The organism is Streptomyces sp. NPDC021093, assembly GCF_044333135.1.
GTDB lineage: Bacteria > Actinomycetota > Actinomycetes > Streptomycetales > Streptomycetaceae > Streptomyces.
The window spans coordinates 285,649-500,713 of the sequence record NZ_JBIRQJ010000009.1 but is presented as its reverse complement, the minus strand read 5'-3'; the positions used below and the strand labels follow the sequence as shown (position 1 = coordinate 500,713).

170 protein-coding genes, 1 rRNA gene, 2 pseudogenes and 1 riboswitch (1 of these 174 cut by a window edge) are annotated in these 215,065 nt (G+C 72.1%); of the genes and pseudogenes, 100 read left to right on the top strand and 73 right to left on the bottom strand.

Annotated elements, in window-relative coordinates:
- Window positions 1-5 precede the first annotated feature (5 nt).
- The 9 genes from rrf to ACH4SP_RS29445 all read left to right on the top strand — a co-directional run bounded on the left by rrf (window position 6) and on the right by ACH4SP_RS29445 (window position 8,308).
- Window positions 6-122 (top strand): 5S ribosomal RNA (gene rrf / locus ACH4SP_RS29485).
- Between the two features lie 243 nt (window positions 123-365).
- Entirely contained in the window at window positions 366-1,361 is a 996-nt protein-coding gene (locus tag ACH4SP_RS29480; protein ID WP_398419124.1) for an iron-siderophore ABC transporter substrate-binding protein, read from the top strand.
- A gap of 94 nt (window positions 1,362-1,455) precedes the next feature.
- Window positions 1,456-2,526 (top strand): FecCD family ABC transporter permease, encoded by a 1,071-nt coding sequence (locus ACH4SP_RS29475; protein ID WP_398419122.1) that lies wholly within the window; start codon window positions 1,456-1,458, stop codon window positions 2,524-2,526.
- Window positions 2,523-3,653 (top strand): FecCD family ABC transporter permease, encoded by a 1,131-nt coding sequence (locus ACH4SP_RS29470; protein ID WP_398419120.1) that lies wholly within the window; start codon window positions 2,523-2,525, stop codon window positions 3,651-3,653. The genes ACH4SP_RS29475 and ACH4SP_RS29470 overlap by 4 nt, the downstream gene beginning before the upstream one ends.
- The gene (locus ACH4SP_RS29465) at window positions 3,650-4,537 is read left to right on the top strand and encodes an ABC transporter ATP-binding protein (protein WP_398419118.1); all 888 of its coding nucleotides are present in this window, start codon (window positions 3,650-3,652) and stop codon (window positions 4,535-4,537) included. Before ACH4SP_RS29470 ends, ACH4SP_RS29465 begins: the two co-directional genes overlap by 4 nt.
- 95 nt (window positions 4,538-4,632) lie before the next feature.
- Window positions 4,633-5,058 carry an aspartate 1-decarboxylase gene (gene panD, locus ACH4SP_RS29460; RefSeq protein WP_398419116.1) on the top strand — a complete coding sequence of 142 codons (426 nt, stop codon included), beginning with the start codon at window positions 4,633-4,635 and terminating at the stop codon, window positions 5,056-5,058.
- A gap of 95 nt (window positions 5,059-5,153) precedes the next feature.
- The gene (locus ACH4SP_RS29455) at window positions 5,154-5,375 is read left to right on the top strand and encodes a hypothetical protein (protein WP_398419114.1); all 222 of its coding nucleotides are present in this window, start codon (window positions 5,154-5,156) and stop codon (window positions 5,373-5,375) included.
- 274 nt (window positions 5,376-5,649) lie between these two features.
- Window positions 5,650-6,912: a Cmx/CmrA family chloramphenicol efflux MFS transporter gene (locus ACH4SP_RS29450; protein ID WP_398419112.1), complete on the top strand. Its 1,263-nt coding sequence runs from the start codon at window positions 5,650-5,652 to the stop codon at window positions 6,910-6,912.
- A gap of 85 nt (window positions 6,913-6,997) precedes the next feature.
- On the top strand, window positions 6,998-8,308 hold the full coding sequence (locus tag ACH4SP_RS29445) for a transglycosylase family protein (RefSeq protein ID WP_398419110.1): 1,311 nt from the start codon (window positions 6,998-7,000) through the stop codon (window positions 8,306-8,308).
- Here ACH4SP_RS29445 and ACH4SP_RS29440 read toward each other — a convergent pair.
- Entirely contained in the window at window positions 8,278-9,312 is a 1,035-nt protein-coding gene (locus tag ACH4SP_RS29440) for a DMT family transporter (RefSeq protein WP_398419108.1), read from the bottom strand. The two genes, ACH4SP_RS29445 and ACH4SP_RS29440, sit on opposite strands and share 31 nt — an antisense overlap.
- 241 nt (window positions 9,313-9,553) lie before the next feature.
- On the opposite strand from ACH4SP_RS29440, the gene ACH4SP_RS29435 reads away from it, so the two are divergent.
- The 6 genes from ACH4SP_RS29435 (at window position 9,554) to ACH4SP_RS29410 (ending at window position 17,878) form a co-directional block, all read left to right on the top strand.
- A complete protein-coding gene (locus ACH4SP_RS29435; RefSeq protein ID WP_398419171.1) occupies window positions 9,554-10,282 on the top strand; it encodes an IucA/IucC family C-terminal-domain containing protein in 729 nt (242 codons plus the stop codon).
- 10 nt (window positions 10,283-10,292) lie between these two features.
- Entirely contained in the window at window positions 10,293-11,492 is a 1,200-nt protein-coding gene (glgA, locus tag ACH4SP_RS29430; protein WP_398419106.1) for a glycogen synthase, read from the top strand.
- Between the two features lie 29 nt (window positions 11,493-11,521).
- Window positions 11,522-12,739, top strand: coding sequence for a glucose-1-phosphate adenylyltransferase (gene glgC, locus ACH4SP_RS29425; protein WP_398419105.1), 1,218 nt, complete (start codon window positions 11,522-11,524; stop codon window positions 12,737-12,739).
- A 173-nt stretch (window positions 12,740-12,912) separates the two neighbouring features.
- Entirely contained in the window at window positions 12,913-14,400 is a 1,488-nt protein-coding gene (locus ACH4SP_RS29420; protein ID WP_398419103.1) for an SDR family NAD(P)-dependent oxidoreductase, read from the top strand.
- 614 nt (window positions 14,401-15,014) lie between these two features.
- On the top strand, window positions 15,015-15,197 hold the full coding sequence (locus tag ACH4SP_RS29415; protein ID WP_398419169.1) for a hypothetical protein: 183 nt from the start codon (window positions 15,015-15,017) through the stop codon (window positions 15,195-15,197).
- Window positions 15,198-15,850: 653 nt separating this feature from the next.
- Window positions 15,851-17,878, top strand: coding sequence for a prolyl oligopeptidase family serine peptidase (locus tag ACH4SP_RS29410; RefSeq protein WP_398419101.1), 2,028 nt, complete (start codon window positions 15,851-15,853; stop codon window positions 17,876-17,878).
- Between the two features lie 50 nt (window positions 17,879-17,928).
- Here ACH4SP_RS29410 and ACH4SP_RS29405 read toward each other — a convergent pair whose 3' ends face one another.
- A complete protein-coding gene (locus tag ACH4SP_RS29405; RefSeq protein ID WP_398419099.1) occupies window positions 17,929-19,359 on the bottom strand; it encodes an amidase in 1,431 nt (476 codons plus the stop codon).
- A 173-nt stretch (window positions 19,360-19,532) separates the two neighbouring features.
- Here ACH4SP_RS29405 and ACH4SP_RS29400 point away from each other — a divergent pair, with 173 nt between their 5' ends.
- The 8 genes from ACH4SP_RS29400 to ACH4SP_RS29365 all read left to right on the top strand — a co-directional run bounded on the left by ACH4SP_RS29400 (window position 19,533) and on the right by ACH4SP_RS29365 (window position 29,429).
- The gene (locus tag ACH4SP_RS29400; protein ID WP_398419097.1) at window positions 19,533-20,843 is read left to right on the top strand and encodes a DUF6777 domain-containing protein; all 1,311 of its coding nucleotides are present in this window, start codon (window positions 19,533-19,535) and stop codon (window positions 20,841-20,843) included.
- Window positions 20,836-22,926, top strand: a complete 2,091-nt coding sequence (locus ACH4SP_RS29395; protein ID WP_398419095.1) for a SpoIIE family protein phosphatase — start codon at window positions 20,836-20,838, stop codon at window positions 22,924-22,926. The genes ACH4SP_RS29400 and ACH4SP_RS29395 overlap by 8 nt, the downstream gene beginning before the upstream one ends.
- Before the next feature lie 213 nt (window positions 22,927-23,139).
- Entirely contained in the window at window positions 23,140-24,510 is a 1,371-nt protein-coding gene (locus tag ACH4SP_RS29390) for a wax ester/triacylglycerol synthase family O-acyltransferase (protein ID WP_398419167.1), read from the top strand.
- Between the two features lie 100 nt (window positions 24,511-24,610).
- Entirely contained in the window at window positions 24,611-25,429 is an 819-nt protein-coding gene (locus ACH4SP_RS29385) for a LytR/AlgR family response regulator transcription factor (protein WP_398419093.1), read from the top strand.
- 202 nt (window positions 25,430-25,631) lie between these two features.
- Window positions 25,632-25,895: a hypothetical protein gene (locus ACH4SP_RS29380; RefSeq protein WP_398419091.1), complete on the top strand. Its 264-nt coding sequence runs from the start codon at window positions 25,632-25,634 to the stop codon at window positions 25,893-25,895.
- 75 nt (window positions 25,896-25,970) lie between these two features.
- Window positions 25,971-26,357, top strand: a complete 387-nt coding sequence (locus tag ACH4SP_RS29375) for a hypothetical protein (protein WP_398419090.1) — start codon at window positions 25,971-25,973, stop codon at window positions 26,355-26,357.
- Between the two features lie 54 nt (window positions 26,358-26,411).
- A complete protein-coding gene (locus ACH4SP_RS29370; protein ID WP_398419088.1) occupies window positions 26,412-28,145 on the top strand; it encodes a cation acetate symporter in 1,734 nt (577 codons plus the stop codon).
- 72 nt (window positions 28,146-28,217) lie between these two features.
- Window positions 28,218-29,429: a sensor histidine kinase gene (locus ACH4SP_RS29365; RefSeq protein WP_398419085.1), complete on the top strand. Its 1,212-nt coding sequence runs from the start codon at window positions 28,218-28,220 to the stop codon at window positions 29,427-29,429.
- Window positions 29,430-29,480: 51 nt separating this feature from the next.
- Here the strand turns inward: ACH4SP_RS29365 and ACH4SP_RS29360 are convergent, their stop codons facing one another.
- Window positions 29,481-29,951 carry a hypothetical protein gene (locus tag ACH4SP_RS29360; protein ID WP_398419165.1) on the bottom strand — a complete coding sequence of 157 codons (471 nt, stop codon included), beginning with the start codon at window positions 29,949-29,951 and terminating at the stop codon, window positions 29,481-29,483.
- A gap of 319 nt (window positions 29,952-30,270) precedes the next feature.
- Complete coding sequence (locus ACH4SP_RS29355) at window positions 30,271-30,807, bottom strand: sigma-70 family RNA polymerase sigma factor (RefSeq protein ID WP_398419083.1); 537 nt, start codon at window positions 30,805-30,807, stop codon at window positions 30,271-30,273.
- 443 nt (window positions 30,808-31,250) lie between these two features.
- Here ACH4SP_RS29355 and ACH4SP_RS29350 point away from each other — a divergent pair, with 443 nt between their 5' ends.
- Window positions 31,251-32,477, top strand: coding sequence for a CapA family protein (locus ACH4SP_RS29350; RefSeq protein ID WP_398419081.1), 1,227 nt, complete (start codon window positions 31,251-31,253; stop codon window positions 32,475-32,477).
- Window positions 32,478-32,548: 71 nt separating this feature from the next.
- Here the strand turns inward: ACH4SP_RS29350 and ACH4SP_RS29345 are convergent, their stop codons facing one another.
- Window positions 32,549-33,019 (bottom strand): universal stress protein, encoded by a 471-nt coding sequence (locus tag ACH4SP_RS29345; protein ID WP_398419079.1) that lies wholly within the window; start codon window positions 33,017-33,019, stop codon window positions 32,549-32,551.
- Between the two features lie 152 nt (window positions 33,020-33,171).
- Between ACH4SP_RS29345 and lysX the strand changes: the two genes are divergently transcribed.
- A complete protein-coding gene (gene lysX, locus ACH4SP_RS29340) occupies window positions 33,172-36,471 on the top strand; it encodes a bifunctional lysylphosphatidylglycerol synthetase/lysine--tRNA ligase LysX (RefSeq protein WP_398419077.1) in 3,300 nt (1,099 codons plus the stop codon).
- A 102-nt stretch (window positions 36,472-36,573) separates the two neighbouring features.
- Window positions 36,574-37,413 carry a polysaccharide deacetylase family protein gene (locus ACH4SP_RS29335; RefSeq protein ID WP_398419075.1) on the top strand — a complete coding sequence of 280 codons (840 nt, stop codon included), beginning with the start codon at window positions 36,574-36,576 and terminating at the stop codon, window positions 37,411-37,413.
- A 7-nt stretch (window positions 37,414-37,420) separates the two neighbouring features.
- Here the strand turns inward: ACH4SP_RS29335 and ACH4SP_RS29330 are convergent, their stop codons facing one another.
- Entirely contained in the window at window positions 37,421-38,080 is a 660-nt protein-coding gene (locus tag ACH4SP_RS29330; RefSeq protein WP_398419073.1) for a class F sortase, read from the bottom strand.
- Between the two features lie 420 nt (window positions 38,081-38,500).
- Between ACH4SP_RS29330 and ACH4SP_RS29325 the strand changes: the two genes are divergently transcribed.
- The gene (locus ACH4SP_RS29325; RefSeq protein WP_398419071.1) at window positions 38,501-38,977 is read left to right on the top strand and encodes a hypothetical protein; all 477 of its coding nucleotides are present in this window, start codon (window positions 38,501-38,503) and stop codon (window positions 38,975-38,977) included.
- Between the two features lie 133 nt (window positions 38,978-39,110).
- Here the strand turns inward: ACH4SP_RS29325 and ACH4SP_RS29320 are convergent, their stop codons facing one another.
- Entirely contained in the window at window positions 39,111-39,731 is a 621-nt protein-coding gene (locus ACH4SP_RS29320) for a hypothetical protein (RefSeq protein WP_398419069.1), read from the bottom strand.
- A gap of 268 nt (window positions 39,732-39,999) precedes the next feature.
- On the opposite strand from ACH4SP_RS29320, the gene ACH4SP_RS29315 reads away from it, so the two are divergent.
- Window positions 40,000-41,547 (top strand): FAD-dependent monooxygenase, encoded by a 1,548-nt coding sequence (locus ACH4SP_RS29315; protein ID WP_398419067.1) that lies wholly within the window; start codon window positions 40,000-40,002, stop codon window positions 41,545-41,547.
- A 46-nt stretch (window positions 41,548-41,593) separates the two neighbouring features.
- Window positions 41,594-41,884 (top strand): hypothetical protein, encoded by a 291-nt coding sequence (locus ACH4SP_RS29310; RefSeq protein ID WP_398419065.1) that lies wholly within the window; start codon window positions 41,594-41,596, stop codon window positions 41,882-41,884.
- A gap of 104 nt (window positions 41,885-41,988) precedes the next feature.
- Here the strand turns inward: ACH4SP_RS29310 and ACH4SP_RS29305 are convergent, their stop codons facing one another.
- Window positions 41,989-42,750, bottom strand: a complete 762-nt coding sequence (locus ACH4SP_RS29305; protein ID WP_398419063.1) for a DUF4239 domain-containing protein — start codon at window positions 42,748-42,750, stop codon at window positions 41,989-41,991.
- 877 nt (window positions 42,751-43,627) lie between these two features.
- Here ACH4SP_RS29305 and ACH4SP_RS29300 point away from each other — a divergent pair.
- From ACH4SP_RS29300 to ACH4SP_RS29290, 3 genes are all read left to right on the top strand, one after another.
- Entirely contained in the window at window positions 43,628-44,629 is a 1,002-nt protein-coding gene (locus ACH4SP_RS29300; protein WP_398419061.1) for an SCO0930 family lipoprotein, read from the top strand.
- A gap of 251 nt (window positions 44,630-44,880) precedes the next feature.
- Complete coding sequence (locus ACH4SP_RS29295) at window positions 44,881-45,693, top strand: SAM-dependent methyltransferase (protein WP_398419059.1); 813 nt, start codon at window positions 44,881-44,883, stop codon at window positions 45,691-45,693.
- A 287-nt stretch (window positions 45,694-45,980) separates the two neighbouring features.
- A complete protein-coding gene (locus ACH4SP_RS29290) occupies window positions 45,981-48,074 on the top strand; it encodes a putative bifunctional diguanylate cyclase/phosphodiesterase (protein ID WP_398419163.1) in 2,094 nt (697 codons plus the stop codon).
- Between the two features lie 144 nt (window positions 48,075-48,218).
- Here the strand turns inward: ACH4SP_RS29290 and ACH4SP_RS29285 are convergent, their stop codons facing one another.
- On the bottom strand, window positions 48,219-49,097 hold the full coding sequence (locus tag ACH4SP_RS29285; RefSeq protein ID WP_398419057.1) for a LysR family transcriptional regulator: 879 nt from the start codon (window positions 49,095-49,097) through the stop codon (window positions 48,219-48,221).
- A gap of 96 nt (window positions 49,098-49,193) precedes the next feature.
- Between ACH4SP_RS29285 and ACH4SP_RS29280 the strand changes: the two genes are divergently transcribed.
- From ACH4SP_RS29280 to ACH4SP_RS29265, 4 genes are read left to right on the top strand one after another with little or no spacing between them, the layout of a single operon-like run.
- Window positions 49,194-49,925 carry a succinate dehydrogenase cytochrome b subunit gene (locus ACH4SP_RS29280; RefSeq protein WP_398419055.1) on the top strand — a complete coding sequence of 244 codons (732 nt, stop codon included), beginning with the start codon at window positions 49,194-49,196 and terminating at the stop codon, window positions 49,923-49,925.
- A 1-nt stretch (window position 49,926) separates the two neighbouring features.
- Entirely contained in the window at window positions 49,927-51,876 is a 1,950-nt protein-coding gene (locus ACH4SP_RS29275; protein ID WP_398419053.1) for a fumarate reductase/succinate dehydrogenase flavoprotein subunit, read from the top strand.
- The gene (locus ACH4SP_RS29270) at window positions 51,873-52,619 is read left to right on the top strand and encodes a succinate dehydrogenase/fumarate reductase iron-sulfur subunit (protein WP_398419051.1); all 747 of its coding nucleotides are present in this window, start codon (window positions 51,873-51,875) and stop codon (window positions 52,617-52,619) included. The genes ACH4SP_RS29275 and ACH4SP_RS29270 overlap by 4 nt, the downstream gene beginning before the upstream one ends.
- Window positions 52,620-52,677: 58 nt before the next feature.
- Window positions 52,678-54,204 (top strand): acyl-CoA synthetase, encoded by a 1,527-nt coding sequence (locus tag ACH4SP_RS29265; RefSeq protein WP_398419049.1) that lies wholly within the window; start codon window positions 52,678-52,680, stop codon window positions 54,202-54,204.
- 54 nt (window positions 54,205-54,258) lie between these two features.
- Here the strand turns inward: ACH4SP_RS29265 and ACH4SP_RS29260 are convergent, their stop codons facing one another.
- A complete protein-coding gene (locus ACH4SP_RS29260) occupies window positions 54,259-55,116 on the bottom strand; it encodes a helix-turn-helix domain-containing protein (protein ID WP_398419047.1) in 858 nt (285 codons plus the stop codon).
- 132 nt (window positions 55,117-55,248) lie between these two features.
- Here ACH4SP_RS29260 and ACH4SP_RS29255 point away from each other — a divergent pair, with 132 nt between their 5' ends.
- On the top strand, window positions 55,249-55,818 hold the full coding sequence (locus tag ACH4SP_RS29255; protein ID WP_398419046.1) for a YceI family protein: 570 nt from the start codon (window positions 55,249-55,251) through the stop codon (window positions 55,816-55,818).
- Between the two features lie 189 nt (window positions 55,819-56,007).
- Here the strand turns inward: ACH4SP_RS29255 and ACH4SP_RS29250 are convergent, their stop codons facing one another.
- Entirely contained in the window at window positions 56,008-58,377 is a 2,370-nt protein-coding gene (locus tag ACH4SP_RS29250) for an ATP-binding cassette domain-containing protein (protein WP_398419044.1), read from the bottom strand.
- Between the two features lie 176 nt (window positions 58,378-58,553).
- Window positions 58,554-59,591, bottom strand: a complete 1,038-nt coding sequence (locus ACH4SP_RS29245) for an MsnO8 family LLM class oxidoreductase (RefSeq protein WP_398419041.1) — start codon at window positions 59,589-59,591, stop codon at window positions 58,554-58,556.
- Window positions 59,592-59,690: 99 nt separating this feature from the next.
- Between ACH4SP_RS29245 and ACH4SP_RS29240 the strand changes: the two genes are divergently transcribed.
- Both ACH4SP_RS29240 and ACH4SP_RS29235 read left to right on the top strand, forming a co-directional pair.
- On the top strand, window positions 59,691-60,179 hold the full coding sequence (locus ACH4SP_RS29240; RefSeq protein ID WP_398419039.1) for a hypothetical protein: 489 nt from the start codon (window positions 59,691-59,693) through the stop codon (window positions 60,177-60,179).
- A 117-nt stretch (window positions 60,180-60,296) separates the two neighbouring features.
- Complete coding sequence (locus tag ACH4SP_RS29235; protein ID WP_398419162.1) at window positions 60,297-61,577, top strand: extracellular solute-binding protein; 1,281 nt, start codon at window positions 60,297-60,299, stop codon at window positions 61,575-61,577.
- Window positions 61,578-61,649: 72 nt separating this feature from the next.
- On the opposite strand, the gene egtD is transcribed toward ACH4SP_RS29235, so the two are convergent.
- The 4 genes from egtD to egtA are packed head-to-tail and all read right to left on the bottom strand — an operon-like array spanning window position 61,650 to window position 65,978.
- Window positions 61,650-62,612, bottom strand: coding sequence for an L-histidine N(alpha)-methyltransferase (egtD, locus tag ACH4SP_RS29230; protein WP_398419037.1), 963 nt, complete (start codon window positions 62,610-62,612; stop codon window positions 61,650-61,652).
- Window positions 62,609-63,364, bottom strand: coding sequence for an ergothioneine biosynthesis protein EgtC (gene egtC, locus ACH4SP_RS29225; protein ID WP_398419035.1), 756 nt, complete (start codon window positions 63,362-63,364; stop codon window positions 62,609-62,611). The genes egtD and egtC overlap by 4 nt, the downstream gene beginning before the upstream one ends.
- Window positions 63,364-64,707: an ergothioneine biosynthesis protein EgtB gene (gene egtB / locus ACH4SP_RS29220; RefSeq protein WP_398419034.1), complete on the bottom strand. Its 1,344-nt coding sequence runs from the start codon at window positions 64,705-64,707 to the stop codon at window positions 63,364-63,366. The genes egtC and egtB overlap by 1 nt, the downstream gene beginning before the upstream one ends.
- On the bottom strand, window positions 64,704-65,978 hold the full coding sequence (egtA, locus tag ACH4SP_RS29215; protein WP_398419033.1) for an ergothioneine biosynthesis glutamate--cysteine ligase EgtA: 1,275 nt from the start codon (window positions 65,976-65,978) through the stop codon (window positions 64,704-64,706). The genes egtB and egtA overlap by 4 nt, the downstream gene beginning before the upstream one ends.
- A 195-nt stretch (window positions 65,979-66,173) precedes the next feature.
- Between egtA and ACH4SP_RS29210 the strand changes: the two genes are divergently transcribed.
- The gene (locus ACH4SP_RS29210) at window positions 66,174-67,046 is read left to right on the top strand and encodes a TIGR02452 family protein (RefSeq protein ID WP_398419031.1); all 873 of its coding nucleotides are present in this window, start codon (window positions 66,174-66,176) and stop codon (window positions 67,044-67,046) included.
- 57 nt (window positions 67,047-67,103) lie between these two features.
- On the opposite strand, the gene ACH4SP_RS29205 is transcribed toward ACH4SP_RS29210, so the two are convergent.
- The 3 genes from ACH4SP_RS29205 to ACH4SP_RS29195 all read right to left on the bottom strand — a co-directional run bounded on the left by ACH4SP_RS29205 (window position 67,104) and on the right by ACH4SP_RS29195 (window position 69,797).
- Complete coding sequence (locus ACH4SP_RS29205; RefSeq protein WP_398419029.1) at window positions 67,104-67,577, bottom strand: type II toxin-antitoxin system PemK/MazF family toxin; 474 nt, start codon at window positions 67,575-67,577, stop codon at window positions 67,104-67,106.
- Window positions 67,578-67,663: 86 nt separating this feature from the next.
- Window positions 67,664-68,359 (bottom strand): alpha/beta fold hydrolase, encoded by a 696-nt coding sequence (locus ACH4SP_RS29200; RefSeq protein ID WP_398419027.1) that lies wholly within the window; start codon window positions 68,357-68,359, stop codon window positions 67,664-67,666.
- A gap of 187 nt (window positions 68,360-68,546) precedes the next feature.
- Complete coding sequence (locus ACH4SP_RS29195) at window positions 68,547-69,797, bottom strand: MFS transporter (RefSeq protein ID WP_398419026.1); 1,251 nt, start codon at window positions 69,795-69,797, stop codon at window positions 68,547-68,549.
- 205 nt (window positions 69,798-70,002) lie between these two features.
- Between ACH4SP_RS29195 and ACH4SP_RS29190 the strand changes: the two genes are divergently transcribed.
- Both ACH4SP_RS29190 and ACH4SP_RS29185 read left to right on the top strand, forming a co-directional pair.
- Window positions 70,003-71,025, top strand: a complete 1,023-nt coding sequence (locus tag ACH4SP_RS29190) for a LacI family DNA-binding transcriptional regulator (RefSeq protein ID WP_398419024.1) — start codon at window positions 70,003-70,005, stop codon at window positions 71,023-71,025.
- Between the two features lie 177 nt (window positions 71,026-71,202).
- Window positions 71,203-72,399, top strand: a complete 1,197-nt coding sequence (locus tag ACH4SP_RS29185; RefSeq protein WP_398419022.1) for a thiolase family protein — start codon at window positions 71,203-71,205, stop codon at window positions 72,397-72,399.
- An 83-nt stretch (window positions 72,400-72,482) separates the two neighbouring features.
- On the opposite strand, the gene trxA is transcribed toward ACH4SP_RS29185, so the two are convergent.
- Window positions 72,483-72,884, bottom strand: a complete 402-nt coding sequence (trxA, locus tag ACH4SP_RS29180) for a thioredoxin (protein ID WP_398419160.1) — start codon at window positions 72,882-72,884, stop codon at window positions 72,483-72,485.
- A 125-nt stretch (window positions 72,885-73,009) separates the two neighbouring features.
- Here trxA and ACH4SP_RS29175 point away from each other — a divergent pair, with 125 nt between their 5' ends.
- The 5 genes from ACH4SP_RS29175 to ACH4SP_RS29155 all read left to right on the top strand — a co-directional run bounded on the left by ACH4SP_RS29175 (window position 73,010) and on the right by ACH4SP_RS29155 (window position 80,260).
- Window positions 73,010-74,461, top strand: coding sequence for a dihydrolipoyl dehydrogenase family protein (locus ACH4SP_RS29175; RefSeq protein WP_398419021.1), 1,452 nt, complete (start codon window positions 73,010-73,012; stop codon window positions 74,459-74,461).
- 252 nt (window positions 74,462-74,713) lie between these two features.
- Complete coding sequence (tdh, locus tag ACH4SP_RS29170; RefSeq protein WP_398419020.1) at window positions 74,714-75,739, top strand: L-threonine 3-dehydrogenase; 1,026 nt, start codon at window positions 74,714-74,716, stop codon at window positions 75,737-75,739.
- Between the two features lie 354 nt (window positions 75,740-76,093).
- Window positions 76,094-77,287 carry a glycine C-acetyltransferase gene (locus tag ACH4SP_RS29165; RefSeq protein WP_398419018.1) on the top strand — a complete coding sequence of 398 codons (1,194 nt, stop codon included), beginning with the start codon at window positions 76,094-76,096 and terminating at the stop codon, window positions 77,285-77,287.
- Window positions 77,284-78,210, top strand: coding sequence for a LysR family transcriptional regulator (locus ACH4SP_RS29160; RefSeq protein WP_398419016.1), 927 nt, complete (start codon window positions 77,284-77,286; stop codon window positions 78,208-78,210). The genes ACH4SP_RS29165 and ACH4SP_RS29160 overlap by 4 nt, the downstream gene beginning before the upstream one ends.
- A 160-nt stretch (window positions 78,211-78,370) precedes the next feature.
- On the top strand, window positions 78,371-80,260 hold the full coding sequence (locus ACH4SP_RS29155; protein ID WP_398419014.1) for an ABC transporter ATP-binding protein: 1,890 nt from the start codon (window positions 78,371-78,373) through the stop codon (window positions 80,258-80,260).
- 86 nt (window positions 80,261-80,346) lie between these two features.
- On the opposite strand, the gene ACH4SP_RS29150 is transcribed toward ACH4SP_RS29155, so the two are convergent.
- Together ACH4SP_RS29150 and ACH4SP_RS29145 are read right to left on the bottom strand one after the other, a co-directional pair.
- Entirely contained in the window at window positions 80,347-80,796 is a 450-nt protein-coding gene (locus ACH4SP_RS29150; RefSeq protein WP_398419013.1) for a nucleoside deaminase, read from the bottom strand.
- 40 nt (window positions 80,797-80,836) lie between these two features.
- Window positions 80,837-81,838 carry an Lrp/AsnC family transcriptional regulator gene (locus tag ACH4SP_RS29145; protein WP_398419159.1) on the bottom strand — a complete coding sequence of 334 codons (1,002 nt, stop codon included), beginning with the start codon at window positions 81,836-81,838 and terminating at the stop codon, window positions 80,837-80,839.
- A 127-nt stretch (window positions 81,839-81,965) separates the two neighbouring features.
- Between ACH4SP_RS29145 and ACH4SP_RS29140 the strand changes: the two genes are divergently transcribed.
- Window positions 81,966-83,474 (top strand): MFS transporter, encoded by a 1,509-nt coding sequence (locus ACH4SP_RS29140; protein WP_398419011.1) that lies wholly within the window; start codon window positions 81,966-81,968, stop codon window positions 83,472-83,474.
- A gap of 213 nt (window positions 83,475-83,687) precedes the next feature.
- Window positions 83,688-84,851, top strand: coding sequence for a methyltransferase (locus tag ACH4SP_RS29135; RefSeq protein ID WP_398419008.1), 1,164 nt, complete (start codon window positions 83,688-83,690; stop codon window positions 84,849-84,851).
- A 5-nt stretch (window positions 84,852-84,856) separates the two neighbouring features.
- On the opposite strand, the gene ACH4SP_RS29130 is transcribed toward ACH4SP_RS29135, so the two are convergent.
- From ACH4SP_RS29130 to ACH4SP_RS29095, 8 genes are all read right to left on the bottom strand, one after another.
- Window positions 84,857-85,234: a tetratricopeptide repeat protein gene (locus ACH4SP_RS29130; RefSeq protein WP_398419006.1), complete on the bottom strand. Its 378-nt coding sequence runs from the start codon at window positions 85,232-85,234 to the stop codon at window positions 84,857-84,859.
- A 112-nt stretch (window positions 85,235-85,346) separates the two neighbouring features.
- On the bottom strand, window positions 85,347-87,875 hold the full coding sequence (locus ACH4SP_RS29125) for an FtsX-like permease family protein (RefSeq protein ID WP_398419004.1): 2,529 nt from the start codon (window positions 87,873-87,875) through the stop codon (window positions 85,347-85,349).
- Between the two features lie 221 nt (window positions 87,876-88,096).
- Window positions 88,097-88,879, bottom strand: coding sequence for an ABC transporter ATP-binding protein (locus tag ACH4SP_RS29120; RefSeq protein ID WP_398419002.1), 783 nt, complete (start codon window positions 88,877-88,879; stop codon window positions 88,097-88,099).
- Window positions 88,880-89,016: 137 nt separating this feature from the next.
- A complete protein-coding gene (locus ACH4SP_RS29115; protein ID WP_398419000.1) occupies window positions 89,017-90,342 on the bottom strand; it encodes a sensor histidine kinase in 1,326 nt (441 codons plus the stop codon).
- Window positions 90,343-90,347: 5 nt separating this feature from the next.
- A complete protein-coding gene (gene cseB, locus ACH4SP_RS29110; RefSeq protein WP_398418998.1) occupies window positions 90,348-91,088 on the bottom strand; it encodes a two-component system response regulator CseB in 741 nt (246 codons plus the stop codon).
- 224 nt (window positions 91,089-91,312) lie between these two features.
- A complete protein-coding gene (locus ACH4SP_RS29105) occupies window positions 91,313-92,050 on the bottom strand; it encodes a DJ-1/PfpI family protein (protein ID WP_398418996.1) in 738 nt (245 codons plus the stop codon).
- A gap of 65 nt (window positions 92,051-92,115) precedes the next feature.
- A complete protein-coding gene (locus ACH4SP_RS29100) occupies window positions 92,116-92,754 on the bottom strand; it encodes a DJ-1/PfpI family protein (RefSeq protein WP_398418994.1) in 639 nt (212 codons plus the stop codon).
- 203 nt (window positions 92,755-92,957) lie between these two features.
- The gene (locus ACH4SP_RS29095; protein WP_398418992.1) at window positions 92,958-93,905 is read right to left on the bottom strand and encodes a GlxA family transcriptional regulator; all 948 of its coding nucleotides are present in this window, start codon (window positions 93,903-93,905) and stop codon (window positions 92,958-92,960) included.
- 88 nt (window positions 93,906-93,993) lie between these two features.
- Here ACH4SP_RS29095 and ACH4SP_RS29090 point away from each other — a divergent pair, with 88 nt between their 5' ends.
- The 6 genes from ACH4SP_RS29090 to ACH4SP_RS29065 all read left to right on the top strand — a co-directional run bounded on the left by ACH4SP_RS29090 (window position 93,994) and on the right by ACH4SP_RS29065 (window position 103,070).
- Window positions 93,994-94,470 carry a hypothetical protein gene (locus ACH4SP_RS29090; RefSeq protein WP_398418991.1) on the top strand — a complete coding sequence of 159 codons (477 nt, stop codon included), beginning with the start codon at window positions 93,994-93,996 and terminating at the stop codon, window positions 94,468-94,470.
- Window positions 94,471-94,685: 215 nt separating this feature from the next.
- Window positions 94,686-97,190: a tetratricopeptide repeat protein gene (locus tag ACH4SP_RS29085; protein WP_398418989.1), complete on the top strand. Its 2,505-nt coding sequence runs from the start codon at window positions 94,686-94,688 to the stop codon at window positions 97,188-97,190.
- 272 nt (window positions 97,191-97,462) lie between these two features.
- Window positions 97,463-97,612, top strand: coding sequence for a hypothetical protein (locus tag ACH4SP_RS29080; RefSeq protein ID WP_398418987.1), 150 nt, complete (start codon window positions 97,463-97,465; stop codon window positions 97,610-97,612).
- 279 nt (window positions 97,613-97,891) lie between these two features.
- Complete coding sequence (locus tag ACH4SP_RS29075; protein WP_398418985.1) at window positions 97,892-99,838, top strand: B12-binding domain-containing radical SAM protein; 1,947 nt, start codon at window positions 97,892-97,894, stop codon at window positions 99,836-99,838.
- Between the two features lie 12 nt (window positions 99,839-99,850).
- A complete protein-coding gene (locus ACH4SP_RS29070) occupies window positions 99,851-102,394 on the top strand; it encodes a RiPP maturation radical SAM C-methyltransferase (RefSeq protein WP_398418983.1) in 2,544 nt (847 codons plus the stop codon).
- Window position 102,395: 1 nt separating this feature from the next.
- Window positions 102,396-103,070: a class I SAM-dependent methyltransferase gene (locus ACH4SP_RS29065; RefSeq protein ID WP_398418981.1), complete on the top strand. Its 675-nt coding sequence runs from the start codon at window positions 102,396-102,398 to the stop codon at window positions 103,068-103,070.
- A gap of 145 nt (window positions 103,071-103,215) precedes the next feature.
- On the opposite strand, the gene ACH4SP_RS29060 is transcribed toward ACH4SP_RS29065, so the two are convergent.
- A complete protein-coding gene (locus ACH4SP_RS29060) occupies window positions 103,216-104,391 on the bottom strand; it encodes an alpha/beta hydrolase family protein (protein WP_398418979.1) in 1,176 nt (391 codons plus the stop codon).
- 208 nt (window positions 104,392-104,599) lie between these two features.
- Between ACH4SP_RS29060 and ACH4SP_RS29055 the strand changes: the two are divergent.
- A pseudogene (locus ACH4SP_RS29055) lies at window positions 104,600-104,938 on the top strand (histidine kinase dimerization/phosphoacceptor domain-containing protein); the annotation flags it as partial.
- A 274-nt stretch (window positions 104,939-105,212) separates the two neighbouring features.
- Here the strand turns inward: ACH4SP_RS29055 and tatA are convergent.
- The 3 genes from tatA to ACH4SP_RS29040 form a co-directional block, all read right to left on the bottom strand.
- A complete protein-coding gene (tatA, locus tag ACH4SP_RS29050) occupies window positions 105,213-105,452 on the bottom strand; it encodes a twin-arginine translocase TatA/TatE family subunit (protein WP_398418977.1) in 240 nt (79 codons plus the stop codon).
- A 106-nt stretch (window positions 105,453-105,558) separates the two neighbouring features.
- A complete protein-coding gene (locus ACH4SP_RS29045; RefSeq protein ID WP_398418976.1) occupies window positions 105,559-106,134 on the bottom strand; it encodes a TerD family protein in 576 nt (191 codons plus the stop codon).
- Between the two features lie 203 nt (window positions 106,135-106,337).
- Window positions 106,338-107,303, bottom strand: coding sequence for a pirin family protein (locus ACH4SP_RS29040; RefSeq protein WP_398418975.1), 966 nt, complete (start codon window positions 107,301-107,303; stop codon window positions 106,338-106,340).
- Window positions 107,304-107,507: 204 nt separating this feature from the next.
- On the opposite strand from ACH4SP_RS29040, the gene ACH4SP_RS29035 reads away from it, so the two are divergent.
- Genes ACH4SP_RS29035 through ACH4SP_RS29025 form a run of 3 tightly spaced genes read left to right on the top strand, consistent with a single transcriptional unit; the run spans window position 107,508 to window position 109,785 of the window.
- Window positions 107,508-108,179, top strand: coding sequence for an ABC transporter permease (locus ACH4SP_RS29035; protein ID WP_398418973.1), 672 nt, complete (start codon window positions 107,508-107,510; stop codon window positions 108,177-108,179).
- Window positions 108,176-108,850, top strand: coding sequence for an ABC transporter permease (locus ACH4SP_RS29030; protein ID WP_398418971.1), 675 nt, complete (start codon window positions 108,176-108,178; stop codon window positions 108,848-108,850). Before ACH4SP_RS29035 ends, ACH4SP_RS29030 begins: the two co-directional genes overlap by 4 nt.
- Window positions 108,847-109,785, top strand: coding sequence for an ABC transporter substrate-binding protein (locus ACH4SP_RS29025; protein WP_398418969.1), 939 nt, complete (start codon window positions 108,847-108,849; stop codon window positions 109,783-109,785). Before ACH4SP_RS29030 ends, ACH4SP_RS29025 begins: the two co-directional genes overlap by 4 nt.
- Here the strand turns inward: ACH4SP_RS29025 and ACH4SP_RS29020 are convergent.
- The gene (locus tag ACH4SP_RS29020; RefSeq protein ID WP_398418967.1) at window positions 109,758-110,687 is read right to left on the bottom strand and encodes an ion transporter; all 930 of its coding nucleotides are present in this window, start codon (window positions 110,685-110,687) and stop codon (window positions 109,758-109,760) included. The genes ACH4SP_RS29025 and ACH4SP_RS29020 overlap by 28 nt on opposite strands.
- Window positions 110,688-110,967: 280 nt before the next feature.
- Window positions 110,968-112,131, bottom strand: a complete 1,164-nt coding sequence (locus ACH4SP_RS29015; protein WP_398418965.1) for an ABC transporter ATP-binding protein — start codon at window positions 112,129-112,131, stop codon at window positions 110,968-110,970.
- A 142-nt stretch (window positions 112,132-112,273) separates the two neighbouring features.
- Between ACH4SP_RS29015 and ACH4SP_RS29010 the strand changes: the two genes are divergently transcribed.
- From ACH4SP_RS29010 to ACH4SP_RS28955, 12 genes are all read left to right on the top strand, one after another.
- A complete protein-coding gene (locus ACH4SP_RS29010) occupies window positions 112,274-113,572 on the top strand; it encodes an alpha/beta fold hydrolase (RefSeq protein WP_398418963.1) in 1,299 nt (432 codons plus the stop codon).
- A gap of 130 nt (window positions 113,573-113,702) precedes the next feature.
- Complete coding sequence (locus ACH4SP_RS29005; protein WP_398418961.1) at window positions 113,703-114,437, top strand: PIG-L deacetylase family protein; 735 nt, start codon at window positions 113,703-113,705, stop codon at window positions 114,435-114,437.
- Between the two features lie 171 nt (window positions 114,438-114,608).
- Window positions 114,609-115,385 (top strand): SDR family oxidoreductase, encoded by a 777-nt coding sequence (locus tag ACH4SP_RS29000; RefSeq protein ID WP_398418959.1) that lies wholly within the window; start codon window positions 114,609-114,611, stop codon window positions 115,383-115,385.
- A gap of 94 nt (window positions 115,386-115,479) precedes the next feature.
- Window positions 115,480-115,917 (top strand): SRPBCC family protein, encoded by a 438-nt coding sequence (locus ACH4SP_RS28995; protein ID WP_398418957.1) that lies wholly within the window; start codon window positions 115,480-115,482, stop codon window positions 115,915-115,917.
- 166 nt (window positions 115,918-116,083) lie between these two features.
- The gene (locus tag ACH4SP_RS28990) at window positions 116,084-117,052 is read left to right on the top strand and encodes an NADPH:quinone oxidoreductase family protein (RefSeq protein WP_398418955.1); all 969 of its coding nucleotides are present in this window, start codon (window positions 116,084-116,086) and stop codon (window positions 117,050-117,052) included.
- Window positions 117,049-118,230, top strand: a complete 1,182-nt coding sequence (locus ACH4SP_RS28985) for an acyl-CoA dehydrogenase family protein (RefSeq protein ID WP_398418954.1) — start codon at window positions 117,049-117,051, stop codon at window positions 118,228-118,230. The genes ACH4SP_RS28990 and ACH4SP_RS28985 overlap by 4 nt, the downstream gene beginning before the upstream one ends.
- Window positions 118,227-119,369 (top strand): acyl-CoA dehydrogenase family protein, encoded by a 1,143-nt coding sequence (locus tag ACH4SP_RS28980; RefSeq protein ID WP_398418952.1) that lies wholly within the window; start codon window positions 118,227-118,229, stop codon window positions 119,367-119,369. The genes ACH4SP_RS28985 and ACH4SP_RS28980 overlap by 4 nt, the downstream gene beginning before the upstream one ends.
- Window positions 119,370-119,534: 165 nt before the next feature.
- Window positions 119,535-121,139 carry an ABC transporter substrate-binding protein gene (locus tag ACH4SP_RS28975; RefSeq protein WP_398418950.1) on the top strand — a complete coding sequence of 535 codons (1,605 nt, stop codon included), beginning with the start codon at window positions 119,535-119,537 and terminating at the stop codon, window positions 121,137-121,139.
- A gap of 65 nt (window positions 121,140-121,204) precedes the next feature.
- A complete protein-coding gene (locus tag ACH4SP_RS28970; RefSeq protein ID WP_398419157.1) occupies window positions 121,205-122,170 on the top strand; it encodes an ABC transporter permease in 966 nt (321 codons plus the stop codon).
- A complete protein-coding gene (locus tag ACH4SP_RS28965) occupies window positions 122,163-123,065 on the top strand; it encodes an ABC transporter permease (RefSeq protein WP_398418949.1) in 903 nt (300 codons plus the stop codon). The genes ACH4SP_RS28970 and ACH4SP_RS28965 overlap by 8 nt, the downstream gene beginning before the upstream one ends.
- 131 nt (window positions 123,066-123,196) lie before the next feature.
- Window positions 123,197-124,150, top strand: a complete 954-nt coding sequence (locus ACH4SP_RS28960) for an ABC transporter ATP-binding protein (protein WP_398419155.1) — start codon at window positions 123,197-123,199, stop codon at window positions 124,148-124,150.
- Window positions 124,143-124,811: an ABC transporter ATP-binding protein gene (locus tag ACH4SP_RS28955; RefSeq protein WP_398418948.1), complete on the top strand. Its 669-nt coding sequence runs from the start codon at window positions 124,143-124,145 to the stop codon at window positions 124,809-124,811. The genes ACH4SP_RS28960 and ACH4SP_RS28955 overlap by 8 nt, the downstream gene beginning before the upstream one ends.
- Before the next feature lie 73 nt (window positions 124,812-124,884).
- Here the strand turns inward: ACH4SP_RS28955 and ACH4SP_RS28950 are convergent, their stop codons facing one another.
- The gene (locus tag ACH4SP_RS28950) at window positions 124,885-125,238 is read right to left on the bottom strand and encodes a hypothetical protein (RefSeq protein WP_398418947.1); all 354 of its coding nucleotides are present in this window, start codon (window positions 125,236-125,238) and stop codon (window positions 124,885-124,887) included.
- Window positions 125,239-125,403: 165 nt separating this feature from the next.
- On the opposite strand from ACH4SP_RS28950, the gene ACH4SP_RS28945 reads away from it, so the two are divergent.
- Entirely contained in the window at window positions 125,404-126,291 is an 888-nt protein-coding gene (locus tag ACH4SP_RS28945) for a phosphatidylinositol-specific phospholipase C/glycerophosphodiester phosphodiesterase family protein (RefSeq protein ID WP_398418945.1), read from the top strand.
- Here ACH4SP_RS28945 and ACH4SP_RS28940 read toward each other — a convergent pair.
- From ACH4SP_RS28940 to pgm, 3 genes are all read right to left on the bottom strand, one after another.
- Complete coding sequence (locus tag ACH4SP_RS28940; RefSeq protein WP_398418944.1) at window positions 126,272-127,009, bottom strand: M15 family metallopeptidase; 738 nt, start codon at window positions 127,007-127,009, stop codon at window positions 126,272-126,274. The two genes, ACH4SP_RS28945 and ACH4SP_RS28940, sit on opposite strands and share 20 nt — an antisense overlap.
- 41 nt (window positions 127,010-127,050) lie before the next feature.
- Window positions 127,051-127,425: a DUF779 domain-containing protein gene (locus tag ACH4SP_RS28935; RefSeq protein ID WP_398418942.1), complete on the bottom strand. Its 375-nt coding sequence runs from the start codon at window positions 127,423-127,425 to the stop codon at window positions 127,051-127,053.
- A gap of 109 nt (window positions 127,426-127,534) precedes the next feature.
- Window positions 127,535-129,184, bottom strand: a complete 1,650-nt coding sequence (gene pgm / locus ACH4SP_RS28930; RefSeq protein ID WP_398418941.1) for a phosphoglucomutase (alpha-D-glucose-1,6-bisphosphate-dependent) — start codon at window positions 129,182-129,184, stop codon at window positions 127,535-127,537.
- 238 nt (window positions 129,185-129,422) lie between these two features.
- Here pgm and ACH4SP_RS28925 point away from each other — a divergent pair, with 238 nt between their 5' ends.
- From ACH4SP_RS28925 to cobM, 3 genes are all read left to right on the top strand, one after another.
- Window positions 129,423-129,500, top strand: coding sequence for a 50S ribosomal protein L37 (locus tag ACH4SP_RS28925; RefSeq protein ID WP_389253020.1), 78 nt, complete (start codon window positions 129,423-129,425; stop codon window positions 129,498-129,500).
- Between the two features lie 209 nt (window positions 129,501-129,709).
- Window positions 129,710-130,984 (top strand): precorrin-6y C5,15-methyltransferase (decarboxylating) subunit CbiE, encoded by a 1,275-nt coding sequence (gene cbiE / locus ACH4SP_RS28920; RefSeq protein WP_398418939.1) that lies wholly within the window; start codon window positions 129,710-129,712, stop codon window positions 130,982-130,984.
- Complete coding sequence (gene cobM / locus ACH4SP_RS28915; protein ID WP_398418937.1) at window positions 130,981-131,730, top strand: precorrin-4 C(11)-methyltransferase; 750 nt, start codon at window positions 130,981-130,983, stop codon at window positions 131,728-131,730. Before cbiE ends, cobM begins: the two co-directional genes overlap by 4 nt.
- A 338-nt stretch (window positions 131,731-132,068) precedes the next feature.
- Here the strand turns inward: cobM and ACH4SP_RS28910 are convergent, their stop codons facing one another.
- The gene (locus ACH4SP_RS28910) at window positions 132,069-133,202 is read right to left on the bottom strand and encodes a cobalt-precorrin-5B (C(1))-methyltransferase (RefSeq protein ID WP_398418935.1); all 1,134 of its coding nucleotides are present in this window, start codon (window positions 133,200-133,202) and stop codon (window positions 132,069-132,071) included.
- Window positions 133,203-133,213: 11 nt separating this feature from the next.
- Between ACH4SP_RS28910 and ACH4SP_RS28905 the strand changes: the two genes are divergently transcribed.
- On the top strand, window positions 133,214-133,966 hold the full coding sequence (locus ACH4SP_RS28905; RefSeq protein WP_398418934.1) for a cobalt-precorrin-6A reductase: 753 nt from the start codon (window positions 133,214-133,216) through the stop codon (window positions 133,964-133,966).
- Between the two features lie 4 nt (window positions 133,967-133,970).
- Here ACH4SP_RS28905 and ACH4SP_RS28900 read toward each other — a convergent pair whose 3' ends face one another.
- The 3 genes from ACH4SP_RS28900 to cobG all read right to left on the bottom strand — a co-directional run bounded on the left by ACH4SP_RS28900 (window position 133,971) and on the right by cobG (window position 137,490).
- On the bottom strand, window positions 133,971-135,488 hold the full coding sequence (locus tag ACH4SP_RS28900; RefSeq protein WP_398418932.1) for a precorrin-2 C(20)-methyltransferase: 1,518 nt from the start codon (window positions 135,486-135,488) through the stop codon (window positions 133,971-133,973).
- A gap of 2 nt (window positions 135,489-135,490) precedes the next feature.
- Entirely contained in the window at window positions 135,491-136,117 is a 627-nt protein-coding gene (locus ACH4SP_RS28895) for a precorrin-8X methylmutase (protein ID WP_398418931.1), read from the bottom strand.
- A 65-nt stretch (window positions 136,118-136,182) separates the two neighbouring features.
- The gene (gene cobG / locus ACH4SP_RS28890; protein WP_398418929.1) at window positions 136,183-137,490 is read right to left on the bottom strand and encodes a precorrin-3B synthase; all 1,308 of its coding nucleotides are present in this window, start codon (window positions 137,488-137,490) and stop codon (window positions 136,183-136,185) included.
- 135 nt (window positions 137,491-137,625) lie between these two features.
- A riboswitch (cobalamin riboswitch) is annotated at window positions 137,626-137,700 on the top strand.
- 81 nt (window positions 137,701-137,781) lie between these two features.
- Between cobG and cobN the strand changes: the two genes are divergently transcribed.
- From cobN to fxsT, 6 genes are all read left to right on the top strand, one after another.
- Window positions 137,782-141,378: a cobaltochelatase subunit CobN gene (cobN, locus tag ACH4SP_RS28885; RefSeq protein ID WP_398418927.1), complete on the top strand. Its 3,597-nt coding sequence runs from the start codon at window positions 137,782-137,784 to the stop codon at window positions 141,376-141,378.
- Between the two features lie 161 nt (window positions 141,379-141,539).
- The gene (locus tag ACH4SP_RS28880) at window positions 141,540-141,740 is read left to right on the top strand and encodes a hypothetical protein (protein ID WP_398418925.1); all 201 of its coding nucleotides are present in this window, start codon (window positions 141,540-141,542) and stop codon (window positions 141,738-141,740) included.
- 10 nt (window positions 141,741-141,750) lie between these two features.
- Window positions 141,751-144,135, top strand: a complete 2,385-nt coding sequence (locus tag ACH4SP_RS28875) for an FxsB family cyclophane-forming radical SAM/SPASM peptide maturase (RefSeq protein ID WP_398418924.1) — start codon at window positions 141,751-141,753, stop codon at window positions 144,133-144,135.
- Window positions 144,136-144,280: 145 nt separating this feature from the next.
- Window positions 144,281-144,940, top strand: coding sequence for a TIR-like protein FxsC (locus ACH4SP_RS28870; protein ID WP_398418922.1), 660 nt, complete (start codon window positions 144,281-144,283; stop codon window positions 144,938-144,940).
- A gap of 1 nt (window position 144,941) precedes the next feature.
- Window positions 144,942-146,177, top strand: a complete 1,236-nt coding sequence (fsxC, locus tag ACH4SP_RS28865) for an FxsC protein (protein WP_398418920.1) — start codon at window positions 144,942-144,944, stop codon at window positions 146,175-146,177.
- Complete coding sequence (gene fxsT, locus ACH4SP_RS28860; RefSeq protein ID WP_398418918.1) at window positions 146,174-150,106, top strand: FxSxx-COOH system tetratricopeptide repeat protein; 3,933 nt, start codon at window positions 146,174-146,176, stop codon at window positions 150,104-150,106. The genes fsxC and fxsT overlap by 4 nt, the downstream gene beginning before the upstream one ends.
- A 40-nt stretch (window positions 150,107-150,146) precedes the next feature.
- Here the strand turns inward: fxsT and ACH4SP_RS28855 are convergent, their stop codons facing one another.
- The 3 genes from ACH4SP_RS28855 to ACH4SP_RS28845 form a co-directional block, all read right to left on the bottom strand.
- A complete protein-coding gene (locus ACH4SP_RS28855) occupies window positions 150,147-151,061 on the bottom strand; it encodes an alpha/beta fold hydrolase (protein WP_398418916.1) in 915 nt (304 codons plus the stop codon).
- A 280-nt stretch (window positions 151,062-151,341) separates the two neighbouring features.
- Window positions 151,342-153,432 (bottom strand): tetratricopeptide repeat protein, encoded by a 2,091-nt coding sequence (locus ACH4SP_RS28850; RefSeq protein WP_398418914.1) that lies wholly within the window; start codon window positions 153,430-153,432, stop codon window positions 151,342-151,344.
- A 34-nt stretch (window positions 153,433-153,466) separates the two neighbouring features.
- Complete coding sequence (locus tag ACH4SP_RS28845) at window positions 153,467-155,821, bottom strand: FxsB family cyclophane-forming radical SAM/SPASM peptide maturase (RefSeq protein ID WP_398418912.1); 2,355 nt, start codon at window positions 155,819-155,821, stop codon at window positions 153,467-153,469.
- A gap of 320 nt (window positions 155,822-156,141) precedes the next feature.
- Here ACH4SP_RS28845 and ACH4SP_RS28840 point away from each other — a divergent pair, with 320 nt between their 5' ends.
- The gene (locus tag ACH4SP_RS28840) at window positions 156,142-156,690 is read left to right on the top strand and encodes a GNAT family N-acetyltransferase (protein WP_398418910.1); all 549 of its coding nucleotides are present in this window, start codon (window positions 156,142-156,144) and stop codon (window positions 156,688-156,690) included.
- Between the two features lie 41 nt (window positions 156,691-156,731).
- Here the strand turns inward: ACH4SP_RS28840 and ACH4SP_RS28835 are convergent, their stop codons facing one another.
- Window positions 156,732-157,052: a hypothetical protein gene (locus tag ACH4SP_RS28835; RefSeq protein WP_398418909.1), complete on the bottom strand. Its 321-nt coding sequence runs from the start codon at window positions 157,050-157,052 to the stop codon at window positions 156,732-156,734.
- A 179-nt stretch (window positions 157,053-157,231) separates the two neighbouring features.
- Here ACH4SP_RS28835 and ACH4SP_RS28830 point away from each other — a divergent pair, with 179 nt between their 5' ends.
- The 5 genes from ACH4SP_RS28830 (at window position 157,232) to menC (ending at window position 163,465) form a co-directional block, all read left to right on the top strand.
- Entirely contained in the window at window positions 157,232-159,247 is a 2,016-nt protein-coding gene (locus ACH4SP_RS28830) for a prolyl oligopeptidase family protein (protein ID WP_398418907.1), read from the top strand.
- Between the two features lie 100 nt (window positions 159,248-159,347).
- Complete coding sequence (locus ACH4SP_RS28825; protein WP_398418906.1) at window positions 159,348-160,385, top strand: dipeptidase; 1,038 nt, start codon at window positions 159,348-159,350, stop codon at window positions 160,383-160,385.
- 53 nt (window positions 160,386-160,438) lie between these two features.
- On the top strand, window positions 160,439-161,575 hold the full coding sequence (locus ACH4SP_RS28820) for a M20 family metallopeptidase (protein WP_398419153.1): 1,137 nt from the start codon (window positions 160,439-160,441) through the stop codon (window positions 161,573-161,575).
- Window positions 161,572-162,336 (top strand): GNAT family N-acetyltransferase, encoded by a 765-nt coding sequence (locus tag ACH4SP_RS28815; RefSeq protein ID WP_398418904.1) that lies wholly within the window; start codon window positions 161,572-161,574, stop codon window positions 162,334-162,336. Before ACH4SP_RS28820 ends, ACH4SP_RS28815 begins: the two co-directional genes overlap by 4 nt.
- Window positions 162,337-162,364: 28 nt before the next feature.
- Window positions 162,365-163,465, top strand: a complete 1,101-nt coding sequence (menC, locus tag ACH4SP_RS28810) for an o-succinylbenzoate synthase (protein WP_398418902.1) — start codon at window positions 162,365-162,367, stop codon at window positions 163,463-163,465.
- A 25-nt stretch (window positions 163,466-163,490) separates the two neighbouring features.
- Here the strand turns inward: menC and ACH4SP_RS28805 are convergent, their stop codons facing one another.
- Window positions 163,491-165,143, bottom strand: a complete 1,653-nt coding sequence (locus ACH4SP_RS28805) for a PucR family transcriptional regulator (protein WP_398418900.1) — start codon at window positions 165,141-165,143, stop codon at window positions 163,491-163,493.
- A gap of 152 nt (window positions 165,144-165,295) precedes the next feature.
- Here ACH4SP_RS28805 and ACH4SP_RS28800 point away from each other — a divergent pair, with 152 nt between their 5' ends.
- The 6 genes and pseudogenes from ACH4SP_RS28800 (at window position 165,296) to ACH4SP_RS28775 (ending at window position 171,543) form a co-directional block, all read left to right on the top strand.
- Complete coding sequence (locus ACH4SP_RS28800) at window positions 165,296-166,450, top strand: hypothetical protein (protein WP_398418898.1); 1,155 nt, start codon at window positions 165,296-165,298, stop codon at window positions 166,448-166,450.
- A 306-nt stretch (window positions 166,451-166,756) separates the two neighbouring features.
- Window positions 166,757-167,604, top strand: a pseudogene (locus tag ACH4SP_RS28795) (siderophore-interacting protein).
- Between the two features lie 60 nt (window positions 167,605-167,664).
- Window positions 167,665-168,672, top strand: a complete 1,008-nt coding sequence (locus tag ACH4SP_RS28790; RefSeq protein ID WP_398418897.1) for an ABC transporter substrate-binding protein — start codon at window positions 167,665-167,667, stop codon at window positions 168,670-168,672.
- Window positions 168,669-169,691 carry a FecCD family ABC transporter permease gene (locus tag ACH4SP_RS28785; protein ID WP_398418896.1) on the top strand — a complete coding sequence of 341 codons (1,023 nt, stop codon included), beginning with the start codon at window positions 168,669-168,671 and terminating at the stop codon, window positions 169,689-169,691. Before ACH4SP_RS28790 ends, ACH4SP_RS28785 begins: the two co-directional genes overlap by 4 nt.
- A gap of 74 nt (window positions 169,692-169,765) precedes the next feature.
- Entirely contained in the window at window positions 169,766-170,707 is a 942-nt protein-coding gene (locus ACH4SP_RS28780) for a FecCD family ABC transporter permease (RefSeq protein WP_398419152.1), read from the top strand.
- On the top strand, window positions 170,704-171,543 hold the full coding sequence (locus ACH4SP_RS28775; protein WP_398418894.1) for an ABC transporter ATP-binding protein: 840 nt from the start codon (window positions 170,704-170,706) through the stop codon (window positions 171,541-171,543). The genes ACH4SP_RS28780 and ACH4SP_RS28775 overlap by 4 nt, the downstream gene beginning before the upstream one ends.
- A 40-nt stretch (window positions 171,544-171,583) precedes the next feature.
- Here ACH4SP_RS28775 and ACH4SP_RS28770 read toward each other — a convergent pair whose 3' ends face one another.
- The 7 genes from ACH4SP_RS28770 to ACH4SP_RS28740 all read right to left on the bottom strand — a co-directional run bounded on the left by ACH4SP_RS28770 (window position 171,584) and on the right by ACH4SP_RS28740 (window position 188,692).
- Entirely contained in the window at window positions 171,584-171,964 is a 381-nt protein-coding gene (locus ACH4SP_RS28770; RefSeq protein ID WP_398418892.1) for a DUF488 domain-containing protein, read from the bottom strand.
- Window positions 171,965-172,125: 161 nt separating this feature from the next.
- The gene (locus tag ACH4SP_RS28765) at window positions 172,126-175,071 is read right to left on the bottom strand and encodes an AfsR/SARP family transcriptional regulator (RefSeq protein WP_398418890.1); all 2,946 of its coding nucleotides are present in this window, start codon (window positions 175,069-175,071) and stop codon (window positions 172,126-172,128) included.
- Between the two features lie 644 nt (window positions 175,072-175,715).
- The gene (locus ACH4SP_RS28760) at window positions 175,716-176,417 is read right to left on the bottom strand and encodes a glutamine amidotransferase (RefSeq protein ID WP_398418888.1); all 702 of its coding nucleotides are present in this window, start codon (window positions 176,415-176,417) and stop codon (window positions 175,716-175,718) included.
- 63 nt (window positions 176,418-176,480) lie between these two features.
- Entirely contained in the window at window positions 176,481-177,488 is a 1,008-nt protein-coding gene (locus ACH4SP_RS28755) for a PDR/VanB family oxidoreductase (RefSeq protein WP_398418887.1), read from the bottom strand.
- A 130-nt stretch (window positions 177,489-177,618) separates the two neighbouring features.
- A complete protein-coding gene (locus ACH4SP_RS28750) occupies window positions 177,619-178,584 on the bottom strand; it encodes a diiron oxygenase (RefSeq protein ID WP_398419151.1) in 966 nt (321 codons plus the stop codon).
- A 94-nt stretch (window positions 178,585-178,678) separates the two neighbouring features.
- Window positions 178,679-179,905, bottom strand: a complete 1,227-nt coding sequence (locus tag ACH4SP_RS28745) for a hypothetical protein (protein WP_398418885.1) — start codon at window positions 179,903-179,905, stop codon at window positions 178,679-178,681.
- Window positions 179,906-180,454: 549 nt separating this feature from the next.
- The gene (locus tag ACH4SP_RS28740; RefSeq protein ID WP_398418883.1) at window positions 180,455-188,692 is read right to left on the bottom strand and encodes a type I polyketide synthase; all 8,238 of its coding nucleotides are present in this window, start codon (window positions 188,690-188,692) and stop codon (window positions 180,455-180,457) included.
- Between the two features lie 1,026 nt (window positions 188,693-189,718).
- Here ACH4SP_RS28740 and ACH4SP_RS28735 point away from each other — a divergent pair.
- The 3 genes from ACH4SP_RS28735 (at window position 189,719) to ACH4SP_RS28725 (ending at window position 192,324) form a co-directional block, all read left to right on the top strand.
- Window positions 189,719-190,843 (top strand): helix-turn-helix domain-containing protein, encoded by a 1,125-nt coding sequence (locus tag ACH4SP_RS28735; RefSeq protein ID WP_398418881.1) that lies wholly within the window; start codon window positions 189,719-189,721, stop codon window positions 190,841-190,843.
- Window positions 190,840-191,295 carry a sigma factor-like helix-turn-helix DNA-binding protein gene (locus tag ACH4SP_RS28730; RefSeq protein WP_398418879.1) on the top strand — a complete coding sequence of 152 codons (456 nt, stop codon included), beginning with the start codon at window positions 190,840-190,842 and terminating at the stop codon, window positions 191,293-191,295. The genes ACH4SP_RS28735 and ACH4SP_RS28730 overlap by 4 nt, the downstream gene beginning before the upstream one ends.
- A 228-nt stretch (window positions 191,296-191,523) precedes the next feature.
- A complete protein-coding gene (locus ACH4SP_RS28725) occupies window positions 191,524-192,324 on the top strand; it encodes an SAM-dependent methyltransferase (RefSeq protein ID WP_398418877.1) in 801 nt (266 codons plus the stop codon).
- A gap of 10 nt (window positions 192,325-192,334) precedes the next feature.
- Here the strand turns inward: ACH4SP_RS28725 and ACH4SP_RS28720 are convergent, their stop codons facing one another.
- The gene (locus ACH4SP_RS28720; protein WP_398418875.1) at window positions 192,335-193,258 is read right to left on the bottom strand and encodes a helix-turn-helix domain-containing protein; all 924 of its coding nucleotides are present in this window, start codon (window positions 193,256-193,258) and stop codon (window positions 192,335-192,337) included.
- An 88-nt stretch (window positions 193,259-193,346) separates the two neighbouring features.
- Window positions 193,347-193,583: a DUF397 domain-containing protein gene (locus ACH4SP_RS28715; protein ID WP_398418874.1), complete on the bottom strand. Its 237-nt coding sequence runs from the start codon at window positions 193,581-193,583 to the stop codon at window positions 193,347-193,349.
- A 318-nt stretch (window positions 193,584-193,901) separates the two neighbouring features.
- Here ACH4SP_RS28715 and ACH4SP_RS28710 point away from each other — a divergent pair, with 318 nt between their 5' ends.
- From ACH4SP_RS28710 to ACH4SP_RS28700, 3 genes are all read left to right on the top strand, one after another.
- Window positions 193,902-194,351 carry an ATP-binding protein gene (locus tag ACH4SP_RS28710; RefSeq protein ID WP_398418872.1) on the top strand — a complete coding sequence of 150 codons (450 nt, stop codon included), beginning with the start codon at window positions 193,902-193,904 and terminating at the stop codon, window positions 194,349-194,351.
- A 66-nt stretch (window positions 194,352-194,417) separates the two neighbouring features.
- The gene (locus ACH4SP_RS28705) at window positions 194,418-195,719 is read left to right on the top strand and encodes an ion channel protein (RefSeq protein WP_398418870.1); all 1,302 of its coding nucleotides are present in this window, start codon (window positions 194,418-194,420) and stop codon (window positions 195,717-195,719) included.
- A gap of 242 nt (window positions 195,720-195,961) precedes the next feature.
- Complete coding sequence (locus ACH4SP_RS28700; protein ID WP_398418868.1) at window positions 195,962-196,624, top strand: phosphatase PAP2 family protein; 663 nt, start codon at window positions 195,962-195,964, stop codon at window positions 196,622-196,624.
- A 2-nt stretch (window positions 196,625-196,626) separates the two neighbouring features.
- Here the strand turns inward: ACH4SP_RS28700 and ACH4SP_RS28695 are convergent, their stop codons facing one another.
- The 15 genes from ACH4SP_RS28695 to ACH4SP_RS28625 all read right to left on the bottom strand — a co-directional run.
- On the bottom strand, window positions 196,627-197,991 hold the full coding sequence (locus tag ACH4SP_RS28695) for a glutamate-1-semialdehyde 2,1-aminomutase (RefSeq protein WP_398418866.1): 1,365 nt from the start codon (window positions 197,989-197,991) through the stop codon (window positions 196,627-196,629).
- A 7-nt stretch (window positions 197,992-197,998) separates the two neighbouring features.
- Window positions 197,999-198,562, bottom strand: coding sequence for a dTDP-4-dehydrorhamnose 3,5-epimerase family protein (locus ACH4SP_RS28690; RefSeq protein WP_398418864.1), 564 nt, complete (start codon window positions 198,560-198,562; stop codon window positions 197,999-198,001).
- Window positions 198,559-199,782 (bottom strand): polysaccharide pyruvyl transferase family protein, encoded by a 1,224-nt coding sequence (locus tag ACH4SP_RS28685; protein ID WP_398418862.1) that lies wholly within the window; start codon window positions 199,780-199,782, stop codon window positions 198,559-198,561. Before ACH4SP_RS28685 ends, ACH4SP_RS28690 begins: the two co-directional genes overlap by 4 nt.
- The gene (locus ACH4SP_RS28680) at window positions 199,779-200,726 is read right to left on the bottom strand and encodes a glycosyltransferase family 2 protein (protein WP_398418860.1); all 948 of its coding nucleotides are present in this window, start codon (window positions 200,724-200,726) and stop codon (window positions 199,779-199,781) included. The genes ACH4SP_RS28685 and ACH4SP_RS28680 overlap by 4 nt, the downstream gene beginning before the upstream one ends.
- Before the next feature lie 32 nt (window positions 200,727-200,758).
- Entirely contained in the window at window positions 200,759-202,039 is a 1,281-nt protein-coding gene (locus ACH4SP_RS28675) for a hypothetical protein (RefSeq protein ID WP_398418858.1), read from the bottom strand.
- Between the two features lie 5 nt (window positions 202,040-202,044).
- Window positions 202,045-203,343, bottom strand: coding sequence for a DUF4910 domain-containing protein (locus ACH4SP_RS28670; protein ID WP_398418856.1), 1,299 nt, complete (start codon window positions 203,341-203,343; stop codon window positions 202,045-202,047).
- A complete protein-coding gene (locus ACH4SP_RS28665) occupies window positions 203,340-204,365 on the bottom strand; it encodes an NAD-dependent epimerase/dehydratase family protein (RefSeq protein ID WP_398419150.1) in 1,026 nt (341 codons plus the stop codon). Before ACH4SP_RS28665 ends, ACH4SP_RS28670 begins: the two co-directional genes overlap by 4 nt.
- Window positions 204,366-204,370: 5 nt before the next feature.
- Window positions 204,371-205,018 carry a PIG-L deacetylase family protein gene (locus ACH4SP_RS28660; RefSeq protein ID WP_398418854.1) on the bottom strand — a complete coding sequence of 216 codons (648 nt, stop codon included), beginning with the start codon at window positions 205,016-205,018 and terminating at the stop codon, window positions 204,371-204,373.
- The gene (locus tag ACH4SP_RS28655; RefSeq protein ID WP_398418852.1) at window positions 205,015-205,809 is read right to left on the bottom strand and encodes a glucose-1-phosphate cytidylyltransferase; all 795 of its coding nucleotides are present in this window, start codon (window positions 205,807-205,809) and stop codon (window positions 205,015-205,017) included. Before ACH4SP_RS28655 ends, ACH4SP_RS28660 begins: the two co-directional genes overlap by 4 nt.
- Window positions 205,806-207,041, bottom strand: a complete 1,236-nt coding sequence (locus ACH4SP_RS28650; RefSeq protein WP_398418850.1) for a class I SAM-dependent methyltransferase — start codon at window positions 207,039-207,041, stop codon at window positions 205,806-205,808. Before ACH4SP_RS28650 ends, ACH4SP_RS28655 begins: the two co-directional genes overlap by 4 nt.
- Window positions 207,038-208,315, bottom strand: a complete 1,278-nt coding sequence (locus tag ACH4SP_RS28645) for a glycosyltransferase (protein ID WP_398418848.1) — start codon at window positions 208,313-208,315, stop codon at window positions 207,038-207,040. Before ACH4SP_RS28645 ends, ACH4SP_RS28650 begins: the two co-directional genes overlap by 4 nt.
- An 8-nt stretch (window positions 208,316-208,323) precedes the next feature.
- Window positions 208,324-209,601: an O-antigen ligase family protein gene (locus ACH4SP_RS28640; protein ID WP_398418846.1), complete on the bottom strand. Its 1,278-nt coding sequence runs from the start codon at window positions 209,599-209,601 to the stop codon at window positions 208,324-208,326.
- A gap of 67 nt (window positions 209,602-209,668) precedes the next feature.
- Window positions 209,669-211,216 carry a right-handed parallel beta-helix repeat-containing protein gene (locus ACH4SP_RS28635; RefSeq protein ID WP_398418844.1) on the bottom strand — a complete coding sequence of 516 codons (1,548 nt, stop codon included), beginning with the start codon at window positions 211,214-211,216 and terminating at the stop codon, window positions 209,669-209,671.
- 18 nt (window positions 211,217-211,234) lie between these two features.
- Window positions 211,235-213,277, bottom strand: coding sequence for an alginate lyase family protein (locus tag ACH4SP_RS28630; protein WP_398418842.1), 2,043 nt, complete (start codon window positions 213,275-213,277; stop codon window positions 211,235-211,237).
- Window positions 213,277-215,065 carry the 3' portion of a bi-domain-containing oxidoreductase gene (locus tag ACH4SP_RS28625; RefSeq protein WP_398418840.1) on the bottom strand. The gene runs 383 nt beyond the window's last position, so only the last 1,789 of its 2,172 coding nucleotides appear in the window; its start codon lies beyond the right edge, outside the window; it ends in the stop codon at window positions 213,277-213,279. Before ACH4SP_RS28625 ends, ACH4SP_RS28630 begins: the two co-directional genes overlap by 1 nt.

Here is a 215,065-nt window from a genome sequence, read left to right as displayed (position 1 = left end):
AGTGTTTCGGTGGTCATAGCGTTAGGGAAACGCCCGGTTACATTCCGAACCCGGAAGCTAAGCCTTTCCGCGCCGATGGTACTGCAGGGGGGACCCTGTGGGAGAGTAGGACGCCGCCGAACAATCATTGTGGGAAAGCCCCGTACCAGGGAACTGGTGCGGGGCTTTTCTGCGTTTACGGGGCAGTTGAGGTCGGTCGCGTGTCCATTTCATCCCGTCGACAACCCGGCCAGATTAGCTTAGCCTTGCCTAAATTCCTCTCGCCCGGTGTTGCCGGTGCGCGCGGCACCCTGTTCTCGTAAGGAAATTCCGTGTCCACTGGTGCACGTCCTGTTCTGGCGCGATTCGCCAGATCTCTTCCCCGTGTGGCTGTCGTCGCTGTGGCGGCGCTCGCTCTCGGAGCCTGTGGTGGTGGGGCCGAGAAGGCCGAGTCCAAGCCGGCGGCGTCGGCCGGCGGTGCGGGCAAGTCCGCCGACTTCCCGGTCACCGTCGAGCACAAGTACGGCAGCACGACGATCGAGGCGGAGCCGAAGACGGTCGTCACCCTTGGCCTGTCCGACCAGGACGCGGTGCTGGCGCTCGGTGTGAAGCCGGTCGGTGCGGTGGACTGGTTCAAGGAGCAGCCGTACGGCAAGTGGCCGTGGACGAAGGACAAGTGGGGTTCGACGAAGCCGCAGATCGTCGGTGAGCGCGACGAGTTCAACATCGAGAAGATCGTGGCGCTGAAGCCGGATCTCGTCATCGCCCAGTACTCGGGGATGAAGAAGGAGCAGTACGACACGCTCTCCCAGTTCACCAAGGTCGTCGCCCAGCCCAAGGGCGTCCCGGACTACGGTGCGGCCTGGCAGGTCATGACGCGGCAGATCGGCAAGTCGCTCGGCAAGAGCACCGAGACCGAAGAGCTGATCACGGACGTCAGCGCCCGGTTCAAGGCCGTCCGCGACAAGCACCCCGAGTTCGCGCAGAAGACCCTGGCCGTCGCCGACAGCTTCGAGGCCGGGAAGTACTCCGGGTTCACCAAGACCGACCCCAAGTCGATCTTCTTCTCCGAGCTCGGCTTCAAACTGAAGCCGGAGCTCGACACCCTGGCCAAGCCGGGGTGGAACGTCGCCGAGCTCAGCGCCGAGAAGCTGAACGTCCTCGACGCCGACCGTCTGGTCTGGGTCACCTCCAGCAGCGAGGCCAACGACCGGATCAAGGCCGAGCCGCTCTACAAGAGCCTGAAGGTCCACAAGGAGAAGCGCGACCTGTTCGTCCCGTACCAGGACCCGGACGTCGGCGCCGCCTTCTCCTTCAACACCGTCCTCTCGATCCCGTACGCCATCGACCAGATCGAGCCGCTGCTGACGGCCATCAAGTGATGCAGCACCGCTGACGTCATCAGCCAGACAGCCAGACAGCCAGACAGCCAGACAGCCGACAGGCCAGAGACCAGACACCGAAGGGGAGTTGTCGTTGTCCGCCGCCGAAGCGCGGGTGAAGTGTGAGGAGCAGGTGGGCGATCCGGCCCTGCCGCGCGTGGCCCGTACCGGGGCCGTGGTCAGGGGACTCGGTCTGCTTCTCGCCCTCGCCGCCCTGGTCCTGGTCGGGCTCCTCAGCGTCTGGGTGGGCACCCGGGGCATCCCCTTCACCTCCACCTGGGACGCCCTGTGGAATCCGGACGGGTCCGAGACCTCCCTCATCATCCACGAGTACCGCATCCCACGGACCCTCCTCGGGCTCCTCGTCGGGGCGGCCCTCGGCCTGTCCGGAGCCCTGATGCAGGCCCTGACGCGCAATCCGCTCGCGGACCCCGGCATGCTCGGCGTCAACCTGGGTGCCTCCGCCGGTGTGGTGGTGGCCATCGCGTTCTTCGGCGTCGCGGCACCCCTCGGCTATGTGTGGTTTGCCCTCGCCAGCACCGTCGCCGCCTCCGTGGCCGTCTACTTGCTGGGTTCGTCCGGGCGGAAACTCGCCACGCCCGAGCGGCTCGTCGTCGCCGGCGCCGCCGTGACGGCGGTGCTGTACGCCTTCAACTGGGCTGTCCTGCTGCTCGATCCGGAGGCCTTCGACCAGTTCCGTTTCTGGACGGTGGGTTCCCTCGCCGGGCGCTACTACGACGTCGTCCTGATGGCCCTGCCGTTCATCGGGGTGGGTCTGCTCATCGCCCTCGTCCTCGCGCCGTCGCTCAACGCACTTGCCATGGGCGAGCAGTTGGGGCGGGCCCTCGGGGTGAACATCGGCCGGACGCGCGTCCTGGGCGCCGTCGCCGTGATGCTGCTGTGCGGCGCGGCCACCGCCGCCGCAGGACCGATCAGCTTCGTGGGGCTCGCGGTGCCGCACATCGCCCGGTTCGTCGTCGGCCCCGACCAGCGCTGGGTGTTCGCGTACTCGGTGTTGCTCGCCCCCGTGCTCCTCATCGGCTCGGACGTCCTGGGACGGGTGCTCGGCGCCCCGGGCGAGGTGCAGGTCGGTATCGTCACCGCCTTCATCGGCGCCCCGCTGTTCCTCGCGCTGTGCCGCCGCCGAAAGCTGGTCATGCTGTGACGCCCGTACAAGATTCCGCACACGAGGCGAAGCACGAGGCGCAACACGAGGCGAATGCTCCTGGGGACAGCCCGAAGGCGCCCCGTGCCGTCAGTGGCCGGGTCGTCCGCACCCGGGCGGGAGGCGTCTCCCTGCGCGTACGAGGCCGCGTCGTCGCCGTCACCGCGGCCCTGGTCGTTGTGCTCGTCGCCGTCATGGGCGTCACCCTGGCCACCGGCGACTTCCCGCTGTCCTTCGGAGAGGTCGTCCAGGCTCTCACCGGCAACGGGTCCCCGCTGGCCGACTTCGTCGTCAACACCCTGCGCATGCCTCGGCTCCTGACCGCGCTGTGTGTCGGCGCGGCCCTCGCCGTGAGCGGGGCCATCCTGCAGAGCCTCACCGGCAACCCCCTGGGCAGCCCCGACATCATCGGCTTCACCAACGGCGCGGCAGTGGGCGCGCTGATCGTCATCGTCGTCCTGCACGGCAGCATGGCCCAGATCGCGGGGGGCGCCCTGATCGGCGGCCTCGCCACGGCCTTCGCCGTCCACCTCCTCATGCTCGGCCGAGGACTGCAGGGCTTCCGGCTGGTCGTCATGGGCATCGGTGTGAGCGCCCTGCTCCTCGCCGTCAACTCGTACCTGATCACCAGGGCGACCTTCCAGGAAGCCCTGGAGGCGCAGGCATGGCTGATCGGCAGCCTCGGGAACCGGCTCTGGATGCACGCCGGTGCCATCGGCCTCGCCGTCGCCGTGCTGCTGCCGCTCGCCTTCGTCCTCTCCCGCCGCCTCTCCATGGTCGAGCTGGGCGACACCACCGCCATGGCGCTGGGCGTCGACGTGTCCCGCACCCGCACGGTCCTGCTCGTCATCAGCGTCGCCCTGGCCGCGTTCGCCACCGCCGTGACCGGCCCGATCTGGTTCATCGCCCTGGCCGCTCCCCAGGTCGCCCGCAAGATCACCCGGTCGTCAGGGCCCGTACTGCTGTCGTCCGCCCTCATGGGCGCGGTCATGCTCGCGGTGAGCGACCTCGCCGTGCAGCGCCTCTTCGCGCCCGCGCTGCTGCCAGTGGGCACGGCGACCGGCTGCGTCGGCGGGCTCTACCTCATCTGGCTGTTGATCAACGAGTCGCGAAAGAGCCGCGCATGACTGCGAAGAACCCTCCGACGCCCCACCCGACAGCCCGGCTGCGCGCCGAGGGCCTGACCCTCTCCTACGACCAGCGGACGGTCGTGGACAACCTCGGCGTCGACATTCCCGACCGCTCCTTCACTGTGATCATCGGACCGAACGCCTGCGGCAAGTCCACGCTGCTCACGGCGCTGGCGCGGATGCTCAAGCCCAAGGCGGGCCAGGTCTATCTCGACGGCGCGGCCATCGCCTCGTACCGTTCCCGGGAGGTCGCCCGCCGGCTCGGGCTGCTCCCGCAGTCCTCGACCGCGCCCGGCGGCATCACGGTCGGCGACCTCGTGGCCCGCGGCCGCTATCCGCACCAGAGCCTGCTGAAGCAGTGGTCCGCCGACGACGAGGCCGCCGTCACCGAGGCGCTGCGGCAGACCGGCGTCCTCGAACTCGCCGACCGGCCCGTCGACGACCTGTCCGGCGGCCAGCGCCAGCGCGTATGGCTGTCCATGGTGCTGGCGCAGCAGACGTCGATCCTGCTCCTCGACGAGCCGACCACGTATCTCGACATCGCCCACCAGGTCGAGGTGCTGGACCTCTGTGCCGAGCTGCACGCCCGCAAGGGCCACACGATCGTGGCGGTCCTGCACGACCTCAACCAGGCGTGCCGCTACGCCACGCACCTGATCGTGATGCGGCCAGGGGGCACGATCGCGGCCGAGGGCGACCCGGCGACCGTCATGACGGCGGAGCTGATCGAGGAGGTGTTCGGACTGCCCTGCCGGATCATCGACGACCCGGAGACCGGGACACCGCTGATGGTGCCTGCCGCTCCCCGGCGGTACGACCCGGCCGACGCGGACCCCGTAACAGACCCCGACACGGACCCCGTGCTGGCCGAGGCCCCCTGACCGCCGCGACCCCGGACGCGAACCGTTGTAGGCTGCGGCGACCGCCCTTGACCTGCAGAAAGCGGGCAGGGAGCAGACATCCCGGGAGTTTTCCGATGCTTCGCACCATGTTCAAGTCCAAGATCCACCGGGCCACCGTGACCCAGGCCGACCTGCACTACGTCGGATCCGTCACCGTCGACGCCGAGCTCATGGAGGCCGCCGATCTGCTGGCGGGCGAGCTCGTGCACATCGTCGACATCACCAACGGGGCCCGGCTGGAGACCTACGTCATCGAAGGTGAGCGAGGTTCCGGGGTCATCGGGATCAACGGAGCGGCCGCCCGCCTCGTACACCCCGGCGATCTGGTGATCCTCATCAGCTACGCCCAGCTCGACGACACCGAGGCGCGGGCCTTCGCGCCGAGCATCGTGCACGTCGACGCCGGCAACCGGATCGTCGGTACCGGAGCGGACCTCGCCGAACCCGTGCCAGGAGCGGCCGGTCAGCTGCGGAACCCGCGGGCGGCCGTCGTCGGCTGACGGTTGGACTCGGCAGGCGTGGGCAGCCGCACCGGGAGAGAGTGGGTTTGATCCGCACTTCGACCAGACTCCGAAATTCTGGAGGTCGATCAGGCATGACCCAGCCGATCCCCGATCCCGTACCGCCCGCGCCGACACCGCCGCCCGGGCCGATCGGGCCGGACCCGGGGCCGCTGCCCGGGCCCGTACCGGGACCCGCGCCCGTACCGCCAGGACCCGCACCGGACCCGATCCCGCCGGCGCCGCTGCCCGACCCCGTACCTCCGGGGCCGGGGCCCGATCCGGCACCCGAGCCGGCGCCGGGACCGATGAGCTGAGAGCGGAGCGGGACGAGGACAGAAGTGGGGCCCTGTGCGGGCGCAGCGACCGCACGGGGCCCCTGTTCGTTAAATCGGTGGACCCGGTCGAGCTGTCTCACTACGGTGTTCCCGTGTCCAGTCCCGAGGCGTCAAGACTCTAGCCACCGGTCGTCCGGTGGCTTCTCCGCGTGGTCGCGTGGGTTTTCCGCGACCGTTGCGACTGTTGTCCGCCACTGGACCACCGGCGTCGTCAAGGCTGTGTCTCATCACGACGTCGTTGTGGAGTTCTGCTGTGCCGTTCGCTCTCTACCTGCTCGCGCTTGCCGTTTTCGCGCAGGGCACCTCTGAATTCATGCTGTCCGGGCTCGGGCCGGACATCGCCCGGGACCTGGGCGTTTCCCTGCCGGTTGCCGGGTCGCTGACCTCGGCCTTCGCCGTCGGAATGGTCGTGGGCGCGCCGTTGATGGCGGTCCTGAGCCTGCGCTGGTCGCGGCGCGGGGCGCTGCTCGCGTTCCTGCTCGTCTTCCTCGGTGCCCATGTCGTCGGTGCGCTCACCGGCAGCTTCGGTGTGCTGCTCGCGACCCGGATCGTCGGGGCGCTCGCCAACGCCGGGTTCCTGGCGGTCGCCCTGGTGACGGCCACCGGCATGGTCGAGCCCCGTGCCAAGGGGCGGGCCACCTCCGTGCTCCTCGGCGGGGTCACGCTCGCCTGCATCGTGGGCGTGCCGGCCGGTGCCTGGCTCGGCCAGCTCTGGAGCTGGCGGGCCGCGTTCTGGGCGGTGGCACTGCTGGCGGTGCCCGCGGTAGTGGGAATCCTGCGCTCCGTTCCGCGAGACGCGGGAGCTCGGGGTGACGAGGGTGCTCCCGGTACTCCGGGTGCTCCCGGCACGCCTGGGGCTCTCGGTACGTCTGGGGCTCCCGGCACACCCGGAGTTCCCGGAGTGCGGAGCGAGCTGCGGGCGCTGCGCAGTGCGCGGCTGCTGATGACGCTCCTGCTGGGGGCGCTCGTGAACGGCGCGACCTTCTGCACCTTCACCTACCTCGCCCCCCTCTTCACCCGGGTCACGGGCTTCGGCGACGTGTGGGTGCCCGCCGTACTGGCGCTCTTCGGGCTGGGGTCCTTCGTGGGCGTCGCGGTGGGCGGCCGGATCGCGGACGTACGGCCCGTACCCCTGCTGGTGGGTGGCGGGGCGGCGCTGCTCGCCGGGTGGGTGCTGTTCGCGTGGACGGCGGCGCACCCGGTGGCGGCCGTCGTGCTCGTCTTCGTCCAGGGGGCGCTGTCCTTCGCGGTCGGATCCACGCTGATCTCGCAGGTCCTGTACGCGGCCGGGGGAGCGCCCACGCTGGCCGGGGGGTTCGCCACCGCGGCGTTCAACGTGGGGGCGGCAGTCGGGCCTTGGGCCGGGGGCGTCGCGATCGGGGCGGGGCTCGGGTTCCGTTCGCCGCTGTGGGTGAGTGCGGGGCTGGTGGCTGTTGCGCTCGTCGGCGCCGGTCTGGGGCGACGCGTGTGGACCAGGAACTCTGACTCCGCTTCAACTCCCGTAACGGTGAAGTAAGTTCGCGCTCTTGTCATGGTCCGCACCATGCCCGTACTTTTGCCGATTGCGACGTGTCGAGAAGCGCGAGTGGAGGAAGCGAGACATGGCCTCAACCGGTCGTCACCGGCGGTACCAGCCCAGCCGCATCAACAACGCCTCGTTGACGGCGGCGGCCGGCGGCGTCGGCATCGCCCTCCCGCTCGTCGCCACCGGTACGGCCGGTGCGGCCCCCGTGGACATCTGGGAGAAGGTCGCCGCCTGCGAGTCGACCAACAACTGGAAGATCAACACCGGCAACGGCTACTACGGCGGTCTGCAGTTCCGGCAGGCCACCTGGCAGGCGTACGGAGGGCAGGCCTACGCGCAGCGCGCCGACCTGGCCACCAAGGACGAGCAAATCGCCGTCGCCGAACGGGTGTTGAAGGGGCAGGGGCCCACCGCCTGGCCGGTCTGTTCCGTGAAGGCCGGTCTGGTACGGGGCGGAGACGCACCCGACATCACCATCACGACCCAGGGCCGCAAGACCCCCGCGTCGGCGGAGAAGAAGGACCCCGCACCGCCCCGGAAGAAGGACCCCGCACCGCCCGCCCGGCAGACGCCGCCACCGAGGACGGACCCCGCGCCGGGACCGGTCGACAAGAAGGCCACGTACACCGTCGCCAGCGGTGACACGCTCTCCGGCATCGCCGAGGCCGAGCGGGTCAGCGGCGGCTGGCAGCGGCTGTACGAGAGCAACCGCCAGGTCATCGGCGGCGACCCGGACGTCATCCGGCCGGGCCAGCGACTGCTGGTGCGCATCACCGCGCCGAGCAAACCGGACCAGCGGGACCGGACCGGCACGGCCCCCGGCGCGGACACGCGCAAGAGCGAGGACAAGAACAAGAACGACAACAAGAACGAGAGCAGGAGCGAGAGCCAGAACAAGAACGAGAACAAGAAGCGGGACGGGGCAAAGACCGGCGAGAAGAAGACCCGCACCGAGACGGTCTCCTCCCGCACCGCCCACAGGTCCGGGCTGAGCGCCCCGGTGGACGCCGACTCCAGCACCCCCTACCGTGCGGCCGGTTCGTCGTGGTCGAAGGGGTACCACACCGGCGTCGACTTCCCGGTGCCCACGGGCACTTCCGTGAAGGCCGTCGCCCCCGGCAGCGTCGTCTCCGCCGGGTACGCCGGTTCGTACGGCTACCAGGTGGTGATCCGGCACGCGGACGGCAAGTACAGCCAGTACGCGCACCTGTCCGCGCTCACCGTCCGCGAGGGCCAGAAGGTCGAATCGGGGCAGCGCATCGGGCGGTCCGGATCGACCGGCAACAGCACCGGACCGCACCTGCACTTTGAGGTGCGGACGGGACCCGGTTTCGGGTCGGACGTCGACCCGGTCGCCTATCTGAGGGCGGGTGGGGTCACCGTCTGACCCGACGGCCCGCCCTGCCGTCGCCCCGCGGGCTTCGGCCGCACGGGCTGCTGCTGTACGGGCACGCTGGGGAGGAGCCCCTCCGAGGGCTCCTCCGCTGCCTGTAATGCCTGCGGCGCCCGTGTTCCCCGTGCTCCCTCTGCCTCCTGCGCGGCCGCCTGTTCCAGCCGGGCCTGTTCCGTCTGCGCGTGGTTCGTCGTCAGCAGGATCAGGCCCGCCGCGGCGAGCAGGCCCGCGGCGAGGGCGAGGGCGGCGCCCGTCGGGCCGTACCGGAACGACTCCCCGAAGAGGGTGAGGCCGACGGCGGAGGCGACCGCCGGGTTCACCACGGTCACCGTGGCCAGTGGCGCGGTCAGTCCCGCGTCCCGGTACGAGGCCTGCGACAGCAGCACGCCCGCCGTCGCGCACACCAGCACCGCGGGCACGGCCTCCCACTGACCGGACAGTCCGTGTGAACTCCAGCCCACGGCAAGGGACTTGATGAAGACCGAGGCGATCCCGAACGCCACTCCGGCCGCCCCGGCCAGTACCATGGAACGTACGACGGGCCGGCGCACCCACCGTGCCACCGCGAACAGCACCACGACAGTGCCGAGCGACGCGCCCGCCACCACCAGCTCCTCGCCGTCGGCGAGCGACGCGGAGTCCGCCTTGGCGGTCAGCGACAGCAGCCCCGCCAGGCCGACGGTCGCCATGAGCGCACCCCGCCACGCGAGGGCGCCCGTCCGCCGGTGGACGAACACCGCGGCGATCGGCAGCGCGAACACGATCGTCAGCGCCCCCATCGGCTGGACCAGACTCAGCGGTCCGTAGACCAGCGCGCCGACGTGCAGCAGTGCCCCGACCCCGTTCAGCACCATCGCGACCCACCAGGCGGGATGCCGCAGAGGTGCGTAGAGGTGGTTCCGGTCGGTGGCTGCGACGCGCTCCTGGAGGATCGCCCCGACCGCGTACGCGACCGCGGAGACCAGTGCGAGGAGTACGGACAGCGCGAGAGCACTCATGTACTCCACGATGGCCCATCGGAGCCTTCACGTCGTCGTCCTCAAGCAGTCATTGCGCCGTACTGCCGACGTAGTACGCGAGTGCCGCCGGGCGCGGTACGCCTGATGCGGAACTCTCCGGAAGGGGCGCGGCGGCTGCGTAATCGCTTTCGGTGATCACCTCGCCATGGATACGGTGGAGGGGTAATGGCTACGCCGTATTTACGTAAAAATTGGTTCTTGTGGGTGAAAGGCGGACATGGTGGATTTCGTCGAGCTGTCTTCGGTGAACGGCTTCTTCGCGCTGCGGTCGGGGGCGGCGGAGGAGCTGCCGGGCAGCGGCGGACATGTGCCGCTCTCCCGGGTGTACGCGGGCGACACGGCTCCACTGGCGTTCCGCATCGACAAGGTCGCCGCCCGGCTGCGCGCCCCTGAGCGGCGGGTCGCCGCCTCGATAGCGCACCTGGGGATCGTGGCCCGGCTCTGGTCGGTGGCGCTCGGGTCCGCCGCGCTGTACGACGCGGTGCCCGACCTCGCCGCCGAAGGGCTGCACTGGGACCCGGACGGCAGCACGCCCGACGACCTGCTGCTCGCGGCACCGGTGCGGGAGCTGCCGGCGACCGCCGAGACACTCCGTACGACGCTCGTGGACGGCCACCTCCTGCCCCTCGCGGAGGCCTTCCGGCGGGACGGGAACATCTCGCCGCAGCTGCTGTGGGGCAACGCCGGGTCCGCGCTCGCCGCCGCCGTCTCCCAACTCAGGCTGTGGGCAAGGGACACGGAGCGCCCGGAGGTGGGGAAGCGGGCCGCCGTGATCGCACACGAGCTGTTCGCCCTCCCCGACCTGAACTCCACGGGCGCGCTCAAGGCCGGGTCGTTCCGGCGCAACAGCTGCTGCCTGTACTACCGCTGCCCGGCCGGCGGACTGTGCGGCGACTGCGTTTTCGACAGCGCTCCGCAGCGGTCTTCCGCGCGGACCGGATCTGAGTGACCATCATGGGGTGAAGGTGGGACTGCTCACGCGCGAGTATCCGCCGGACGTCTACGGAGGCGCCGGTGTCCATGTGGAGTTCCTGGCCCGGGAGTTACGGGCCCTGGCAGACGTCCAGGTGCACTGCTGGGGTGAGGGTGTGGCTGAAAGCGAGGGCGTGGGCGAGGACTCCGGGGGCGACGTGGCGCGCCACCGTCCCGCCCCCGGCCTCGCGCACGCCAACGACGCACTGCGCACCTTCTCCGTCGACCTCTCCATGGCGGCCGCCCTCGAAGGCCGGGACCTCGTCCACTCGCACACCTGGTACGCCAACCTGGCCGGGCACTTCGCCAAACTCCTGCACGGCGTACCGCATGTGATGACCTGTCACTCCCTTGAGCCGTTGCGCCCCTGGAAGGCCGAGCAGCTCGGCGGCGGGTACGCCCTCTCCAGCTGGGCCGAGCGGACCGCCGTCGAGGCCGCCGACGCCGTCATCGCCGTCTCCCGGGGAATGCGCACCGACATCCTCGACTGCTACCCGGCACTCGACCCGGCCAAGGTGCGCGTCGTGCACAACGGCATCGACACCGCCCTCTACCGGCCGACCGGAGCCACCGACGTGCTGGAGCGGATCGGGATCGACCCCGAGCGGCCCTACGTCCTGTTCGTCGGCCGCATCACCCGCCAGAAGGGCGTCCCGCACCTGCTGCGCGCCGCCCGCGCCCTCGACCCGGCCGCCCAGCTCGTACTCTGCGCCGGAGCCCCCGACACCCCGGAGCTCGGGCGCGAATTCCGGGAGCTGGTCGAGGAGTTGGAGCGGGTCAGGGACGGCGTGTTCTGGATCCCGGAGATGCTGCCCCGCCCCGAAGTGGTGCAACTCCTCAGCCACGCCACGGTGTTCGCCTGTCCCTCGGTGTACGAGCCGCTGGGCATCGTCAACCTTGAAGCCATGGCCTGCGGCACCGCCGTCGTCGCCTCCTCGGTCGGCGGCATCCCCGAGGTCGTCGACGACGGCAGCACCGGGCTCCTCGTACCGTACGAGAAGAAGCGGGCGGCCCGGCATCCGGAGGAGTTCGAGGACGCCCTCACCGAGGCGCTGAACCGGGTGCTCGACGAGCCGGAGGCCGCGGCGCGCATGGGTGCGGCAGGGCGGGTACGCGCAGTGAGTGAGTTCGGGTGGGACGCCGTGGCGCGGCGTACCGCCGAGGTGTACGCGGAGTTGGTCAAGTGACCCTTGCTGGTTGACCCTTGGGGGCGGCGATGCGCGGTGGACCTTCGGTGCTCGGGATCGTACTGGCGGGCGGGGAGGGCAAGCGGCTGATGCCGCTCACCGCCGACCGGGCGAAACCGGCGGTCGTCTTCGGCGGCACGTACCGCCTCGTCGACTTCGTCCTGTCGAACCTCGTCAACGGCGACATCCTGCGCAACTGCGTCCTCACCCAGTACAAGTCGCACTCCCTGGACCGGCACATCAGCACCACCTGGCGAATGTCAGGCCTGCTCGGCAACTACGTAACCCCCGTCCCGGCCCAGCAACGCCTCGGCCCGCGCTGGTACTTGGGCAGCGCCGACGCGATCCTCCAGTCGCTCAACCTGGTGCACGACGAACAGCCCGACTTCATCGCGGTGTTCGGCGCCGACCACGTCTACCGGATGGACCCCCGGCAGATGCTCACGCAGCACGTCGAGAGCGGCGCGGGGGTGACGGTCGCCGGGATACGGGTGCCGCGCCGGGAGGCGTCGTCGTTCGGGATCATCACGCCCGCCGCGGACGGGACGCGGGTCGAGCAGTTCCTGGAGAAGCCCACCGACCCGCCGGGTCTGCCGGGTGACCCTCGCCGGGTCTTCGCCTCCATGGGCAACTACATCTTCACCACGAAGGTGCTGGTCGACGCATTGCTCAGGGACGCCGACGACGAGGAGTCGGTGCACGACATGGGCGGCAGCATCCTCCCGCAGCTCACCGAGCGCGGCACCGCCATGGTGTACGACTTCGACGACAACCACGTCCCCGGCGAGACCGCGCAGGACCACGGCTACTGGCGCGACGTCGGCACCCTCGACTCGTACTACGAGGCCCATATGGACCTGGTCGCCGAGCAGCCGGAGTTCAACCTCTTCAACCGGCGCTGGCCGATCTACACCCACTTCGGACAGCTGCCGCCCGCCCGGTTCCGCTCGGCGGGCATCGCCAGCGAGTCCATCGTCGGGCCCGGCTGCGTGATCAGCGGCCAGGTCACGGGGTCGGTGCTCTCGCCCGGAGTGGTCGTCGAGCCGGGGGCGGTCGTCCAGGGGTCCGTACTGCACGACAACGTACGGGTGGGACGCGGCGCGGTCGTGCGCGGCGCGATCCTCGACAAGAACGTCGACGTGCCGCCGGGGGCCACCATCGGCGTCAATCCGGAGCGCGACGCGGAGCTCTACACGGTGTCGAAGAACGGGGTGATCGCACTGGGGAAGGGCCAGCAGGTGGCCTGACGGAAGGGCCGGTGGCCGGCCCGGCCCGCGTCTCACCACCGTCACGCTCCGTGTCCGTACCCCTCGCGGTTTGTCGCAGTCGCTCCTGCCTCCGTACGATTCTCCTTTTGAGGTCTTCGGTACGCGCCGACGCACCTCGGCAATCGACACGTGAACGAGAGACGGCAGCGGCGATGACGGTGACAGAGGGCAGCCCTGCGGAGCCCGTGGAGTACGGCCCGGGCATCGACCCGGAGCGCATGGCGCTGTGTCTGAGCGTGCTCGCGGAGCTCGACGAGCTGGACGTCGACCACCCCGACGCGATCACGATCCGCCGCGCCACCGCCGGGATCTACCGCACCGTGAAGCAGCGCCGCCGACAGGACCGCCGCGCGGCCAAGACCGCCAACGACAAGGCGGTCACCGAGGCCACCGCCACCGGCTCCGCCGAGCGCATCGACGACGAGACCGAGGGCCTCCTGCCGTCGTCGGTCACCGAGGAGGGCCGGATCGCCGGAATACTCCAGCGGCCCCGCTCCTGCTACATCTGCAAGGCCAGGTACGTCGAGGTCGACTACTTCTACCACCAGCTCTGCCAGCCCTGCGCCGCCCAGAACCGGGCCAAGCGCGACGCCCGCGCCGACCTCACCGGCAAGCGCGCCCTGCTCACCGGCGGCCGAGCCAAGATCGGCATGTACATCGCGCTGCGGCTGCTGCGCGACGGCGCGCACACCACCGTCACCACCCGCTTCCCCAAGGACGCCATCCGCCGCTTCAAGGCGATGGAGGACTCGGCGGACTGGATGCACCGCCTCGAAGTTGTCGGCATCGACCTGCGCGACCCCGCGCAGGCGGTCGAGCTGGCCGGGCGGGTCGCCGAGGCGGGACCGCTGGACATCCTGATCAACAACGCCACGCAGACCGTGCGCCGGCTGCCCTCCGCCTACGCCGCGCTGGTCGACGGCGAGAACGCGCCGCTGCCGCCCGGCGAGCTGCCCGCCCACCAGGTGATCGGCGCCTTCAACTCCGGCGCGGTCGACGGCCTGGCCGCGCTGCCGCTCGGCGTCAGCGGCCTGGACGCCCAGCAGGTCGCCGACCTGGCCCTCGTCGCGGGCAACGCCAGCGTCGAGCGGCACCGCGACGGCAGCGCCATCGACGCCGGCGGTCTGGTGCCCGACGTCGTCGACACCAACACCTGGGTGCAGACCATCGAGCAGATCTCCCCGGTGGAGCTCCTGGAGACGCAGCTCTGCAACTACACCTCGCCGTTCATCCTGATCAGCCAGCTGCGCCCGGCGATGGCCGACGCCGCGAAGAAGGCCAGGAGCGGACGCGCCCACATCGTCAACGTCTCCGCGATGGAAGGGGTGTTCGGGCGCGGCTACAAGGGCGCGGGACACCCCAACACCAACGCCGCCAAGGCCGCGATGAACATGGTGACGCGGACCAGCGCCCAGGAGATGTTCCAGACCGACGGCATCCTGATGACCTCCGTCGACACCGGCTGGATCACCGACGAGCGCCCGCACTTCGACAAGCTGCGACTGGCCGAGGAAGGCTTCCACGCCCCGCTCGACCTGGTCGACGGCGCGGCCCGCGTGTACGACCCGGTCGTCCGGGGCGAGGCGGGCGAGGACCTCTACGGGATCTTCCTCAAGGACTACGCGCCCGGCAACTGGTAGACAGCCGGGGCTGCTTCACCGTGAAGGGGTCGACGACGAAGTGGTCGCCCGATCGGTGGTCGCCCGATCGGTGATCGGCGGGGGAGCCGCACCCGCGAGAGCGGGCGGCACGACGACGGGACCCGCACCCAGGGCGACGAGGAGGAGGCCCCGGACAGCCCTTCTGCTCAAGAAGGGCTCCAGGGACGTGAGGGAGAGTAAGGAACCCGTACCGAGCACCCGCCAATACATCCGAGGTAATACATGGATGAGGGTGGGTCAAGCCCGGTAAATCGGGGGATCTGGTCGCGAGCAAGCTAGGAAGACATCGGATCACTGTCAAGGGGGTGTGCAGTGAGGGAATGTGGAGCCGCAGCGGGCCGAAAGTCGACGGAATCCATCGAGCGCGAGTGCGCTCATATGGGTACTCTGTTCGTCACGGACAGAGCGACACCCTCGGCCCGTACCGGGAACGCCCACCACCAGGGCCGTTCCCGAACGAGTTGCACCGGCGCCACCGCGACCGAAGAGCCTTTTCCTTCATGCCCCTTCGGGCACGCGGCGGTCCGGCAGAGGACGCCGCGGACACGTCCGACGGGTTACGCGACACAAAGGAGTGCGCGGTGACACCAGAGATGACCCAGCACCAACGGCGGTCCGCAGCGCGGACGACAACGTACAGGTCCGGAGCCGACGGCCGGGCGGGGAAGCCCAAGGAACTCGGCAGCCTGGAAGTGTGGGCCAGGTCGGCGCCGATCCGGCTCGCCGGGTACGAGGACGACCTGGCGGAGCCGCACATCCTGCCCGGCGTCGACTGACCGGCACGGACGGCTGGCGGGCGGTACCTGACGGGCCGTACGGCCTTACCTGACGCGTGGCGAATCCGACGGGCCGTACGGCAGTGCCCGACATGCCGAATCTGACGGGCCGTGCCCCCTGACAGCTCAGGGGGCACGGCCCGCAGCCACGGTGTGGGGACACCGGCGCCGGCCATCGGGGACTCGTACCACCACCGGCCCTGTCGGTCAGCGCCACCGACCACCGGTTGCCGCGCGCCGCAGGTGTCCACCCACCGGTACTCCCGGCCCCGGGCGGCGACCAGAACCGGCCAAACCGTGTGGCTGCGCGTGGGCGGTCGCCCGGCGCCCCAGACGGTGAGGGGGGACCGTCGCGCCGGCCGCGGAGCGCCGAGCCCGGGGCCCAGGTCGCGCGCGTGCCGCTGGAGATCCGCTCGGGGAGCCGGACGCGGGCGAGCGGTCCGTCGGACAGACGCGCCGCGTCGAGGACCAGGCACTCGGAGCGGTCCGCGTTCATGCCGGTCGTCAGGGGATGAGGCAGCCGTCGTCCTCCTCGGTCCCGCCCGCGCGCGGGGCCGGCGTCACCTCGCTGCCGACGTTCTCGTGCCCGAGCGGGCTGAGCCGAGAGCGAATTCCCTGGTGCCCCGAGCACGGTCGTGGGCAGGATGACCCGCATGTCTGCCACCCCCAGCGGCCCCACCGCATTCCACGACCTGTCCGCCTTCCTGGCCACCCCGCGCGTGAACGGCCTCGCCCTCTCGCCCGACGGCAGCCGCCTGGTCGCCGCCGTGCAGACCCTCAATGGGGACGGCACCGCGTACGTCTCAGGACTCTGGGAGATCGACCCGGCCGGTGCGCGCGCACCGCAGCGGCTGACCCGGTCGGCCAAGGGCGAGTCCCAACCCGCCTTCGCCGCCGACGGCACCCTCCTCTTCGTGTCCGGCCGCGAGAACACCGACCCGGGTGCGGAGAAGGGCGAGGACAAGGACGGCGCCACCCTGTGGGCACTGCCCGAGCGCGGCGAGGCGCGGCAGATCGCCCGCCACCCCGGCGGCATCTCCGGATACGCGCTCGCCGCGCGCGCCGCCACGCTCACCTACTCCGGCGGCCTGCTGCCGGGCGCGGCCGACGCCGAGGCACACGCCAAGCTCAGCAAGGACCGCGAGGACGCCAAGGTCACCGCGATCCTCTACGAGGCGGGCCCCACCCGGTTCTGGGACCACGACCTCGGCCCCGCCGAGCAGCACACCTTCGTGCGTTCCCTCACCGACGACGCCGCGACGGTCGACGCGGGCGGCCAGGGCGGCCGGGACGACAGCGCGTCGGCCCTGTCGCCCGACGGCAGCCGGGTCGCGTACACCCGCTTCGTCAACGGAACCGTGCCCGCCCTGAACCGCGACTCCGTGGTGATCGCCGACACCGCCACCGGGGCGGAACTGCGGGTCCTGGACGACCCGGAGCACGACCACTACGGCCCCGTGTTCAGCGCGGACGGGCGCTTCCTGCTCTGTCTGCGGCTCCTGAAGGAGACGTACGAGACGCCGTACGACGAGACGCTCGTACGCGTCGACCTGGAGACGGGGGAGACGACCGACCTCCTGCCCGGCTTCGACAACTGGCCCGCAGGGCACGCCGTTTCGCCGGTCGAGGGCGACGAGACGGTGTGGTTCACCGCCGACGAACTCGGCCACGCCCCGGTCTTCCGGCGCGACCCCGACGGCACCGTCACCCGGCTCACCGCCTCCGGCGCGTACTCCTCGGTGCAGGTCTCCCCGGACGCGGCGACGCTCTACGCGCTGCGCACCGACATCGACGCGGCGCCGGTTCCGGTCCGCCTGGACGCGGCGGGCGCGGGGCAGACCCCGGCCGCGCTCAAGGCGCCGGGAGACCTGGGTGCCCTGCCCGGCACGCTGACCGAGGTGCGGGTCGACGGCGAGGACGGATTCCCGCTGCGGGCCTGGCTCGCGGTGCCGGAAGGGGCGTCGGCGGAGGCCCCGGCGCCGCTGCTGGTGTTCGTGCACGGCGGCCCGCAGGGCTCCTGGAACGCCTGGACCTGGCGGTGGAACCCGTGGCCCTTCGTCGCCCGCGGATACGCGGTGCTGCTGCCGGACCCCGCCCTGTCCACGGGCTACGGGCAGCGCATGCACGAGCGGGGCTGGGGCCAGTGGGGCGGACAGCCCTACCGCGACCTGATGGCGCTCACCGATGCCACCGAGGCGCGCCCGGACATCGACGAGACCCGCGCGGGGCTCGCCGGCGGCTCGTACGGCGGGTACATGGCCAACCGGATCGCCACCAGCACGGACCGCTTCAAGAGCATCGTTTCGCACGCGGGCCTGTGGGACCTGCGCGCCTTCCAGGGCGACACGGACTCGCCGTGGTTCTTCCATCGGATCTTCGGCGACCCGCTCACGGAGCCCGCACGGTACGAGGCGAACTCGCCGGAGCTGGGGGCAGGGCGGATCAGTACGCCGATGCTCGTGGTGCACGGGGCGAAGGACTACCGGGTGCCGGTGGGGCAGGGGATGTCGCTCTTCCAGGACCTCCAGCGGTTCGAGGTCCCGGCGAAGTTCCTGTACTTCCCGGACGAGAACCACTGGGTGCTGAAGCCGAATCACGCGGCGCTCTGGTACGAGACGCTGCTGAACTTCTTCGACGCACACGTGCTGGAGAAGGGGTGGGTGCGGCCGGGGCTGGTGTAGCGGGCCGAGGGCCGTGGGGCGGGCCGTGGCCCGGGGGTGTGCAGGCACAGTTACCGGGCCAGGGCCCCGGCCGCGGTCCGTTCCCACGGCTTCAGCGTCTCCAGGCGGGCCGCCAGGGCCAGCAGCAGGTGCTCGCCGCCTGGCCGGGTCACCAGCTGGACGGCGCAGGGTGCGTTCGAGCCGGGCAGCGTGCCCATCGGAAGGGTGAGCGCCGGCCAGCCGGCGAGGTTCCACGCCGGGGTTGTCGGCGCGGACGCGGTACTGGCCAGCAGGTTGAGCAGCCAGCCCCGCTCGTGCCAGGGCGCGGCGGCAGGACCCCGCCGGGCCAGCGCGGGCATCACCAGGACGTCGTACCGCTCGAAGAACGGAGTGAGCCGCTCCCGCAGCAGCTCCCGGTGATCGGTGCGCAGCAGCGGCGTCCGGGCGAAGAGGCGTCCGGCGGCGGCGTGCCGCCGGGTGCGCGGGGCGAGGAGCTCCGGGTCCAGGCCCGCCGCGTCCTTCGCGGTGCCCGCCGTCCAGCGGGCCAGCACCGTACTGGAGAGGGAGAGCGGATACGGCGGGTCGTCGTGGCGGACCTCGTGCCCCGCGTCGACGAGGAGCCGGGCGGCGGTACGGACGGCGTCGGCGTACGGGCGGGTCACCCGGACGCCCGCGAGCGGGGAGCGGCCGGAGGCGGCGATGCGCAGACCGGCGGTCGGGGAGGCCCCCGCCGGGAGTCCCGCCGCCCGGAGCCCCTCCGCCGGGGGCTCCTCGCCCGCCAGGACCGCGAACATCAGGCGGGCGTCGACGGCGGTCGTGGCGAGCGGGCCGTTCTCCGACATCCCGTACCAGTCGCCGTCGCCTATCCCGGCGGGCACCCGGCCGTAGCCGGGCTTGAGGCCGATCACCCCGCAGTTCGCGGCGGGTATGCGCAGCGACCCCATCCCGTCGTTGCCGAGTGCGACCGGCACCATCCCGGCCGCGACGGCCGCCGCACTGCCCCCGGAGGAGCCGCCCGCCGTACGGGAGAGGTCCCACGGGTTGCGGGAGATCCCGTGCACCCCGTCCGTCGTACCGAACACGCACAGCTCCGGCACGTGCGTCAGGCCGACGACGACCGCTCCGGCGGCCCGCAGCCTGGCCACGGTCTCGTGGTCCGCGCCCGCGGGCGCGGTGGAGGTGGCCGCCGATCCGGCGAGGGTCGCCTCGCCGCGCACCGGAAGGTTGTCCTTGACCGCCACGGGGACCCCCGCGAGGGGCAGCCGGTCCAGGTCGGACCGGTCGGCGAGCGCCTCCGCCTCGGCGAGGGCCCGCGAACGGCGGACGGTACGGAACGCGCCGACCCGGGAGTCGAGTGCGTCGATGCGGGCGAGGGAGGCGGCGACCGCGTCGCGCGGGGTGAGACGTCCGGAGCGTACGGCGTCGGCAACGGCTGCCGCTGTGGCGGTGCCCTGGGCGAGGGCGCCGGCGATGTCGGTCGCGGAGGTGGTGGCGTCAGTCATGGGGGTCACTGTGCCGGGCGGGAGCGCGCGCGTCGAGGGAGGCGGGACGGGCTCCGTCCACTTGCGGGCGCCCCCGATGTGCGGCAGACATGGAGGGACAAATGCGGTGAATCGCACGAAGTCATGAAGTGACGAAGTGACGAAGCTGTCGAGAACGAGGACGGGAGAGCCGCGTGCACTCATCCACGCGTCGCCACGCCGGTGTGGCAGCGGTGTCGGTCCTGGCCCTGGGGCTCCTGGCCACGGGCTGCGGCAGCGGCGGCACCGGGCCGGGTGACACCGCGTCGGCCGCCGATCAGGACGTACTCCTGCAGCCGGTCGCCGCACAGGGCCCCGATCCGTTCACTCAGTCGACCGCGAAGACCAGCACGCCACTGCCCTCGACGACGACCGCAGCCCCCACCAGGACCGCGAGCGCCGCCCCCTCGGCCACGGCCCGCAGCACGCACCGGATCTCCGGCGGCACACCCGGCCTGTACGGCGGCACGCAGTCCCTCTCCAGCTGCGACGTCGAGCAGCAGGTCCGCTACCTCACAGGGAGCAACGCCGACCGGGCCAAGGCGCGCGCCTTCGCCGAGGCCAGCCGCATCGACCCGGCCGCGATCCCGGGCTTCCTGCGCGGACTGACCCCGGTCGTGCTGCGCGTCGACACCCGGGTCACCAACCACGGCTTCAGCAACGGTTCCGCCACTTCCTTCCAGTCCGTCCTCCAGGCGGGCACCGCCGTCATGGTCGACGCCAACGGGATGCCGCGGGTGCGCTGCGCCTGCGGCAACCCGCTGCTGCCGCCGACCGTCGTCCAGGGCACTGTGTCCCACCGGGGGCAGCCCTGGACGGGCTACCGGCCCGCCGAGGTCGTCGTGGTCACCCCCGCCCCGGTCGTGGTCAACAACCTGACGATCGTCAACATCGTCAACAACACCTGGATCGAGCGCGAGACCGGCTCCGACGGCGAGAACGACAGGATCCCGGACCCCGACGACGAGCTGCCGCCCCCGCCGGGCCCCGACGACCTGCGCCGCAGCGCGACGGACACGCCCGCCGACGGCGACCGGGACCAGCAGGACACCGACGGCGGGACGACACCCGGCACTTCCGAGTCCGGGACCGGAACGCCATCGGACAGGGACACGTCGCCCAGTACCGGGCCCAGTGACCCCGCCACGGACACGTCCACCCCCGCCGGATCCGGCACCGACCCGGGGACGGATCCCTCCGAGGACCAGAACCAGAATCAGGACCAGGACCAGTCGCAGGACCCCTCCGGGAGCACCACGTCCGAGAGCACCGCTCCCGGCACCAGCAGCAGCACCGCGCCCCTGCCCCCGCCCACGACGCCCTGCCCCACTCCCAGCCCGGACGCCCCCGTCACCGGCGTCCCCGGCCCCGTCCCGCCCGGCTGCCCGACGACAGCGCCGGCCCCGCCCCTGCCGTCGGACCCCGACCGGGAACCCGACACCGCGCCCGGACCGGACGGTGTCTGACCTGCACTCCGACCCGCCGGCCGACCAGGACGCCGCTTCGGGCGGCGACTGGCCGGCTCCTCCCTCCCTGGGCCTGGCGCTCAACAGGATGGGCATCTTCGACTGGGACCTCGCCCAGTCGCACCTGCACCTCGACGCCTCCGCCCTGGAGGTGTTCGACATGCCGCCGGAGGAGTACGACGGCACCCCGTCGGGCCTGGCCTCCAGGGTGGCGGCCGGCGAGGGCGAACGGATGGACAGCATCGTCTCGCAGGCCCTGAAGAGCGGCGAGACGTCGTACGGCAGCTACTTCAGGATCCGCTGCCGCGACGGCTCGCTGCGCTGGAGCCACACCCAGGGCACCATCCGCCGCGACGCCTCCGGACGCCCGTACCGGATCATCGGCGTCGTCCGGGACGCCACCCAGGAGATCGCCGACCTCGCCGCCCGCACCGAGTACGACACGCCTGGCCGGGGCGGCACCGGCGTCGTCGCGGACACCGTGGCCGCGCTCGCGCACGCCCGCAGCGTCCGCGACGTCATCCACGTGCTCAAGGACACCCAGGACCTCGGCAGCTTCGAATCGTCGTCGCTGGTGCTGGGCCTCGTCGAGGCGGGACGCATCCGTCTGGTGGCCGAGGGGCCGGAGTTCATGCCCGGCACCCGGTACACCCGGATCGACGACCCCGGGTTCCCGATGAGCGAGGTGGTGCGCACGCTGGCGCCCCGCTTCATCGAGTCGGCGGACGACTTCGCGGCCTCCTACCCGAAGCTGTGGGCGCACGTCCGCACGTTCGGCGTCACCTCGGCCGCGTATCTGCCGCTGATCGCGCAGGCCCGCCCGATCGGCGCGATCGGACTGCTCTACAGCGGGCGCACCAGCTTCGACTCCGACGAGCGGAACCTGCTTATCGCGCTGGCCAGCAGCATCGCGCAGAGCGTTCAACGGGCCCTGCTGTACGAACGGGAGAAGGACCTCGCCGAGGGCCTCCAGCAGGCGATGCTGCCGCGCCGATTGCCCAGCGTCCCCGGTGCGAGCATCGCCGTCCGCTACCGGTCGGCGCGCGACGGGCAGGACATCGGCGGCGACTGGTACGACGTGATCCCGCTGCCCGGCGGCCGGGTGGGCGCCGTGATCGGCGACGTGCAGGGGCACGACACGCACGCGGCGGCCGTGATGGGCCAGCTGCGGATCGTGCTGCGCGCGTACGCGGCCGAGGGGCACACCCCCGCGACGGTGATGGCCCGGGCCTCCGGCTTCCTCCACGAGCTCGACACCGACCGCTTCGCCACCTGCACCTACGCCGAGATCGACCTCACGACCGGAGTCGTCCAGCTGGTCAGGGCCGGGCACATGGACCCGCTGCTGCGGCTCGTCGACGGCTCGTGCCGCCGGGTGCCGGTGGAGGGCGGGCTGCCGCTCGGCCTGTCCGCCGAGTTCGGGCAGCTCGAATACCCGGTCACCACGAGGGAGCTGGACCCCGGGCAGACGCTCCTGTTCTACACCGACGGACTGGTGGAGCAGCCGGGCGCCGACCTCGACGACGGGCTGCAGGCCCTCGCCGACCTGGTGCACGACGGCCCGCACGACATCCAGCAGCTCGCCGACCGGCTGTGCGCGGCGGTCGACGAACGGGACGGCGGGGACGACGTGGCGCTGTTGCTCCTGCGCCGCCGCGCCGCCGACGCGCCCCGGGCCGGCGCCCGGCTCCAGCAGCACGTCGCACCGAACGACCCGGAGGCGCTGACCTCGGCCCGCCACATGATCCGGGCGGCGGTACGCGCCTGGGGCGCCGAGTCCCGCGGCGACGAGATCGAACTCGTCGCCGACGAGCTGATGGTGAACGCGCTCATGCACACCGACGGAGGCGCTGTCCTCACCGTGCGGATCCTCACCGCGGCCGAGCGCAGGCTGCGCATCGAGGTCGCGGACGCCTCCAGCGCCCTGCCGCGCCGCCGGGAGGCGGGCGACTCGGCGCAGTCCGGGCGCGGACTGCTGCTGGTGGACCTGCTGGCGGACGTGTGGGGGGTGGAGCCGAGGGGCGAGGGCAAGGCGCTGTGGTGCGAGTTCACCGTCCCGTCGCGGGGGGATCAAACCCCCTGAACCTCCCTGAATCTCCCTGAACTTCCCTGAACCTCCCGGGGAATCCTGAACCTCACCGGAACCAGTGGCCCGTATTGGTAACTGTCCGCGTTCTGGACGTACTTGACCGTAACCGACCGATCGCGATTGACTGCGGGCTCCGCCGACTTCCCTGGCATCCCACGACGTGAGGGCTCCTTGAGCACCGAGTTGAGCACCGAGGGGCGCACCGAGTTGCGCACCGAGCTTCTGGCACCTCTTGACCTGGCGTTCTGGCACCTCGAATCCACCGAGCACCCGATGCACCTCGGTGCGCTCGCCTTCTTCGGCGGCGACGAGGGCTGCCCGGAGGGCGAGGACCTGCTCGATCTCCTCGCCGCCCGTGCCGCGGCGATCCCCCGCCTCCGGCTGCGCGTGCGGAGCGTCCGGCTGCCCGTCGGCGGCTCGGAGTGGGCCGTCGCCGAGGACTTCGACGTACGCCGCCACGTCCGGCGCGTCCTGCTGCCCGCGGAGGGGTTCGCGGCCGAAGCCACCCTGCTGGCGGGGGAGCTGATGGAACGTCCGCTGGCGCGCGGGCTGCCGCCCTGGGAGATGTTCGTCCTGACGGCGGACCGCGGCGGCGAGTGCGCGGTCCTGGTGAAGCTCCACCACGCGCTCGCCGACGGCATGCGGGCGGTGGCGATCGGCGCGGGCATCTTCGACCAGATCGCGGGAGCGCGCCCGGCGGGACCGCGGCGCAAGGACGCCGAGGACCGGCCCTCCGGGTTCCCAGGGCCCGGACGTGCGGTGGGCATCGCCAGGGACCGCATCGGCGAGGTCGGCCAAGTGCTGGGCATCGGAGCCTCGGTGGTACGGGCCGGACGGCTGCGGACCCTGCTGCCGCTGCCCGGCGGCGGCGGCGATGCGCTGAGCGCGGACTCCAGCGGCACCCGCCGACTCGCGACGGCGGCCCTGAGCCTCGACGACGTGCAGCGGGTGCGCCGGGCGAGCGGCGGCACGGCCAACGACGTCCTCCTCGCGGTCGTCGCCGGAGCGCTGCGCCGGTGGACGCGGGAACGCGGCGAGCCGGCCGCGGGCGACCCCCGGGCCCTGGTGCCGGTGTCGCGGCGCCGGCCGGGCGGGGCGGCGCCCGGCACGGGCAACAAGCTGTCGGCGTACCTGCTCGACCTGCCCGTCACCGAGCGGGATCCGCTGGCCCGGCTGGCCGCCGTACGGGACTCGATGGCGCGGAACAAGGCGGCCGGACCCTCCCGGGGCGCCGGGGCGGTGGCCCTCCTCGCGGACCAGCTCCCGGCGTTCGCGAGCAAGTTCGGGGCGCCGCTGGCGGGCGGGGCGGCCCGCGTCCTGTTCGACGTACTCGTCACCAGCGTGCCGCTGCCGCGCGCGGCACTGTCCCTCGGGGGCCGCCCGCTGCGCGCGGTCTACCCGATGGCCCCACTGGCACGCGGCCAGGCCCTGGCGGTGGCGCTGTCCACGTACGACGGCCAGGTGAACGTGGGCCTGGTCGCGGACGGCGAGGCGGTGCCGGACGTGGAGCGGCTGGCGGAGGCGATGGGGGAAGAGCTGAAGGGCCTGGTGCAGACGGTCCGGGCCGGGACCGGCTGAGCAATAAGGGGCGCGGGGAACTGCGCGAACAGCCGCGACGTACCCGCACCTGCCCACCCCTCACCAGCCCACCCCGCCCCCGCCCCCGTACGGTGTCCCCATGCTGCGCGTACTCGCCGTCGACGACGAAAAGCCCGCCCTGGAGGAGCTGCTCTACCTCCTGCGCGCCGACCCCCGGATCCGCAGCGCCGAAGGAGCCACCGACGCCACCGAGGCCCTGCTCCGTATCAACCGGGCACTCGACGCGGGCCCCGACGGCGACGACGCCATTGACGTCGTCTTCCTCGACATTCACATGGCCGGCCTCACCGGCCTGGACCTCGCCCGTCTGCTGGCCGGGTTCGCGCGCCCGCCGCTGATCGTCTTCGTCACCGCCCACGAGGGCTTCGCCGTCCAGGCGTTCGACCTCAAGGCCGTCGACTACGTCCTCAAACCGGTACGCCGCGAACGCCTCGCCGAAGCCGTGCGCCGCGTCGCCGAGGGCACCGCGGCCACCCGGGACGCCCAGCCGGGGAAGACCCCGGTCGCCGCCCCGGCCGCCGCTCCCGCCTCCCAGGACCAGATCGCCGTCGAGCTCGGCGGCATCACCCGCTTCATCCCCATCGCGGACATCGCCTACGTCGAGGCGCACGGCGACTACGCCCGCCTGCACACCGTCACCCCCACCGGCCACGGCGCCGGCACGGCGGGCCCCGGCCACCTGGTCCGCATCCCCCTCTCCACCCTGGAGGAGCGCTGGGCCTCCCGCGGCTTCGTCCGCATACACCGCCGCCACCTCGTCGCACTCGGCCGGATCGAGGAGCTCCGTCTCGACGCGGGGACGACGACCGTACGGGTCGCCGGTGCCGAACTCGTCGTGAGCCGACGCCACGCACGCGAGCTGCGGGACCTCCTGATGCGCCAGGCCGGAAGGCGCTGAACCCGGAGGACGCCGAAACCCGGAGGACGCCGAAACACCGGGCCTGTCGTCGCGCCGCGCGCCCCTCCCACGACCGCCCGGCGCTCCCGCCGCACCGTTCGCCGACGTACGGCAGCCGCAGGGCGACCGGCACCGGGCCGCACGGCCGTGCACTGCGCAGCCGCACCTACCCTGACCCTCGACCACAGGGTGAGGGAGCCGGATGTCCGAAGTAGAAGCGCTGCTCGCGGAACTCCGGGAGCTCCCCGGAATCCACCCCTCCGCGCCCCATGAGCTGGACGCGCTCCTCCGTCGCATCAAGAGCGCCGCCGGCCGCTGGGCCGACGTCCTGTACGAGGTCCAGGAGTCCGCGCAGCTCGTCGCGACGCCCCGCACGGCCGCCGCCCTGGAGGTTGCCTTCCGGCGGGCGGAGCAGTCGTACGTGGAACTGGAGATCGCCCTGAACGACGCGGACCGTCACGCGTAGACTCCAGCCTCCGTACCCGTACGAGCACATGTACGAGGTCGACGACGCACCACGACACCTCCGGAGCCCACCCCCATGCCCGCAGCCCCGCGCCCCCGTCGCGAGACCGTGACCGGTGTGCCCCGCGGGAACCCCCAGGGCCGCGTGCCCGGGTACGCGCCCGCCCGCTCCGAGATCAGCGAGCAGACCACCCTCGGCGCCACCTACGTCCGCTCCCTGATGCGCAGTCAGCTGCGCACCGCGCTCCTCGGCCTCGGGGTGCTCGCGCTGCTCATGGGCGCGCTGCCGTTGCTCTTCCTGCTGCCACGGGTGCTCGCCGGGGCGCCGCGCACGCCGGGCCCGTACCTCTGGGTGGGCCTCGGCGTCGTCGTCTACCCCGTCATGTGGCTCATCGCCCGCTGGTACGTGCGCCGGGCAGAGCGCAACGAGCGCGACTTCCGCGGCCTCGTGGAAGGCCGCTGACGGACCGTCCATGCACCCTGAACCGTCCCGAACCGATCCGAACGCGGAACAGCCGTGAACCACGCGTACGCCGTCGCGGCCGTCACCGCGGTCGTTCTCGTCACCCTCCTCATAGGCGCCCTCGGCCTGCGCATATCCCGCACCACCTCCGACTTCTACGTCGCCTCGCGCACCGTCGGCCCCCGGCTCAACGCCGCCGCGATCAGCGGCGAGTACCTCTCCGCCGCCTCCTTCCTCGGCATCGCGGGACTGGTCCTGCTCCAGGGGCCGGAGATGCTCTGGTACCCGGTCGGATACACCGCCGGATACCTCGTCCTGCTGCTGCTCGTCGCCGCGCCGCTGCGCCGTTCCGGGGCGTACACGCTCTCCGACTTCGCCGAGGCCCGGCTGGAATCAGCACAGGTCAGACGGCTGGCAAGCCTCTTCGTCGTGGGGATCGGCTGGCTGTACCTGCTGCCGCAGCTGCAGGGCGCGGGGCTGACCCTGGAGATCCTGACCGGGGCGCCCGAGTGGGTCGGCGGGCTGGTCGTCGCGGTCGTCGTGACCGGGGCCGTCGCCGCCGGGGGCATGCGGAGCATCACCTTCGTCCAGGCCTTCCAGTACTGGCTGAAGCTGACCGCGCTGCTCGTGCCGGCGCTGTTCCTGCTCGGCGCCTGGTTCGGGGACGACGCCCCGCGCGCCCGCTTCGACGCGCCGGCCACCTTCCGCGAGCACACGTCCGTACGGTTCCAGGAGACCGTGCGCATCGAGCTCGACCGGCCGCTCACCCTGACGGTCTCGGGGACGGTCGACGACCGGGCGTACGAGAAGCGGGAACTGCGCCTGGAACCGGGCGCACACCGCGTCGCGGGCGGCACCACCCTGCGCTTCCCGGCCGGCGCCGAGGTGCCCGAGAAGCGCGACGACCGGGCCGCCGGAGCCTCCACCTGGTCCCAGCCGCTCGCCGGCAGCCGCGAGGAACACCCGCTCTACGCCACCTACGGACTGATCCTCGCCACCTTCCTCGGCACCATGGGCCTGCCGCACGTCGCCGTCCGCTTCTACACCAGCCCCAACGGCACCGCCGCCCGGCGCACCACCCTCGTCGTCCTCGGACTCATCGGCGCCTTCTACCTGCTGCCACCGGTGTACGGGGTACTGGGCCGCATCTACGCGCCCGAGCTCGCCCTCACCGGGGACGCGGACGCCGCGGTGCTCGTCCTGCCCGAACGTCTGATCGGCGGGGTCGGCGGCGATCTGCTGGGAGCGCTGCTCGCGGGCGGGGCGTTCGCCGCGTTCCTGTCGACAGCCTCCGGGCTGACGATGTCGGTGGCCGGGGTGCTCACCCAGGACGTGCTGCCGGCGCGCGGCGTACGGCACTTCCGGCTGGCCACCCTCCTGGCGGTTGCGGTGCCGCTGGCCGTCTCCACCGTGACCGCGGGCGTGCCGGTCGCGGACGCGGTCGGGCTGGCCTTCGCGGTGTCCGCGTCGTCGTTCTGCCCACTGCTGGTGCTGGGCATCTGGTGGCGGGGGCTCACCCCGCCGGGAGCGGTCGCGGGGCTGGTCGTCGGGGGCGGGGCGGCGCTGGCGGCGGTGCTGGCGACCAGGGCGGGGTTCCCGTCGTCCGGCTGGGCGCACACGCTGCTGGCCTGGCCCGCGGTCTGGTCCGTACCGCTCGGATTCCTGACGATGGTCCTGGTGTCGCTCGCGACCCGGGACCGGATCCCGGCGGGCACGGCCGCGACCCTGGCCCGGCTGCACCTCCCCGAGGAACTCACCGACAGACCGAGCGGAGCCGACGAGCGGTGATCACGAACCGGAGCACTGCTCTTGGAGCCGACCAATGACCACTGTCGAGATCACCGCTCTCGGAGTTGAGCAATGACTCCCATGGAGATCGCCGCTCTCGCCGCCGCCGGAGCACTGCTCCTCGCCGCGGGCACCGCTCTCGGCCGGTTCACCGCCCGCCGCGGCGAGAAGAACCTCGACCTCGGTACGCCCGTGGAGCGCGCCACCTTCCTCACGCTGCACGCCGCCTCCCTCGCCGCGCCCCCGCTGCGGGCCGGCCTCACCGAGGACACCGCCCGCAAGGCCGCCCGCCGCCTGCGCTCGCTCCTGGGCACCGAGACCCTCTGTCTGACCGACCGCAGCACCGTCCTCGCCTGGGACGGACCCGGTGCGGGCCACCACAAGGAAAAGGTGATGCTCAAGGTCGCGGAAATGCTCGACTCGGGCCGCAGCCAGAGCATCCACATCGACTGCGCCGACCCCGAGTGCCCCCTGCGCTGGGCCGTCGTCGCCCCTCTCACCGGCGAGGAGGGAGTGCTCGGCGCCCTCGTCGCCTACGGTTCCCGCGAGTCCGCCGTCCTGGTGCGTGCCGCCACCGAGGTCGCCCGCTGGGTCTCCGTACAGCTGGAGCTGGCCGAGCTGGACCGTTCCCGCACCAGGATCGTCGAGGCGGAGATCCGCGCCCTGCGCGCCCAGATATCCCCGCACTTCATCTTCAACTCACTCGCCGCGATCGCCTCGTTCGTCCGCACCGACCCCGAGCGGGCCCGTGAACTCCTCCTGGAATTCGCCGACTTCACGCGCTACTCGTTCCGCAGGCACGGCGACTTCACCGAGCTCGCCGACGAACTGCGCTGCATCGAACAGTATTTGGCGCTCGCCGGAGCCCGCTTCGGCGACCGGCTCAAGGTGACCCTCCAGATCGCCCCCGAGGTGCTGCCCGTCGCCCTTCCCTTCCTCTGCCTGCAGCCCCTCGTCGAGAACGCCGTCAAGCACGGCCTCGAAGACTCCCGCGAGGACTGCCGGATCACCCTCGCCGCCCAGGACGCGGGTGCCGAGGCGATCGTCACCATCGAGGACGACGGCGTCGGCATGGACCCCGACCGGCTCCGCCGCATCCTCGCCGGTCAGGAACCGACCGCCTCCGGCATCGGCCTCTCCAACGTCGACGAGCGACTGCGCCAGGTGTACGGCGACGACTACGGGCTGGTCATCGAGACCGGGGTCGGCGCAGGAATGAAGATCACCGTACGCATCCCCAAGTACCGTGCGGGAGTGCACAGTTCACCACGCATCACGATGTGACGCACCGTCAGGGACGACTCCGAAGAAGACATCCGAAGAGGACAAGGGGGCTCAGAAGAGGTGCACCGACAGGTGTCCCAGCGGCAGCCCCAGCTGCCAGGCCGGCAGCCAGACCCGCGCGCTCTCGTCCACCCGGTCCACCGCGTCGGGCCCGAACGCGCCGGGCAGGTCGGCGTCGTCGTCCACCCCCGTCCCGGCCAGATCCGTGGCGAGGAGCTCCGTCGACTCCAGCCACCGCCAGGACGCCCTGGCCAGTTCCAGTTCGGGGCCGCCCGCGTCGGCGCGGGCCGCGAACCGCTCGCGCACCCACTGCTCCCACGGGTGGCCGTACGCGGTCAGTGACAGCCATTCGTCGAGCTGGGAGATCACCCCGACCCCGGACAGCTCGTCCGTCGAGTCCGACAGATAGACGGTCAGCGCGAGGGCCTCCCGTCCGGCGCGGAACTCCAGCGTGCCGGGCGGGATCAACTGCCCCGTGCGCAGCAGCTCGTCGGCGATGTACTCGGCGTACAGCCATGCCATGGGTACGGCGAGGCTGCTTCCACCGGTGCCATTGGCGCTTTCGGGCAGCACAGCATTCCACCTTCTCCGGTCGTGCTTCCGGTATGCGGGACTCCGGACTGGGTCCCCGGCGAAGAGCTTTCACGCTGCGGGGGGTTTGGCGGGGCATCTTTACTGAACTTGACGCCGTGCTTTCGAAATCGTCGTGCCCGCACCGTGGCACAGGAGGAAGGGGGGTACCGCCGGTACGCGTGTGACTCAGGGCGCGTCAGGCGCGAGCGTCCGTCGGGTCCGGCCCGAGCCCCCGGCGCATCCGGTCCGAGCGTCCGGCGCGGCCGGCTCAAGCGGCCGACTCGTATCCAGGGAGCACCCCGCGCAGTGCCCGCAACGCGTAGAACGTCCGGGACTTCACCGTCCCCTCCGGAATGCCGAGCACCGTCGAGGCCTCGGCCACCGAACGCCCCCGGAAGTACACCTGCACCAGCACCTCACGGTGCTCGGTGCGCAGCGTCTGCACCGCCTGGCGCACATCGAGCTCGGTGACCGAGCGCTCGGCGTGGTCGTCGGGCAGCGCCGAGTGGACGAGCACCTCCGCGCCGACCTCGCTCGGGCGGGCCCGCCGGGCCCGTCGCGCGTCGATCGCGAGCCTGCGGCCGACCGTGAAGAGCCAGGGCCGCATCGAGTCGTGGTCGCTGGACAGGGCCTCCGGGTGCTGCCAGGCGCGCACCAGCGTCTCCTGCACCAGGTCCTCGGCGCGCTGCCGGTCGCCGTAGGTGAGAGAGAGCAGGAAGCCGAAGAGCGCGGTGCCGTGCTCGTGCTGGAGTGCGGCCAGGGTGCGTTCGTCGGTGCGGTGGGCGAGGGGGAGGGAGGTGGTCACCGTTGACGCTCCTTCGGGCGGGAGGGTGGACAGTCGGCCCGGCCCGGGGTGAGTGACGGTGATCACAGCGGGACCGAGTTCAGGGGCGAAGATAACCGTCGGTACGCGGATCCGGCGGCAGGCAGTGCGCAGCGTGCGAACGGGCGGCCGGTGCGTGCGACGAACGGTCGAGCCGTGCGACGAGTGGCACGACGAACGGTCGGCGGGCGCGGCCACCGCACCGGTCCCGGCGAGGCCCCGGGCGCGGGCGCGGGCCGGGGTGTGCCCGGCCGTGGCCGACGGCGGACCGGCGGGGCCGTTCGGGCGGGATTGTAGGGGTTTGGTGGTAAAGGTCCTTGACTTCACCGGCCTGCCCGGATGGATTCTCCCTGCGCATATCCGGCGCATGTTCGAGACCCGAGTTCTTGCCCATGAGAACTGCCACCGCGAGGGAAGCCGGTCCGATGACGAAGCGCACTGTGAGCCCGCGGCGGTACGGACCGGTGGCCGTCGCCGCACTGTTGATCGGCGCCGCCACCGCCTGCACCGCGGGACCGGAGGGCCCCGGGGCCGTCCCGCGGGAGTCCGGGAGCCGGGCCACCCAGCAGACCGGCGCGGAGGCGGAGAACCTCGCGGCCCCCCGGCAGGGCGCGCCCGCCGCCCCGCAGAAGGGTTTCACGCTGGTCGCCTCGGGCGACGTGCTTCCGCACGACTCGATCATCCAGCAGGGCCGCGCCGACGCGGGCGGCGACGGCTACGACTTCGCGCCGATGCTCGCGGGCGTCAAGTCCGTCGTGTCCGGGGCCGACCTGGCGATCTGCCACATGGAGACCGTTTACGGCGATGCGGGCGGCCCCTACAGCGGTTACCCGGCGTTCGTCTCCCCGCCGCAGGTCGCCGCCGGACTGAAGGCCACCGGCTACGACTCCTGCTCCACCGCTTCCAACCACACCCTCGACGCGGGCGCCGCGGGCATCCGCCGTACCCTCGCCGCCCTCGACAGAGCGGGGATCGCACACGCGGGCTCGGCCCGCACCGCGCGGGAGGCCTCCCGCCCCGCCCTGCTCAAGGCGGGCACCGCCAAGGTCGCCCAACTCGCCTACACGTACGGCACGAACGACTACCCGCTCCCCGAGGGCCAGCCCTGGGCGGTCAACCTCATCGACCGCGGCAAGATCGTCGCCGATGCCCGCGCCGCCCGGAAGGCGGGTGCCGACGTGGTCGTCGTCTCCCTGCACTGGGGTACGGAGTGGCAGGACGAGCCCGACGAGAAGCAGCTCTCCCTCGGCCGCGCCCTCACCGCGTCGGCCACCGCGGGGCGCCCGGACATCGACCTGATCCTGGGCACGCACGCACACGTCCCGCAGGCGTACGAGAAGGTCAACGGGACGTACATCGTCTACGGCATGGGAGACCAGATCGCGGGCACCATGTTCAACCACTCCGGCGCCCAGGACGACCGCGGCAACATGAGCAGCATCGGCCGCTTCACCTTCGCCCCGCCCGTCGCCCCCGGCAGGCGGTGGGAGGTCGAGAAGGCGGAGTTCGTCCCGCAGTTCTTCGATCTCGGATCGAACCGGGTGCTCAACCTCGGCGCCGACGGCAGTGGCCACGGCGAGACCCGCGACCACATCCGCCGGGTCGTCCTCAGCCGGGGCGCGGCCAAGTCGGGTCTCACGATGGGACGTTGATCATTGGCCCGTTCGGGTGAGGCGGCGGGCGGGGCCGGGCAGAACGGTCCACCCTCCGCGACCCCGGCCGGTCACGGTACGACCGTGACCGGCCACCGCCCCGCCTTCACCAGCCGCACCGCCACCGAACCCACGAACCGGTGCCCCGCCGACTCCGACGCACCCACCACGACCGCGTCCGCCTTCAGCTCGTCGGCCGCGGTCACCAGGCCGTTGTACGGGTCGCCCCGGAACGTGTGGAACTCCCACCGCACCTCGAAGATCCCCTTGAGCCGCTCCGCGGTCTGCCGGATCTCCGCGATCAGGTCCTCGGCGATCTCCTCGGTGGTCCCGGCGACCGGGGCGCCGAGCGCCGTGCCCGTCGGGATCAGCGGCTGTACGTAGACCAGGGCGAGCAGCGCGTTCTGCCGCCGGGCCAGCCCTCCCGCGTACGCCGCCGCGCGCAGCGACGAGGGGGAACCGTCCAGTCCGGCGACGATCACCTTGGGGCCGTCGGTACCGCGTTCGAAGGTGTGGCGCTGCTGTTCGGGCTGTTCGGTCACAGAGCGGAGGTTATCCCGTGACACCCGTGGGCCGAAACGAGCGTCGTACGGACCGAAAAGACCGACCTGTGCAGGTGGGAAAGGCCACATGCGCAGGTGAAGGCACCTGTTCCAGGAGGCGTTCGGGCCCGTCGCTCCCTAGAGTGCCATCCATGAGTGTCAGCGTGGAGGAGACTCCCACCAGCCGCAACCGCTTCCTCAGCAGGGTGCCCGACGGATTCGCGGCCTTCTTCGGCCTGCTCGGTCTGTACTGTGCCCTGCTCGCGATCAGTCAGCCCCTGCGCAGACTGGTCCGGCCCTTCACCGAGCTGCTGGAGTTCCTCACCGTCCCGGTGAGCGCGAACCTGGCGTACGCGGTGTTCTTCTTCCTGCTCGCCGCTGCCGTCGGCGCGCGCAAGAAGGTCGCCTGGTGGCTGGTCGTCGGATATCTGATCCTGCTGCTGGTCGGGGACGTCCTCTACATCGTCCTGGAGGACTGGGAGGCGCTGGCCTCCACGGTGGTGGCCGTCGCCGCGCTGGTGGTGCTGGTACTGGCCCGCAAGGAGTTCTACGCGGCCTCCCGGCACGGTGCGGTGCCCCGGGCGCTGGGCGTGCTGGTGGCGGGACTCGCCGCCGCCGTACTCGTCGGCTGGGGGCTGATCTCGCTGTTCCCGGGGACGCTGGTGGTCGCCGACCGGCTGCCGTGGGTGATCGTCCGTGTCTTCGGCGGTGTGCTGTACGGCGAGTTCGACGGGCACGGCCCGCGCTTCCTCTACTTCCTCTTCGGACTGTTCGGCGCGCTCGCCCTGCTGGCCGCGGCCGCCACCCTGTTCCGCTCGCAGCGCATGGAGTCCTCCCTGCACGGCGACGAGGAACCCCGCATCCGCGCCCTCCTGCGGGCGTACGGCGCGCAGGACTCGCTCGGCTACTTCGCCACCCGCCGCGACAAGGCCGTCGTCTTCGCCCCCAGCGGCCGGGCCGCCGTCACCTACCGCGTCGAGGCCGGTGTCTCCCTCGCGTCGGGCGACCCGGTCGGCGACCGGGAGGCCTGGCAGCAGGCCATCGAGGCCTGGCTGGCGATGGCCAAGCGGTACGCGTGGGCGCCCGCCGTCATGGGCGCCTCCGAAGAGGGCGCCACCGCGTTCGCCCGCGCCGGGCTCAGCGCCATGCAGCTCGGCGACGAGGCCATCCTCGACGTGGCCTCCTTCGACCTCGACGGCCGCGACATGCGCGTCACCCGCCAGGCCGTCAACCGGGTCCGCCGCACCGGCGCCACCACCCGCATCCGCCGCCACTCCGCGCTCTCCGACGCCGAGATGGAGCAGATCATCGACCGCGCCGACGCCTGGCGCGGCACCGAGACCGAACGCGGCTTCTCGATGGCGCTCGACCGGCTCGGCGACCCCGAGGACGGCGACTGCCTGCTCGTCGAGGCCTTCGACGCCGACGGCAAGCTGATCGCCCTGCTGTCCTTCGTCCCCTGGGGCAAGGACGGCATCTCCCTCGACCTGATGCGCCGCGACCGCCAGGCGCCCAACGGCGTCATGGAGTTCATGGTCGCCGAGATCTGCGCCCAGGTCCCCAAGCAGGGCATCCGCCGCATCTCCCTCAACTTCGCGGTCTTCCGCTCCGCCTTCGAAGAGGGCGCCCGCATCGGCGCGGGCCCGGTGCTGCGCCTCTGGCGCAGGCTGCTGCTCTTCTTCTCCAAGTGGTGGCAGCTCGAAGCCCTCTACCGCTCGAACGTCAAGTACCAGCCCGCCTGGTACCCGCGCTTCCTCTGCTACGGGGACGCGGGTTCCCTGGCCCGCGTCTCCCTCGCCTCCGGCATCGCCGAAGGCTTCGTCGCCGTGCCGAGCCTGCGCAAGATGTGGGGCCGCGGCCACTCCCCGCGCCGTACGTTCACCAACCCGGCCAGCACCGCGGGACTGCCCTCCATCGAGGCCCTCGGCCTGGCGGGCCCCGCCGCCGACGCGCACGCCGACCCGACCGCGCACCTGCCCGAGCAGATCCGCATCCGGCACCGCAAGCTGGACCGGCTGCGCGCCGAGGGCACCGACCCGTACCCCGTCGGCGTCCCCGCCGCCACGCACACCCTCGCCGCGATCCGGGCCGCGCACCCGACGGCGGCGCCCAAGACCCGTACCGGCGAAACGGCCACCGTCTCCGGCCGCGTCATGGTCGTCCGCGACTTCGGCGGTGTCGTCTTCGCCGACCTGCGCGACTGGTCGGGGGACCTCCAGATCGCCTTCACCCGCGACGGCTCGGGGGCCGGCCTCCTCGACCGGTTCACCGCCGACGTCGACTTCGGCGACCTGGTGTCCGTCACCGGTGAGATCGGTACGACGGACCTCGGCGAGCTGACCCTCTTCGTCACCGGCTGGCAGCTCACCGGCAAGTGCCTGCGCCCGCTGCCCGACAAGCGGCTCGGCCTCTCCGACCCCGAGGCCAAGGTGCGCCGCCGGTACGTCGACCTGGTGGCCAGCCCCGACGCCCGCGAGGTCGTCCGCTCGCGCTCGGCGGTCGTCCAGGGACTGCGCCAGGGCCTCCTGGAACGCGGCTACCTGGAGGTCGAGACACCGATGCTCCAGCAGATCCACGGCGGCGCCAACGCCCGCCCCTTCACCACCCACATCAACGCCTACGACCTCGACCTCTACCTGCGCATCGCCCCCGAGCTGTACCTCAAGAGGCTCTGCGTCGGCGGCATGGAGAAGGTCTTCGAGATGGGCCGCACCTTCCGCAACGAGGGCGTCTCCTACAAGCACAACCCCGAGTTCACGATGCTGGAGGCCTACCAGGCGTACGCCGACTACGACGTCATGCTCGACCTCACCCGCGAGCTCATCCAGGGCGCCGCCACCGCCGCCTTCGGCTCGCCGATCGCCCGCAAGACGGACACGGACGGCAAGGTCGTCGAGCACGACATCTCCGGTCCCTGGCCGGTCAAGACGCTGTACGGGGCCGTGTCCGAAGCCCTCGGCGAGGAGGTCGACGCGGACACCGAGGAGCCGGTGCTGCGCAGGCTCTGCGACCGCTCGGGAGTCCCGCACACCCCGGAGAACACCCGCGGCGACCTCGTCCTGGAGATGTACGAGCGCCTCGTCGAGGAACGCACCACGCTGCCCACCTTCTACAAGGACTTCCCCACCGACGTCTCCCCGCTCACCCGCCAGCACCGCAAGGACCCGCGCCTCGCCGAGCGCTGGGACCTGGTCGCCTTCGGCACCGAACTGGGCACCGCCTACTCGGAGTTGACCGACCCCGTCGAACAGCGCCGCCGTCTCATGGCCCAGTCGCTGCTCGCCGCGGGCGGCGACCCGGAGGCCATGGAGGTCGACGAGGACTTCCTCGACGCGCTGGAGTACGCGATGCCGCCCACCGGCGGCCTCGGCATCGGCGTGGACCGCCTGGTCATGTTCCTCACGGGCCGCACGATCCGCGAGACGCTGCCGTTCCCGCTCGTCCGCCGGTGACCGTCGGCCCGCGGCCCGCCCCGTAGTTCCATCGGGTGCAATAGCGGGCCCCACCCGGAGTGGATCAATGCCTCGCACGCCATGGCGTGCGAGGCATTAGTCATGAAAGAAGATCAGCAGTCCAATCCGGGCCGTCGTGCGATGCTCCGCCTCGCCGCCTGCGTCGGCGCCGCCGCCACCGTGCACGTGCTGACCGCGGATCCGGCCGAATCCCCGGTGTCTCCCGCCAAGCCCCGCCCTGCCGCGGGTCCGCAGGTCGCCGGGGCGCCGCTCAAGCCGTCCGCGTACCGGCTGCGGCCCATGACCGCCTACGCACCGCCGAAGCTCAGACCTGCCCGTCCGCCGGTGCGGCGCAAGCCGTTCCTGCGGATGGACGCCCCGGGCCGCACCATGGTCCTCACCTTCGATGACGGCCCCGACCCCCGCTACACCCCGGACATCCTCAAGACGCTGCGCCGGCACGGGGCGCGCGCGATGTTCTTCGTCTGCGGCGAGATGGCGGTCGACAACCAGGACCTGCTGCGCGAGATGGTCGACGACGGACACGTCATCGGCAACCACTCCTGGTCGCACCCGCTGATGCCCAAGCTGTCCCGCTCCCGCATCCGCTCGCAGCTGGAGCGCACCAGCGACGTGGTGGAGAAGGCGGTGCGGGAGGCGCCGCGCTGGTACCGGGCCCCGTACGGCGCCTGGAACCGGGCGTCCTTCGAGATCGGCGCCGACCTGGGGATGGAGCCGCTCGGCTGGACCGTCGACACCCTCGACTGGACGGAGCCCGGCTCCTCCGCGATCGTCCGCCGGGTCCGCGCCGGCGCGGGTGCGGGGGTCGTCGTCCTCTCGCACGACGCGGGCGGCAACAGGTCGGGAACCGTCCGGGCCCTGCGCACGTACCTTCCCGAACTCCTGGACGAGGGCTACCGGATCACCGTCCCGCACGCGTAGCGCCCGGCTAGCGGGTGGCCACGAGCCGGGCGAACACCACCACGTTCCCCGCGTAGCCGCTGTCCTTCGAGTAGCCGCCGCCGCAGGTGATCACCCGCAGCTCCGGGTGTCCGGTGCCGCCGTACACCCGGGCGCCCGGGAAGTCCTCCTTGGCGTACACCTCCACCCCGTACACCTCGAAGACGGCGGTGCGCCCGTCGAACCGGTCCACCTCGACCCGCTGGCCCTTCCGCACCGAGCCGAGGCCGAAGAAGACGGCGGGCCCGGCGTGGTTGTCGACGTGGCCCACGACGACGGACGTGCCGTTCTGGCCGGGCGCGATGCCGTTCTGGTACCAGCCGGCCAGATTGGCGTCCTGCGGGGGAGGGGCCTCGATCCAGCCCTCCTGGTCCAGGCCCACGTCCACCACGGGTGCGTCGACCTTGACCGCCGGGATACGGACCCGGGCCGCGGGCGCGTAAGGCAGCGGCGCCACCCCCGAGGCCCGCCGAGGTGCTGATGGTCCGTCAGAACCGTTCTCCCGTGCGGCCGCCGCGGCCGGTTGCGGCGGCCCGAAGGTGACGTCGCTGCCGTTGCGCAGCAGGGCGAGCCCGGTGAGCATCGCCAGCGCCAGGGCTCCCCACGGCGCCCGCCTCTTCGGGTGCGCGCCGCGCCATTCCTGCCCCATGTTGCTGCTCCCTTCGTCGCGCCCCGCCCGCCCGCCGTGCACGGATCCGCCCGTCTGGTACGGACGCTAAGCGCGCGGCGTCGCCGCGGCGAGGTACGGAGGGCGAACGGGTGGCGGGGCGGGAGTTCTGACGTGTGGTCAGCTGTCGGCTCGTCAGGCACGGCTGTCTGCCGGCCCGTCGGACATGGCCACCTGTCGGCCCGTCGGGCACAGCCACCTGTCGGTCCGTCAGGCACGGGAGCCTGTCGGTGCGTCAGATCGGAAGCCGCCGGAAGTCACCGGAACGGCGCGTTACGTCACCGGTCCGGCTCAGTGCGAAATGCGGTGGCTGCAGGCCCAAGTGAGGGTTCGTCATGGGAGACGTACTCGTCGAATTTCCCGGAGCACCGCTCCGGAGCGTCTTCCCATGGAGGTTCTACGATGCGTGCTTCACGCGCCTACGCGGCGATCGCCGTCGCCTGCGCCGCCGTCGGTTTCGCCGCTCCGCCGGCCGCCGCCACCAACGGCCCCAGCGACGTCACGGTCAACCCCTACTCGGTCCACCAGGGCAGCACGATCTCCATCGCGGCGACCGGCTGCGGCCACGGCGGAACGGTGACGTCCAACGCGTTCCCGCAGGCCAGCCTGTCGGCGGGCGGGAAGGGGTACGCGTCGGCGCGGATCAACGACAGCGCCACCCCCGGTCACTACAACCTCGCGGTGAAGTGCAGCGACAACCCGATGGTCGCCACCCACCAGTTCACCGTGCTCGCGGGTCGCGGTGCGCACGGCGGACTCGGTGGCTCGTTCGGACCCAGTGACACGGACGTGGCGGTCGGCGCGGGCCTGGTCGCCTCGGCGGCCCTCGGCGGTGCGATCTTCGTGGCCCGCCGTCGCAACGCGGCGGCCAAGGCCTGACCCGCACCCGACGGCCGGGTGTGCGCACCCCGGGCGCCGGGCGGTGCAACGCCGGTGGGCCCGAGTCCCTGCACAGGACTCGGGCCCACCGGCGTGTGTGCGTGACGCGGCGCGCGTGCGGGGCGCCGCGGTCTCAGTGGCGGCGGTTGCCCGCGGCCCGGCGGTGCACCGCGTACCAGCCGCCGCCGATCGCGAGCACCACGAGGGCCGCGCCACCGGCGACCTGGGTGCTGTCCATGCCGCCGATGCTGCCGCCGAGCCCCCCGCGCACCCCGCGGACAGGAGAAGCGGAAGTGAGCGGAGAGGCGGAGACGACGGGGGAGACCGAGGTGACCGGGGAGGCGGAGGTGACCGGGGACGGACGGGATGTCGAGCTGGTCGTCGGGAGGGTGCTGCTGCCCGCGACGGTCAGCGAGGTGGAGCCCTTGGCGTCGTTGCAGGAGAACGCCACGTCGTACACGGCGCCGGGCTCGGCGTCCCAGCCCACGGTCGCCCGGCCGGACCTCCCGGCCGGGACGAGCACCGGATCGAAGACCCCCGAGGTGACGGTGGCGGAGCCGGGGCACCCCGTGGCGGTGAGTGTGACCTGGCCGCCGGGCGCGATCGTGGAGGGCGTCACGGAGTACCTGTACGCGGTGCCGGCCCCCGTCGTGGTGTCGCCGTCCGCCGCGGAGGCGGGGGCAATCACGCAGGTCAGAGCGGCGAAACCGATGGCGGTCGCCACCGCGGTGGATGCGGGCCGAGTCGCGCGCATGGTGAGTCCTCCGGGTCCCCGAGGAGCAGCGGCGGAACGGTTTTCCACTCATCTGTCGGAAATGCGCCTCGATACCCGAGACGCTAGGAGCGCCCGGTGCGACCCGCGATCACAGTCGCGCGAATGGGGCATGCGGATCCCCCGGTCGGCCCCGGTCGGCTCGGGTCGCGCCCGGTAAAACGTTACTGGGTTGCATATATGACTCGGTCGTGGTGTCCTCTGTGTGTCGGAGAACCGACGACCCGAACCCCGCAACGGAGGAACAGGCATGACGAGTGTGCTGATCGTGGGCTCAGGACCGACCGGTCTGACCCTGGCGCTGGACCTCGCCCGACGGGACGTACCGGTCCGCATCGTCGAGAAGTCACCGGAATTCCCCCGCAGTTCCCGGGCCAAGGGCCCGAATCCGCGCAGCCTGGAGGTGCTGGAGGGGCTGGGAGTCGTGCAGGAGGTGCTGGCCGGCGGCCGCGCGCCGGTACCCATGCGCAAGTACCGCGACGGGGTGCACATCGCCGACGCCGATCCCTTCGAGGGCAAGCGCCCGAAGCCCGACGCTCCGTACGACCGGGGCCTGCTCATCGCGCAGTGGAAGCTGGAGGAGGTCCTGCGCACCCGGCTCGCCGGACACGGGGTGCACGTCGAACTGGGCACGGACGTCGTCTCGTACGAGGAGACCGGCACGACCGTCGTCGCGCGGACGTCCGACGGCACCCCGATCGAAGCCCGGTACCTGGTCGGCTGCGACGGCGGGCGCAGCACCGTCCGCAAACTCATGGGCGTCTCCTTCGAGGGGGACACCCACGAGGAGCAGCTCATGGTCAACGGTGACGTCGAACTCACCGGCGCGGACGGACTGAGCCGGGACCACTGGCACCAGTGGTTCGACGAGGACGGCGCGGTGATGCTCTGCCCGATCCCTGGAACCACCTCGCAGTGGTGGTTCCAGGCCGGACCCGAACGCGACGCCGACGGCGGGCCCGTACCTCCCTCGCGCGACAGCTTCCAGCGCCTCTTCGACCGGCACGCCCGCATCGCCGGCGTCCGGCTCGCGGAGGCGGCGCTGCTCTCCATGTACCGCGTCAACGTCCGCATGGTCGACCGCTACCGGAGCGGCCGCGTCCTGCTCGCGGGCGACGCCGCCCACGTCCACCCCATCGCGGGCGGACTCGGCATGAACACCGGCATCCAGGACGCCTTCAACCTGGGCTGGAAGCTCGCCGCCGTGGTCACGGGGCAGGCGGGTGAGGCGCTGCTCGACACGTACGAGGAGGAAAGGCTGCCGGTGGCCGCCTGGACCCTCGACACCTCGTCGCGCCAGCTCGACGTCGTCATGGAGGCGATCAAGAAGCCGGGCGGCGGTCTGGACGCGGGCATCACGGAGGCCACCAACGCCCTCGGCATCGGCTACCGCTGGAGTTCCCTCGCCCCGCCCAGCACGGTCGACACCCCGCTGCGACCGGGCGACCGCGCCCCGGACGCCCCGTGCACGGACACGTCGACCCGCACCCCGCTCCGCCTCTTCGAGGCCTTCGCCGGCCCGCACTTCACGCTCCTCGGCTTCGGCGAGGGAACGGCGGACGCGCTGAGGGCGACGGCCGACGCGGCAGGCAGCACGCTCCGCACCCACCTGATCGACGCGGGCCCGCACGGCGGCCTCGGTGACGACGGGGGCCACGCCAGGGCGGCGTACGGAATCAAGGGCGACGCCCTGGTCCTGGTCCGCCCGGACCACCACATCGCCCTGATCGCGACCCCGGCTGAGGCGCACGGGGTGCTGGACTACCTGCGGGGCCTGGGCCGCGCGGCAGCCGCCTGAGGGGCGGGGTGCAGGGCCCAAAGCACCCACAAATACACTTATCGACATGAAGCACCGAGGACGCCGAGGCCGTCGCGCGCGCCTGTTCTCCGGGGCCTTGCGGGACCCCCGCTCCCTGCCCGACTGGGCGGCGGGCAAGTGGTCGTGGGGCCCCGACCCGTTTCGGGCGACGATGTTCAACCTGCTGGCACCGGGACTTCTGTGCGCGGGCGCGCTGGGAGGGATGGGCTGGTCCTGGTGGCAGCGGCTGCTCGCGGGCGCGGGGGCACTTCTCCTGCTGACGTACCTGGTCCTGGCCGCCGTCGGAGGTCTGCGCAGACTGCGCCGCAGGCCCTGACGGGGCCGGGCGCGGTGGCCGGTGGACCTCCGACAGCCGCTCGGTCCGGCGACGCGTCCGTCGTGCGTCGCCGGACCGTACCGCGTCGGTGGGGAGTCCTGGCCTCAGCCGTTTCCGGGGAGCAGGGCCAGGAACGGGTCCGGGGTGGCCGCGATGCCGTGGCCGAAGGGTGAGTCCAGGTCCCAGATGAGGAAGAGCAGGAAGGCGATCATCACGCTGAAGAGTCCGGCGAGCAGCAACTCCCGTGGGGTGCGCCGGATCTGGAGGGTGAAGATCAGGCCGACGGTGATCAGGCCGCCGGTGATGAGGCCGAACCAGACGACCCCGGGCATGGTGGCCTCGGTGTTCTCGGCGCGTTGGCTGCGGGCGTCGTCGGCGGCGGCGATCTGGTCGACCAGGGGCTGGTAGGCCTGGCCCTCCAGGTCGGTCCTGGGGGCGTAGAGGGTGACGTCCTGGCGGACCCGGGCGAGGAGTTCGTTGCCCCGGTCGGTGACCTCGCTGTGGTCGACCATGTGCTGCCACTCGGTGTCGACGACGTGGCTGACGTACGCCTCGATGTCGGCGCGGATCCGGGCGCGGACCTCGGCCGGGTAGACCTCGGCGCGGGCGCTGACCTCGTGCAGGGCCTGGGCCTCCTGGCGTACGGACTCCTGGGCGGCGCCGCGGCCCTCCCAGACTCCGGCGATGGCGAGACCGAGGACGATCGCATAGATCACGCCGATCATCATCGTCATGTATTCGAGGACATCGGGCGTTTCGGACGGGTCGTCGTCCTCTCCGACCCGGCGGTTATTGATGATCACGATGGTGAGGACGACCGCGCAGGCGGCAGCCATCGCGATGGTCAGAACAAGCCATTCCGACAAGGGAACCTCCTTCGATGGGCCCGCTCAGCGGGACGAACGGGGGCGCAGAACCGCGACGGCGAACACCGCGGGCGCTGTGATCATGAGCGTGAGAGTGAGCATCGAGGTCTGGCCCTCGGGGGGTTTGCGGGTCGGCTTGCGGTAGGCGGGGAGGGCGATCGCTCCGGGCAGCGGCGATGCCTGCCGCGCCGAAGGGGTGGTGGCGGGAAGGGGTGGTGGAGGAGGGGGGAGTGGGGGTGATGGGGGTGGTGGGGCTGCTTTTGGATGTCCGGGGGCGGGGGGTGCGGAGGGTGCCGGAGTGAGTGCCGGGGGCGGTGACTTCAGTGACGGGGGCTCGGGCCTGGGTGCCGGAGGCTTCGGCTTCGACGGAGGTGCCGGGGGCTTCGGGTCGGAGGGCGGCTGGGGTTTCGGCGGATGCTGAGGCGGCGGGGTCGGGGTGGGGGTCGGCCGGCAGGTGCGGTGGCTGCCCGCCACCGCCCGCGCGGCCGACTCGCCGTCCTGGCCGTGCGACGCGTACGCGCAGCTGTCGGCGGACGCGGGTACGGAGCCGGCCAGCAGCCAGCCGAGAGCGGCCGATAACAGCAGACGCACGAGGACCGGGCCGGAGATCCGGCGTGATCCGTTGACGAGAGGTTTCATGATCCTGCTCAACGAGCGGAACCCGGGAGAAGTATGGATTCCGCTCATGATGAAGTTGCACATGGATTTGCGTTCGGAATGGGAACAAGCGAGCGGAGTCGGTCGTGTTGGCCGGTCCGGAAAGTTTTTCGCGCGGCGTTGAACGCGGGGGCGCGTCCCGCACGTACCTAGGGCCATGAGCGACGCACACCGGCGTCGCACTCAGCCCTTGGGGCACCTTCGGGACACGGGAGTCGACATGAGTACCTGGCGGAATGCTTCGCTCGCGGTGACGGCGGCGGCAGTGCTGGCACTGACGACGGCGTGCGGTCAGGACAACGGGAACGGCTCCTCCGGTTCCCAGTCCGTGGGGAACGCCGCCCCGGCCCAGAAACCCGCAGGCGACGGGTACGGAAGTGGCGACGGATACGGCGACGGAGCGGCGGCCGCGCCCAAGGCGGCGGGGCAGCTCGCCGTCAGGGACACCGGGCGGCTCGGCAGGGTCGTCACCGACAGCGCGGGCATGACCCTCTACCGGTTCGACAAGGACACCGCGAAGCCGCCCAAGTCGAATTGCGACGGCGACTGTGCGAAGGCCTGGCCCGTGGTACCTGCGGGCAGCGTCACCGCGGCACCCGGAACCGACGCTTCCGTGGTCGGCTCGGTCACCCGGAGCGACGGCAGCAAGCAGCTCACCCTCGGCGGCTGGCCCATGTACCGGTTCGCCAAGGACACCAAGGCGGGCGACCTCAACGGGCAGGGTGTGGGCGGCACTTGGTTCGCCTCCGCGCCCGACGGCAAGAAGGCCGCCCCGGCCGACGGGGAAGTCGCCCCGGGCGGCGACGAGGCGCAGGCGCCGCCGGCCCCCGGCTCCGCCGCACCGGACGCCCCGGGCGACCGCCCCGGGATGTCCGTGCGCAAGGACCCGAAGCTGGGCGAGATCGTCGTCGACTCCCGGGGCATGACCGTCTACCGCTTCAAGAAGGACTCCGCCTGGCCGATGAGGACCGCCTGCACCGGAGCCTGCCTGGCGAAGTGGCCGGCGGTCGCCCCGGTGGCCAAGAACAGCACCGAGGGCATCCTCAAGAAGGGCTTCGTCGTCTTCGACCGGCCCGACGGCGTCAAGCAGCAGACGATCGACTGCTGGCCCGTCTACACCTTCTCGGGCGACAGCAAGGCGGGCGACACCAACGGGCAGGGAGTGGGCGGCACTTGGTACGCGGTGTCCCCGCAGGGGAAACTCGTGGGCGCCCCCAAGTAGCAGTCGCGGCGCATCAGCTCATACAGTCGGCCCGTCGCTCCCGCTCCGCGCGGGAGCGGCGGGCCGGACACGTCCGTGGCAGCGCACGGGCGTGCAGGGGCGCACATGCCATCGGAGTGTGACCGAGAACGGACGGCCAATTTCCGTTTTCACTCGCTCTGCTGGCTGCAGGTCAGTAGCCTCGGCTCGAACACCCGGGCATGGTGATCAGCCGTGCCCGAACTCGTCGTGGCGACTTGTTGGAGACATTGATGGAGCGTCCCGCCTGGGCCCCGCCCGGCATCGACATCTCGATGCCGAGCGTGTCCCGCATCTACGACTTCTACCTGGGCGGTTCGCACAACTTCGAGGTCGACCGGGAGGCGGCCCGCCGGGCCATGGAGTTCATGCCGGGCCTGCCCAAGATCATGCAGGCGAACCGGGCGGTCATGCGGCGTGCCGTGCGGCACGCGCTGTCCGAGGGCGTCACCCAGTTCCTCGACATCGGCTCCGGCATCCCCACCTTCGGCAACGTCCACGAGGTCGCCCAGGACGCCGATCCCGAAGCGCGTGTTGTGTACGTCGACCACGACCCGGTGGCCGTCGCCCACAGCCAGGCCGTGCTCGCCGGGAACGACCTGGCCACCGTCGTCGCCGCCGACCTGCGCAAGCCCCACGACATACTGGACCACCCCGAACTGGGCCAACTCCTCGACCTGGAGCGGCCGGTGGCGCTCCTCCTGGTCGCCGTCCTGCACTTCATCGAGGACGCCGACGACCCGCAGGGCGCCGTCGAGACCCTGCGCGACGCGCTCGCGCCGGGCAGCATGCTGATCGTCACGCACGCCTCGTACGAGGGCGTCCCGGTCAGCGAGGAACAGGCGGGCGGCACCGTCGACGTCTACCAGCAGATCAAGAGTCCTCTGGTCATGCGCTCGCGCGCCGAGGTCGCCCGGTTCTTCGAGGGGTACGAAATGGTGGCGCCCGGCCTCGTGCCGATGGCCGAATGGCGGCCCGAAACCCCCGTCGCGCAGGAGGACCCGTACGCGTTCTCGGGCTTCGCCGGGGTGGGGCGCAAGGCGTGAGCGCGCAGGCGCAGGCACCGGACGGGGAACGCGGACCCGGCCACGGCGGCGGGTCGGGCACCGCCCCACCACAGGTTTCCGGCACGACCCCGGCCCCGGGCACGGGGCAGGATCCGAGTGCCGGGCGGGCCCCGAGAACCGGGCCGACCCCGGCCAGTGGGCAGCCCCAGGGCACGGACCGGCACACAGCCACGGACCGTTGCCCCGTCCCGGACGGCTCCGCCCCCGAAAGCCCCGCACCTGACGGTCCCGACGGCCCCGAGGACCGGCTCCGGCGGTTCGCCACGATCTGGAGCCGGGCCATCTTCCCGGCCACCGCCACCTCCCTGACCCGCCCCGAGTTCGAGCAGCTCCTGCTGCCGCTCGCCCGGAGGCTCGGCAGGGCCCTGCACCGGCGGCCCTTCGACCCGGCGCCCGCGCACGAGGTCGGCTCCGCCCTCGTCGCCGCGCACTGCACCGACCCGGACGCCCTCGTCCGTACCCTCGGCGTCGTCGACTCGTACCTCGTCCTCTACTGCGCCGCCGGTGACGAACCCCCGGCCGCCGCCGAGGAGAACCGGGCCCGCTGCGCCCGCCTCCAGCACTCCATCGCCGCCGGTTTCGCCCAGGCGCTGCGCGAGCGGACCCTGCGCGAGCAGGAGGCCATCGCCCGGTCCGCGCTGTCCGCCCGCAGCGAGGCCCAGCAGGCCCTGCACGCCACCGAGGAACGCTTCCGCGCGGTCTTCGAGGGGGCAGCCGTCGGCATCGGCATCGCCGCTCTCGACGGCACCATCCTGGAGGTCAACGAGACGCTGACCCGCATGTTCGGCGGCCTCGACGCCCAGGTCCGCGGCCGCAGGGTCAGCGAGTGGGGGCACCCCGAGGACACCGCCCAAGTCTGGCGCATGTACGAGGAGTTGGTGCGCGGCGAGCGCGACCACTACCGCTGCGAGAAGGCGTTCTACCGCGGCGACGGCACCGTCCTGTGGACCAACCTCACGGTGTCCCTGCTGCGCGACGCCGACGGCCGCCCCCAGTACCAGCTCGCCCTCATGGAGGACACCACCGAGCGCCGGCTGCTCAATCTGCGGCTGCGCTACGAAGCCACCCACGACGCGCTCACCGGCCTGCCCAACCGCACCCTGTTCTTCGAGCGCCTGGAGAAGGCCCTGTCCGTGCGCGGTGCCACCCGCTTCGGGCTCTGCTACCTCGACCTGGACGGCTTCAAGGCGGTCAACGACAGCCTCGGCCACTCCGCGGGGGACCGCCTGCTCGTCGAGGTCGCCGACCGGCTGCAGAGCTGTGCGACCGCCCCGGGCGAGATGGTGGCCCGGCTCGGCGGCGACGAGTTCGTGGCGCTGACCACCGGACCCGACACCCGCCGCGAGGTCGACGACCTGGCCGCCCGGATACTGTCCGCGCTGGCCACCCCGATACACCTGGAGGGCCGCGAGATCACCGTGCGCGGCTCCATCGGCATCGTCGAGGGCCCGGCGGGCGAGCGCGGTCCGGCGGACGTGCTGCGCAGCGCCGACATCACCATGTACCGGGCCAAGTCGGCGGGCGGCAACCGCTTCGAGTTCGCCGACGACGAGGCCGACGCGCGCGCCATCACCCGGCACGGGCTGACCAACGCGCTGCCCGCGGCCCTGGAGCGCGGCGAGTTCTTCATCGAGTACCAGCCGCTGGTGCACCTCGGCGACGGCAGCGTGCACGGCGCCGAGGCCCTGGTCCGCTGGAGCCACCCGCAGCACGGCGTCCTCGGCCCGGACCGGTTCATCCCGCTCGCCGAGCACACCGGTCTTATCGTGCCGCTCGGCCGCTGGGTGCTCCAGGAGTCCGTCACCCAGGCCAGGTACTGGCAGGAGAAGCACGCCGACGGCGGCCCCCTGCGCATCAACGTCAACCTCTCGCCCACCCAGCTGCACCACCCGGGCCTGGTCGCCGACACCGTCGAGGTCCTGGAACGCGCCGGTCTCTCGCCCGGCGCGCTGTGCCTGGAAGTCACCGAGTCCGCGCTGATAGGGGCCGACGACGACCTGCTGAAGCCACTGCGCCAGCTGGCCGAGATGGGCGTCGACATCGCCCTCGACGACTTCGGTACGGGGTACTCCAACCTCGCCAACCTGCGCCGTCTCCCGGTGAGCGTCCTGAAGCTGGACCGCTCCTTCACCCAGAGCATGCAGCAACTGCCCGCCGATCCGGTGGACTTGAAGATCGTCGAGGGGATCGTCTCGCTCGCCCACAGCCTCTCGCTGGCGGTGACGGTAGAGGGCGTCGAAACGGGCGCCCAGGCCGATCAGTTGAGGGAGCTGGGCTGCGACACGGCGCAGGGGTGGTACTACGCGAGGCCGGGTGCGCCGGACCGGATCCACTCGTTGGTGTTGACCGACGCGGTCTGAGGTGCCCCCGAGTCCTGGGCGGCGGGGTTGCCCGTCCGGGCCGGGTGGGCATCGTGCGGGTGCGTCGTGGCTGGTCGCGCAGTTCCCCGCGCCCCTAAATGCCTGCCCCCGCGCGACACCTCGCCCCCGACACCGCCGACCGCCTCACCGCACGCCCAACAACACCCGCTGCAGCTCTCGTGCCGCCCGGGGCGGAGCCACGTCGCTGCGGTGTGCCAGAGCGATCGTGCGCCGCAGGCCCGGCCTGGCCAGCGGCGTGACGCGCAGGCCCGTGCCGGCCCGTTCCGCCACCATGCGCGGGACGACGGCCACGCCAAGACCCGCCCGTACGAAACCCAGCACCGCGTCCATCTCACCGCCCTCCACCGTGAAGGTCGGCTCGAAGCCCTCGGCCCGGCACGCGGCCACGGTCAGTTCCCGCAGGTCGTAGCCGTGCCGGAACATCACCATCGGCTCGTCCCGCAGATCCGCGATCCTGACCGGCCTGCGCGGCGCACGCGCGGACGGCGACGACACCACCACCAGGTCCTCGTGCAGCAGCTCGACCGTGGTGAGCGCGGGGGAGGGGGTGGGGAGGGGCAGGACGACGAGGGCCAGGTCCAGTGCGCCGCGCGCCAGTTCCCGTACGAGATCGTGCGAGCCGCCCTCCTCGACGAGGAGCTGGATGCCGGGGTGCGCGTCGTGGAAGGTGCGCAGTACGTCGGGCAGGAGCCCGGTGCAGAGGCTCGGCGTCGCGCCGAGGCGCACCCGCCCCCGCCGCAGCTGCGCCAGCTCCTGCACTTCGAGGCGGGCGGTGTCCGTGTCGGCGAGGATCCGCCGGGCGAGCGGGAGGAGGGCCTCGCCCGCGTCGGTCAGGGCGATGTTGCCGCGTGCCCTGGTGAAGAGATCGGCGCCCAGCTCCCGCTCCAGCGAACGGATCTGCTGGGAGAGCGAAGGCTGCGCCACATGCAGCTCCTCGGCGGCACGGGTGAAGTGCCGCGACTCGGCGACGGCCACGAAATAGCGGAGCTGCTGGAACTGCATGGGCCCAGTCTAGGTGGGTCGATAGGCTTTCCCTATGGAGATGAGCCGTACCATGTCTTGGACCTCTGGGGCCTTTCGGCCCTAGCGTCTTGATCCATGGCTCTGGCAACGCGGCAGGACACCGCACCCTCGCGAAAACCGCCCGTACGGCGCCCCACCGGACTCCGGGGATTCTGGGGATCGACCGTCGGCAAGAAGGCCGTCATGGCCGTCAGCGGGCTGATCATGCTCGGGTACCTCGTCGCGCACATGATCGGCAACCTGAAGATCTTCTTCGGGACGGACGAGTTCAACGGTTACGCGCACTGGCTGCGCACCATGGGCGACCCCGTCCTGCACTACGAGTGGGCGCTGTGGATCGTCCGCGTGCTGCTGCTCGCCGCAGTCGTCGGGCACGGCGTCGCCGCGTACCAGCTCAGCCGCCGGGACATCCGGGCCAGGCCCGTCGCGTACGCCCACAAGCGCAAGCGCGCCAGCTACGCGACCCGCACCATGCGCTGGGGCGGCATCATCCTGCTGCTCTTCATCGTGTGGCACCTGCTCGACCTGACGACCCTCACCGTCAACCCGCACGCCCAGTCCGGGCATCCGTACGAGAACGTCGTCGCCACCTTCTCCCAGTGGCACGGCAACGTGATCTACATCGTCGCCATGCTCGCCGTCGGCCTGCACATCAGGCACGGCTTCTGGAGCGCCGCCCAGACGCTCGGCGTCGGCAACGCCACCCGCGAACGCGTCCTGAAGGCGGTCGCCAATCTCCTCGCCCTCGTGCTGACCGTGGGCTTCCTCTCCGTACCGGTCGCCGTGATGACCGGATTGGTGGGCTGACATGACCTCCCCGTACGCCCAGTACTCCACCGGCGACCCGATCGCCGACACCAGGGCCCCCGGCGGACCCGTCGCCGAACGCTGGGACACCCGCCGCTTCGAGGCGAAGCTGGTGAACCCCGCCAACCGGCGCAAGCACACCGTGATCGTCGTCGGCACCGGCCTGGCCGGCGGTTCGGCGGGCGCGACGCTGGCCGAACAGGGCTACCACGTCGTGCAGTTCTGCTTCTCCGACTCACCGCGCCGCGCCCACTCCATCGCCGCCCAGGGCGGCATCAACGCCGCCAAGAACTACCGCAACGACGGCGACTCGGTGCACCGGCTCTTCTACGACACCGTCAAGGGCGGCGACTTCCGCGCCCGCGAGTCCAACGTGCACCGGCTCGCCCAGATCTCCGTCGAGATCATCGACCAGTGCGTCGCCCAGGGCGTCCCCTTCGCCCGCGAGTACGGCGGCCTGCTCGACACCCGCTCCTTCGGCGGCGTCCAGGTGTCCCGGACCTTCTACGCGCGCGGCCAGACCGGACAGCAGCTGCTGCTCGGCGCCTACCAGGCGCTGTCGCGGCAGATCGCCGCCGGGAACGTCGAGATGCACCCGCGCACCGAGATGCTCGACCTGATCGTCGTGGACGGCAAGGCGCGCGGCATCGTCGCCCGCGACCTGATCACCGGCAGGATCGACACGTACTTCGCGGACGCCGTCGTCCTCGCCTCGGGCGGCTACGGCAACGTCTTCTACCTCTCCACCAACGCCATGAACTCCAACGCGACCGCCGTCTGGCGGGCGCACCGGCGCGGTGCGTACTTCGCCAACCCCTGCTTCACCCAGATCCACCCCACCTGCATCCCGCGCACCGGCGACCACCAGTCCAAGCTGACCCTGATGAGCGAGTCGCTGCGCAACGACGGCCGCATCTGGGTGCCGAAGGCCGCGGGCGACGCACGGCCCGCGCGCGAGATCCCCGAGGAGGAGCGCGACTACTACCTGGAGCGGATCTACCCCTCCTTCGGCAACCTCGTCCCCCGCGACATCGCCTCGCGCGCCGCCAAGAACGTCTGCGACGAGGGCCGGGGGGTCGGCCCCGGCGGGCAGGGCGTCTACCTGGACTTCGCGGACGCCATCGCCCGGATGGGCCGCAAGGCCGTCGAGGAGAAGTACGGCAACCTCTTCGACATGTACGCGCGGATCACCGCCGAGGACCCGTACGAGACGCCGATGCGGATCTACCCCGCCGTGCACTACACGATGGGCGGGCTGTGGGTCGACTACGACCTCCAGACCACCGTGCCCGGCCTGTTCGCCGTCGGCGAGGCCAACTTCTCCGACCACGGTGCGAACCGCCTCGGCGCATCCGCCCTGATGCAGGGACTGGCCGACGGGTACTTCGTGCTTCCCTCCACCATCAACGACTACCTGGCCCGCAACGCCCACCAGGAGCCCGTGGACGCCTCCCATCCGGCCGCCGTCGAGGTCGTACGCGAGACCGAGCAGCGCATCGAGCGGCTCCTGGCCGTCGACGGCGACCGCACCCCCGACTCCTTCCACCGCGAACTCGGCGAGCTGATGTGGGAGTTCTGCGGCATGGCGCGGACGGCGGAGGGCCTGCGCAAGGCGCTCGACCGGATCCCGGAGATCCGCGAGGAGTTCTGGGGGCGGATCAAGGTGCCCGGCACCGGCGAGGAGTTCAACCAGTCGCTGGAGAAGGCGAACCGCATCGTCGACTACCTGGAGCTCGCCGAGCTGATGTGCCTCGACGCACTGCACCGGGAGGAGTCCTGCGGCGGCCACTTCCGCGAGGAGTCCCAGACCCCGGACGGCGAGGCGGCCCGCGACGACGAGAACTTCTCGTACGCGGCCGCCTGGGAGTTCGCTTCCGGAGCCGCCCCCGTCCTGCACAAGGAAGACCTCGTCTTCGAGTACGTCCACCCCACCCAGCGGAGCTACGCATGAGGCTCACCCTGCGCGTCTGGCGCCAGCAGAACCCCAACACCCCGGGGGAGATGGAGAGTTACGACGTCGACGGCATCTCGGCCGACATGTCGTTCCTGGAAATGCTCGACACCCTCAACGAGGAACTGATCCTCAAGGGCGACGACCCCGTCGCCTTCGACCACGACTGCCGCGAAGGCATCTGCGGCGCGTGCTCGCTCGTCATCAACGGCGACGCGCACGGCCCCGAGCGCACCACCACCTGCCAGCTCCACATGCGGTCCTTCGCCGACGGCGACACCATCGACGTCGAACCGTGGCGGGCCTCCGCCTTCCCCGTCGTCAAGGACCTCGTCGTGGACCGGTCGGCCTTCGACCGGATCATCCAGGCCGGCGGCTACGTGAGCGTGCCGACCGGCGCCGCGCCCGAGGCGCACGCCACACCCGTGCCCAAGGCCGACGCCGACTTCGCCTTCGAGCACGCCGAGTGCATCGGCTGCGGGGCGTGTGTCGCGGCCTGCCCCAACGGGTCGGCGATGCTGTTCACCTCGGCCAAGATCAACCATCTGAACGTGCTTCCGCAGGGTGCGCCCGAGCGCGAGACGCGGGTGCTCGACATGGTGGCCCAGATGGACGGCGAGGGATTCGGCGGCTGCACCCTCACCGGGGAGTGCGCCACCGCGTGCCCCAAGGGGATTCCGCTGCCGTCCATCGCGGCCATGAACAAGGAGTGGCTGCGGGCGAGCAGGAAGGGCGGCCGCTGAAGCCGGAGTTGCCGCACGGATCCTGACGTACCGTCAAACTCCGGGTAGTTTCCCCTCCATGTACCCGGGAGCGTACGACCCCGCGCATCCGGCCGTCGTCACCGCCGACGGCGGCCGGACCCTGACATACGGACAACTCGAAGAGCGCTCGGTGCGGTTGGCGAACCACCTGCACGCCGCCGGACTGCGCCGCGGCGACCACCTCGCCCTCCTCTCCGACAACGACCCGCGCATGCTGGAGGTCTACTGGGCGGCCATGCGCTCCGGCCTCCACCTCACCGCCGTCAACCACCACCTCACCGCCGGGGAGGCCGCGTACATCGTCGAGGACTGCGGGGCTACCACCCTGATCACCTCGACCTCGCTCGGCCAACTCTCCCTCGACGTCGACCGGTTGGCGACACGGGTCGTGCACCGACTGGAGTACGGCCCCGGGCCCGGCTCGTACGAGAAGGCCGTCGCCGAAGCCTCCCCGGAGCCCCCGGACCGTCAGCCCATCGGTGCGGACATGCTCTATTCCTCCGGCACCACCGGCCGCCCCAAGGGCATCGAAGGCGATCTCCCCGACGGAGACGTGCGCGAGTCGCCGGCCTTCTACGTCCCGCTCTTCGCCGCCGTGTACGGCTTCGACACCGACTCCGTCTACCTCTGCCCGGCGCCCCTCTACCACGCGGCTCCGCTCCGCGTCTGCGGCGTCGTCACCGCCACCGGAGGCACCGTCGTCCTGATGGACTCCTTCGACGCCGAGGGTGCGCTCGCCGCGATCGAGCGGTACCGGATCACACACGCACAGTGGGTGCCCACCATGTTCGTGCGGATGCTGAAACTCCCGGAGGAGGCCCGCAGCAGGTACGACGTGACGTCGCTGAAGGTCGCGATCCACGCAGCCGCCCCCTGCCCCGTCGAGGTCAAGCGGCAGATGATGGACTGGTGGGGGCCGATCCTGTACGAGTACTACGGCGCCACCGAGGGCAACGGCCTCACCTTCATCGGCCCCGAGGAATGGCTCGCCAAACCCGGCTCCGTCGGCCGCGCCGGACTCCTCGGCGAGCTGCGCGTCTGCGGCCCGGACGGTGCGCTGCTGCCCGCCGGTGAGACCGGCACGATCTACTTCGAGCGCGCGGAACTCCCCTTCCGCTACCACCACGACGACGACCGCACCCGTGAGGCCCAGCACCCGGACCACCCGAACTGGACCACCACGGGCGACGTCGGCCACGTCGACGAGGACGGCTACCTCTTCCTCACCGACCGCAAGGCCTTCATGATCATCTCGGGTGGGGTGAACATCTACCCGCAGGAGTCCGAGGACTGTCTGGTGCTGCACCCGAAGGTCGCCGACGCGGCGGTGGTCGGAGTGCCGGACGCCGAGATGGGCGAGGCCGTCAAGGCGGTGGTGCAGCTGGAGCCGGGAGTGGTCGCGGGTCCTGAACTCGCCGCTGAGCTGCTGGAGTTCGTACGGGCGCGGATCGCGCACTACAAGGCGCCGCGCACCGTGGACTTCACGGACTCGCTGCCCCGTACGCCCACCGGAAAGCTGGCCAAGTCCCCGCTGCGGAAGGCCTACTGGCCCCCGGACGGCTGAGTAGGGGCGCGGGCCGGGAGTCGCGGGCCGGGAGCCGCGGGCCGGGATGGTGGGTCAGCCGCTCACCGCGCGCAGAGCCCCGGGCCTGCGTCCGGTGAGCCGGTCGAGAGCGGCCGCGGTGGCGTCGTCGGCGGGCAGGTGGACCAGCAGCCGCTGTCCGTCGGCGTCGGGAAGTTCCAGGGTCTCGTAGGCGAGGCGCAGTTCGCCCGCGTCGGGGTGGACGAACCGCTCGACCCCGCTGCGTACGGGAAGTTGGGGCGTGGCGGTCAGCCGGTCGGTGAACTCCGCACCGGCCGTGATCGCCAACTCGTCGGCGAGGGAGGAGACATGAGGGTCGGCGCGGGCGAGGTCGAAGCCCGGCAGGGCGAACTGGGCGTCGGCCACCCGCCCCCAGTCCGGATACGTGTCGCGCGCCCGCGGGTCGGTGAACACGTACCGCAGCAGGCTCGGCCGGTCCCCGTCGAGCAGTCCCACGGGCCCGGCCAGCCGCTCGTACCCCGTGGTGCAGCCGACGATCTCGCTCAGCCGGTTGAGCAGCACGGCGGGCGAAGGGTCGAGCCGGTCGAGGAGGGCCTGCACGGTGGGGCGCACCGAGCGGACGGGGGTCTCGGCGGCCGGGCAGAGCAGTTTGTTGTCACCGGCGTGCTTGAACAGCCGGTTCAGGTGCAGACGGGTTTCGCCGGACAGCCGCAGCGTGTCGGCGAGCGCGGCCAGCACCTGTGGGGAGGGGTTGCGGTCCTTGCCCTGTTCGAGCCGGGTGAGGTATTCGACGCTGATGCCCGCGAGCGTGGCCAGCTCGGATCTGCGCAGACCCGGTGTGCGGCGGCGCGGCCCCTCCGGGAGGCCGACCTCGGAGGGCGTCACCGCTTCTCGGCGGGCGCGCAGGAAGTTCCCCAGCTCGTTGTCGCTCACCCCCGGATCGTAACCTCCCGCCCGGCCCATGCGGAGGGTGGCTCCCCTTCCGGTCCGCGCGGAGGGTGGCCCTCCCACTACCAGCATCGGGCCGGTCTTCCTCACCGGCCCGGATTCCCCCAGGTTGGGAACATGACCTCTGACGCACAGACCACCGCAGGCACGTCCCTCCTTCCCCTGGCCGCCGGCCGGTGGGAGCTCGACACCCAGCACTCCTCCGTCGCCTTCACCATCCGCCACCTCGGCATCTCCAAGGTGCGGGGCAGGTTCGCCGAGGTGGAGTCCGCACTGACCGTCGGTGCGACGCTCGCCGAGAGCTCGGTGCACGCGACCGTCGCCCTCGCTTCGATCGACACCGGCAACGAGACCCGTGACGCGCACGTCCGGGCGTCCGACCTGCTGGACGTCGAGAAGCGCCCGACGATGACGTTCCGCTCGACCGGCGCGCGCGGGGCGGGCGAGGACTGGACCCTGGAAGGGGAGCTGACGATCGGGGACATCAGCAGGAACGTCGAGTTCGATGTGGAGTTCGGCGGGGTGGTGGCCACCCCCTTCGGCAGCAGGCACGCGGGCTTCGAGGCCCAGGGGCAGATCCGGCGCAGCGACTTCGGCCTCGACTTCGGGGCGGGCGAGGCGATGCTCGGTGATGTGGTGAAGATCCAGATCGACGCCCAGTTCGTGGAGCCGCAGCAGGGGGAGTAGCGGGGTCGCGGTGGCGGCTGCGTGGTGTGCGCGGCTGTCGTGTGCCGGGATGTCGTGCGTGCGGCTGACGTGTGCGCGGTGGGGTCCCGGTCCGTCCGGGAACGGGGCCCAGCCGTGCGCGACGTACCAGGGGCAGGCCCTACGGGCGTCGCGAGCCGAGCATGCAGAAGGCGTTGCCCTCCCGACGTTCTAGACGGCGCAGGACGCTCCCGCCCCTTCGGTGAACTCCCTGGCCAGATACGGTGCGGTGCGGCTCTCGCCGGACTCGGCCACCTGTCGCGGCGGGCCCGCGGCGACCACCAGGCCGCCCTCGCCACCGCCGCCCGGTCCGAGGTCGAGCACCCAGTCGGCGCCCGCGACCACGGCCATGTCGTGCTCGACGACCACCACCGAGTTCCCGGCGTCGACGAGGCCGTGCAACTGGCGCATCAGGACCTCGACGTCGGCCGGATGCAGCCCGGTCGTCGGCTCGTCCAGCACGTACAGGGTGTGCCCGCGCCGCGTCGTGGCGCGCTGCAGCTCCGATGCCAGCTTGATGCGTTGGGCCTCGCCGCCGGACAGCTCGGTCGCGCTCTGACCGAGCCGCAGATAGCCGAGGCCCACCTCCAGCAGGGCGCGCAGGCTGCGGGCGGCGGCGGGCGAGTCGGCGAAGAACTCCGCCGCCGCTTCCACCGTCAGGTCCAGCACCTCGGCGATGTTCAGCCCCCGGTGCGTGACCTGGAGGGTCTCCGGGCGGTAGCGGGCACCGTGACAGTCGGGACAGGGCGTGTACGTACTGGGCAGGAAGAGCAGCTCCACCGAGACGAAGCCCTCGCCCTGGCAGGTCTCGCACCGGCCGCCCGGCACGTTGAAGGAGAACCGGCCCGCCTTGTACCCGCGCGCCTTCGACTCCTCCTCGGCCGTGAACAGCTTCCGCACGACGTCGAAGAGACCGGTGTACGTGGCCAGATTGGACCGCGGCGTGCGGCCGATCGGCTTCTGATCCACCGTCACCAACCGCTGTACGCCCGGCAGTTCCTCGGAGATCTCGCCGACCAGGGTGGACTTTCCGGATCCCGACACCCCGGTCACCGCGGTGAGGACCCCCAGCGGCAGCTCCGCCTCCAGTGCGTCGAGGTTGTGCCGGGTCAGCGGGCCGAGCTTCAGCCACCCGGACGGCTCGCGGACGGCCCGTACCGGAAGCGGCCGCCGGTCGAAGAGGAAGCGGCGCGTCGCCGACTCCGTCACCCCGGCGAGAGCGGCGGGCGGCCCGCTGTGCAGGACCAGACCGCCGTGCTCGCCCGCCGCGGGGCCGACGTCCACGAGCCAGTCCGCACGTCGTACGACATCGAGGTGGTGCTCCACGACGAAGACCGAGTTGCCCGCCGCCTTCAGCCGGTCCAGGACCACCAGCAGGGCCTCGGCGTCCGCCGGGTGCAGTCCGGCCGACGGCTCGTCCAGGACGTACACCACGCCGAACAGGCCGGACCTCAACTGGGTGGCCAGACGCAGCCGTTGGAGCTCCCCGTTGGAGAGGGTGGGGGCGGTGCGGTCCAGGCCGAGGTAGCCGAGACCGAGCTCGGTGACGACGGCGATGCGGGCCCGGAGGTCGTCGGTGAGGACGCGGGCGGTCTCGCCGCCCGTGCCGGCCGCGAGGACCTCCGCGAGCTCGGCGAGGGGGAGCGCGGCCAGCTCCGCGATCGTACGGCCCGCGAAGGTGACCGCGAGGGCCTCCGGGCGCAGCCTGCTGCCCCCGCACGCAGGACACGGCGCGCTGCTCAGGAAGCGCTCGGCCTTCGCGCGCAGGGACTGGCTCTTGGTGTCGGCGAACGTGTGCAGGACGTACCGCCGGGCACTCATGTACGTGCCCTGGTACGGGCGTTGGATGCGGCCCGCGTCGCGCACCGGGTGCACGGTGACCACCGGCTGCTCGTCCGTGAACAGGATCCAGTCCCGGTCCGGCTGCGGCAGCTCCCGCCACGGCCGGTCCACGTCGTACCCGAGGGTGTCCAGGACGTCCCGGAGGTTCTTGCCCTGCCAGGCGCCCGGCCAGGCGGCGATCGCTCCGTCGCGGATCGACAGCGAGGGGTCCGGCACCAGCAGCTCCTCGCTGGTGCCGTGCACCCGGCCGAGACCGTGGCACTGGGGGCAGGCCCCGGCGGCGGTGTTCGGGGAGAAGGCGTCCGAGTCGAGGCGTTCGGCGCCCGCCGGATAGGTGCCCGCGCGCGAGAAGAGCATCCGCAGCGAGTTCGACAGCGTGGTGACCGTACCGACGGAGGACCGGGAGGAAGGCGCTGACCTGCGCTGTTCCAGGGAGACCGCGGGCGGCAGGCCGCTGATCTCGCCGACGCGCGGGGCACCGACCTGGTGGATCAGCCGGCGGGCGTACGGGGCGACCGACTCGAAGTAGCGGCGCTGCGCCTCCGCGTAGATCGTGCCGAAGGCCAGGGACGACTTCCCGGAGCCGGAGACTCCGGTGAAGACCACGAGGGCGTCGCGCGGAACGTCCACGTCGACATCGCGGAGGTTGTGCTCACGGGCGCCCCGGACACGGACGTACGGATCGTGCGGGCTGTGCATGGGGGGACTCCGTACGAACGGGGGCGGTGGCGCGGCGGCGGGGGAGCCGCGGGACAAACAGTTCGATTCTAGGCGCGCGCGGGGATCGGGGCGTGTGCGGGACCTGGGAGGGCGTGCGGGACCCGGGAGCGTGTGGGGGGCCTGGGTGGGGTGGGGGACAGGGCGCGTGCGGAGATCTAGGCGTGCGTGGGGACCGGCTGCCGGTCGCGTCCCACCAGGGCCGCCAGCAGCCGGTACGACTCCAGCAGGCCGGTCCGGTCGTACGTACTGGTGGTGACCAGCACCTCGTCCGCACCGGTGGCCCCGATCAACTCGGTCAGAGCCGCCTCGACCTGCTCCGGAGTGCCGTGCAGATGGCCGCGCAGCCCGCCCTCGTAGAAGCCCCGCTCCTTGTCGCTCATGCCGCCGTCGGCGAGGGCCCGCCGCTCGATGTCCTCGGCGGGGGCCAGTGGCGGGAAAGTGCCGTGGGTGCGCGAGTACGCCATCGACCAGGCCTCTGGGACCAGCAGCCGCCGGGCCGCCTCCTCGCTGGCCGCGACCGCCACCGTCCCGGCTATCACCACATACGGCTCCGCCGCCCACGCGGACGGCCGGAAGTCCGCCCGGTAGCGGTCCACCGCGGCCAGCAGCTTCTCCCGGCCGCGCAGGTCACCGACCACCACCGGCAGCCCGGCCGCGGCGGCGATCCCCGCGCCCTCCCCGGTGGCCAGCACGAACGGCGGCACCCGCAGACCCTCCGCCGGGTACGCGTGCACGGCCTCGCCGCCGGTGAACCGGCGCAGCAGCTCCGCGAGCTGTTCCGCGAAGCGGTCGGCGTCGTCCTTGTCCCGCCCGAGCGCCTTGCGCACCCCGTCGGTGAAGCCCACCGAGCGGCCCAGACCCATGTCGATCCGGCCGGGGAACAGCGACTCCAGCACCCCGAACTGCTCCGCCACCACCAGGGGCTGGTGATTGGGCAGCATCACTCCGCCGGTGCCGACCCGGATCGTGGAGGTCGCGGCGGCGACCGCGGCGGCCAGCACCGTCGGAGCGGAACCGGCCACCCCGGGCACACTGTGGTGCTCGGAGACCCAGAAGCGGTCGAAGGAACCCAGCGCTTCGAGCTGCTGGGCCAGCCGCACCGAGTCGCGCAGCGCCTGCGGGCCGTCGTGCCCCTCGCGGGTGCGGGAACGGTCCAGAACGGAAAACCGGGTCTGCGCGATCACTGTGCTCACACAGGGTTCAACGCAGGAGCGACGACAAGATTCCCGAACCTCCCGAACTTCCCGAACGGCGTTTCGAAAGGGGTCCGCCCGGGTCCCTAGGCTGTGCCCATGACGGATCACCTCAGACCCCTCGCCGTGTTCGACCTCGACGGGACCCTCGCCGACAGCGCGCACCGCCAGCGCTTCCTGGAGCGCAGGCCGCGCGACTGGAACGCCTTCTTCGCCGCGGCGCCCCAGGACCCACCCCTCGCCGAGGGGGTCGCGCTCGCGCTGAGCAGCGCACGGGAGTGCGAGGTCGTCTACCTCACCGGGCGCCCGGAGAAGTGCCGCCGCGACACCGTCGCCTGGCTCGCCGCCCAGGGACTTCCCGAGGGGCGGATGTGGATGCGCCGGGACAACGACCGGCGGCCCGCCCGGCAGACCAAAATGGAAGTCCTCGGGAGGCTGGCCCGGGACCGGGAGGTACGGGTGCTCGTCGACGACGACGCCCTCGTGTGCGACGCCGCCGAGGAGGCGGGTTTCACGGTCGTACGGGCCCGCTGGACCGCGGCGTCCCCCGCGCTCAAGGACGCCCAGGAGCGGGACGGACGTACCTGAGAAGCGGAACGCGCCGGGGGAGGATCGGGTCAACGGCGGTGCACGGACTGCAAGTCGTGTCCATGAACCCCTTGACCAGCCGAATGGTCCATGCATATCTCTTGATCCGTGAACCTTGTGCAGAAACGCTCCATAGCCGTCGCCACCGCGTGTGCCACGACAGGCGCCCTCCTCACCGGCTGCGGGATGCTCCCCGGCTCGTCCTCCGAGGAGAAGACCAAAACCATCACGATCTGGTTGATGAAGGACAGTGCTTCCCAGGAATTCCTGAAAAGGTTCACGGAGGAGTTCGAGCGGGACCACGCGGGCACGAGACTTGAGTTCCAGATCCAGCCGTGGGCCGGTATCGGCCCCAAGGTCAACAAGGCCCTGGAGAGCGACAGTCCGCCCGACATCATCGAGGTCGGCAACACCCACGTCGCCCAGTACGCCGACCGCGGCGGCCTGCAGAACCTCACCCTGGAATCGGTCCGCGACTTCGGCGGCGACGACTGGCTGCCCGGACTCGCCGAACCGGGAAGGCTCGGCAACGCGCAGTACGGCATCCCGTGGTACGCGGCCAACCGCGTGGTCATCTACCGCAAGGACCTCTTCCAGCAGGCCGGCGTGAAGACGCTGCCGCGCGACCGCGCGGAGTGGCTCCAGGCCACCAACAAGCTCAACACCGATGTCAGCCAGGGCATTTACCTGGCCGGGCAGGACTGGTACACGCTGTCCGGCTTCATCTGGGACGAGGGCGGCGAGCTCGCCGCCGAAGCCGGCGGGAAGTGGAGCGGCACGCTGCACAGCGAGGCCGCGCTCAAGGGCATGGCGTTCTACAAGAAGATGCAGGCCCTCGGCCGCGGCCCCCGGGACGCGGACGAGGAGAAGCCCCCGCAGGCCGACATGTTCGCCCAGGGGGACATCGCGCAGATCATCGCCACCCCCGGCACCGCGAAGCTCGTCGAGCAGAAGAACCCGCAACTCCGCGGCAAGCTGGGCTTCTTCCCCCTCCCGGGCAAGACCGAGGACAAGCCGGGATCCGTCTTCATCGGCGGCTCCGACCTGGTGATCCCCGAGCGCACGGACGAGCGTCGCGCGGCGATCGAGGTGGTGAAGGCGCTGGCGGGCGAGAAGTGGCAGACCGACCTCGCCCGCACCATGAACTACGTCCCCAACAAGGGCAGTCTGGCCTCCGCCGTGGCGGGCGAGGAGGGCATGGTGGCCATGGCGAAGGGATCCCTGGGCGGGCACGCCACTCCCGCGTCGCCGAAGTGGGGGGACGTCGAGGCGGACAACCCCATCAAGAAGTACATGACGAAGGTGCTGAACGGCGCCCCGGCCGCCGCCGCCGCGAAGCAGGCGTCGGCCGAGATCACGAAGGTGCTGCAGCGGGTCGGCAGGGAGGAAGAGGAGTAGGCCGGGCGGCGGGCCCGCCCGGCCCCGCTCGACTTCCCCGTCCTGCGGCGGATGTTCCTGGGACGGTCCTGCCTACGCGGGGGTGGACAGCGACAGGGCGAAGCGGTTCGCCCCGTCCGTCCACCAGTGGGACAACTCCATTCCGGCGGCCGCCAGTTCGTCCCGTACGCCCTCCTCGCGGAACTTCGCGGACACCTCGGTGCGCAGCTCCTCGCCCTCCGCGAAGGTGATCGCGAGACCCAGCTCCCGCACCTTCACCGTCAGCGCCGAGCGGGCCCGCAGCCGCATCTCGATCCACTCGTGGCGGGGGTCCCAGTGCGCCACGTGGGCGAAGTCGTCCGGGTCGAAGTCCGCGTCCAGCTCACGGTTCAGGACGGCCAGGACGTTCTTGTTGAAGGCGGCCGTCACCCCCGCCGCGTCGTCGTACGCCGCGACGAGGGTGGACTCGTCCTTCACCAGGTCGGTGCCGAGCAGCAGGGCGTCCCCGGGCAGGAGCATCGACCGTACGGACTTCAGGAACACGGCGCGCTCGTCGGGCAGCAGATTGCCGAGCGTCCCGCCCAGGAAGGCCACCAGCCTCGGCCCGGGCGTACCGGGCAGGGCGAGCCCGCGGGTGAAGTCCGCGATCAGCGCATGCACGGAGAGGCCGGGACGCTCGGCCAGGAGGCCTTCCGCGGCGAGGGCGAGCGCGCTCTCGCTGACGTCCACGGGTACGTAACTGTGCAGGCCGGGAAGGGCGTCGAGGAGGATCCTGGTCTTCTCCGACGACCCGGAGCCCAGCTCCACCAGCGTGCGCGCCCGCGCGGCGGCGGCGATGTCCCGGGCACGGGCGCGCAGGATCTCCCGCTCCGCGCGCGTGGGGTAGTACTCGGGCAGCCGGGTGATCTCCTCGAACAGTTCGCTGCCGCGCGCGTCGTAGAACCACTTGGGCGGCAGCGACTTGGGGCCGCGGCCGAGCCCCTGCAGCACATCGGTGCGCAGATCGGCGTCGGTGGAGTTCACGGGGAGGGTACGGGTCACGAGGTACGGGCTCACGCGGCGGGCTCCTTGAGCGGGGTCAGCAGGACGTCGTAGCGGGTGGCGGCGAGCAGGGTGCGGTCGGGGACCTCCACCCAGTGCGGGTCGTCGTCGTACGGCTCGGAGGCGACCACCGTGCGGCGGCCAGGCTCCGCCAGGTACCAGAGGGTGTCGCCCCAGGCGGTCGCGGTGACCGTCGTGCCGTCGGTGAGCAGCAGGTTGAGCCGGGCTCCGGGCGCGGCCCCCGCCACCTCCAGCACCGTCTCGGCGAGGGCCTGGCCCATCTCGTCGCCCGCCCGCAGCCGGTGCAGGACCAGCGCCCACACCAGCGCGGAGTCACAGCGCGCCTCCAGGGCCAGCAGCTCCGCCGCGGGCAGGGCGGCGGCGAGCCCCGCCATCGACCGGGGCCAGCCGGGCAGCGCCCCGTTGTGGCTGAACAGCCACGGACCCGAGGCGAACGGGGCCGCTGCCGCCTCCCCGTCGGCGCCCGGCTCGGTGGCGTCCCGGACGGCCGCGAGCAGCGCCCCGGACCGTACGACCCGGGACAGGTCCGCGAAGTTGGTGTCCGCCCACATCGGGCCCGTACGCCGGTACCTGGCGGGCACCGGGTCGCCGTCGGCGTACCAGCCGACGCCGAAACCGTCCGCGTTGACCGTGCCGTACTTCTGCAGCCGGGGCTCCCAGGCCTGATGGTGGAGCCCGTGAGGGGGCTCGACGACCACCTTGCGCAGCGGCAGCTCCGGTCCGAGGAAAGCAAGGTGACGGCACATCAGATCTCACCTTCCGAGGCGTCCCGTGCGGTGCGGAACCCGGCGAGTATCTGCCGCCGCACCGGCAGGTCCCAGTTGCGGAAGGTGCCCCGGCACGCCACCTGGTCGACGCCGAAGGAACCGCCGCGCAGAACCTTGTGCCCGGGGCCGAAGAAGACTTCCGAGTACTCGCGGTACGGGAACGGCGCGAACCCCGGATAGGGCAGGAAGTCGCTCGACGTCCACTCCCAGACGTCCCCGATCAACTGCCGCACCCCCAGCGGTGATTCACCGTCCGGATACGCCCCCACCGGGGCCGGACGCAGATGACGCTGGCCGAGATTGGCGCGCTGCGGGGTCGGGTCCGCGTCGCCCCACGGATAGCGCATCGAGCGGCCGGACACCGGATCGTGCCGGGCCGCCTTCTCCCACTCGGCCTCCGAGGGCAGCCGCCGGCCCGCCCAGCGCGCGTACGCGTCCGCCTCGTACCAGCTGACGTGCAGGACCGGCTCGTCGAGCGGCACGGGCTCGGTCGCACCGAAGTGCCGCCGCAGCCACTGGCCCCCCTCGTGCCGCCAGAACAGCGGTGCGACCAGGCCGTGTTCGCGGACCGTCGCCCAGCCCGCCGCCTCCCACCAGCGCGACTGCGCGTAGCCGCCGTCCTCGACGAAGCGCAGATACGCCCCGCACGAGACCGGTGTCGTGTCGATGTGGAAGGGCGGTACGAACGTGGCGTGCGCGGGCCGCTCGTTGTCCAGCGCCCACGGCTCGACCGACGTCCCCATCGTGAACGGACCGCCAGGGACGAGGACTTCACCCGGCAGCCGCGCGGCGCCTTCGGGTGCGGAAGGCGGTGGGGGAGCGGTCAGCGCGGTGGGGCCGCTGCGCAGCTGATGGGTGATCAGCATCGTCTCGTCGTGCTGCTGCTCGTGCTGGGCGATCATTCCGAACGCGAACGCGGCGTCCACCAGCGGACCGCCGCGCAACGGGCTGCGCTCCAGCACGTCCAGGGCCCTGCCGCGCACCTGGGCGGCGTACGCCCGCGCCTCGGCGGGGGCGAGCAGCGGCAGCGTCGGACGTTCCGACCGCGGGTGCTCGAAGGCGTCGTACACCGTGTCGATCTCGGGCCGCAGTGCGCCCTGCCCGGCGACGTTCCGCAGGAGCCACTGCTCCTCCTGGTTGCCGATGTGCGCCAGGTCCCAGACCAGCGGGGACATCAACGGTGAGTGCTGGGCGGCCAGTTCGGCGTCGTCGACGCAGGAGGTGAGCAGTTCGGTACGGGTCCTGGCAGTGGTCAGCGCCTCGACGGCGCGGCTGCGAAGCCCCTCGGAATCCACGTCCGGGGGCTGAGCGGTGTCGGTCATCGAAGAGGTTCCTCCAGATCGAGGTCGAGCAGGTCGTCCGCGGGGCAGCGGCCCCGGGACACATAGCGCTCGATGTACGAAGCGACCGCGTCCCGCACCGGCTCCGCCGCGCCCAGCCGGGGCAGCGCGTCGAGGGCCGCGGCGAAGCAGATCACGGCGGCGGCGTGCAGCTCCGGGTCGGACAGTCCCTCGCGGGCAGCGGTCTCCCACAGCGGATTGTGCGGCGCGGGACCCGAACCCGCTGTCTCCGCGAGGGGTTTGACGGTGCGGTAGGCGATCTCCGCCGCCTCGGCGTCGTCGAAGAGCGCCGCCGTCACGGCGAGCGGCACCAGCCACCCGTCCTCGCCCGGCTGCGCGTCGATCATCCGCAGCTCCAGATGGCCCTGCGGCCTGACCGGCGGGAACAGCGTCGTGAGGTGATAGGCGAGATCGGCGCGGTCCGGTGCGCGCGGCGCCCCGCCGCGCGTCCACTCCCGGAAGGTCAGCCCGTCCGGCACCTCCCACGGCTCACCGCCCCGGGCCCGTACGCACATCACCGGGGCGTCCAGGACCCGCTGCGCCCACGCGGCGCGCGGCTCGGCGCCGGACGGCGGGGCGAGCGTGCGGCCGTGCTCGATGCCGGCCCAGAGGGCCTGCCTGTTCGAGCGCCAGCCGGTACGACGCCCTTGAGCGTAGGGGGAGTTGGCGAACGCGGCGAGCAGTACCGCACCGAGCAGGTGGGCCAGCAGCCAGCGCCGTCCGAGCCCCAGCGGTCCCGGCTCCTCGTGTCCGGCGTCCACGCACACCTGGACCGACGCCGAGGTGCACATCATGGCCAGGCCGTCAGGACCCGCCCGGTCGAGGTACCGCTCCATGGCCTCGTACCGGGGCTCCCGCAGGAAACGGCGCGGCGGCTGCCAGGGGTCCTGGCCGAATCCGGCCAGGGCGAGCCCCTGCGCGTGCAGTGCGCCGCGTACGGCGGTCAGATCGGCGGAGACGGAGTCGACGACTTCCGTGAGAGAGGGGGCGGGCAGTGAGCTGAGCTCCAACTGGCCGCCGGGTTCGACGGTGAGGGCCGACCGCAGCGGCAGGGAGCGTGCGGCGGCATGGGCCGCTTCGAGGCGGCCGGGGGAGACGGGCAGGTGCGGCGAGTGCAGGTCGTGGACGAGCCATTCGAGTTCGGCCCCGACCATCCGGGGTGGGCCCGTCTTGAAACAGATACATCGCAGCAGGTCCGCCGCCTCGGTCTCGGCGATGGGCGGTCCGCCCTCGGTGAACCGGTCTGGGGTCACGGTGAGTTCCTCCTTCTCGAAGCTCTGGGACTGTGTCCGTCGTCGCGCTCCCCGGCCGCTCGGGCCGGGACACAGCAGACCACCCAACAGACTGTGCGGGCAACGCACAAGAGGCGTCTTTTGGCCGTGCCGGGTGCGGTGGCACTCCCTCAAATCCCTTTGCGTCGCGGGGCGATCGGGGCGGAAGATCGTCCGGTGAGTGCACGACTGCGCGGGATCGCGCGAGAAACGGAAGGCATCGTCGCCGCCGGGCAGTACGTCTGCCCCGATGGCCGGGCGGTGTCCATCGCCGCGGACACGGCCGCCGCGGCGGCGGGCACGCGGGTGTACGGGCCGGAGCCGGTTGGTGTCGGGCCGGTGTCCGTCGCCTGTGAAGGCACGGTCTCCGGGAACACCGTCTCTGTCGGCACCGTATCCAGAAGCACCGTCTTCGAAGTCACCGGCGAGAGCAGCACCGAGGCGGCCCGCCGCCTCACCGGTGAGGCCTCCGACCCGGTCGCCGTCCTCTGCTTCGCCTCGGCCCGCAACCCGGGCGGCGGCTACCTCAACGGCGCACAGGCCCAGGAAGAGGCGCTCTGCCGCGCCTCGGCGCTGTACACCTGTCTGCTGCGGGCCCCGGAGTTCTACGCCCACCACCGCGCCGAACGCGACGTGTTCTACACCGACCGGGTCATCCACTCGCCCGGAGTCCCGGTCTTCCGCGACGACCGTGGACGGCTGCTCTCCGTCCCGTACAAGGCGGGATTCCTGACCTCGCCCGCCCCCAACGCCGGAGTGATCCGGCAACGGGAGCCGGAAGAAGCGGGGCGCATCCCTGCCGTGCTCGCCGCGCGGGCGGAACGGGTCCTGGAAGTCGCGGTGGCCTGCGGCTACCGGCGGATCGTCCTCGGGGCCTGGGGCTGCGGGGTCTTCATGAACGAACCCCCGGTGGTGGCCGGGGTGTTCAGGGACCTGCTGACCGGCGACGGGCGGTTCGCCGACCGCTTCGACCGGGTGACCCTCGCGGTGCTGGACCGCACCGGCGAGGGCCCGACCCTCGCGGCGTTCCGTACGGCCTTCGCCGCCTGAAGCACGCCGAAGCCCGCCGGAGCCAGCCGAAGCCCGGTCGGCCGGACTCCGCCGCCGTCAGCCGCGCCAGCCGTACCGTTCGCCGAGCCGCTGCGCCACCCGGTCGAACCGGGGCCTGTCCAGCGCACACGCCTCGCGCCGCATCCCGTCCTCGTGCACCCGCAGCACCCGGTCCAGGTCCACCCACGACTCGCGGCCCGCGCTGTCCCACGGTCCCGCACCGATCGGCAGCCACTCGCGGTCGTGGTCGTGCCGCTTGCTCGACAGCCGCACCGCCAGCAGCGTGCCCGCCGCCTCGCGGGCCACCACGAGCACGGGACGGTCCTTGCCGCGTCCGTCGTTCTCCTCGTACGGCACGAAGGTCCAGACGATCTCGCCCGGGTCGGGGTCGCCGTCGCGCTCGGGCGCGTACTCCATCCGCACCGGGCCGATCTCGTGCGGCTCGGCCTCGGTCGTCGCGCTCGGACCGCTGCTGCCGGGCAGGTCGGGCCGGGATCCGGGGCCCTTCGGGTTGTCCAGTGAAGTCGTCACGCCGCCAGGGTAGGGGGCGGCGCGGTGTACGGCCGGGCGGCCCGTCCCGCAGGGCGTGCCGCCCGCCGTCACGGCGGGAGCGGTGACTAGATCCAGCCATCCAGCGAGGACATGAAACCGTCGAAGTCGTCACGTTGGACGGTGTGGCCCGCGCCCTTGACCGTACGTACCTCGAAGCCGCGCCCGCGCAGCAGCTCCGCCCGCTCCTCGTTGATGAGCATGCTCGGGTCGGCCAGCTGCACCAGCGACGGCACCACCGGCTTCGCGGGCAGCATGTCGCGGTCCTTGAAGCCGGCCAGCGCGAGCGCCGACGCCTCGTCCCACAGCGCCAGGGTCGCCACCTCGACGTCGACGTCCTCCGCGGCCCAGCGCGGGTTCAGCATCGCTATCTGCTCCCGGGAGGCCGACTTGAACTCGGCGAAGAGCTCGGGGCCGAAGCCCCCGGGCAGCTCCAGGTGCCACGCCGGGTCGGAGTACACCGCACGCGCCGGACGCAGCCGGTCCACGGCGAGGGACAGGACGAGAGCGCCCAGCGAGTGGCCGACGGCCAGTTCGGCGCCCGCCGGAAGCGTCTCGACGAGGTCGTCGGCGAAGTCCTCCGGGGCGTACGAGTCGCCGCGCTCGCTGAGGCCGTGGCCCCGCAGGTCCACCGCGATGACGCGGTAGCCCTTGTCGGCCAGCGCGGGACCGACGGTCCGCCAGGCGCGGTGGTCGGCCATGATGCCGTGGACCAGGAGGGCGGTGTGGTCGCCCTCGCCCCAGGTGTGGGTGTTCAGCTGCACGACGGGGTGCCTTTCTCGGTGGTGCGGGTGGGGCCCGGTGGGCCGGGGGTGCTGTGCAGGGCAGTCTGCCAGCGGACTTCCGGCGGGCGGACGGCCGGTCGTCGGACTGGCCGCCGACGGGCTGCAGTTGGGCTGCAGTTGGGCTGCTGTGGGGCGGCTCGCGGACGGACTGTGGGCAGTCGGCCGGTCAGCGCACGCTGCGGATCGGGCGTACCGCGAGGGCGCCCAGCACCGAGAGGACCGCCGCGACCAGGAAGAGCGCGGTGTATCCGCCGCTGAGCCGGACGACCAGTCCGGCGACGAACGGGGCGGCGATCTGCGGTCCCGCGTTGGCGACGTTGAGGATGCCCATGTCACGGGCGGCGTCCTCGGACTTCGGCAGCACCATCGTCACCAGCGCGGTGTCCACGGCCATGTAGCAGCCGAAGCCGAGACCGTTGATCGCGCCGAAGACCAGCATCGCGGTCCAACCGGTCGAGAGCGCCGGGAAGATCATGGCGACGGCGGCCAGCATCGCGGAGACGCCGACGAACAGCTTGCGGCGGTCGTACCTGTCGGAAAGCCAGCCGCCGAGGACGGTGGAGACCACCGAGGCGGCGGAGTTGACCATCGTCAGGACGGCCGCGGCGGACGCCGGATCCATGCCCGCGGGCAGCTTCGTGTGGTCCTGGAGGATGTACAGCTGGAAGCCGAGGACCCCGAAGTAGCCCAGGATCAGCAGGGCCCGGCCGATGAAGGCCCAGCGGAAGTCGTGGTTCGCCAGCGCACCGGCGAAGGACTTGAACTGCTCCTTGAACGGCACCGCGGGCCTGCCCGGGCGCCGCTCCTCACGGGCACACGTGGTGAACAGGACGGCCGCGGCCGCCACCAGCGCCCCGAACAGCAGGTACCCGGTGCGGTAGCTGTCCGAGAACGCCGCGCCGATCAGTGCGCCGAGGGTGGAGCCGAGCGGGATGCCGAGACCGACGGCCGCCGACGCCCTGCCGCGCGAGGCGAGCGGAACGCGGTCCGGAACCACCGAAGTGAGCGCCGCCTGGTAGAAGTTCATCGCCGCCTGGCCGAGGCACCAGACGATCGTCACGAGCAGCACGGTGTTGACGCTGCCCAGCAGCGCCATCACCCCGAGGGCGGCGACACCGCCGCCCAGGATCCACGGATTGCGGCGGCCTGAGCGGTCGGACATCGCGCCGGCGATGGGGTTGAAGATCGTGGCGAAGACCGCGGACACACCGGAGACGACGGTCATGTTGCCGACCTTGTTCGCCTCGTCGATGCCGGCCACCTGCATCGCCAGCACGAAGCCGGGCACGCCGATGTAGAGCGCGTACATGACGGTGTTGCCGACGAGCAGCAGCGGGAGCAGCCCGCGGGTCGGGGCGGCGGTCCGGGCGGAGTCGGTGCCGGCTGCAACGCCGGTGCCGGGGGAGGAAAGGGCCACGCTGCCCTCCAGTGTGAAATGAGCGGCGAATGGGACGGAAAAGGGGAGAGCTCTGCCCGCAGGGTGGTGCGGAGAGGGGTCTGCCGGAGAGTTCCGAAAGCCTGTGATGACACGTGTCAGTGACCCGTGTAAACGCTTTGTAGCACCCAATTCCGGCCAACCGCTAGACCCTGTGACGCACCCGTCTGGAAAGATGCCGAACGCGATGAGCCAGACACCGAAGAAGTCAGCCGATCAACCCGTCCCCACCAGCACAGATGTCGCACGCCTGGCCGGCGTGTCGCGCGCCACCGTGTCGTACGTGCTGAACAACACCTCGGCCGTGCGGATCAGCGAGCCGACCCGCCGCCGGGTCCGCGAGGCCGCCGAGGAACTCGGCTACGTCCCGCACGCGGCGGCCCGCAGCCTGCGCGCGGGCCACACCCGCATGGTCCTGCTGCCGACCGCGCACATCCCCGTCGGCCCGCTCTACGGTCAGTTCTTCAACGAACTGCACTGGGCGCTGCGCAACCTCGACTACACGGTGGTGCAGTACGGCAGTCTCGGCCTCACCGGCGACGAGGCGGCCCGCGCCTGGGCCGAACTGCGGCCGGTGGCCGTGGTGTCGCTCGGCGAGATCACCCTGAACGCGCGCGGCGTGCAGCTCCTCAAGAGGTCGGGGGCCAAGGCCGTCATCACACTGGGCCCGCAGCGCGTAGAGGGCGCCCACTCGCTGGTGATGGACCAGCGCGAGGTCGGCGTCGCCGCCGCCGGGCACCTCCTGGAGCGCGGCCACCGCCGCATCGGCGCCGTCGTGCCGGAGGAGCCGGGTCTGGAGCTCTTCTCCAAGCCGCGGTTGGCGGGCCTGCGCAAGGCGGTCACCGGCACCGGCGCGAGCGTCGTACCGCTGGGCATGCGGTACGACGAGGAGTCGGCGGCGGCTCTCGCGGCCCGCTGGCGCGACCTCGGCCTGGACGCCGTGTTCGCGTACAACGACGAGTACGCCCAGCTCCTCATGAGGGCGCTCCAGGACGCCGGCATCGACGTCCCCGGCGAGACCGCCGTGATGGGCGCCGACAACCTCCTCATGGGCAAGCTCCTGCGCCCCAGCCTCAGCACGGTGCAGCTGGAGATGCCGCCCGGCCAGTACCTCGCGGACCTGGTCGACCGGCTGGTGCAGCACCCGTCGGAAGAGGTGGAGAACAACGACCTGATGGGCGCGCACGCGGTGCCGCGGGAGTCGAGCTGAGACCTCGGGTCCGGCCCGGGGTCAGGAGGGTCCCGCCGGCCGTTGACAGCCGACGGGACGCGGAACAGACTCGGGCCGGGTGATCAAGGACGATCACAGGCGGTCGTACGGGTCGGGAATCCGGTATCGGGTCGGAGCCCGACGGTGCGAACGCCCTTGAGCCGGAGGAGAGTTCCGATGCCCACGAGCATCCGTGACGTCTACGTCGTCGACGCCGTCCGCACGCCGATCGGCAAGTTCGGTGGTGCGCTCTCGGGCGTACGCCCCGACGACCTCGCCGCCCATGTGGTGCGGTCCCTGGTCGCCCGGACGCCGGACCTCGATCCGGCTCGGGTCGACGACGTGTACTTCGGTGACGCCAACGGCGCGGGCGAGGACAACCGCGACGTGGCCCGCATGGCGGTGCTGCTCGCGGGGCTGCCCGTCACCGTCCCCGGCGTGACCGTCAACCGGCTCTGCGGGTCCGGCCTGGAGGCCGTGATCCAGGCGGCGCGCGCGATCGCCCTGGGTGACGCGTCCGTGGCGATCGCGGGCGGCGTCGAGTCCATGTCCCGCGCCCCCTGGGTCCTGCAGAAGCCCGAACGGGCCTTTCCGGCAGGTCACCAGCAGCTGCACTCGACGACTCTGGGCTGGCGGATGACCAACCCGCGGATGCCCGCCGAGTGGACCGTCTCCCTCGGCGAGGGCGCCGAACTCGTCGCCGACAAGTACGGAATCGGCCGTGCGGAGCAGGACGCCTTCGCCCTCGACAGCCACCACAAGGCCGCTGCCGCGTGGGCCGCGGGTCTCTACGACGGCGAGGTCGTGCCGTACGAAGGAGTGGACCTCCCGCGCGACGAATGCATCCGGGAGTCCTCGACCCCCGAGACGATGGGCCGGCTGAAGCCGGTCTTCCGTACGGACGGCACGGGCACGGTGACGGCGGGCAACTCCTCGCCCCTCAACGACGGGGCGGCGGCGCTGCTCCTGGTCGACGAGGAGGGGCTGCGGGCCACCGGACGCGAACCGCTCGCCCGTATCCGTACCTCGGCCGTCACGGGCATCGAACCCCAGCTCTTCGGGCTCGGCCCGGTCGAAGCGGTCGGCCGGGCCCTCGGCAAGGCGGGCCGCGGCTTCGCCGACCTGACCGTCTTCGAGCTGAACGAGGCCTTCGCCGCCCAGTCGCTCGGCTGCCTCGCCGCCTGGCCCGACCTGGACCCCGCCGTGGTCAACCCGCGCGGCGGCGCCCTCGCCCTCGGACACCCGCTCGGCGCCTCGGGCGCACGCCTCGCGGGATCGGTCGCCCATCAGCTGGCGGCGGCGGGCTCGGGCACCGGGCTCGCCGCCCTGTGCATCGGGGTGGGCCAGGGGCTGGCGCTGGTCCTGGAGCGCTGACGCGACGGTGAGGGCCGAGCACGTGCGAGTGGGCGCCGCCTCTATGAGGCGACGCCCACCGGCCGGTCACAGGGCTGCGGGATTCAGCCCGCTTCCTTCTGTTCCCCGGCCCCCTCCGGCGCCCCGGCCTGCGCCTTCTCGATCGACTTGCGCACCTCGTCCATGTCAAGGTTGCGGGCCTGGCCGATGATGTCCTCAAGAGCCGCCTCGGGCAGGGCGCCCGGCTGGGCGAACACCGCGACGTTCTCGCGGACGATCATCAGGGTCGGGATCGACTGGATCTCGAAGGCGGCCGCCAGCTCCTGCTGGGCCTCGGTGTCGACCTTGGCGAAGACCAGGTCCTCGTGACGGTCGGAAGCACCCTCGTAGACCGGCGCGAACTGACGGCAGGGGCCGCACCACGACGCCCAGAAGTCGATCAGAACGAAGTCGTTATCCGTGACGACTGAATCAAAGTTTTCCTTTGTCAGTTCGACAGTGGCCATGTTGTGCTCCTCTTCCGTCATTCCGGACGTCACCGTCACCGCACAACGGTGCACGGCGCCGCCCTATTCCGTCGGTCCGCCTTCCCCTGTGGTCGCGGCGCACACCACCCATCAGACTGAGTTTCATGACAGCTGCCGCAGGAACCGAAGAAGGCCGGGAGCCGACCGAGTACGACGTGGTGGTGCTGGGCGCCGGCCCGGTCGGTGAGAACGTCGCGGACCGGGCCGCCGCGGCCGGGCTGAGCGTCGCCGTCGTCGAGTCCGAACTCATCGGCGGCGAGTGCTCGTACTGGGCGTGCATGCCCAGCAAGGCGCTGCTGCGCCCGGTCACCGCACGTGCCGACGCCCGCCGGGTACCGGGGCTGAAGCAGGCGGTCCAGGGCGACCTCGACGTACCGGCCGTCCTCGCCCACCGCGACTACTACACCTCGAACTGGCAGGACGACGGGCAGGTCGGCTGGCTGGAGTCGATCGGCGTGGACATCCACCGCGGCCACGGCCGCCTCGCGGGACCCAGGAAAGTCACCGTGGATGCCCCCGACGGCGGACGGACGACGCTCACCGCCCGGCACGCCGTGGCCGTCTGCACGGGCACCAGGGCCGTCGTCCCCGACCTGCCCGGCATCGCCGGTGCCGAGCCGTGGACGAGCCGCGAGGCGACCAGTGCCAAGGAGGTGCCCGGCCGGCTGGTGGTCGTCGGCGGGGGAGTGGTCGGCGTCGAGATGGCCACGGCCTGGCAGGCGTTCGGCTCGCAGGTCACCGTCCTGGTACGGGGCGACGCGGGACTGCTGCCGAGGATGGAGCCCTTCGCGGGCGAGCTCGTCCGCGAAGCCCTGGAAGAGGCGGGCGCCACGGTACGTACCGGAGTGTCGGTCTCCGCGGTGGAGCGCGCCGGAGCGACGGTCACCGTCACGCTCGACGGAGGCGAACGGCTCGAAGCCGACGAGATCCTCTTCGCGGTGGGCCGCGCGCCCAGGACGGACGACATCGGCCTGGACACGGTCGGCCTGGGGCCCGGCTCCTGGCTCGACGTCGACGACAGCTGCCGGGTGACGGACTCCGACTGGCTGTACGCGGTGGGCGACGCCAACCACCGGGCGCTCCTCACCCACCAGGGCAAGTACCAGGCCCGCGTCGCGGGCGAGGCGATCGCGGCCCGGGCGCAGGGCCGCTCCGTCGACGACGCCCCCTGGGGGGCCCACTCGGCGACCGCCGACCACGCCGCCGTCCCCCAGGTGGTCTTCACCGACCCCGAGGCGGGCTCGGTCGGCCTCACCCTCGCGGAGGCCGAACGGGCGGGCCGCAGGGTGCGGGCCGTCGACTACGACATGGCGTCCGTCGCCGGATCGGGCCTCTACGCCTCCGGCTACAAGGGCCGCGCCCGCATGGTCGTCGACCTCGACACCGAGACCCTCGTCGGCGTCACGTTCGTCGGCCCCGCGGTCAGCGAGCTGGTGCACTCCGCGACGGTGGCGGTGGTGGGCGAGGTGCCGCTGTCACGGCTGTGGCATGCGGTTCCTTCGTACCCGACGATCAGCGAGGTGTGGCTGCGGCTCCTGGAGACGTACCGGGGATGAGCGGTCCGCGGCGGCCTCGGCGTGGGCGTCCGCAGACGTCGGCGCAGTTCACGCGGGTGGTCCCCGCAGTTCACGCGAGTGTGCGAATGAAGCTCGTCTTGGGGGCCACTTAAGAAATCCTCGATGGACGCGGCCCGCGCGGATCGGCAGATTGGAGCCCGCAAGCGATCACCATGGGACCGCCGTGGCGATCGCCACGGGTCAGCGCTGTCCGCGCGCCGCCGTCACGCCCTACCGCCTGGAGCCACAGCCATGAGAGCACTCGTCAAGCACAAGGCCGAGCCCGGGCTGTGGCTCATGGACGTCCCCGAGCCGGAGACCGGCCCGGGCGACGTACTCATCAAGGTGCTGCGCACCGGCATCTGCGGCACCGACCTGCACATCCGCAACTGGGACGGCTGGGCGCAGCAGGCCGTCACCACGCCCCGGGTGCTCGGCCACGAGTTCGTCGGCGAGGTCGCGCACGTCGGCTCCGACGTCGCGGACATCGCGGTCGGCGACATCGTCAGCGGCGAGGGCCACCTCGTGTGCGGCAAGTGCCGCAACTGTCTGGCCGGCCGCCGCCACCTGTGCCGCAGCACCGTGGGCCTCGGCGTCGGCCGCGACGGCGCCTTCGCCGAGTACGTGGCACTGCCCGCCTCCAACGTGTGGGTGCACCGCACCAAGGTCGACCTCGACGTCGCGGCGATCTTCGACCCGTTCGGCAACGCCGTGCACACCGCGCTGTCCTTCCCGCTGGTCGGCGAGGACGTCCTGATCACCGGCGCGGGCCCGATCGGCATCATGGCCGCCGCCGTCGCCAAGCACGCCGGCGCCCGCAGCGTCGTCATCACCGACGTCAGCGAGCCCCGTCTGGACCTGGCCCGCCAGGTCGGCGCCACCCTCGCCGTCAACGTCGCGCAGAGTTCCATCGCCGAGGCACAGGCCAAGCTCGGCCTCAAAGAGGGCTTCGACATCGGCCTGGAGATGTCAGGCCGCCCCGAAGCCATGCGCGACATGGTCGACAACATGACGCACGGCGGACGCATCGCCATGCTGGGCCTGCCCGCCGAGGAATTCGCCGTCGACTGGTCGAAGATCGTCACGTCGATGATCACCGTCAAGGGGATCTACGGCCGCGAGATGTACGAGACCTGGTACGCGATGACCGTCCTGATCGAGGCCGGTCTCGACCTGCGGCCCGTGATCACCGGTTCGTACGGCTACGAGGACTTCGAGGCGGCGTTCGACGAGGCGGCCACGGCCCGCAGCGGCAAGATCATCCTCAACTGGGGCTGATTTTTTGAGGCTCGGTTCGCCGCCGGGGCGCCCAAGCGGACGTCGACTGTCGACCGTGCTCGGCCGATCGTTCCTCACGGCCTGCGCGCGCTCTCTGTTCTTTTGGGGCTCGGTTCGCCTCCGGGGCGCTCTAGCGGACGTCGACGGTCGATCGTGCTCGGCCGATCGTTCCTCACGGCCTGCGCGCGTTCTCCCTTTCGACGTCCGCGCGCCCCTTCGGCTCACTCGCCGGGCCCCATCCGGCAGCACCTTCGGCCGACTCGCCGGGCGCTCAAGGCCGTGCCCCTTCGGCCTACCCGCCCGGTTCCACCCGACACTGAACACTCCGCACCGCGACCCCCCAGGGAGCCCTTCATGTACGCGTCCGTCCGCGACGACCTCCGTGCCACCCTCGACGAGATCCGCGAAGCCGGACTCTTCAAGCCCGAGCGCGTCATCAGCAGCCCGCAGAGCGCCACCGTCGGCGTCACCGCCGACGGGCAGGCCGCGGACGTGCTCAACTTCTGCGCCAACAACTACCTCGGCCTCGCCGACCACCCCGAGGTCGTCGCCGCCGCCAAGGACGCCCTGGACCGCTGGGGCTACGGCATGGCGTCCGTCCGGTTCATCTGCGGCACCCAGGAGATCCACAAGGAGCTGGAGGCCCGCCTCTCGGCCTTCCTCGGCCAGGAGGACACGATCCTCTACTCCTCCTGCTTCGACGCCAACGGCGGCGTCTTCGAGACCCTCCTCGGCCCCGAGGACGCGGTCATCTCCGACGCCCTCAACCACGCCAGCATCATCGACGGCATCCGCCTCTCCAAGGCCGCCCGCCACCGCTACGCCAACCGCGACATGGCGGAGCTGGAGGCCAAGCTCAAGGAGACCGCCGGTGCCCGCCGCCGCCTGATCGTCACCGACGGCGTCTTCTCGATGGACGGCTACGTCGCCCCGCTCCAGGAGATCTGCGACCTCGCCGACCGCTACGACGCCATGGTCATGGTCGACGACTCGCACGCGGTCGGCTTCGTCGGCGCGGGCGGCCGGGGCACCCCGGAGCTGCACGGCGTGATGGACCGCGTCGACATCATCACCGGCACCCTCGGCAAGGCGCTCGGCGGCGCCTCGGGCGGCTACGTCGCGGCCCGCGCCGAGATCGTCGCCCTGCTGCGCCAGCGCTCGCGCCCGTACCTCTTCTCGAACTCCCTCGCCCCGGTCATCGCCGCGGCCTCCCTCAAGGTCCTCGACCTGCTGGAGTCGGCCGGTGACCTGCGCGAGAAGCTCGCCGCCAACACCTTGCTGTTCCGTACGAAGATGACCGAGGCGGGCTTCGACATCCTGCCCGGCGACCACGCCATCGCACCGGTCATGATCGGCGACGCCGCGGAGGCGGGCCGGATGGCGGAGCTGCTCCTTGAGCGCGGCGTGTACGTGATCGGCTTCTCGTACCCGGTCGTCCCGATGGGCAAGGCACGCATCCGCGTCCAGCTGTCGGCCGCGCACTCCACCGCCGACGTCGAGAGGGCGATTGCGGCGTTCGTCGACGCTCGGGCGACACTGGCTGGGTGATCGACCCCAGACGGCTCCGCATCCTGAGGGCCGTGGCGGACCACCGTACGGTGACCGCCGCGGCCTCCGCGCTGTACCTGACCCCCTCCGCCGTGTCCCAGCAGCTCAACGCGCTGGAGCAGGAGACGGGGCACGCCCTGCTGATCCGTACGGGCAAGGGGGTGGAGCTCACCGCCGCGGGCGAGATCCTGCTCGCCCACACCCACGCCGTCCTCGCCCAGCTGGAACGTGCCGAGGCCGAACTCGCGGACTACGCGGGCGGCGTCGCGGGCGAGGTCATGGTCGCCTCCTTCGCCACCGGCATCGCCGAGGTCGTCGCCCCCGCCGTCGGCCGCCTCGCCACCGGGCACCCCGGCATCATGATGCGCGTGTGGGACGCCGAGGGCGACGAGAGCCTGCCGCTGGTCCTCGGCGGCAAGGCGGACGTGGCGGTCGCCGTCGAGTACCGGGGCGCACCCCGCGAGGACGACCGGCGGCTCGCCCGCGTACCGCTGTACGCGGAGCCCTTCGACGCCGTGCTGCCCGCAGGCCACCCCCTGTGCGCAGACGAAAGGGTGGCTCTCTCCGGGCTCGCCGACAGCGACTGGATCGGTCCCTACCCCGGCAATCCATGTCATGACATGGTGCTGCTCGCCTGCGAGCTCGCGGGCTTCCAGCCGCGCCTGAGGCACTCCTCCGACGACTTCCGCGCGGTGGTCGCTCTCGCGGGCGCGGGAGCCGGTGTCGCGCTCGTCCCGCGGTCCGCCCTGCGCGGCATGGAGCTGAAGGACGCCGTCGTACGTCCCGTGGAAGGGCCCGCCGCCACCCGCAGGGTGTTCGCCGCGGTACGCCGCGGTGCGGAGGACCATCCGCTGATCCGGCCGGTGCTCGACGCCCTCGTCGCTTCCGCGGGCGGTCTCTCCACGGGACTCTCCACCGGATGAAGGCACGTCAACCTCTGTCCGCGGCAGGCCCGTGGGGGCGGGTTCGCGAAATTGTTTGACCGCAAGTCCGGTTGAGGTTCTAGCGTTCAGTGCGTACCCCGGGCCAGGCAGGCCGACGGGACGCCCAACGTCGCACCAGCTGATTCCGGAGGCACCTCCCGTGGACATGGAAGTCACCGCGTGGACATCGATGCACAGCGTGATGACCGCGCAAGACGACAAGCGCCCCTTCTCCAGGGCCACCCTGCGGAGGATCGCCTCTTTCGCCAAGCCGCACCGCAGGCAGATCTACCAGTTCCTGCTGCTCAGCGTGGTCACCGCACTTCTCGCGGTCGCCACCCCGGTCCTCGCGGGCCGCGTCGTCGACGCGATCGTCAAGGGCGACGAGACGGGCACGGTCACCCGGCTCGCCCTGCTCATCGCACTGATCGCCGTCGCCGAGGCGGGCCTCGGACTGCTCACCCGCTGGCTGTCGGCGACCCTCGGTGAAGGGCTGATCCTCGACCTCCGCACGGCGGTCTTCGACCACGTGCAGCGGATGCCGGTCGCCTTCTTCACCCGTACCCGCACCGGCGCCCTCGTCAGCCGCCTCAACAACGACGTCATCGGCGCCCAGCGGGCCTTCAGCAACACCCTCTCCGGGGTCGTCTCCAACCTCGTCACCCTGCTGCTGACGCTCGGCGTGATGCTGAGCATCTCCTGGCAGATCACCCTCCTCGCCCTCGCCCTGCTGCCGGTGTTCGTCGTCCCGGCCCGGCGGATGGGCTCCCGGATGGCCCGGCTGCAGCGGGAGGCGGCCGGGCACAACGCCACCATGGGCACCCAGATGACGGAGCGTTTCTCCGCCCCCGGCGCCACCCTCATCAAGCTCTTCGGCAGGCCGGCGGACGAGTCCAGGGAGTTCGCCGCGAGGGCCCGCCGGGTCCGCGACATCGGCGTCCGCACCGCCATGGTGCAGTCCACCTTCATCACCGCTCTCACCCTCGTCTCCGCGCTGGCCCTCGCGCTGGTCTACGGACTCGGCGGCTTCTACGCCCTGCGCGGCAGCCTCGACCCCGGTGCCGTCGTCGCCCTCGCGCTGCTCCTCACCCGCCTCTACGCCCCGCTCACCGCCCTCGCGGGCGCCCGCGTCGAGGTCATGAGCGCCCTGGTCAGCTTCGAGCGGGTCTTCGAGATCCTCGACCTGAAGCCGCTGATCTCCGAGAAGCCGGACGCCCGCACGGTCCCGGACGGACCGGTCTCCGTGGAGTTCGACGGCGTCACCTTCGGCTACCCCTCCGCGGACAAGGTCTCCCTCGCCTCTCTTGAGGACGTGGCGGTCCTCGACAACCGCGGCGGCACCGACGTCCTGCACGACGTGTCCTTCCGCGCCGAACCCGGCCACATGATCGCCCTCGTCGGGTCGTCGGGAGCCGGAAAGTCCACCATCGCGCAGCTCCTGCCGCGGCTGTACGACGCGGACGAGGGCGCGGTACGGATCGGTGGCGTCGACGTACGCGACCTGAGCGCCGACTCCATCCGCCGCACCCTCGGCATGGTCACCCAGGACGGCCACCTCTTCCACGAGTCCGTACGCGCCAACCTGCTGCTCGCCCGCCCCGAAGCGACCGAGGACGACATCTGGGACGCACTGCGCCGCTCCCGCCTCGACGGGCTCGTGGCAGCCCTGCCCGACGGCCTCGACACCGTGGTGGGGGAGCGCGGCTACCGGCTCTCCGGCGGCGAACGCCAGCGCCTCACCATCGCCCGGCTGCTGCTCGCCCAGCAGCGCGTCGTCATCCTCGACGAGGCGACCGCGCACCTCGACTCCACCTCGGAGGCGGCCGTCCAGGAGGCGCTCGCCGAAGCCCTTGAGGGGCGTACCGCCGTGGTCATCGCGCACCGGTTGTCGACCGTACGGGCCGCCGACCAGATCCTCGTCGTCGAGGAGGGCCGGATCGTCGAACGCGGCACCCACACCGGACTGCTGGCCGCGGGCGGGCGGTACGAGCAGCTCTACCGCACGCAGTTCGAGCGGCCGGGGGCGGAGGGGGCACACCCCGTCCGGTGAACACGCAGGCGCGGCCCCGGAGCGAGTGCTCCGGGGCCGCGCCTCCTTGATGCGCCTCTTTGATGCGGCGGTTCGCCGCAGCGGGCCTACTCGCCGATGTCCTCGTTCCACAGCTCCGGCTTCGCCGCGATGAAGTCCCGCATCATCCGCACGCACTCCGGGTCGTCCAGCTCGATGATCTCCACGCCGTGCTCGGCCAGCCAGTCGTGCCCGCCGTGGAAGGTCTCCGACTCGCCCACGACCACCCGCGAGATGCCGAACTGCCGCACCAGACCGCTGCAGTACCAGCACGGCGACAGCGTCGTCACCATGGTGGTGCCGCGGTACGTCCGCTGTCGGCCGGCGTCGCGGAAGGCCGCCGTCTCCGCGTGCATCGACGGGTCGCCGTCCTGCACCCGGAGGTTGTGGCCGCGCCCCAGGAGGGTGCCGTCCGCGCCGTACAGCGCGGCGCCGATCGGAATGCCGCCCTCGGCGAGACCGGCCCTGGCCTCCTCGACGGCGGTCGCCAGCCACTGACGGGCCTGCGTGTGATCCATGATTCTTCTCCGATCGCTCAGTGCTGTTTCCCGGGGCGGCTCAGGACAGTCCCCGTCCGGCCTGCCCCTCCTCGTACGTCAGCTGCTTGATGCGGCGCAGGACCGGCGTGCACTCGACGTGCTGGACGCCTTCGAGGCGGCCGAGCTTCTCGCTCAGATAGGTGTAAAGGGCCGTGGTGTCCCGGTTCAGGACGACCGCGAGGACGTTGCAGGGACCGGCGGCGGCGCTCGCGAACGCCACTTCGGGATGGACCGCCAGCGCGCGGCCGACCGCGGCCAGGGCGGAAGGCGCGGCGGTGATCCACAGCAGCGCGGCATTGGCGTGCCCCAGGCGCTCCGAGTCGAACTGCACGTCGATGAACAGGGCGCCCGAGGCGAGCAGTTGGTCGAGCCGGCGCCGCAGCGCAGACTCGGAACGCCCCGTCGCCTTCTGCAGTTCCGCGAAGGTGGCCCGGCCGTCCCGCTCCAGGGCGGTCACCAGAGGCTCGTCGTCGGTGGCGATGCGGGCCGCTCCCGCCGCGCCCCCGGCCTCGGTTCCGTACCGCGGAAGCAGCGCCTCCACCTGCTCGGGCGTGAGCGCCGCGCTCTTGCGGAGCCAGCCCTGGGGGCCTCCGTAGAACCGGTGCAGCAGCTGGTACGCGTGGATCTCCACAATCCGGGGCGTGCGCGGCAGCTTCCCCAGCAGCAGCTCCTCGTGCTCGCCGCGGGTACGGACCCTGGTCATGCAGACCACCTCGGTGCCGCCGGACGTCAGCGCGATCCAGGCGGTGTCGGGGCGGCGGGCCAGCGCGCGGGCGATCGCGGAGGCGGAGTCCGGGGTGCAGCGCAGCCGCAGCATCCACGACTCCTGGCCGTGCGCGACGTGGTCGCGGACGCCGACCACCCGCATCTCGGCACCCGTGCGCAGCCGCTTGAAGCGGCGGGCGACGGTCTGGTCGGAGACGCTGAGAACGGTCGCGATCCGGCTGAAGGAGGCACGGGCGTCGACTTCGAGGGCGTGCAGGAGACGGCGGTCGAGTTCGTCGTACTCGTGGACTTCCATCGCCAAGCCGCCTCCAGATGTCGGATTTCGTCGACCCACGGGCCTTGGGTAGGTGATCCCGTCGGCCCGGACCGATCGTACGGGAAGCCGTTCGACGGAGACGGTGCTGTACGGAGAGGACGCAACCATGCGCAAATGGGGACCGCTCACAGCGGTCTGTCTGGGCACGTTCATGCTGCTGCTGGACGTGACGATCGTGATCGTCGCGCTGCCCGACATGGCGGGCTCGCTCGGGGCGTCGCTCTCCGAGCTCCAGTGGGTGATCGACATCTACGCCCTCGCGCTCGCCGCGCTGCTGCTCGGCGCGGGGGCCGCGGCCGACGTGACCGGGCGACGGCGGATGTACGCGGCCGGAACCGCCGTCTTCGCGCTGGCCTCGCTCGCCTGTGGGCTGGCGTCGAGCCCGGCGCTGCTGATCGCGATGCGCGGGCTCCAGGGGGTGGGCGGCGCGGCGATGTTCGCCACCACCCTGTCCCTGCTCGGCTCGGCCTATCAGGGGCGCGACCGGTCGGTCGCGCTCGGAGTGTGGGGTGCGGTGAGCGGCGCCGCCGCGGCGATAGGCCCGGTACTCGGCGGAGTGCTCACGGAGGCGCTGGACTGGCGGTGGATCTTCTTCGTCAACCTGCCGATCAGTGCGCTGGCGATCTGGATGACGCTGCGGTCGGTGCCCGAGTCGCGTGCCGAGGGCACCCGGCGGATCGACTGGGCGGGTACGGCGGCCTTCGCCGTGTTCGCCGGCGCGCTCACCTTCGCGGTCGTACGGGCGGACGCCGAGGGCTGGGCGTCGGCCGCCACCGGGGTCACGCTCGCCGTCGCGGCGCTCGCGCTGGCCGCGTTCGTGGTCGTCGAGCGGCGTGCGGCGCATCCGCTGCTCGACCTGCGGCTGCTGCGGCGGCCCTCGTTCGCGGTGGTGATGCTGGGGGCGCTGGCGTTCAACGCGGCGGCCTTCGGGGTGCTGCCCTACACCTCGATCTGGCTGCAGACCCTGCTCGGGCTGAGTCCGGTACGGGGCGGGCTCGTCGTGCTGCCCCTCGCGGCGGCGTCGTTCGTGGTGGCCGCGGTCGGCGGACGGCTGCTGCACGGCGCTCCGGCCCGGCTGGTCATCGGCGGCGGACTGGTGCTGATCGGCGGCGGAGCCCTGGCCCAGGGCGTGCTGGAGGCGGACTCCGGGTGGGGTGTGCTGGTGCCCGGGTTCTTGGTCGCCGGAATCGGCGTCGGTCTGGTGTCGCCCGCGCTGGCGGGCGCCGCGCTGGCTTCCGTACCGCAGCGGAACGCGGGCATGGCGGGCGGCGCGGTCAACACGTTCCGCCAGCTCGGGTACGCACTCGGCGTCGCCGTGTTCGGCACGGTCGTCACGTCCCGCATGGCGGACTCGCTGCAAGGGGTCACCGGGGACGCCGGCACGGCACAGGAGGCCGCGCACACGCTCGCGGGAGGCGGGGCCGCGGCTCTGCGCGGACGGATCCCGGACGAGACCCTGCACGAGGCCTTCGCCTCGGGGCTCGACGGAGCGGTGCTCGTCGCGGGAGCGGTGGGAGTGCTGGCCGGTCTCGCGGTGCTGGTGTTCCTGCGCCCGGCGCGCCCTGTCGCCGCGGAGGAGAAGAGCCGGCCGGCCACGGCCACGGCGGCCGGGTAGGGCCTCACCCGTGCGGCGCAGAGCGGAGGGCACGGTCCCCTGGGCGGGGGCGGGCCGGTCCTGCGCCGCCCGCCCCCGACGCCTCTTTGATGCGGCGGGCGGGGCCCGACGGCCCTTCGCGGGGGCTGACCTGCTGCGCGAGCGGTACGCCCGACCCGGGGCGGTCGGTGGCGGGCCGGACGCGCCGGGATAGCCTGAACCACAATGAACCGCTTGACGACGCCATGGGGCGTGTCCGAACTCGCCCGTTTCCCCACGGACCCGCGCGACACGCTGCGCGCGTGGGACGCCGCCGACGAGTACCTCCTGCGACACCTCGCGGGCACCGACGACGCCCCGCCCGTGGACCTGTCCGGCAGCGTCGTCGTACTCGGCGACCGGTGGGGCGCACTGACCACCGCGCTGACCGCCGCGGGGCGCCACCCCGTACAGATCACCGATTCGTACCTCGGGCGGCAGGCCACCCGTGCGAACCTCGCGCGCAACGGCACCGACCCGGAAGGCGTCCGGCTGCTGTCCACGCGCGACACCCCGCCGGACCGCATCGACGTCCTGCTGATCCGCGTGCCCAAGAGCCTCGCGCTCCTGGAGGACCAGCTGCACCGGCTCGCCCCCGGCATCCACGAGGGCACCGTGGTCGTCGGCACCGGCATGGTCAAGGAGATCCACACCTCCACGCTGCGCCTCTTCGAGCGGATCGTCGGCCCGACGCGCACCTCCCTCGCGGAGAAGAAGGCCCGCCTGATCTTCTGCACGCCCGGCTCGCTGCCCGACCGGGGCGGCGACCCGTGGCCGCTGACGTACACGCTCGACGCCGACGCGGGAGCGGGGGCGGGTCTGGCCGTCACCAACCACGCGGGGATCTTCTGTGCCGAGCGCCTCGACGTCGGCACCCGCTTCTTCCTCCAGCACCTGCCGCAGGGCACCGGCGCGTCCCGCATCCTCGACCTGGGCTGCGGCAACGGCGTGGTCGGCACGGCCGCTGCGCTCGCCCACCCCGGCGCCGAGGTCCTCTTCGTCGACGAGTCGTTCCAGGCGGTCGCCTCGGCGGAGGCGACGTACCGCGCGAACCTCTTTGAGGACGAGGCGGGCGGCAAGGCCGAGTTCGGGGTCGGGGACGCGGCGACCGGCATCCCCGCCGACTCCGTCGACCTCGTACTGAACAACCCGCCCTTCCACTCCCACCAGGCGACGACCGACGCCACGGCCCGGCGCATGTTCGCCGGGGCGCGCGACGTGCTGCGCCCCGGCGGGGAACTGTGGGTGGTCGGCAACCGGCACCTCGGCTACCACGTACGGCTGCGCAGGCTCTTCGGGAACTGCGACGTCGTCGCGAGCGACCCGAAGTTCGTCGTCCTGCGCGCCGTCAAGCGCTGAGACCGTCAGTCACCGGTCTCCAGCGACGCGAAGTCACCGGACAGGGCCGCGGCCGTGCGCAGGTACGGCGCGGCCTCGGCGTGCCGCCCCTGGCGCTCCAGGGTGCGGCCCAGCATCAGCTGCGCGTAGTGCTCGACCGGGCAGTCCGCCAGAACCGCACGCAGCTCGGACTCGGCCCTGGAGAGCTGGGCGGAGTGGTAGTACGAGCGGGCCAGCAGCAGCCGCGGAGCGGTCAGCCGCGGGGACTCGTCGACCAGCACGCGCAGGATGCGCGCCGCCTTGTCGTACTCCTTCGAGTCGAAGAACAACCGCGCACGGTCCCAGCGTTCGGCCTCGCTGCCCTGCTGGTAGTACGCGTCGTTGAGATTCACCTGCACGTTCACTGCTGCTCCGTTCCGCCTGCCGTGCCGCCGGCTCTTCCGGCTGCTCACCCCCTCCAACACCCCGAAGTGGTTGAACATTCCACTACGGGGTGTCGGTCGGAAGCCAGCGTTGCTACTGCGCCGCCGTCGCCGCCGGAATGTCGACGCGGGCGGCCCTGCGGGCCGGCCAGAGCGAGGCGAGCAGTGCTCCCGCCAGGGCGAGCAGCACTCCGAGGGCGAGGCGCCCCCAGGGCAGCACCAGCGTGTAGCCGACGACGTTCTCCTGGAGGGTGCGGCCGAGCGCCCAGCCCAGGAAGACACCCAGGACTGTGCCGACGGCCGCGCCGAGCGCCCCGACGAGCAGGGCCTCCAGGCGGATCATCCGGCCCACGCCGGCCCGGTCGAGACCGATGGCGCGCAGCGTGCCGATCTCCTTGCCGCGTTCGACGACGGACATCGCGAGGGTGTTGGCGACGCCCAGCGCGGCGATCACGAGGGCCATGCTCAGCAGTGCGTGGAACACGTTGAGCTGGTCGCCGATGCCGCTGGTGTCCTCGGCCGCGATGCTCTCCTTGTCGAGGACGGCCAGCGCGGGATTGTCGCCGAGAGCGCGGGTGACGTCCGCGCGCGCGGCCCCGCCGGGGCCGCCGTCCGTGGCGACGAGGATCGCGTGGGTGCTCGGGTTCGAGTCGTAGCGGGCCACGAGGGAGTCGGGCGCGGTGATGCTGGGCGTCAGGTCGCTCTGCTCGTCCGCCCGGTAGACGGCGCCGACGGTGACGCTGCCGCGCTTGCCGTCCCGTACCAGCGGGAGGCTCTGGCCGACCTTCCAGCCGGTCGCCGCGGCCTTGAAGTCGGCCACGGCGATCTTTCCTTCGGCGAGGCTGGCGAGAGTGCCCTCGACGACGTCGTACCGCAGCAGCCGGCCGATGACGGTGGGGTCGACACCGGTCAGCACCGAGGGGGAGCCGCCCAGCTCGTACGAGGTGGACTGGTTGAGCGGGCTGTACGTGGCGCCCGGCAGCCTCTTGAGGGGCTCGGCGGTGGCGGGGGTCATCCGCTGGCCGCCCGCCGGGGCCTTCACCACGTAGTCGGCGGTGAGGGCGTCGGTCGTCGCGCGCTCCAGGTACTGGGTGGCGGAGGCGCCGAGGACGGACAGGCCCGAGGCGAGCGCGAGGGCGATGGCGAGCGCCGCTGCGGTGGCACCGGTACGGCGGGGGTCGCGCACGGTGTTGCGGGCGGCGAGGTCGCCGTGCACCGGGCCCAGCTTGAGCAGCAGCGGCCGGAGCAGGGCGACGAACGGCCGCGACAGCAGCGGAATCAGACCGATCGCGCCGATCAGGGCGAGGGCCGCGCCGAGTCCGATGACGGTCCGGGCGTCCCGCCCGGCGGCAAGGGCCCCGTACAGCACGGCGGCGACGCCGACCAGCACCAGCGCGGCACCGGTCCGGCTGCGCAGCGATCCGGCCCGCGCGGGCGCCGTGTGCTCGGCCGTACCGAGTGCGGCCACGGGCGGGACGGCCATGGCCCTGCGGACCGGAAGCCATGCGGCGACCACGGGCAGGGCGGTGCCGACCAGCATCGAGACGAGCACGGTCGCCGGGGTGAGGACCAGCGGGGCGGCCGGTGCGTCGGCGGCGGCGAAGAGCGTCTGGAGGAGGGCGGCGACCCCTGTCCCGGCGGCGAGACCGGCCACCGAGGCGAGCACACCGACGAGGAACGACTCGGTCAGCAGAATCCGGCGCACCTGCTGACGGGTGGCGCCGACCGCCCGCAGCAGGGCCAGCTCCCGGGTGCGCCGGGAGACCAGCATGGTGAAGGTGTTGGAGATGAGGAAGGCGGCGACGAACAGGGCGACCGCGGCGAAGCCCACCATGATCTGACTCATCGTGTCGCTGTCGCTGGAGGCGAGGTTGGCCTGCAGTCGGGCGAGCTGGGCACCGGTGACCGCGCTGGTGTTCTTGGGCAGCACCTGGTCGACGCGGTCGCCGAGTCGGCTCATGTCGGTGCCGGGGACGGCCGTGATCTCGATGTTCGTGTACTGGCCCGGCCGCAGGAACAGTTGCTGTGCGGCGGCGTTGCCGAACAGCGTCAGGGTGCCTCCGGGGGTGAGCTTGGACCCGTCCGTACGGAAGACCCCGGTGAGCCGGTAGGAGCCGGCGCCCGTGTTCGTACCGACGCGCACGGTGTCGCCGATGCGATAGCCGGCCTTGGCCGCGCTGGCCTCGTCGAGGGCGATCGTGCCGTTGCCGGTCGGGCCCGACCCCCGGGTGAAGACGTAGGCGGGGTCCGAACCCCGCGGGTTCGGGGCGAAGTTGCCGCCCCGGCGGAACTCGCCGGTGCCGAGCGGCCTGCCCTCGCGGTCGGCGACGGCGGCGAAGCCGCTCACCCGGCCCGCGGCGGCGTCGACGCCGGGGAGCCCGGCAAGAGTGGCCGCGGTGCCGGAGTCGAGCGTGGCGGGCGGGGCACCGGGGACGGTGTCGGGTGCGACGTTGAGGGAGACGCGGTCGTAGCCGGCGGTCGCCCGGTCGACGGCGGCCTGCTTCAGGCTGTCGCCGTGGACGAGGCTGCCGGAGATGAAGGTGACCCCGAGCACGACCGCGAACGCGGTCATCAGCAGACGGGCCTTGTGCGCGAGGACATTGCGCAGGGCGGTACGGAACATGGGGTGCGGGTCCCTGGGAGAGGCGGGCTCGGCGGAGGCGAGCGGGTGGCTGGTGGCGGGTGCGGTGCCGGGGGAACGCGGGCAGCCGGTCAGGTGCCGGGAGAGAGGGCGGGCGGCCGGTCCGATGCGGCGAGAGGGCAGGCGGCTGGTCCGAGGCGGCGAGAGGGCGGCAGTCGGTCCGTGACCGGGCGTGGGTCGGCCGGTGCGTGACCGGGCGTGGGTCAGCTGGTGCGGGACCGGGTGTCGAAGGCCTTCATCCGGTCCAGGACCCGGTCGGGGGTGGGCCGCGTCATCTCGTCGACCGGACGGCCGTCGGACAGGAAGACCACACGGCCGGCGTACCCGGCGGCGACCGGATCGTGGGTGACCATGACCACGGTCTGGCCCAGTTCCCGCACCGAGTCCCGCAGGAAGCCGAGGACCTCGGCCCCGGCGCGGGAGTCGAGATTGCCGGTGGGCTCGTCGCCGAAGACGATCGCGGGACGGGACACCAGCGCGCGGGCCACCGCGACGCGCTGCTGCTGCCCGCCGGACAGCTCGCCGGGGCGGTGACCGAGCCGGTCCGCGAGGCCGACCATGGAGACCACGCGGTCCACCCACTGCGCGTCGGGGCGACGGCCGGCGATCGTCATCGGCAGGGTGATGTTCTCCAACGCGGTCATCGTCGGCAGCAGGTTGAACGACTGGAAGATGAAACCGATCCGCTCCCGGCGCAGCGCCGTGAGCTGCCGGTCGTTGAGCGCGGCCAGCTCGGTGGTGCCGATGCGGACGGAGCCGGAGCTGAACGAGTCGAGCCCGGCGGCACAGTGCATCAGGGTGGACTTGCCACAGCCGGAAGGGCCCATGATCGCGGTGAACTCGCCCTCCCGGAAGGAGAGGGAGACCCGGTCCAGGGCGACGACACGGGTGTCTCCGCTGCCGTAGACCTTGGACAGGTCGGTGACGGTGGCGGCGATTCCGCCGGCCGGGTGCGGTGCGAGCGTGTCGAGGGGTACGGCGGTCACGGGGGCTCCTCTTCGGGTGCGGAACGGTGCACTCCGAAGGGTGTCCGGGCAACGTATCGGGGCCTGGGCCGCCGTGTATCGGTGCCCGCGCCGCTTCGTATCAGTTGTGTACGACCCGGGCGGTGGGGTCTCTACGGTCAGGCCGGTAGGCGCAGGGTGGCGACGGCGCCGCCGTCCGGGGCGTTCTCCAGGAGCAGTTCGGCGCCGAGGAGCCGGGCCTGGCCGAGGGCGATGGTCAGGCCGAGACCGTGGCCCGAGCCGCGTTCCGCCGCGCCCGTGTGGAAGCGGCGCGGGCCGTGCAGCAGCAGGTCGGAGGGGAAACCGGGGCCGTGGTCGCGTACGACCACGGTGCGGCCTTCGACGGTGACCTGCACCGGGGCGCCCCCGTGCCGGTGGGCGTTGACGACGAGGTTGCCGACGATCCGTTCGAGACGGCGCGGGTCGGTCTCCACGGTCTGCGCGGCGTCCGTGACAGCGCTGCCGGTGTCCGTGACAGTGCTGCCGGTGTCCGTGACAGTGCTGCCGGTGTCCGTGACAGTGCTGCCGGTGTCGAAGCCGGTACGCGCCACGGCCTCGGCGACGACCGCGCCGAGCGGGACCCGGGCGCGGACCGGCTGTTCGGCCCCGGCGTCCAGCCGGGAGATCTCCAGGAGGTCCTCGACCAGGCCGCGCAGATCACGCACCCGGGCCCGGAGCAGGTCCTCCGTCTCACCCGGCGGCAGCAGGTCGGCGGTGGCGAGCAGACCGCCGACAGGGGTGCGCAGCTCGTGCGCCACGTCCGCGGTGAACCGGCGCTCGGTGCGCAGCCGTCGGCCGAGACTGTCCGCCATGAGGTCGACGGTGGCGGCGATGTCGGCCACCTCGTCACCGCCCTTGGTGGGTCCGGTACGGGCGTCCAGGTCACCGGCGGAGATCCGGCCCGCGGTCTCGGAGACCCGCCGCAACCGGCGGCCGAGCAGCCCGGCCCCGCAGACCGCGAGGGGAGTGGCCGCCGCGAGCGAGACCAGCGAGGCCACCACCATGGTCAGGTCGAGCCGGTGCAGCCCGTAGAGCTCCGAACTCATGTTGACCCGGAAGGCCAGCACCTTACTGCCCGGCCCTTCGACCCGCTGGGCGGCCCAGACGCTCGGGCCCACATTCCCGTCGACACGCTCGTCGTGGGCCGCGTGCCGGTCGTCGTCGGTCGGGTGCCGCAGCGCGGCGGGCAGGTCGGCAGGATCGAGCTCGGCGCCGTCGACGAGGGTGCCGGTGCGCCGGTAGGCGTCCGCGGCCGAGTACAGCGAGTTGAGGGCCTGCGCCTCGGCGCGGCTGCGGATGTCCCCGGCGGTCCACACGTGCACGAGCACACCCACCGCCGCCGCGACCAGACAGGCCGTGGCCGCGGCCAGCGCGGCGATCTTCCAGCGCAGCGGAACGCGGCGCCGGAACGTGCCCGACGGCCACAGACGGTGGAGCGGACCCATGCGCCTCACCGCCTGAGCTTGTAGCCGAAGCCGCGGACCGTCTCGATCCGGTCCCGGCCCAGCTTGCCGCGCAGCCGCTGCACACACAGGTCCACGACCCGGCTGTCGCCGTCCCAGCCGTACTCCCACACGTCCCGCAGCAGGGTGTGCCGCTCCAGCACGATGCCCGGGTGGGCGGCGAACTCAAGGAGCAGCTTCAGCTCGGTCGGGGTCAGCGCCACCGGGCTTCCGGAGACGGACACCTCCAGGCCGCCTGTGTCGATGGTCAGGTCCCCGAAGACCAGCAGGTCGCCCTCGGACGGCGCAGGACCGTCCGCTGCGGCCCCGCCGGGCACCGGGGCGGGCGCGTAGGTCGCCCGGCGCAGCAGCGAACGGATGCGTGCCACGAGCACGTACGTATCCACGGGCTTGACCACGTAGTCGTCCGCCCCGGCCTCAAGACCGGCGACGACGTCGAGCCCGTCGCCGCGGGCGGACATCATCAGCACCGGCACCAGGCTGCTCTCCCGGACCCTGCGGCACAGGCCGATGCCGTCAAGACCGGGCAGCATCACATCCAGGATCAGCAGGTCGAAGCTCTCGTCGCGAAAGAGCTCCAGCCCCGACAGCCCGTCGGCCGCAGCAGTCATCCGGTAGCCGTAGCGCTCAAGGGCAACGGTGAAGGACCGGCGCATCAGGTCGTCGTCCTCCACCAGCAGCACGCGGACGGGGTGCTGAGAGACCGGGGCCGGAGGGGGCGAGGACACGGGTGGAGGGCTCCTGTTCGTACGGTCGGGGGGCACGGGCGGTCGTCGTGAGCACGGGCCCCGTGCGCACGCACGTGCGGAGGAGACCTGACAGGAACGATATGGCAGATATCCGGCGCGGTACTGCCCGCGCGGCCCGGCGCACGGATCCGATGGACGACCAAGCGCTTCCTGATACACGGTCGATACAGAGCCGTCGGCCGGGCCCGCCCGGGTCAGGACGGCTACCGGCCGGAGGTCCAGACGGTGCCGCGGGCCTCGTACTCCAGCACGGTCTCCACACCGAGTGCGGCGTCGACACCCAGCTCGCGGCGGACCAGCCGGAGCGCCAGGTCCAGGCCCGAGGTGACGCCTCCGGCGGTGACCAGGTCACCGTCGTCGACGACCCGCGCCTTCTTCAGCACGCCGCCCTGCTTTTCGAGGTCGGTCCTGGCCTTGTGATGAGTGGTGCAGGGCCGGCCGCGGGTGACACCGGCGGCGGAGAGGAGCAGCACACCGGTGCACAGACCGGCGAGGGTCAGCCCCGGCCGGCGGGCCTCGGCCAGGGCGCGGGGCAGGGCGCCCCGCCGGATCTCGGCCCAGACCCCCGGGCCCTCCGGGCGTGCGTACCCACCGCCGGGTACGACGAGGACGTCCGCCTCCTGAGGTGCCCAGCCGTGGTCGACGCGGACCTTGGTGCCGTAGGCGGCCGTGACGGTGCGGGGGCCGTCGAGGGATACGTAGCGCACCTCGACGTCGCGGTCGGTGAAGTGGTCCGAGGCGGAGAACACCTCGTACGGGGCCACGAGGTCGAGCTCCTCGACGCCCTGGAAGAGCACGACCTGTACGCGCAGGGGGCGACGGGGGCCGGATCCGGAAGGTGCGGGCGCCGTGGTCGCGGCGCTCGCGGCGGCGGGGACGCCGGTCGCGAGGCCGGCGGCACCGAGAGCGGTCGCGGTGCGCAGCAGAGTACGTCGGTTCACGTGGGTCTCCTGTGTTCGTGGTGGGGTGGGCAACCGCCGCCCGTCGGCGACGTACCGGGCGCAGGTCACGCGCTGCGTACGACGCCGCGGCGCTCGTACTCCAGGACTTCCTCGGCGAGCAGGGCCGTGTCCGGGCCGAAGAACCGCTCGACCAGCCAGATGCCCAGGTCGATGCCGGAGGTGACGCCTCCACAGGTGACCAGGTCTCCGTCGTCGACGACCCGGCCGCCGACCACGCGGCCACCCTGCGCCCGGAGGTCCTCCAGAGCGATGTGATGCGTCGTGCAGGGGCGCCCGTCCGTCAGGCCGGCGGCGGACAGCAGCATGGTCCCCGTGCACACCGCCGCCAGGACCAGGCCGTCCCGGCGGGCTGCCGCCAGCGCCCGCGGCAGGGTGCCGCGCCGGATCTCCCGCTGGACGCCGGAGCCGTCGCCGTAACCCGCTCCGGGAACGACGATCACGTCGGCGGCCCGCGGTGACCAGGCGTCCCGGCAGACGACCTCCATGCCGGCGGCCGTCGTCACCCGACGGGAGCCGTCCACGGTGACGAAGGACTGCGTGAGGTGCTCCTCGCCGACGATGCCGAACACCTCGATGTGACCGGCGAAGTCCTGTTCCTCCACACCGTCGTAGAGCACGGTGTGCACGCGGAGCGGGCGCGCGGGGCGCGGACGTGCGGACGGGGACGCGGACGGGGAAGGCATGGAGGGACCTCCGTGAAGACGCGAGGGCGTGGTCCCCGGAGGAGACCGGGGAGCGGGAACGCGTTCAGTCTTCCGGCGGCCGGTGATCAACAACACCGGCACGCGTGCCCCTGGTGCGCAAGATACGGCCAGCCCGGTCGCGCGAGAAACGGCCGGTCAGGTCTGCGCGAGATACGGCCCGTTCGCTTGCGCCGGGGACGTCGTCAGTGGCGGAAGGCGGCCCGGTACGCGGACGGTGTCGTGCCGACCTGACGTGCGAAGTGGTGGCGGAACGTCTCCACGGAGCCGAAGCCGGTCGCCTCCGCGACCCTCGTCAAGGGCAGCCCCGTCGTCTCCAGGAGCTCCCTGGCACGCTGGACGCGCTGCGCGAGCAGCCAGCGCAGCGGTGTGGTGCCGGTCTGGGCGCGGAAGTGCCGGGCCAGGCTGCGCCTGCTGATCATCGCGTGCGCGGCGATGTCGGCCAGGGAGAGCGGCTCGCTCAGCTTGCCGCGCATCCACTCCAGCGTTTCGCCGAGGTCGGCGGAGTCCGTTCCGGGCGCGCGGTGCTCGATGAACTGGGCCTGGCCGCCGGAACGTTGAGGAGGCATCACCAGCATCCGGGCGGCGTGCGCGGCGGCAGCCGCACCGTGGTCACGGCGGACCATGTGCAGACACAGGTCCAGGCCCGCGGCGATGCCGGCCGAGGTGAGCACCTGCCCCTCGTCGACGTAGAGGACGGACGGGTCGACGCTGGTGCCGGGGAACCGCTCGGCCAGTGCGCCGGCGAACCGCCAGTGCGTCGTCGCCCGGCGGTTCTCCAGAAGTCCGGCATGCGCGAGGGCGAAGGCCCCGGTGCAGATGGAGGCGATCCGGGCTCCCCCGGCCGACGCCTCCCGCAACAGCCGTACCGCGCGGGGGTCAGGCGTGCGTTCGACGGGGATGCCGGGGACGATGACCGTGTCCGCACCGAGGACGTCGTCCCAGCGGTGGGAGGAGGAGACCCGGAAAGGTTCCGTGGGCCCGGCCGTTGCCGCCGTCTCACGGTCGACGCACACGCGGACCTCGTAGGCGGGCGAGCCGTCGGGGCCGGTGACGAGCGCGAACACCTGGCAGGGTATGGCGAGATCGAAAGCCGACACCCCGTCGAGCGCGAGAACCGCAACCACGTGCATACGCCCGGAGCGTACGCCACGCGGGACCAGGGCGGGGGAGTGCCCACCGACCGGCCCCAGGAGGCCTCTCCGTCGGTACGCTGGAGAGATGGTGGACGAGGTGTTGATCGCACTGGCCTCCGCGGCCGGAGCCGCAGTGGCTTCCGCCGCCGGTACGGACGCGTGGAGCGGCTTCCGGCAGCGGGTGAGCCGCATCTTCGGCCGTACCGGAACTCCGGAGGCCCGCCTGGCTCTTGAGCGCCTCGACCGGACGGCGGCCGAGCTGGACCGGGCCGACGCCCAGGACGCCGAAAGGGCCAGGGCCACGGCGGTGGCTTCCTGGCAGGCTCATTTCCAACACGTTCTGGAAGGTCTGAGCGAAGCGGACCGGGCCGAAGTGGCCGTACAGCTCCGCGAGTTGGTGGCCACCGTCCGGCAACCGCCGGGCGGGGCCACGGCCGGTGACGGCGGGCTCGCTGTCGCGGGCAGCGCGGACATCCGCGCCGACCACGGGTCCGCCGCCGCCGGAGTGATGGGCGACGTGACCCTGGGAAACCCTCCGGGGCCGGTCCAGGGGCAGAGCTGAGTCCACCCTGGACCGTTCCGGCACCGCCGAGCACCGGCGGTCCCACGATCAGCGCGCTGCACCACAGCATCGCGGTCAACACCATCAACCACCTCGACTACTACGCCGTTCCCGCGCCGCGTCCGGCCGGCACATGGCCCCGATGGGTCGGTGTCGTCCCCGGAGAGGCGGAGTGCTTCCAGCACCGCAGTGCCGCCGAAGCGCTGGAGCCGACGGTGGCCGGAGACGGAACGGGGGTGCTGTGCCAGGTCCTGTCCGGGACCGGCGGGGTCGGCAAGACCCAACTGGCGGCGCACTGTGCCCGCCGGGCCTGGCGGGCCGGGTCGGTGGAGTTGCTGGTGTGGGTCACCGCGTCGAGCCGGGAAGCGATCGTCAGCTCGTACGGCCGGGTCGGGACGGACGTGCTCGGAGCGGATCCCGCAGACCCCGGGCAGGCCGCCTCCCGCTTCCTGGCCTGGGCCGAGACCACCGACCGCCGATGGCTGGTCGTGCTGGACGACTTGGCCGACCCCGCCGACCTGCGCGGCCTCTGGCCGCCCGCCGGGCCCCGGGGCCGGGTGCTGGTCACCACGCGGCGCCGCGACGCCGCCCTCAGCGGTCAGCGGCGCCGGCGGATCGACGTCGGCCTGTTCACCCCGGCCGAGGCCACCTCGTACCTCACTGCCCAACTCGCCGCCCACGGCCGCCAGGACGACGTGGAGGAGATCGCGGGCCTGGCCGCCGACCTGGGGCACCTTCCCCTGGCCCTCGCACAGGCCGCCGCGTACGTCGTGGATCTGGGCCTGCACTGCGCCGAGTACCGCGCCCGGCTGGCGGACCGGACCCGGTCCCTGCCCGATCTGGTCCCCGAGGACAGCGCTCTGCCCGACGACCACCGCACCACCCTCACCGCCACCTGGTCGCTGTCGGTCGAGCACGCGGACCGGCTCCGTCCCACAGGGCTGGCGCGCCCGATGCTCCAACTTGCCAGTCTGCTCGACCCGAACGGCATCCCCACCGCGGTGCTGACCAGCGCTCGGGCCCTGGCCCATCTCACCGGGCACCGGCCCCTCGGCGGCAACGGGCCCGTGCGTCCGGCCAGCGCGGAGGACGCTTCGGGAGCCCTCCGGTGCCTGCACCGCCTCAGCCTCGCCGACCACACCCTCGACACCCCCCATCAGGAGGTGCGCGTCCACAACCTCATCCAACGTGCCACCAGGGAGCGGCTGTTACCGCACGAACACGACGACCTCGCCCGTATCTGCGCCGACGCCCTCGTAGATGTCTGGCCCACGACGGAACGCGACACGTCCCTCGCGCAGGCCCTGCGTGCCAATGCCGCCATCCTCATCGCCCATGCGGGCGCCGCACTGTGGCGGACCGGCAGCCACCCCCTTCTGCTCCGCACCGGAATCAGCCTGGGAGCAGTCGGCCTGGTCGCCGCCACGACCGCCTATTTCAGGGACCTCCACGCCACAGCGTGCCGCCGCCTCGGCCCCGGGCACCCCGACGCCCTCGTGGCCCGCCACTATCTCGTCGTCTGGCAGGGCGAGGCAGGGGATCTGGCAGGCGCGAAGGCCGGTTTCAGCGAGCTGCTCGCCGACCGGGAGCGGCTGCTCGGCGCCGAGCACCCCGACACCTTGGCCGCCCGCGGCGACATGGCCGCCCTGCTGGGGCAGTCGGGCGACCCGGCGGGTGCGGCCCTGGCATCAGAAGCTGTCCTCAGGGACTCGGTACGCGTACTTGGGACGGACCACGAACAGACCTTGACGGCCCGTCAGAACATCGCCCACTGGACGGGCGAGGCAGGAAATCCGGCGGAGGCGGTGCGGGCTTGCGAGCGTCTGCTCGCCGACACCTCACGGCTGCTCGGCCCGGACCACCGCAAGACCCTGAGCGCCCGGTTCCACCTCGCCATCTGGCGGGGGGAGGCGGGGGATCCGGCGGGTGCCGCTGTCGCCTTCGAGGAACTGGCCGCCGATCAGACACGGATCCTGGGTCCCGACCACCCGTTCACCCTGGGCAGTCGGCACAACCGCGCCCGGTGGCTGGGGAGAGCCGGGGATCCGGTGGGCGCCACGGCCGCCTTCGAGGAGCTGCTGGCCGACACGATACGAGTCCTGGGCCCCGACCACCCGGAGACTCTGGACACCCGCCACCATCTCGCCTCCTGGCGGGGCGAGGCAGGAGACACACCCGGCGCCGTGGACGCGCTGGAGGAGGTGCTGGCCGACCGGCTGCGGCTGCTCGGGACCGACCACCCCCATACCCTCACGAGCCGCGCCAACCTCGCCTACTGGCGGGGAAAAGCGGGAGATCCGGCGGGCGCCGCCACGGCCGCGTCGGCGCTGCTGGCCGATCGTCTGCGGATCCTGGGCCCCGACCATCCCGACACCCTGACGACCCGCGCGAACCTCGCCCAGTGGCAGGGTGAGGCGGGCGATGCCCCCGGTGCCGTCGAGGTACTGGAGGGCCTGCTGGCCGATCGTCTGCGGGTGCTCGGTCCCGACCACCCCCACACCCTGTCCGCCCGCCACACGCTCGCCGAGTGGCGAGGACGGGCGGGCGACCCGACGGGCGCCGCCGCCGCATTCGCACAGCTGCTGACCGATCAGCTACGGACACTCGGCCCCGACCACCCCTCCACCTCGGCCACCCGTCGCCGCCTCGCCGCCTGGCAGGCCGATCTACCGGACGGGGGTGACCCACGGCGGTGGAGCACCGTGCCGAGGCCGACCTGAGCAGGTTCCGTACGGTGCTGACGTGACGGTGGCGATGTGGCGATGTGGCGGCGTGGCGGCGTGGCGACGTCACCACGGCGGAGGCTTCTCGGCCGACCGAAAGCCGAGGCGGGACCGGGCTCTGACGGCTGCCGCCAACTGTGGTCACCGGTCGAATGACCATGGCTCGATAGCGCTCTTGACCATGATGAAACGCCAGAGCGAGTCTGTTCGAAGACTGAAGACCCAGGAGCGTACTCCAGTCTCGTGCTCCACTCGCGCATGGAGGTTCCATGGAAATCCAGCTGAACACCGAACTCGACAGCGACCTCGGTGAACTAGAGGTACTTGAGATGGATGAACTGCAAGTCAGCGGTTCGTCCACGGCCTACAACTACATCGCCAAGAACGCAGACCGTTCCTCGGACATGCCGGCGGGCTGACCGGCCCGACCGAATCACCTCATGAGGAGCTCACAAGGTCCTCTGAATTCTCTGGTGTCCTGCACGTCACCGGAGCGCCAGAAGGGCAAGGGCACCACTGCGGCCTCGCGACCGGTACACGGTGCCTGACTGTCGCGAGGCCGGAGCGCTGCCTGCTTGTGGGCTCCTTATGATTCTCTCCCCGCGATCCGGCTCTCTCCCCGATCGTCGAGGATCGTTCGAGAATTCCAGCACCTTGCGTACCCGGTCGGCTCCACCGTCCGGATCAGGACGGATGGCATGGATCTTCTGCTGCTCTTTCCGCCGCTCACGGAGGCAACTCTCTTTCCGTATCTGAGCCTGCCCTATCTCGCCGGTCACGTCCGCCGGTTCGGCTACAGCGCACATCAGGTGGATCTGAGCATCGAATTGGTCCACCGGCTTCTGGACGGCCCGGCGCTCAAGCAGAAGGCCCATGTCCTGGACGAGGCGCGGTCTCTGCCCACCTGGTACCGGGCGGTGGTGGCCGATGCCGCCCTGCAGCATCTCGGTGAGATGCGTGACTTCGTCCTGACGAAGGCTCCGGCGCCCCGCCTCGGTCCCGTGCGCGCGGTGCGACTGGCCCGGCAGGCCGCCCAACTGATGCTGCGCGAATCGGCGTTGTCACAAGTGTGGGACGACTTCGACTCACTTGACCGGGCGGTGCTCGGGCTGTCCGAATCGAAGGTGGATTCTCTCGACTTCGCGACCCGGAATCTGCACAGCCTGCTGACCGAGGCCCTTGACCGTTCCGCGCCGAGGGCGGTCGGCATATCCGTCGCCTTCTTCAGCCAGTTGGCGCCGGCTCTGCTGATTGCCCGGTGGATCCGGCTGCTCCACCCGGGCATTTCCATCTGCCTCGGCGGACAGCAGATCATGCTGCGCCACGATGAACTGGCCGCCATGACCTCCGTACGTACAGCGGTGGACGCGCTCTGTGTCACGGCGGGCGAAGAGCCCTTGGAGCGCTGGCTGGCCCATCTCACCGGGAACGCGCCGTGCTCCGATGTACCGGGGATGAGATGGCTGAGCCCCGGAGGCGTGACGGTACCCAGCCGAATGCCCACTCTTCGCTTCCAGGACGTGGGCGCGCCCGACTACGGCGGGTTGAAGGTGCACTCCTATCTCAATGACACCGTCGTCCTCTCCATGGTGTCCTGTGTGGGCTGTTACTGGGGACGCTGCATCTTCTGTTCCTACGGCAACCGGTCTCTCGAACGCGGGGCCTACCAGCAGGCTTCCCCGGGGCAACTCGCAGACACGGTATGCCGGATCGTGGAGAGTACCGGAATCAGCTTCGTCACCGTTGTCGACGAGAACACGAACCTGCGACTGCTCGCCCGAGCCATGCGGCTGGTGCGCGAGAGCGGTCTTCGGGTCCGTTTCAACACGCGCAACCGACTGGAGCCGATCCTGCTCGATCCGGCCTTCTGCCAGGAACTGGCCGAACTCGGCTGTGAGGGAATGGCCGTCGGCTATGAGGGCGTCACACAGCGACTGCTCGACAGACTGGACAAGGGCGTCCGTGCCGCAGACTTCCAGGTCATCCTCGACAACCTCGCGGCAGCGGACATCCAGGTCAACCTCTCGGTGATGGGCGGCCTTCTGGACGAGACCGAAGAGGAGTCCGAGGAGTCACTCCGGTTCCTCGAACGCAACCGGGAAAAGTTCGCGATTGACGCATTCGAACTCATGGTGGTCGAGCCAGGAACCCGTCTGCTGGCCGAGCCGCAATGCTTCGGCGTGGTCCTCGACAGCTCCGATGCGTTCGCCGACAACCGCGAACTCAACTACCTGGGCGGCAGAGTGGGGAAACGGCACACCGTCGTCGGCGGACCCGGGCGCCCGGACATGCTGCAGCGGCTGAAGAGCGGCATGCGCCGGATCTCTGCGGCGTCGGCCGCACCCGCAGGAGCCGCAGGGCAGTCCCCGGTGAACCACGTCGCGCTGCGCCCGCATCCGTGGATCCGGTGCGCTCCAGCGAGGTTCGCCCCGCACGGTCCGGGCGGCGGCTCCTCGCTGTTGGCCGATCCGGTACGGGAACGGGTGTACTCGCTGCCGAAGAACCACGTGACCCGACCCACCGCGCCTGGCGGGCCCTTGATCGCGACCAGTGCGCAGGGCCGGTCGCTGCTCGGCAAACTTGCCGCAGCGGATGTCGGTGTCATGTGCGACGCACCGCTGCCGGCAACTCGTTCGTCACGCTGAAGGAGTCACACGGTGCACATCACCCTGGTCAATATGCCCTGGGCCTCAATCGACTTCCCTTCCCTGGCCCTGGGAATTCTCAAGCGTCGCGTAGCGGACGAGTTCCCGGGCAGTCGCGTCGACGTCGTGAACGCCAATCTGGACTACCTCGACTGGATCACCGAGCGAGCAGGACTGACGCGTGAGGAGTACAACTTCTGCTGGGACTCCTACTTCACCGGCTATAGCGAGTGGATCTTCTCCTCCGCCCTGTACGACGATCCGCACTGGCGCAACTCGGAATTCGCGGACCTCGTGGCGGAAGCGGTACCGGGGGACATGCTCAACAAGGGGCGACAACTGCACGCGCTCGCCCCCGAGTACATGGAATCCCTCGTCGGCCGAATTCTCGCCGACCGGCCCGACGTCGTCGGCTTCTCGACGACCTTCGCGCAGAACAGCGCGGTGCTTGCCGCGGCCAGGCTCATCAAGAAGACCGCACCCGACGTGTGCGTGGTGCTGGGCGGTGGGAATTGCGACGGCCCCATGGGCGCCGCGCTCCACCGCGGCTTCCCGTTCGTCGACTACGTCAATCGCGGTGAGGGCGAGATGTCGTTCACGCGGCTCCTCACCTGTCTTCGCGACGGGTCGGACCCTGCGGACGTTCCCGGACTCTGCTGGCGCGGTGCGGACGGCACTTCGCATGCCAATGCGATGAGCGCGGCCCCCCTGCCGGCGTCGGCACTGGTCACACCGGACTACACGGACTACTTCGAGCAGCACGCGGCCTCCCGCGCCGGGGCCATGGCCGAGCCCCACCTGGTGGTGGAGAGCTCGCGCGGCTGCTGGTGGGGCCAGAAACATCACTGCACCTTCTGCGGGCTCAATGGTTCGTTCATGGAATTCCGCAGCAAGAGCCCGGAACGGTTCGTCGACGAACTGCTCGCGATGACAGAACGCCACCAGGTGCTCAACGTCGCCGTGGCCGACAACATCCTCGACATGACCTATCTGCGGTCGGTGGTTCCGAGGCTCGCGGAGGCCGCATGCGATCTGCGCATCAGCTATGAGATCAAATCCAACATGCGCCGCGAACAGCTCGCCTCCCTCGTCGCCGCCGGAATTCACTATGTGCAGCCCGGCATCGAAAGCCTCAGTGGCCGTGTGCTGAAGTTGATGGACAAGGGCGTGACCGGCTGCCAGAACGTCCGCATGCTGCGGGACGCGGAATCAGTGAGCCTCGGCGTCGTATGGAACTACCTCTTCGGCTTTCCGGACGAGACCGAGGAGGACTACGAAGCGGTCATCGACCAGTTCCCGGCCATCCACCATCTCGCTCCGCCGAACGGTGTCACCCGCATAGCCATCGAACGCTTCAGCCCCTACTTCAACCGCCCAGAACTCGGATTCGGCGACCTGCGGCCCGCCGCTCACTACGCGGTGATCTACGACCTTCCGGAATCCGAACTCCGCGACATGGCCTATGTCTTCGACGCGGCGCACCGAGGAATCTCCACCACGCAGGCAGAGCGGTTGGAGAAGGCCGTCGAGACCTGGCGTCACGAGTTCCCTCAAGGGCGGCTGACGCAGTGCGACCTGACCGACTCCATCGTCCTCACCAACACCCGCCCCGGCTTCGCCTGGAGGACGATGCGTATCGAAGAACCCTGGGAGACGGCCGCCTTCCGCCTGCTGGAACAGCCCTGCACACGCGATGTACTGAGGAAGAAGCTCCGGGCGGACAGCCACCACATCGCCGCTGAGGACGTGTCGGCCTTGCTCGCCCTCTGGCGCACGCGGGGACTGCTCTTCGAGGACGGCGGTCAGACCGTGCACGTCGTACCGCATGCCGCCAACCAGGATCTCAGGCGCTGGGTGACCCGCGACGGCAGTCCGGCGCTGGTGCCCGCACTGCTCCACGGCCAGGAGCGCCGAACTCCGGAAGCGAGTGCGGCGACGGCGCTCCGGTGCTGGCGGGAGCGCGACGAAGAGACGCGCGAGAGGGCCGGCATTTACAGGGGAGAGGAGCGGTACGAGGACACCGCTGTGGAAACCGTGTCGGACCTGGTCGCACGGGGCACCCAGCACGTCGCCCTCCCCAGGCCGGTGATAATCGGCCAAGGCGATCCCGAAAGTGACCGGCAGGCGGTCCGCGGGCTCACCCATGTGCGGGAGCTGACGGGTCACGGCCTCTCCGTCGACTGGGATCTGGACCTCGGCACGGAGATCGGGCAGTGGCGGCTGTTCAGCCATCTGTACCCGCCGCGTTCGGTGGCCGGCCCCGACGGGGACGCCGTCCTCGATCAGTGGCGCACCACGTTCCACATGAACAAGTGCGGCTACCGGCGCGGCATGGGCTTCGTCGAAGTCACCGACCTGCGCCACGGAACGCAACGGCGCGTCATCATGCGCAAGGTGCACCAGGGGAAGCTGGCGTCACTGCTGGACGGCGCCCCTGTCGCGGATTTCCGGCAACGAGAGAGAGAAGCGTTCACGAAGTCGGGTCTCGTGCACCGGATCGGCTCCCTTCTGTGGTGGTTGCCCTCCCGCATCACCCGCTGGCCGGTGGTGGGGTGACATGGCCGAGCTTCCTGGCGGAGCCGCCCTGCCGCTGCGCTCCCTCGCCGCCCGCCCGCTGCGCTCCCTCAACGCGGCCGAATGGGACCGCACTTACGATTCCGCGATCGCCGGATGGGACGAGGAGCCGCCACCCGTGCTCGGCGAACTCCTCGCCGAGCACGCTCCGCCCCCGGCCCGCATACTGGACGTCGGCTGTGGGCTCGGCACCACCGCGCGGTGGCTCGCCGGCCGCTCCTACACCGTGACGGCCTGCGACTTCTCGGCCCGGGCGGTCCAAGAGGCCCGGCGCCGCACACCTGCCGGTTCGGCGGTGCGGTACGAGGTGCTGGACATCACCGGCCACGCTCCGCCCCCGGACCCGTTCCCGGTGGTCCTCGACCGTGGCGTACTGCACACCTGCCCCACCCGCCGTGAGCGTCGGACGTTCGCCGCGGCGATGGCCCGGACGTGCGGGCCCGGCGGCCTGTGGGTACACGTGGGGGCCGCCGCGCTCAGCGAAGAGGACGCCCTGGACCAGTCCTGCGGACCGTCCTGGACCACTGAGGAGACCTTCCTCGACGCGGTGGGTACCTGGTTCACCGTGCTCGACCTCAAGATCGCCGACTTCGGCCGGCAGAAGGGTGTGACGGACTGGCCGGCTCGCTACGCCGTGCTCCGGAGGAGGGAGAACTGAGACCTTGGGCGAGCCCTTGTGCGTTGCCTGCGGGCATCTCCGCTTCGGTCTCCGGTCGGTCTCCGGTCGCTCTCCGGCTCCGGACAGCGGCAGGGTGCACGGAAGTTGCGGGAGAGGAACACCCTGCCGTGGTCACGGACGATGCTCAGACGCAGGTGCTCGTCTCGGGGGTGCAGAACCTGACCTGCGGGTAGCGCTGGGACGGCTTGTCCAGCAGGGGCTGCGGCCGGTGGCGCAGGTGCAGTTCGAGGAACGCGCGGGTGTAGCCGCGGACGATCTCCGATGCCCGGGCGGCGGGCAGTTCGGCGCCGGTGCCGAGTCCCAACTGCTCGGCCAGCAGCCCGACGTCGGTGAAGGAGGCGTGTTCGGCTCCGGCCACCACGAGCCACCGCTTCCACCCGGTCAGGTGCGGCCAGTCGCGTTCCCAGGTGGCGACCGCGTCGCCACCGCCGCCCGGGGTGTACTGGGACTGCCGGCCGAGGAACAGGAACGGCCGGGACAGACCGCTGTCCGGGATCGGGACGTCGGTCGAGCCGTCGATGTCGATCCCCGCGCGCACCCGGGGATCGGCCACCATGGACGTGACGGCGCTCGCACCGCCGACGGAGTGGCCCGCCATCGCGATTCGTGACGTGTCGATCAGCCGGGCGCCGTCCCATTTCGGGTGCGCCCCGGTCAGTTCGTCCAGTACGAAGGAGACATCGGTGGCCCGGCCCGTCTCCAGCCGTGTCCAGAACGTGGCGTTGTGCGGGATCTCGCAGGCGGCGCAGGTGGCGACCCGGCCGTCCGGGAAGGTGGTGGCGACGCTTTCGTAGGTGTGGTCGATCGCGGCCACCATGTAGCCGTGGCTCGCCAGGTCCTCGGCGAGGCCGGTCAGCGTGGTGCGCGGCTTGGTGAAGCCGGGGGAGAGCACGACGAGCGGCAGACCGCGCGGGGGCCCTGTCGGTGGGGCGTCGGCGAAGGCGTTGGTCCGCGTCGTGCTCAGCACGTCCAGCGGTACCCCGGTGATGCCTCCTTCCCTGAGGAGCAGTTCCGACTCCGTCGGAGTCATGTACTGCGCCCGCCGCCCGCTCGGCGAGGCCGTCGGGTACCACAGGGAGACCATGAGTTCGCGGGCGTTCACCCCGGAAACCCAGGGGTCGGGGCGGGAGTTGTCCGTGAGGTGCAGGGACGTGGTACCGACCGCACGGGGCCCGGTCGGTCTGGGCAGATGCGGTGCGCTGTCCGGGCCGCCCGCCGCCGTGGCGGAAGGCCCTCCGGCGGCGAGCGTGAGCAGTGCGGTGGCGACGGTCAGGCAACGACGTAAGAGCGCATGGTTCATGGGGTCGTCCGTTCTCTGCCGGGGCGGCGGACGCGGCGCAGGCCAGGGCGTCCTGTGTGTCGTACTGGACGCTATGTGCGCCTCCGCGCCGGGCGCGTCCCCCGGCAGGCCCAGTTCTGTTCGTCCGCCGGGATGAGTGCGCCCGGTGTCCTCCTTGCGGAGTAGGCGGCAGGCGTATCCGGTGGAGCTGCTGGGGGCATTGGGGAGGATGCCGCGGCGTGCGGAGGCGGGGGAGGACGCTCCGGTCGCACTGGCTCGTACTCGGCACGGCCCCGGGACTCGTACTCGGCACGGCCCCGGGACTCGTACTCGGTACGACCCCGGGACCGGCTGTGCCGACCGTTCCGTACGAGAGGGTCCCGCTGCTGGTTCTGGTGCCTCACGCGGGGGCGGCAGGCGGGCTGCGGAACTGCGCCGAGCCGCCGAGCACGAGCGAGCCCGTCTCGCTCGTGGGCCGCACGACGTGGTCACGTACAACGTCAGCGTGACGACCATCCAGGCTGGTGCTGCCCGCAAGGCCCTGGACACGGCTCCCGACCAGGCACGCGAGGCGATGCTCGCCGTCGAGGCCGAAGGTCGGCCAGCCATGGCGGAGCTGCGGCACACAGGGGTCCCCGTCGAACTGACCGCGCTCGGAGCGCCCCGGGACGTGCCTGCCGGGCAGGGCCTGGCGGTGCAGCGGGTGGGGCAGGAGGCCCTGACTCGTACCGTCACACACGTACCGTCAAACACGCGACCGGCGCGAGCGCGCACATCGCCGGTCTGCCGACCCCGGGCCGAGGCCTCGCACGACCCCGGCCCTCGGCGGGGGCAACGGGCTGTCAGGCTTGAGGTGCTCCGCTGCCGGGTCCGTTGGCCGTGTTTCCTTCGGCGCCCCCGGGGCGGACGCGGACGCCTGCCGGGTTCTGCGGCGCTTCCTTCTCCGCCTTCATCGCCCTGGCCTCGCTCTTGAGGATGCGGGTGGCCTTGCCCGCGTTGCGGGCGAGTTCCGGCAGCTTCTTGGCGCCGAAGACGACGATGACGACGATCAGGAGGATGGCTATCTCACTGAGTCCGAACACCGGTAACCGCTTTCTCTGAAGGGGGCGGAGGGAGCAGGGGCCGGGATGCGGGAGCACGTCCCGCATCCCGGCGGATGCGGAGGTCCGGCCAAGGGCCGGGGCTCGGTCAGACGTTGACGCCGAAGTCCGAGGCGATGCCGGCCAGTCCGCTCGCGTAACCCTGGCCGACCGCGCGGAACTTCCACTCCGCACCGTGGCGGTACAGCTCACCGAAGACCATCGCGGTCTCGGTGGCGGCGTCCTCGCTCAGGTCGTAGCGGGCGATCTCCGCGCCGCCGGCCTGGTTGACCACGCGGATGAAGGCGCCCCGCACCTGCCCGAAGCTGTGACCGCGGCTCTCGGCGTCGTGGATCGACACCGGGAAGACGATCCGCGCCACCTGGGCGGGTACGGCGGCCAGGTCGACCTTGATCGACTCGTCGTCGCCCTCGCCCTCACCGGTGAGGTTGTCACCGGTGTGCTCCACCGAACCGTCCGGGCTCTTCAGGTTGTTGAAGAAGACGAAGTGCTGGTCGGAGAGGACCTTGCCCGACTCGTCGACGAGCAGTGCGCTGGCATCGAGGTCGTAGTCCGCGCCCGTGGTCGTCCGTACGTCCCAGCCCAGGCCCACCACGACGGCGGACAGACCGGGGGCCTCCTTGCTCAGCGAGACATTGCCGCCCTTGGCGAGGCTCACGCCCATGCCGGTTCCCTTCTGTGAAGCCGGAACGCCGCAGCGCTCCGGGACAGGTATGACTGCATCTGAAATCTACAGCACTGTAGAACCATTGGTGAGCGGCAGCAGGTGCCGGGTCGAGGCGATCGGCGGCGCGGGCAGGGCGAGCAGGGGGCCGGGACCCGCACCCGTTCCGGGCGGTCCTTCGAGCGGACGCCGACGCTCTCGGATCAGCGCACCCGGCCCCGCGGTTTCAGCGGCACCGGCGGGAGTTCCGGGGCGGGCAGCGGAGGTCCGTCGTACCCCTTCACCTCGCCGAAGCGGGAGCCCGTCATCCAGTCCGAACGGGCCCGGGCGATGTCGTCGTTCGAGCGGCCGATGAAGTTCCACCACATGACGATCTCCCGCTCGAAGGGCTCGCCGCCCAGCAGCATCAGCCCCGCGTCGGACTCGGCGCGCAGCGGCAGTTCGGTGCGGCCGCAGCCGAGGTAGAGCATCGAGCCGGGGAGCAGCGGCACACCGTCCACATGTGCCTCGCCGGACATGGACAGCACGGCGTACTCGAAGTCCGGGTCGAGAGGGAGGGCCGTCTGTGTGCCCCGGGCCAGGGTGAGGTCCGCGCCGACGATCGGGGAGTAGGTCGTGCCGGGTGACGGTGCTCCGTCGAGTTCGCCCAGGATCACGGTGGCGGTGAGACCGGGCGCGGTCACCGTCGGCAGGTCCGTGTGGTGCTGGAAGTGCGGTTCGACGTCGCGGTGGGCGTCGGGGAGGGCGACCCAGAGCTGGGCGCCGTGCAGCAGTCGGGCGTGCGGCCTCGGGCTCTCCTCCGAGTGGCTGATGGCGCGGCCCGAGGTCATCAGGCCCAGTTCGCGCGGGCGGATGGTGGCGAGGCTGCCGGTGCTGTCGCGGTGCAGGACCTCGCCCTCGTGCAGCCAGCTGACCGTCTGCAGGCCCATGTGCGGGTGCGGCGGGACCTGCATGCCGGGCTCGTCGGCGATGTCGTCGGGGCCGTAGTGGTCGACGAAGGCCCACGCGCCGACCATCCGGCGGCCCAGGTTGGGCAGCAGGCGCCGTACCTCGGTGGACTCGCCGAGCTGTACGCGGCGGGGCGAAAGGAGTTCGCGCACGGGTTCCGCCGCAACGAAGCCGCGACCGCCGCACAGGGAGGGTGCGCTCTGACGATCAAGATTGCTCATGCCGTCAACGTAGCGCCCGGACACGACGAACGGAGCGTCGGAGGGGAGTGGGGGCGGAGCGTCGGAGGGAAGTCCGGACGGAACGGCTGCCGGGGCCGGATCACCTCCGTCGTGGACGGCGCCCGCCCGGCGGGGCCCGCCGGGGCAACCCGTACGGGCCAACAGGACGCGCGGGCACCCGCCTCCGGGGGCTGGAATGGACGGGTGACCGCGCCTCCGGACGACTGCCTCGCGCGCAATGAGTGGATCTGCGGCGCCTATCTGTCCAGCCGGCGCGAGATCCTCTGGGACGCGGTGCTCCAGCACCTCCAACTCACCGTTGTTTCCGTGCTGTTGGGGCTGATCATCGCCGTTCCCCTGGCGCTCGCGGCCCGCCGCTGGCGGTGGGCGTCCGCGCCCGTTCTCGGGCTGACGACGGTGCTTTACACCATCCCCTCGCTGGCGATGTTCTCGCTGCTGCTGCCGGTGTACGGGCTCTCCGCCTCCCTCGTGATCGCCGGGCTCGTCCTGTACTCCCTCACCCTGCTCGTACGGAACCTCCTCGCCGGGCTGCGCGCGGTCCCCGAAGAGACCCGGCGGGCCGCCCGCGGCATGGGCTACGGGCCGATCCGGCTGCTGCTCGGCGTCGAACTGCCGCTGGCCCTGCCCGCCGCCATGGCCGGACTCCGCATCGCCACCGTCTCCGCCGTCTCCCTCGTCACCGTGGGGGCGATCGTCGGCCATGGCGGACTCGGCAACCTCATCTATTCCGGGATGAACACCTACTTCAAGGCACAGGTCCTCACCGCCTCCGTGCTGTGCGTGATCATCGCCATCGCCGCCGACCTCCTCCTGCTCGGCGTGCAACGACTGCTGACCCCCTGGACGCGCGTATGAACACCCTCACCGCCGCCTGGGACTGGCTCTCCAGCGCCGCGCACTGGAACGGCGACGGCGGCATCTGGAGCCGCCTCGGCGAGCACCTCTTCCTCACCGTCGTCTGTCTGCTGCTGAGCTGCCTGATCGCCCTTCCCGTCGCCCTGGTCCTCGGCCACCTCGGCAAGGGCGGGGCGCTCGCCGTCAACATCTCCAACGTCGGCCGGGCCGTGCCCACCTTCGCCGTACTGGTCCTGCTGCTGCTCACTCCGCTGGGCACTAAGGGCGAGTGGCCGACGATCATCGCGCTGGTGCTGTTCGCCGTGCCGCCGCTGCTGACCAACGCGTACGTCGGGATGCGCGGCGTCGACCAGGACACCGTGCGGGCCGCCCGGGGGATGGGCATGACCGGCCGGCAGCTGTTGTTTCACGTGGAACTTCCGCTCGCCCTGCCGCTGATCATGACCGGTGTACGGATCGCCGCCGTCCAGCTGGTGGCGACGGCGACGCTCGCCGCGCTCGCGGGCGGCGGCGGCCTGGGCCGCATCATCACCGCGGGCTTCAACCTTGCCAGTACGCCGCAAGTGGTCGCGGGCGCCGTCCTGGTCGCCGTCTTCGCCCTGCTGGTGGAAGGCCTCTTCGAGGTGGCGCAGCGGCTGGCACCGGAATGGATGAGGGGGCAGACGGGATGAAGCGACTTCGTTGCGTCGCCGTGGCCCTGCTCCTCGCCGTCACCGCCTGCACGACGGGGCCGTCCCTGGAGGACCGGGGCGAGATCACGGCCGATCCTGGCGACAGCAAGGTCCTGCACATCGGGTCGGCGGGCTTCACCGAGAGCGACCTGCTCGCCCAGATGTACGCCCTGCTCCTGGAGCATGCCGGATACAGCACCACCGTCCTGTCCGTCACCAACAGGGAGCTGTACGAACCCGCCCTGGAGAGCGGCCAGATCGACGTCGTCCCGGAGTACGCGGCCACCTTCGCGGACTGGCTCAACGCGAAGGTCCACGGCGCGGACGCCGCCCCCGTCGGCTCGCCCGATCTCGACGCCACCATGAAGGCGCTGCGGAAGCTGGCCGTGCCGCGCGGGCTCACCGTCCTCGACGCGGGCCGCGCCGTCGACCAGAACGCCTTCGCCGTCACCGCCGCGTACGCGAAGAAGCACCGCCTCAGGACGCTCAGCGACCTCGGCAGGTCCGGGCTGCCGGTACGGCTGGCGGCCGGTGACGAGTGCGTGCAGCGCCCGTACTGCGCACCGGGCCTGAAGAAGACGTACGGCATCAACATCACCGGTGTCGACCCCAAGGGCGTCGGCACCACCCCCGCCAAGCAGGCCGTGCAGACCGGCCAGGACCAGATGGTGCTCACCACGACCACCGACGCCACCCTCGACGCGTTCGGCCTGGTCCTGCTGGACGACGACAAGCACCTCCAGAACGCCGACTACATCGTGCCCGTGGTGAACAGGGCGCAGGCGGGATCGGCGCGCGTCACCGAGGCGCTGGGCAGGCTCAACACCGTACTGACGACCCAGGACCTGGCCGATCTCAACCGGCAGGTGGACAGCTGGCGGCGGCTTCCGCAGGACGTGGCGCGGGCCTACCTGGAGTCCGAGCGGCTGATCTGAATGAGCCGTTCCGCGTCGTCCAGGGCCAGCCGGGCGGCCAGGATGCGGTCCCGGACGCCGAGCGCGTCGAGCGGGTCGGCGTCCTGCGCGGACTTCTCCGGCACCGTCTCGCTGCCCGTTCCCCCGTCCGCCTTCTTCTCCGAGCGGTCCGAGTCGCGGGCCTGCTCAAGGGAGTTGATGACGACACCGATCAGCAGGTTCACCAGCAGGAACGAGCTGAGGAGTACGTACGAGCCGTAATAGGCCAGCGACCACGGGGAGACGAGCAGCCCGGCGTGCACGGCGTCGCCGAGACCGTCGAGCGACATCAGGATGAAGAGGGTGACCACCGCCCGGCCGAGCGATCCGTAGTGCTGGGGGTCGGCGGCGGCGAAGCAGAGCCAGCCCACCATCGCGTACACGTACAGCAGCAGCGTGCCCACCATGACGAAACTGGCCGTGCCCGGCAGGCACTTGCCCAACGCCGTCACGATCACCCGCAGTTGCGGCAGGAAGCGTGCGGTGCGCAGCACCCGGAAGAGCCGCAGCAGCCGCAGCAGAGTGGTGTTGTCACCGGTGACGGGCAGGAACGCGAACAGCACGACGGCGGCGTCGAAGACGTTCCACGGATTGCGGAAGAAGTCCCCCGGCCGGTCGGCGTGGGCGGCGGCCCGCAGCACGACCTCCCCGGCGAACACCGCGAGGAAGCAGTGCTCCAGCAGTGACAACTGCTCCTGCCAGCGCACCGCGAGCCCCGCGTAGGTCTCCACACCCAGCAGCGCGGCGTTGGCGACGATGGCGGTCATCACCAGGACCGAGAACCACGTCGCTGAGACCAGCCGGCCGGCCCGCTCCGCGAGGGCTTGCCGCCGGCCCGTGCGCAGGGCAGTGGAGAAGGGGATACCGCGATGCATGTTGGTCATGAGGTCGAGTCCACCCGGCATGGTGTCGTGGGGCGCGGAAGGCGAAGGTCGACCGCAGCTCTATCCGCGAACCACACGGCTCACACCGGACTCAGCGGTTCTCACCGCTGGGGCGGACGACGCGTACACCTGCGCGAAAGGCGCCTGGTCCGGACGAGTGCCGCCATGCGTCCGAGGCCCCTCGGGTTTCCGGCTGCCGCGTTCGGGCCCCGCGTGTCCGTGACCCCGTGTGTCCGTGACCCCGCGTGTCCGTGACCCCTCGGGTCCCGGCCGCCCGGGTCTACACGTCCGCGACCGAATCGAACTGCACTTCGTCGCGCTGGACTCCCTGCACGTCGGCGTCCACCGAGCGCCGCAGCGCCTCGTGCAGCTTCACCGGGGTCAGTACGCCGACCAGCCGCGCCCCGTCGAGGACCGCCACCCATCCGGCGTCCCACTGGAGCATCTCGCTGAAGGCGTGCTTCAAGGGCGTTCCCACCGGCACCCACGCGTCCATCCGGCGAGCCAGGTCGCCCACCGTGCCCTCCGTGCCCGCGAGGACGAGGTCCTCGGTGGACACCCAGCCGTGGAGTTCGCCGCGCTCGTTCAGTACGACGGCCCAGCGGGCCCCCTCGGCCCGCAGCCGGGCCGCCGCGGGGGCGACCTGCTCGTCCAGGCGGGCGCGCGGCGGATCCTCCAGGTCGTCCGGCTCGATGGGGGTGACCGACAGCCTCTTGAGGCCGCGGTCGGCGCCCACGAACTGCGCCACGTAGGGCGTGGCCGGGGCGCCCAGCACCGCGGCCGGGGTGTCGAACTGCTCGATGCGGCCCTGCCCGTACACCGCGATCCGGTCGCCCATCCGCACCGCTTCCTCGATGTCGTGGGTGACGAGCAGGACCGTCTTGCGGACCGTCGCCTGAAGGCTGAGGAACTCGTCCTGGAGCCGCTCGCGGACCACGGGGTCGACCGCGCCGAAGGGTTCGTCCATGAGCAGGACGGGCGGGTCGGCGGCCAGGGCACGGGCGACGCCGACGCGCTGGCGCTGGCCGCCGGAGAGCTGCTCGGGGTAGCGGGAGCCGTACACGCCAGGATCGAGGCCCACCAGGTCGAGGAGTTCGGCACCGCGTGCGCGTGCCTTCTCCTTCTTCCAGCCGGTCAGGAAGGGGACGGTGGCGGTGTTGTCGAGGACCGTGCGGTGCGGGAAGAGGCCGACCTGCTGGATGACGTAGCCGATGCGGCGGCGCAGCTTCACCGGGTCGATGCCGGAGATGTCCTCGCCGTCCATCAGGATCCGGCCCGAGGTCGGTTCGATCAGCCGGTTGACCATCATCATGGTGGTCGTCTTGCCGCAGCCGGACGGGCCCACCAGCGTGACCAGTTCGCCCTTCGCGACCTCGAAGGACAGGCCGTCGACGGCCGTGGTGCCGTCCGGATACACCTTGCTGACCTGCTCGAACCGGATCATGTATGCACGCTAGGCGTGCCGGGGACGCGGCGCACACGGACCGGGACTGTCCGGGTGGGACCGGGAGGGCCCGGAACAGCGCCCTACAAGGGTGTGCTGAACTGATCGCGAACGATCGGACCAGGAGAAAGCAGGAGTAAGAGTGACCAGATATCGCCAGCCCGGTGCCGTCCTCACCGACCACCGCTTCACCGTGCCCCTCGACCACGCCGACCCCACCGGCGAGCAGATCGAGCTGTACGCGCGCGAGGTGGTGGCCGCCGACCGGGCAGCCGGCGATCTTCCCTGGCTCGTCTACCTGGAGGGCGGCCCCGGGTTCGGCGCCCGCCGCTTCGTGGGACGTGAGGCCTGGCTCGGCCGGGCCCTCCAGGAGTTCCGGGTGCTCCTGCTCGACCAGCGCGGCACCGGCCTCTCCAGCCCGGTCAACCGGCAGACCCTGCCGCTGCGCGGCGGCCCCCGCGAACAGGCCGACCACCTCGCGCACTTCCGCGCCGACTCCATCGTCTCGGACTGCGAGACCATCCGGCCGCTGCTGACCGGCGGAGCGCCCTGGACGGTGCTCGGCCAGAGCTTCGGCGGGTTCTGCGCCGTCCACTACCTGTCCACCGCCCCCGAGGGGCTTGACACCGTACTCATCACCGGCGGGCTGCCGTCGCTGCACGCGCGCGCGGACGACGTCTACCGGGCGGCGTTCCCGCGCATCGCGCGCAAGACCGCCGCGCACTACGCCCGCTACCCGCAGGACGTCCAGCGGGCCAGGGACATCGCCGCCCACCTCGCCGAGCACCGGACCGTCACGCCGAACGGCTACACGCTCACCCCCGAGGCGTTCCAGTCGCTCGGCATCGCCCTCGGCGGCAGCGACGGCACGCACCAGCTCCATTACCTCCTGGAGAACGCCTTCGTCCGCACGCCGCAGGGGCCCGCCCTCTCGGACACCTTCCTGGAGTCCGCGCAGTCCGCCCTGTCCTTCGCGGGCCACCCGCTGTACGCCCTGCTGCACGAGTCCATCTACGGCCAGGGCGCGGAGCCCACGGCATGGGGCGCCGAGCGGGCCCGCGCCGAGTTCCCGGAGTTCGACGCGGCGAAGGCCCTCGCCGGAAGCGGCCCGCTGCCGTTCACCGGGGAGAGCATCCACCCCTGGCACTTCGAGTGCGACCCCGCGCTGCGCCCGCTGCGCGAGACCGCCGAACTCCTCGCCGCCCGCACCGACTGGGCGCCGCTGTACGACCGGGCCCGTCTCGCCGCCAACGAGGTGCCGGTCGCCGCCGCCGTCTACCACGACGACATGTACGTCGACACCGCCCACTCGCTGGAGACCGCCAGGACCGTCCGCGGCCTGCGGACCTGGGTCACCGACGAGTACGAGCACGACGGACTGCGCGCGGGCGGCCCACGGGTGCTGGACCGGCTGCTGGCCCTGGCCCGCGGCGAACTCTGAGGGCCGGCGCGGCAGGCTCCGGGGGCCTGCGCGGCAAGCTCCGGGGGCCCGCGCAGGACCGTCCGAAATGAGCCTGCGGCCCGGGGTCGTTGTCGGTGCCGACGCCTATCCTGCGCGTATGACCCCAGACATGACGTTCGCTCAGCTGCTGCCCATGCCGGACGACTGGCACCGTGCCCTCGCCGTCGTCGCGCACCCGGACGACCTGGAGTACGGATGCGCGGCGGCGGTCGCCGCCTGGACCGACGCCGGGCGCGAGGTGACCTATGTGCTGGCCAGCCGCGGCGAGGCCGGCATAGACACCCTCGAACCGGCCAAGTGCGGCCCGCTGCGCGAGCAGGAGCAGCGGGCCAGCGCGGCCGTCGTGGGTGTGCGGCAGGTCGAGTTCCTCGACCACCGCGACGGGGTGATCGAGTACGGAACGGAGCTGCGCCGGGACATCGCCGCCGCGATCCGCAGGCACCGGCCCGAGCTGGTCATCACCCTCAACCACCGCGACACCTGGGGCGTCAACGTCTGGAACACCCCGGACCACCTCGCCGTGGGCCGCGCCACCCTGGACGCGGCGGGCGACGCCGGGAACCGGTGGATCTTCCCGGAGCTGACGGAGCGGGGGCTCCAGCCCTGGGACGGAGTGCGCTGGGTGGCGGTCGCGGGCACCACCTCGCCCACGCACGCCGTCGACGCGCGGCCCGGCCTGGAGCGTTCGGTGCGGTCCCTGCTCGAACACCGGGCGTACATCGAGGCGTTGACCAGCGAGGACCCCGAGCAGTACTGCCGACGCTTCCTGACGGACAACGTGCACGCGGCGGCCCAGCGCTTCGGCGGGATCCCGGCCGTGCCCTTCGAGGTGTTCCGGCGCTGAGCGGTCCGTGCGCGTTCACCGTTCTGCGTCACGGGCGCCAATCTGTCACATCACAGCATCTTGGCACGTTGTGTCACATGGGCATAGGGTGGCGCCATTCGTCGTGATCACCGAGCCCCGCGCCGGGAGTGGATCCGAGCGCGGCGAGGGGCCGAGAGCAGGGAGCGCACCGTGTCCCGTACCTACCTCGTCACCGGCGCCTCGTCCGGCATCGGCAAGGCCACCGCCGCCCGCCTGCGCGACCAGGGGCACACCGTCGTCGGCGCCGACCTGCAGGGCGCCGACATCGACGCCGACCTGGCCACGGCCGAGGGCCGCGCCGCACTGGTCGCCCGTACGACCGAGCTCACCGGCGGCCGTCTCGACGCGGTCGTCGCCTGCGCCGGCATCGCCGCCTTCGACCCGCTGACCATCAGGGTCAACCACTTCGGCGCGGTCGCCACCCTGGAAGGCCTGCGCCCGCTGCTCGCCGCCTCCGAAGCCCCACGCGCCGTCGTCATCTCCTCCGTCGCCGCCGTGCACCCGGCCGACGAAGCCCTCGTCGAGGCCGCCCTGTCCGGCGACGAGGACGCGGCGGTCGCCGCCGCCCAGGACGCCGTGGACCGTGGCGAGGGCCGCCTCGTCTACGGCTCCTCCAAGCAGTCCGTCGCCCGCTGGGTACGCCGCACCGCCGCCACCGAGGACTGGGCCGCCGCGGGCATCACGCTCAACGCCATCGCCCCCGGCACCATCGTCACGCCGATGACCCGGCCGATGATCGACAACCCCGAGACGCTTGCCGTCATCGACAGCGCCGTCCCGATGCCGCTGAACGGCCACGCCGCCCCCGAGCAGGTCGCCCCACTCCTGGACTGGCTCACCGGGGCGGAGAACACCCACGTCACCGGCCAGGTCGTCTTCATCGACGGCGGCGCGGACGCCGTACTGCGCGGCGACCGCACCTGGTGACGGAGCCCCGCTGCGACACGTCAGGCGAAGCAGATGAAACAGAAGAAATAGCAGCAGAAGCAGCAGAAGCAGCAGACGAGAGGAACCGAAGGACATGACCGCGCACCGGCTCACCCGCACCGTCACCGTCAACGCCACACCCGCCGAGGTCTGGGCCCTGATCGGCGGCTTCGGCACCCTCGGCGACTGGCACCCGTACGCCCCGCAGTCCACGATCGAGGACGGCGCCGACCCCGAAGTGCCCGGCGCGGTACGGGTGTTCGCGATCGACGGCAAGGTGGTCGCCCGTGAACGCCTGCTCGGAAGGGAAGAGACGGCGTACACCTACGCGTTGCTCGACCCGATGGTGCCGATCAGCGACTTCGTCGCCACCCTCGCCGTGCGCCCGCACACCGACGGCGCCGAGATCGACTGGTCCGCCGATTACCGGGCCGGGTCGGACGACGTCGTGGCGCAGCTTGAGGAGCTCTTCGGCGACGGCATGTACGGCGCGGGGCTCGCGGTGCTCCAGGAGAAGTTCGCCGGCGCGTAACGGCACAGGCCGTCCCTGTCCGCGCGGCAGTCCCGAATCCGTACGGGGCTGCCGCGCTCTGTCGTACCCGCGCATCCGGAGCGGGCCGAGCCCTTCCCGGCGGGACAAGCGACCGCTTAGTATGTGCGTGCACGGTACTGCCGACGACAGCGCGTGGAGGCCCTTGATGCAGGCATGGCGAGTGCACGAGAACGGCGAGCCCGGCGAGGTGATGCGCCTCGAAGAGGTCGACCGGCCGGTCCCCGGCGACGGACAGCTGCTGCTCAAGGTGCGTGCCGCGAACATCAACTTCCCCGATGCGCTGCTCTGCCGCGGCGAGTACCAGGTCCGCCCGCCGCTGCCCTTCACCCCGGGCGTCGAGATCTGCGGCGAGGCCGAGGACGGGCGCCGTGTCATCGCCAACCCGGCGCTGCCGTACGGCGGATTCGCCGAGTACGCCGTCGCGGACGCGGCGGCGGTGCTGCCCGCCCCCGACTCCCTCGACGACGCGGAAGCGGCCGCCCTGCACATCGGCTACCAGACCGGATGGTTCGGCCTGCACCGGCGCGCACACCTCCGAGCGGGGGAGACCCTCCTGGTGCACGCCGCCGCGGGCGGTGTCGGCAGCGCCGCCGTCCAGCTCGGCAAAGCGGCCGGCGCCAAGGTCATCGGCGTCGTCGGCGGCCCCGAGAAGGCTGCGGTGGCAAGGGGGTTGGGCTGCGACGTCGTCATCGACCGGCGCAGCGAGAACGTCATCGGCGCGGTGAAGGAAGCCACCGGCGGGCGCGGCGCGGACGTCGTCTACGACCCGGTCGGCGGCGACGCGTACACCCAGTCCGCCAAGTGCGTCGCCTTCGAGGGCCGCATCGTCGTGGTCGGCTTCGCCAGCGGCACGATTCCGGCGCCCGCGCTCAATCACGCCCTCGTGAAGAACTACGCCGTCCTCGGCCTGCACTGGGGTCTCTACAACGCCAAGGACCCCGCCGCCGTCGCCGGTTGTCACACCGAGCTGACCCGGCTCGCGGCCGAGGGTGCCATCAAGCCGCTGATCAGCAGCCGCGTCCCGGTCAAGGACGCCGCGGCGGCGGTCCAGCAGGTAGCCGACGGCCGCAGCACCGGCCGCATCGTCGTCGTGCCCGAAGGGAGCGTCCGATGACCGACGCCGCCGGACTCCGCGCCCGTACGCGGGAATTGATCGCCGCGCACCCGCCCGCCACGACCGACCCCACCGACTTCCTCAAGGCGCGCTTCGACGCCGGGCTCGCCTGGGTGCACTACCCCGTCGGCCTCGGCGGGCTCGACGCACCGCGCGACCTTCAGGCCGTCGTGGACGCCGAGCTGGCGGCGGCGGGCGCCCCCGACAACGACCCCCGCCGCATCGGCATCGGCCTCGGCATGGCGGCCCCGACGATCCTGAAGTACGGCACCGACGCGCAGAAGCAGCGCCTGCTGCGCCCGCTGTGGGTCGGCGAAGAGGTGTGGTGCCAGCTCTTCAGCGAACCGGGCGCGGGCTCCGACCTGGCCGCCCTCGCCACCCGTGCGGTGCGCGACGGCGACAGCTGGGTGGTCAACGGGCAGAAGGTGTGGACGTCCAGCGCACATCTCGCCCGCTGGGCCATCCTGGTCACCCGCACCGACCCCGACCGGCCGAAGCACCGCGGCATGACGTACTTCGTGTGCGACATGACCGACCCCGGTGTGGAGGTGCGGCCGCTGCGCCAGATCACCGGCGAGGCCGAGTTCAACGAGGTCTTCCTCAGTGACGTGCGCATCCCGAACAGTATGCGGCTCGGCCCGGTGGGGGAGGGCTGGAAGGTCGCCCAGACAACTCTGATGAACGAGCGCGTCTCCATCGGCGGCGCCCGCATCCCCCGCGAGGGCGGCATGATCGGGCCTGTCGCGAGGACCTGGCGCGAACGCCCCGAACTGCGCACCCACCCCCTGCACCAGCGGCTCCTGGAGCTGTGGGTGGACGCCGAGGTGGCCAGGCTCACCGGGGAGCGGCTGCGCCAGCAGCTCGTCGCGGGCCAGCCGGGCCCCGAGGGCTCCGGCATGAAGCTCGCCTTCGCCCGCCTCAACCAGGAGATCAGCGGCCTGGAGGTCGAACTGCGCGGCGAGGAGGGCCTGTTGTACGACGACTGGACCCTGCGCCGCCCCGAACTCGTCGACTTCACCGGGCGCGACGCCGGATACCGCTATCTGCGCTCCAAGGGCAACTCCATCGAGGGCGGCACCTCCGAGGTGCTCCTCAACATCGTCGCGGAACGCGTCCTCGGCCTGCCCTCCGAACCCCGCACCGACAAGGACGTCGCCTGGAAGGACCTCGCCCGATGACCCCGACGAATCCGACGGCCCCGATGAACCCGACGTCCGAGCCGCACAAGCCCGACCTGCTGTACTCCGAGGCGGAGGAGGACCTCCGCGCCGCGGTACGGGGCCTGCTCGCCGACCGCAGCGATCCGGCGGAGGCGGCCGTCCGGGCGGAGGAGGGCGTGCCGTACGACGCCGGGCTGTGGAAGGCGCTCGCCGCCGACATGGGGGTCGCCGGGCTGCTGGTGCCGGAGGAGCTGGGCGGGCAGGGCGCCTCGTACCGCGAAGCCGCGGTCGTACTGGAGGAGCTGGGGCGGGCGATCGTCCCCGCGCCGTACCTCACCAGCTCGGTCGTGGCGACCGCGGTGCTGCTGGCCTGCGACACCGGGAACGCCGAAGTGGCCTCGCTGCTGGGCGATCTGGCGTCCGGACGGCGGACGGCCGCGCTGGTCTCCCGGTTCTCGGCGGGCCCCGACTGCTTCCGGCTGCGGCCGGGACTCGACGGGAGCTTTCCGGGGGTGGCGGACGCCGCGACGGCCGATGTGCTCCTGATCCCGACCACCGGTGGCCTGTACGCCGTCGGGAAGCCCGGGGACGGCGTGGGCGTCCGGCCGCAGACCCCGCTCGACCTCACCCGCCCGCTCGCCGAGGTCGCCCTCGACGGGGCGACGGGAACGCTGCTCGCCGACGCGGAGACCGGGCGTGCCGCCGTGCGCCGGGGCCTCATCGCCGGAGCGGGCCTCCTCGCCTCCGAGCAGCTCGGCCTCGCCGAATGGTGCCTGGAGGAGACCGTCAGGTACACGAAGGAGCGCCACCAGTTCAACCGCCCCGTCGGCTCCTTCCAGGCGCTCAAGCACCGCATGGCACAGCTGTGGCTGGAGGTCGTCTCGGCCCGTGCGGCCGCCCGCAACGCCGCCGACGCGCTGGCCGCGGGCAGCTCCGAAGCGCCCCTCGCGGTGGCGGTCGCGCAGGCGTACTGCGGGAAGGTCGCCGTCCACGCCGCGGAGGAGTGCGTACAGCTGCACGGCGGCATCGGGATGACCTGGGAGCACCCGGCGCACCTCTACCTGAAGCGCGCCAAGGCCGACTCGATCGCGTTCGGAACCTCGGGAGCGCACCGGGAGGCCGTCGGAAAGCTGGTCGGACTGCCGGCCCCGAGCTGACCGGCCGACCCGCCGACCGATCGGTCCGCCGCCCCTGCCGACCCTCTGACCTGCGTCGCTGCCCCGCCCCCGAGAGGGGCGGGGCAGCGCGCACCCCTTTATGTACGGTTTAATTGCGAGCTGCTTGCAAGAACAGCCGATCTTAAAGAGGGGTGTGGGGAGTCCATGACGGCCCGATCGATACGCGCGGTGACCGCAGCGACGCTGGCCGGAGCCCTGGCCATGACCGCGGCGGCCTGCTCCAAGCCGGGCGGATCCGCCGCAGGCTCCGGCCCAGGCGCCAAGGACTCGGCGGTCGTCGGCATCGCGTACGAACCGGAATCCCTCAGCCCGCTCCTCGGGTACGGCAAGGACGGCAACTCCAAGATCTTCGACGGGCTGCTCGCCTTCGACGCGGACATGAAGCTGCGGCCCGCGCTCGCCGTCGAACTGCCGAAGGTCGCCGCCGACGGACTGACCTACACGTACAAGCTGCGCCAGGGCGTCAAGTTCAGCGACGGCAAGCCCTTCAGCGCCAAGGACGTCGTCTTCACGTACGAGACGATCCTCGACAAGAAGACCAACAACGCCGCCAAGACGGAGCTCGACGCCGTCAAGAGCGTCAAGGCCGAGGGCGACAGCACGGTCGTCTTCACCCTCAAGTACCCGTACGCGCCGTTCGCCGAGCGCACCGTGCTGCCGATCGCCCCCGAGCACATCGCGGGCAAGCAGGACGTGAACAACGGGCCCTTCACCACCGCACCCGTCGGCACAGGACCGTACAAGCTCACCAAGTGGTCCAAGGGCGAGAAGCTCAGCTTCCAGGCCAACGCGGACTACTGGGGCGGCGCCCCCGCCGTGAAGAAGTTCACGATGGCGATCATCAAGGACGACGACGTCCGCGCCACCCGGCTGCGCACCGGCGACCTCGACGGTGCGATCCTGCCGCCCAACCTCGCCAAGGTCGTCCAGGCCGAGAGCAAGAAGCGGAAGACGTACACGGCGAAGTCCTTCGACTACCGCAACGTCACCCTCCCCACCCACAACAAGGTCGCCGGTGACACGGCGGTCCGGCGCGCCCTCGACGTCGCGGTGGACCGCGAGGTCATGGTCGACAAGATCCTCGGCGGTGCCGGAAAGCCCGCCTACGGTCCCGTCCCGACCGACAGCCCCTGGTTCGCCAAGGGCACCGAGCGCACCCACGACCTCGCCAAGGCGAAGAAGATCCTCGACGACGCCGGGTGGAAGCCGGGCGCAGACGGCATCCGCGTCAAGGACGGCGTGCGCGCCGAGTTCCCGCTCTGGTACCTCTCCGGCGACAAGCTCCGCCAGGACCACGCCCTCGCCTACGCGTCCGACGCCAAGAAGGCCGGCATCGACATCAAGACCCAGGCGGGCACCTGGGAGGTCATCGAGCCGCGGATGAAGATCGACGCGGTCCTCGCGGGCGGCGGATCCCCCGGCGACCCCGACTTCGACCAGTACACCCTGCTGAAGTCCTCCCTCGGCGGCGACGGCTTCAACAACATGGCCTGGTACGACAACAAGGCCGTCGACACCGCCCTCGAAGCCGGCCGCAAGACCGACAAGGCCGCCGAGCGCAAGGCCGCGTACACGACCGTCCAGCAGGAGCTCGTGAAGAATCCGGGCTACACCTTCCTCACCCACATCGACCACCTGTACGTCGTCAACGACAGCTGGGACGGCCTGTCCACCCAGGTGGAGCCGCACGACCACGGCCTGGCGTCGGGTCCCTGGTGGAACGTAGAGGACTGGAAGCCCAAGAAGTGACCGGGGCAGTGACCGAGGCGGGGGCCCCGGAAGGGGCCCTGCGCCGGAAGCTCCCCTGGGGGCCGATGGCACGGATGGCGGGGCGGCGGCTCCTGTTCGCCGCCCCCGTCCTCCTCGCGGTGACCTTCGGCGTCTTCGCCGTCGCCGCGGCCTCCCCCTTCGACCCCGTCAAGGCCTACGCGGGCACCGCGGGCCTCACCTCCTCGCAGGCCAACCTCGACCAGCTGCGCGCCAACCTCGGCGTCGACCAGCCCCTGGTGACCCGCTGGTGGAACTGGCTGACCGCCGCCCTCACCGGCGACCTCGGCGACTCCGGCGTGATGCGCCAGCCCGTCGTCGACGTCATCACCGAACGCCTCGGCTGGTCCACGCTGCTGGCCGCCACCGCGTTCCTGATCGCGATCCTGCTCGGCACGACGCTCGGCGTACTGGCCGCGCGCCGCCCCGGCGGCTGGCTCGACCGGTGCGCGAGCTCCGCCGCGTACACCCTGGAGGCGGCGCCCGCCTTCTGGCTCGGGCTGCTCGCCATGTGGTTCTTCGCCCTGAAACTGGGCGTACTGCCCGCGGGCGGACTCACCGACACCGACAGCGACGTCATCACCTTCGGGCAGGTCGCCTCCCACCTGGTGCTGCCCGCGCTCGTCCTCGGGATCACCCAGCTGCCGTGGTTCTTCCTGTACGTGCGCCAGGGCGTCGCCGACGCACTGGAGGAGGATCCCGTACGCGGTGCCCGCGCACGCGGCACCAGCGAACACACCGTGCTGTTCGGGCACGCCCTGCGCTCCGGAATGCTGCCGATGCTCACCCTCATCGGCTCGCGCGTCCCCGAACTCATCACCGGCGCGCTCCTCGTCGAGACGGTCTTCAGCTGGCCCGGCATCGCCGCCGCCACCGTGCAGGCCGCCACCGCCGTCGACTTCCCGCTGCTCGCCGCACTGACCGTGCTCGCCACGGCAGCCGTACTCGCGGGCAACCTCCTCTCCGACGTCCTGTACGGACTCGCCGACCCGAGGGTGGGCTTCGATGGCTGACCTCGCCAGGCCCGTGGCCACCGACGCCGACCGCCGCGTCGAGTGGCGCAACCACGGGCGCACCCGCCGCTCCACCCGTACGCTCCGGGTGCGCACCTCCGCGGTGATCGTGGCCCTCGTCGCGCTCGCCGTCCTCGTCGTGCCGCCCCTGGCGAACCTCGACGAACAGGCCGTCGACCTGGCGCTGAAGCTCCAGCCGCCGTCCCTCGCGCACCCCTTCGGCACCGACGACGTCGGCCGCGACCTCTTGCTGCGGTGCGTCTACGGGCTGCGGGTGTCCCTGCTCGTCGGACTGGTCGCCGCTGTGGTCGCCACGGTCATCGGTACCGCTGTGGGCGCTGCCGCCGCCGCTTTCGGGGGCTGGGTGGACAGGGTGGTGATGCGGCTGGTCGACACCTTCTCCTCCGTTCCGCACCTGCTGCTGGGCATCTTCATCGTCGCCATGTTCCGGCCCGGCGTCTGGCCGGTGATCGTGTCCGTCGCGCTCACGCACTGGCTGTCCACCGCCCGCATCGTCCGCTCCGAGGTGCTGTCGCTGCGCTCCCGTCCGTACATCGACGCGGCGGTCTCCGGCGGCGCCTCGCGGTGGCGGGTCGTCGTCCGGCACCTGCTGCCCGGGGTGATGCCGCAGGCGGCGCTCGCGGCCGTCCTGATGGTCCCGCACGCCATGTGGCACGAGTCGGCGCTGTCCTTCCTCGGCCTCGGCCTGCCCAGCCACCAGGCCAGCCTCGGCAACCTCATCCAGTCCGCCCGCAGCTCGCTGCTCGCGGGGGACTGGTGGCCGACGCTCTTCCCCGGCCTCTTCCTGATCGTCCCGACGCTCGCGATCGCGGGCCTCGCCGGTGCCTGGCGGGAACGGATCAACCCCCGCCGCCGATCGGAGCTGATGCTGTGAGCACCCGCCCTCTGGAGCCGCTCGAACCCTTTGAGTCTCTTGAGCCCCTCGAACCTCTTGAGGCGGCCGGGGCCCGGGCCACCGACACCGCACCCGTACTCGCCGTGCGCGATCTCTCGGTACGTTTCCGGATGCGCGGCGGACGGCACGTCGCCGCCGTCACGGACGCGTCCTTCGACCTTCCGGCGGGGGAGTGCCTGGCCCTCGTCGGCGAGAGCGGCTGCGGCAAGTCCGTCCTCGCCTCCGCACTCCTGGGGCTGCTCCCCGGCAACGCCCAGACCGCGGGCCGGGCCCTGCTCGGCGACACCGAGCTGCTCACCGCCGACGAGAAGACCCTCGCCCGCACCGTACGGGGACGGCGCATCGGCCTCGTGCCGCAGAGCCCCGCCGCCCACCTCACCCCGGTACGGACGGTGGGCGCGCAGCTCGGCGAGACGCTGCGCGAGCTCACCGGGACCCGCAAGCCGGACGTCCCCCGGGCGGTGCGGGCGGCAGCCGAGCGGGCCGCGTTCCCCGCCGACCACCTGGACCGCTATCCGCACGAACTGTCCGGCGGGCTCGCCCAGCGCGCCGCGACCGCCCTCGCCCTCGTCGGCGACGCCCCCCTGCTGCTGGCGGACGAACCGACCACGGGGCTCGACCGCGACCTGGTCAACCGCACCGTCGACGAACTCCGCCGGCACGTCGACGCTCCGCTGCGCTCCGCCTCGGCTCTTTCAACGGACTCCGGAGGCCGAGCCGGCCGCGCTCTCCTGATGATCACCCACGACCTTGCGGCGGCCGAGCGCATCGCCGACCGCATCGCCGTCATGTACGCGGGCCGCATCGTCGAACTCGCCGACGCCAAGGCCTTCTTCGGGAGACCGGGGCCACGCCACCCGTACGCGCGAGGCCTGCTGAACGCCCTCCCGGAGCGCGACTTCACCCCGATCCCCGGCATGCCGCCCGAGCTCGGAGAGCTCCCCGCGGGCTGCGCCTTCGCGGCCCGCTGCCCGCACGCCGCCGAAGCCTGCGCCGTACGGCCCCGGTTCGCGGACGGCATCGCCTGTCACCACCCGTCGGCCGAGGAGCCCGCCCGTGCTTGAACTCGCCTCCATCACCGCCGGGTACGAGCGCGGCCTGCCCGTCGTACGGGACGCGAACCTCACCGTCGCCCCCGGCGAAGCCGTCGGACTGCTCGGCCCCAGCGGCTGCGGCAAGTCGACGCTCGCCAGGGTCGCCGCGCTGCTGCACCGGCCGGAAGCGGGCACCGTCACCCTCGACGGCACGCGCGTACAGGGCTGGCGCCACCGGGCGCCCCGTGACCAGCGCACCGCGATCGGCGTCGTCTTCCAGCAGCCGAGGCTCTCCGCCGACCCCCGGCTGCGGCTGCACGACCTGATCGCCGAACCCCTGCGGGCGACCGGACGACGGGACGAAGCGGCGAGCCGCGTCGCGGAGCTGAGCGACACCGTGGGCCTCGGCGCCGACCTGCTGGGCCGCCGCCCGCACGAGGTCAGCGACGGGCAGCTGCAGCGCGCCTGCCTGGCACGCGCGCTGGTGCTGCGGCCCCGCTGGCTGGTGTGCGACGAGATGACGGCGATGCTGGACGCCTCGACGACGGCCGCCCTGGTCGCGGTCGTCGAGGACTACCGCAGTGCCCGTGGCGCCGGTCTGCTCACGGTCGGGCACGACCGGGTGCTGCTTGAGCGCTGGTGCGACCGCACGGTGCGCTGGGCGGACGTGGCCGCCGCGCCCGTCGCCTGAGCGGGTGCTCAGACCAGGTTGAGCGAGCGCTCAGGCCCGGTTGAGCGACCGCTCAGGCTCGTTGAGCGTCTGCTCAGGTCGCGTTGGGGGTGCTCGGCTTGCCCTGTACGGCGTCCAGGCAGCCCCGTACCCACGCGGCGGGAGAGTCGTCCGCCTTCTTCCCCGCGGTGCGCGCCGCGCGCTCGCACCCTCCGGCGACGGCCGCGGCCACCACGCTGCCGTCGCGGTCCGTCTTGCGGAGCTGCGAACCGTCGTAGTAGCCGGCGCCGTAGGCGACGTTCATCGGCCACACGGGCTTGTCGTTGAACTTCGCGATCACCAACCCGGCAGCGGTGCCGAGCACCACCGCGGCGACCACTGCTGCGATCACCAGGTTCTTGCGGCGAGGGCCGCGTACATGAGTGGACAGATCACCTGTGAGGACCATGTGAACAGGGTGTCAGACGCCTCGCACGCGTGATCCACCGGGTCCGCCCGATGACCGGCGGCCGAACATGGCGCGAACTCGCGTGCGCACCCCTGCCGTTCGACCCCCTCCCTGACGGATACTCGCCGGGTCCCCGAGCCGCCCCGCCGACCCCGGAGCCTCCGCATGTCCCTCACCACGCGACGTACCGCAGCAGCCGCCCTCGCAGGAGCGCTGGTCGGCGCCGCGGGATGGGCGAGCACCCTGCCCGCATCCGCGCACCTCCCGGCCGCCGCCCCGGAGGCGAAGCGCCCGCCCGGGCCTCGGCCCCTGCGCCGCGCCCACGCCCACAACGACTACGAGCACCCGCGCCCCCTCCACGACGCCCTGTCGCACGGCTTCACCAGCGTCGAGGCCGACATCCACCTGGTCGACGGCCGGCTCCTCGTCGCGCACGACCCGGTGGACCTCGACCCGGCGCGCACCCTCGAAGCGCTCTACCTCGACCCCCTGGCGGCCCTGGTGAAGGCCCACCACGGCTCCGTCCACCCCGGTGACCACGGGGCCTTCCAGCTGCTCGTGGACATCAAGACGCAGGGCGTCGAGACCTACCTCGCACTGCACCGGGCACTGCACCCGTACCGATGGATGCTCAGTACGTACCGCGACGGCCGGGTCCGCAGGGGCGCGGTCACCCCGGTCGTCTCCGGCGACCGCGCGGCGCGCACCCCGATGGAGGCGCAGCGCACCAGGTACGCCTTCTACGACGGCCGGCTGGACGACCTCGGCACGGCGGCGCCCGCCTCGTTCATCCCGCTGATCAGCAGCAACTGGACGGAGAGCTTCGGCTGGCAGGGCAGCGGCCCCTTCCCGCGCGCGGAACGCGACAAGCTGCACGCCCTCGTCCGCGCCGCCCACCGCAGGGGGCAGCGCGTGCGCTTCTGGGGCACGCCCGACGTGCCGGGCCCGGCCAGGGAAGCCCTCTGGCGCGAACTCCTGGCGGCGGGCGTCGACCACCTGAACACGGACGACCTGGCGGCGCTGGAGAAGTTCCTCAGGACGTACGACCGGTAGGGCCGGTAGGGCTGGTGGGGTCGGTGGGGCCGGGACGACCGGTGGGGCCGGGCCCGTCCGCACGGCGGCCGACGGGCCCGAACACGGCGGCCGGAGCTCCCGTGCTCCACGCCCAGTAGCGGTCGCCGTACGACCAGTGCCACCACTCGGTGGGGTAGTTGACCAGTCCGGCCCCCGTCAGCGCCGTGGCCATGACGGAGCGGTTCCGGCGGGCGGCGGCGGGAAGGCCGGGGGCGCGTGTGCAGCAGGCGCCCCCGGACTCCTCCGGAGTGGCCGCCTCCGGGCTGCCCATGTCGACCTCGGTCCCGTCCGCCGTGCACACGGTGAGGTCGACGGCCGCCCCTGCGACGTGCCCCGCGGTCTCCATGGGCGCCACATAGCGGGTGGCGTCCCGGCGGATCTCGGCCTCCGGCGCGTCGGGCCCGAGCCGCCTGAGTTCGGCCGCGTAGCCCTCGAAGATCTCCGTCTGCACGGCAGGCGGCCGGTACCCCTCGGTGAGCAGCCAGTGCCACCCGTCGGGCAGCAACTCCTGGGCGCGCAGCAGGCGTTCGGCCACCGATGTCCGCAGATGGGCCCAGTGGCCCGCCGGGTCGGCGCGCCGCAGGTCCACCCGCAGCAGCGTCCGGCAGTCGACCAGCGGCTCCCCGCACTCACGGACCGGGACCGCGGCCACCCGCGGATCACCGATCAGGACGATGGCGTCGTCCTCCGAGCCCACCCTTGACCTTCCCTCCGAACCCGCCCCGCCCGCGGCCGGGTTCAGATCATGCGCGACCTGATCAGGAAACGCACCCCCTCCGGAGCCTCCAGGGAGAATCCGGAGCCGCGCCCCTCGACCACGTCGACGATCAGCCGGGTGTGCCGCCACACCTCGTACTGACTCGTCGACATCCAGAACGGTACGGACTCCTCGACGCCCTCCACGGCGAGGGACGCGAGGAGCACGTCGGAGCCACCGGTACGGAACTCGCCGTCCAGGTAGCACATGGGCGCGCTGCCGTCGCAGCAGCCGCCCGACTGGTGGAACATCAGCGGGCCGTGGGCGTCCCGCAGCCGTCGCAGCAGGCCGGCGGCTGCGGGCGTCAGTTCCACGGGTGCGGCTTCCCTGGGGGTGGTGCCGGGGACGGAACTCATGATGTGCGGCCCCTCTCGCGTGCGGTCGGTGGTGCGGCTGTCCCGTTCAGCTTCGCTGCTGAACGGGCCGGCCGACACCCCGCGTTCCGCCTTGGTTCGGGGCCGCGATTCAGCCCGCGTCGGCCACCAGCGCCGCCGAGACGACCGCCTTCGCCTCCTCCTGGACCCGGCCCAGGTGCTCGGCGCCGTGGAAGGACTCGGCGTAGATCTTGTACACGTCCTCGGTGCCGGACGGGCGGGCCGCGAACCAGGCGTTCTCGGTGGTCACCTTGATGCCGCCGAGCGACGCGCCGTTGCCGGGGGCCGAGGTGAGGACCGCGGTGACCGGCTCGCCCGCGAGGGTGTCCGCGCCGACCTGCTCCGGCGACAGCTTCCCGAGCACCGCCTTCTCCTCGGGGGTGGCGGCCGCGTCGATCCGCGCGTACGCGGGCTCGCCGAACCTGGCCGTCAGGTCCGCGTAACTCTGCGACGGCGTACGCCCGGTGACCGCCAGCATCTCGGAGGCGAGCAGCGCCAGGATGATGCCGTCCTTGTCGGTCGTCCACACGGAGCCGTCGCGGCGCAGGAAGGACGCCCCCGCCGACTCCTCGCCGCCGAACCCGAGCGAACCGTCGGCGAGCCCGTCCACGAACCACTTGAAGCCCACCGGCACCTCGACCAGCGTGCGGCCGAGGTCGCCCGCCACCCGGTCGATCATCGACGACGACACGAGCGTCTTGCCGACGCCCGCCGACGCGGCCCACCGCTCGCGGTGCGCGAACAGGTAGGAGATCGCCGCGGCCAGGTAGTGGTTGGGGTTCATCAGCCCGCCGTCGGGGGTGACGATGCCGTGCCGGTCGGCGTCCGCGTCGTTGCCCGTGGCGATCTGGAAGCGGTCCCGCTGCTCGATGAGCGAAGCCATCGCGTACGGCGACGAGCAGTCCATCCGGATCCTGGCGTCCCAGTCCAGCGTCATGAACCGCCAGGTCGGGTCGGTCAGCGGGTTGACCACCGTCAGGTCGATCCGGTGCTGCTCCGCGATGCGCCCCCAGTACGCGACCGACGCCCCGCCCAGCGGGTCGGCGCCGATGCGCACCCCGGCGGCGCGCACGGCGTCCAGGTCGAGGACGGCGGGCAGGTCGGCGACGTACGTGCCCAGGAAGTCGTAGCGCCCCGTCGTGGAAACGGTCAGGGCACGCGCGTACGGGATGCGCCGCACGCTCTTGAGGCCGCCGGCGATCAGCTCGTTCGCCCGGTCCTGGATCCAGCCCGTGGCGTCGGAACCGGCGGGGCCGCCGTTCGGCGGGTTGTACTTGAAGCCGCCGTCGGCGGGCGGGTTGTGCGACGGGGTGACGACGACACCGTCCGCGAGGCCGTTCGTACGGCCCTTGTTGTACGCGAGGATCGCGTGCGACACGGCGGGGGTGGGCGTGTAGCCGTCCGCCGCATCGATCAGCACCCGCACGTCGTTGGCGGCGAACACCTCGACCGCGGTGACCTTCGCGGGCTCCGACAGGGCGTGCGTGTCCGCGCCCAGGAACAGCGGTCCGTCAATGCCCTGGAGGCTGCGGTACTCGCAGATCGCCTGGCTCGTGGCGGCGATGTGGTCCTCGTTGAACGCCGTGTTGAGCGAAGAGCCCCGGTGGCCCGAGGTGCCGAAGGTCACCCGCTGGCGGGGCTCGGCCGGATCGGGGTGGAGCGCGTAGTACGCGGTCACCAGCCGGGCCACGTCGACGAGATCGTCCGGCCGGGTCTGCTGTCCCGCTCGTTGGTGCGGCATCCGCCCGTTACCTCCATGGTGTGTCGCAGTGCGGTCGGCACATTCTCCCGGACCGGCGGGGCTGATTGCACGCACGCATGTTCCCGCTGGTGGGGCAGGTGTGAGGTGTGATGCGGTGGGGTAGCAGGGCCGATGTCGACGAGTGGAATACCGCAGTAAATGGGTGGAAACTCGTCGAAGAGTCACAGAACAACCGAGTCACAGAACCACAGCAACGTCGAACGTGAGGAGAAGCGCCATGTCGTCCAAGCGCCGCCGCAAGAAGAAGGCACGTCGCAAGAACGGTGCCAACCACGGCAGCCGCCCCCAGTGCTGAAGCCCACGTGCTGAAGCCCACATGCTGAAGTACGGCTGACGCGGTGCCGAAGTGGCGTCCGTCCCGGTCGAACCGGGGCGGGCGCCACTTTGCTGTGCGGGCGGGCCGCCCCACCTGGTCGGAGCCCCGTCGTGACCGGACAGTAGAGTTTCGGCTGCGTCGTCCCCCGGGCCGGCTGCGTCCTCCCCCCGAGCACAGAGGTACCGTCCGTGACCCCCGCAGCACCCGCACCCCCCGCCCCGCCTGCGGTGACCGTCATAGGCATCGGCGCCGACGGATGGCCGGGACTGCCCGACGCGGCACGCGCCGCCCTCCTCGGCGCACAGGTCGTGATCGGCGGCGGACGACAGCTGGAGCTGCTGCCTCCGTCCTGCACGGGCGAGCGCGTCCCCTGGCCCTCGCCGCTGCGGCCCGCCGTGCCCGGCCTGCTCGCCGCTCACCGGGGGAGCCGGATCGCCGTACTGGCCAGCGGCGACCCGATGTTCTACGGCATCGGCCGCGCCCTCGCGGAAACCCTCGGCCCCGACGCCCTGCACGTCCTGCCGCACCCGTCCTCCGTGTCGTACGCCTGCGCCCGCATCGGCTGGCCGCTGGAGGACACCGAGGTCGTCACCCTGGTCGGCCGCCCCGCTGCCCGCCTCGCCGCCGCCCTGCACCACGGGCGCCGGGTACTGGTCCTGAGCGCGGGAGCGGACACACCCGCCGAGGTGGCGGCCCTGCTGCGGGACCGGGGCTTCGGCCCCAGCCGCCTGCGGGTGCTCGAACAGCTCGGCAGCGTGGACGAGACCTGCACCGAGGGCACCGCAGACACCTGGGCGCACCCGCCGGGCGACGCGCTCAACGTCGTCGCCGTCGACTGCGCCCGCGCCCCTGGAGCGCTCCGCCTGGGCGCCGTCCCCGGACTGCCCGACGAGGCGTACGAGAACGACGGACAGCTCACCAAGCGCCACATCCGCGCCGCCACTCTCGCCACCCTCGCCCCCGCCCCCGGCGAACTCCTGTGGGACATCGGCGGCGGCTCGGGATCCATCGCCATCGAATGGCTGCGCACCCACCCGTCCTGCCGCGCGATCACCGTGGAACGCGACCCGGTCCGGGCGGAGCGCATCGCCCGCAACGCCGACCGGCTCGGGGTGCCCGCCCTGCGCGTGGTCACCGGCCGCGCCCCCGCCTCCCTGGCCGGGCTGCCCGCGCCGGACGCTGTGTTCATCGGCGGCGGACTCACCGCCCCCGGCCTCCTCGACGCCTGCTGGGCAGCGCTGCCCGACGGCGGCCGGCTCGTCGCCAACACGGTCACGCTGGAGTCCGAGGCCCTCCTCGCCGGCTGGCACCGCCGCCACGGCGGCGGCCTCGCCCGGCTCGCGGTGGCCCACGCAGTGCCCGTCGGCGGCTTCACCGGGTGGCGGCAGGGCATGCCGGTCACCCAGTGGTCCGTCACCAAGAACCCCACGTCCCCCGCAGTGACTCCAGGAGACAACGCATGACCGTGTACTTCATCGGCGCAGGACCCGGCGCGGCCGACCTGATCACGGTGCGCGGCGCCCGCACCCTCGCCGCCTGCGGAGTCTGCCTGTACGCGGGCAGCCTGGTGCCCCGCGAACTGCTCGCCGAATGCCCGCCCGACGCCCGCCTGGTGGACACCGCGCAGCTCGACATCGAGCAGATCACCGCCGAGCTGACCGCCGCCCACGCGGCCGGACAGGACGTGGCCCGGCTGCACTCGGGCGACCCCTCGGTCTTCAGCGCGGTCAACGAGCAGATGCGGCGGCTCGACGAGGCGGGTGTGCCGTACGAAGTGATTCCCGGGGTGCCCGCCTTCGCCGCCGCGGCAGCGGCCCTCAAGAGGGAGCTGACGGTGCCCACCGTCGGCCAGACCGTCATCCTCACCCGCATCGCCCAGCGCGCCACCGCCATGCCCGAGGGCGAGGACCTGGCGACCCTGGGCCGCAGCGGCGCCCTGATGGTGCTGCACCTGGCCGCGCAGTACGTGGACCGGGTCGTCGAGGAACTGGTGCCGCACTACGGGGCGGACTGCCCCGCGGCCGTCGTCGCCTTTGCCTCCCGGCCGGACGAGATCGTGCTGCGCGGCACGCTGGAGGACATTGCGGGGCAGGTGAAGGGAGCGGGGGTGCTGCGCACTGCCGTGATCATGGTCGGGCGGACGCTGGGCGCGGAACAGTTCCACGACAGCCACCTGTACTCGCCGGGCCGCGAGCGGCACAGTTGCTGAGCTGACGGGGGTGGGCCGGGGTGGGCCGGGGCGGTCGCGGGGCGGGCCGCAGTGTGGGGGCCGCCCCCTTGCCCACCCGCCCCCAAGCTCTCAACTTCGTTCGAGCAGGGGGGACCCCCGCCAAGCTCTCAACTTCGTTCGAGCAGGGGGGACCCCCGCCAAGCTCTCAACTTCGTTCGAGCAGGGGGGACCCCCGCCAAGCTCTTAAGGAGCAGGGGAGACCCCACTGCCCCCGGGGGGCGGCCCCGCTGCCCAAGAGGGCTAGGGGGTAGGGGGCAGGCTTTTAGAGGCGCGGGGAACTGCGTGACCAGCCACGACGCTCCCGCAGGAATCCGCTCTCAGAGAATGTCGCTGCGGCCCACGATCGTGCCCGCCCGGTCGATGCAGATCACGTCCACCGCGACCGGCGCTCCCCGAAGCACGGCCAGTGCCTCCTCCCGCGCCGCCGCCGCCACCAGGTCCCCCAGCGGCACCCCCCGCGCCTGGCACAGTTGAAGCGCCGCGAGACCCGTGTTGGCGGCCGCGATCTCAGCCGCCAGCGCCTCGTCCGCGCCGCCCCGGCGGGCCAGCTCGGCCAGGAAGCCCTTGTCGACCTGGGAGCGGGCCGAGTGCAGGTCCATGTGCCCGGCGGCGAGCTTCGACAGCTTGGCGAAGCCGCCGCAGATCGTCAGGCGGTCCACCGGATGACGGCGCACGTACTTCAGGACCGCGCCCGCGAAGTCCCCCATGTCCAGCAGGGCGATCTCCGGCAGCCCGTACTCGCCGACCACCGTCTTCTCCGAGGTCGAACCCGTGCACCCCGCCACATGGGTGTGCCCGGCCGCCTTCGCCACGTCCACGCCCCGGCGGATCGAGTCGATCCAGGCCGAGCAGGAGTACGGCACGACGACACCCGTGGTGCCGAGGATGGAGAGCCCGCCGAGGATGCCCAGGCGGCCGTTCCAGGTGGAGCGGGCGATCTCCTCGCCGTGGTCCACGGAAACGGTCACCTCGACGTCGCCGGTGCCGCCGTGCTCGGCCGCCACCTTGGCCACGTGCTCGCGGATCAGCTTGCGGGGCACCGGGTTGATGGCCGGTTCGCCGACGTCGAGCGGCAGGCCGGGGAGGGTGACGGTGCCCACGCCAGGGCCCGCCCGGAACACCACGCCCGAGCCCGGCGGCAGCCGCCGTACCGTCGCCCGGACCAGGGCGCCGTGCGTCACATCGGGGTCGTCGCCCGCGTCCTTGACCACCCCGGCCATCGCGCGGGCCGCCCCCAACTCCTCGACGGCCAGCGCGAAGGCGGGCGTCTGGCCCCGGGGCAGGGTGATCGTCACCGGATCGGGGAAGTCCCCGCTCAGCAGGGCCGTGTACGCGGCGGTGGTGGCCGCCGTGGCACAGGCGCCGGTCGTCCAGCCGGAGCGCAGACCGGTGTGCTTGAGTTGGGCGTTGCGCCCGCCCTCGGCGGCGGGCCCCTTGCTCGTGTCACTCATGGATGGATCCCGTGCACATACTCGTTCTCGGCGGTACGACCGAGGCGCGGCGCCTCGCCGAACTCCTGGTGGACATTCCGGGCGCCCGGGTCACCAGCTCGCTGGCCGGACGGGTCGCCAGCCCGAGGCTGCCCCCGGGCGAGGTGCGGGTCGGAGGGTTCGGCGGGGCCGACGGTCTGGCCGTCTGGCTGCGTACCCACCAGGTGGATGCGCTCATCGACGCCACCCATCCTTTCGCAGAGACGATCAGTTTCAACGCGGCCGCCGCTGCCGCCGAGACCCATGTTCCCCTGCTGGCGCTCCGCCGGCCCGGCTGGGCGGCGGGCGAGGGCGACCGGTGGCACCCGGTCGGCTCACTGGCCGAGGCCGCACGGGCGCTGCCCGCACTGGGCGAGCGGGTCTTCCTGACCACCGGCCGGATGGGTCTCGCCGCCTTCGCGGGGCTGGACGCACAGTGGTTCCTGATGCGGTCCGTGGACGCACCCGACGCACCGCACCCCGCCCGCATGGAGGTCCTGCTGGAACGCGGCCCCTTCACCCTCGACGGCGAACGGGAGCTGATCCGCCGCCACCGCATAGAGGTGCTCGTGACGAAGGACAGCGGTGGCGCAGCGACCGCCCCCAAGCTGACCGCCGCCCGCGAGGCGGGGATCCCGGTGGTCGTGGTGCGCCGGCCGCCGGTGCCCGGGGGCGTACCGGTGGCCGGCACCCCCGAGGCGGCCGTCACCTGGCTGACCGGTGGTCACGACCGCCTCAAGAGGTGACGGTTCAGGCCTCCGGATAGCGGCGCGGGGTCCACACGACCTGGCCGCCGTCGCCGCGCCGCACCCACCGCGTCTGCGAGGACCCGACGAGCAGGATGGTCCGCATGTCGACCTCCTCCGGCACGAGATCGCCGAGCCGTACGGTGCGCACGCTCTCGGTCGGCCCGCCGACGTCCCGGCCGAGCACCACCGGGGTGTCCGGCGAACGGTGCTCCAGGAGCAGGTCCTTGGCCTTGCCGACCTGCCAGGTGCGGCTGCGCGAACCGGGGTTGTACAGCGCGAGCACCAGGTCCGCCGACGCGGCGGCCCGCAGCCGTTCCGCGACGACCTCCCACGGCTTCAGCCGGTCCGAGAGCGAGATCGTGGCGTAGTCGTGGCCCAGCGGCGCACCCGCCTTCGCGGCGGCGGCGTTGGCCGCCGTCACCCCCGGCAGCACCCGTACGGGCACGTCCGCGTACGCGTCCTGCGACGCGACCTCCAGCACGGCGGTCGCCATGGCGAACACGCCCGGGTCGCCGCCGGACACCACGGCCACCCGCCGCCCGCGCCGGGCCAGGTCGAGGGCGAACTCGGCGCGCTCCGACTCCACCTTGTTGTCGGAGCCGTGCCGCACCTGCCCCGGCCGCACCGGCACCCGCGCCAGGTACGTCGTGTACCCGACCAGGTCGTCGGCGGCGGCCAGCGCACCGCGCGTCTCCGGCGTCAGCCACAGCGGCCCGGCGGGGCCGGTGCCGACCACGACGACCTCGCCCTCCGCCTGCGGACGTGCGGCCGGCGGCTCGGTGTGGGCCGAGCCGATCCGGCTGGGCAGCACCGCGACCGCGAAGTAGGGCACCGAATCGGCGTCCACGTCCGCGAGTTCACCGGTGCGCTCGCCCTCCATGGTCGCGCGCTCCACATAGCGGGCCTCGGCCAGCCGCCCCGACGCCTCGAAGGCGCCGCGCACGGCGGGGAACGTACGCCCCAGCTTCATCACCACCGCGGAGTCGGTCGCCGCCAGCCGGGCCGTCAGCTCCTCCTGCGGCAGCGTGCCGGGCAGGATCGTCAGCACCTCCTCGCCCTCCACGAGCGGCGTGCCGAGCCGGGCGGCCGCGGCGCTCACCGAGGTCACCCCGGGGATCACCTCGGTGGGGAAACGGTCCGCGAGCCGCTTGTGCATGTGCATGTACGAGCCGTAGAAGAGCGGGTCGCCCTCCGCGAGCACGGCGACGGTGCGTCCCGCTTCGAGGTGCACGGCCAGCCGGGCCGCCGCCTCCTCGTAGAACTCCTCCAGCGCGCCCCGGTACCCGCCCGGGTGGTCCGTCGTCTCTGTCGTGACGGGATAGACCAGCGGCTCCTCGACGTGGTCCGCGCGGATGTGCTTCGCCGCGATGGACCGCGCTATCGACCGCCCGTGCCGGGCACTGTGGTAAGCGACCACATCGGCCTCGGCGATGATCTCCACCGCGCGTACGGTCATCAGGGACGGGTCGCCAGGGCCGAGCCCGACTCCGTACAACCGTCCCGTGCTCTGCTCGTTCACGCTTACTCTTCCTCGCTGGCGATCGCGTTGAGCGCGGCGGCGGCGATGGCACTGCCGCCCCGCCTGCCGCGCACGATCAGGTGCTCAAGACCGGACCCGTGCACCACGAGGGCCTCCTTGGACTCCGCGGCACCCACGAAACCGACCGGGACGCCGATGACGGCCGCCGGACGCGGAGCGCCCGCCTCGATCATTTCGAGCAGCCGGAACAGCGAGGTCGGCGCGTTGCCGACGGCGACGACGGAGCCTTCGAGCCGGTCGCGCCACAGCTCCATCGCGGCGGCGCTGCGGGTCGTGCCGAGCTCCTTCGCGAGGTCGGGCACCGACGGGTCGGAGAGCGTGCACACCACGTCGTTGTCCGCGGGCAGCCGCTTGCGGGTGACACCGCTGGCGACCATCTGCACGTCGCACAGGATGGGCGCACCGGCCCGCAGCGCCGCCCGGGCGTCGGCCACCACGTTCGGGCTGAACACGAGGTCCTGCACGAGGTCGACCATGCCGCAGGCGTGGATCATACGGACCGCGACCTGGCTGACGTCGGCGGGCAGGCCCGCCAGGTCCGCCTCGGCGCGGATCGTGGCGAAGGACTGGCGGTAGATCGCCGGTCCGTCCTTCTCGTACTGGTGCACTGTGCTGTCGCTCTCTTCTGCGGGCGTGATGGATGGATCGAAGCAGGGGGAAGTACGGGGGTGGATCAGCCGCGGGCGGCAGCCACAGTGGCGGGCAACGTCTGTTCCGCGACCGTGACGGGTGCGGTGCGGGCCCCTCCCCGTACGACGGACACTTCGTGCCCCTCGGGGGTGGCCACGACGTCGACCCGGTCGCCGTGCGGGTGTCCGCACCGGCGTGCGCACCCGGACCAGTAGACAGGAAGCTCTCCCACCGGGCCCACGGCGGCCCCCGCCAGGGCCCGCACGTCGGAGAGCGACTTCGCACAGCCGGGCCTGCCGATGCAGGCCCCGACACCGTGCCAGGGGGATTCGGGGCCTGTGATCAGCCCGGCCGCACCCAGGGCGCCGAGCAGTGCCGCGGCCCGCTCCGGGGCGACGCCCGGCACGACGACCCCGCGCCAGGGGGTCAGCCGCAGGGTGCGGTCGCCCTCCCGGCGGGCGGTACCGGCCAGCAGCCGCCACTGTGCGGCGGTGATACGTCCCAGGGGCACGCCCACGGACAGCGCGGCCGCTCCGGACGCGCCGCCGGTCACGGTGCCGAGCTCCGGGGCAGCGGCCTCGCGCGGGCGGGCCGGGGCCCCGGAGCGCGTCGCGTCGATTTCGGCCGCCCCCAGCCTCCGTACCACCTCCGTGAGGAGTGCGTCGGGGCCGTCCGGCAGATCGGACACCCGCCAGGTGCCCGCGTCCGGGGCACTGTCGAGAAAGGCTTCGGCAGCCACCAGGGCGGCATGTGCCGCCTGCGCACCCGGCACACGTACCGCGTCGGCAGCCGCACCGACGCGCAGCAGCGCGGCACCGTCCCCCTGCTTCAGCAGCGTCACGTCCGCCCCGAGGGCGTCCACGTCACCGCGCCCGTCGTCCAGCGCGAACAGGAACCGGCCGGACAGCGAAACAGCCCGGTCACTGGCACACAGCAGCGCGTCCAGCTCCGCCAGCCACGGGCCCACGCCGCCGTGCCCCCGGCCGTCGAGACCGGACAGCGGCGAGGCCACCACGTTGCGCACCCGCTCGTGCCGCGGCGACGGCAGCAGCCCCGACTCGCCCAGCCGCAGGGCCAGTTCGCCGCCGCAGCCGTCCGCGAGGCCGCGCAGCTGCGCGTTGCCACGGGAAGTGAGGTGAATGTCACCCTCGCCCAGCAGCCCGGCCAACTCCCCGAGCGCGTCCGCCTGCTCCGCGGTGACGACGCCGCCGGGCACCCGGACACGCGCCAGCGCACCGTCGTCCGCACGGTGCAGCCGCAGGGACCCGGGGCACGCGTCGCCCTGGGTGCGGGGGGAGTTCTCGCCGGGAGCCAGAGGCGAGGGGGCTGGTGGGGGCATGGCGGCGAGCATACCGACCCAAGCCCGACCCGTGTTCGACAACCGGGTGCCACGGCCTTGACCCGGGGCCCTAATATGCCTGGTGGCGGGCCATGCGGTCCGTCACCGTCGCCGCAAGGCGGCAGTCGCCACCGAAAGGCGACGGGGGAGGAAGCCCGGTGCGAGTCCGGCGCGGTCCCGCCACTGTGAGTCCGGCCCACCGGCCGGACGAGTCAGGAACTCCCTTCCGCAGCTTCTCGATCCCGGTCGAGCAGTCCGAACACCGCCCGGGGCGTGGACACCCCGAGGAAGGCCCGACGCCGCATGATCCTGCTCCTGTCGACGTCCGACACCGACCTGCTCAGTGCCCGCTCATCGGACGGCCCGGTCGGCTACCGCTACGCCAACCCTTCCCGGCTCGCCCTCACCGACCTCCCCGCGCTCCTGGACGGCACCGACCTCGTCGTCGTACGCCTCCTCGGCGGTGTCCGTGCCTGGCAGGACGGTCTCGACCAGGTCCTCGCCACCGGCCGCCCCGTCGTCGTCCTCACCGGTGAACAGGCCCCGGACGCCCAGCTGATGGCCGCCTCCACCGTCCCCGTCGGCATCGCCGCCGAGGCCCACGCCTACCTGGCGCACGGCGGCCCCGCCAACCTGGAACAGCTCGCCCGGTTCCTCTCCGACACCGTCCTGCTCACCGGCCACGGCTTCGAGTCGCCCGCGCCCGCACCCTCCTGGGGCCCGCTGGAGCGCACGGCGCGCGAGGTCCAGGGACCGACCGTCGCGGTCCTCTACTACCGCGCCCACCACATGAGCGGCAACACGGCCTTCATCGACGCCCTGTGCGGCGAGATCGAGGCCGCGGGAGCACGGCCGCTGCCGCTGTACGTCGCCTCGCTGCGCACCCCGGAGCCGGAGCTCATCGAGGAGCTGCGCGCCGCCGACGCGATCGTCACCACCGTGCTCGCGGCCGGTGGCACCCGTCCCGCCGAGGCCTCCGCCGGCGGCGACGACGAGTCGTGGGACGCGGGCGCGCTCACCGGCCTCGACATCCCGATCCTCCAGGCGCTCTGCCTCACCAGCTCGCGCGCCGACTGGGAGGAGAACGACGAGGGCGTCTCTCCGCTCGACGCGGCCAGTCAGATCGCCGTTCCCGAGTTCGACGGCCGCCTGATCACCGTCCCGTTCTCCTTCAAGGAGATCGACGAGGACGGCCTGCCCGCCTACGTCGCCGACCCCGAGCGCGCCGCCCGGGTCGCCGGAATCGCCGTACGCCACGCACGACTTCGGCACATCCCCAACGCCGACAAGCGCGTCGCCCTCGTCCTCTCCGCGTACCCCACCAAGCACTCCCGCATCGGCAACGCGGTCGGCCTCGACACCCCCGCCAGCGCCATCGCCCTGCTCCGCCGCCTCAAGGAGGAGGGCTACGACTTCGGCGCGAAGGAGATCCCCGGCCTCATCTCCGGCGACGGCGACGAACTGATCTACGCCCTCATCGAGGCCGGCGGCCACGACCAGGAGTGGCTCACCGAGGAGCAGCTGGCCCGCAACCCGGTCCGCATCCCGGCCGCCGACTACCGGCGCTGGTTCGCCACCCTGCCCGCCGAGCTCCGCGAGTCCGTCGAGCAGCACTGGGGCCAGGCCCCCGGCGAGATGTTCGTCGACCGCTCCGCCAACCCGGAGGGCGACATCGTGCTGGCCGCCCTGCGGTTCGGCAACCTGCTCATCCTCATCCAGCCGCCGCGCGGCTTCGGCGAGAACCCGATCGCGATCTACCACGACCCCGATCTGCCGCCCTCGCACCACTACCTGGCCGCCTACCGCTGGATCGCCGCCTCCGCCGACGACAACGGCTTCGGCGCCGACGCGATGATCCACCTCGGCAAGCACGGCAACCTGGAGTGGCTGCCCGGCAAGAACGCAGGACTGTCCGCCGCCTGCGGCCCCGACGCCGCACTCGGCGACCTGCCGCTGATCTACCCGTTCCTGGTCAACGACCCGGGCGAGGGCACCCAGGCCAAGCGCCGGGTGCACGCCACCCTGGTCGACCACCTGGTGCCGCCGATGGCCCGCGCCGACAGCTACGGCGACATCGCCCGGCTGGAACAACTCCTCGACGAGCACGCCCAGATCGCCTCCATGGACCCGGCGAAGCTCCCCGCGATCCGCGCCCAGATCTGGACGCTCATCCAGGCCGCGAAGCTCGACCACGACCTGGGGCTCGAAGACCGCCCCGAGGACGAGGGCTTCGACGAGTTCATCATGCATCTCGACGGCTGGCTCTGCGAGATCAAGGACGTTCAGATCCGCGACGGCCTGCACGTCCTCGGCGGCGCGCCCGCAGGCGAGGCCCGGGTCAACCTGGTCCTCGCGATCCTGCGCGCCCGTCAGATCTGGGGCGGCACCGCCTCCCTGCCGGGCCTGCGCGAGGCCCTCGGCCTCGACGAGTCCGCCGCACAGCGCACCGCTGCCGACGAGATCGAGGAGCAGGCCCGCGGCCTCGTACAGGCGATGGAGGACGCGGACTGGGCTCCGGAGGCCGTCGCAGGCGTCGCGGCGGGCCACCCCGCCGCCGTCGCCGACATCCTCGGCTTCGCCGCCCACGAGGTCGTCCCGCGCCTCGCCGCCACCACCGACGAACTCACCCACGCCGTCCACGCGCTCAACGGCGGCTTCGTCCCGGCGGGCCCCTCGGGCTCCCCGCTGCGCGGTCTCGTCAACGTCCTGCCGACCGGCCGCAACTTCTACTCCGTCGACCCCAAGGCCGTGCCCTCCAAGCTCGCCTGGGAGACCGGCCAGGCCCTCGCCGACTCCCTCCTGGAGCGCTACAAGGCCGACAACGGCGAATGGCCCACCTCGGTCGGCCTCTCCCTCTGGGGCACGAGCGCGATGCGCACGGCGGGCGACGACATCGCCGAAGCCTTCGCCCTGCTCGGCGTCCGCCCCGTCTGGGACGACGCCTCGCGCCGCGTCACCGGCCTCGAAGCGATCCCGGCCGACGAACTCGGCCGCCCCCGCATCGACGTCACCCTGCGCATCTCGGGCTTCTTCCGCGACGCGTTCCCGCACACCATCGGCCTCCTCGACGACGCCGTGCGGCTCGCCGCGTCCCTCGACGAGCCCGCCGAGATCAACTACGTACGGGCGCACACCCAGGCCGACCTCGCCGAGCACGGCGACGAACGCCGCGCCACCACCCGCATCTTCGGCTCCCGCCCCGGCACGTACGGCGCGGGCCTCCTCCAGCTCATCGACTCCCGCGACTGGCGCACCGACGCCGACCTCGCCGAGGTCTACACGGTCTGGGGCGGCTACGCCTACGGCCGCGAGCTCGACGGCCGCCCGGCCCGCGAGGAGATGGAGACGGCGTACAAGCGCATCGAGGTCGCGGCCAAGAACACCGACACCCGCGAGCACGACATCGCCGACTCGGACGACTACTTCCAGTACCACGGCGGCATGGTCGCCACCGTCCGGGCGCTGAAGGGCAAGGCCCCGGAGGCGTACATCGGCGACTCCACCCGACCCGAGACGGTCCGCACCCGCACCCTCGTCGAGGAGACGTCCCGCGTCTTCCGCGCCCGCGTCGTCAACCCCAAGTGGATCGAGGCGATGCGCCGCCACGGCTACAAGGGCGCCTTCGAACTCGCCGCCACCGTCGACTACCTCTTCGGGTACGACGCGACGACCGGCGTGGTCGCCGACTGGATGTACGACAAGCTCACCGAGACGTACGTCCTCGACCCGACCAACCGCGAGTTCCTCAAGGAGGCCAACCCCTGGGCGCTGCACGGCATCGCCGAGCGCCTCCTGGAGGCCGAGTCCCGCGGCATGTGGGCCAAGCCCGACCCGACGGTCCTGGACGCGCTGCGCAAGGCGTACCTGGAGACCGAGGGCGACCTGGAGGGCGAGGACTGAGCACGGTCGGGCAGGGGCGGGGACCGGCCACCAGGCCCCCCGCCCCTGCCTGAACTCGCTTTGTGCGGAACCGAGTTGGCCGGTGAGTGCCTTGCCGTCCGGCAGTCGGAGCCTCACCATGAGGAGGGCGTCCGGAGTCGTACACCCCCGAGGAGTCCCCCATGGACAGCGACGAGCCGCAGAGCGCGGGGCTCGCCCGTCGCGCCACAGGCGAGGCGGACGGGGCGAGTGTCCTCAGCGTGCTCCCGAACCACCGTGGCACCGCGCTCGACGAGGTGACCGAGGGCGCGATGAACGACGCCCTGGCCAGGACGGGATCCGGGCGCGAAGTCACGGTGACCGCGTTCCAGTCCTCGATCTGAGGAGCCCCCGGTGCCCGCGGCGACGCGGCCTTTCCGGCAGTTCGTGGTCAAGGTCCACAGCCGCTGCGACCTGGCCTGTGACCACTGCTACGTCTACCGGCACGCGGACCAGAGCTGGCGCGGCCGGCCGGTCACCATGTCGCAGGAGACCTTCCGGCTCACGGCCGCCCGGATCGCCGAGCACGCGGCTCGGCACGGACTTTCCCGGGTCCACGTGGTGTTCCACGGCGGCGAGCCGCTGCTGGCAGGACGCGAACGGCTGCGCGGCCACGCCAGGGAACTGCGGCGCGCGCTGCACGGAGTGAGCGGCCTCGACCTGCGGATGCAGACCAACGGCCTGTGCCTGGACGAGGACTTCTGCGCCATGCTCGCCGACGAGCACATCGTCACCGGCATCTCCCTCGACGGCGACCGCGTCTCCCACGACCGGCACCGGATCAGGAACGACGGCTCGGGCAGTCACGCGGACGTGCTGCGCGCCGTGCGCCTGCTCGGTGCGCCGGCCCACCGGAGCGCCTTCGGCGGTCTGCTGTGCACGGTCGACGTGGCGAACGACCCCGTCGCCGTGTACCGGGCGCTGGCCGAACTGGACCCGCCCGGCATCGACTTCCTGCTGCCGCACGCCACCTGGGACCGGCCGCCGCCGCGTCCGGGCGGCGGGACGGACTACGCGGACTGGCTCATCGCCGTGCACCGCCGGTGGACGGCGGACGGGAGACCGGTGCCGATCCGGATCTTCGACTCGATCAGCAGGCTCGACAGGGGCGGCCCGAGCCTGACCGAGGCGCTGGGGCCGGGCAGTTCGGACCTCCTGGTGGTGGAGACGGACGGCGCCGTCGAGCAGGCGGACTGGCTGAAGACCGTGGCCCACGGCGCCCCGGAAACCGGCTTCCACGTGGCGTACGACAGCTTCGACGAGGCCGCCGCGCACCCCGGCTTCCAGGCCAGGCGCACCGGGCCGGACGGACTCTGCGCCCAGTGCCGGTCCTGCCCGGTGGTGGCGGTGTGCGGCGGGGGACTGTACGGACACCGCTTCCGGACCCCGGACGGTTCCGGCAAGCCCGATTCCGGCACCCCGGGCTCCGGCACCTCGGGCTCCGACTCCTTGGGCTCCGACACATCGGGCTCCGGCATCCCGGACGGCTTCGACAACCCCTCGGTGTACTGCGCCGACCTGCTGAAGCTGATCCCGTACGTACAACAGGCCGCCGACGGGACCGAGTTGCACGCCCTGGCCCCGGCGCACTTCGACGACCTCGCCGCCGGACACGGCGGCGCACCGGCCCTCCGGGAGCTCGCGGAGGCGCAGAGCAGCCTGCGGCGGGTGCTGCTCGCGGCCGCCCGCCGGGCGGCGCCGCACCCGGCGGCGGCCTGGGACGCCGTGTTCGCGCTGCCCTTCGACGCGCTGGAGGTGCTGCTGGCCGACCCCTATCTGCGGGTCTGGGCGCTGCGCTGCTGCGCGGGGCGGCCGCCCGATTCCGGGCGGCCCGCCGAGAGTGCCCTGGCCGCGGCCGTCAGGACCGGCGGACGGCTGAGCCTGACGGTGCCGCTGCGACACGGGGCGACGGTCCAACTCCCCGGTCTCGGACGGCTGTTGGTGGACACGGGAATACGCTCCATCAGGCTCGCGGCCGGTGCGGAGGGGCTCGCCGTCGAAGGCCGCCCGCTCGACGCCCTGCCGGAAGGTGTCGTCTGGCAGCCGCTGCGGCACCTGGACGCGGACGGCATCCGGGTGGCGCTGGACGACATCGACCCGTACCGCACCTGCTACCGGGCCGAGGCCGCACCCCGGCTCTCCGAATCCGGGGTGCGGGCCTGGCAGGAGACCTTCCGGGAGGCCTGGCGGCTGATCCGCACGGAGCACCCCCGGTACGCCGCCGGGCTCGCGGCACTGACCACGGTGACGCCACTGGCCGCCCCGCCGCCCGGCACGGAGGCCAGCGAGACCTCCCGGGACGCCTTCGGAGCGGTCGGGGTCGCACTGCCGTCCTCGCCCGAAGCCCTCGCCCTGCTGCTGGTCCACGAGTTCCAGCACGTCAAACTCGGGGCCCTGCAGGACATGTTCGACCTGCTCGACGGATCCGACGACGGCAGGTACCCGGTCGCCTGGCGGGAGGATCCCCGGCCGCCCGACGCCGTCCTCCAGGGCGCCTACGCCCACCTCGCGGTCGCCGACGTCTGGCGGACCCGGAGCCTGCGCCGTACGCAAGCAGCCGATGACGCCGCCGCCGACGCCGTCCACCGGGCCGAGTACTGGCGGGACGGGGTGCTCGCCGCCCTGGACACACTGGCCGGCACGGGAGCGCTCACCGGCCTCGGCCGGCGGCTGGTGACGGGCATGAGGACGGCGGCCAAGGGCCCCGGTGACCGGGGTACCGGGGGACAGGACAACTGACCCGGGCAACCGATCCGGACAACTGACAGGCTCCCGCCTCTGGTGGCAGCAGTGGATTTCGCGCTCCAATGGTCTGCCGGACACCGGCCGGGACACCGGCGGAGACCCGGCGCGCAGCGACGACGTGGAGGTGGGAGACGAGCCCATGGCCCATCCGACCGCCGCCCCGTCCCCGCAGCCGTCCGCGGGCCAGGACCCGCACTTCTTCCTCAGCTACGCGCGCACCCCCTCGATGAAGGAGGGCCGTCGACTGGACCATCCGGACAAGGAACTGGAGAAGTTCCACTGGGAGTTGTGCGGGAACATCATGCAGCTGACCGATCTCGACGGCAGCGGCCCACCCGGCTTCCTGGACCAGCGCATGGGCATCGGCGAGGAGTGGGAGAAGGCCCTCAAACGGGCCCTGGCCACCTGTCAGGTGTTCGTGCCCGTCTACACCAGGCGCTACTTCACCAGAGAGTGGTGCGGCAAGGAGTGGGACGCCTTCGCCCGGCGGCAGGACGCACAGCGCGGCACCAGGCCCTACACCGTCAACGCGATCGTCCCCGTCCTGTGGACCAGCCCCGCACACCTGGAACTGCCGCCGGTCGCCGAGGCCGTCCAGTACTCGCACCCCGACCTCGGACAGGCCTACCTGAAAACGGGCCTCTACGGACTGCTGAAGGACGGATACTGGACCCGGTACCGCAGGGCCGTCTGGGGGATCTCCCAGACGATCGTCAAGGTCGCCCAGCAGGCGCGCCTCGACCCGTGCGACATCGAGCTGTTCGACGACCTCCGCAACGTCTTCGACGAGGGAGCGTAGGATGCCGCTCTTCTTTCTGAGTTACGCGCGGATCCCCGGCAGCCGGCGCACCGGGGACGACCCCGACCGGCTGGTCTTCGACTTCTACGAGGAACTCGCAGGACTGGTCGCCGCACACGCCGGAGTGGAGCGGACGGCCGCCGGATTCGTCGACCGGCAGGGCACCCGGGGCGAGGAGTCCGTACGGGCACTGTCCGGCTGCCGGGTGTTCGTCCCGCTGTACTCCAAGCGGTACTTCACCGACCCGGTGTGCGGCCGCCAGTGGACCGCGATCACCCGCCGCGCCCTGCGGACCCGGGCCCCCCGGACCGTACCCGTGCTGTGGACGCCCTACCCGGCGGCCTCCGTGCCGGCGGCGGTCCAGGACGTCCCCGAAGTCCCGGCGGAGCAGGAGGGGCCGGACGACGAGGAGGAGAGCTACGCGGCCATGGGGCTGCACCAGTTGCTCGACCTGGAGGAGGGCCGGGCCCGCCGGATCACCGAGTGGCTCGCGCTGCGCATCGCCTCCGCGGCGGCCACCGTCCCCGCGGGCTCCGCACCCGGCTCCCTCGACCGGACGGCGCTGGCCCGGCTGCCGGACGCGTTCGCGGCGGCCCCGCCCAGGCCGCCCCTGCGCATCACCGTCCTCGCCCCGTACGAGGACCGGCTGCCGATCGGCCGCGAGGCCGCACGCTACGGCCCCGGGCCGCTCGACTGGCGTCCCTACGGTCCCGTGGCGGGCGGCCCGATCGCCGAGCAGGTCACGGAACTGGCCCGCAACCTGGGCTTCGCCCCCGAAGTGGTGGAGTTCGACAAGGTCGACCTGCGGGGCAGGGACACACCGGCCGCGCCCTGGATCCTCGTCGTCGACCCCTGGGCGCTGGGCGACCCAGGGACGGCCGCCAGGGCAAAGGAGTTCGACGACGCGCACCGGCCCTGGACCGCCGTACTGACCGCCCTCGCGGACAACGACCCGCAGACCAAGGAACACTTCGACCGGCTGCGCGGACTCGTGGAGTCCGTCTTTCCCCGCTCGCTGCGGGAGGGCCGGGTGGGGGAGCAGACGGCCGTCCGCGGACTCGCCACGGCCGACGCCTTCGCCCTGTGGTTCGGCGAATTGGCCGAGTCCGCCAACATGAGGTACCTGCGGTACATTCAGCCACAATCGTCCCCACGGAACACAACTGCGGTGAAACCGCCAGGAGTCGGCGTCGACGAACCCGGCACGGACGGCGGCGCCCTGGAGGCCAGGCCATGACCAGCGACGACGCGGGCCGGATCGTCACGTTCTACTCGTACAAGGGCGGCACCGGGCGGACGATGGCGCTCGCCAACACCGCGTGGATCCTGGCGTCCGCCGGGAAACGGGTCCTGATGGTCGACTGGGACCTGGACGCCCCGGGACTCGACCGCTTCCTGCACCCCTTCCTGGAGGACGAGAAACTCCGCACCACACCCGGCGTCCTGGACCTCGTCACCCGTTTCAACCAGTCGTACGGGGAGGAGCGGCGGCTCGCCGAGGCGCAGCACCCGGGCCGGGGCGAGTCCGAACTGCCGGTCACGGTCGACGCCGCATGGGTCGCCGAGCGGGCCCGCTACAACCACTGCCGCATCCCGGTCGACTGGGCGTTCCCCGACGCAGGCCGGCTCGACTACCTGCCGGCCGGCATCAAGAACAAGAAGTACCTGAGCGCGTTCTCGCAGTTCGACTGGAAGCCGTTCATGGACGGACCGCTCGCCACCCGGTTCCTGGAGGCGCTCAAGCACGAGTTCGTACAGAACTACGACTACGTCCTCATCGACAGCCGGACGGGTCTCAACGACATCTCCGACATCTGCACCGTCACCCTGCCGCACACCCTCGTCACCTGCTTCACCCCGAGCAGCCAGAGCATCGAGGGAGCGGCCAACGTCGCGGAACGCATCGACCTCATGCACAGCGACCGCAACATCCGCATCCTGCCCGTGCCCATGCGCGTCGAGGACACCAACGGCCAGGCCGACCGGCTGGAAGCCGCCAGGGGCCAGATCAGGGTGCGCTTCGACCGGATCCTCAGCCGCCACCACGACACCGACCCGGAGGACTACTGGGGCCGGGTCGAGATCCCCTACCGGCCCGTGTACTCCTACGAGGAGCTCCTGGCGCCGTTCCGCGACACCCCCGGCAACCCCTCCTCCCTGCTGGCCGCGTACGAACGGCTCACCGAGGTCGTCTCCGACGGCGAGGTGACCGCGCTGCCGCGCATGGAGGAGGGCCTGCGCCGGCGCTACCTCGACCGCTTCATCCGGCCCAAGCCGCTCAACGTGTCCGACGTGTACATCAGCTTCGTCCCGCAGGACCGCAGCTGGGCCGAGTGGATCCGCGCCGTACTGGAATCCGCCGACTTCCGGGTCCACCTGGCCCAGGAGGGCACGGCCGAGGGCACGCGGCTCAGGACCGAGACCGAGCGGGGGGTGGAATCCGCTGCCCACACCCTGGCGGTCATGTCCGGCGCCTACCTCAGGTCCTCCCGCTTCAGGACGACCTGGGAAACGGTCTACTCGGTCGACGAACTCGGCAAGCGCCGCCAGCTGGTCCCGGTACGGATCGAAGAGGTCAGGCTCGGCGCGCCGTTCACCGAGCACCTCGCCGACCTCACGCGCTGCGACACCCCGGAGGCCGCCAGGGAAACCCTGCTGAAGGCCTTCGGCGCCCCGCTGGAACCCCGCTCGCGCGCCCATTTCACCGGGCCCGACCACGTGCTTCCGCGCTACCCCGGCGCCGAACCGCCCGTCTGGAACGTCCCGATCCGCACCACCCCGTTCTCCGGCCGCACCGAACTCCTCGAAACCATCAGGGAGCGGCTGCAGACCGTCCACAAGCCGGTCCTCCTGCGCGGCATGGGAGGCGTGGGCAAGACCCTCCTGGCGCAGGAGTTCGCCCGCAGGTACAAGGGCGACTACGACGTCGTGTGGCACATCCAGGCCGAGCAGCGCAACCTCGCGGTCGAGCAGTACTCGGCGATGTCGGGCCCGCTGGGCCTGGCCGAGCGCAAGAACCCCACCGACACCGCGCGAGCGGTGCGCGACGCCCTCGACAGCGGCCGCTGGCTGCTGATCCTCGACAACGCGGACGACCCCGGCAACCTGGCCGACTTCCTGGTGAGCGGACGCTCCGGGCACGTCCTCATCACCAGCCAGCGCTCCGAGGGCTGGAGCCGCTACGCCGACACCGTCGAAGTGGGGGTCTTCAGCAGGCCCGACAGCATCACCCACCTGCGCCGGTGGCTGCCGGACATCGGCCAGGACGAGGTGGACATGGTCGCCGAGGCCCTCGGCGACCTGCCGATCGCCGTCGACCAGGCCGCCAACGCCATGAAACAGACCGGCAAGAGCGCCCGCGAGTACGTCGGCCAGCTGCAGCGCAGGACCGATGTCACCAACATCACCGGCGGCACCTGGGACTTCGCCATCAAGCAGCTGCGGGAGAACTACCCGCCCGCGGTCCGCCTCCTGCAGCTGTGCTCCTACTTCAGCCCCGAGCCCATCTCCATGGACCTGCTGGAGAGCGTGGAGATCTGCCGGGCCGTCGGCGGCGCCCGCACGCTCTCCCGCGCCTACCAGGAGCTGAGCCGCTTCGCCCTGGTCCGGGTGGACCGCAAGGCCAGGGGCGTCCAGGTGCACCGGCTCGTCCAGCTCTCCATGCGCAACAGCATGTCCGAACAGGAGCAGGAGTCCGCCCGCGAAGTCGTCTACCGCACGCTGGTCGCGGCCAGGCCGGGGCAGGACGACCCGGAGGACCCCGACACCTGGGACCGGTACCGGATCATCTGGCCGCACCTCGGCACCACCTGGGCGTTCAGCACGCCCGACGACGGCATCCGCGAACTCGTGGTGGACCGGGTGCGCCAGCTGCGCCGCCGCGGCGAGATCGCCCAGGCACTGGAACTCAGCGAGCGGTGCGTGGACGTCTGGAGCGAGGACGGGGACCCGGACGAGCGCTGGGTGCTGCACGTGCGGTTCCAGATCGGCAACATCCTGCGCGCCCAGGGCAAGTACGAGGAGTCCCTCGCCCTGGACAAGGAGGTGCTGGAGCGGCAGCTCGACGTCCTCGGCGACAAGGACGACCAGCACGTCCTCATGACCACCAGCAGCGTCGCCGCCGACCTGCGCGGCCTCGGCCGGTTCTCCGAGGCGCTCGCGTACGACCGCGAGACCCACCAGCGGTACGGCGACGTCTACGGCGAGGACCACCCGCGCACCCTGGGCGCCGCCAACAACCTCGCGGTCTCGCTGCGCCTGTCGGGCGACTACTACGAGGCGCGCGAACTGGACCGCAAGACCCTCGACACCCGCGAGGCGATCCTCCGCCACGACCATCCCCTGACCATCGAGACGGCCGTCAACCTGGGGCGCGACCTGCGCGACTGCGGTGACTACCGGGCCTCGGTCAGCCTGCTGAAGCGCGCCTACGACCGCTGCCTGCGCAACGTCGAACTCACCGAGGGCGCACCGACCGTCCTCAACACCATCAAGGGGCTGGCGGGTTCACTGCGGCGGGTGGGCCGCCCGGGTGAGGCGGAGGCGTACACCAGGGTCGTCCTGAAGCACACCCCGGAGGGGGAGGGGGAGATCTCCCCGGAGCGGCTCCTGGTCGAGATGAACCTGGCGGGCGACCTGATGGCGCTGGACCGGACGGGCGAGGCGCTGGAACTGGTGAGCAGGGTGCTGGACGACTTCCGGCGCGGCCTCGGCAAGGCACACCCGCACACCGTCGCCTGCTCCGCGAACTACGCGGTGCACCTGCTGGGCACCGGTGCGGTCGCCAGGGCGAGGGAACTCACCGAACAGGCCGTGGCCGACTTCACCGAACTGCTGGGGGAGGACCACCCGAATGTGCTCAGCTGCCGGGTCAACCTCGCCAACACCCAGGCGGAACAAGGGCAGTTGGCACAGGCGCGCGCCACGTACGAAGCGGTCTACGACCGGCTGCGGGAGGTCCTGCGCTCCAGCCACCCCTCCACACTGGTGTGCGCGGGCAACCTCGCCGTCGTACTCAGGGACCTCGGCGAGGGCGAAGCGGCCCGCACGATGCACGACGACGTCCTGGCCGAGCTGGTCAAGCGGCTCGGCGCGGACCACCCCAGGACAGTGGCCCTCCAGGAATGGCAGCGCACCAGCCTGGAACTGGAACCGCACCCGATCTGAGCCCGGTCGGAGCCCGGTCCGAGAAGGGGACACGGCGTCGTCATACGGCGTTGTCGCGCACCCACGCCAGGGACTGCGGCAGCGCCGGCAGCGCCGAGAAGTGCGCGGCGGACGGCTGGAGCACGGCGGACGCCGTGGGAATGCGCTCGGCGAGCCAGCGGAAGTGCGCGACGGGGGCGAAGACGTCGTACTCCCCGTGCCAGAGCAGCACCGGTACAGCCTCGATGTCCTGCGGCCGGAAGCCCCACGGTTCGCGGAAGGCCACCAGGTCGTCCACCCAGCCCTCCGGCTCCGGCGGGCTGTCGAGCCCGGCGACCGCGTCGGTCATCTCGCCCACCGCGGACAGGTAGTTCTGCAGCAGCAGCTCGCGGATCCCCGCGTCCTCGACGACCACGCGGTCCACGGACGGCATCTCCGGGTTGAGGGTTCTCAGCAGGGACGACGGATCCCGCCGGATGGCATCGGCGTTGCGGGCGAGGAGAGCGCCCACCTGGGTCCGGTCCGGCGAGTGGTGGTCCAGCGTGCGGTACGTCGTCACATTCGAGTCGGCCATGTCGGCGAGCCAGTCGAGGCCTTCGGCGTCCGGGGGTGCCAGGGTCACCAGTGCGGCGGCGCTCGCGACCCGGCTGCCCCGGTTCAGTGCCGCACAGGCCAGTGCGTGCGGCCCGCCGCCGGACCGGCCGACCACCGAGTAGCGCTTCAGGTCCAGGGCATCGGCGATGGCGTCGACGTCGTCCGCCGCGTGCCCGATCCGCCGGCCGGGGTGGCGGGTCGAGTCCCCGTAGCCGGGACGGTCGTAGGCGATCAGCCGGACGCCGAGCTTGTGGAGGTCGAAGGTCCGGGGGCGGGGGCCCTGTCGGCTGCCGGGCGTACCGTGCAGCAGGAACACCGGGTGCCCCTCGGGGTCCCCCCATGTCTCGTAGGCCAGCTGCCCGTCGCGGCCAGGCGCTCGCACCGAACCAAACACCTGATTGCCTCCCGTTACCAGCGGCTTCAGCCCGGAACGGCACCACCGCTCAGCATGGTGGACGGTGGGTCCGTTCGTAGCGCTCAAATCAGCCGAGTTGCCGGGCTCCCCAGCACGGACGCAGTAGCATTCGCGCCGCCGTCGCGCCGTCGGCCGTAGCGAAACTAGCCGACAGCCCCGGGGAGCGCGCGGCGGAACCGCGAAGAGCGGGGATGTGGCGGGTGTGAACCAGTGGGCCGGAGGTTGACGGCCCCGTACGGTACGTCGCTCAGTCCGGGGCGCCCCCCAGATCCGCGAGGTGGCGCCGGACGTCCTCGACGAGCGGGTCCTTGAGCTCGTCGAGGACCACCTCGGCGCGGGCCAGCTCCGCGGCCGCCTCGTCCGTCCGGCCGGCCGAGGCGAGTTGTCTGCCCCGTGCGAAGAGCGAACAGGCCAGCCCGAAGCGGTCGCCGACCCGCAGACGTACCTCGACCGCCTGCCGGTACCACTCGATCGCCTCGTCCGGCCGGCCCGTCGCGCGGCGCACCTCGCCCAGTCCGTGCAGCGACTTGGCCTCCGTGGGCAGATCGTCCGTCGCCCGTGCCCCGGCGAGGGCCCGCTCGTACTCCGCGTACGCCTGCTCAGGCCTGCCCAGCACGAGTTCCAGCGCACCGATCTCGGTCAGGGTGATCGCCGCGCCCCGCTCGTCACCGGTCTCCTGCTGCATCGCCAGCGCCTGACGCTGCCGCTCCAGGCCCTCGGCGTGCCGGCCGAGCAGCCGCAACGTCCAGGCCAGGTTGTAGATGCTGTTGCCCTCCCAGTGGCGGTCCTGGATCTCCCGGCTGATCCGCAGCGCCTCGGTGAAGTGCCCGAGGGCGTCCTCGTGGCGCTCCAGGTCGGACTCGGCCCCGCCGAGACAGATCAGGCTCCAGGCCTCGGCCCACCGGTCGCCCTCCCTGCGCGCCGCTTCGACCGCGATCGCGGACAGCTCGACCCGGGACGTGTCGCGCTTCTGCAGCCGCAGGAAGTAGACCAGCGCCACCGGCAGCTTCCACGCCACGTCGTCGAAGCCGAGCTCGACGGCCTGGTCGACGGCGTGCACCAGGTTCGCCAGCTCGGCGTCGCACCAGGCGAGGGCGGGACCTGGGCCGGGGAAGGACGTCGCTGCCCGGTCCGCGCCGTGCTCCAGAGGTACGTGCTGCCGCTGCGGCGCCAGCACCCGGTCGCAGGCGTCCGCCTTGCGGAGGTAGAAGGACAACTCCCTGCGCAGGGCGCCCAGTCGATCCGGCAGCGGCTCCTCCTCGACCACCCGCTCCCTGGCGTAGTCGCGGAGCACGTCGTGGAAGCGGAACCGGCTCCCGCCCAGCTCTTCGAGCATGTTGACGGCGCCCAGCGTCTCCAGGATGCGCCGGGTCTCGTTCTCCGGGCGGTCGATCAGCGCGGCCGCCGCCGGGACGGAGAAGTCGGGGCCGGCGTGCAGGGAGAGCAGCCGGAACGCCCGGCCTGCCGAAGGGGGCAGTCCCTGGTAGGACCACGAGAGCACCATGCGGGCCTCCATTCCGTCGTCCAGCGTGGACAGTGCTTCGAGCCGGTCGCTGTCCCGTGTGAGGTCTTCGACCAGCCCGCTCAGATCCGCGGCGGCACTGGCCCGCTGCGCCGCGATCCTGACGAAGAGCGGCATGCGCCCGCAGCGGAGCACGAGTTGGGTGGAACCCCGCAGGTCCTGATGGCCCGAGAGCTGCTGGAACAGCCGGACCGCCTCCGGGATGCCGAGCGGTCTGACGGCCACCGGTACGGCCCCGTCCACCGCGGACAGACTGCCCAGCCGGTTTCGGCTGGTGACGAGGGTGAAGCAGCCGGGCGACGAGGGCAGCAGCGGCCGCACCTGGTCCGCGCTGCGCGCGTTGTCCGCCACGACCAGCACCCGCTTCCCGTCGACCAGCGAGCGGAACAGCGCCGACATGGCGTCCAGATCGTCCACTATCCGGTCGGCCGACGCGTTCAGCGCGGACAGGAAGCCGTGCAGCACGCTCTCGGGCCGCAGCGGCGCCCGCTGGCCGAAGCCACAGAGGTTCACGTACAGCTGGCCGTCGGGGAACTCCTCCTTGCACGCGGTCGCCCAGTGAACGGCGAGGGCGCTCTTTCCGACCCCGGCGGGGCCGGAGATCATGGCGATGCCGTTCCTGCCCGCCGCGGCCAGCCGGCTCAGCCGGGCGAAGGCGTCGGTGCGGTCCGTGAAGTGGGTGGCGGCGCGCGGCAGTTGCCTCGGTACCGGCAGAACGTACTGCCCGCCGCTGTTCACACCGCCGAAGATGTTCCCGGCCTGCACGACGTGGGTGGCCCGTCCCGCGAAGGCGTTGGGGTGGGGGTCTGCGCTCATGTGCTCGCTCTCCAGGGCCGGCTGCCGGTAGGGGTCATGGCTGTGCCAGCCTGTCGACGGCGGTACGCAGCCCGGTGGTGAAGCGGACACCGGCCGGTTCCATCGCCACCTCGGCCGCGAGGGTGTCCACGGTGATGTCCGCCCGGTCCAGGTACCGCCGGTGTGCCGCGGCCGCGTCCCGGTACGCCCTCGCTCCGGTCGTGCGCGGGGCCCCGGCCGACCGGGCGCGCCACAGCTCCGCGAGAGCCACCTGGGCGTAGAGACCGTGGAGGACCCGGTGCGGGGACAACGGCACCCGTGACCACGGTACGGACACGAGGGCGGCCTCCGTCGCCGGGAAGAACGCGTACACGTCCAGCAGCGCGGCCAGCTTGGTGTGCTGGAACGCGCGGAGCAGTTCAGCGGCCGGGTCCGTGCCGGCACCGCCGGCGGGCCCCCTCCGTATCGCCAGACCGATGCCCCCGAACGCGCGCCCGGCCAGGTACGGGGCGTCCTGCTCCGCCGCCGGGGCACGGAGCGGGACGATCGCCCGCAGCCCCGCCCGCAGCACCGCGGCATGGGCGGGGACCAGTTGCGAGAGCTCGCTCCCCGCCGCTGTCAGTGCGGTCCGCCACGTCCGCCAGTCCGGTGCGGAGAGGCGGCCGAGAGCGGGCCGGGCGTCGTCGGCGCGGTACGGGTCGAGGTCGTCGACGGCGACGGGCAGCGACGCCGCGGTCAGCCGTCGGAGCCCGACGGGTTCGAGGTTCGCCCGGCCGCGGCCCCCGAGCGGGACGAGCGCGGTGGGCCCGTCGTCCGGGACCCGGAGCGCGCCCACGCCCGGCAGGTGGACCAGCCCGGCCCGTACCGGCAGCGGCAGGCTCACTTCCACACCCGCCCGCCGGGCGACGGCAGCCGCGACGCAGGCGATGTGCGCCCGGTCCAGGTCGGCCGCCGCCGTGCCGGCGGAACGCAGACAGCGGTCCGCCCATGCCTGGACGAAAGGGGAGCGCAGGACCTCCAGGGTCTCGGCCGGACAACGGCGCTCGCACTCGATCAGCAGTGCCAGGCCCTCGCGGGCGGCGACGCCCAGGGCCGACCGGCGAACGGGTCCGGCGGCCGCGCCCGCCAGCAGCGCCTTCGTCAGGGTGAGCTGCAGGCGCTGGAGCGCACGGATGCCCTCCGCGGTCCCCGCACCTTCGGCGAGGGCACCGAACGCGCTCTCCGGCAGGTGACCGGTGACGTACGGGAGGCCGTCGGTGCGGGCAGCGGCGGCAACCGCGGTGATTCTGGCGCCAGTTGTCCGTACGGTCCGTGCCGCCGGGACCTCGGCCGCCAGGACCCGGAGGTCGGCGCAGTACACCGACGGGTTGTCGAAACCGCTCCCGTGCCGGTAGCGGTGGGCGTAGAGCCCCCCGCCGCAGGTGCGTACGACGGGGCAGGACGTGCACGTCGCGCACAACTGCGCGTAGCGCTCGTTCCTGGCGGCCACGCCGGGGTGGGTCAGGAGGTCGTCCACGCTGTGGGTGAAGACGGACATGCCCGTGGAAGGTGCGCCCGCGTAAGCGGTCTTGAGGGAATCGGCCTGCTCCCACGACCCGTCGGTGTCCACCACGGCGAGCGCGACCGGCCGCAGCCCCACGGCTTCGCTTCCGCTGGGCTCGCCCCGGGACGCCCGGGTCAGGGCCTCGAACAGCCGGATCGGCACCGGCCTGCCGTCGGCGAGCCAGCGGGAGTGAATGCGGCCCAGCCAGGCGGCATAAGGGGCCGGTGATTCCCCGTGCCGGGGCGGTGGATTCTCCCACGTCGCATGGGGAAAAAGGAAGTCCATGCGCGGAGGCGACTCTTCCAGTAATGCCTCGTAGACCGCTGTCGGATCGTTCTCCACATCCACGGTGCACAGGATTCCGCCGTAAAGATGACGGAACTCCGGACGCCTCAGTAACTCAAGGGAACGGAGTACTTTCCTGTGACTGCTGAGACCACTCGCATAACGGCGGTGCCGGTCGTTCGAAGTCCGGTCGCCGTCGAGCGAGACGCCGACCTGGATGCCGAATTCATCGAAGAGCGAGCAGAATTCCTCGTCGAGCAGTACACCATTGGTCTGCACATGAAGACTGAGTCCGAATTCACCGCCCACGACGTCCCGCAGTGTGGTGGCGACCTCGCGCAATCGTCGCGTACCGAGGAGCAGCGGCTCTCCGCCGTGCAGGCTGATGCGCACGACGGGCGGCCGATGGGCACCGGCGTGCTCCGCGATACGGGTCGCCGCCCGCGTCACGACCGACGGGCTCATCGTCCGTGGTTTGGTGCGCCAGCTCTGGTCGGCGTGCTCGTAGACGTAGCAGTGGTCGCAGGCCAGGTTGCAGCCTCCGTGCACCTTCAGGATGAATTGGTCGATGCGGGGAGGCACTCGTCTCCCCCGATTTCGGAGTTGAAGGCCGCCATGCGCGCGGGTGTGCCACGATGCAGGATCAATGCCCGGAATTCCGCGGCCGGTGCGGACGACTCGGCGAGGAGATCCGCCAGAGTTACTTCTCCGATGTCGGGGAGAGGGCGCCCCGGGACAATGGCATCACTCATGGTCGTCTCTTCTGTCGCAGAGGTGTTTCGGGCCTGTGCGGAGCGCAGCGGGGGCAACCCCTCCAGCGGCCTCAGAATAGCACCGGATTCCACCGCCTTCCTAGGCTTTCCGGGTACTCCGGCACTCCTTCGCGGCGTAGACTTCGGCCGGTGAGTATCGAATCGGCTCAGGGGTCACAAGTCCTTCTCCGGCCGGTCACGGCGGAGGACGAGGAGAGATTCATCGAACTCGCCAGGATGAGCGTCGATCTCCACCGCCCGTGGGTGGGAATACCGTGCACGCCGAGCGGGTTCTCGGCCTATCTGGCGAGATCCGATCGGACGACCGGTGTCTGCATGGTGGTCTGCCTCAAGGACCGTTCCGACCTGGCCGGAATGGTCAACATCAACGGCATCGTCCGGGAGCCCTACCAGCGGGGCGTGCTCGGCTACGCCGCGTTCCTGCCCCACGCGGGACGGGGCTACATGTCCACGGGCGTCGCGCTCGCGGTGCACTACGCCTTCGACGAACTGGGCCTCCACCGGCTGGAGGCCGACATCCAGCCGGGCAACACCGCCTCGCTGAGGCTCGTGAGGCAACTCGGCTTCCGGAAGGAGGGCGTCTCACCGGGCTTCATCAAGATCGGCGGAGTCTGGCGCGACCACGAACGCTGGGCCCTCACCCGGGAGATGGAGCTGCCGCCGGTCCGGCAGCGGTGAATCTCCGCCGGGCCGCACCCTCGGGCGTCACGGCGGGGGCTTCACTGGATCGTGAACCCGCCGTGGATGTCACGCGCCTGCACGACGTTCCTGGCCTCGCCCTGGAAGGAGTTGGCCACGCCGCCGTCGGCCGCCTGGTTCCACAGGGCCTCGCACTCCTGGCGGAACGCGGGATCGCGCCCGAACTCCTCGTCGAGTGCCGCCGAGAGCTGTGCCCGGGACTCCGGCCGGTGCGCACGGCCGGAGAAGCGTTCGGTGATCCTCCGGGCGAGGGCAGGCAGCGCGGCCCCGGCGGATTCACCCGCTCCGGTGGCGACACCGGCGGCGAGGGCACCGGCAATGGCAAGCGACAGAGGGTCCATGAGAGACCTCCACGGTGAGGGCGGCGTCTTCCATCATGGGTCCGTGGCCCGACCGAGACCAGAGGCCAGACGAAGGCCAGAGGACCGACGAAGGCCAGAAGCCCGACGGCCCGCCGGAGCTTGTTCAACGAGGCGGCTGCTCGGGCGACTTGGCGGGTCCGGGTCGGCATACTCGTCATGTGATCACTGACGACCCGTACCTGTGGCTCGAAGACGTCGAGGGCCCGGCCGCCCTCGCCTGGGTGAAGGAGCGCACGGCCGAGGCCGAGCACGCGCTGTGCACGGCCTCGTGCGCGCGACTGGCGGACGAACTGCGCGAGGTCCTCGACGACACCCGCCGCATCCCCCACGTCCGGCGCCGCGGCGCACACCTCTACAACTTCCGGCAGGACGCCGGGCACGTACGAGGGGTGTGGCGGCGCACGACGCTCGACGAGTACCGCACGAGCGAACCGCGGTGGGAGACCGTCCTCGACATCGACGCCCTGGCCGCGGCGGAAGACGTGGACTGGGTCTGGTCGGGGGCGCCGGTCCGGTACCCCGACCACGGCAGGGCCCTGGTCAGACTCTCCCGCTCCGGCTCCGACACCGTGGTCGTGCGCGAATTCGACCTGGAGACCAAGGAGTTCGTACCGGACGGATTCCGCGTCCCGGAGGGCAAGACCAGCATCGGGTGGATCGATCAGGACACCGTCTACCTCGGCGCGGACCTGGGCCCGGGATCGCTCACGGCCTCGGGCTATCCGCGCACGGTCCGCCGCTGGCGGCGCGGCACCCCGCCGGAGGAGGCGGAGCAGGTGTACGAGGCCGCCGCCGACGCGGTCTCCGTGGCGGCCTGGCGCGACCCCACCGAGGGCTTCACCCGCGACTTCCTCGTGGTCCACCGCGACTTCTGGCACCGGGACACCTACCTGCTCGGGCCCGACGACAGGCGCGTGCGGATCGAGGTGCCGGCCGATGCCTTCGCGTACGCCCACCGGGAGTGGATCGTCGTCACCCCGAAGTCCGACTGGCTGGGACACCCGGCGGGCTCCCTGCTCGCCTTCGACTTCGACGCCTTCCTCGACGGGCGGCGCGAGCCGGTCGTGCTGTTCGCCCCGACGGAGCGGACGGCGCTCGCCGGGCACTCCTGGACCCGGCACCATCTGATCCTGGAGAAGCTCACCGACGTCGCGACGAGCATCGAGGTCCTCACCCCGGGCCCCGGCGACACCTGGGCCACCCGCCCCCTCGCCGAGGTCCCGGCCCTGGCCTCGGCGGCCGTCGTCGACACAGACCCCGACTCCGACGAGTACTTCCTGGAGACCGACGGCTTCCTCCAGCCGCCCACCCTCCACCGGGGAGAGACGACCGGCGGCACCGAGGTGCTCAAGGAGGCGCCCGCGCTGTTCGCCACCGCCGGCCTGGACGTGCGCCAGCACTTCGCGGTCTCCGACGACGGCACCCCGGTGCCGTACTTCGTGATCGGCCCCGACCACACGGAGCCGGCCCCCACCCTCCTCCACGGCTACGGCGGTTTCGAGCAGTCCCTCACCCCGGACTACAGCGGCCTGCGGGGCCGCGCCTGGCTGGCCAGGGGCGGCAGATACGTCGTCGCGGGCATCAGGGGCGGCGGCGAGTACGGGCCCGCCTGGCACCGTGCCGCGCTGAAAGCCGGACGGCCGCGGTCCTTCGAGGACTTCGCCGCGGTGGCGCGGGACCTCGTCGCCCGTGGGCTCACCACCACCGACCGGCTCGGCATCGAGGGCCGGAGCAACGGCGGCCTCCTGACGGGGGCGATGCTCGCCCGCTACCCCGATCTCTTCGGCGCGGTGGTCATCGGCTGGCCGATCCTGGACCTCCGCCGCTTCCACCTGCTGCTCGCCGGGGCGTCCTGGACCGCCGAGTACGGGAACCCCGACGACCCGGCCGACCGGCCGCACCTGGAGGCCGTCTCCCCGTACCACCACTTCCGCGCCGACCGGAACTACCCGCCGGTCCTGCTGCTCACCTCCACCAGCGACGACCGGGTCCACCCGGGCCACGCCCGCAAGGCGGCCGCCCTGCTGCGCGACCAGGGGCACCGGGTCCTCTTCCACGAGACGACCGGCGGGGGACACAGCGGCGCGAACGACCACGTGCAGACCGCCGCGGTACAGGCGTTGAAGTACACGTTCCTGTGGGAGGCCCTGGCCGGAGGCACCGAGGGCTCGTAGCGGCGTACGGATCATGCCGCCTTCCTTCGTTCTCAGGTACGAATCTTCCGCCCCGGATCTCCTCTAGCTTCGGTTGCATGCCTCTTGGAAGGAATCGAAGGTGACCGGAGATCTGCACGGCCGCGCGGTCGTCGCCGACACGCACAACGACCTGCTCATGTCGGTGGTGGAACGGCCCCCGCGACGGTGGGCGGAGTTCTTCCGCGAACAGTGGCTGCCACAGCTGCTGGCGGGCGGGGTGAACATCCAGGTGCTGCCCGTGTTCGTGGACGACGGGTTCCGGCCCGAGGGGGCGCTGCGCCGCACCCTGCGGATGATCGAGTGCGCGCACGCCCTCGCCGAGGGCAACGCCGAACACGTACGGCTGTGCCTGGACGGCGACGACATCGACGCCGCCCTCGCACAGGGCCGCATCGCGCTGGTGCTCGCGCTGGAGAGCGCACCCGGTGTCGACGTGGACGTGGAGCTGTTCCGTACGCTGCACCGGCTCGGCGTACGGGTCGCCTCGATCGCGCACTGGGGGCGCTCGCCGCTCGGCGACGGCAGCGGCGAGGACGCGACCGGCAGCAGGCTCACCGGCGCGGGCGTGGCGGCGCTGCGCGAACTGGAGCGCCTCGGCGTCGTGTTCGACATCTCCCACCTCGGGGCGGCCGGGGTGGCACACGTGCTGGAGCTGGCCACCCGTCCGCTGATCGCCTCGCACTCGTCGGCCCGAGCGCTCTGCGACCACCACCGCAACCTCACCGACGAGCAGATCCGCGGCGTGGCCGCGACCGGCGGTGTCGTCTGCGTCAACTTCGTGCCCGACTTCCTCGCGACCGACCCCGAGTCGCGGACGATCGAGCGGATCGCCGACCACATCGAGCACATCGCCGCGCTGGTCGGCTACGCGCACGTGGGCATCGGACCGGACTTCGTACGCGAGGTACTGGCCGACGTCACGCCGCCGTGCTGCGACAACAACGACTATGACGGGGTGCCCATGGACCTGTCCCTGCCCGGCCTGGACGGGCCCGCCGAACTGCCCGCGCTGACCGAGGTGCTGGTGAAGCGCGGACTGGACGAGGACAGCATCCGTGCGGTCCTCGGCGGCAACGTCCAGCGGCTCTTCCGCGCCGAGCTGGGCAGGGCCCGATGAGCGGGGCGGGCGAGGTACGGAGCGGGGCGGGTCAGGGGCCGCGGCTCTCCGAGATGCTCGCGGACCTGGCGGAACTGGTCGTCTGCGAGTCCTTCTCCGCGGACCTGGACGCGGTCGCACGCAGCGCGGACCTGGTGGCCGCGCAAGGGGCCAGGCACCTGGGGGCCGCACCGGAGCGCATCGTCGTCGACGGCGTCACGCACCTGCGGTGGACGTTCGGCGCCCCCAGGGTGCTGCTGCTCGGGCATCACGACACGGTGTGGCCGATGGGGTCGCTGGTCACGCACCCCTGGTCGGTGACCGACGGCGTGGCGCGCGGGCCCGGTGTCTTCGACATGAAGGCGGGGCTGGTGCAGATGTTCCACGGGCTGGCCTCGCTGCCCTCGCTCGACGGGGTGTGCGTGCTGGTCACCGGGGACGAGGAAGTCGGCTCGGACACGTCACGGGCCCTGATCGAGGAGGCCGCCCGGAGCTGCGCGGCGACCTTCGTACTGGAGGCGTCCGCCGACGGCGGGGCGGTGAAGACGGGCCGCAAGGGCACCTCGGGCTACGAGTTGGTGGTGCACGGCAGGGCGGCCCACTCCGGGCTCGAACCGGAGAAGGGCGTCAACGCGGCGATCGAGGCCGCACACCTGACCCTCGCTCTGGACGAGGTGGCGGCGGAGGTCAACGTCGACGCGTCCGAAGGCTGGCGCACCACGGTGACCCCGACGGTGGTGGCCGCGGGCTCCGCGACCAACACGGTGCCCGCGACGGCGACGGTCAGCGTGGACGTCCGGGTGCCGACGCTGGCGGCCCAGGCGAAGGTGGACGCGGCACTGCGCGCACTGACGACCACTGTGCCGGGAGCCCGGCTGGAGGTGCGGGGAGGCCCCAACAGGCCGCCGCTGGAAGAGAGTTCGTCGGCGGATCTGTTCCGGCGGGCGAGCGCGCTCGCCCAGCGGCAGGGACTCCCGGCGCTGTCGTCGGCGGCGGTCGGCGGGGCGTCCGACGGGAACTTCACCGCCGGGCTCGGCTGCCCGACCCTGGACGGCCTGGGCGCCGTCGGCGGGGGAGCGCACGCCGACCACGAGCACGTGATCGTCGCCGACATGCCGGTACGGGCACGGCTGCTCGCCGCACTGGTCGCCGAGGTCGCCGGAGCCGACGGAGTCGCCGGAGTCACCGGAGCCGGCGAGGCCGCCCGATGAGCGCGCCGGAAGTGCGGGAACTCCACGAGCTGAGCGAACTCGAAGCCGTCGACGCCCTCTTCGTGCGGATCTGGGGCAGCGCACCGGGCGCCTCGCCCATGGGCGTCGAGCAGATGCGGGCCCTCTCGCACGCGGGCAACTACGTTGCCGGCGCCTACGCGGACGGCGAGCTGACCGGCGCGTCGGTCGCCTTCTTCGCCGCCCCCGTCGGCCGGGTACTGCACTCCCACGTCACCGGCGCGCTGCCCGGCCACGGGGCGGGTCTCGCCCTCAAGCTCCACCAGCGCGAGTGGGCCCTGGCCCGCGGACTCACCCGGATCACGTGGACGTACGACCCCCTCGTGCGCCGCAACGCCCACTTCAACCTCAGCAAGCTCGGGGCGCGCCCGGTCGAGTACCTGCCGTGCTTCTACGGGGCGATGGAGGACGCCATCAACGGCGGCGACGACACCGACCGGGCCCTCATCGCCTGGGACCTGTCCGCGCCCGCCGCCCCGTCGCCCGCGCCCGTACCCGCCGACGCCGTCACGGCGCTGGCCGTACGGGACGGCCGCCCCGCCGTCGGCCGCCTCGACGCACCGACCCTGCTGGTCGAGGTCCCGGCCGACATCGAAGGGCTGCGCCGCACCGACCCGGGGGCCGCCAAGGAGTGGCGCCTCGCGCTGCGCGAGGTGCTCGGAGGACTGCTCGCCGAAGGCGCCCGCGTCACCGGCTTCCACGACCGGACCTGCTACGTCGTCACGCGTGACACCACCGCCTGACCCCCACCCTCCCAGGAGCCCGCACACCATGAAGATCACCGGAATCGAACTGCGCCGGATCGCGATGCCGCTGAAGGCACCGTTCCGTACCTCCTTCGGCGTGGAGACCGCCCGCGACGTCCTGCTCGTACGAGTCGTCACCCCGGACGCCGAGGGCTGGGGCGAGTGCGTCGCGATGTCCGAGCCGCGCTACTGCTCCGAGTACGTCGAGGGGGCCGCCGACGTCCTGCGCCGCTTCCTGATCCCCGCGCTGCCGGAAGCGGCGGACGCCCACGCCGTCAAGCGGGCGCTGAAGCCCTTCAAGGGCCACAAGATGGCCAAGGCGGCCCTGGAGACGGCCGTGCTCGACGCCCAGCTCCGCACCGCGGGCCAGTCCTTCGGGAACTTCCTCGGCGCGGCACGCGACCGGGTCCCGTGCGGAGTGTCGGTCGGCATCATGGACTCGATCCCCGAACTCCTCGACTCCGTCGGCGGATTCGTCGACGAGGGCTACGTACGCATCAAGCTCAAGATCGAACCGGGCTGGGACGTGGCCCCGGTGCGCGCCGTCCGCGAACGCTTCGGCGACGACCTGCTCCTGCAGGTCGACGCCAACGCCGCGTACACCCTGGCCGACGCCCGGCTCCTCTCCCGGCTGGACGCCTTCGACCTCCTGCTCATCGAGCAGCCGCTCGCCGACGACGACCTCGTGCAGCACGCCGCGCTCGCCCGCCAACTCCGTACGCCCGTCTGTCTGGACGAGTCGATCGAGTCCGCCGAGGACGCCGCCGCCGCCATTACCCTCGGGGCCGCCTCGGTCATCAACATCAAGCCGGGACGGGTCGGCGGCTACCTGGAGGCCAAGGCCATCCACGACCTGTGCGTCGCCCACGGCGTCCCGGTCTGGTGCGGCGGAATGCTGGAAACCGGCCTCGGCCGCGCCGCCAACGTGGCCCTGGCCGCGCTGCCCGGCTTCACCCTCCCCGGCGACACCTCCGGCTCCAGCCGCTACTTCGCCACCGACCTCACCGCCCCCTTCGAACTCGCCGACGGACACCTCGACGTACCCACCGGGCCGGGCCTGGGCGTGGAACCCGTCGCCGACTTCCTGGACGAAGTCACCACCTCCAGCGAGTGGATCCAGCTCTAGCACCCCCGGCGCGGGACGGCGGGCGTCAGGCCAGGCGGAGCTGCAGCATCAGCGCGAAACGCACCGACGGGTCCCGCAGATCGACCTCCGCCACCTCGGCGACCCGCCGGATCCGGTAGCGGAACGTGTTCGGGTGGACGAACACGTCCGCCGCCGCGGCCGGGACGTCCCCGAACGCGTCCAGCCACGCGCGCAGGGTCTCGACCAGGTGGGACCGGTGCCGGGCGTCGTACGCGGCGAGGCGGGCCACCGGACCCGACGGCTCGTCCCCGTGCGCCGCCACCAGGTCGCGCAGCTCCAGCAGCAGCGACTCGACGTGCACGTCGCCGATCGAGGCGACCCGCCGGTGCGTACGGCCGCTCAGCAGCACCCGCAGCGCACGGTCGGCGCTGGTCCGCGAACGCCCCAGCGCCGACGGTTCGGTGGCCACTGAACCGATGCCGATGACCGCCCCCGCCCGCTGCCCCGCACGGTCCAGGAAGTGGCCCGCGATCTGCGCCGCCCGCTCCCGCCCGGCCGTCGGGTCGGCCGGAACGGGGACGATCGCGTACGCCACGTCACCCAGCAGCGCGAGCGCGGAACGGGGCTGCACCGCGTCCAGGTGGATGCCCAGCGCGCTGGTCAGCCGCTGCCGCTCGGCCGTGACCCGGGCATGATCGCCGCCCTGTCCGGCGGGCCCGCTCTGCCTGCCCTGCTCGGCCAGCCCCAGGGCCATGACCACCGTGGGTTCGTGCACCAGACCCAGCCGGGCGAGCGCGTCCGCCACGCCCGTACCGCCCTCCAGGACGGTGCTCACCAGGTCGGCCCGCAGCCGGTTCTGCGCGTCCGCGCCCGCCCGGTGGCGCAGCAGATGCAGGGCGACCAGCTTCGCCGCGTCCTGGAACGCCTGCTCACGGTCGGGCGTCAGCGGCTCTTGCACCGCCGCCCACACCGACCCGAGGAACTCGTCACCGGCGCGCACCGCGACGGCCACCCGGGGTATCGCCCACTCGCCCTCGTCGAGGGTGGCCGGAGCGATGCGCACCGGACGGTCGCTGCGGTACAGCTCGCCGAACACCCCGCGGCCCTCCAGGATCCGCAGGTATCCGTCCGGCACCCTGCGCGCCAGGATGGTGGCCACCCGGGACTGGTCGGCCTCGTCCTGACGGCCCGAGAACGCGAGGATCCGCGAGCGCCGGTCCTCGATCGTGATGGGCGCGTCCAGCAGCGTCGCGACCGCGTTGGCCAGCGCGAACAGATCGCCGGACGGCACACCGCCCAGCGTCTGCACCCCCGCGTCCCCGACGTCCCCCTCGGTGAGCAACGTCCGCAGCAGAGCGGTCAGCTGGGACCAGGAGGCGCCCTGGGTGAGGGCGATCAGCGCCACCCCCGAAGCGGCCGACGCCTCGGCGAGCGCCTCGTCCCGCTCCACCGGCCCGCGCACCACGAGGGCGGCCGCGCCGTGGGCACCCAGGACGTGCAGCAGCCGGGCGATCTCCGGCACCCCGTAGACGGCCACGCCCAGGACGATGGCGTGGGAGGGGTACGCGGCCTCGTCCCCGGGGTCGTGAATGACCACGCCGCCGATGTCACCGGCCGGTTCCGGACTGCCGTGCACGAGATCCAGCAGGGTGGGTCCGAAGTCGTCGAGCACGCGGGCCAGGCTCGTACGGGGATTTGTCGGCATGTCACTGATCACCGCCCCAGGCTAGGACGTCGGGCGGCACCCGCGTTCGACCCGGCCCGGCCGTCCGTGCGGACCCGTTCACCCCTCCCGATCGGGGGTACCGCTTCCTCTGACAGGTTCACGGACCATACTGGTCGGGCCCCCGTCTCCCACAGAACGACTCCATGGCCAAAAAGAGCACCTCCTCGACCACCGTCCCCGACACCGCGTGGCTCGGTCGCGGGCGCCATCTCGGGCCCGAGCCCGAGCAGGACGTCCGGCGCAACCTGATCGCCCTCAAGGCGGCCGGGGTGCTCGACGACTTCCTGGACCTCGACCCCGTCGAGGCGGCCCGCTCCACCGTCCTGTACCCGCGCGACGAGTCCGCCGACCCCGGCCCGTCGGCCCGCCGCCTCTTCGAGGCCCGCTGGCGGGTGGCCGACGACGTCACGGTGCGCGCGCAGCTGACCACGTACGACGCCGAGGGGCGCCGCAAGGAGGGCGAGGGCGTCACCTGGGTCCTCGCCGCCGAGGCGGAGCGGATGTGGGACGTGCACTGGCCCTCGCCCGTCACCATGTTCTGGCCCGACAGCGACCGGGTCGCCTGGGACCACGGCACGACGGTCCCCGACGTGCGCCTGCGGAGGGCGAACCAGCTGCCGAAGGACGACGACGAGCTGCGCAGACGGCTGCGCGACTGCACCCGGGAGAGCTGGTTCCTGCACGTCGTGGTGCACGAGGCGATGACACCGGACGCGCTGGGGCAGCAGCCGGTCTCGGCGTTCCTGCCGCCGAGCCTGCGGCACCGGGTGGTCGAGCACCGGGCCACGCCCGAACAGGCCCAGATCGCCGACTTCGCGATGAAGCGGGAACTGGGCGTACGGATGCCGCGCGGCGGCGCCGTCGTCCTGCCCACGGCGCCGCAGAAGGCGGACTACGACGCGGAGCACTTCACGGTGCGCAATGTCTTCCTGGACGGCTCCCTGCCGACCGAACTCCTCGACAGGATCAAGGAGTTCGCCGCCCTGCCCCGGCTGATGCCGGCCGAGGGCGAGCGGGCCCTGACCCGGCTGCGCCAGGGCTGGCACCTGCTCACCCCGGACGAGGAGCTGGCCCACGCCCGGGAGATGGCCACCAAGTACGCCGAGGCGCTCGACGCCATGACGAACTCCCGCGACCTGTACCGGGAGGCGGCCGAGGCGGCGCATGCCGCGCTGGCCGAGGTGACCGGCGGCGACGGGGTGCCCCGGCCGCCCGTGCCGGGGGCGGGCAAGGCCGAAGGCTCCCCGCTGGGCGCCCTCACGAAGGCGTTCGGCCGCTTCCGGGGCCCGAACAAGTAGGGCGCCGCCCGCCGGTGGAGCCAACTCGCCGCACAGCAGATCGATATGACGTGGAGTCACCTGAGGTGAGGTCATGTCGTGCGAGGTCATACGGTGTGCGGCCTGCTTGCACACACTCCGCGTAGTTGGTTAGGTTAGCCTCGCCTTCCTGGGTTGGGGTGGGTGTCACCGGGGGGCGGCCAGAGGCATCGGCGCTGCCGTGGTGACGGATTCCGACGCTCCCGCCCGCACCGCCGATCTTCGCTGGAGCCGTCCGATGAACCAGTTCCTGTCGCCCGAGCGTGCCCGTCCGACGGGTGGGACCGTATGAGCCGGGAAGACCACAGGCACCGTCACCTGGAGCGGATCGCGGAGGTCCGGGCGGGGCGGCAGGCCGAGGACGTGGCCTACCCGATCCGCATCCGGGAGACCGAGGTCCTGCGCACCAGCACGGTCGGCTCCGGGCTGATCCGGGTGACCCTGGGCGGCGAGGGGACCAAGGGGTTCGAGGCCCACTCGCCCGACGAGCACGTGAAGTTGTTCTTCCCCGACGAGGACGGCACGCTGCGGCTGCCCGAGCCGAACGGGCTGATGCTGCGCTGGGCGGGGGCCGCGGCCGCCACCCGGCAGTACACCGTGCGCCGGTACGACCCGGACACCGGCGAGATCGACATCGACATCGCCCTGCACGAGGGCGGACTCGCATCGGAATGGGCGAGCGCGGTCGAACCGGGCGCCGTCATGCCCCTCGCGGGACCGCCCGGCGGGATGATCGTTCCGCACACGTACGACCGCTATCTGCTCGCGGCCGACCTCACCGCGCTGCCCGCCCTCGCCCGCTGGCTGGAGGAGCTGCCCCGGCACGCGAAGGGCTGGGCGTTCACCGAAGTCGCCGACGCCACCGAGGAGATCGAGCTGGACGCCCCCGAGGGCTTCGAGGTGCACTGGCTGCACCGCGGCGGCAGCCCGGCGGGCACCGGCGACGCACTGGCGAAGGCCGTGACCGCGGTGACCGTGCCCGAGAACGAGCGGGTGTACGTGTGGGCCGCGGGCGAGGCGGACAGCTCAAGCCGCTGCGCCGCTGGGTGCGCGACGAACTGCGCCTGGCGAAGGCCGACCACGACATCACCGGCTACTGGAAGTGCGGCGTCTCCAACTTCGACGACGACCACTGACCCGTACGCACTCACGAAGCACGAAGCACGAAGCACGAAACGCGAAGCAAGGAGCCTCACATGTCCATACGCAGAACCTCGGGCCTGGCCGGCGCCATGACGCTGGCCCTGGTCCTGACCGGATGCGGGTCGTCGGACGGCACGTCGGACAGCGCCTCGGAAGCCTCCGGCAAGGGCAAGACCCGGGTGTTCGCCGCGGACAACGGAAAGATCACCATCCCGGCCGCCCCCAAGCGCGTGGTGGCCACCGGCTATGCCGTCCCCGTCATGATCGAGGCCGGTGCGCCGCTGGTCGGGATCTCGTCGTGGAAGCGCGGCGAGCCGATGATGAGCGAGCAGGACCTGGCCGCGTACAAGAAGCTCCCCAAGGTCGCGGGCGAGCAGGCGGCCGAGACCAACTACGAGGCCGTCGCCGAGGCCGAACCCGACCTGATCGTCATCGGCGTGCCCGCCCCGGTGCTCGGCGACATCGACGTCAAGCGGCTGGAGTCCATCGCACCGGTCGTGGCGATCGGCCCGACCGTGCCGGCCGCATGGCGCGAGCAGTCCAAGAAGCAGGCGGACGCCGCGGGCGCGCTGAAGAAGTTCGACGCGGGCAAGGGCCGGTACGAGGCCAGGGCCGCCGAGCTGGCCACCAAGTACAAGGACGTGCTGCCCCAGCTGAAGCTGGGCCACCTCGGTGCGTACGGCGAGGCCGCCAAGGGCACCTTCCAGCGCGAGTTCGGCAAGTCCTGGGGCACCAACATCGCCGAGGACATGGGCGCGAAGTACTACGGCAAGGTGAAGAAGCCGGGCCCCGGCTCGCACGCGGTCAGCGAGTACCCGTCCGTCGAGGAACTCCCGGCCTCGTTCAAGGACGCCCAGGCCATCACCTACTCGGTGAAGCCCGACGGCAGCCTCCCCGAGTCGGTGAAGTACGCCATGGAATCGAAGCTGTGGAAGAACCTGCCCGCCGTCAAGGCCGGCCAGACCTTCCCGCTCCGCTACACCGAGGCGGCGACCTACGGGCAGGCCCTGCAGACCCTGGACGCGATCGACAAGTCGCTCGCCCCGCTGCTGAAGAAGTGACCGTCACCGACACCGCTCCCCGGGCGGCGACCAGGAGCCGGGCCGTGCCGCAACTCGGCCTGCTCGTCGGCGGGTTGGTGCTGCTCGTGGTGGTCGCCGTGCTCAGCATGGGCGTCGGCGCCCGCCCGGTCCCGCCCGGCGAGGTGGTGCGTGCGCTGTTCGACTTCCGGGGCACCGACGACCACCTGGTCGTACGGGACGTCCGGGCGCCCCGCGCGCTGCTGGCCGTCGCGGTCGGCGCCGCCCTGGCGGTGGCGGGCGCGCTGATCCAGACGCTGGCCCGCAACCCGCTGGCCGAGCCCGGCATCCTGGGGGTCACCGCGGGCGCCGGATTCGCCATCACCCTCGGCTCCGGGCTCGGCCTCGCCGCCGGGCAGGCGGGCGAGCTGGGCTGGGCGATCACCGGCTCGGTGCTCGCCGCACTGCTGGTCGCCGCCGTCGGGCGCCGCTCGCCGCTGCGCCTGGTGCTCACCGGCGTGGCTCTGACCGCGGTGCTCAGCGGTGTCGCGCTGGGCATGCGGCTGATGCTGCCCGACGTCTTCGACGCGTACCGGTTCTGGTCCGTCGGGTCCCTCGCCGCCCGTGAACAGGCCCCGCTGGCCTGGCCGTTGACCGCGATCGCGGTGTCCCTGTGCGGCGCGCTGCTGCTGAGCCGGGCGCTCAACGCCCTGTCGCTGGGGGAGAGCGTGGCGCACACACTGGGTGCGGGGGTGACCCGGGTGCGGGCCGCCGCGCTCGTACTGATCACCGTGCTCAGCGGGGCGGCGACGGCGGTGGCCGGGCCGATCCTCTTCGTCGGGCTGATCGTGCCGCACCTGGTGCGCAAACCGGCGGCGGGCTCGGTGCCGTGGATGATCCTCTACACGATGGTCCTGGGCCCGGTCCTGCTGCTGGTCGCCGACATGGGCTCACGGGTGCTGCTGCCCACCGGCGAGGTGCCGGTGGCCATCGTGACCGCGTTCCTCGGCGCCCCCATGCTGATCTGGGCCGTCCGCCGTCACGGGGCGGGGGCGCTGTGACCACTCTCGTACTCGGACGCGGACGCGGGCGGGAGCTCCGGGTCGAACGCCGCACGGTGGTGCTCGTCGCCGTCATGGTCGCCCTGATGCTGGCCCTCGGCCTGCTCGGACTCTGCTACGGCGCTTCCTGGTCCACCCCCGGACGGGTCCTCTCCGTACTGACCGGGGCGGAACGCTCCGTGGTGATCTCGGACTGGCGGCTGCCGCGCGTGCTGGCCGGGCTGGTCTTCGGCGCGGCCCTCGGCGTGGCCGGGGCCATCTTCCAGAACCTGACCCGCAACCCCATGGGCAGCCCGGACGTGATCGGACTCGACGCGGGCGCCTACTCGGGCGCCCTGGTCGCCCTGACCGTACTGTCCGGTACCTCCGCGCAACTGGCCGTCGGCTCGGTGCTCGGTGGGCTGCTCGTCGCCGCCGCGATCTACTTCCTCGCGTACGACAAGGGCTTCTCCGGCCTGCGCCTCGTGGTGATCGGCATCGCGCTCAACGCGATGGTCACCGCGGTCAACTCGTGGATCGTGCTCCGTGCCGACCTGGAGGTGGCGATCGCCGCGGTCGGCTGGAGCGCGGGCTCGCTCAACGGCGTGGGCTGGGCCGACCTCGGGATTCCGTTCGCCCTGATCGCCGTGCTCCTCGCCCTGCTGGCCACCCGGGCGCACTCCATGCACCAGGCGTCGCTCGGCGACGCGGTCGCCGTGACCACCGGCGTCGGGCTTGACCGGCTGCGGCTGCTGATGGTGCTGGTCGGCGTCGGCTGCACGGCCACGGTGACCGCGGTGGCGGGACCGATCGCGTTCATCGCGCTCGCCGCCCCGCAGATCGGCCGCCGGCTCGCGGGCGCGGCCGGAGTGCCGCTGCTCCCGGCCGCACTGGCCGGAGCGGTACTGCTCCAGGGCGCCGACCTGCTCGCCCAGATGCTCCTCGCACCCGTCGCGCTGCCGGTCGGCGTGGTGAGCACCGCGATCGGCGGTTGTTATCTGATCTGGCTGCTGACGAAGGAGGTGAGGCGCGCATGACCGCACGCCCGCCCGCACAGGACACGACCGCACGTCCGGCGGACGGGGCGCCGACCGCGCGACTGACCGCGCGGGACATCACCCTGCGCTACGGGGACCGGGTGGTGTCCACCCGGCTGAGCCTCGACGTCCCCGACGGCGCGTTCACCGCCGTCGTGGGCCCCAACGCCTGCGGCAAGTCGACGCTGCTGCGCGCACTGGTCCGGCTGCTCCGCCCCGGGACAGGACACGTGGAGTTCGACGGCCGCGAGGTCGGCGGCTACCCGGCCAAGGCGCTGGCCAAGGAACTCGGCTTCCTGCCGCAGGACCCCCTCGCCCCCGACGACATCAAGGTCCGGCAGCTGGTCGGGCGCGGCCGCTTCCCGCACCAGTCGCTCCTCGCCCTGTGGTCGCCCGACGACGAGGAGGCCGTCACCGGAGCGATGGCCGCCGCGGGCGTCGCGGACCTCGCCGACCGGCCGGTGCAGGAGCTGTCCGGCGGCCAGCGGCAGCGGGTGTGGATGGCCATGGTGCTCGCCCAGCAGACGCCCTACCTGCTGCTCGACGAACCGACGTCGTTCCTGGACATCACCCACCAGTACCAACTGCTCGGCCTGCTGGCCAAGTTGCGCGACGAGGGCCGCACGGTGATCGCCGTCCTGCACGACATCAACCAGGCCTGCCGGTTCGCCGACCACCTGGTCGCCATGAAGAACGGCCGGGTGGTCGCCGAGGGCGACCCCACGGACATCGTGGACGCCGCACTGATCAAGGACGTGTTCGACCTGCCGAGCGTCATCGTCCCCGACCCCGTCACGGGCACCCCGATGGTCGTCCCCACGCTCCACGGGGGATGACCCGAGGGGCCCGCGGCGGAAGAACCGGCCGAGGCCGCTCTCACTCGTGCGCGTCGTGCCGCTGCCTCAGGTGGTCGACGAGGACCGCCACATGGCTGTGCTCCGGCTCCTTGACGGCGGTGACCAGGGTGACGGCGGAGGTACGGGCCAGGCCGAGCAGACGGCCGACCGCCGCCGCGTGGGCGGGCTCGGCCAGCTCCGCCCGGTAGCGGTCCCGGAAGCCCGCGAAGTCCAGCTGCCCGGAATGGTAGGCGGTGCGCAGGCCGTTCGACGGCGTCACGTCCCTGAGCCATTCGTCCACCGCTGCCCGCTCCTTGGACAGCCCGCGCGGCCACAGGCGGTCCACCAGGACCCGGCGGCCGTCGGCCGGCCCGGCCGGTTCGTAGACCCGGCGCACACGGAAATCGGGACCCGACTGCACGGTGTGCCTCCTCGGACGCGGCGATGGACGTGACGGCGGCGACGGGCCGGACAGGGCGGTACCGCCCTGTCCGCACCACCGCCTGTCCGCACCCTACGTACAGGCCGCGGCCACGGCTCCCTGAGCGGAACCAAGGGCGTGAACCTGTGCCGGGCGGCCGGTCAGTCGTGTTCCTCAAGGGCGAAGGCGACGGCCCGCTCGGGAGGGAACCGGGCGCCCTGGAGCAGGGCGGCTTCGAAGGCCTCCCGGCCGAGTGCTTCCCGTGCCTGCCGTTGTCCCTCGTCATGGGGGGCCCGCCAGTACGCCGAGCCGAACCAGGGGACCCCGATGGTGTTCCACTCCTCAGCCGCCGCTCCGAGCAGTACGGCTGCCCGGTAGCCGTTCCCATCGGCGGCGGCGATCCAGCCCAGCAGGTCGATGATCATGGCCGTACCCAGCCTGTCGCGGAAGCCCCACTTCATGCGCAGGCACTCCCGCGCGTGCCGGGCCGCCACCGCCCGGTCACCACCGGCCCACTCGGCCAGGGCCTGGACGTAGAGGGCGTAGGCGAGGGTCCACTTCTCGTCGTGCGCGGCGCAGATGCTCCGGGCCTTCCGGCAGAGCTCGACCGCCTGGCCCGAGTCGCCCAGGAAGACGCTCGACAGGGCGAGTTGGGCCTGCGCCATGATCACCATGCTGCTCATGTCGCCGAGCAAGGCGTAGTGGCCGACGGCTTCCTCAAGGAGGAGCTGCGCGTGCCGGGGTTCGTCCCGGAGCAGGGCGGCGGCGCCCGCCATGTGCGTGCCGTGGGCCATGGCGACGTCGTCACCGAGCCGCCGGGCCAGGTCCCGGCACTCCGCCGATCTCACGACGCTCTCGGCGATGTCCCCGCGCAGATACGCGATCCTGCTCATCACCCACAGTGCCTTGGCGCGTTCCCGCGATGGTTCGCGAGCGAGGCCCAGCGCCTGGTCGAGCCAGCACTGTGCCTCCTCCACGTAGCCGCACGCGACCCAAAAGGAGTACAGCGCGGCGGCCAGGCGGGCACCGGCCAGGCCTTCTCCCGGTGTCGTGAAGGAGAAGCTGAGCGCCTCGCGGAAGTTGGCGTGCTCCAGCCGCAGGCGGTCCGCCCAGTCGGCCTGGCCGGATCCGAACCACTCCGACTCGCCCTGTCGGGCCAGCGCCAGGTAGTGGTCCCGGTGACGGCGCCGGAGAGCCGTCCGCAGTCCGACGTCGCTGATCTGTTTCCTCCCGTACTCGCGGAGCGTCTCCAGGAGCCGGAAGCGGATGCCCCCTTCGGACCTCTCGCGGATCAGGACCGACTTGTCGACGAGCCCTTCCACCAGGTCGAGCACCTCCTTGGTGGGGAGGTCCGCACCGGCGCAGACGGCCTCGGCCGCCTCCAGGTCGAAGGAGTCGGTGAAGGTCGACAGCCGTACCCAGAGCAGCCGTTCGTCGTCCGTGCACAGGTGGAAGCTCCAGCACACCGTGGCCTGCAGCGTCTGATGGCGTGGCAGTGCGGTGGGCCGGGCCGTCGTCAGCACCCGGAAGCGGTCGTCGAGCCGGGCCAGGAGCTGTTCGGGCGACAGTGTCCGCAGCCGTCCGGTCGCCAGCTCGATGGCCAAGGGGATGCCGTCGAGCCGTTGGCAGATCCGGGTCACGGTCGCCTTGGTCTCCGGCGACATCGGGAACCCGCACGGAACCGCGTCCCGCGCCCGGTGGGCGAACAGCGTGACAGCGGGCGCGTCCTCGTCCGGCTCGGACCCGGCCCGGTCCTCGCGGGCACGCGGTGCGTCCGGCAGTACCCGCAACGGCGCCACCGGGAAGACCTGCTCACCGTCGATGGCCAGCGGCTGCCGGCTCGTGGCGATGACCCGCAGGTTCGTGGCCGCCCGGAGCAGGGTGTCGACGAGCACGGCACAGGCGCCGAGCAGGTGCTCACAGTCGTCGAGGACCAGCAGGACCTGTCGTTCCCGAAGATGCCTGATCAGGGAGGCCAGCGGGGCGCGACCCTTCTGGTCGTGGATGTCCAGCGCCGCGGCCACGGCGTGCGCGACGAGTCCGGGATCGGAGAGACCGGCCAGCTCGACCAGCCACACGCCGTCCCGGAAGGCCGGCCGGAGGTTCAGCGCCGCCCGGAGCCCGAGCCGCGTCTTGCCCACGCCGCCGACCCCGGTGAGCGTCACCAGCCGGTTGGTCGCCAACAGGTCGCGCACCCGGTCCAGTTCGTGCTGACGGCCCACGAAGCTGGTCAGCTCCGTGGGGAGGTTGCCGGGCGCCGGCGGCTCGACGGCGTAGGGATGAGAGCCGTCCCTCCGTGCCAGGTCGGTCGTCACGGGACGGGGCACGGCGGGCGGGTCCAGGGCGGCATCGGCGGCCAGGATCTGTTCGTGCACGCGCCGCAGCTCCGCACCCGGCTCGATGCCGAGCTCCTCCGCCAGCAGGCGGCGGGCCTCCCGATACGTCTGCAGGGCCTCGGCCTGCCGACCGGAGCGGTGCAGGGCACGCATGAGCAGGCCGTGCAGCCGCTCGCGCAGCGGATGCGCGTCGATCAGCCGGCGCAGCTCACCGACGAGGTCGGCATCGGCGCCGAGCGCCAGATCCACCTCGACGCGCTCCTCCAGCACGCCCAGCCGGTGCTCCTCCAGCCGGTCCCGCTCGGCGTCCAGCAGCGGACTGGCCAGCCCCTCGCACAGCCTGCCCCGCCACAGCTCCAACGCGGAGTGCAGCGCCTCGGCCGCCGCGGGAAGGTCCCCGGCGGCCCGGGCGGACCGTCCCCGTTCCAGCTGTTCGTCGAGGACCTCCCGGTCCAGCCCGTCGGCCGGCACCGTCAGCAGGTAGCCGGCCTCGGTCCAGTTCAGCAGCCGCGACGGCGCGCGGGCCGGGCGGCCCGGCTCCAGGATCCGGCGCAGTCCTGCGGCGTGCCGCTGCAGCAGATTCACCGCCCGTTTGGGAGCCGCCGTCCCCCACACCGCCTCGATCAGTCTTCCCCGGGACACGGGCCGGTTGGCGTGCAGCAGCAGCACGGCGAGCATCACGCGCTGCTGTACCGGCCCGGCGTCCAGTTCCTTGCCGCCGCACCACACCCGCAACGGGCCGAGCAGATCGAACCGAAGCCTTCCGGACATCGATTGATCCTCCATCGACGCCACCCCCGTGTAGCAGTCGTCCACAACCTAACCGGCGCAACGCCCGCCGGACACCCATGGGACGGCCTCTTCGCACCGGCCGAGGCCGGTGCTGAGACTCGTCCCGCACCATTGGCTTGCACGAGGAGGCGGTTGCCTCACCCCGACCGACCGTGCCACCGGCGGCGACGGTCCTCGGCCGCGGGGGAAGTACAGCGGAGCTGCCGCGTCGGACGACGGGGGTGCCGGAGCAACCTGTCAAGCCGTCAACTCGGCCGATTCCGACCGCTCGACGACCGCAGGCGCAGCACCCTCTCGTGCTGAAGACCTTCCGCGTCACTCCTCAGGAAAGACGCAGGGGTGATGTCCGACGATGCCTCCGAATGGCAAAGACGCGGTCATGGGACGGCACATCCGTCTCAGAAGGGGGTATGCGTGCCGGTCCGTTTCTGCTCCGGGCACCCCCGGCGGGGGCCGAGGAGGTGCTCTCCGACCGGACGTCGAAACGGGGCGGCCGCCGAGTGGGGCGGCCGCCGTAGTGGAGCGGGCGCCGGGGGAGGGATTACCGTGCGGTTCGCCGTACTGATGTCCCCGGTCGGCGAAGCGGACAGGCCCGCGCCCCCGACCGGTCCGCAGCCGGCTCCCTACGCCAGAGCGCCGTCGAGCCAGCGGTTCAGGAACCTCCGGCTCCGGCTCTCCAGCAGTCCCGCGTGCCGTTGCGTGTCCGCCCGGATCTCCTTGACGGACACCCCTGCGGCCTGCGCTATCTCATGGGCGTGGCCGATGAGCCAGGATTCGATGGCGGCACCGAGAACCTCCACGTGGAACTGCAGTCCCAGTGTGGAGCGCCCGACCGCGAAGGCCTGGTTCCTGCACACCGGTGTGGAGGCGAGATGCGTCGCTCCCGCCGGCAGGTCGAAGGTGTCGCCGTGCCAGTGCAGTACCGGTGTGGTCAACTCCGCGACAGGGGATCCGGTCCCCGCTGCGGACAGCTCGACGGACCCCCAGCCGATCTCCTTCGCCTCGGCCGGATAGACCTTGGCACCCAGCGCGGCAGCGATCAGCTGCGCACCCAGACAGATGCCCAGCACAGGCTCCCCGCGGGACAGACGGGCCCGGATCAGCGCCACTTCCTCCTCCAGGAAGGGATACGCGTCGGTCTCGCCCGCCCCGATCGGTCCGCCGAGGACGACGAGCAGGCGCGGGGAGCGCCGTTCGACCCGTTCCAGGAGCCGACCCTGCCCGGCATCCACGTACGTCGTGCCGATGCCCCGTTCCCTCAGCACCTGCTCGAAGGAACCAAGGTCCTCGAAGGCGACGTGCCGGATCGCCACAGCTTCTGTCATCTCGATCATCCTCGGGATCTACGACGGTGCACCGGACCACTGCGGCCGGTGGTGCTTCTGCGGTCAGAGGTCCAGGACGAGCCGGGAGCCGCAGGCCCGGGAGACGCAGATCATCATGGTTTCCCCGGACGCCTTCTGCCGGTCGGTGAGGATCGAGTCCCGATGCTCGGGGACACCCTCGACGACGCTCGTCTCGCACGTCCCGCAGATTCCCTCGCGGCAGGCCGCGAACGTCCGCACGCCCGCGCGTTCGGCCGCGTCGAGGATCGACTCGTGCGGTGCGACCGCCAGGGTCGGGCCCGAGCGCCGGCACACCACCTCGAAGGCCGCGGCGTGCTTCTCCTCTTTGGGCAGCACCGGCCGGGCCCTGAACCGCTCCGTACGCAGGCTGCCGGCCGGCCATCCGGCGCAGCGGCTCTCCACGGCGCCGACCAGGGGTTCGGGACCGCAGCAGTACACCAGGCAGTCCTGGCGCGGCGCGTTCAGCGCCTTCGCCAGCGGGAGCAGACCGGCCTCGTCCTGCGGATGGATCCGTACCCGGCCCCCGTAGGCCGTCAGCTCGTCGAGGAAGGCCATCGACGCCCGGGACCGCCCGCCGTAGATCAACTCCCAGTCCCGCCCGGCCGCCTCGGCCGAGGCCACCATCGGCAGGATCGGTGTAATGCCTATGCCGCCCGCGATGAAGAGGTAGCGGGCGGACGGCTCCAGCCGGAAGTGGTTCCGCGGGCCGCGGACCAGCACGGTCGTACCGACGCCGAGCGCCCGGTGCACATGGCGGGAACCGCCGCGACCGTTCGGCTCACGGAGTACGGCGATGCGCCATGCATGCCGGTCGTCCGGACTGCCGCACAGCGAGTACTGCCGTACGAGATCGACCTCGGGCAGGACCAGGTCGATGTGCGCCCCCGGGGTCCAGCGGGGCAGCTCCCGTCCGGCCGGATGGACAAGGGTGAGGGTGACCACACCGTCGGCGGCCCTCTCCCGCTCGCTGACGCGAAGGACGGTGGTGTATTCGTGACGAGGATCGGGCGGCGCTTTCGGCGCCAACAAGTCCGCGGTGTCAACTGACATGTCCTGCTTACTCCTGCGTTCTGTCTGATATTGCGTGCGGGTGGCCATGGGCCGTCGTCCGTGTTCCGGCCGCGTGAATGCGGCGAATCGGTCCGGTGCGCTGCTGCTGCCGCGCACCGGACCTTCTCGGTCAGGCGATCAGACCCTGCCGGGAGAAGCTGTCGCGTGCGGCGGCGGAGTCCAGGAGACCGATCTCCTCCGCCAGCGACACGATCTCCGAATAGTTCAGCGACGTCAGGTCGGCAGCGCCCGAGCCCTTGCATTCCCGAATCATTTCGTCGGCCTGCGGGAAGCCGATCTGCCGCAGCATGGACAGCCAGACATCCAGCTCCCGGTCCGCGAACCAGACCACGGGTTCGGACAGGACGTCGGCGAAATAGGCGCGCTGCTGTTCCGTCAACTCGTGGGAGAAGAGCTGCGCCAGAGACATGAACAGCGGGCTGTGCACCATTTCGTCGTGCCGGTGCGCCGCCACCGTCATGCGGTTGAAGGACTGGATGCCGTCGGTTTCGCTGAGCAGATGCAGGTAGTCACTGATGAAGATCTCCGACACCACCGCCGTGGCGAACTGGATCATCCGCCCCTGCCAGGGCTCGCTGGACTCCTGCTGGCGCCTGCGCATGTGGCGGACCAGGTTGAACTCCGGGATCACCAGGTCTCCCAGCCCACGACGACTGCGCGTCAGCCGGCTCGCCTGCTCCACCAGGTGTACGTGGTACACCTCGTCGACCATCGTCTCGCAGACCGCCTTCTGCGAGTCGTCGGAACGCAGGCCGGGCATCGTCCCGGTGAGGATGTCGAGGCAGGTCGGATTGACGATCTCCGTCTCGATCTGCACGGTTTTGGCGTTGTACATCAGCCAACCGCAGCTCAGGACACGGGACTTCAGCTCGGGCGGGCACGACTGGTACTGCGGCATGTTCCGGAACGGCAGGAGGCTCTCAAGGAAGTCCTCCTTGTCCGCTTCGAAGAACGGTTCCAGCTCCTGCTTCTTCACATAGGCTCGCCGGGGCCAACTGGTGGCGAGCCGCTCAAGCATGAGCTTGGTGTGGGACAGGTCATCGGTCTCGGCCCTGGTGTCCGGGCCGTCATCCATGATCACGAGTTCTACTCCCATGCGGCAACGCGGCCGCGGTTCACTTCTCCGGGCTTCCGCAGAGGGCTGCCCTTGGTCATTCGGCTGCGCCCGGTCAGCGGTTCCGCCCGGCGGCGAACTCCCCGTGGAACATCATCAATCCGTCGTCACAGTCGTAGATCTTGGCCACCTTGTCCGTATTGGTGTCGATCCGGACGAGGTGATCGCTGACGAAGCTGGAGATGAACACGGAGTCCTCGTCGAACATGGCCGTGGCCGTGTGCGCGTTGCGGAAATCGGCGGGCAGTTCGCGGCCGGGCCGCATCCGCTTGAGGAAAGTGGGCTTGGCGGGGTCCTGGATGTCCCAGATCGAGATGTAGCCGTCCCGCCCGTAGTTGAAGGGGCTCTCGAACTGCGGACCCCACGAGTCCTCTTCCGCCACGTACAACTTGTTCTTCGCGATCGCCAGGTCCGAGGGCGACCTGTACATTCCCGCGCCGCCCGGTGTGCGGGTGGGACCGATGACGAGCTCGGCGGTGTCCAGATCGGTGTCGACCAGCCAGACACTCGGACCGACGACCGTGGCACCCTGGGGCGTCCTCGACGTGGACCCGACCTGCATGGCCCCGACGTAGGCGAAGCGGTTGTCGATCCAGCTCGCGTAGTGCGCGAAGGCGCCGTACTCGGAATCCGTCCCCAGGGCGATCGCGTGTGTCGCCTCGACCTCGCCGGTGTGGCGGTCGGGTCGGTAGACGCGCACCTCGCCGATGTCGTAGTCGTACCCGACGCCCAGTCCGACGGTGCCCTTCGCGTTGAAGTTCACCCCGTGGGTCTGCCGCGTCAGCTTCCGGTCCGTGTATAGAACACGCTGCTCCAGGGTGCCGTCGGGCTTGATCTTGAACCCACGTACGCGATCGTCCGTGTAGTGCGTGATGTAGGTGAACTTCGAGCGCGGCAGGAAGGTCGGGCCGTGCGTCTGTGTGTAGAGGGGCCGCGTCCACGGCATGATCGGCTGCTTCGGCGAGGTCTGCTTGAGGTTCGGCATGTCGGACGGCGTACCGGCGACGTCCAGCGGAACGATCTGCCGGATCTCCACGTCCGTTTCGCCGGTGTCCCAGTCGATGCCGTTCAGGTGCAGCACGACGATGGACCCGTTGAAGGGCGGGATGGCGTCTGTGGCGATGTACACGGTCACCTCGTCGGAGGCGATCCACGAGTGCTGGAGACTGGCCGGTTGCCAACCGTCGAGACTTTCGAGCGGCACCGTTACCAGTTTGTCCTCTTCGGCGTGGACCAGGACGAGTTCCTTGGACATCATGTTCACGCCGGTGAGAATGTGCATTCTCTTCTGCTCCTCTTTCGATGTTGGTGTTCACGATTTCGTTGGTGTTCACGAACTTGATCGACGCAGATCTGCCGTGTTTGTTGCTGTTGTTGTTGGCGGAGTGGGCCAGGGAAGTCGTCCGGCCGTCTGTTGTCCGCACGCTCAACTCGATGGAGAACTCATCGTGCTTGTACGGGTTGCAGCATCGGTTGCAGAACTCGTTGCAGTGGCCTCGCCGACACGTGGCTGTCGGCCGGGTCGCAGCAGGCCGGCGGGAGCGCCGCCGCCGTCAGTACGGCGTGCACCCGACCGACGGTGACACCGGCGTCGCGCGCGGGTGCGAGCCCGGGGACCTCACGGGCGCACCGTCGGGCAGACCGGCCCGGGGCACTGACGCAACTTCAACCGCTTCCACAGGTGTCGGCCGGCGCAGCGGCCGGGCCGCTCCGCCCGCAGCGGGCCGGCCCTTCCTGCGGTGCCACCGGCCCGCCCGTCCGCAGCGGCGACTTCCTCCACCTGAGGCCTGCCGAACTCACCGGTGCCCCTTAGGAGTTCGTACGGCACCGCTCAGGAGGTTGCCTTCGCCGTGCGCGCCTCGATCCACGTGCGGATTGCCGACACGGTGGTTTCCGCGTGTTCCTGCATCATCGTCAGGTGGTCGCCGGGGACCTCCACGGCGTCGTGCGCCGACGGCCAGGACGTCCGCCAGTCGTCGTCGGCCGCTGCAGCCGCCATGGCCGGCGTGGGGAGCGACGCGCGGACCAGGAGCGTGGGCGTGGCGACCGGCTCGGGGTCCCAGCCGAGGAAGATCCGGTTGTACGCGCCCACCGCGGCCAGCGTGCTGTCGTCGTCGCCGGTGAGGGCGGGCAGGCCGGTCCCGCGTGGCGCTGGGGCGGCCAGGGACAGCAGCCAGTCCTTGCCGCTGTTGTCCGGGGTGATGTGGTAAGTGTCCAGCAGCACCAGGCCTGTTGGTGCCCGGCCCATGCCTTCCAGTTGGTGGGCCACCAGGTGTGCCACATTGCCGCCCGCCGACCGGCCCACGATCACGAAGGGCCCGTCCCCGACGTGCCGCAGTACGTTCTCGGCCTGTGTGCGCGCCAGCGCGGCGCGGTCCTCCGGCACCGCGGCACCGGTGCCGATGCCGGGGTGCGGGAACTCCAGTACGTCCCTGAGGTCCGGGTCGTCCCGGAGGGCGCCGTGGAAGCGGGGAAAGTCTCCGCCGCCCGGCGCGGGCGACGGATGGTAGGCCGGGAAGTAGACGACGGTCGGCCCTCCGGGGCCGGGGCGTCCGTGGGCCCGGCGGCTCGGCGGCAGGGCGTGCTCGCGGCCCTGGGCGGCCGTGAAGGTGGGCAGGGCCCAGGACGCGGTGACGAGCAGGTGCATCGCCGCCACCGGTTGTCCGGCGGCGCTGACCGTCCGGAAGAGGGAGGAGAGGGTGTACGCGGGCCGCTCGGCCCCGGGGACCTCAGGGGTCTCAGGGGTCTCAGGGGCGGACGCGGTGGTCCCGGCGGCCCCGGCGTTCGCTTCGCCGTCCAGCAAGGCGAGCAGGTGGCGCGCCAGGTCCTCGGCGGTGCGGTGCTCGAACACCACCGCCGCCGGCAGCCGGACCTCAAGCGCCGTACTCAGCCGGTTGCGAATCTGCACGGCGGTCAGGGAGTCGAAGCCCAGCTCGACGAGGGACTTGCCGGCCGGCAGCGCGTCGGCGTGCGGGTGTCCGAGCACCGCGGCCACGTCGGCCCGCACCAGTTCCCGGAGCGTCGCCTCCCGCTCGCCCGCGGGCAGGTGGCCCAGGCGCCTCCGCCAGTCTCCCGGCGCAAGCATCCGCTCGGAGCCGGAGCCGGAGCCGGAGGCATTCGTGGCAGCCGTCGGCCGGTTCCGGCGGACGAATCCGCGCAACAGCGGCGGGAGTTGCCCCGCACCGGCCTGGAGCGCTGCTCGGTCGAGCAGCATCGGCGCCAGTACCGGCTCCGTCGAGCGCAGCGCGGCGTCGAACAGGGCGAGGCCCCGCCGAGTGGACAGCGGTACGAGCACCTCACGCGGCCGTGGCCGTCGTCGGGACCGGTCGGGAACCTGCCCCGCCGCCATGCCGCCGGAGCGCTCCCACGGGCCCCACGCCAGCGAGACCGCCGGCAGCCCTTCGGCGGTACGGCGGCGGGCGAGGGCGTCGAGGAACGCGTTCGCCGCCGCGTAGTTGCCCTGGCCCGCCCGGCCCAACAGGCCGGAGACGGACGAGAACACGACGAACGCCGAAAGGCCCATGTCCCGGGTCAGTTCGTGCAGATACCAGGCGGCGTCGGCCTTCGGCCCCAGCACGGCCGCCATCCGACCGGGGGTCAGCGAGTCCAGCACGCCGTCGTCGAGGACCCCGGCGGCGTGCACGACTGCGGCCAGCGGCGGATCGCAGTGCTCGACGACCCCGGCCAGCGCGGCGCGATCGGCCACGTCACAGGCGACGATGCCGACCCGGGCACCCAACTCCTCCAGATCAGCGCGGAGTTGACCGGCTCCGGGTGCCTCCGGACCACGGCGTCCGGTCAGCAGCAGATGCCGTACGCCGTGTTCCGCGACGAGATGACGCGCCACCTCCGCCCCCAGTGCGCCGGTGCCTCCGGTGATCAGCACCGTGCCCTCCGCCGCGAAGGCGGCCGCCGTGCCTTCGCCCTCGCCGACCGCGGCCAGTCGGGGAACCGTCACCTGTCCGTCCCGTACCCGAAGCTGTGGCTCACCGGTGGCGACGGCCGCGGACAGCAGCCGCAGTGACTCGGGGCGCCCGTCCACGTCCACCAGGACGACGCGGCCGGGCAGCTCCGCCTGGGCCGTACGCACCAGTCCCCAGACCGCCGCACCCGCCAGGTCCGGTACGGAGGCAGTGGCATCGCGCGTCACCACCACCAGCCGTGAGCCCGCCGCGCCCGGATCGCCCTGCCAGTCCTGCAACGTCCTGAGCACGCGGCCGGTCGACTCGTGCACGGCCGCCAGCGGATCGGGGTCGGTCGCGGCGGCGGCCGCGGCGGTGGAGGCGGTGGAGGCGATGGCGGTGACGGCGGTGACGGCGGTGGAGGCGGCGGCGGTGGAGACGGCGGTGATGGCGATCAACTCGGGGTGTCCTGCGGTGGGCAGGATCCCGGCGAGGCCCAAGTCGTCCGGACCCCGTACCTCCCAGACGCGGTCATCGGCGACGCCGGAGAGTTCGAGAGCGGCCCATTCGGGGCGCAGCAGGGACCCTGCCGCGATCGCGTCCGGCGCGTCTGATCCGCCCGTCAAGTCGTCCTGCCCTGCCGGGAGTTCCCTCGTGGTCAGGGAGTCCACGTGGGCCACGGGCCGGCCGGTCGGGTCGGCGAGAGTCAGTGAGACCGTGTCCGTGCCGGTCCGTACCACCCGGACCCGCAGTTCCGTGGCTCCCGAGGCGTGGAGGCTCACTCCGCTCCATGCGAACGGCACCCGGACGGCGTTCGTCCCGGCGGGCGTGTCAGCGGCCGTGTCGACGGGTGCGGCGAACAGTGACGCGTGCACCGCGGCGTCGAACAGCGCCGGGTGGAGCCCGAAGCGGCCCGCCCCCGCGAGGTGTGCCGCAGGCAGCCGGACCTCCGCGAAGACGTCGTCGCCGTGGAGCCAGACCGCGGAGACCCCCTGGAAGGCAGGCCCGTAGGCGAGCCCAGCATCGGCGACCGCGGCGTACGCGCCGGTGAGATCCACTGCCTCGGCGCCCGGCGGAGGCCACCGGGTCGGTTCGTGCCGCGCCGCATGCCCCGTGCTCCGTTGTGCCGTACGCCCCCTGCTGAGGTGCCCGGAGACGTTCAGGATCCACGGTGCGTCGTCGGCGGAGTCATCGGGCCGCGAGTAGATGTGGACCGCGCGGCGCCCCGAGTCGTCCACCGCGTCCACCACGACCTGGACACGTACCCCCGCGGAACCGGACAGGGCGAGCGGCGACAGCATCACGAGGTCGTCGACCACCGCACAGCCCGCCTCGTCGCCCGCCCGCACGGCCATCTCCACGAAGACCGTGGCCGGCACGATCACCCTCCCGGCGACGCGATGGTCGGCGAGCCACGGGTGGGTCACGAGGGACAGAAGTCCGGTCAGTACCGTCCGGTCCGTGCCCGGCACCGGGAAGGCGGGGCCCAGCAGCTCCGGAGCGTCGACGGCAGTCGGCCGGGGCACGTCCAGCCAGTACCGCCGGCGCTGGAAGGCGTACGTCGGCAGGTCCACGCGGCGCGCTCCGGAGCCCGCGTACACCGTCGCCCAGTCGACATCCGCCCCGGCCACGTGCAGCCGCGACACCGCCGACAGGAGCGTCTTTGGCTCGTACTCGGTGCCCCGGGTGGCCACGGCGAGAACGGCGCCGCCGTGGAACGCGTCGGCCAGGCAGTCGGTGGCCGCCGCGGTGAGGGCAGGTCCGGGGCCGAGCTCCAGGTAGGCCGAGACGCCGTCGTCCGCGAGCCTGCGCACGGCGTCGGCGAAGCGCACGGGCAGCCGCGCATGCCGCGCCCAGTACTCGGGCGAGCACAGCTCCGCGGCATCGGCGGGCCGTCCCGTCACCGTGGAGACGATCGGTATGCGCGGCGGTCGGAAGGTCAACTTCCGTGCCACATCCAGGAATTCGTCGAGCATCGGATCCACCAGGGGCGAGTGGAAGGCGTGACTCACCCGCAGCCGTACGGCCCTGCGGCCGCGCACCTCGAAACCGGCCGCGACCGCGAGCACCGCGCTCCGCGCACCCGAGATCACCACCGAACGGGGCCCGTTGACCGACGCGACGGCCACCTGCCCCGCGAACTCGGCTGCCACCGGGAGGACGTCCTCCTCGGCCGCGTCGAGCGCCACCATGGCGCCGCCGTCGGGCAGCGCCTGCATCAGACGGCCACGGGCGGCGACGAGCGTCGCGGCGTCGGGCAGATCGAGTACGCCCGCGACGTGCGCCGCCACCAGTTCGCCGACGGAATGGCCCACCAGGCGGTCGGCCCGCACGCCCCACGACTCAAGCAGCCGGAACAGCGCCACCTCGAAGGCGAAGAGCCCGGCCTGCGTGAAGTCCGTACGGTCCACGAGGGCCGCCCGGGGCGAGTCGGGCTCTGCCGACAGCACCGCGCTCAGCGGCTCGGGGAGAAGACAGTCCAGGTGCTGACAGGCCTCGTCGAAGGCCTCGGCGAACACGGGGAAGACGGCGCGGAGTTCGGCGCCCATCCGGGGGCGCTGCGCCCCTTGTCCGGTGAACAGGAAGGCCGTACGGACCGCCGGGTCCGCCAGGCCCTGTACGACGCCCGGTGCCTGCCGCCCCTCCGCGAGTGCGCTCAGCGCGTCCAGCAGCCGCGTCCGGTCACCGGCCGGCACCATCGCCCGGTGGACGAGGGCGGAGCGCGACACGGCCAGCGAGTGGGCCACGTCGACGGCCAACAGGTCCGGCTGGTCCGCCACTTGGGAAGCCAGCCGCCGCGCCTGGGCGTGCAGGGCGGATTCATCGGCGGCGGAGAGCAGCCACGGGGCGGGCAACGGCGCGGGCGACGCACACGGGGCAGGCAACGGCGCGGACGACGCAGCAGGCAACGGCGCAGCGCCCCCCTCACGGACCGACGCCTCGTCGCCCGGCGCCTCCTCCAGGATCACGTGCGCATTCGTCCCGCCGATCCCGAAGGCCGAGACCCCGGCACGCCGCGGCCGGTCCGAGGCGGGCCAGGGCCGGGCAGAGGTGAGCAGTTCGACCCGGCCCGAGCGCCAGTCCGCGTGCGGTGTCGGCGAGTCGGCGTGCAGGGTCCTGGGCAGCTCGCCGTGGCGCATCGCCTGCACCATCTTGATCACACCTGCGACTCCGGCGGCCGCCTGCGTGTGCCCGAGGTTGGACTTGACCGACCCGAGCCACAGCGGCCGGTCACGGCCTTGTCCGTACGTGGCCAGAATGGCCTGCGCCTCGATGGGATCGCCGAGCCGGGTGCCCGTGCCGTGTGCCTCCACCACGTCCACGTCACCGGCGCGCAGCCCCGCGTCCGCCAGCGCCCGTGTGATCAGCCGCTGCTGTGCGGGGCCGTGGGGCGCGGTGAGCCCGTTGGACGCACCGTCGGAGTTGACGGCGGAGCCGCGGAGCACGGCCAGTACCGGATGACCGGCCCGCCGCGCGTCGGACAGCCGCTCCAGCAGCACGAGCCCCACGCCCTCGGCCCAGGCCGTACCGTCGGCCGCCGCCGAGAACGACTTGCAGCGCCCGTCCGGCGAGAGCCCGCGCTGGCGGCTGAAGGCCAGGAACGGATTCGGCGTCGTCATCACCGTGACCCCGCCGGCCAGCGCCATCGAGCACTCGCCCGAGCGCAGCGCCTGCGCCGCCCAGTGCAGTGCCACCAACGAGGAGGAGCACGCGGTGTCGACCGTGATCGCGGGACCGCGCAGACCGTAGACGTACGAGATCCGTCCGGAGGCCACGCTGCCCGTCGAGCCCAGGCCCAGGTGCGCCTCCAGCTCGTGGGGGCGCGTGAAGCGGGCGGCGTAGTCGGCGTACATCACACCGACGAACACCCCCGTGTCGCTCTCGCGCAGCGCCGCAGGGTCGATCCCGGCGCGCTCCCAGACCTCCCAGGACGTCTCCAGGAGCAGCCGCTGCTGCGGATCCATCGCGAGCGCCTCGCGCGGTGCGATCCCGAACAGACCGGCGTCGAACTCCGCGGCCCGGTGCAGGAATCCACCGTGCCGGGTGTACGAGGTGCCGATCCGGTCGGGATCGGGGTCGTACAGGGCGTCCAGGTCCCAGCCCCGGTCGGCCGGGAACTCCGAGACGGCGTCCCTGCCCTGCGACACCAACTCCCACAGGTCGTCGGGCGATTCGACGTCACCGGGATACCGGCACCCCATCGCGACGATCACGACGGGATCGTCCTCGTGGAGCAGGCCCTGCCCGCCGTGCGGCTGCGGGCGCTCCGCGGGCTCGCCCCCGAAGAGCGTGACGTGCAGGTGCCCGGCCACGTCGGCCGGCGTCGGGTGGTCGAAGACCAGTGTCGGCGGCAGGCTCAGTCCGGTCAGCGCACCGAGCCGGTTCACCAGCTCGACCGCGCCCACGGACGTCATGCCGAGAGCGGCGAAGGGGGCGTCCGCGTCGGGCAGTTCGCCCGGCGCGGACCGGCAGACCCCGGCCGTCTCGGTGAGCACCGCCCCGCGCAGCGCGCGTTCCTGCTCGTCGCGCGGGAGAGCGTCGAGCCGCGCGCGCAGCGCGGTGCCAGCCGTGACCGGGGCGGCCGCGGCCGGGGCCGATGCGGCAGGAGCAGGAGCAGGGGCCGCAGGGGCAGGGACGACCAGCTTGTGGCGGGCGATCTTGCCGGACGCGGTGCGCGGGACGGCGGCGATCTCGTGGATCCCGGCCGGCACCTTGTAGTCGGCCAGCCGGGTACGGCACTCGGCGAGCACCTGCCGTGCGTCGATCCCGTCCGGACCCGGTACGACGAAGGCGACCGGCACCTCGCCGAGCACGTCGTGCGGCGCACCCACGACCACGGCCTCCGCCACGCCGGGACACCGCAGCAGCACCTGCTCGATCTCCGTCGGGTGGATGTTCTCGCCGCCGCGGATGATCAGTTCGCTGACCCGCCCGGTGAGCAGGAGATGGCCGTGTTCGACGCGGCGGCCGAGGTCGCCGGTGCGGTACCAGCCGTCCCGCAGCGCGGCGGCCGTGGCCCCCGGCTGCTCGTGGTACCCCGTCATCAGGCTCGGCCCGCGCACCCAGACCTCGCCCTCGTCCCCGTCCGGGGCGCTCTCGCCGCTCCTGGGGTCGACGATGCGCACGTCCATGCCCGGGACGGGCGGCCCGCAGGAATCGTCGACCCTGGGCCCCTCGGGACGGTTCGCCGTGACGACGCCGCAGGTCTCGGTGGAGCCGTACACGTCGAGCAACGGCGCCCCCATGGCCCCCTCCACGGCCGCCCGCAGTGCGGCACCGCTCGGTGCGCCGGCCACGACGCACATCCGCAGCGCCTGCGGGGCCGCACCGGTCGATTCGACCAGCCGGTGGTACGTGGCAGGCACTCCGGCCAGCACGGTGAAGGGCCCGCCGAGCGCCTCGTACGCCGTGTGCAGCTCCTGCCGCAGGCCGCCCGGCGGCAGCAGCTCGTCGGCGATCCGGGCGCTCGCGCCCACGGCCGTCACGCCCAGGATCGCCAGCGAATGACTGAAGCTGTGGAACAGCGGAAGCGGCCAGAGCAGCCGGTCGTCGGACGAGAGACCGAGGACCGGCGCGTAACAGGCGGCCGTGGACCACAGCGCGGCCCGCTGCGTGGACAGCACGCCCTTGGGCCGGTGCGTGGTCCCGGAGGTGTAGAGCATCCAGGCGGGATCGTCGAGACCCAGCAGGTCGATCTCGGCGTCGCCGTCGCTCTCGGCCGCGCTCCGGAACCGCGGGACGCCGTCCGGGAGCGGACCCGTCCCGGTGACCAGGACGCCCAAGCTGTCGTACGGCGCGCCCGGACGGCGAAGTCGGGCGAGGCGCGTGGTGTCCACGATGGCGAAGACGGCGCCGCTGTCCTGAAGGAAGTGGGCCAGCTCGGTGTCGGACGACCGCGGGTCGAGCGGGACGCCGACCAGCCCGGCCCGCAGGACGGCGAGGCAACTCTCCACCGCCTCCACGCAGTTGCCGAGGCAGATCGCGACGCGGTCACCGCGGCGGAGCCCGGTCCGGGTGAGGTACCCGGCCAGCGCGCGGGTGCGCCGCTCCAGCTCGTCGTAGGTGACGCCGCGCCGGGAGTCGGAGTAGGCGACGCGTCGGGGCGCCGACGCGGCGTGCTCCTTCAGCAGTTCGGGCAGCGGCCGGATCAGCTCGTCACGCGTCATGTTCCGCCTTCCACTTCCTTTGCGGGGCAGGGGTGTTGAGCCTACGGGGGCGTGCGGCGACCGTCCGCCGGGCGGCCGGCGTCAGTACGGCGGTTCATGCACGCGAAGGAGCGGATCTCCGGGAAATCGAATGCGTGGCCTGCCGCATTTCTTTCCCGGGCGGAGAATTCCCCGTGGCCCTGCCCTTTCAGCGCCACGGACGACGTGCGGGCGATGCGGGTCCGGTACACGTACGGGGAATCCGCGCCCCTGACGCCGACGTTCATCGCCGGCGGGCGTCCCGGCGGACCTTGTGTCAAGTGCGGTCTCGGGTCTACCACGAGCCGGAGACCTGGACTTACGCCTGCCCGGGATTCATCGGGCATGCGGTTCACCGAGATGAATGTGACCGGTTCTGATCAATGAGCGAGTCGCCGTGGCCGGGGCGTGCAATTGCGTGAGGGGCTGATTCCGATTGAGCTGGCTGTTTCGTTGCCCGCGGCGATGAATTTCTTTCAGAGAGGCGGGATTCGGCACACCGGCGGGGTGGGGAGCGCTAGCGTCGTAGGACGCCCCGGAGGTCCCGCCGTACGGACCCGGGGTGGATCGGAGGCCCCGAAATCTATGGGAGTAGCTGTCGGGGCCCCGACCTCTCACCGGCCACAAGAAAGGGAATGCTCCAATGGCCAGTCATTTCCTCGCGAGGGCAATTCAACCGACCCCCGCCGTCCAGGACGTTAGCACTCAGGGACTTTCAGGTCCCGGTAAGAAAGGGATTGATGTCTGGACTGTCACCGCGGACGGCGCGGCATTCGGCGCGCTCGCCGTCCGCCCGCTGATCGCCCTCCTCCCCACCGGCCCGTCGCCCGCGGTGCCGACGTGGCCGCTGTCTGCGGCAGCGCCGCCCCGCGGCGCGCGGTTGCCGCGCATGCGGGCCCGCAGCGCCTGAACCGGCCCCTGTCGCCGGGGCGTTCTGCCAGGGACGCCCCGACAACAGTTCTGTCACTCGGTGGAGAAACGTGGAGAACGCGGAGAAGGGGACAAGGAATGGAACACGCACACCAGGAGCGCAGGTGCGGGCACTGCGGCACCCCCGTCCGGCGGGTGCGGCAGGAAGGCCGCTGGCCCGAGTACTGCGACGACTGGTGCAGGCGTCAGGCGCAGCGGGAGCGCGAGGGGCGGCTTCCTCCAGGGCCGCGCCCCGCACCTGTGGGCCGACCGGTGGCCGAGGACCTGCAGGTGCTGGCGGCGGAACTGCTCTCCGCCGAGTACGGGGGCGAGAGCCTGCGGCGGCTGCTCGGCCTGGCGCGCCGACTGGAGTCGGAGATCGACGCGTACACGGCGGCCGCGGTCCTGGACGCCGTGGGCGGCGGGGCGGGATGGAAGGAGATCGCTCAGGACGCGCAGGTGAGCGTGCCCACGGCGCGCAGCCGCTGGGCGGGCGGCCGGAGCGAGCGCAAGCTGCAGCGGCGTGCCGAGGAGCGGGACCGCCACGGACCGGACCGGCACGGACTGGACAAGGCCGGGGCTCGCACTCCCGAGGCGGCGGCGCCGCGCTGTGCGCAGCGGCGGCTCGCGGCCGCCCTGTCGGTCCTGCAGAGCCGCAGCGGCCTCACCATCCGCGACCTGGCCTCCCGCGTCCGGCTGTCGCCCTCCTACGTTTCGCGGATCCTGGCCGGCGAGCGCACGGCGTCGTGGCGGGACACCGCCCGGCTGGCCGACACGTGCGCGGGAGACGCCGACCAGCTGCGGGTGATGTGGGAGCACGCCACCGGCTCGGCGCCGCCGGTCGCGCTGCCCTTCCCCGCGCAGGCCGACCGGCTGCGCGCCACCCTGCAGGGCTGCTACCTCGCCGCGGGCTTCCCGCCGCTGGAGCAGTTGTGCCGGATCCGCCCCGCGGTGCTGACCCCGGAGGCCCTGGAGGGGCTGCTGAGAGGGGAGTTAGTACCCGCGTGGGAGACGGTCGGCGCCTACGTGAGTGCCCTGGGCGTGGTGCCCGCGGACCTGAGGGGGCTCTGGGAGGAGACCCACTACGCGTACCTGGTGTGGACGGGCATGGCGCCGCTTCCCGGGACCTGCTCGCAGAGCCTCGGCGCGGATCAAGGGGAAGCGGACGAGGGCGACGAGGGCGACGAGGGCGACGAGGGCGAGGACGAAGGCGGTGAAGGGTGAGGGCCCCGGGGGCCGCGCCGCATGCGGTCCTGCCTGCCGGGCGCGACCGGCTCGACGTCCTGACCATCCGTCTGCCGCTGACCTTCACCGCGTTCTGCGCGCAGCACACGGACGTCTACCTCGACTACCTGCGGCTGCACGGCCACGACGAGGTGCAGGCCCGGCACCTCATGGAGAGCATGCTCGGCAGCCTGGTGCAGCTGTGGCCGCAAGCGCTGCGCAGCGAGGAACCGGCCGCGTTCGCCTGGTCGCTGCTGACCGCTCTGGCCGGCGGCTCCGTCCCGGGGGGCGGGCCACGGGGCGGGGCCGCCGGCCGGCAGCGGGACGTCGTCCTGCTCTGCCAGCGCCTCTCGCTCACACCGGCGCAGGCCGCGGCCGCCATGGGGGTCGACGAGGGGACCGTGGCGACCCATCTGGGCACCGCCAGGCGCCGCGCCCGTGTCCAGGACTGAACCCCGTTCGGGGGCACGGCCGTTCACCGCAGTTCCCCGGGGCCGCGACACCCCGTTCGGGTGTGTCCGCGGGCCGGCGGCTGACACCGGCACCCGCCCGGCGCGTACCCGTCCGGCTGAATTACTCCCGTGAGCCCCGGTGGCTTCGGGGATGGTCTGGCAGCGGGCCCGAATCTGTCCCTACGATGGGGAGTTCAGGGAATGTGGTCCAGGTGCGGGGGAGCCGTAATGACGTCGTCGATCGATGTGAACGTACCGAGTGTCGCGCGCATGTACGACTACCTCCTGGACGGCAAGGACAGTTATCCCGCCGATCAGCAGGCGTGCGAGGAACTCCTGAAGACGGTGCCGAGCATGAAGGCCCTGGCCCTGAACAACCGGGAGTTCCTGCGACGTGTGGTGCGCACCCTGGCGCAGGACTACGGGATCCGGCAGTTCGTCGACCACGGCTCGGGGCTGCCCACCCGCGACAACGTCCACCAGGTCGCCCAGGCCGTCCACGAGGACGCACGCGTCGTGTACATCGACGACGATCCGATCGTGCTCGCCCACGGACGGGCGCTCCTGCAGGAGGACCTGTCCACCACGGTCATCCAGGCCGACATGCGCGACACCGACGCCATCTTCGACCACCCCGAGACCCAGCGGCTGATCCGCCCCGACGAGCCGACCGCCGCACTGTTCGTCTCGGTCATGCACTGCATCCCCGACCACGAGGAGAACGGGCCGGCCCAGGTCCTGGAGCGCGTCAAGGCCCGTCTGGCCCCGGGCAGCTTCCTCGTGGTGTGCCAACTGGTGAGCCCCCGCCCGGACATCCGCGACTCCGTCACGGAGTTCATGCGGGAGAGCACCGGCGACCACTGGGGACGGGTCCGTGAGGAGGCCGACGTCGAGGGCTACCTGCACGGCCTGGAAATCGTCCCGCCCGGACTCGTCGAAGTGTCCCAGTGGCGCCGTGACAACGACCTGCTGCCCCGTCAGGAGAGCTTCGAGTGGAGTGAGTTCGGCGGCGTCGCCCGCCTGCCCTGACCCGCCGCTCTCAGAGAGCGTCGCGCACCTGCCGGATCCGCCTGCGCGTGTCCTCGGGCGACAGCGCGCAGGCAGCCAGGTGGTCGAGCAGGACCCGGTAGCGCAGCGTCTCCTCGGGGTCCTCCACGAACTCCGCGCCGCTCACCTGCTCCAGATAGACCACGTCGGCCACGCTCTGCTCGGGAAAGCGCAGATAGGTGAACGGCATGCCCGGGGACACGGCTGCCGCCGACCCGAACGGCGCGATCTGCACGGTCACCGTGCACCCCGCCTCCGACCGCTCGGACACGTCCAGCAGATAGTCCAGCTGCTCCCGCAGCACTTCGGGCCCGCCCGGCGCGTTGTGCAGCACCGCCTCGTCCATGACCGCCCACAGCCGGGGCGCACCCTCGCGCCACAGCATGGCCTGCCGGCCCAGGCGCAGCGACACCCGCTCGTCCACCTCGGCACGCTGCGCCATGGGCAGCCCGGCGCGGACCACCGCCCGTGCGTAGGCCTCGGTCTGCAGGAGTCCGGGCACCAGCTGCACCTCGTAGGTACGGATGAGTGCCGCCGTCTCCTGCAGACCGATGAACCGGTTCAGCCAGCCCGGCAGGACTGCCGCGCCGAACCGCTGCCACCAGCTGTTCGCCGCGCTCTCCGCCCGGTCCAGCAGTGTCATCAGCATCTGCGCCTCGGCCGGGTCGGCCCGGTAGTGCTGGAGCAGCCGGGCCACGTGGGCCGGTTTGACGGGCCTTCTGCCCAGCCCCTTCTCGATCCGGCAGACGGTCGAGGTGCTGAGGCCGAGTGCCGCGGCGGCCTGCCCCTGGGTCTCTCCCGTCTCTTCCCGCAGGTCCTTCAGGGACGTGCCCACCAGCCGTTTGATCAGGGCGGGTTCGGCCGGCTGGCTCAGGTACTGCTGCAAGTGCAGCACGCGGGACGGGTCGGCGGACATGTTCACTCCTCGACGGCGGTGGACGGCCGTCCGAGTCTGGCAGGTCCTGCCCCCGCGCACTGCCCTCGCGGCCCAACTCGTCCCGCTGTCACAGGAGGTGGTCGAAATCGCCGTCCTTCACCCCCGCGAGGAACGCGTCGAGCTCGTCCCGCGTGTAGACCAGAGCGGGCCCCAGCGGGTCGCGCGAGTTGCGCACCGCCACCCCGCTGCCGTCGGCCAGCCGGGCCACCTCCACACAGTTGCCCACCGCGTTGCTGCGGCTGCTCTTCACCCACACCACCGGACCCAGCACGCCTGCCGGAACACCATTGCGGATCTCGCCCATCGTCATCTCCTGTTCACGCACTGGTCTGCCACGGACCGGTCTCCCGCCCCTCTCCCCGCGCTCGCACACACGTACCCGGAGACCACGGATCGGAGGGATTTCGCGTGCAATTGCACGCCGGGGCCGCCCAGTTGGGACATTAGTGGTCGGCCAGGGATTCCGGCCGTGCCGTGCACCAGCGCAGACAGGAAGCAGCCAGTGCCCTCAGCTGCAACGACGCCGCAGACCCCGGCGGGACCGGCTCGGGCGAGGCACCTTGCCGTTCTTGCGGATTCCCTCGAAAGAGAGCGTGCGAGCACCCGCCTGGCACTCGAATGGATGACCCGACTGCGCGTCGGCCCACCGCAGTTCACCGCCCGGCGCCTCACCCGGACGTCCACCACGCTCGCCCGTACCCGCACCCACGTCCGGCAGACACTCGCGGCGTGGCAGCTCGCCCCGGTGACCGACGATGCCCTCCTCGTCGCCGGGGAACTCGCCGCCAACGCCCTCCGGCACGCGCTGACCGACCACCCCGGCCAGCAGGCGTGGCTCGGTCTGCTGAACCGTCCCGGTCAACTGCTCATCACGGTCACCGACCCCGACCCCGCCCCACCTCGCCCCGGCCCCGCGCACGACGACGCCGACCCCGCCGACCCCGGCGAATCCGGCCGCGGCCTCCTCCTCGTGTCCCATCTCGCGGACAGCTGGGACTGGACGCCCTGTCCCGGGAGGGGCAAGACCGTCTGGGCGCTTCTGTCGACCTGGCCCCGTCGCGGTACCGCGTGAGCACGGGGTTACAGAAACCCACATTTCGCATCATTCAATGACGAAATAACCCAATAGGGTGGCGCTGTGAGTACTCCAGCCGATGTCGCGCCGCCCGCACCCCCGGCCCCGCCCGCCGTCTCCGCCCGCACGCTGCTGCCGCTGGTCGCGCCCGCTCTCGTGGTGGGCGTCGGATGCAGTCTGCTGTTCCTCGCGGTCAGTGAAGTCGCCGAGCAGCTCCAGGAGGTGCTCTGGGCGGATCTGCCCGACGCACTCGGCATCGGCGGGTACTCCGCACCGTGGACGATCCTGATGCTGACCCTCACGGGGGTGCTGGTCGGGCTCGTGGTGTGGAAGGCACCCGGGCACGCGGGCCCCGATCCGGCCACGCTCGGCCTCGGCGACGAGGAGCCGCTGCGGCTGCGGGTGGTGCCCGGACTGCTGGTCGCCAACGCCCTGATGCTGGCCGGAGGGCCCAGCCTCGGCCCGGAGGGCCCGATCATCGCCGCCAATGTCGCCCTCGCGTTCTGGCTCGGCGCGAAGACCGTGCCGAAGGCCCCGGGGCGGATGTGGGTGTCGCTGGCCACCGCGGCCACGCTCGGCGCCCTGTTCGGCACGCCCGTCGCCGCCGCGCTCGTGGTCTCCGAAGCACTGGCGGGACGGCCCATGCCGGTGAAGGGCTCGCTCTGGGACAACCTCTTCGGACCGCTGCTCGCCGCCGCGGCGGGCGCGCTGACGACGACGCTGGTCGCCTCGCCCTCCTTCGGCCTGGGGCTGCCGGCCTTCGGCAGGCCGGGCTGGGCCGATCTGCTCGCGGCCGTCCTGGTCGCCTGCGCGGCCGCGGCGCTCGGCATGGTCGCCGTCCGCCTCTTTCCGTACGTGCACCGGGTCTTCCGGAAGCTGAGGCATCCGATGCTGATGCTGCCGCTCGGCGGGCTCGTCCTCGGTCTGCTCGGCGCACTGGGCGGTCGTCTGACGCTGTTCAAGGGCCTGCACGAGGTCGGCGAGCTGGCCGCGGACCCGGACGGCCGGTCGGCCGGGCAGTTCGCGGTGCTGGCCGTGGTGAAACTGGCGGCGCTGCTGATCGCCGCGTCCTGCGGGTTCCGGGGCGGGCGGATCTTCCCTGCCGTGTTCGTCGGAACCGCGTTCGGACTGTGCGCGCACGCCCTCGTGCCGGGCGTGGACCCCTCGGTCGGTATCGCGGCGGGAGTGCTCGGCATGCTGCTCGCGATCACCCGGCAGGGCTGGATCAGTCTGTTCACCGCCGCGGTGCTCGTGTCGTCGCCCGCGATCCTTGCCCTGATGTGCATCGCGTCCCTGCCCGCCTGGCTCGTGGTGACAGGGCGGCCGCAGATGCAACTCACGGAGAACGGCGCCCCGTTGCGCTAGTCGAGCAGGGTCCACCGACCGCCCGCGGCCTCCGCCGGCCGTCTCGGGAAACGGAGTGTTGACGGCGGGCCCGGCCCGGTTCACGCTTGACGTGCCGGCCCGTTCGGTACAGCCGGGCAGCCCGTACAGCGGAGTCAACAGCCCCGACGGGAGGGGAGGTGCGTCGTCAAGAAGCCAGGACCCGTCAACACCGTCCGCCGATCACGGCGAGCGACGGCAGGCCGACCGGACGCGGTGGGCGGGTGAGCGGCCGGCCGGCGCCCGCGGTGCTGCCTCCGGCGCTGCGCGCGTGGCTCGGACTGGTGGCGGGCCTCGCCGCGCTGGTGGTCGCCTGGGTCGGGGTCGTGCATGCCGGTGACAGCGAGTCCGGCGCGGTGGACAGGTGGTTCATCGATCCGACGGCGGACAGCGTCGGACCTCCGTGGCGGGGCGTTGCCCTGGCCACGGACTTCCTGGGGGAGCCCGTGGGGGCGGCGGTACTGGTGACGGCCGCCGTGGTGGGGTGCCTGCTGCTGAGGCGCCCTCGTGCGGCGGTGCTCGTCGTGGCCGGCGCGGCCGTGGCCGTGGGGGTGGCGACACTGCTCAAGTACCTGGTGGGACGCACCATCCACGGCGCCGACAACCTGTCGTTCCCGAGTGGGCACACCGCCTTCCTCACCGCGTTCGCCCTGGTGGTGGCGCTGCTCGCGGTCGGCAGGCTCGGCCTGGGCAGGGCGGCCGGGACGTTGCTCGTGCTTGCCGCCTCGCTGGTCGCCGGTGGCGCCATGGGATGGGCGCAGGCCGCGCTGAGCGCGCACTATCCGACCGACGTCCTCGGTGGCTGGTGCACCGCGCTGGCGGTGGTACCGGCGACGGCATGGACGGTCGACCGGGTGGCCGACGCCGGTCGCAGAGAGCGTCGCTGACCTCACACCCGGCGGCGGAACACGGGCTTCACCGGCCGCCCGGCCAGCCAGGGACCGGGGTCGCCCGCGTCCAGCGCCTTGCGGTACACCGCACATGCCCGGGCCACCACGTCGACGGTGCGGTCGATGTCGGCGTCGTCGAGCGCGCTGCTCACCACGAACGACGGGGCGAGCACCCCGCCCGCGAGCAGTTGGCGAAGGAAGAGGGTGCGGTACTCCTGCGACGGCTGCCCGTACTCGTCGAGCGTGGCGAAGACCAGGTTGCTGGCCCGGCCCCGTACGACGACGTGGTCGCCGACGCCCGTGTCGGCCGCGGCGGCGCGGACACCGGCGGCCAACCGCTCGCCCAGGGCGTGCAGTTGGGCGGTGATGCCCTCCTCGACGTAGGTGGTGAGCACGGCCATGGCGGCTGCCAGGGAGTGCGTTTCGCCGCCGTGCGTGGTGGACAGCAGGAACACCCGGTCGCCGGAGTGCCGCAGCCCGCCCCACTCCATCAGCTCGCGGCGCCCGGCCAGGGCGGAGACGGCGAACCCGTTGCCCAGCGCCTTGCCGAACGTGGAGAGGTCGGGGACGACGCCGTACAGGCCCTGGGCACCCGCCTCGGACCACCGGAGGCCGGTGATCATCTCGTCGAAGACCAGCACGCAGCCGTGCCGGTCGGCCAGCTCGCGCAGGCCGGTGAGATAGCCGGGAGTGGGGTCTCCCCTGCTCGAACGAAGTTGAGAGCTTGGGGAAGGTTCGGTGTGCCCGGCGGGTTCGAGGATCAGGCAGGCGACCTCGCCCTCGTACCGGACGAGCAGCTCCTCCGTGGCGGCCAGGTCCCCGTAGGGAAACGCCACGGTGAGTTCGGTGGTCGCCGCCGGGATGCCGGCGGACATCGGCGTCGTACCGATGAACCAGTCGTCGACGGAGAAGAACGGATGGTCCCCGCAGACGGCCACCCGCGGGCGCCCGGTGACCGCGCGGGCGAGGCGCACCGCGGCGGTGGTGACGTCGGAGCCGTTCTTCGCGAACTTCACCATCTCGGCGGTCGGCACCGTGGCCAGGAAGCGTTCCGCCGCCTCGACCTCCACGATGGACGGACGGGCGAAGTTGGAGCCGCGGTCGATCTCCCGCCGCACCGCCTCAAGGACGCGCGGGTGGGCGTGGCCGAGGCTGACCGACCGCAGGCCGGACCCGTACTCGACGTAGCGGTTGCCGTCGACGTCCCACACGTGGGCGCCGCGGCCGTGGCTGATGACCGGGGCCAGGTCCTCGGGGTACTGGTCGTCGCCCTTGGCGTAGGTGTGCGCGCCCCCGGGGACCAGGGCGTGCAGCCGCTCGTTCGCCAGCCGCGACCGGGGCAGCCGGAACTCCTCGGTGTCCACGTCGACTTCAGCTCTCTTTCCGGATCAGGGCCTGCTTCAGGGCCTCGGCGAGGCTCGGCGCCTCCCGGTCCCGCGGGGACATCGAGGTGGCCGGCAGCGGCCAGGGGATGGCGAGTTCGGGGTCGTCGAAGGCGATCGTCACGTCCTCGGCCGGATCGTGCGGGCGGTCGATCCGGTACGAGGTGTCGGCGGCCTCGGTCAGCGCCTGGAAGCCGTGCGCGCACCCCGCCGGGATGTAGAGGGTCGCCTGCGTCTCGTCGGACAGCTCGAAGTGGGCCTGGCCGCGGTACGTCGGCGAGTGGGGCCGCAGGTCCACGACGACGTCGAAGATTTTGCCGTACGAGCAACGCACCAGCTTCGCCTCGCCGGCTCCGGAGCGCAGGTGCAGTCCGCGCAGCACCCCACGGGCCGAGCGGGACACGCTGTCCTGGACGAAGGCGTACGGGTCGAGGCCCACCGAGCGGACCACGTCGGCGTCGAAGGTGCGGCAGAAGAAGCCGCGCTCGTCGGCGTGCGGCGTCGAGGTGAAGAGGAACGCGCCGTCGATCTCCGGGACTTCGGTCGCCTTCATGGAGCCTCCCGTGTGGTGTGGGCGTGGTCGGCCGTCGGAAACAGGGCCTTGGTCAAGTCGTCGAACTGGCACCGGAGTTGGCGGGTGACGGTCAGGTTCCGCCCGGTGAGGGTCCGCCGCAGCTCAGCGGAGTGCTTCTCCAACTCCCGGAACTGCTCCATCAGTCGACCGGCGTCGATCTCGCGGGCCGGGTGGCGGTAGGTGCCAAGCCCCATCCGCTCCATCAGTGCGTCGCTCTTCGCCGCATAGCTGAGCGCGAGCGTCGGCGTGCCGACCTTCAGCGCGCAGATCAGGTTGTGGTACCGGGTGGCCACCACGGTCCCTGCGGCCGCCGTCTCCCGCATCAGGTCGGCCAGCGAGCCCGCCTGGGCAGCGGTGACCAGCGGCGAGTCCACCGCTTCGAGGATCGCGGCGGCCACCGGGGCGTCGCACGCGTCGCCGGTGAGCAGCCGGACCGTCCTTCCCTCGTCAACCAGCGCGCGGACGAACCGGGTCGTCCCGTCGAGGTAGCGCCGGTGGATCTCCTCGGCCCGCGCGCGGTCGTCGTTGCCGCCGTGGAAGTCCATGACGCCGACGCAGACCGGGCCGGGGCGCGCACTCGCCTGCGGTGCCGGCAGGGCGAAGGCCAGGTCCGGGTAGACCCCGTCGCGCGAGGTGTCCACGCCCATCGCCCGCATCGCGTCCCGGGACAGGCCGTCCCGGTACGACCGGTACGAGGCCAGCCGCGCCGACCGGGCAACCAGGGCCCGGGTCGGCCGGTCGGCGATCGCGTCGGCGCCGACACCGACCAGTGCGACCCGGGTGCGCAGCAGCCGACCGCTCGCGCAGAGCAGGAACAGCGCGTACGGGAACCCCCAGGGCCGCAGCGGCAGCGTGGCCTCCAGGACGCCCATGCCCGGCACGATCACCACGTCGTGCCGGCGCACCCAGGCGGCGGTGCGGAAGGCGTCGACGAGTTTGCCCAGGCCCTTCCCGGCCAGTGCGCCCGCACGCGACGCGGTCCGGTACTCGCCGCGGTACCAGTGCAGCCGCGTCGCGGGGATCCGGTACCGGGCCGCGACGGCCTCGGGTCCGCCGCACAGCGCGTCCACGACCGCATCCGGGTGCTCGGCGCGGAGGTAGCCGAGCACGGCTTCGAGGGACCCGTCGTTGCCGAGGTTGCCGGAGCCGAGCAGGCCGAACACCCCGACGCGCACCGGAGTTCCGGGTCCGGACGTCATGTCCGCCTCCCCTCGCGCCCGGCGACGAGGGCGTCGAGGGAGACGGTGAGAGCGGCCGGGTCGACCGGGGCGCGGTCCTCGACCCGCTCGCCCGTGCCCGGCCGGGCACGGCTGGCCGCCCACGCGGCCAAGTGGCGGTAGCAGGCGCGCCGGTCGGCCGAGGACAGCGGCGCCCGCCGGATCGCCGAGACGAAACCCCAGACGTACTCGGCGAGCAGCCTGGGCGTCGGGTGCAGCGGGCCCGCCCTGCGCGGGTCCAGGTTGACGCACCGGGAACGTTTGGAGGGGTTGGCCCGCTCGGCGCGCGTGGGGTGGTCGCGGCGGAAGTACAGCAGCTCCGGCACCTGGTGGAAGGGCCCGTGCAGGCCGATCTCCGCGACGAACGTGCGGTCCGCGTGGTGGTAGCTGTCGTGCGGCTTCACCCGGCGCAGCACGTCGGCCCGCAGCACCCCGTAGAAGTCGTCGCCGCCCGGCTCGAACAGCATGCTGCGGAAGCGCTCGGGCGCGCGGGGCGAGTCGGTGGCGAGCGTGTACGCGTACGGGACCTTCACCTGCCCCTCGCCGTCGATGACCGCCTGGTCGGCGTGCGCGAGGATCACGTCGGGGCGCTCGTCCAGCGCCTCCACGCAGGCCCGCAGCAGGTCCCGGGCGTACAGGTCGTCGTGCGAGGCCCACTTGAACAGCTCGCTGCGGCACTCGGTGAACACGTAGTTGTGGTTCGGTGCGGCGCCGATGTTGCGGGGGAGCCGGATGTACCGGATGCGCGAGTCCCGCGCCGCGTAATCGCGGCAGATGTCCTGGGTCCCGTCGGTCGAGGCGTTGTCGGAGACGACCAGCTCGAAGTCCTCGTAGGTCTGGCCGAGCAGGGCGTCGAACGCTTCGGCGAGGTACTCCTCGCCGTTGTACACGGGCAGGCCGATGCTGAGCCGGGGATGGGCGGTCATGGCGTCCTCACTTCACGGATCCTCAGTTGCGTTTACGGATGGGGGAGTTGGCGGTGCTCGCGCAGGGCGGACCGCAGTTGCAGCCACCACACGGCCGAACCGAGGGACGTCGCGGCGGCGACGCCCCAGGCCGAGCCCGCCGTGCCCGCGACGGCCGCCCCGCCGAGCCCGCCGCCGACGTAGCAGGCGGAGGCGAACAGCTGGCAGCGCAGGCTGCGCCGGGCCGAGGCGAGGGCGCGCAGCCCGGCCGCCGCACCGACGCCGAGGCTCGCGCCAGCGACGCCGAGCACGGCCGGCACGACGAGCGCCGATGCGGAGGTCCAGACGCCACCGAGCACGAGCTCGCCGAGCCGGTCCGGCACGAGCAGCAGCGCGCCGCCCCAGAGCAGCGCGGCGACGGCCTGCCCGCCGCCGAGCAGGAGGCAGAAGGCGGCAAGGCGGTGCGGGGCCTGCCGCAGGACCCGGGCCGCCTCCGCGACGGTGACCAGCGAAAGCCCCATCAGCACGGCGAGGAACGGCCCGAGCAGCAGCTCCGCGCCCCGGACCGCACCCACCGCGCCGACTCCGACGATTCCGCCGAGCCCGTACGCCCGCAGTTGGGCCGCGCCGCTGAGGCTGACGTTCTCGACCAGGTACCGGTAGCCGAGATCGCGCTGCTCGTGCAGCCACCCGCGCGCCTGCGCGAGCCGGGGCCGGATGCCGGACTGGAAGCAGCCGTACAGTGCGGCCACCGCTGCGGACGCGCCCCAGGCGAGGACGAAGGCCGCCACGCTCCCCACGCGGGCCGCCACGAACATCGCGGGGACGAGCGCGACGCCCCACACGAGATCGTTGACGAACGCCTTCCGCCCGGTCCCGGCGGCGAAGAACGCGAACCGCCAGGCGTCCTGCAGCAGCAGCCCCGGCAGCACGACACCGAGGCAGGCGAAAGCGGACCCCACGGATCCGCCGACACCCAGCCCGATCACCAGACAGACCGCGCCGAGGGCCGTTCCGACGCCGAGCGCGGCACCCGACGACCGGGCCGCCGCCGCGCGCCAGGCGGCCTCCGGCACACCGCTGAAGCGCACCACGAGCGGATCGGTGGCCAGCCCGCGGGCGACATTGAGCACCACGCCGTACGTCAGCCAGGCCAGGCTGAACACGCCGAACGCGGTCAGGCCCAGCGAGCGGGCCACGTAGATCCCCACCGCGAAGTTGGTCAGGCTGGAGGCCGCCTGGTCGGCAAGACCCCAGGACAGCCGGCCGGCCATGGCCCGCTTGCCGGTCCGTCGCTCCGCCGGTGCCGCCGCCTTCTCCCCCTCGGTGGTCATGGGCGTCATTCCTTGATCAGCCCGGCGCCGTGCAGGGCGTCGGCCGCGGCGGCGACGGCGCCGAACGGCAGGGCGGACCGCTCGGCGATGTCCAGCAGACCGTGCTCGCCGTCGGAGAGGCTGAGCACCCAGAGCATGGCCAGCTGGGCCTGGACCGCGTCGCTGCGGCCGCCCAGCGAGTCGTACAGCCCGCGCCGCCCCAACTGCGGTTCGCCGTAAGGGCTGAGGTTGACGTACCGCCGGTTGCGGTCGAGCACGTCGAACGCCTCGCGGCAGACCGAGAGGGTGTCCGCCATCGCCTCCGGGGAGACGAAGTCCGGATTGTCCGCCGAGGTGTGATACTCGGGGTAACCGGCGTACGGGGTCCGGGAGAGCGAGCCCACCCCGAGGTTGAACCCGGGCGAGCAGTACTGCCGCTCGTCGTAGCCGTACGGGGTGAACTCGGCGACGCGGTGCGGGCGTTCGGACGCGGCCAGCACGTACCGCAGCACCCGGTCGATCTCCGCGTCGCCGCGCCTGCTCTGTTTGTACGTCAGTTGGCCCGGGTCGCCCGCGCAGGCCAGCACGAGACCGTGCTTGACGCGGTCGATCCGCTCCGCGTTGCGGGCCAGCCAGGTGATCGCCCCGATGGTGCCGGGCGCGTAGATGAACCGGTAGGTGTAGTACGGCGTCTCCCGCGCCAGCGCGCGGGCCAGGAACGTCGCCACCGCGATGCCGGTCAGGTTGTCGTTGGCCAGGGACGGGTGGCAGACGTGGCAGGAGACGATCACCTCGTCGGGGACCTGCCCCGGGACCACGTGCTCGGCGTAGGTGAGGTGGCCGTCGGCGAGCGTGGAGTCGACGCGCACCTCGTAGTCGCCCTCCGGCAGCGCGTCCAGGGTCTCCTGGGCCAGGCAGAACCCCCATTGAGGCGTGTAGTAACTGGTGCGGTACGGCACCCAGGACGGCTGGTCCGGCAGGGTGTGCAGGTGTGCGCGCAGCTCGGCCAGCGGCATGGTCGCCGACACCGGCACGCTGTAGCCGAGCACGTGCAGGCTGGACTCGGCGAAGTCGACGACCCGGTTTCCGGCGCTGTCGGCGACGTACGCGTCCCGGATGTTCCACTCCTGCGGCACCGTCCAGTCCAGCACTTGCGTCCCCGTCGCCACTTCGTGCACCTGGAGCGGCACGTACTCGCCGATGATCTCCAGGGTGGCGCGCACGCCGTCGCCGGTGATGCTCCGGCACAGCGGGTACAGCCGCTCCACCAGCGCGTGCATCTGCGCGCCGACCGCGGTCACCGGCCGTGGGCCCGTCCCGGTCATCGGCGCCACCGCAGGGTGTCGTCGACGGCTCCGGCGTCCGACGCGGTGCGCAGTACCGCGAGCCGGGTGAAGCGCCGCTCGAAGTCCTCCCGGGTCAGCCCGAACTTCCGGTAGGCGTCGGCGAGTTCGTTCGCCCCCTGCCGCACGGTCCACACGCACTCGAAGCCGGGGACCGCGGCGCGGAACCGGGAGAAGTCCACCCGGTACGACCGGGGGTCGGCCCCGTTCTCCCCGGTGATCCGCACCTTCGAGCCGGACACCGCATCGGCGACCTGCTCGGCGATCTCGGCGACCGTGACGTTGTTGACCTCGCTGCCGATGTTGAACGCCTTGTCGTGCACCGCCTCGCGCGGTGCGTCCAGCGCCCTGGTGAAGGCCCGTGCGATGTCGGCGGCGTGCACCAGCGGGCGCCACGGGGTGCCGTCGGACAGCACGAGCACCTCGCCGGACAGGAGTGCGTGGCCCACCAGGTTGTTCAGCACGATGTCGGCGCGCAGCCTGGGGGAGTACCCGAAGGCGGTGGCGTTGCGCATGTACACCGGGCTGAAGTCGCCGTCGGCCAGCGCGTGCAGGTCGTCCTCCACCCGCACCTTGGACTCCGCGTACGGCGTCACCGGGCGCAGCGGGGCGTCCTCGCCCACCAGGTCGCCGCCGCCCGCGGCCCCGTAGACGGAGCAGGTCGACGCGTACAGGAAGCGCCGCACCCCCGCGTCACGGGCCAGCCCGGCCAGCCGTACGGACGCATGGTGATTGATGTCGTACGTGAGGTCAGGGGCCAGCGAACCCAGCGGGTCGTTGGAGAGCGCCGCCAGATGGATCACGGCGTCCACCCCGGCCACGTGCTCGGCCGTGACGTCGCGCAGGTCCACCCGGTGCCCGGCCGGGTCATCGACCGGCGGGCCGAGCACGCAGTCGGCGAACAGGCCGGAGTCGAGGCCCACGACCTCGTGCCCGGCGGCGGCGAGCACCGGAGCCATCACGGTGCCCAAGTAGCCCTGGTGTCCGGTCAGTAGTACGCGCAAGGTGGTCAACTCCCAAGATTCAGCGTGAGTTTGGTGACGGCGAACGCCTCGGCGTACCGCGCGTGGCATTCGATGCCCCGGATGCGGGCGAGACCGAGGAAGGCCTCCCGGTCGTACCAGGGACGGTGCCGCTGCGAGGGATAGTGCTCCTGCAACAGCCGCACCTTCTCCTCGGCGACCTCCGGCGACAGCGGCTGGTACGCCCCCATGCGGCCGAGGTCGCCGTCCCACTTGACGATCTCGTAGCCGAGCACGAGGTGGTCGCGGAACGCGGTGGGCATCAGCCGCGCGAGTCCCCGGTGGTCCTGGTGCGCGTCGTCGGTGCGCGGCGCGAGCACGAGGTCCGGATCGGTCCGCGCGCGCAGCTCCTCGACGGCCGCCTTGGCCTCCTCCCACTGCGCGGGCATCCGGCCGTCCGCCAGCTTGAGCACGGTCAGCCGCAGGTCGGCGTCCGGGCAGAAGGCGGTGAGCGCGGCCTGTTCCTCCTGCTCGCGGTCGCTTCCGCCGCCGGACAGCACCAGTGCGTCGATGCGGATCCCCGGCCGGGCGCGGCACAGCGTCAGCAAGGTGCCGCCCGCGCCGATGGCGAGGTCGTCGCAGTGCGCGCCCACCGCGACGACCCTCCGCAGGGGCCCGGCCCCGAGCCGGATCACGCGCCCACCCGCACGCCGTCGCGCTCCCACACGGCCCACGGGCGGTCGCCCCTGGCGTACGCGTCGTCGAGTGCGGCGCGCTCCTTCACGGTGTCGGTCGGCTTCCAGAAACCGCGGTGCCGGTGCGCCACCAGCCTCCCCTGCTTGGCCAGCCGACCGCATCCGTCGGCGACCAGGTCGCCGCCCTCGGGTATGTGGTCGAAGATCTCCTGGCGGAGCACGAAGTAGCCGCCGTTCTCCCACAGAGGCAGCTCGCTCACCGCGGTGATGCCCCCCACCAGGCCGTCCTCGCCCAGCTCCACGCAGTGGAACGACGACTGCGGGGGCACCACCATCATCGACGCCCCGGCGTCGCGCACGGCGAAGCGGTCGATCATCTCCGGCAGCGGCGCGTCGGTGAGCACGTCCGCGTAGTTGGCGAGGAACATCTCGTCGCCGTCCAGGTGGTGGCGCACGCGGCGCAGCCGCTCACCGATCGGCGACTCGACGCCGGTCTGCGCGAACGTGATCGTCCAGTCGGATATGTCGGTGGACAGCAGCTCGGTCCGCCCGCCCCGCAGCACGAAGTCGTTGGACGTCGTCTCCTCGTAGCGGAGGAAGAACTCCTTGATGTGGTGCGCCCCGTACCCCAGGCACAGGATGAACTCCGTGTGCCCGAAGTGCGCGTAGTAGCGCATCACGTGCCAGATCAGCGGGCGCGGACCGACCATCGCCATCGGTTTGGGCACGTCGTCCGCGGCGCCGCTGCGCATCCGCATCCCGTAACCCCCGCAGAACAGGACGACCTTCATGCTGTGACCTCGACAATGCTCAGTTCCGGTATGGGAAAGACCAGTCGGCCGCCCCACTCGTGCACGAAGGCCAACTGCTCGATCAGCTCGTCCCGCAGGTTCCACGGCAGGACCAGGACGTAGTCGGGTCGGTCGGCGGCGATCTGCTCGGGAGCCAGGATCGGGATGCGGCTGCCCGGGGTGAACCTGCCGTGCTTGTACGGGTTCCGGTCGACGGTGTACGGCAGCAGGTCGGGCCGGACCCCGCAGTGGTTGAGCAGCGTGTTGCCCTTGCCCGGGGCCCCGTACCCGACGACCGTCTCACCGCGCTCGGCCGCGTCGATCAGGAACCGCAGCAGGTCCCGGCGCACCTTGGCCACCCGGCCGGAGAACTCCGTGTACCCCGACAGCTCCTGGAGCCCGGCGGCCTTCTCCCGGTCCAGTACGTCGGCCACCCGGCGGGACGGCTCACCGGCCACCTCGGCAGGGCGCGCCCACAGTCGGACGGAGCCCCCGTGCGTGGGCAGCAACTCGACGTCCACCAGGGCCAGTCCACCGCTGGCGAGCGCCCGGATCGCGGACGCCACCGTGTAGTACTGGAAGTGCTCGTGGTAGATCGTGTCGTACTGGTTCTCCTCGATCAGCGTCAGCAGGTGCTGCACCTCGACGGAGACCCAGCCGTCGTCGGCGACCAGGGCCCGCAGCCCCCGGGTGAACCCGACCACGTCGGGGATGTGCGCGTACACGTTGTTGGCCACGACCAGGTCCGCCGGGCCGTGCTCGGAGCGGACGGCCGAGCCGGTGTCCGGGCTCAGGAACTCCGTGAGCGTGGGCACCCCCGCTTCCCGCGCCGCGGCGCCGACGTTCACCGACGGCTCGATGCCCAGGCAGCGGACCCCCCGGTCCACCAGGTGCCGCAGCAGGTACCCGTCGTTGCTCGCGACCTCGACCACGAAGGAGTCCTGGCCGAGGCCCAGGCGCGCCGCGGTGTCGGCGACGTACGTGCGCGCGTGCTCCACCCAGGAGGTCGAGAAGGACGAGAAGTACGCGTACTGCGTGAACGTCTCCTCCGGGGTGATCAGCGGAGGGATCTGTGCGAGCCAGCAGTCGGTGCAGACCCGCAGGTGCAGCGGGTACGCCGGTTCCGGCAGGTCCAGTTGGTCCGCGGCGAGAAAGCTCTCGCACGGCGGGGTCGCCCCCAGATCGACGACGCTCGCCAGCGCCGCCGAGCCGCAGAGTCGGCATCGTGTCATCTTCTTCCCCCATCCCTGCCCGCGCGGGAGCCCCGTCGCGAGCCAGCGTGTGTGTTCCCGGCCGGCGTGGCGCTGTCCCCGCCGCCGGACCGCACCGCGATCGCGGTGCGGTACCCCTCCACCAGGCGCTCCAGACCGACGGCCGGGCTGAACCCCTGCTCGTAACGGCGCCGGGCCGCCCGGCCCATCTCGCGGTTGCGTGCCGGTTCGGCCGCGATCCGGCGTATGCGGGACGCGAGCGACACGGGATCGCCCGGCCGGTGCAGCAGCCCCGTCACCCCTTCCTCGACGAGTTCGACGAAGGCGCCGTGACCGGCGGCGACGGCCGGGACCCCGGCCGCCATCGCCTCCGCGACCACCAGGCCGAAGGTCTCCAGGGCCATCGAGGGAGCCACCACGGCGACCGCCCGCCCGACGGCCTCCCGGCACTGGGCCGGGTCGTACAGGCCGACGTAGCGCACGTCGTCCCGGCCCGCCGCCCAGGCGGTCACCTCCTGCTCCAGCGGCCCCGCGCCGGCGAGCACGAGCGGCACGCCCACACCGCCGCCCGCCGCGATCTCGTCCCACGCGGTCATGAGCAGCCGCACGCCCTTGGCCTCCGCGAGACGGCCCAGGAAGAGCAGGTGCTCGCCGGCGTCCGATCGGCAGGCGCCCGGGTCGGGCACGAAGTTGTGCTTCACCGCCAGTCGCTCGGGCGGCATGCCGGACGCCACCAGGAGGTCGCGCTGCGCCGTGGAGATGCAGAAGAACCGCTCCACGCCGGACCACCATCGCCGCCGGTTGACCAGCAGACTGACCGCGAGCGGCACCGTCGCCAGCCGGGAGTTCCGGTAGCAGCCGTGCCGCACGGCGGGCAGCGGCACCGCCGACCCGACGCACTCGGTGCACAGCCGGCCGTCCCGCCGCAGCGTGCCGGGCGGGCAGATCTGCGAGTAGTTGTGCAGCGTGGCGACGGCGGGCACACCGGCGTCGGCGCAGGCGGCCAGCACCGAGGGCGACAGGAGGGGAAAGACGTTGTGGACGTGCACCACGTCGGGGCGCGAGGTGCGCAGCCGGTCGGCGAGATCCGACCGGACCGACGGGTTCCACGGCACGAGGAGCGGCACCGCGACCTTGCCGGGCAGGGAGCGGGCGGCGATGTCGTCGCTGCGCCGCTCGAACACGTCGACCCGGTGGCCGGCCGCGCGCAGCAGCCCCACCTCCTCGTCGACGACCCTGTTCTCCCCGCTCGGCTGCGCCGAGGAGTAGCGGTTGTGGACCACAAGGACGTGCATGTGGGGGGTCACCTCCTGGCCCATCGCGGGACATGTCGTCGGGGAGCCGCGGGTGTGGCGAGCGGCGTGGCGGTGGCAGGCACCGCGAGCAGCGAGGCGGCCACGGCCAGGTGCAGCAGATACGCCGAGGCGTCACCGAGACCGGCCTCGGTGTACGACGAGATCGCGACGTAGCTGATCAGGAAGATCGCGCAGGCCCTCGGCAGCGACGGCGGCCGCAGCAACGCGACGCCGCCCAGCACGAGGAAGACCGCCGCCACGATCGCGACGCCGGTCAGCCCCTGCTCGGAGTAGACGGCCAGCCAGCTGTTGTCGATCGGCAGCCCGCCGTACGACTTGTCGCCGAGGCCCGTGCCGAACAGCTGCTCCGCGGTGGTCCTGGGGGCGTCCAGCAGGGCGTCCCAGACCTTGGCCCGGCCGGTGAGGCTGGTGAAGTACTCCTGGGACTGGCCGCGCAGGAACCACGCCTGCAGCAGGGAGGCGAACCCCACCGCGGCCACCACGGCGCACACCACCGCCCAGGTGAAGAACCGGCGGGCGGCGGCGCTGGTCAGGACGAGCGAGAGAATCGCCAGCACCAGGGCGGCGAGCAGGCCGATCGTGGCCGTCCGGGTGTGGGTCAGCGCGAGCAGGACGAGCGACGGCACGATGATCACGGCCGCGCCCGCCCAGGTGGTCCGGCGGCCCAGGGCGAGCAGCACAGTCAGCCCGATGATCACCGCGGCGTACTGTCCGATCTGCGGCGGGGTGAGCGGCCACAACGCGCCGACCAGCCGCCCTCCGTACAGCTCGGGCATGGCCGCGCCCGGTGAGATCACCAGGCCGGCGACCACCGACACGAACACGGCGAAGTACATCCGTATGTGGCTCCGGACGAACGTCAGGCTGCCGTCCCACCAGCGGCTGAGCAGCCACAGCGTGCCGACGAAGAGAGCCAGCCGGGAGCATCGGAACAGCGCGCCGAACCCGGACTCCAGGTCCACGCTGGAGATCGCGCTCGGCACCAGCAGCAGGGTGAGCAGGAGCAGGAAGGCGCTCGCGCGGATGCGCAGCCGGAGATTGAGCGCGAGCGCCAGGGCGAACGCGGCGGCCAGCGCGCCCATGGTGACCATCTGGATGAGGGAGCGGGGGATCGGGAAGATGGTCTGCGCCCCGGCGGAGCCGAGCACGTTGAGTCCCAGCAGCCCCCAGACCACCCCGACTGCCTTCGGCGTACCGGCGGGGCGCAGTCCGGCGCCGGACCGAGTGCCCGACGTGTGCGGTCCGCCCGGCAGCTGGCGGCGCATCAGGACCCCGCCCCTCAGCCCGCCGCCCTTCAGACCCGTGCCCCTCAGCCTCAGCCCCCCGCCCACCTCAGCCACCGGCCTGCGGGTCGAAGGTGCTGCCCGCGTCCTGCCCGTACGGCGCGGCCTGCCACTGCCCGGAGTCGACCTTCCGGCCCGGGTCGTCGGCGACGAAGCTCCACGGCCCGCGGTAGACGTTGTCGTGCCAGCGGTTGTGCTGCTTGTGGAGGAGCGCGTCGGACACCTTCTTGGCCTTGTACGGCGACCAGTCCGGATAGGTGCCGTAGTTGGACAGCACCGCCATCCGGCCGCACTCCGCCGTGCACTTGACCACGGACGCGTCCAGCAGGAAGCGGTTGTCGTGGATGTCCACCCGCTGGGTCTTCCACCGGCAGTCGTCGTAGAGCGGTGCGGACCTGATCGCGGGCTGCGCGCAGGTCCTGGTGTCCTTCACCAGCAACGTGCAGTACCCGGTGGAGGTGTTGGCGGGGCTGTTGCAGAACCGGTTGGCGTTCTCCCACAGGGTGATTCCGTTCCAGTTGTTCTCCAGCACGTTCCGGTAGATCTCGATCCTGTCCGTGCGGGCCTTGACCCGTGGTTCGCCGCCGGCCTCGGAGACGTAGACGGTCCCGTACGGGTAGTTGTCGCCGCGCTTGGCCGCACCGCCGCCCTCGACCCAGTTGTTGCGCCGCATCGTGTTGTTCCGGATGACGGCGTTGTAGCTGGTCTCGTACATGATCGCGACGCCGTCGTTGGACTCGAACACGTTGTTCTCGAAGAGGAAGTCGTTGTTGTTGTTGTCCGCCCACAACCCGGCCCCGCGGTTGTCGTGCACCCAGTTGCCGCGGATGTCCGCGCCGTTGACGGCCCAGAACTTGATCCCTCCGGTGCAGCCGCAGCCCGGCTTCTGCCGCTCCCAGTCGCCGGTGTTGTTGCCCACGATCTCGTTGCCCTCGACCACCAGGCCGCGGATGGAGTCGCCGTCCTTGTAGGCGTTCATGCCGTACTGCCCGTTGTCGCGCAGGCAGCTCGCGCGGACCTGCTGGCGGGCGCCGGCCATCAGCCCGCCGCCGGAGTTGTTCTGGATCGTCGCGTGCTCGATCACCCACCCGTCGGACGAGCTGCTGTTGACCACACCCTCGTCGTGCGGTGCGACGAAACCCTGCACCGTCAGGTGGCTGATGGTGACGTCGGTGGCTTCGCCGCCGAACGCGTACTGGTTCTTCTTGCGGCCGTCGAGCACCGCGCCCGGCGCACCGAGGTAGCGGTTCCCCTTCTTGGGGACGACCTGGGCGTACTGCTCCGGCACGAGCGTGTGCTTGCCGGGCCGCAGCCAGAACGTGGTGTTCGGCGGGCTGCTCTCGGTCTTCCCGGCCAGGTCGCCGACGACCGCGGGGTCGACCGTCACCGCGCCCGCAGGTGCCTTCGCCGGCCCCGCCGAGGGTTTGTCGCACACCCGGGCCACGGGTGTGGCGGCCGCCCCGGCCGCTGCGGACGAGGACTTGCCTGCCGGCTTCTCCGGGGCGTCCGGCGTGCTCGTACAGCCGGTCGCCGCCAGCAGTACCACCGCCAGCGGTGCCGCCGTCAGGGCCGCCCGGTGCCGCCACTTGATCCCCACGTGTTCCCCCTGGCCGATCTAGTCGCTGAACCTGAGTACGGCGGCGAACTCCGCCGGCCGTGCGGCGCCGTCGGCGAAACCGGAGCCGATCAGCGTGGTCGCGGGCACCTTGCGCCCGAAGCCGGGGGAGTACCAGCCCAACGGCGGGTCGCTCTCGCCGCGATGCGCCCGCCAGCGCAGCTCGCCGGGCAGATCGAGCACAGCGGAGCGCTCCTCGCCGTCCCGGGTCCAGGTGAGCAGCGCCCGGTTCCCCGTCAGGTCCGCGGTGATCGCCGGGCCGAGGTGGAACGCCAGGCGCACGGCCCGGCGCGGGCCGCGCACCTCGTCCACCACTCGCAACTCCCGTGCCACGGCGGAGAGTTCGACCCGGCGGCGGTGCACGGAGCCCGGGTATCCCGCGTGCTCGGCGCACCAGCGGGCCACGCCCGTACCGGACGTGTCCGCGACCAGGACGCGGCTGCGGGCATGCCTGGTCCACAGGAAGGGCCCGCCGGAGACGGACTGGTCACCGCCGTCCAGCTGCAGGGTGTTGTGGCCGAGCGTCGACCGGAAGTACTGCCGCCACTTCGGCTGCCCGTGGTAGCAGTACGTCCCCGGGTCGGCGAGCACGTCGACCCCGTCGTGCCGGACCTCCACGGACAGCGCGTCCGCGTGGGCGTGCGCGGCGATGGACAGGAACCCGTGCGGACCGCCGTCGCAACGGCACCAGATCTCCGCCGGGCCGCTCTCCGTCCGACCGCTCTCGGCTGCCCCGCTCTCGGCTGCCCCGCTCTCTGTCGCCCCGCTCTCTGTCGGACCGCGCAGGATGGTCATGCCCGCATCGGCGAAGTGGTCCTGCCGGTGCGCCGGACGGGTCACGGCCGGTGCACTTCCGTCTTTCGCGTACGGGCGGACGAGCGCGGTCAGCAGCGGGGTGCGCACATCGGTGCCCGTCACCGTCGGCCACCAGCCGAGCCTGCCGAACACGGCGTCCCCGGTGGCCAGCAGCGAGGCCCAGCGGTCGGTGCCCGCGCCGTCCACGACCAGACCGTGCCCGTCGTCCGCGTCCCCCTGGCGCGGCGGCCGCAACCGGCCGTCCACGACGGCCGCGAGCGCGTCCGTCATCCGCAGCAGCACCAGCCGGACCGACGCGGGGACCGGCACGCCTGCGGCATCCGCCTCGGCCACCGCGGCCAGGCCGAGTTCCAGCACGAGCCCGTGGTACTCGGTGGCCAGCTCGCGGTTGAGTCCTGAGCGGAAGGTGTTGCTCCGCAGGTTTCGCTCCAGCGACCGCAGTGCGTCCGCCCGCCAGCGCGCGGACGCGGGGAACCAGCCGAACGCGCAGGCCGCGGCGGACTGCCCGGCGGCCTCGGCGACGACGTGGTTGTTCGCCGAAGAACCCCGGCTGGGGAAGGCGGCCAGCCAGCGCTGGTGGTGCCAGATCTGGTTCAGCGCCACCGGGTTGTCCTCGAACAGGGCGGCCGCGCCCGGCCAGCCGTCGAGCAGCCGGCGGATCCACACCCAGGACAGCAGCCGGATCCCCAGCTCGATGCCGCTGATCCAGTGCACCCCGCGCAGCGGCGCGTTGGCCGCCCACCACGACCGCAGGTGCGCGGCCACCCGCTCGGCGTACCGGTCGTCCCCGGTGAGCGCGTAGGCGGCGGCGAGCACGGTCAGGTACTGGTGCCGGGACGGCTCCCAGATCTGCTTGATGTCCCCGACCGCTTCCTCGTCCCGGTACGGCAGGCCGAACGCGTACCCCCACGGAGCCCGGCGCCCGGTCTTCGGGTCGTACCACCAGTCCGGGTCGACCAGGTCGTCCCGTACCACCCCGAAGAACTCGGCGTGCCCCGCCATCAGCCGGTCCGCCTCGGCGACGAGACGCTTCGCGGCGTCCGGCGGCACCGCTTCGATCGTCCCGGGGGGCAGTACGGCGGTGAACCGGGCGCCGGTCACGCGCGGACAGTCCGGCAGCGCCGACCGCCACCGCCGCCTGCGCACCGCGTCGCCCACCCGGCCGCCGACCTCCCGCGGCCCCATCCGGGACAGCCGCCGCAGGTACCAGAGCGCGCTCAGGGCCATCACGCCCTCGCCAACGTCACCGGTGCGCCGGAGGCCAGGCCGGTCCGCACGGCGAGGGTGGCCGCCGTGGTGGCGACCAGCGACTCCAGTGGCACCGGCATCGGCCCGCCGCTCCGAACCGCCTTGACGAACGCGGCCAGTTCGGCGTTCTGTCCCTTGTCCCTGGCCTTGGGCAGGCGAGAGCTGACCCACCGCTTCGTCCCGTACACCGAGGCCCGGACGAAGTCGTCGAGCCGCAGCACCTTCCCGTCCGCGACCAGGTCGAGGGTCTCCTTGGGGAAGGCGGACGAGCCGGTGGTGACGTAACTGAGGGTGGCGGTGGACCCGTCCGGGTAGCGCAGCACGACCTGGAGGTCCTCGTTGCCGGGCGTGGCGAGGGCGTACACCGAGACCGGGTCGGCCCCGAGCAGCCAGCTCGCCGTGTCGATGAAGTGCCCGCCCTCACCGGCGAACCGCGAGCCCTCGGTGCCCTGTCGGAGGTACCAGCTGCCCTCCTGCAACCGGCCCGCGTTGACCAGGTAGCGCAGGCTCGCCGGGCCGGTCCTGGCGCCGAACTGCTTCCTCGCCTCCTGCAGCAGCGGTGCGAACCGGCGGTTGAAGCCCACCTGCAGCCGGTCGTTGCCGGACTCCTCCACCGCCGCGAGCACACCGGCCAGTTCGTCCTCGGTGAGGGCCAGGGGCTTCTCCACGAACACCGCCTTGCCGGAGAGGAGCGCCCTTCGGGTCAGTTCGGCGTGCGAGCTGTGCCGGGTGGCCACGAAGACCGCGTCGACGGACTTGTCGCCGAGCACGGCGTCGAGATCGGTGGTCGCCTCGGCGAAGCCGAACTTCCGCTTCGCGTTGGCCGCGGACAGCGCCGTCGTGGTGACGACCGTGGACAACTCGACGCCGTCGCGCCGTGCGAGGTGCGGCAGCAGCATCGACGTCGCGTAGTTCCCCGCGCCGACGAACGCGAGGCGCACCGGTGACTTGGCGGTGCGGGCACGGGGGGACGCGGCGCGTCGCACTTCGGGTACGTCCACCGCCGGGGCCTGTGCCCCGGCCGTGTGCCCGGCGTACCGGAACAGCACGGCCACGGCCTTCAGGTCGCCGTCCTTCAGGCGCTGATACGTCTCGACGGCGTCGTCGAAGTCGGCGACGTGGGAGACCAGCGGCTCCACGTCGACGCGGCCACGGGCGAGGAGATCCAGGAAGCAGGCCAGATTGCGGCGCTCGGTCCAGCGCACGTAGCCGATCGGATAGTCCCGCCCCTCCAGTTCGTACTCCGGGTCGTAGCGCCCCGGACCGTACGAGCGCGAGAACCGGACGTCGAGCTCCTTCTCGTAGTACGCGTTCCACGGCAGGTCCAGTCGGCACTTGCCGATGTCGACGACCCGGCCGCGGTCCCGGCAGAGCCGGGCGGCCAGCTCGACGGGCTGGTTGCTGCCGCCGCCGGCCGCCAGGTACACCTGGTCCACGCCGTGTCCGCCGGTGAGTTCGGCGACGGCCGCCTCCACCGCGGCGGACGAAGGGTCGCCGCAGGCCGCGGCGCCCAGGCGCGCGGCGAGCTCGCAGCGCACCGGGTCCGGGTCGGCGCCGACCACACGGACCCCCGAGGCGGTCAGCAGCTGCACCACGAGCTGTCCGATCAGCCCGAGGCCGACGACCAGCGCCACCTCACCGAGCTGCGGTCCGCCCTGCCGGACGCCCTGCATCGCGATCGACCCGACGGTGCCGAAGGCCGCGTGCCGCGACGCGAGACCGTCCGGCACCGGCGCGTACAGGTTCTTCGGCACCCAGTTCAGCTCG

Bases quoted from the DNA above. Each gene is read 5' to 3' on its own strand.
- ACH4SP_RS28645 (WP_398418848.1), bottom strand. From the start codon at position 208,315: ATGCACGTCCTTGTGGTCCACAACCGCTACTCCTCGGCGCAGCCGAGC.
- ACH4SP_RS29045 (WP_398418976.1), bottom strand. From the start codon at position 106,134: ATGGGCGTGAGCCTCGCCAAGGGCGGCAATGTCTCGCTGAGCAAGGAG.
- fsxC (WP_398418920.1), top strand. From the start codon at position 144,942: ATGCCGCTCTTCTTTCTGAGTTACGCGCGGATCCCCGGCAGCCGGCGC.
- ACH4SP_RS28680 (WP_398418860.1), bottom strand. From the start codon at position 200,726: ATGACCGCCCATCCCCGGCTCAGCATCGGCCTGCCCGTGTACAACGGC.
- ACH4SP_RS28735 (WP_398418881.1), top strand. From the start codon at position 189,719: ATGGAACACGCACACCAGGAGCGCAGGTGCGGGCACTGCGGCACCCCC.
- ACH4SP_RS29325 (WP_398419071.1), top strand. From the start codon at position 38,501: ATGCGTGCTTCACGCGCCTACGCGGCGATCGCCGTCGCCTGCGCCGCC.
- ACH4SP_RS28740 (WP_398418883.1), bottom strand. From the start codon at position 188,692: ATGACGCGTGACGAGCTGATCCGGCCGCTGCCCGAACTGCTGAAGGAG.
- fxsT (WP_398418918.1), top strand. From the start codon at position 146,174: ATGACCAGCGACGACGCGGGCCGGATCGTCACGTTCTACTCGTACAAG.
- ACH4SP_RS28995 (WP_398418957.1), top strand. From the start codon at position 115,480: ATGACCGCGCACCGGCTCACCCGCACCGTCACCGTCAACGCCACACCC.
- ACH4SP_RS29240 (WP_398419039.1), top strand. From the start codon at position 59,691: ATGACGGATCACCTCAGACCCCTCGCCGTGTTCGACCTCGACGGGACC.
- ACH4SP_RS29165 (WP_398419018.1), top strand. From the start codon at position 76,094: ATGTACGCGTCCGTCCGCGACGACCTCCGTGCCACCCTCGACGAGATC.
- ACH4SP_RS28690 (WP_398418864.1), bottom strand. From the start codon at position 198,562: ATGAAGGCGACCGAAGTCCCGGAGATCGACGGCGCGTTCCTCTTCACC.
- ACH4SP_RS28750 (WP_398419151.1), bottom strand. From the start codon at position 178,584: ATGGATGACGGCCCGGACACCAGGGCCGAGACCGATGACCTGTCCCAC.
- ACH4SP_RS28765 (WP_398418890.1), bottom strand. From the start codon at position 175,071: ATGTCCGGAAGGCTTCGGTTCGATCTGCTCGGCCCGTTGCGGGTGTGG.
- ACH4SP_RS28820 (WP_398419153.1), top strand. From the start codon at position 160,439: ATGCTCGCGGACCTGGCGGAACTGGTCGTCTGCGAGTCCTTCTCCGCG.
- ACH4SP_RS28985 (WP_398418954.1), top strand. From the start codon at position 117,049: ATGACCGACGCCGCCGGACTCCGCGCCCGTACGCGGGAATTGATCGCC.
- ACH4SP_RS28960 (WP_398419155.1), top strand. From the start codon at position 123,197: ATGCGCGGCGGACGGCACGTCGCCGCCGTCACGGACGCGTCCTTCGAC.
- ACH4SP_RS29360 (WP_398419165.1), bottom strand. From the start codon at position 29,951: ATGGCATGGCTGTACGCCGAGTACATCGCCGACGAGCTGCTGCGCACG.
- ACH4SP_RS28655 (WP_398418852.1), bottom strand. From the start codon at position 205,809: ATGAAGGTCGTCCTGTTCTGCGGGGGTTACGGGATGCGGATGCGCAGC.
- ACH4SP_RS28975 (WP_398418950.1), top strand. From the start codon at position 119,535: ATGACGGCCCGATCGATACGCGCGGTGACCGCAGCGACGCTGGCCGGA.
- ACH4SP_RS28835 (WP_398418909.1), bottom strand. From the start codon at position 157,052: ATGGACCCTCTGTCGCTTGCCATTGCCGGTGCCCTCGCCGCCGGTGTC.
- ACH4SP_RS28720 (WP_398418875.1), bottom strand. From the start codon at position 193,258: ATGTCCGCCGACCCGTCCCGCGTGCTGCACTTGCAGCAGTACCTGAGC.
- ACH4SP_RS28685 (WP_398418862.1), bottom strand. From the start codon at position 199,782: ATGACGTCCGGACCCGGAACTCCGGTGCGCGTCGGGGTGTTCGGCCTG.
- cobG (WP_398418929.1), bottom strand. From the start codon at position 137,490: ATGCTCGCCGCCATGCCCCCACCAGCCCCCTCGCCTCTGGCTCCCGGC.
- ACH4SP_RS29320 (WP_398419069.1), bottom strand. From the start codon at position 39,731: ATGCGCGCGACTCGGCCCGCATCCACCGCGGTGGCGACCGCCATCGGT.
- ACH4SP_RS29410 (WP_398419101.1), top strand. From the start codon at position 15,851: ATGTCTGCCACCCCCAGCGGCCCCACCGCATTCCACGACCTGTCCGCC.
- ACH4SP_RS29385 (WP_398419093.1), top strand. From the start codon at position 24,611: ATGCTGCGCGTACTCGCCGTCGACGACGAAAAGCCCGCCCTGGAGGAG.
- trxA (WP_398419160.1), bottom strand. From the start codon at position 72,884: ATGGCCACTGTCGAACTGACAAAGGAAAACTTTGATTCAGTCGTCACG.
- ACH4SP_RS29020 (WP_398418967.1), bottom strand. From the start codon at position 110,687: ATGACCAACATGCATCGCGGTATCCCCTTCTCCACTGCCCTGCGCACG.
- ACH4SP_RS29455 (WP_398419114.1), top strand. From the start codon at position 5,154: ATGACCCAGCCGATCCCCGATCCCGTACCGCCCGCGCCGACACCGCCG.
- ACH4SP_RS28910 (WP_398418935.1), bottom strand. From the start codon at position 133,202: ATGAGTGACACGAGCAAGGGGCCCGCCGCCGAGGGCGGGCGCAACGCC.
- ACH4SP_RS29445 (WP_398419110.1), top strand. From the start codon at position 6,998: ATGGCCTCAACCGGTCGTCACCGGCGGTACCAGCCCAGCCGCATCAAC.
- ACH4SP_RS29285 (WP_398419057.1), bottom strand. From the start codon at position 49,097: ATGCAGTTCCAGCAGCTCCGCTATTTCGTGGCCGTCGCCGAGTCGCGG.
- ACH4SP_RS29005 (WP_398418961.1), top strand. From the start codon at position 113,703: ATGACGTTCGCTCAGCTGCTGCCCATGCCGGACGACTGGCACCGTGCC.
- ACH4SP_RS29295 (WP_398419059.1), top strand. From the start codon at position 44,881: ATGGAGCGTCCCGCCTGGGCCCCGCCCGGCATCGACATCTCGATGCCG.
- ACH4SP_RS29060 (WP_398418979.1), bottom strand. From the start codon at position 104,391: ATGAACCATGCGCTCTTACGTCGTTGCCTGACCGTCGCCACCGCACTG.
- ACH4SP_RS29175 (WP_398419021.1), top strand. From the start codon at position 73,010: ATGACAGCTGCCGCAGGAACCGAAGAAGGCCGGGAGCCGACCGAGTAC.
- ACH4SP_RS29315 (WP_398419067.1), top strand. From the start codon at position 40,000: ATGACGAGTGTGCTGATCGTGGGCTCAGGACCGACCGGTCTGACCCTG.
- glgC (WP_398419105.1), top strand. From the start codon at position 11,522: ATGCGCGGTGGACCTTCGGTGCTCGGGATCGTACTGGCGGGCGGGGAG.
- ACH4SP_RS28790 (WP_398418897.1), top strand. From the start codon at position 167,665: ATGTCCATACGCAGAACCTCGGGCCTGGCCGGCGCCATGACGCTGGCC.
- ACH4SP_RS29265 (WP_398419049.1), top strand. From the start codon at position 52,678: ATGTACCCGGGAGCGTACGACCCCGCGCATCCGGCCGTCGTCACCGCC.
- ACH4SP_RS29250 (WP_398419044.1), bottom strand. From the start codon at position 58,377: ATGCACAGCCCGCACGATCCGTACGTCCGTGTCCGGGGCGCCCGTGAG.
- ACH4SP_RS28990 (WP_398418955.1), top strand. From the start codon at position 116,084: ATGCAGGCATGGCGAGTGCACGAGAACGGCGAGCCCGGCGAGGTGATG.
- ACH4SP_RS29190 (WP_398419024.1), top strand. From the start codon at position 70,003: ATGAGCCAGACACCGAAGAAGTCAGCCGATCAACCCGTCCCCACCAGC.
- ACH4SP_RS29075 (WP_398418985.1), top strand. From the start codon at position 97,892: ATGGATCTTCTGCTGCTCTTTCCGCCGCTCACGGAGGCAACTCTCTTT.
- ACH4SP_RS28970 (WP_398419157.1), top strand. From the start codon at position 121,205: ATGGCACGGATGGCGGGGCGGCGGCTCCTGTTCGCCGCCCCCGTCCTC.
- ACH4SP_RS29090 (WP_398418991.1), top strand. From the start codon at position 93,994: ATGGTGGACGAGGTGTTGATCGCACTGGCCTCCGCGGCCGGAGCCGCA.
- ACH4SP_RS28650 (WP_398418850.1), bottom strand. From the start codon at position 207,041: ATGACACGATGCCGACTCTGCGGCTCGGCGGCGCTGGCGAGCGTCGTC.
- ACH4SP_RS29335 (WP_398419075.1), top strand. From the start codon at position 36,574: ATGAAAGAAGATCAGCAGTCCAATCCGGGCCGTCGTGCGATGCTCCGC.
- ACH4SP_RS29255 (WP_398419046.1), top strand. From the start codon at position 55,249: ATGACCTCTGACGCACAGACCACCGCAGGCACGTCCCTCCTTCCCCTG.
- ACH4SP_RS29185 (WP_398419022.1), top strand. From the start codon at position 71,203: ATGCCCACGAGCATCCGTGACGTCTACGTCGTCGACGCCGTCCGCACG.
- egtC (WP_398419035.1), bottom strand. From the start codon at position 63,364: ATGTGCCGTCACCTTGCTTTCCTCGGACCGGAGCTGCCGCTGCGCAAG.
- ACH4SP_RS29150 (WP_398419013.1), bottom strand. From the start codon at position 80,796: ATGGATCACACGCAGGCCCGTCAGTGGCTGGCGACCGCCGTCGAGGAG.
- ACH4SP_RS29380 (WP_398419091.1), top strand. From the start codon at position 25,632: ATGTCCGAAGTAGAAGCGCTGCTCGCGGAACTCCGGGAGCTCCCCGGA.
- menC (WP_398418902.1), top strand. From the start codon at position 162,365: ATGAAGATCACCGGAATCGAACTGCGCCGGATCGCGATGCCGCTGAAG.
- ACH4SP_RS29440 (WP_398419108.1), bottom strand. From the start codon at position 9,312: ATGAGTGCTCTCGCGCTGTCCGTACTCCTCGCACTGGTCTCCGCGGTC.
- ACH4SP_RS28780 (WP_398419152.1), top strand. From the start codon at position 169,766: ATGGTCGCCCTGATGCTGGCCCTCGGCCTGCTCGGACTCTGCTACGGC.
- panD (WP_398419116.1), top strand. From the start codon at position 4,633: ATGCTTCGCACCATGTTCAAGTCCAAGATCCACCGGGCCACCGTGACC.
- tdh (WP_398419020.1), top strand. From the start codon at position 74,714: ATGAGAGCACTCGTCAAGCACAAGGCCGAGCCCGGGCTGTGGCTCATG.
- ACH4SP_RS29015 (WP_398418965.1), bottom strand. From the start codon at position 112,131: ATGATCCGGTTCGAGCAGGTCAGCAAGGTGTATCCGGACGGCACCACG.
- ACH4SP_RS29300 (WP_398419061.1), top strand. From the start codon at position 43,628: ATGAGTACCTGGCGGAATGCTTCGCTCGCGGTGACGGCGGCGGCAGTG.
- ACH4SP_RS28640 (WP_398418846.1), bottom strand. From the start codon at position 209,601: ATGCGCCGCCAGCTGCCGGGCGGACCGCACACGTCGGGCACTCGGTCC.
- ACH4SP_RS29145 (WP_398419159.1), bottom strand. From the start codon at position 81,838: ATGGAAGTCCACGAGTACGACGAACTCGACCGCCGTCTCCTGCACGCC.
- ACH4SP_RS29100 (WP_398418994.1), bottom strand. From the start codon at position 92,754: ATGCCTTCCCCGTCCGCGTCCCCGTCCGCACGTCCGCGCCCCGCGCGC.
- ACH4SP_RS29310 (WP_398419065.1), top strand. From the start codon at position 41,594: ATGAAGCACCGAGGACGCCGAGGCCGTCGCGCGCGCCTGTTCTCCGGG.
- ACH4SP_RS28870 (WP_398418922.1), top strand. From the start codon at position 144,281: ATGGCCCATCCGACCGCCGCCCCGTCCCCGCAGCCGTCCGCGGGCCAG.
- ACH4SP_RS28965 (WP_398418949.1), top strand. From the start codon at position 122,163: ATGGCTGACCTCGCCAGGCCCGTGGCCACCGACGCCGACCGCCGCGTC.
- ACH4SP_RS29080 (WP_398418987.1), top strand. From the start codon at position 97,463: ATGGAAATCCAGCTGAACACCGAACTCGACAGCGACCTCGGTGAACTA.
- ACH4SP_RS28670 (WP_398418856.1), bottom strand. From the start codon at position 203,343: ATGACCGGGACGGGCCCACGGCCGGTGACCGCGGTCGGCGCGCAGATG.
- ACH4SP_RS28675 (WP_398418858.1), bottom strand. From the start codon at position 202,039: ATGACCACCGAGGGGGAGAAGGCGGCGGCACCGGCGGAGCGACGGACC.
- ACH4SP_RS28950 (WP_398418947.1), bottom strand. From the start codon at position 125,238: ATGGTCCTCACAGGTGATCTGTCCACTCATGTACGCGGCCCTCGCCGC.
- ACH4SP_RS29065 (WP_398418981.1), top strand. From the start codon at position 102,396: ATGGCCGAGCTTCCTGGCGGAGCCGCCCTGCCGCTGCGCTCCCTCGCC.
- ACH4SP_RS28755 (WP_398418887.1), bottom strand. From the start codon at position 177,488: ATGTCAGTTGACACCGCGGACTTGTTGGCGCCGAAAGCGCCGCCCGAT.
- ACH4SP_RS29030 (WP_398418971.1), top strand. From the start codon at position 108,176: ATGAACACCCTCACCGCCGCCTGGGACTGGCTCTCCAGCGCCGCGCAC.
- ACH4SP_RS29365 (WP_398419085.1), top strand. From the start codon at position 28,218: ATGACTCCCATGGAGATCGCCGCTCTCGCCGCCGCCGGAGCACTGCTC.
- cobN (WP_398418927.1), top strand. From the start codon at position 137,782: ATGATCCTGCTCCTGTCGACGTCCGACACCGACCTGCTCAGTGCCCGC.
- ACH4SP_RS29275 (WP_398419053.1), top strand. From the start codon at position 49,927: ATGACCTCCCCGTACGCCCAGTACTCCACCGGCGACCCGATCGCCGAC.
- egtB (WP_398419034.1), bottom strand. From the start codon at position 64,707: ATGACCGACACCGCTCAGCCCCCGGACGTGGATTCCGAGGGGCTTCGC.
- ACH4SP_RS29115 (WP_398419000.1), bottom strand. From the start codon at position 90,342: ATGGGTCCGCTCCACCGTCTGTGGCCGTCGGGCACGTTCCGGCGCCGC.
- ACH4SP_RS28925 (WP_389253020.1), top strand. From the start codon at position 129,423: ATGTCGTCCAAGCGCCGCCGCAAGAAGAAGGCACGTCGCAAGAACGGT.
- ACH4SP_RS28945 (WP_398418945.1), top strand. From the start codon at position 125,404: ATGTCCCTCACCACGCGACGTACCGCAGCAGCCGCCCTCGCAGGAGCG.
- ACH4SP_RS29125 (WP_398419004.1), bottom strand. From the start codon at position 87,875: ATGTTCCGTACCGCCCTGCGCAATGTCCTCGCGCACAAGGCCCGTCTG.
- ACH4SP_RS29025 (WP_398418969.1), top strand. From the start codon at position 108,847: ATGAAGCGACTTCGTTGCGTCGCCGTGGCCCTGCTCCTCGCCGTCACC.
- ACH4SP_RS29095 (WP_398418992.1), bottom strand. From the start codon at position 93,905: ATGCACGTGGTTGCGGTTCTCGCGCTCGACGGGGTGTCGGCTTTCGAT.
- pgm (WP_398418941.1), bottom strand. From the start codon at position 129,184: ATGCCGCACCAACGAGCGGGACAGCAGACCCGGCCGGACGATCTCGTC.
- ACH4SP_RS28630 (WP_398418842.1), bottom strand. From the start codon at position 213,277: ATGGCCCTGAGCGCGCTCTGGTACCTGCGGCGGCTGTCCCGGATGGGG.
- ACH4SP_RS29350 (WP_398419081.1), top strand. From the start codon at position 31,251: ATGACGAAGCGCACTGTGAGCCCGCGGCGGTACGGACCGGTGGCCGTC.
- ACH4SP_RS29270 (WP_398419051.1), top strand. From the start codon at position 51,873: ATGAGGCTCACCCTGCGCGTCTGGCGCCAGCAGAACCCCAACACCCCG.
- ACH4SP_RS28815 (WP_398418904.1), top strand. From the start codon at position 161,572: ATGAGCGCGCCGGAAGTGCGGGAACTCCACGAGCTGAGCGAACTCGAA.
- cobM (WP_398418937.1), top strand. From the start codon at position 130,981: ATGACCGTGTACTTCATCGGCGCAGGACCCGGCGCGGCCGACCTGATC.
- ACH4SP_RS28760 (WP_398418888.1), bottom strand. From the start codon at position 176,417: ATGACAGAAGCTGTGGCGATCCGGCACGTCGCCTTCGAGGACCTTGGT.
- ACH4SP_RS29330 (WP_398419073.1), bottom strand. From the start codon at position 38,080: ATGGGGCAGGAATGGCGCGGCGCGCACCCGAAGAGGCGGGCGCCGTGG.
- ACH4SP_RS28800 (WP_398418898.1), top strand. From the start codon at position 165,296: ATGGCCAAAAAGAGCACCTCCTCGACCACCGTCCCCGACACCGCGTGG.
- ACH4SP_RS29465 (WP_398419118.1), top strand. From the start codon at position 3,650: ATGACTGCGAAGAACCCTCCGACGCCCCACCCGACAGCCCGGCTGCGC.
- ACH4SP_RS28725 (WP_398418877.1), top strand. From the start codon at position 191,524: ATGACGTCGTCGATCGATGTGAACGTACCGAGTGTCGCGCGCATGTAC.
- ACH4SP_RS29415 (WP_398419169.1), top strand. From the start codon at position 15,015: ATGACCCAGCACCAACGGCGGTCCGCAGCGCGGACGACAACGTACAGG.
- ACH4SP_RS28715 (WP_398418874.1), bottom strand. From the start codon at position 193,583: ATGGGCGAGATCCGCAATGGTGTTCCGGCAGGCGTGCTGGGTCCGGTG.
- ACH4SP_RS29405 (WP_398419099.1), bottom strand. From the start codon at position 19,359: ATGACTGACGCCACCACCTCCGCGACCGACATCGCCGGCGCCCTCGCC.
- ACH4SP_RS29040 (WP_398418975.1), bottom strand. From the start codon at position 107,303: ATGAGCAATCTTGATCGTCAGAGCGCACCCTCCCTGTGCGGCGGTCGC.
- ACH4SP_RS28980 (WP_398418952.1), top strand. From the start codon at position 118,227: ATGACCCCGACGAATCCGACGGCCCCGATGAACCCGACGTCCGAGCCG.
- ACH4SP_RS28935 (WP_398418942.1), bottom strand. From the start codon at position 127,425: ATGAGTTCCGTCCCCGGCACCACCCCCAGGGAAGCCGCACCCGTGGAA.
- ACH4SP_RS29140 (WP_398419011.1), top strand. From the start codon at position 81,966: ATGCGCAAATGGGGACCGCTCACAGCGGTCTGTCTGGGCACGTTCATG.
- ACH4SP_RS29375 (WP_398419090.1), top strand. From the start codon at position 25,971: ATGCCCGCAGCCCCGCGCCCCCGTCGCGAGACCGTGACCGGTGTGCCC.
- ACH4SP_RS28880 (WP_398418925.1), top strand. From the start codon at position 141,540: ATGGACAGCGACGAGCCGCAGAGCGCGGGGCTCGCCCGTCGCGCCACA.
- ACH4SP_RS28775 (WP_398418894.1), top strand. From the start codon at position 170,704: ATGACCGCACGCCCGCCCGCACAGGACACGACCGCACGTCCGGCGGAC.
- ACH4SP_RS29280 (WP_398419055.1), top strand. From the start codon at position 49,194: ATGGCTCTGGCAACGCGGCAGGACACCGCACCCTCGCGAAAACCGCCC.
- lysX (WP_398419077.1), top strand. From the start codon at position 33,172: ATGAGTGTCAGCGTGGAGGAGACTCCCACCAGCCGCAACCGCTTCCTC.
- ACH4SP_RS28745 (WP_398418885.1), bottom strand. From the start codon at position 179,905: ATGCACATTCTCACCGGCGTGAACATGATGTCCAAGGAACTCGTCCTG.
- ACH4SP_RS29420 (WP_398419103.1), top strand. From the start codon at position 12,913: ATGACGGTGACAGAGGGCAGCCCTGCGGAGCCCGTGGAGTACGGCCCG.
- ACH4SP_RS28850 (WP_398418914.1), bottom strand. From the start codon at position 153,432: ATGAGCGCAGACCCCCACCCCAACGCCTTCGCGGGACGGGCCACCCAC.
- ACH4SP_RS28710 (WP_398418872.1), top strand. From the start codon at position 193,902: ATGACCCGACTGCGCGTCGGCCCACCGCAGTTCACCGCCCGGCGCCTC.